Origin of the sequence: Bifidobacterium callimiconis, from assembly GCF_003952005.1 — a bacterium.
GTDB classification, from domain to species: domain Bacteria; phylum Actinomycetota; class Actinomycetes; order Actinomycetales; family Bifidobacteriaceae; genus Galliscardovia; species Galliscardovia callimiconis.
The window spans coordinates 1-188,032 of the sequence record NZ_QXGJ01000007.1 but is presented as its reverse complement, the minus strand read 5'-3'; the positions used below and the strand labels follow the sequence as shown (position 1 = coordinate 188,032).

Annotated in this window: 146 protein-coding genes, 5 tRNA genes and 1 pseudogene; 30 read left to right on the top strand and 122 right to left on the bottom strand. The window is 62.6% G+C overall.

Annotated features, from left to right (window positions below):
* The 8 genes from glmS to D2E23_RS08055 all read right to left on the bottom strand — a co-directional run.
* A partial coding sequence (gene glmS / locus D2E23_RS08090) for a glutamine--fructose-6-phosphate transaminase (isomerizing) (protein WP_126030407.1) occupies nt 1–1,804 on the bottom strand: 1,804 nt, incomplete at its 3' end.
* Between the two features lie 234 nt (nt 1,805–2,038).
* A complete protein-coding gene (locus D2E23_RS08085) occupies nt 2,039–2,857 on the bottom strand; it encodes an amino acid ABC transporter ATP-binding protein (RefSeq protein WP_126030406.1) in 819 nt (272 codons plus the stop codon).
* A gap of 16 nt (nt 2,858–2,873) precedes the next feature.
* Nucleotides 2,874–3,857 carry an amino acid ABC transporter permease gene (locus D2E23_RS08080; RefSeq protein ID WP_126030405.1) on the bottom strand — a complete coding sequence of 328 codons (984 nt, stop codon included), beginning with the start codon at nt 3,855–3,857 and terminating at the stop codon, nt 2,874–2,876.
* 177 nt (nt 3,858–4,034) lie between these two features.
* Entirely contained in the window at nt 4,035–4,982 is a 948-nt protein-coding gene (locus tag D2E23_RS08075) for an ABC transporter substrate-binding protein (protein WP_126030404.1), read from the bottom strand.
* 151 nt (nt 4,983–5,133) lie between these two features.
* Nucleotides 5,134–6,048, bottom strand: coding sequence for an ABC transporter substrate-binding protein (locus D2E23_RS08070; RefSeq protein ID WP_126030403.1), 915 nt, complete (start codon nt 6,046–6,048; stop codon nt 5,134–5,136).
* A gap of 93 nt (nt 6,049–6,141) precedes the next feature.
* Entirely contained in the window at nt 6,142–6,639 is a 498-nt protein-coding gene (smpB, locus tag D2E23_RS08065; protein WP_126030402.1) for an SsrA-binding protein SmpB, read from the bottom strand.
* A 168-nt stretch (nt 6,640–6,807) separates the two neighbouring features.
* On the bottom strand, nt 6,808–7,014 hold the full coding sequence (locus D2E23_RS08060; RefSeq protein WP_126030401.1) for a helix-turn-helix domain-containing protein: 207 nt from the start codon (nt 7,012–7,014) through the stop codon (nt 6,808–6,810).
* A complete protein-coding gene (locus D2E23_RS08055; RefSeq protein ID WP_126030400.1) occupies nt 7,015–7,572 on the bottom strand; it encodes a DUF2975 domain-containing protein in 558 nt (185 codons plus the stop codon).
* A 704-nt stretch (nt 7,573–8,276) separates the two neighbouring features.
* On the opposite strand from D2E23_RS08055, the gene D2E23_RS08050 reads away from it, so the two are divergent.
* Nucleotides 8,277–9,971 carry a DUF4153 domain-containing protein gene (locus tag D2E23_RS08050; protein ID WP_164520740.1) on the top strand — a complete coding sequence of 565 codons (1,695 nt, stop codon included), beginning with the start codon at nt 8,277–8,279 and terminating at the stop codon, nt 9,969–9,971.
* A 297-nt stretch (nt 9,972–10,268) separates the two neighbouring features.
* Here D2E23_RS08050 and D2E23_RS08045 read toward each other — a convergent pair whose 3' ends face one another.
* Together D2E23_RS08045 and D2E23_RS08040 are read right to left on the bottom strand one after the other, a co-directional pair.
* Nucleotides 10,269–11,564: a sensor histidine kinase gene (locus tag D2E23_RS08045; protein ID WP_126030398.1), complete on the bottom strand. Its 1,296-nt coding sequence runs from the start codon at nt 11,562–11,564 to the stop codon at nt 10,269–10,271.
* Nucleotides 11,561–12,229, bottom strand: a complete 669-nt coding sequence (locus D2E23_RS08040; protein WP_126030397.1) for a LuxR C-terminal-related transcriptional regulator — start codon at nt 12,227–12,229, stop codon at nt 11,561–11,563. The genes D2E23_RS08045 and D2E23_RS08040 overlap by 4 nt, the downstream gene beginning before the upstream one ends.
* A gap of 251 nt (nt 12,230–12,480) precedes the next feature.
* Between D2E23_RS08040 and D2E23_RS08035 the strand changes: the two genes are divergently transcribed.
* Nucleotides 12,481–13,137, top strand: a complete 657-nt coding sequence (locus D2E23_RS08035; RefSeq protein WP_126030396.1) for a hypothetical protein — start codon at nt 12,481–12,483, stop codon at nt 13,135–13,137.
* A 625-nt stretch (nt 13,138–13,762) separates the two neighbouring features.
* Here D2E23_RS08035 and D2E23_RS08030 read toward each other — a convergent pair.
* The 5 genes from D2E23_RS08030 to D2E23_RS11950 all read right to left on the bottom strand — a co-directional run bounded on the left by D2E23_RS08030 (nt 13,763) and on the right by D2E23_RS11950 (nt 19,331).
* Entirely contained in the window at nt 13,763–15,286 is a 1,524-nt protein-coding gene (locus D2E23_RS08030) for a CHAP domain-containing protein (RefSeq protein ID WP_338142180.1), read from the bottom strand.
* Between the two features lie 70 nt (nt 15,287–15,356).
* Nucleotides 15,357–16,280, bottom strand: coding sequence for a permease-like cell division protein FtsX (gene ftsX, locus D2E23_RS08025; protein WP_126030395.1), 924 nt, complete (start codon nt 16,278–16,280; stop codon nt 15,357–15,359).
* On the bottom strand, nt 16,277–17,656 hold the full coding sequence (gene ftsE / locus D2E23_RS08020) for a cell division ATP-binding protein FtsE (RefSeq protein ID WP_126030394.1): 1,380 nt from the start codon (nt 17,654–17,656) through the stop codon (nt 16,277–16,279). Before ftsE ends, ftsX begins: the two co-directional genes overlap by 4 nt.
* A gap of 126 nt (nt 17,657–17,782) precedes the next feature.
* Nucleotides 17,783–18,919: a peptide chain release factor 2 gene (gene prfB, locus D2E23_RS08015; protein ID WP_126030393.1), complete on the bottom strand. Its 1,137-nt coding sequence runs from the start codon at nt 18,917–18,919 to the stop codon at nt 17,783–17,785.
* Nucleotides 18,920–19,199: 280 nt separating this feature from the next.
* Complete coding sequence (locus tag D2E23_RS11950) at nt 19,200–19,331, bottom strand: hypothetical protein (RefSeq protein WP_277596637.1); 132 nt, start codon at nt 19,329–19,331, stop codon at nt 19,200–19,202.
* A 217-nt stretch (nt 19,332–19,548) separates the two neighbouring features.
* On the opposite strand from D2E23_RS11950, the gene dapD reads away from it, so the two are divergent.
* Nucleotides 19,549–20,532 (top strand): 2,3,4,5-tetrahydropyridine-2,6-dicarboxylate N-succinyltransferase, encoded by a 984-nt coding sequence (gene dapD, locus D2E23_RS08010; RefSeq protein ID WP_126030392.1) that lies wholly within the window; start codon nt 19,549–19,551, stop codon nt 20,530–20,532.
* Between the two features lie 544 nt (nt 20,533–21,076).
* Here dapD and D2E23_RS08005 read toward each other — a convergent pair.
* Complete coding sequence (locus tag D2E23_RS08005; protein ID WP_126030391.1) at nt 21,077–22,363, bottom strand: citrate synthase; 1,287 nt, start codon at nt 22,361–22,363, stop codon at nt 21,077–21,079.
* A gap of 416 nt (nt 22,364–22,779) precedes the next feature.
* The gene (gene map / locus D2E23_RS08000; RefSeq protein ID WP_126030390.1) at nt 22,780–23,556 is read right to left on the bottom strand and encodes a type I methionyl aminopeptidase; all 777 of its coding nucleotides are present in this window, start codon (nt 23,554–23,556) and stop codon (nt 22,780–22,782) included.
* Between the two features lie 197 nt (nt 23,557–23,753).
* Between map and D2E23_RS07995 the strand changes: the two genes are divergently transcribed.
* On the top strand, nt 23,754–25,826 hold the full coding sequence (locus D2E23_RS07995; RefSeq protein WP_126030389.1) for a M13 family metallopeptidase: 2,073 nt from the start codon (nt 23,754–23,756) through the stop codon (nt 25,824–25,826).
* 450 nt (nt 25,827–26,276) lie between these two features.
* Nucleotides 26,277–26,948 carry a single-stranded DNA-binding protein gene (locus tag D2E23_RS07990; protein WP_126030388.1) on the top strand — a complete coding sequence of 224 codons (672 nt, stop codon included), beginning with the start codon at nt 26,277–26,279 and terminating at the stop codon, nt 26,946–26,948.
* 115 nt (nt 26,949–27,063) lie between these two features.
* On the opposite strand, the gene D2E23_RS07985 is transcribed toward D2E23_RS07990, so the two are convergent.
* Nucleotides 27,064–28,881 carry a proline--tRNA ligase gene (locus D2E23_RS07985; protein WP_164520739.1) on the bottom strand — a complete coding sequence of 606 codons (1,818 nt, stop codon included), beginning with the start codon at nt 28,879–28,881 and terminating at the stop codon, nt 27,064–27,066.
* 134 nt (nt 28,882–29,015) lie between these two features.
* On the opposite strand from D2E23_RS07985, the gene D2E23_RS11615 reads away from it, so the two are divergent.
* Complete coding sequence (locus tag D2E23_RS11615; RefSeq protein ID WP_164520738.1) at nt 29,016–31,043, top strand: SCO7613 C-terminal domain-containing membrane protein; 2,028 nt, start codon at nt 29,016–29,018, stop codon at nt 31,041–31,043.
* A 151-nt stretch (nt 31,044–31,194) separates the two neighbouring features.
* Here the strand turns inward: D2E23_RS11615 and D2E23_RS07975 are convergent, their stop codons facing one another.
* From D2E23_RS07975 to nusA, 10 genes are all read right to left on the bottom strand, one after another.
* Nucleotides 31,195–32,520 carry a polysaccharide deacetylase family protein gene (locus D2E23_RS07975; protein WP_126030387.1) on the bottom strand — a complete coding sequence of 442 codons (1,326 nt, stop codon included), beginning with the start codon at nt 32,518–32,520 and terminating at the stop codon, nt 31,195–31,197.
* A gap of 624 nt (nt 32,521–33,144) precedes the next feature.
* Nucleotides 33,145–34,563 carry a DEAD/DEAH box helicase gene (locus D2E23_RS07970; RefSeq protein ID WP_126030386.1) on the bottom strand — a complete coding sequence of 473 codons (1,419 nt, stop codon included), beginning with the start codon at nt 34,561–34,563 and terminating at the stop codon, nt 33,145–33,147.
* 87 nt (nt 34,564–34,650) lie between these two features.
* Nucleotides 34,651–35,793 carry an iron-containing alcohol dehydrogenase family protein gene (locus tag D2E23_RS07965; protein ID WP_126030385.1) on the bottom strand — a complete coding sequence of 381 codons (1,143 nt, stop codon included), beginning with the start codon at nt 35,791–35,793 and terminating at the stop codon, nt 34,651–34,653.
* Nucleotides 35,794–35,950: 157 nt separating this feature from the next.
* Nucleotides 35,951–37,177 (bottom strand): aspartate aminotransferase family protein, encoded by a 1,227-nt coding sequence (locus D2E23_RS07960; RefSeq protein ID WP_126030384.1) that lies wholly within the window; start codon nt 37,175–37,177, stop codon nt 35,951–35,953.
* Nucleotides 37,178–37,604: 427 nt separating this feature from the next.
* The gene (locus D2E23_RS07955; RefSeq protein WP_164520737.1) at nt 37,605–38,474 is read right to left on the bottom strand and encodes an SDR family NAD(P)-dependent oxidoreductase; all 870 of its coding nucleotides are present in this window, start codon (nt 38,472–38,474) and stop codon (nt 37,605–37,607) included.
* A 189-nt stretch (nt 38,475–38,663) separates the two neighbouring features.
* Entirely contained in the window at nt 38,664–39,836 is a 1,173-nt protein-coding gene (ribF, locus tag D2E23_RS07950) for a bifunctional riboflavin kinase/FMN adenylyltransferase (RefSeq protein WP_126030382.1), read from the bottom strand.
* Between the two features lie 154 nt (nt 39,837–39,990).
* Nucleotides 39,991–41,229, bottom strand: coding sequence for a tRNA pseudouridine synthase B (locus D2E23_RS07945; RefSeq protein ID WP_241227254.1), 1,239 nt, complete (start codon nt 41,227–41,229; stop codon nt 39,991–39,993).
* 70 nt (nt 41,230–41,299) lie between these two features.
* Nucleotides 41,300–41,836 (bottom strand): 30S ribosome-binding factor RbfA, encoded by a 537-nt coding sequence (gene rbfA, locus D2E23_RS07940; RefSeq protein ID WP_126030415.1) that lies wholly within the window; start codon nt 41,834–41,836, stop codon nt 41,300–41,302.
* Between the two features lie 194 nt (nt 41,837–42,030).
* On the bottom strand, nt 42,031–44,931 hold the full coding sequence (infB, locus tag D2E23_RS07935) for a translation initiation factor IF-2 (protein ID WP_126030380.1): 2,901 nt from the start codon (nt 44,929–44,931) through the stop codon (nt 42,031–42,033).
* A gap of 313 nt (nt 44,932–45,244) precedes the next feature.
* Complete coding sequence (nusA, locus tag D2E23_RS07930) at nt 45,245–46,273, bottom strand: transcription termination factor NusA (protein ID WP_126030379.1); 1,029 nt, start codon at nt 46,271–46,273, stop codon at nt 45,245–45,247.
* A gap of 157 nt (nt 46,274–46,430) precedes the next feature.
* On the opposite strand from nusA, the gene D2E23_RS07925 reads away from it, so the two are divergent.
* On the top strand, nt 46,431–47,453 hold the full coding sequence (locus D2E23_RS07925; RefSeq protein ID WP_126030378.1) for a hypothetical protein: 1,023 nt from the start codon (nt 46,431–46,433) through the stop codon (nt 47,451–47,453).
* 78 nt (nt 47,454–47,531) lie between these two features.
* Here D2E23_RS07925 and D2E23_RS07920 read toward each other — a convergent pair.
* The 33 genes from D2E23_RS07920 to rpsJ all read right to left on the bottom strand — a co-directional run bounded on the left by D2E23_RS07920 (nt 47,532) and on the right by rpsJ (nt 67,310).
* Nucleotides 47,532–47,620 (bottom strand) — tRNA-Ser (locus tag D2E23_RS07920).
* 87 nt (nt 47,621–47,707) lie between these two features.
* Entirely contained in the window at nt 47,708–48,514 is an 807-nt protein-coding gene (locus D2E23_RS07915) for a transglutaminase family protein (RefSeq protein ID WP_126030377.1), read from the bottom strand.
* Between the two features lie 196 nt (nt 48,515–48,710).
* Nucleotides 48,711–50,867, bottom strand: coding sequence for a circularly permuted type 2 ATP-grasp protein (locus D2E23_RS07910; protein WP_126030376.1), 2,157 nt, complete (start codon nt 50,865–50,867; stop codon nt 48,711–48,713).
* A 380-nt stretch (nt 50,868–51,247) separates the two neighbouring features.
* Nucleotides 51,248–52,162, bottom strand: coding sequence for a tRNA pseudouridine(38-40) synthase TruA (truA, locus tag D2E23_RS07905; RefSeq protein WP_126030375.1), 915 nt, complete (start codon nt 52,160–52,162; stop codon nt 51,248–51,250).
* 358 nt (nt 52,163–52,520) lie between these two features.
* On the bottom strand, nt 52,521–53,033 hold the full coding sequence (gene rplQ, locus D2E23_RS07900) for a 50S ribosomal protein L17 (protein ID WP_093959594.1): 513 nt from the start codon (nt 53,031–53,033) through the stop codon (nt 52,521–52,523).
* A 122-nt stretch (nt 53,034–53,155) separates the two neighbouring features.
* Nucleotides 53,156–54,151, bottom strand: coding sequence for a DNA-directed RNA polymerase subunit alpha (locus D2E23_RS07895; RefSeq protein ID WP_093959595.1), 996 nt, complete (start codon nt 54,149–54,151; stop codon nt 53,156–53,158).
* A 79-nt stretch (nt 54,152–54,230) separates the two neighbouring features.
* Nucleotides 54,231–54,629, bottom strand: a complete 399-nt coding sequence (gene rpsK, locus D2E23_RS07890) for a 30S ribosomal protein S11 (protein ID WP_093959596.1) — start codon at nt 54,627–54,629, stop codon at nt 54,231–54,233.
* An 89-nt stretch (nt 54,630–54,718) separates the two neighbouring features.
* Nucleotides 54,719–55,090, bottom strand: coding sequence for a 30S ribosomal protein S13 (gene rpsM, locus D2E23_RS07885; RefSeq protein ID WP_093959597.1), 372 nt, complete (start codon nt 55,088–55,090; stop codon nt 54,719–54,721).
* Nucleotides 55,091–55,231: 141 nt separating this feature from the next.
* Nucleotides 55,232–55,345 carry a 50S ribosomal protein L36 gene (rpmJ, locus tag D2E23_RS07880; protein ID WP_093959598.1) on the bottom strand — a complete coding sequence of 38 codons (114 nt, stop codon included), beginning with the start codon at nt 55,343–55,345 and terminating at the stop codon, nt 55,232–55,234.
* 10 nt (nt 55,346–55,355) lie between these two features.
* Nucleotides 55,356–55,574 carry a translation initiation factor IF-1 gene (gene infA, locus D2E23_RS07875; protein ID WP_004268611.1) on the bottom strand — a complete coding sequence of 73 codons (219 nt, stop codon included), beginning with the start codon at nt 55,572–55,574 and terminating at the stop codon, nt 55,356–55,358.
* A gap of 146 nt (nt 55,575–55,720) precedes the next feature.
* Nucleotides 55,721–56,287, bottom strand: coding sequence for an adenylate kinase (locus tag D2E23_RS07870; RefSeq protein ID WP_093959602.1), 567 nt, complete (start codon nt 56,285–56,287; stop codon nt 55,721–55,723).
* A 1-nt stretch (nt 56,288) separates the two neighbouring features.
* Nucleotides 56,289–57,626, bottom strand: coding sequence for a preprotein translocase subunit SecY (secY, locus tag D2E23_RS07865; RefSeq protein ID WP_126030374.1), 1,338 nt, complete (start codon nt 57,624–57,626; stop codon nt 56,289–56,291).
* 128 nt (nt 57,627–57,754) lie between these two features.
* Nucleotides 57,755–58,219: a 50S ribosomal protein L15 gene (gene rplO / locus D2E23_RS07860; protein ID WP_093959604.1), complete on the bottom strand. Its 465-nt coding sequence runs from the start codon at nt 58,217–58,219 to the stop codon at nt 57,755–57,757.
* 2 nt (nt 58,220–58,221) lie between these two features.
* Nucleotides 58,222–58,404 (bottom strand): 50S ribosomal protein L30, encoded by a 183-nt coding sequence (gene rpmD, locus D2E23_RS07855; RefSeq protein ID WP_093959605.1) that lies wholly within the window; start codon nt 58,402–58,404, stop codon nt 58,222–58,224.
* A complete protein-coding gene (rpsE, locus tag D2E23_RS07850) occupies nt 58,404–59,135 on the bottom strand; it encodes a 30S ribosomal protein S5 (protein ID WP_093959606.1) in 732 nt (243 codons plus the stop codon). Before rpsE ends, rpmD begins: the two co-directional genes overlap by 1 nt.
* Nucleotides 59,132–59,503, bottom strand: a complete 372-nt coding sequence (rplR, locus tag D2E23_RS07845) for a 50S ribosomal protein L18 (RefSeq protein WP_093959607.1) — start codon at nt 59,501–59,503, stop codon at nt 59,132–59,134. Before rplR ends, rpsE begins: the two co-directional genes overlap by 4 nt.
* Before the next feature lies 1 nt (nt 59,504).
* Complete coding sequence (gene rplF / locus D2E23_RS07840) at nt 59,505–60,044, bottom strand: 50S ribosomal protein L6 (protein ID WP_093959608.1); 540 nt, start codon at nt 60,042–60,044, stop codon at nt 59,505–59,507.
* A gap of 17 nt (nt 60,045–60,061) precedes the next feature.
* Nucleotides 60,062–60,460, bottom strand: coding sequence for a 30S ribosomal protein S8 (rpsH, locus tag D2E23_RS07835; protein WP_093959609.1), 399 nt, complete (start codon nt 60,458–60,460; stop codon nt 60,062–60,064).
* 81 nt (nt 60,461–60,541) lie between these two features.
* Nucleotides 60,542–60,727 carry a type Z 30S ribosomal protein S14 gene (locus D2E23_RS07830; RefSeq protein WP_033493929.1) on the bottom strand — a complete coding sequence of 62 codons (186 nt, stop codon included), beginning with the start codon at nt 60,725–60,727 and terminating at the stop codon, nt 60,542–60,544.
* 1 nt (nt 60,728) lies between these two features.
* Nucleotides 60,729–61,301, bottom strand: coding sequence for a 50S ribosomal protein L5 (rplE, locus tag D2E23_RS07825; RefSeq protein WP_093959610.1), 573 nt, complete (start codon nt 61,299–61,301; stop codon nt 60,729–60,731).
* Nucleotides 61,298–61,633 (bottom strand): 50S ribosomal protein L24, encoded by a 336-nt coding sequence (gene rplX, locus D2E23_RS07820; RefSeq protein WP_093959611.1) that lies wholly within the window; start codon nt 61,631–61,633, stop codon nt 61,298–61,300. Before rplX ends, rplE begins: the two co-directional genes overlap by 4 nt.
* A complete protein-coding gene (gene rplN / locus D2E23_RS07815) occupies nt 61,634–62,002 on the bottom strand; it encodes a 50S ribosomal protein L14 (RefSeq protein WP_093959612.1) in 369 nt (122 codons plus the stop codon).
* Between the two features lie 91 nt (nt 62,003–62,093).
* Nucleotides 62,094–62,354, bottom strand: a complete 261-nt coding sequence (gene rpsQ, locus D2E23_RS07810) for a 30S ribosomal protein S17 (protein WP_093959613.1) — start codon at nt 62,352–62,354, stop codon at nt 62,094–62,096.
* Nucleotides 62,355–62,356: 2 nt separating this feature from the next.
* Nucleotides 62,357–62,611 carry a 50S ribosomal protein L29 gene (rpmC, locus tag D2E23_RS07805; RefSeq protein WP_094662405.1) on the bottom strand — a complete coding sequence of 85 codons (255 nt, stop codon included), beginning with the start codon at nt 62,609–62,611 and terminating at the stop codon, nt 62,357–62,359.
* Nucleotides 62,611–63,030 (bottom strand): 50S ribosomal protein L16, encoded by a 420-nt coding sequence (rplP, locus tag D2E23_RS07800; RefSeq protein WP_093959615.1) that lies wholly within the window; start codon nt 63,028–63,030, stop codon nt 62,611–62,613. The genes rpmC and rplP overlap by 1 nt, the downstream gene beginning before the upstream one ends.
* A gap of 5 nt (nt 63,031–63,035) precedes the next feature.
* Nucleotides 63,036–63,833, bottom strand: coding sequence for a 30S ribosomal protein S3 (gene rpsC, locus D2E23_RS07795; RefSeq protein ID WP_093959616.1), 798 nt, complete (start codon nt 63,831–63,833; stop codon nt 63,036–63,038).
* Nucleotides 63,833–64,192: a 50S ribosomal protein L22 gene (gene rplV / locus D2E23_RS07790; RefSeq protein ID WP_093959617.1), complete on the bottom strand. Its 360-nt coding sequence runs from the start codon at nt 64,190–64,192 to the stop codon at nt 63,833–63,835. Before rplV ends, rpsC begins: the two co-directional genes overlap by 1 nt.
* Before the next feature lie 22 nt (nt 64,193–64,214).
* Nucleotides 64,215–64,493: a 30S ribosomal protein S19 gene (rpsS, locus tag D2E23_RS07785; protein WP_033490666.1), complete on the bottom strand. Its 279-nt coding sequence runs from the start codon at nt 64,491–64,493 to the stop codon at nt 64,215–64,217.
* Nucleotides 64,494–64,508: 15 nt separating this feature from the next.
* Entirely contained in the window at nt 64,509–65,339 is an 831-nt protein-coding gene (gene rplB, locus D2E23_RS07780; protein ID WP_093959618.1) for a 50S ribosomal protein L2, read from the bottom strand.
* Nucleotides 65,340–65,369: 30 nt separating this feature from the next.
* Nucleotides 65,370–65,666: a 50S ribosomal protein L23 gene (gene rplW, locus D2E23_RS07775; protein WP_093959619.1), complete on the bottom strand. Its 297-nt coding sequence runs from the start codon at nt 65,664–65,666 to the stop codon at nt 65,370–65,372.
* 5 nt (nt 65,667–65,671) lie between these two features.
* Entirely contained in the window at nt 65,672–66,331 is a 660-nt protein-coding gene (rplD, locus tag D2E23_RS07770; protein WP_217625577.1) for a 50S ribosomal protein L4, read from the bottom strand.
* Between the two features lie 5 nt (nt 66,332–66,336).
* Nucleotides 66,337–66,984 carry a 50S ribosomal protein L3 gene (gene rplC / locus D2E23_RS07765; protein WP_093959621.1) on the bottom strand — a complete coding sequence of 216 codons (648 nt, stop codon included), beginning with the start codon at nt 66,982–66,984 and terminating at the stop codon, nt 66,337–66,339.
* Between the two features lie 17 nt (nt 66,985–67,001).
* Complete coding sequence (rpsJ, locus tag D2E23_RS07760; protein WP_006288664.1) at nt 67,002–67,310, bottom strand: 30S ribosomal protein S10; 309 nt, start codon at nt 67,308–67,310, stop codon at nt 67,002–67,004.
* 601 nt (nt 67,311–67,911) lie between these two features.
* Between rpsJ and D2E23_RS07755 the strand changes: the two genes are divergently transcribed.
* The 3 genes from D2E23_RS07755 (at nt 67,912) to budA (ending at nt 71,397) form a co-directional block, all read left to right on the top strand.
* Nucleotides 67,912–68,871: a YwiC-like family protein gene (locus D2E23_RS07755; RefSeq protein WP_241227253.1), complete on the top strand. Its 960-nt coding sequence runs from the start codon at nt 67,912–67,914 to the stop codon at nt 68,869–68,871.
* A 675-nt stretch (nt 68,872–69,546) separates the two neighbouring features.
* Nucleotides 69,547–70,197, top strand: a complete 651-nt coding sequence (locus D2E23_RS07750; protein ID WP_126030373.1) for a hypothetical protein — start codon at nt 69,547–69,549, stop codon at nt 70,195–70,197.
* 423 nt (nt 70,198–70,620) lie between these two features.
* The gene (budA, locus tag D2E23_RS07745) at nt 70,621–71,397 is read left to right on the top strand and encodes an acetolactate decarboxylase (RefSeq protein WP_126030372.1); all 777 of its coding nucleotides are present in this window, start codon (nt 70,621–70,623) and stop codon (nt 71,395–71,397) included.
* 673 nt (nt 71,398–72,070) lie between these two features.
* Here the strand turns inward: budA and D2E23_RS07740 are convergent.
* The 5 genes from D2E23_RS07740 to D2E23_RS07720 all read right to left on the bottom strand — a co-directional run bounded on the left by D2E23_RS07740 (nt 72,071) and on the right by D2E23_RS07720 (nt 78,623).
* Entirely contained in the window at nt 72,071–72,931 is an 861-nt protein-coding gene (locus tag D2E23_RS07740; protein ID WP_126030371.1) for a GRP family sugar transporter, read from the bottom strand.
* 93 nt (nt 72,932–73,024) lie between these two features.
* On the bottom strand, nt 73,025–73,975 hold the full coding sequence (locus D2E23_RS07735) for an ROK family protein (protein ID WP_126030370.1): 951 nt from the start codon (nt 73,973–73,975) through the stop codon (nt 73,025–73,027).
* 293 nt (nt 73,976–74,268) lie between these two features.
* Complete coding sequence (locus D2E23_RS07730; RefSeq protein WP_126030369.1) at nt 74,269–74,946, bottom strand: transaldolase family protein; 678 nt, start codon at nt 74,944–74,946, stop codon at nt 74,269–74,271.
* A 124-nt stretch (nt 74,947–75,070) separates the two neighbouring features.
* Nucleotides 75,071–77,485, bottom strand: coding sequence for a glycyl radical protein (locus D2E23_RS07725; RefSeq protein ID WP_126030368.1), 2,415 nt, complete (start codon nt 77,483–77,485; stop codon nt 75,071–75,073).
* 382 nt (nt 77,486–77,867) lie between these two features.
* A complete protein-coding gene (locus tag D2E23_RS07720) occupies nt 77,868–78,623 on the bottom strand; it encodes a DeoR/GlpR family DNA-binding transcription regulator (protein ID WP_126030367.1) in 756 nt (251 codons plus the stop codon).
* A gap of 176 nt (nt 78,624–78,799) precedes the next feature.
* On the opposite strand from D2E23_RS07720, the gene D2E23_RS07715 reads away from it, so the two are divergent.
* A complete protein-coding gene (locus D2E23_RS07715; RefSeq protein WP_206432022.1) occupies nt 78,800–79,657 on the top strand; it encodes a glycyl-radical enzyme activating protein in 858 nt (285 codons plus the stop codon).
* 224 nt (nt 79,658–79,881) lie between these two features.
* On the opposite strand, the gene adhE is transcribed toward D2E23_RS07715, so the two are convergent.
* The gene (gene adhE, locus D2E23_RS07710; RefSeq protein ID WP_241227255.1) at nt 79,882–82,560 is read right to left on the bottom strand and encodes a bifunctional acetaldehyde-CoA/alcohol dehydrogenase; all 2,679 of its coding nucleotides are present in this window, start codon (nt 82,558–82,560) and stop codon (nt 79,882–79,884) included.
* Nucleotides 82,561–83,013: 453 nt separating this feature from the next.
* Here adhE and glgX point away from each other — a divergent pair, with 453 nt between their 5' ends.
* Entirely contained in the window at nt 83,014–85,638 is a 2,625-nt protein-coding gene (glgX, locus tag D2E23_RS07705) for a glycogen debranching protein GlgX (RefSeq protein ID WP_126030365.1), read from the top strand.
* Between the two features lie 601 nt (nt 85,639–86,239).
* On the opposite strand, the gene rpsI is transcribed toward glgX, so the two are convergent.
* The 7 genes from rpsI to D2E23_RS07670 all read right to left on the bottom strand — a co-directional run bounded on the left by rpsI (nt 86,240) and on the right by D2E23_RS07670 (nt 92,593).
* On the bottom strand, nt 86,240–86,725 hold the full coding sequence (rpsI, locus tag D2E23_RS07700) for a 30S ribosomal protein S9 (protein ID WP_093959626.1): 486 nt from the start codon (nt 86,723–86,725) through the stop codon (nt 86,240–86,242).
* Nucleotides 86,726–86,754: 29 nt separating this feature from the next.
* Nucleotides 86,755–87,204: a 50S ribosomal protein L13 gene (rplM, locus tag D2E23_RS07695; RefSeq protein ID WP_093959627.1), complete on the bottom strand. Its 450-nt coding sequence runs from the start codon at nt 87,202–87,204 to the stop codon at nt 86,755–86,757.
* A gap of 185 nt (nt 87,205–87,389) precedes the next feature.
* Nucleotides 87,390–87,851 (bottom strand): very short patch repair endonuclease, encoded by a 462-nt coding sequence (locus D2E23_RS07690; RefSeq protein ID WP_277596559.1) that lies wholly within the window; start codon nt 87,849–87,851, stop codon nt 87,390–87,392.
* A gap of 50 nt (nt 87,852–87,901) precedes the next feature.
* On the bottom strand, nt 87,902–90,073 hold the full coding sequence (gene malQ, locus D2E23_RS07685) for a 4-alpha-glucanotransferase (RefSeq protein ID WP_126030363.1): 2,172 nt from the start codon (nt 90,071–90,073) through the stop codon (nt 87,902–87,904).
* Between the two features lie 97 nt (nt 90,074–90,170).
* Complete coding sequence (locus D2E23_RS07680) at nt 90,171–90,896, bottom strand: AbrB family transcriptional regulator (protein ID WP_126030362.1); 726 nt, start codon at nt 90,894–90,896, stop codon at nt 90,171–90,173.
* Between the two features lie 11 nt (nt 90,897–90,907).
* Entirely contained in the window at nt 90,908–91,552 is a 645-nt protein-coding gene (locus tag D2E23_RS07675) for an IMPACT family protein (RefSeq protein WP_126030361.1), read from the bottom strand.
* 54 nt (nt 91,553–91,606) lie between these two features.
* Nucleotides 91,607–92,593: an NAD(P)-dependent oxidoreductase gene (locus D2E23_RS07670; protein WP_126030360.1), complete on the bottom strand. Its 987-nt coding sequence runs from the start codon at nt 92,591–92,593 to the stop codon at nt 91,607–91,609.
* Nucleotides 92,594–93,551: 958 nt separating this feature from the next.
* Between D2E23_RS07670 and D2E23_RS07665 the strand changes: the two genes are divergently transcribed.
* Together D2E23_RS07665 and dinB are read left to right on the top strand one after the other, a co-directional pair.
* Nucleotides 93,552–93,638, top strand: a tRNA-Ser gene (locus D2E23_RS07665).
* A gap of 605 nt (nt 93,639–94,243) precedes the next feature.
* Nucleotides 94,244–95,728 (top strand): DNA polymerase IV, encoded by a 1,485-nt coding sequence (dinB, locus tag D2E23_RS07660; protein WP_126030359.1) that lies wholly within the window; start codon nt 94,244–94,246, stop codon nt 95,726–95,728.
* 297 nt (nt 95,729–96,025) lie between these two features.
* Here the strand turns inward: dinB and D2E23_RS07655 are convergent, their stop codons facing one another.
* The gene (locus tag D2E23_RS07655) at nt 96,026–97,447 is read right to left on the bottom strand and encodes a glycoside-pentoside-hexuronide (GPH):cation symporter (RefSeq protein WP_126030358.1); all 1,422 of its coding nucleotides are present in this window, start codon (nt 97,445–97,447) and stop codon (nt 96,026–96,028) included.
* 201 nt (nt 97,448–97,648) lie between these two features.
* A complete protein-coding gene (gene uxaC, locus D2E23_RS07650) occupies nt 97,649–99,055 on the bottom strand; it encodes a glucuronate isomerase (RefSeq protein WP_126030357.1) in 1,407 nt (468 codons plus the stop codon).
* A gap of 305 nt (nt 99,056–99,360) precedes the next feature.
* On the opposite strand from uxaC (D2E23_RS07650), the gene D2E23_RS07645 reads away from it, so the two are divergent.
* Nucleotides 99,361–99,783, top strand: coding sequence for an HIT family protein (locus D2E23_RS07645; protein WP_126030356.1), 423 nt, complete (start codon nt 99,361–99,363; stop codon nt 99,781–99,783).
* 279 nt (nt 99,784–100,062) lie between these two features.
* Here the strand turns inward: D2E23_RS07645 and dapC are convergent, their stop codons facing one another.
* The 14 genes from dapC to D2E23_RS07575 all read right to left on the bottom strand — a co-directional run bounded on the left by dapC (nt 100,063) and on the right by D2E23_RS07575 (nt 115,517).
* The gene (gene dapC, locus D2E23_RS07640) at nt 100,063–101,208 is read right to left on the bottom strand and encodes a succinyldiaminopimelate transaminase (protein ID WP_126030355.1); all 1,146 of its coding nucleotides are present in this window, start codon (nt 101,206–101,208) and stop codon (nt 100,063–100,065) included.
* A 169-nt stretch (nt 101,209–101,377) separates the two neighbouring features.
* Entirely contained in the window at nt 101,378–101,701 is a 324-nt protein-coding gene (gene fdxA / locus D2E23_RS07635; RefSeq protein ID WP_093959694.1) for a ferredoxin, read from the bottom strand.
* A gap of 119 nt (nt 101,702–101,820) precedes the next feature.
* Nucleotides 101,821–103,335, bottom strand: coding sequence for an amino acid permease (locus D2E23_RS07630; protein ID WP_126030354.1), 1,515 nt, complete (start codon nt 103,333–103,335; stop codon nt 101,821–101,823).
* A gap of 327 nt (nt 103,336–103,662) precedes the next feature.
* Nucleotides 103,663–104,874: a UDP-N-acetylmuramate dehydrogenase gene (locus D2E23_RS07625; protein WP_126030353.1), complete on the bottom strand. Its 1,212-nt coding sequence runs from the start codon at nt 104,872–104,874 to the stop codon at nt 103,663–103,665.
* Between the two features lie 275 nt (nt 104,875–105,149).
* Entirely contained in the window at nt 105,150–105,320 is a 171-nt protein-coding gene (gene rpmG / locus D2E23_RS07620) for a 50S ribosomal protein L33 (RefSeq protein WP_093959697.1), read from the bottom strand.
* A gap of 44 nt (nt 105,321–105,364) precedes the next feature.
* Nucleotides 105,365–105,438 (bottom strand) — tRNA-Met (locus tag D2E23_RS07615).
* A gap of 5 nt (nt 105,439–105,443) precedes the next feature.
* Nucleotides 105,444–105,515: transfer RNA gene (locus tag D2E23_RS07610), tRNA-Thr, on the bottom strand.
* Between the two features lies 1 nt (nt 105,516).
* A tRNA-Tyr gene (locus D2E23_RS07605) sits at nt 105,517–105,598 on the bottom strand.
* A 42-nt stretch (nt 105,599–105,640) separates the two neighbouring features.
* Nucleotides 105,641–105,961 (bottom strand): hypothetical protein, encoded by a 321-nt coding sequence (locus D2E23_RS07600; protein WP_126030352.1) that lies wholly within the window; start codon nt 105,959–105,961, stop codon nt 105,641–105,643.
* Nucleotides 105,962–106,161: 200 nt separating this feature from the next.
* Nucleotides 106,162–110,874, bottom strand: coding sequence for a transglutaminaseTgpA domain-containing protein (locus tag D2E23_RS07595; protein ID WP_164520735.1), 4,713 nt, complete (start codon nt 110,872–110,874; stop codon nt 106,162–106,164).
* An 84-nt stretch (nt 110,875–110,958) separates the two neighbouring features.
* Complete coding sequence (locus tag D2E23_RS07590) at nt 110,959–112,071, bottom strand: AAA family ATPase (RefSeq protein WP_206432021.1); 1,113 nt, start codon at nt 112,069–112,071, stop codon at nt 110,959–110,961.
* A 284-nt stretch (nt 112,072–112,355) separates the two neighbouring features.
* Entirely contained in the window at nt 112,356–112,649 is a 294-nt protein-coding gene (groES, locus tag D2E23_RS07585) for a co-chaperone GroES (RefSeq protein ID WP_093959701.1), read from the bottom strand.
* Nucleotides 112,650–113,163: 514 nt separating this feature from the next.
* Nucleotides 113,164–114,594 carry a hypothetical protein gene (locus tag D2E23_RS07580; RefSeq protein ID WP_126030350.1) on the bottom strand — a complete coding sequence of 477 codons (1,431 nt, stop codon included), beginning with the start codon at nt 114,592–114,594 and terminating at the stop codon, nt 113,164–113,166.
* 251 nt (nt 114,595–114,845) lie between these two features.
* Complete coding sequence (locus D2E23_RS07575; RefSeq protein ID WP_126030411.1) at nt 114,846–115,517, bottom strand: GNAT family N-acetyltransferase; 672 nt, start codon at nt 115,515–115,517, stop codon at nt 114,846–114,848.
* A 109-nt stretch (nt 115,518–115,626) separates the two neighbouring features.
* Between D2E23_RS07575 and D2E23_RS07570 the strand changes: the two genes are divergently transcribed.
* Nucleotides 115,627–116,250 (top strand): 5-formyltetrahydrofolate cyclo-ligase, encoded by a 624-nt coding sequence (locus tag D2E23_RS07570; protein WP_126030349.1) that lies wholly within the window; start codon nt 115,627–115,629, stop codon nt 116,248–116,250.
* A gap of 163 nt (nt 116,251–116,413) precedes the next feature.
* On the opposite strand, the gene D2E23_RS07565 is transcribed toward D2E23_RS07570, so the two are convergent.
* The 12 genes from D2E23_RS07565 to D2E23_RS07510 form a co-directional block, all read right to left on the bottom strand.
* A complete protein-coding gene (locus tag D2E23_RS07565) occupies nt 116,414–117,055 on the bottom strand; it encodes an SAF domain-containing protein (RefSeq protein ID WP_126030348.1) in 642 nt (213 codons plus the stop codon).
* A 140-nt stretch (nt 117,056–117,195) separates the two neighbouring features.
* Nucleotides 117,196–117,387 carry an FmdB family zinc ribbon protein gene (locus tag D2E23_RS07560; RefSeq protein WP_093959706.1) on the bottom strand — a complete coding sequence of 64 codons (192 nt, stop codon included), beginning with the start codon at nt 117,385–117,387 and terminating at the stop codon, nt 117,196–117,198.
* 186 nt (nt 117,388–117,573) lie between these two features.
* Nucleotides 117,574–117,825 carry a hypothetical protein gene (locus D2E23_RS07555; RefSeq protein ID WP_126030347.1) on the bottom strand — a complete coding sequence of 84 codons (252 nt, stop codon included), beginning with the start codon at nt 117,823–117,825 and terminating at the stop codon, nt 117,574–117,576.
* Nucleotides 117,825–121,562 (bottom strand): helicase, encoded by a 3,738-nt coding sequence (locus D2E23_RS07550; RefSeq protein WP_164520734.1) that lies wholly within the window; start codon nt 121,560–121,562, stop codon nt 117,825–117,827. Before D2E23_RS07550 ends, D2E23_RS07555 begins: the two co-directional genes overlap by 1 nt.
* Nucleotides 121,563–121,573: 11 nt before the next feature.
* Nucleotides 121,574–123,127 (bottom strand): variant leucine-rich repeat-containing protein, encoded by a 1,554-nt coding sequence (locus tag D2E23_RS07545; protein WP_126030346.1) that lies wholly within the window; start codon nt 123,125–123,127, stop codon nt 121,574–121,576.
* A 209-nt stretch (nt 123,128–123,336) separates the two neighbouring features.
* Nucleotides 123,337–123,717 carry a 50S ribosomal protein L7/L12 gene (gene rplL / locus D2E23_RS07540; RefSeq protein ID WP_093959709.1) on the bottom strand — a complete coding sequence of 127 codons (381 nt, stop codon included), beginning with the start codon at nt 123,715–123,717 and terminating at the stop codon, nt 123,337–123,339.
* 122 nt (nt 123,718–123,839) lie between these two features.
* Nucleotides 123,840–124,361, bottom strand: coding sequence for a 50S ribosomal protein L10 (rplJ, locus tag D2E23_RS07535; protein WP_093959710.1), 522 nt, complete (start codon nt 124,359–124,361; stop codon nt 123,840–123,842).
* A 440-nt stretch (nt 124,362–124,801) separates the two neighbouring features.
* Nucleotides 124,802–124,984, bottom strand: coding sequence for a type II toxin-antitoxin system antitoxin (locus tag D2E23_RS07530; protein ID WP_126030345.1), 183 nt, complete (start codon nt 124,982–124,984; stop codon nt 124,802–124,804).
* A 638-nt stretch (nt 124,985–125,622) separates the two neighbouring features.
* Nucleotides 125,623–126,753, bottom strand: a complete 1,131-nt coding sequence (locus D2E23_RS07525; RefSeq protein WP_214306352.1) for an SPFH domain-containing protein — start codon at nt 126,751–126,753, stop codon at nt 125,623–125,625.
* 989 nt (nt 126,754–127,742) lie between these two features.
* A complete protein-coding gene (gene uidA, locus D2E23_RS07520; RefSeq protein ID WP_126030344.1) occupies nt 127,743–129,569 on the bottom strand; it encodes a beta-glucuronidase in 1,827 nt (608 codons plus the stop codon).
* 174 nt (nt 129,570–129,743) lie between these two features.
* Entirely contained in the window at nt 129,744–131,183 is a 1,440-nt protein-coding gene (locus D2E23_RS07515) for an MFS transporter (protein WP_126030343.1), read from the bottom strand.
* Between the two features lie 785 nt (nt 131,184–131,968).
* Nucleotides 131,969–134,272: a glycoside hydrolase family 2 protein gene (locus D2E23_RS07510; protein ID WP_126030342.1), complete on the bottom strand. Its 2,304-nt coding sequence runs from the start codon at nt 134,270–134,272 to the stop codon at nt 131,969–131,971.
* Nucleotides 134,273–135,089: 817 nt separating this feature from the next.
* Here D2E23_RS07510 and D2E23_RS07505 point away from each other — a divergent pair.
* Together D2E23_RS07505 and D2E23_RS07500 are read left to right on the top strand one after the other, a co-directional pair.
* Nucleotides 135,090–136,121, top strand: coding sequence for a LacI family DNA-binding transcriptional regulator (locus tag D2E23_RS07505; RefSeq protein WP_126030341.1), 1,032 nt, complete (start codon nt 135,090–135,092; stop codon nt 136,119–136,121).
* Nucleotides 136,122–136,137: 16 nt separating this feature from the next.
* Nucleotides 136,138–137,235, top strand: a complete 1,098-nt coding sequence (locus D2E23_RS07500; protein WP_126030340.1) for a LacI family DNA-binding transcriptional regulator — start codon at nt 136,138–136,140, stop codon at nt 137,233–137,235.
* Between the two features lie 277 nt (nt 137,236–137,512).
* On the opposite strand, the gene D2E23_RS07495 is transcribed toward D2E23_RS07500, so the two are convergent.
* Nucleotides 137,513–140,086 carry a glycoside hydrolase family 31 protein gene (locus D2E23_RS07495; protein ID WP_126030339.1) on the bottom strand — a complete coding sequence of 858 codons (2,574 nt, stop codon included), beginning with the start codon at nt 140,084–140,086 and terminating at the stop codon, nt 137,513–137,515.
* Nucleotides 140,087–140,180: 94 nt separating this feature from the next.
* Nucleotides 140,181–141,704 (bottom strand): MFS transporter, encoded by a 1,524-nt coding sequence (locus D2E23_RS07490; RefSeq protein ID WP_093960783.1) that lies wholly within the window; start codon nt 141,702–141,704, stop codon nt 140,181–140,183.
* A 317-nt stretch (nt 141,705–142,021) separates the two neighbouring features.
* On the opposite strand from D2E23_RS07490, the gene yddG reads away from it, so the two are divergent.
* Nucleotides 142,022–143,008, top strand: a complete 987-nt coding sequence (gene yddG, locus D2E23_RS07485) for an aromatic amino acid DMT transporter YddG (protein ID WP_241227252.1) — start codon at nt 142,022–142,024, stop codon at nt 143,006–143,008.
* 339 nt (nt 143,009–143,347) lie between these two features.
* On the opposite strand, the gene D2E23_RS07480 is transcribed toward yddG, so the two are convergent.
* Nucleotides 143,348–144,790: an MFS transporter gene (locus D2E23_RS07480; protein ID WP_126030337.1), complete on the bottom strand. Its 1,443-nt coding sequence runs from the start codon at nt 144,788–144,790 to the stop codon at nt 143,348–143,350.
* A 137-nt stretch (nt 144,791–144,927) separates the two neighbouring features.
* Entirely contained in the window at nt 144,928–146,445 is a 1,518-nt protein-coding gene (locus tag D2E23_RS07475) for a beta-glucuronidase (RefSeq protein WP_126030336.1), read from the bottom strand.
* 201 nt (nt 146,446–146,646) lie between these two features.
* Here D2E23_RS07475 and D2E23_RS07470 point away from each other — a divergent pair, with 201 nt between their 5' ends.
* Nucleotides 146,647–147,705, top strand: coding sequence for a LacI family DNA-binding transcriptional regulator (locus D2E23_RS07470; protein WP_164520733.1), 1,059 nt, complete (start codon nt 146,647–146,649; stop codon nt 147,703–147,705).
* A gap of 122 nt (nt 147,706–147,827) precedes the next feature.
* Here D2E23_RS07470 and D2E23_RS07465 read toward each other — a convergent pair whose 3' ends face one another.
* Nucleotides 147,828–149,297, bottom strand: coding sequence for an MATE family efflux transporter (locus D2E23_RS07465; protein WP_126030334.1), 1,470 nt, complete (start codon nt 149,295–149,297; stop codon nt 147,828–147,830).
* Nucleotides 149,298–149,440: 143 nt separating this feature from the next.
* Here D2E23_RS07465 and D2E23_RS07460 point away from each other — a divergent pair, with 143 nt between their 5' ends.
* Entirely contained in the window at nt 149,441–150,532 is a 1,092-nt protein-coding gene (locus D2E23_RS07460) for a LacI family DNA-binding transcriptional regulator (RefSeq protein ID WP_164520732.1), read from the top strand.
* A 277-nt stretch (nt 150,533–150,809) separates the two neighbouring features.
* On the opposite strand, the gene D2E23_RS07455 is transcribed toward D2E23_RS07460, so the two are convergent.
* The 7 genes from D2E23_RS07455 to D2E23_RS07425 form a co-directional block, all read right to left on the bottom strand.
* Complete coding sequence (locus D2E23_RS07455) at nt 150,810–151,937, bottom strand: alpha/beta hydrolase (RefSeq protein WP_126030332.1); 1,128 nt, start codon at nt 151,935–151,937, stop codon at nt 150,810–150,812.
* Between the two features lie 69 nt (nt 151,938–152,006).
* The gene (locus D2E23_RS07450) at nt 152,007–153,281 is read right to left on the bottom strand and encodes an MFS transporter (protein ID WP_093960772.1); all 1,275 of its coding nucleotides are present in this window, start codon (nt 153,279–153,281) and stop codon (nt 152,007–152,009) included.
* A gap of 355 nt (nt 153,282–153,636) precedes the next feature.
* A complete protein-coding gene (locus D2E23_RS07445; protein WP_126030331.1) occupies nt 153,637–156,132 on the bottom strand; it encodes a glycoside hydrolase family 31 protein in 2,496 nt (831 codons plus the stop codon).
* Between the two features lie 983 nt (nt 156,133–157,115).
* Entirely contained in the window at nt 157,116–157,550 is a 435-nt protein-coding gene (locus D2E23_RS07440; RefSeq protein ID WP_126030330.1) for a hypothetical protein, read from the bottom strand.
* 177 nt (nt 157,551–157,727) lie between these two features.
* Nucleotides 157,728–159,275 (bottom strand): MFS transporter, encoded by a 1,548-nt coding sequence (locus D2E23_RS07435; protein ID WP_240541656.1) that lies wholly within the window; start codon nt 159,273–159,275, stop codon nt 157,728–157,730.
* Between the two features lie 331 nt (nt 159,276–159,606).
* On the bottom strand, nt 159,607–160,269 hold the full coding sequence (gene eda, locus D2E23_RS07430) for a bifunctional 4-hydroxy-2-oxoglutarate aldolase/2-dehydro-3-deoxy-phosphogluconate aldolase (RefSeq protein ID WP_126030329.1): 663 nt from the start codon (nt 160,267–160,269) through the stop codon (nt 159,607–159,609).
* A gap of 62 nt (nt 160,270–160,331) precedes the next feature.
* Nucleotides 160,332–161,315: a sugar kinase gene (locus tag D2E23_RS07425; RefSeq protein WP_126030328.1), complete on the bottom strand. Its 984-nt coding sequence runs from the start codon at nt 161,313–161,315 to the stop codon at nt 160,332–160,334.
* Between the two features lie 482 nt (nt 161,316–161,797).
* On the opposite strand from D2E23_RS07425, the gene D2E23_RS07420 reads away from it, so the two are divergent.
* From D2E23_RS07420 to hxlB, 7 genes are all read left to right on the top strand, one after another.
* Nucleotides 161,798–164,194 carry a DUF6020 family protein gene (locus D2E23_RS07420; protein WP_126030327.1) on the top strand — a complete coding sequence of 799 codons (2,397 nt, stop codon included), beginning with the start codon at nt 161,798–161,800 and terminating at the stop codon, nt 164,192–164,194.
* Nucleotides 164,195–164,311: 117 nt separating this feature from the next.
* Nucleotides 164,312–165,550, top strand: a complete 1,239-nt coding sequence (locus D2E23_RS11840) for a LacI family DNA-binding transcriptional regulator (protein WP_240541655.1) — start codon at nt 164,312–164,314, stop codon at nt 165,548–165,550.
* 541 nt (nt 165,551–166,091) lie between these two features.
* Nucleotides 166,092–167,417 (top strand): gluconate:proton symporter, encoded by a 1,326-nt coding sequence (locus tag D2E23_RS07405; protein ID WP_126030326.1) that lies wholly within the window; start codon nt 166,092–166,094, stop codon nt 167,415–167,417.
* A 111-nt stretch (nt 167,418–167,528) separates the two neighbouring features.
* Nucleotides 167,529–168,281 carry a sugar phosphate isomerase/epimerase family protein gene (locus D2E23_RS07400; protein ID WP_126030325.1) on the top strand — a complete coding sequence of 251 codons (753 nt, stop codon included), beginning with the start codon at nt 167,529–167,531 and terminating at the stop codon, nt 168,279–168,281.
* A gap of 268 nt (nt 168,282–168,549) precedes the next feature.
* Nucleotides 168,550–169,521, top strand: a complete 972-nt coding sequence (locus D2E23_RS07395; RefSeq protein ID WP_126030324.1) for a sugar kinase — start codon at nt 168,550–168,552, stop codon at nt 169,519–169,521.
* Nucleotides 169,518–170,138 carry an orotidine 5'-phosphate decarboxylase / HUMPS family protein gene (locus D2E23_RS07390; protein WP_126030323.1) on the top strand — a complete coding sequence of 207 codons (621 nt, stop codon included), beginning with the start codon at nt 169,518–169,520 and terminating at the stop codon, nt 170,136–170,138. The genes D2E23_RS07395 and D2E23_RS07390 overlap by 4 nt, the downstream gene beginning before the upstream one ends.
* 239 nt (nt 170,139–170,377) lie before the next feature.
* Nucleotides 170,378–170,947: a 6-phospho-3-hexuloisomerase gene (hxlB, locus tag D2E23_RS07385; RefSeq protein ID WP_126030322.1), complete on the top strand. Its 570-nt coding sequence runs from the start codon at nt 170,378–170,380 to the stop codon at nt 170,945–170,947.
* 828 nt (nt 170,948–171,775) lie between these two features.
* Here the strand turns inward: hxlB and uxuA are convergent.
* The 3 genes from uxuA to uxaC (D2E23_RS07370) all read right to left on the bottom strand — a co-directional run bounded on the left by uxuA (nt 171,776) and on the right by uxaC (D2E23_RS07370) (nt 176,603).
* A complete protein-coding gene (gene uxuA, locus D2E23_RS07380) occupies nt 171,776–172,906 on the bottom strand; it encodes a mannonate dehydratase (protein WP_093960759.1) in 1,131 nt (376 codons plus the stop codon).
* 233 nt (nt 172,907–173,139) lie between these two features.
* A complete protein-coding gene (locus D2E23_RS07375) occupies nt 173,140–174,777 on the bottom strand; it encodes a mannitol dehydrogenase family protein (protein WP_126030321.1) in 1,638 nt (545 codons plus the stop codon).
* A gap of 419 nt (nt 174,778–175,196) precedes the next feature.
* On the bottom strand, nt 175,197–176,603 hold the full coding sequence (uxaC, locus tag D2E23_RS07370; RefSeq protein ID WP_240541725.1) for a glucuronate isomerase: 1,407 nt from the start codon (nt 176,601–176,603) through the stop codon (nt 175,197–175,199).
* A gap of 223 nt (nt 176,604–176,826) precedes the next feature.
* On the opposite strand from uxaC (D2E23_RS07370), the gene D2E23_RS07365 reads away from it, so the two are divergent.
* The gene (locus D2E23_RS07365) at nt 176,827–177,987 is read left to right on the top strand and encodes a LacI family DNA-binding transcriptional regulator (RefSeq protein WP_126030319.1); all 1,161 of its coding nucleotides are present in this window, start codon (nt 176,827–176,829) and stop codon (nt 177,985–177,987) included.
* Nucleotides 177,988–178,194: 207 nt separating this feature from the next.
* Here D2E23_RS07365 and D2E23_RS07360 read toward each other — a convergent pair whose 3' ends face one another.
* From D2E23_RS07360 to D2E23_RS12010, 5 genes and pseudogenes are all read right to left on the bottom strand, one after another.
* Nucleotides 178,195–181,002: a 3-keto-alpha-glucoside-1,2-lyase-like domain-containing protein gene (locus D2E23_RS07360; protein WP_126030318.1), complete on the bottom strand. Its 2,808-nt coding sequence runs from the start codon at nt 181,000–181,002 to the stop codon at nt 178,195–178,197.
* A gap of 253 nt (nt 181,003–181,255) precedes the next feature.
* The gene (locus D2E23_RS07355) at nt 181,256–182,146 is read right to left on the bottom strand and encodes a YesL family protein (RefSeq protein ID WP_126030317.1); all 891 of its coding nucleotides are present in this window, start codon (nt 182,144–182,146) and stop codon (nt 181,256–181,258) included.
* A 613-nt stretch (nt 182,147–182,759) separates the two neighbouring features.
* Complete coding sequence (locus D2E23_RS07350; RefSeq protein ID WP_126030316.1) at nt 182,760–183,653, bottom strand: carbohydrate ABC transporter permease; 894 nt, start codon at nt 183,651–183,653, stop codon at nt 182,760–182,762.
* 1 nt (nt 183,654) lies between these two features.
* Nucleotides 183,655–184,614: a carbohydrate ABC transporter permease gene (locus D2E23_RS07345; protein WP_126030315.1), complete on the bottom strand. Its 960-nt coding sequence runs from the start codon at nt 184,612–184,614 to the stop codon at nt 183,655–183,657.
* Between the two features lie 219 nt (nt 184,615–184,833).
* Nucleotides 184,834–186,186: pseudogene (locus tag D2E23_RS12010) on the bottom strand (ABC transporter substrate-binding protein).
* 386 nt (nt 186,187–186,572) lie between these two features.
* Here D2E23_RS12010 and D2E23_RS07330 point away from each other — a divergent pair.
* The coding region (locus D2E23_RS07330; protein ID WP_126030312.1) for a glycoside hydrolase family 30 protein at nt 186,573–188,032 on the top strand (1,460 nt) is incomplete at its 3' end.

Here is a 188,032-nt window from a genome sequence, read left to right as displayed (position 1 = left end):
GCGGCACCACGTCGACGAGCGGACTCATGAGCGTGGGGCACTTGGGACGCCAGAACACCACGTCCGCATAGTTCTCCACATCCTGGTCGCCCTCCTCGGCCACGGCGATGATGTACGCGCCGCGGGCCTTCACCTCTTCGATGCCGGAGATCACCTTGGCGTGCAGCACATTGCGGCCGCGTTCCGGCGGCACGATGAACACCACCGGCTCGCCCTCGTCCACCAGCGCGATCGGACCGTGCTTGAGCTCGCCCGCGGCGAAGCCCTCGGTGAACGTGTACGCGATCTCCTTGAGCTTGAGCGCACCCTCCATGGCCACCGGGTAGCCCACGTGACGGCCGAGGAACAGGAACGAATTGGCGTTTACCATCTGCTCGGCGGCCTTCTGGATCGTGGAGGTCTGCGTGTCGAGCACCCACTGGATCTTGCGCGGCATGTCCTTGAGCGAGTCGAGCGTCTGCTGGATCTCGTCGCGGAACATCGCGCCCTTGATCTGCGCCAGGTACAGGCCCAGCACGTAGGCGGCGGTGATCTGCGCCACGAACGCCTTGGTGGACGCCACGGCCACCTCCGGGCCGGCGTGCGTGTACAGCACGGCGTCGGATTCGCGCGGGATGGAGGCACCCTGCGTGTTGCAGATAGCCAGCACCTTGCTGCCCTGCTCGCGCGCGTGACGCAGCGCCATGAGCGTGTCCATGGTCTCGCCGGACTGCGAGATCGCCACGACCAGCGTGCGCGGCGTGAGGATCGGGTCACGGTAGCGGAACTCGTGCGCCAGCTCCACCTCCACGGGGATGCGCACCCAGTGCTCGATCGCGTACTTGGCCACCATGCCCGCGTAGGCGGCGGTGCCGCACGCGATCACGATGATCTTGTCGATCGCCTTGAAGTCATGCTCCTCGATACGCACCTCGTCGAGGTTGATGTCGCCGTTCTTATCGAGACGCCCCAGCAGGGTGCGCTGCACGGCCGCGGGATCCTCGTGGATCTCCTTGTCCATGAACGAGTCCCAACCGCCTTTCTCCGCGGCGGAGGCGTCCCAGTCCACGGTGTACGTCTTGGGATTCTCCACGACGTTGCCCATGAAATCGGTGACGACCACCTTGTCAGCGGACACGCACACGGCCTGATCCTGGTCGATCTCCATGGCGCGCTTGGTGTAGGCGACGAACGCGGCCACGTCGGAGCCGAGGAAGTTCTCACCTTCGCCGAGTCCCACGACCAGCGGGGAGTCATGACGGGCACCGACGACGATATCCGGCTGACGGCAGTCGGTGGCGAGGATGGTGAACGCGCCCTCGAGCATGCGGGCCAGACGACGGATCGCCTTGAACAGGTCCGGCTTGCCTTCGTCCTCGATGATCTTGTCGACGATCTTGCCGAGCAGCTTGGCGGCCACTTCGGTGTCGGTGCTGGAGGAGAAACGGTAGCCTTCGGCCTGCAAATCAAGACGAAGCTGGGATGCGTTTTCGATGATGCCGTTGTGAATGATGGCGACCTTGCCGTCGCGGCTCGTATGCGGGTGGGCGTTCACGTCGCTCGGCACGCCGTTCGTGGCCCAGCGGGTGTGACCGATGCCCACGGTCGCGGCCGGCATCGGCTTGCGTTTGATGTCTTCGATGAGATTGGAGAGACGACCCGCCTTCTTACGGACCTCCATATGATCCATGCCGGGTGCCGTCAGTGCCACACCGGCCGAGTCGTATCCACGATATTCGAGGCGCTGCAAGCCCTGAAGGCAGACCTCAAGGGGCTTGCCGCACGCGGTTGAAATGTTTCCTGCATATCCAACGATTCCACACATGGAACACCAGTGTACGGGGTTCATGTTGCGAACGCTCAGCGCAAAACGCGACCTTGGCCGAACCTATACAGGGTGGGGGTGGGGGATCGGAGCGTTCTGAACAGGGATCCCTCCCTCAGTCGCGCTACGCGCGACAGCTCCCTCCCTTGGAGGGAGCACGCAGGTAAATGGCTTCGTGCTCCCTCCTTGGGAGGGAGCTGGCCGGCGTAGCCGGACTGAGGGAGGGCCCTACCCTCACAGCACGTGGTTGAGGAAGTCCTTGAACCTCGGCTCGGTGGGGTTGTCGATGATCTCGGGGCCGCCCTTCTCCACGACCACGCCGCCGTCCATGAACACGATCTGATCGGCCACCTCACGGGCGAATCCGATCTCGTGCGTCACACAGATCATGGTCATGCCGCCCTGTGCGAGCGAACGCATCACGTTGAGCACCTCGCCCACCAGCTCGGGGTCAAGCGCGGACGTCGGCTCGTCGAACAGCATGATGTCGGGGTGCATGGCGAGCGCGCGGGCGATGGCCACACGCTGCTGCTGACCGCCGGAAAGCTGCATCGGGTAGTAGTCGAGCCGGTCGCCCATGCCCACGCGCTGCAGCTCCTTGATGGCCTCCTCGCGCGCCTCGGACTTGGACTTGTGCGCCACGTGCACGGGCGCCTCCATCACGTTCTCGAGCGTGGTCATGTGCGGGAACAGGTTGAAGCGCTGGAACACCATGCCGAGCTTGGCGCGCTGCGCGGCGATCTGCTTGTCGTCGAGCGTCTGCAGCACGCGCTGGCCGTCCTTGTCCACCCACTTGTAGCCGATCATCTCGCCGTCCACGTCGATCTCGCCGCCGGTGAGCGTCTCGAGCTGGTTGATCAGTCGCAGGAACGTGGACTTGCCGGAGCCGGACGGCCCCAGGATCACGGTCACGGTTCCGGGCATCACGGTCAGGTCGATGCCCTTGAGCACGTGCAGGGAGCCGAACGCCTTGTGCACGCCCTTGGCCTGAACGGCGGGGGTCACGCCCGTCTGTGCGGCAACGTAGTCGTTGCTGTTCGCAGTGTTCTTCATATTCGTCCTCTCCTCGTCACGCGTTCAGACCGGCCATGGTGGCCTGGTTCTGCTTCTGAATGTCGTCCTTGGGCTCGCCTTCGGTCTTGCCGGGCAGCGGCGGCTGCTTGCCCTTGGTGCCGATCGGACGGGCGTCGAAGCCCTTGCCGAAGTGCTTTTCGAGACGGGACTGGATGACCATGAGAATGGAGGTGATGAGCAGGTACCAGAAGCACGCCACGATCAGCAGCGGGATCGGCTTGTAGATTCGGTTGGCGATGGCGTTGGTGGCGAACTGCAGATCAAGGGTGAACGGCACGGCGAGGACCAGCGACGTGGTCTTGAGCATGCCGATGGTTTCGTTGCCGGTGGGCGGGATGATGATGCGCATGGCCTGCGGCAGGATGATGCGGCGCATGATGAGCGAGCGGCGCATGCCGAGCGCTTCGGCGGCCTCGGCCTGGCCGGGATCCACGGCCTCAAGGCCGGCGCGCACGATCTCGGACAGGTAGGCGGCTTCGTTGAGCGCCAGACCGATCACGGCGGCGCGGAATGCGGTGATCACGTCCTGCGTGTCCACGGACCAGAACGTGACGGAGGTGAACGGGATGCCGAGTCCCAGCTTGGGCACCAGCACGGAGATCAGACCCCAGAACACCAGCTGGGTGTACACAGGGGTTCCGCGGAAGAACCAGATGAAGAACCAGCTCACACCGCGCAGCACGGGGTTGATCGACTTGCGCATGATGGCCAACACGATGGCCAGCACGATGGCGATGACCATGGACAGCACGGTGATCCACAGCGTCCAGCCAATGCCGGCGAGCACGTTCTCGTTGAACAGGTACTTCCAGACGACAGGCCATTCGAAGTTCGGGTTGACGATCATGCCGTAGACCAGCATGGCCGCGAGCAGCGCGACGATCACGCCGGCCACCACGGGTCCGATGCGTTTGACCGGCAGCGCGTTGATCCTGTTGGGGATGTTGAGTCCGTCGGACTCGTTCTTGTTGGTTGCCATTGGTTTCGGCTTTCTCTCTTTTCTCGGAAAAACGACTATGGTCACCCGCGCGTCCGACCTCATGTCAGGTGAAGTCCGGGACGCACGGGTGACCGGTTGCTGTTGATACACGTATGGGAAGTGAGTGTAACCTACGATTCCGTCATCCGTGTTTCACAACGGGTTTTTCGGAATCGGTCAGGATTCCGTGGCCGGGTTGATCTCGGCCTTGTCGATGGCACCGGAGGAGACGCCCCACGTATCGAGAATCTTCTTGTAGGTGCCGTCGTCCATCAGCTTCTGGATGGCGGCCTGCACGGCCTTGGCGGTGTCGGCATCGCCCTTCTTGATGGCCACGGCCTCGGGGGTCACGCCAACGTCCTCGCCAAGGGCCTGAAGCGAGTCACCGGTCTGTTCGATCGCGTAGCCGGCGACGGGCGAGTCGGCGTAGAAGATGTCGGCCTTGCCGGTGGCCACGGCGGTGGTCACATCGGTCTGCAGCTTGGACGACTGGATGGTGATCTCGGACTTGCCGGCGGCCTTGCACGCGTCGTTGTCGGAGTTGATCTCCTCCTCCTGCGTGGTTCCGGTCTGCACGGCCACCTTCTTGCCGCACAGGTCGGAGGAGTCGATCTTCTCCGGGTTGCCCTTCTTCACCACGAAGGTGGAACCGGCCTTGAAGTAGGTGACGAAGTCGACGGCCTCGAGACGTTCCTTGGTCACGGTGAACGAGGAGATGCCCAGATCGTACTTGGAGCCGACGGACGGGATGATGGAGTCGAAGGTGGCGGTGGTGGTTTCGGGCTTGAGACCGAACACCTTGGCCAGCGCCTTGGTGAGGTCCACGTCGAAGCCGACCGGAGTCTTGCCGTCCTCGGCCAGGAACTCGGCCGGGGCGTAGGAGGTGTCGGTGCCCACCTTGAGTACTCCGTCGGACTTGACGGAGTCGGGCAGCATGGCGGCGATCTCGTCGTCCTTCTGGATCTTGCTCACGTCGTAGCCCTTGGTGGCGGCGGAGGAGCTGCCCGAACCGCTGGAGCTGCTGGAATCAGCGGAATCCGATGTACCACAGGCGGCCATGGAGAACAGTGTTGCGGCGGCGATGGTGGCCGCTGCGATGGCCTTGAGTCGAGTCTGGATGGACATGGTTGCTTCCTCTCAAAGATGTCAACGAATCCAAGATCCGAACCTAGGTTGACTATGTTACGAGGAGGCTACCAACCAAACTTTTATGGACACCAGCCAAACTTGCGGCGACGACCGCCGCCACGACGACCGAGGCAGCAGCCGACGGACGCTAGCCCTCCACCTTCGGGTTCACCTCGAACTTGTTGACCATGACGTTCTCCACGCCCCAGGCCTTCATGATGCGCTCATAGTCGCCGGTCTCCTTGAGCTTGTCCAGCGCGGCCTTGACGGCCTTGACCGTCGCGGCGTCGCCCTTCTTGATGGCCACGCCCATCGGCGCCACGCCCTCGTTCTCGCCGATCACCTGCAGACGATCGCCGGTCTGCGCCACCGCGTAGCCGGTCACCGGTGTATCTGCGTACATCAGGTCCACACGTCCGGCGATCAGCGCGGTCGTCACGTCGGTCTGGTTGCGGTACGGCAGGATCTCGATGCGTTTCTTGCCGGCGGCCTGGCACGCGTCCTGCATCTTGTACATCTCGGTCTCGGCGACCACGCCCACCTGCACGGACACGCGCGTGCCGCACAGATCGTTCACGTTCACATGCGTCGGATTGCCCTTACGCGCGGCGAAGGTGAGACCCGCCTGCGCATACGTGACGAAGTCGACGGCCTCGATGCGTTCCTTGTTCACGGTGAAGCCGGAGATGCCGACGTCGTACTTGCTGCCGACGGCGGGGATGATCGTGTCGAATGTGGAGTTCTGGATATCGAGATCCAGTCCGAAGATCTTGGCGAGCGCCTTGTCGAGATCGATCTCATACCCGACCGGCGTCTTGCCGTCGGCGGCGAGGAATTCGGCGGGCGCGTACGTGATGTTCACGCCGACCGTGAATTTGCCGTCGTCGGTCACGGATTCGGGCAGCATGGCGGCGATGGCGTCATCCTTCTGGATGCCGTCCACGTTGTAGCTGCGGGCGATGTCGGGATCGGAATCGGTGGCGTCCGTGGTGCCGCATGCGGCAAGCGGCACGATCATCAGGGCGGCAAGGGCAACGGCGAGCGCGGTCTTCAGTCTTCTCATAGGGTTCATCATATGTCGCGGGAGGTTACGAATGGTTGGTTGTGGATGTCGTCCGATCCGATGGATGCGGGGTCGACCGACGGATTGCGTCGATCAGCCGTGGCGCAGGTTGCGCAGTCGCATGGCACGCTGGGCCTCGCGCTTGTCCTGCTCCTCGCGCAGCGCCTGACGTTTGTCGTATTCGCGCTTGCCCTTGGCGAGTGCGATCTCCACTTTCACGCGGCCGTTCTTGAAGTAGAGGCTGATCGGGATGATCGTGTAGCCCTTGGCTTCGGTCTGGCGGGCGAGTTTGGCGATCTGCTGGGCGTGCAGCAGCAGCTTGCGCTTGCGCTTGGGCGCGTGGTTGGTCCAGGTGCCGTTGAGGTATTCGGGGATGTTGGCGTTCTCAAGCCAGATTTCGCCTCGACGGTCGATCGACACGAACGCCTCGGCCAGCGACGCGCGGCCTTCGCGCAGCGACTTGACCTCGGTGCCGGAGAGCGCGATGCCGGCCTCGTACTTGTCTTCGATCGCGTAGTCGTGACGCGCCTTGCGGTTCACCGCGATGGGCTTGAGCCCCTGTTCCTTCGCCGTGATGTCGGATTTCGCCATGGTTGCTTCGTTCTTCCTTCTGGTCTGTGTTTCAGTCCGTGTCTTTGGTCCGGGTCGTTGTCCCGGTCATCAGTTCCGGTCGTTCATCGACCGTTCAATGCGCCGCCCGCGTTCATCTGCAGTTCAACATAGCATCTTACCTGCCGGATCGTCGAAAAACCGGCCGTTTCAGTCCTCGACGTATTCGAGGACGTCGCCGGGCTGGCAGTCGAGTGCCCTGCAGATCTCGTCGAGCGTGGAGAACCGGATGGCCTTGGCGCGGCCGTTCTTGAGCACCGACACGTTGACGGGCGTGATGCCGATGCGTTCGGCGAGCTCGTTCACGCTCATCTTGCGTTTGGCGAGCATGACGTCGAGATTCACACGAATGGCCATTCAGATCACCTCCGCAAGTTCGTCGCGCTGGGCAATGGCGTCCCTGAGCAGGGATCGCATGACGATCATGACCAGGACGAACGCGGCGATGAGCAGCAGCGCCACGATGCAGGCGACGCTCATGGCGGCGGCACCCATGGCGACGTCGATGGACACGCCCTGTGCCGGATCGTAGTATTCGGAGTGCGCGAGCGATCCGTAGAGCAGTACGAACAGTACGAGTACGGCTTCGGCGATCGCACAGCCGATGATGGCGTCGGTGCGTGTGACGGCCTTGCCGGAGAAGACGTCGCGGTGTTTGGCGAGGGTCAGGAGCTGCCAGAGTGGGATGAGCGCGACCTCGAAGCAGGCGATGCCGAGGATGCCGGCGATCGTATACGGCCAGCGCGCCGGCGCGAGTTCCGGATAGAGCGTCACAATGTCGCCCGACATGACGACGATCGCGAACTGTCCCCACAGGCAGATCATCTCGAACAGCACGATCAGCCCCTTGAGCACCGCGATAACAACGCCCGACCGCCCCCGCCGCCCGGCACCTTTCACATTCACATCTTGCATGCGCATTCCTTTCTCACTCCAGCAAAGCCGGCTTCCCCTCATGCCCAGCTTCCCCTCAGGCCGAGTCCGCACAGCAAACGTCAGAGACGTTTGCAGGACTCGAGCGAGCCGACAGGCGACATAGAGAGCCGACCTTTCGCCAATGCACCATTTCGGCGAAGCCGGCTTCCCCTCGAGGGGAAGCTGTCCGCGCAGCGGACTGATGAGGTGACCGACCATCACGCTCAACTCCCGACAATCGCAACTCGATAATAACCTATCGTTTTTCGATATGCAAATTCCGTGAAGAATCGAAATTCGATATCGATCTATCGTTTTTCGATACCTACCGTAGTTCTCAGAACAGCAGCAACCATCCCTCCAACACAGCCGGCTTCCCCTCGAGAGGAAGCTGCCAGCGCAGCGGACTGATGAGGTGATCGACCGGTCCAGTAATAGGAATCGGCTAACGCCGATGCCGGTCCATGCCGTCTCCGACGGCTCACCTCATCAGTCAGCCTGCGGCCGACAGCTTCCCCTCAAGGGGAAGCACTCCCCTCAGTCGGCTGCGCCGACAGCTCGTCCTGCAAGAATGGACGGCCTTCGGCCGCGGATATCCTGCTCGCCTGTCGGCTCACCTGAGTCCTAAAAACGCCGCCATCGTTTTCCCACGGACTCAGCCTCAAAGAGGGGAGCCACAGCCACACCACCCAAAAGGAGACACCATGCCTATTCCATCAAGTCCCAACACCTCTAGGCTCCCCTCCCGCGGAGGGGAGCTGTCGGCGCAGCCGACTGAGGGGAGCATCCAAAAACAACCACACTCCACAACCACAAACCCTCAACCCCAGCTACATCCCACAACCAACCCCGCTCCCCCACTACCACGCCGAACCATCCTCACCCTCGCCGTCTCCATCCTCATCCCCGTCCTCTTCGACCGACTCGTCGTCGCCAACCTTGCCGCACGGTACGTCATCATCCTGCTCGGCGTCTTCTGGCTGGCATGCGTCGCGATCATCACCGCTCTCAACTGGCGCACCGCCCGCCGCAATCCGTTCGCCTGGTTCACCGCCGCCGCCATCGTCGCACTCACGATCTGGCTGATCATCGCCGAACGCAACTCCATCATCGCGTGGAATCGGTCGGATATGGCCGGCATCGATCCGCAACCGTGGCTTTCCTACGGACTCGCCCCGACCAAAGGCCTGCCGTTCATCGCCAACGACGAATACGAAACACTAACCGGTCTGGTTATCGTTCCCGCTCTGCTCATGCTGCACGCGCAACTGGTCGGCGGCCTGTTCTCTCCCACGCATCCGTTCGGGCTCGCGCTGCGCTGGCTGTCCAGCTGGGTCGTGCAGCCGTTCAATCGAGTCAATGCGTTCGTCGCAGCGCTCGGCCGGCTTATCAACGACATCGCCGAGCACGGCAAACGGCCGACACTCGTCAGGATCGGCATCGCCCTGCTGATCTGCATTCCGTTGATCGGCGTATTGCTGGCGCTGCTGGCGAGCGCGGACATGGTGTTCGCCTATGGACTGTCACGCATGGTTCGCGATATCAACGTCAATGCGATTCTGTTTCACGGCACGGCGATCGTGGTGCCGATCCCGTTCCTGTACTCGCTGCTGGTCAATCTGGAGCCGAATGACGTACCGACAAGAGCCGCGGAATCCCCCACCAAAGAATCGCCCATCCAAGAATCGGCCGCCGCGGATTCCGCCGCCTTCTCAAACTCTCACAGGCCTTCCCGCTTCGCCGGAGATCTCCGCGCCCTGTATTCCCTGGAGGTCCGGTTTTCGTTGGATCCTGCGATCACCATGATCGTCTTGGGCGCGGTGTTGATCGTATATGCGGTGTTCTGCTCGGTGCAGTTCACGTTCCTGTTCGCCGGCGCCGGACTGCCCGACGGGCTCACCTACGCACAGTATGCGCGCAGCGGATTCTTCCAACTGCTGTTCGTCGCCGCGGTGAATCTGGCCGGATTCGGGCTCGTACTCACATATGCACGCTCCCATGCGCAAGGCACGCCAACATCCACGTTCGTGCCAACGCCAGCGTCCGCGCTCACCCCCACATTGCATTCCACACTGCATCGCGACCGCACGATCACCGGCATGCTGATCGGTCTGATCGCCGCCACCGGAGTCCTGCTCGCATCGGCCGCCACAAGGCTCAGTCTGTATATCGGCGCGTATGGGCTGACCTGGCTGCGGTTCATTTCAATGGCGTTCATTGGACTGCTCGCCGTGATGCTTGCCCTGTGCGTCGCCAAAATGATGCTGCCGAGAATTCCGCTGATCACCGTATGCGTAATGTTGTTCGTCGTCTGGTACGTGGCGGTCGGCTACACCGACCCCGCCTCCCTGATTCAGGCATACAACGAGGCACATGGCTTCACCGTGATGCTGCCGTAATCGCAGAAAACCACAAAACTCGTATGCTCAACGGTACCCGGGGGTGGGTGGGCATGCGAGTTTTGTGGTTTTGGAAGCGGTGAGGTACCGATCCCTCCCTCTGTCACGACATTCGTCGTGACGTCTCCCTCCCAAGGAGGGAGAACGAACGAGCAGATCACCACGATTGCATTGCTCCAGACATCTCCCTCCCTCGGAGGGAGAACACTTTCCCCGATCCGTTTGTGCCGATTCGCAACGCACATCTCCCTCCCGTGGAGGGAGAACACCGGAGTCCGGCCTCGACCCCAGCCACGACTATGCCCCGACGGGAATCAGCACATCAAGGCTCCATTCATCGTCCGACAGCCGGGATTCCCACCGCCCGCCGATCGCCGTGACATGCTTCCGATAGTCGTCGAGCCCTCCCCCGGTTTTGGCCCAATCCCCGGGTTCTCTGGATCCGCCGGATCCGCCTGACGCCCCATTATCGGCCGGCACATCCGAAACCCGCAATCGCAGCCCCTCGCCTTCAAGCAACAACGACAACGTATATCCTCGTTCAGGATCCGCATACTTGAGCATGTTGCCGAACACCTCACGCAGCAGATCGCCGAGCAAGACATTCGTATCGGCATCGACATACAAGGCAAGATCGTCGGCCACGAAAACCACGCCATTCAGTCCCAAAGACGCCAGTAACGCCCGCTGCCGTTCGATCAGCGTCGCAACGTCACGATCGCCATCTCCTACGATCGCAGAGCGTTCAATCTCCGACTCCACATGAGACTCCCCATCATCCTCTCGGAGCAGGGTGATCACCTTGTGCAAACGACGCAACGCATCCCGACCGATATCGTTCAGTTCCGTGATTTGGCCACGCATATCATCATCCGTCATGTTGGTCGCGGCTTCGCCCCTTGCATCGTTCACAGCATTCGGAATCCCGCTCGGTGAACCAGCATCGTCTCGTCCGAGACTCTCCGCAATGGCGACGATCGCGCTCAGATCATTGGCGATGTAGTCATGCAACTGCCGCACCGCAGCATGTTCCCGCCTCTGATACCGGACCATCGCCGCCATCCGCATTCGTCGCTCGTGCTCACGCAGTGCAATACCGCACAGCAGTCCGGCAATCACAACGGCATCGCAGGTCAGCACCCCACCAACGCCGGAAAGTACACCATATCCGTACCGACACACGTTCACCGATTGAGCGGCAACCGCAATCACGCCTGATATACAGCCAAGCAGCGGACTTAGAAACATACAACCCGCCATCATCAGCACCGTAAACACGAACGGAGCAAGAGACACCGACGGCACCAGCAGCACATACACGGCCCACATCAGCGAACCGACGACCGTCCCTGCTTCGGGAAACAACACGTACGTGAGAAACACCGCAATATGCGCCGCGCAATACAGCGCATACACCGGATCCTGCCAATACATCCCGGAATAGATGTCATCGAACCAGACCATGGCAAAGCCCACAAACGCGAAAAACGTAATCCATGGCCGTTCGAACGGACGATGGCATAACGCGCGCAGTCGATCCGCAATCATTGTCATTCCCATACTCATCGTTTGCCCATCGTCGGGGTCGATCATCCACGCATATCCCGATAGACGTCCCGATATACATCGACGGCGGCGGACCACGAACGCACGCCAAGCTTTCGTCTGATGTTACGACGATGCGATGAGACCGTTCCCTCGGTGATATGCAGTCGATCAGCAATGTCATGGATGGACAGATGTTGCAGATCCAGTTGGACGATCAGCAGCTCCTGCGGGGTCAAGACCATAGCGTCCGTTGTCTCATCCCCATGCGCACATGCATCGCCGACACTCGGAAAGCCGCCATCAGCCGGGTAAGGCATTCCCTTGGCCGCCGCCGCGATCGCGGGAAACAGCGTCGAGCCGATGCCTTCCTTGCCGATCAGACCTTGTGCTCCGACCTCGATCATCCGACGCCGATACATCTCCGGGTCATATGCGGTGATACCGATAATGCCGATGTCCCGCGACCGTCTGCGCAATTCCCGGCACACCTGCACTCCGCTGATCCCACCCAACGACATGTCCACCAGCATGACGCCGGTTTGCGGCAACGTATCGCAACACCGGTGAACGGCCTTCGCCGGATCATGCTCCGTCCACACATCAAGGGAAACGCGCTCGCGACGCCGTATCTCGCGAATCACCATGTGGATGGCGTACAACGCACAAACGTCGTTGTCCAATACTCCGACACGAACGGTATCGGGCTTCATTGCACGGCTCCTTTTTCACAATCGGGCGGCGGCACGATCAGCATGAACACTCACCGGTTTTCACCGTGAGTCCTTCACCATGAGAGCAGCGTACGCCGCTTTCCGACGTACGGGCAACGCCATTGCAGTTTTCTTGAATGCAGAAGACGTCCATTCGATACTTGCATATGCTGAAGTGCGTATCCGGCGGCCACGTCATCATATTGCGCACAACGACAATGCCCATGGCGGCACAATTCTCGGAGGATCACATGACCATGTTCACTTCCCGGCATCCTGAAGCGCATCGTCGCACAACCATTATCATCGTCATCATTGCCGCGCTGTTGCTGTTGACGATCGGAGGAGTCGCAGCGGTCCGTGGCGTGCAGGATGCACATCGCGATGCGCTGGCGGACTGTCGGGACGCGGAGCAAACCATGAAGTCGGAAGTTCTGGGACGGGACAACCTTGTTGACGATCATCCGGAGCTGAAGAATCTCAGCACGTCGCAGGTACAGGATGAAACCGCAGTGACCGATCTGCAGTCGCTGATCGCAAGCTTCAGCCAGCCATCCAAGGATCTTGCATGCCATGCCAACGCTGATACCGCATCATTGAAACGCACCACTCAGCGTATGAAAGATACCGCCCGTCAGGCACGGAAACAGGCCGAGGACTTTCGCACTGCGTATAAGCGGTTCCTTGACAGTCAGGCCGATAAGGAATTTGCCGACGCCAAGGACTCTCTCGCGGCGGCCAAAACGCGGGGCGAACAGATCTACGAGCAATACCAAGATTCAGCATCCCCTGAATATCTCAATGCACTACGCAAGGCTTTAGACTCCACCGACGATTCCGACGCCTCCACAACCGCGCAATCCATCAACACCATCAGCACCGCGATCAACGACGTGCTATATCGATAATCTCTTTCGTCCCATGCATCTTTAGAAATTAAAGTACGACACACTGTCGAATACCTGCATATATTCCCGTTGGGGAATCTTCATGGTCTTTGACCAGTGGAACGACATCGGTTCGTCGGATGAACAACTTATTGTCATCTGACTGTCGGGAACCATATTGATTGTTCCTCGCAAACCTTCAAAAGCCACCTTGTTTTGCCGAAGAGTGGTAAGACCGCGAGATTCAGTGGAATCGAATGCGATGCATTGCAAATCGGACAGCGTTGCGTTTTTCAAGACGATATTGACGGAAACAATATTGCTATTCATCGGAGAGGCACAACTCATATCAGCATCGCAAGCCTTTGACTCGCTTGAAAGCGAATCAAAATTCAACACACGTATGCCTATCACAATGCAAATGATGCTCAGAATACACATGAAGACCGTGGGGAGAAAACTTCGTTGTTTCAAAAACGCCCTCCGTTTTCTGCATCTCAATACGCGTCTGAACGAAAACGACTAATGACAGGATTTTCACATAAAAAGAAACCTCTAACAAACCACAAAACTCGCATGTCCAACGGTACCCGGGGGTGGTTGGGCATGCGAGTTTTGTGGTTTTGGAGGCTAAGGGAACGCCGGATCAGTAGTGGACGTAGGTGTAGGCGCCGCTGGCGGCGTTGCGGATGGTCTGGTAGTAGATCTTGCCGTTCATCGACTTGCCGCAGTTCGAGGTGACGATCGAACCGTCAGACAGCACCTGCTCCACGATGGCCACATGGCCGTACACGGCGCTGGAACCGTTCTGACCGGCACGGAAGGAGATCGCGGCGCCCACGTGCGGCGTGGTGTTCACCAAGTAGCCAAGACGACGACCGGTGTTGCCCCAATCCTGACCGTTGCCCATGTAGGAGCCGACGGGAAGTTTCATTTCACTGCGGCGGACGTACGCCCACCAGGTGCACTGGCTGTACTCGTAGACGTTGCCGACATTACCGGTGTTGTGGCCGTAGCAGTAAGAGGCACCCGCAGCGCAGTTGCCAGGCACGGAGTAGTTCATGCCGGAGGCACCACCCGAGGAACCCGAAGACGAGGAACCACCGGACGAGGACGAGCCGCCCGACGACGAACCGCCACTCGAGGACGATCCGCCCGAAGACGACGAACCGCCGGAGCTGCTGCCGCCCGAGGAGGACGAGCCGCTGTTGCTGGGCCTGCTGCTCGAAGACGACGAACCGCTCGACGGGCGGGTCGTGCCCTGTCCGCCGCTGTTGCCGTTGATCTGCTGCTGCGCGCTCTGCTTGGCGGCGGCCTGCTGCGCGGCGATCTGCTGGTTGTAAGAGTCGATCTGCGACTGAATCATCACGGTCTGCGCGGCCTGCTGCGCCGCAGCGGTCTTCAGCTCGCTCTGGCGGGACTCCAGTTCGGCACGCTGCTGGTCGCCCTTGTTGCGCAGGTCGTTGAGCGATGCGGTCTTGGCCTGGGCGTCGGCCGCGGCCTGCTTGGCCTCGGCGGCCTTGGTCTCGGCAGCGGTCTTCAACGTGGTGATCTGCTTTTCAATGGCGTCCAGACGATCCTTGCGGTTCATCTGAGTGCTCTTGGCCGTGGCGGCCTCGTTGGCGGCAGTGGACTCGGAACGGGTCACGGCCGCGTCGGACTGCATGGTCTTGATGAAGTCGTCGGTGCTCTTCGCGCCCGTCACCACGCTCATAGTGTCGGATGCGGCCGAACCGTGGAAGCTGTCGCGGGCCAGCTGGGCCACGGCGGCGTGCGCATCGTCGTAGTCCTCACCGGTCTGCTGAATCTTCTCCTCAAGATCGGCCTTGTCCTTCTGCGCGGCCTCAAGTCTGGACGCCGCGGCATCGGCCTCGCCCTGAGCCGCTTCGGCGGCATTGGCCGCGTTGTCGGCGGCTTCGATGGCGGCCGGAATCTGGTTGTTGGTCAGGTCGTCGAGCTCAATGATCTTCTGTGCCAGATCACTGCTCACACCGCTCAGCTGCGACTCGAGGCTCTTCTGCTTGGCCTTGCTTTCCGACAGCTGGCTGTACGACGGAACGGCGTTGGCCTCCTGGGCCGGAACGCCGAGCGACGCCAGCGCCATCGACGCGGCCATCCCCAAGCCTGCGACGATCGCGATGGCTTTGGTGCTTCTACGCATTACGGTCATAACGTCTCCTTACGCATTCGGCGCACAATAATAACCCATGAACCTGAGAATGCCTGATTTCAGGCCGATCTCAGGCCTTCAGATACTTTCTCAGCGAAATCAGGGACGCCACTGCCGACAACAGTATGGCCCCAGCGATCAGTGCCGGCGAGATCAGCAGTACCGTACCGATGTTCACGAACGGCATCCACGTGATCGTCTGCGCGAGCGATCCCTCCACGAAGATCTTGACGATGCCGGCGAGCGCCGCGCACGACAGGATCGATCCGATGAGCGAGGCGATCACGCCCTCGAGGATGAACGGCAGCTGGATGATCCAGTTGGATGCGCCCACGAGTCGCATGATCTCCGTTTCGTTCTTGCGCGACGCGGCGGACATGCGGATCGTGGTTCCGGTGAGCATGATGGCCACGAGCACCATTACGGCTGCGAGCACCACGGTGACGGCGGTGCCGCGGTTGAGTACGGCGAACACGGGTTCGAAGATCTGCCGCTGGTCCTGCACTTCCTCAACGCCGGTCTTGCCGGAGAGCACTTCGGACACCTGCTGGTATTTCTCGGCGTTGGTGAGTTTGAGTCGCAGCGAGTCCTGCATGTCGTCGGCGGTGAGTGTGCGGCCCTGGTATACGCCGCCCGGATACTGCTTGGTGAACGTGTCGTCGAAGAACTGCTGCTTGCTCACGTACGTGATCTTGGAGACCTCGTTGTGCAGTTCCTCCTTGATCGTGTCCTGGATGTCCATGATCTCGTCGGTGGTGGGCGCCTTGCCGGACGCACAGTTGGCGGACTGGCTGGTGCCGTCAGGGCAGAGCCACACCACGACCTCCACCTTGTCGTACCAGGTGCCCTTGGCCTTGGTGATCTGCGCCTGCATGAGCACGGACGCGCCGATGAACACGAACGAGATGAAGGTGACGAGCATGACGGACAGAATCATGGATCCGTTGCGCTTGATGCTGGTCCAGGTTTCCGAAAGGACGAATCGGAATCTCATCGTGTGCTCTCCTGCTGGTCGTTCGTATGGTTCTGGTTGCCGTTTCCTCGACGTCCGTGCGGCGGTGCGGGCGGAGCCGGCGGGGTGGGCGGTTTGGGCGCGGACTTCTTCTTCGTGCCGTTCGGCTTGCGCTTGGACGCGGACGATGCCGACTGGCTGGGCTTGGGCGCGGCCGGCGGGGCGGGTGCGCGCTTGGGCTTGAATTTGGCGTCGGGATCGTTCTCGGGCTGGGCTGGCGCCGATGCGGCCGACACGGATGCGGCCGGCACGTTCTCCGCACGATCGTCGGTATTGTCGTCGATTGCGGGAGCGTTCGTCGTGTTTCCGTCGTCGTTGATGACGGTGCTGTCATCGATGACGATGCCTCGACCCCAGGTGAGCGTGGTCTCCACGGGGGCGAATGCTTCGCCGTATCGGCCGGTTCGACCGGAGTGCACGGAGTTGGCGAGACGGGCGATGCCTTCGTCGCCGGCGGTCACGTTGTTCACGGCTTCGGCGGCGGCCAGCACGCCTTCGGTCACGGAACGGGTCTTGTCGTCGAGACGATCGGTGGACTTGGCGGCCGACTTCGACTGCGCGTCGTCGGCATCGGGCGTGCCTTCGGCGCGTGCGCGCAGCTGGGTGCGACCATCCACGCCGAGTGCCTTCTGCGCCCTCGCCTCCACTTCCGCGTCGGGGAAGTACGTGGCGGAATCATAGGATCCCTGAGCCTCGTCACGTACGATCTTGCCGTTGTGCAGCTCCACCACGCGCTTGCGCATGGAGTTGACGATCTCCTCGTTGTGCGTGGCCATCACGATGGTGGTGCCGGTGCGGTTGATCGCCTCGAGCACCTCCATGATGCCCACCGACGTGGTGGGGTCCAGGTTTCCGGTGGGCTCGTCGGCCAGCAGGATCTGCGGATGGTTCACGTAGGCGCGGGCGATGGCCACACGCTGTGCCTCGCCGCCGGACAGCTCGTGCGGCAGACGGTCCTCCTTGCCGGTCAGGCCCACGGTCTGCAGCACCTGCGGCACGAGCGACTTGATCGTGGACCGGCGGGTGCCGATCACCTCGAGCGCGAACGCCACGTTCTGATACACGGTCTTGTTGGCCAGCAGCTTGTAGTCCTGGAACACGAATCCGATGGATCGGCGATACTGCGGCACCTGACGGTTGCGCATGCGACGCAGATCGTTGCCCGCCACGCGGATGTCGCCTTCGGTGGCCAGCTCCTCGTGCAGCAGCAGACTCAGCAGCGTGGTCTTGCCGGAACCGGACGCGCCCACGAGGAACACGAACTCGCCACGATCGATGTCGAGCGTGATGTCGTCAAGCGCCGGACGTGATCCACGCGGATATATTTTGGTGACGTCCTTAAGCGAAATCAGTGCCATTGGTATCCCCTACCCCGATCAATCGCGATCGATCAGACAATCCCTACCGATTGTCATACCGATATTCAGATATTCAGATATTCGAAGCCGGCCGCCGGCGTGATGCCAACGGCCGGTGTCGTCGACTTAGTTGGCGGCTTCGGCCTCGGCCTGCGCCTCACGACGCTGCTGGTGACGCCAGCGGATACCGGCGTCGATGAACTCGTCGATCTCACCGTCGAACACGGCCTGCGTCTGCGAGGTCTCGTATCCGGTACGCAGATCCTTGACCATCTGGTACGGGTGCAGCACGTAGGAACGCATCTGATCGCCCCAGCTGGCCTTGATGTCGCCGGCGAGCTCCTTCTTCTTCTTGGCCTCCTCCTCATGCTTGAGCACGAGCAGTCGGGACTGCAGCACGGCCATGGCGGACGCGCGGTTCTGGATCTGGCTGCGCTCGTCCTGCATGGTGACCACGATGCCGGTGGGAAGGTGGGTGATGCGCACCGCGGAGTACGTGGTGTTCACGCCCTGGCCGCCGGGGCCGGAGGAGCAGTACGTATCCACGCGGATGTCGCTGTCCGGAACGTCGATGTGATCGGTGGCCTCGACCAGCGGCACCACCTCGACCGCGGCGAAGCTGGTCTGGCGGCGACCCTGGTTGTCGAACGGGCTGATGCGCACCAAACGGTGGGTGCCGCCCTCCACGCTCAGGCGACCGTACGCGTACGGAGCGTCCACCTGGAAGGTGGCGGACTTGATGCCGGCCTCTTCTGCGTAGGAGGTGTCCATCACCTTGGCCTTGTAGCCGTGGCGCTCGGCCCAGCGCAGGTACATGCGCAGCAGGATCTGCGCCCAGTCGGCCGCATCCACGCCGCCGGCGCCGGAGCGGATCGTCACCACGGCGGAACGCTCGTCGTATTCGCCGTCGAGCAGCGTCTGGATCTCCAGATCGGCCAGGTCCTTGCCCAGCGTCTGGATTTCGGACTCGGCTTCGTCGAGGGTGTCCTTGTCGCCCTCCTCCTGGCCGAGCTCCACCAGCGTCTCCACATCGTCGATGCGGGAGCCGGCACCCTCGATGCGCTTGAGCTGGGATTCCGCCGCGGACAGACGGCTCGTCACCTTCTGCGCGTTCTCGGGATCATCCCACAGGCCGGGCGCGCTGGCCTCCTTCTCGAGATCCTTGATCTGTGAGCGCAGGGAATCAAGATCGATCGCGGTGGCGATCATGTCGTACTTGGCACGCAGTTCGCTGATGCCTTGGGAAAAATCAAATTCTGCCATCGTTGTTCACCTTACAGTCATGCTGGTCGTTCATTGCCGGTCGGTCTTCCTGATTTAACAGGCCTTGCACAAACCGCGACGACTGGCATGTCGCGGCTGGTGGAAATAGGGAAATCGGTATTCGTCGTCGTTCGTATCGGACGGTGTCGGACGGCGGCCGGAACATGCCCGACGTGGGTCACGACATTTCGCGGTTCGCTCATGGAACCGTTCCGCCACTTGGGATCGTTCCACGTGAAACGCTGCCGATGGGATCGTCGACAACTACGGGATCGACGCGTCAAAGACCGGCGTACAACGCCGGAATAACCAAACTGCCGAGCATGCCGACGGCCACGACGACGCTCACCGCCCGTGCGACGGTGCGACGACGACGCGTCTGCTGCTCGCGTTCTTTCCGGTATTCGTTCACAAAGCGCCATTGTAACGGTTCCCCCTCACAAAACACAGCGTTTTGCGGCCGTGAGACGTTCGTCTGACGGGTAGACGGGAGGATTTATTGTTAAGAGCGGAATCCGTATGCGCGGCCCGTGCATGTTCATGCGCGGATCAGGCCCGCACGCGGCCGGTCGCCATATCACCGGATATGGTCGGCCAATTCGATTCGCATCCAATCCGAAGGAGCACAAATGACCGAATCACGCAAGGCATGGGGCTGGGGACTTGCCAGCGTCGACGCCGCCGGCAACACCCTCGACGTGTGGTATCCGCAGCTCGAACTCGGCGACGCGCCCGCCGACGACAAGCGTCCCAACCACGACTTCGGTGCGCTCGTCCATGATCAGGCCGACGCCCGTGGCGTGCGCCGCGTGCCCGTGTTCACCGTCTCCGCACTCGACGAGCCGATCGTCGACGCCGCCGACGCCTACCTGCGCCTGCACCTCATGAGCATGCGTCTCGCCAAGCCGAACACCCTCAACCTCGACGGCATCTTCGGCAAGCTCAACAACGTCGTGTGGACCAACTACGGCCCGTTCGCCGTGGAGGACTTCGCCCTGCGCAAGCTCGACGTGCTCAAGGCCACCGCCGGCAGCCCGCTGCCCACCGCCGACGTCAACGTGCTGTCCGTGGACAAGTTCCCCCGCATGATCGACTACGTCGTGCCCTCCGGCGTGCGTATCGGCGACGCCGACCGCGTGCGTCTGGGCGCCCACCTGGCCGAAGGCACCACCGTCATGCACGCCGGATTCGTCAACTTCAATGCCGGCACGCTCGGCACCTCCATGGTCGAGGGCCGCGTCTCCCAGGGCGTCGTGGTCGGCAACGGCTCCGACATCGGCGGCGGCGCCTCCATCATGGGCACCCTCTCCGGCGGCGGCAAGCTGCGCAACTCCATCGGCGAGCACTCCCTGCTCGGCGCCAACGCCGGCATCGGCATCTCCCTTGGCGACAACTGCGTCGTCGAAGCCGGCCTCTACGTCACCGCCGGCACCAAGGTCACCATCTACGACAAAGCCAAGGTCGCCGCCGGCCAGCCGCTCGACGTCGTCAAGGGCGCCGAACTCTCCGGCAAGGACAACATCATGTTCATCCGCAACTCCGTCAGCGGCGCCATCGAGGCGCGCAGCCGCAAGAAGGGCATCGAACTCAACGCCGCGCTGCACAAGAACTAACCGAAAAAAATTCGGGGATGGAGCGTCGTCCGCGTTGCCGAAGACTCGACGTATTCAAATACGCCTTCGCCTTCGGCGCCTTGACGACGCACGCATCCCCGATTTTTTATCTCCCCGTGCTCCCTCCGTGGGGGGGCGGCCGACAGAGGCGGACCGAGGGAGAGAACTTGGCGCACACAGATATCGGCCCCCCTCCCTCTGTCACGACATTCGTCGCGACATCTCCCTCCCTCGGAGGGAGAACACTGGAGAGTCCGATCTCAATCCCCGTGTGCTCCCTCCGTGGGAGGGAGCTGGACGCCGGAGGCGGACTGAGGGAGGGCGAACCAAGGAGCAGACGGTTCGCTGCGGGTGTGTATCGGGTCCGCGACGGACCCGCAGCGGGGAAGTTGCTACACTGCGGGTCCGTCGTTGCAGCCGTACAAACCCGCAGCGGGCAGGTACGTTCGCTGCGGGTTTGTCGCGATAACAGAACGGACCCGCAGCGAAGGATCATCCCCGCTGCGGGTCCGTAGCCGACCGACAACCAAACCGCAGTTATCCCCTACCGCTGGTCGATGGGCACGTAGGCGCGCTCGGGCTCGCCGGTGTACACCTGACGCGGGCGGCCGATCTTCGTGGCCGGATCGGCAAGCATCTCGCGATACTGTGCAATCCAACCAGGAATGCGCCCCAGCGCGAACAGCGTGGTGAACATCTGCGGATCAAAGCCGATCGCACGGTAGATCAGACCGGTGTAGAAATCGACGTTCGGATACAGGTGACGCGACACGAAGTAGTCGTCGTGCAGGGCGATGTCCTCCAGTTCCAGCGCCACGTCGAGCAGCTCCTGTTCGCCGGCAAACACGTCGGAACGCTGCTCCATGATCTGCTTCAGGTACTTCTTCGCGATGGCCGCACGCGGATCGTACGACTTGTACACGCGGTGGCCCAGACCGGAGATACGGCGACCGTCCTTCTTCGCCTCCTCCACGAACTCCCTGACGCTCTTGCCGGAGTCACGGATCTCCTCAAGCTGGCGCAGCACGGCCTCGTTCGCACCTCCATGCAGCGGGCCGGACAGCGCGTTGATGCCCGCCGCCACGGCCGAATACAGGTTCGCGTGCGCGCTGCCGGCGATGCGCACCACCGACGTGGAACAGTTCTGCTCATGATCGGCGTGGATGATGAGCAGCTTGTCGAGCGCGTCCACCATAAGCGGATCGGATTCGAACTTGACGTACGGCACGGCGAAGCTCATGCGCAGGAAGTCGTCCACATAGCCGCGCAGATAATCCGGATACATCATCGGCTCGTCGCGACGACGACGGTGAATGTGCGAAACGATCGTACGCACCTTGGCCATGATGTTGGCCGCCGCCTCGTTGAGCTGCCCGGGATCGTTGATGTCCACGGTGTCGGGATGGTAGGCGGCGAGCGCATTCACGGCGGAGGCGAGCACGCTCATCGGGTGGGACGTGCGCGGGAACGAGCCGAGGAACGCGCGGAACTCCTCGCCCACCACGGTCTTGCGCAGAATGTTCTCGCGGTACTTCGAATACTGGGCCGCGGTCGGCAGCTCGCCGTACTGGAGCAACCACGCCACTTCGAGGAAGTTCGAATGCTCGCACAGCTGGCTGATCGGGTATCCGCGGTAGCGCAGCACGGAGTTGTGTCCGTCGATGAACGTGATCTTGGATTCGCACTGCGCGGTGGTGAGGAAGCCCGGGTCCAGTGTGACCCAGCCGTCGTTGCGGAGTTTGGACACCACGATGCCGTCGGGCCCGCAGGTGGCCTTCACGACCGGCAGATTGTACGCGGTGGATTCCACCTCCAGCTTTGCTGTAGACATTTGCCCTCCCTAAAACTCTGCGATCCGTACGTCGTCATCCGCACATCTGCGATATCTGTATGCCGATGCGTGGCTGCACGTCGAAATGAACGCCGAAAAACGTACGAATCGTCCGACTCACGAAGTGTACGAGCCGTAATGTCGTCTTAGGTTACAGGATGCGCGGCGCCGATGCCGCGTAATGCCCATTTTTAGGGACCGGTTCCGTGGGCTTCCCCTTATGTCGATTTTTATGCTTCCCCTTGAGGGGAAGTTGTCGACGGAGTCGACTGATGAGGTGAGCCAACGTGGTCGATATCACCTCATCAGTCAGTCTTCGACTGACAGCTTCCCCTCAAGGGGAAGCCAGCGGAGTTATGGGAGAGTCGACCGCTAGCTTCCGTTCCCAAAGGGGAAGCCAACAGAACTACGGGAGACTAGTCGCGGGCGGTGAGGATGATCGGGTCGCCGTCGGTGATCGCGATCGTGTGCTCGCTGTGGGCGCCGCGGGAGCCGTCGGCGGAACGCAGCGTCCAGCCGTCCTTGGCATCCTGGTAGATCTCGTCGGTGCTCTTGAGGAACCACGGTTCGATGGCGATGACGAGGCCCGGGCGCAGCTTGTAGCCGTGGTGCGCCTTGCCGTCGTTCGGCACGTGCGGATCGCCGTGCATGATGCGACCTACACCGTGGCCGCCGAACTCGAGGTTCACGGTGTAGCCGTAGGAGTGCGCCACGTCACCGACGGCGGCGGAGATGTCGCCCAGACGGTTGCCGGAACGGGCCTGGTCGATGCCGGCGGCGAGCGCCTCCTCGGTGCACTTGATCAGTCGCAGATCCTCGGGGTCGGGGTCGTTGCCCACCACGAAGCTGATGGCGGAGTCGGCCACCCAGCCGTCCACGTTGATCGCCAGGTCGAGCGACACCAGATCGCCGTCCTTGAGCGTGTAGTCGTAGGGCACGCCGTGCAGCACGGCGTCGTTCACGGAGGTGCAGATGTAGTGGGCGAACGGACCGGTGCCGAAGTCGGGGGCGTAGTCCACGTAGCAGGATTCGGCGCCCTTGCGCGATTCGATGCGGCGCTTGACGAAGTCGTCGATCTCGAGCAGGTTGGTGCCCACCTTGGTGGACTTCTTGAGATCGGAAAGGATGCCCGCCACGAACTTGCCGGCGGGGCGCATTTCGTTGATTTCCTGAGGTGTCTTGAGTTCGATCACTGCTGATTCACTTTCTGCGTTCTACAGTTTTCCAATCCACTGTACTCATCGTCACTGTACTGCAACGTCTCGGCATGCGTTGATAACCGTTCTCAGGTCGGCAGCCGCCTGCGATCGATCGCACAAAACGTCGTGTGAAACATTAGCCATGCGGAATATCACGGCCATAAGTATGGCCGGATCGTTACTCTGGAATCATGACAGACACGCTTATTTCCGGCATCGATCCGGCATCGTTCTCTTCCGTGATCAAGCCTTCCGATGATTTCTTCCGCTACGTCAACGGCCCGTGGATCGACACGTATTCGCTTCCCGAGGATCGTGCGCGGTTCGGTGCGTTCGACAAGCTCGCCGAGAACGCGGAAAGGGATGTTCGTGACATTCTCGAGGATGAGGACAGTCCGGCGATCAAGTCGGCGGTGCTCTACCGTTCGTTCCTGAATCAGGATGCGATCGATGCGGCGGGCATCGAACCGCTTCGCCCTGATCTGGATGCCGTGGATTCCGCCTCCGACAAGGCCTCGCTTACCCGTGTGCTCGGTGCGCTCAACCCGGCGGGCGGCCCGGATCTGATCGGGCTCATGGTCTACCCGAACCCGGGCGACCCGGATGTGAACGTGGCGCACATCGAACAGGCCGGTCTGGCACTGCCCGACGAGGCGTACTACCGCGAGGACCGTTACGAGCAGGTGCGCGCCGCCTACGTGGACATGGTGGCGAATCTGCTGCAGCTTTCCAAGTACGCAGCCACCGGCGACGAGGCGAGCCGCCTGGCCGAGCGCTTCCTCGACGTGGAGAAGCGCATCGCCCGCCATCACTGGGACGTGGTGGCCACGCGCGACGAGGACAAGACCTACAACCCCACCGATTACGCGGATCTGAAGTCCACGCTCGCCGACTTCGACATCGAGGCGTGGGCGCAGGCGTGGCAGACCGCCTACGATCAGACGGTGGCCGCCGGTCTGCTGCCGATCGACATGCATGCCGTGCTCGCCAAGACGATCGTGCATGAGCCGAGCTTCCTGACGGGTATCAACCGCTTCTGGGCGGAGACCGATCTCGACGATCTGAAGCTGTGGGCGCGCGTGCACCTGCTGATCGGCTGGGCCGGCTATCTGAGCCACGAGTTCGATCAGGCTCGTTTCGACTTCTATGGCAAGGTGCTTTCCGGCACCACCAAGCAGCGCGACCGTTGGAAGCGCGCGGTGTCGCTGGTCAACGGCATCAGCGGCGAGGACGTGGGCCGCGAGTACGTGCGCCGTCACTTCCCTGATTCGTCGAAGCAGCGTATGGAAGAGCTGGTCGCCAATCTGATCAGCGCCTACCGCGCGTCGATCCAGGCGAGCGACTGGCTGGGCGAGGAGACCAAGGGCAAGGCGCTGGAGAAGCTGTCGAAGTTCTCCCCGAAGATCGGCTACACGAACCACTGGCGCGACTACGGTGCGCTGAGCGTGTCCGACGACCTGTCGCTGGTCGAGAGCCTGCGCAACGCGTTCCGTTACGAGGCAGGCTATCAGCTGTCGAAGGCCGGCAAGGCCGTGGACAAGGACGAGTGGCTGATGAACCCGCAGACGGTGAACGCCTACTATGAGCCGACGATGAACGTGATCGTGTTCCCCGCGGCGATCCTGCAGCCGCCGTTCTTCGATCCGAACGCCGAGGATGCGGCCAACTACGGTGGCATCGGCGCGGTGATCGGCCATGAGATCGGTCACGGATTCGACGATCAGGGCAGCAAGTACGACGGCGACGGCAAGCTGCACGACTGGTGGACGGCCGAGGATCGCGCGAACTTCGAGAACCGTACCAAGGCGCTGATCGAACAGTACAACGGATTCGTTCCCGCGCAGCTGGCCGAGAAGTACGAGGCCGCCGGCCATCCGGAAAAGGCGCCGCATGTGAACGGCGCGCTGACGATCGGCGAGAACATCGGCGATCTTGGCGGCGTGAACATCGCCATCAAGGCGTACGCGATCTCGCTGGGCGCGCCGAACGGTTCGACCGAGGCCGTGTCCAAGGCGCTGGAGAAGGCACCGGTGATCGACGGATTCACGGGCGCGCAGCGGTTCTTCCTGTCGTATGCGTCGATCTGGCGTGGCAAGAACCGTGACGAGCTGGCCGAACAGTATCTGCAGATCGACCCGCACTCCCCCGCCGAGTTCCGTACGAACGGCATCGTGCGCAACGTGGACCTGTTCTACAAGGCGTTCGGTGTGACCGAGAACAACAAGATGTGGCTGGCTCCCGACCAGCGCGTCCGCATCTGGTAGTTCGCGCCAACCCCTTCGTTCTCCCTCCAAAGGAGGGAGATGTCACGGCCGGGCCGTGACAGAGGGAGGGATCCAGCACCCTTATGGAACGCGATCCCTCCCTCAGACGCGCTACCGCGCGCCAGCTCCCTCCCACGGAGGGAGCACACGGGAATCAGGCCATGCACGCGGATGACGGAAGTTATCCACATTTTCCCCGACGGTGGGGCACATTGGCGCACATTCCCCACAACACTTCCCTTTTCACGCACATCTGACGCACAGTGGATATCACCGTTGCTGCGGTGACCGGAATCATGGGCGATCCTCCCTCCCAACCAGGCACATGCCAATCAAGCACACGCCGATTCACGCCCATGAATCCTGCTCCGCTGCGGTGACGGGCCAACGTGCATCGACGTCAGTGCAGACGACGCAGCCGATGCGGAAATAAGGAAAGGGGCATCAGCCATGGCACAATCGCAGATCACCATCACCGGCAACGTGGGCGCGGACCCGACCCGATTCGGCCAGGAGGGAGGCACGCCGGCGTGCTCCTTTCGCCTGGCGTCCACCCGTTCGTTTTGGAATCGAAGAACCAACGCGTGGCAGGAGGCCACCACGACGTGGATCACCGTCAAGGCCTTCCGCTCGCTGGCATTGAACGCGATGCAATCACTGCATAAAGGAGACGCGGTGATCGTATCGGGCACATTGGCCACCGAGGAATGGGAGCGCGACGGGATGACGCGCACCAATCTGGTCATCGAGGCCGCCACCGTGGGGCATGATCTGACCAAGGGCCGATCAATGTTCGTCAGGAATCCCGGCAACGGCGGCGGATATCAGACGGGAGGAGGGGATGGCGGCTGGCCCGGCCCCCGCAACGGGGACGGCAACGGCCCGGATGGCGCATCCGCACCGAACGGATCGCCCAACGTCGGCAACGGGAACGGCAGGATCGGCGTCGATCCGTACAACACTCCGACCATGGGTGACGGCAACGACGAGTTCACCGGTTTCGAAGGCAACGGCGGCTGGCCGAATCCAAGCGCCGGGCAAAGCGGAGGTCAGGTGTATCCGGCCCAGCCACAACCGCCTGTCTCCTCCCCCGAATCCGAGCCAGCCCCAGTTGGGGTCTAGGACATAATGACCTGACCGGCACAGAGAAGAAAAACAAGGGACCGGCCGCGAAGATGCGGTCGGTCCCTTTCTGCGCCTATCGTTCTGCGCCTATCGGCGGTCAGCCGCTACCGGATCAGGCGAGCAGCGCCTTGACGCGGTCGGCGATGGCGTCGGCGGCCTCGGCCACCGGCACGGCGACGTTGTTCTCGCCGTTGCGGTCGCGCACTTCGATCGTACCGTTGTTCACGGTGTCACGACCGGCCACGGCGATCACCGGAACGCCGATGAGCTCGGCATCCTTGAACTTCACGCCCGGGGAGACCTTCTTGCGATCGTCGTAGATGACCTCGAGACCGCGCTCCTCCAGCTCGGCGACCAGCTTCTCGGCGGCCTCGAACGCCTCGGCGTTCTTGCCGGTGGCCACCACATGCACCTGGGCGGGGGCGATCACGGTCGGCCAGGCCAGACCGCGCTCGTCGTGATGCGTTTCGGCGATGCAGGCCAGCACGCGGGAGACGCCGATGCCGTAGCAGCCCATCCACACCGGCACGGCCTTGCCGTTCTGATCGAGCACCTTGAGGTCCAGCGCCTTGGAGTACTTGAGACCCAGCTGGAACACCTGGCCGATCTCCACGCCGCGCTCGAAGCTCAGCGGGCCGGAGCCATCCGGGCTCATGTCGCCGTGACGGACCTCGACGGCTTCCACGGTGCCGTCAGCCTGGAAGTCGCGGCCGTACACGAGGTTGTAGTAGTCGACCTCGTTCTCGTCGGCGCCGGTGAACCATGCGGAGCCCTTGACCACGTGGGCGTCCACGAAGTAGCGGATCGGATCCTCCACGCCGGCGTCCTTGGCCTGCGGGCCCAGGACCATCGGTCCGATGTAGCCGGGAACCAGTTCCGGATGCTTCTTGAGATCCTCCTCGGTGGCCTCCTCGAGCTCGGCCGGGGCGAACTGCGCCTCGAGACGCTTCATATCCACGGTGCGGTCGCCGGGAACGCCGACCACGATCACCTCGCGCCACGGCTCGTCATGATCCGCGTCCTCGGCGTGCTTGACGGCGATGACCACGTTCTTGAGAATGTCGGAAGCCTGCCATTCACGGCCGTCGTCGCGCGGCTTGTCGGCGTTGCCGCGCTCGATCATCTTGTCGATGGTCTTGGCATCGGGCGTCGCGCGCTTCTCGGCGGCGGGGGTGTTGGAGCAGTCGATCTCCGGCAGTTCGGGCGTGTGCAGAGCCTCAACGTTCCAGGCCTTGCCGGACGGGGCGAGCGCGAACGTGTCCTCGCCGATCGGCATGGGGGCAAGGAACTCCTCGGATGCGGAGCCGCCCATCGGGCCGGACATGGCGAACACGGGCACGTACTTGAGGTCGAGACGCTGGAAAACGCGCTCGTAGGCGCCGCGCTCGTCGTAATACGCCTTCTTCAGGCCCTCCTCGTCGATGCTGAACGAGTAGGCGTCCTTCATCACGAACTCACGGCCGCGGATCAGGCCGGCGCGCGGACGGAACTCGTCGCGGTACTTGGTCTGGATCTGGTACAGGGTGACGGGCAGGTCCTTGTACGAGGAGTACATGTCCTTGACCAGCAGGGTGAACATCTCCTCGTGCGTCGGCGCGAGCAGGTAGTCGGCCTGATGACGGTCCTTCAGACGGAAGATGTTGTCGCCGTACTCCTCCCAGCGGTGGGTGGCCTCGTACGGTTCGCGCGGCAGCAGTGCGGGGAAGTGCACCTCCTGGGCGTCGATGCTGGCCATCTCTTCGCGGATGATCGCCTCGATCTTGTTGAGGACCTTCAGACCCAGCGGCAGCCAGGTCCAGATGCCGGGGGCGGCCTTGCGGATATAGCCGGCTCGCTGCAGCAGTTTCGCGGAATCGACGTCCGCGTCGGCGGGGTCCTCGCGCAGCGTGCGCAGGAACAGAGTAGACATACGAAGGGTATTGGAAGTCATGTGTTCCAAGGTATTCGGTTTCACGGACATCATTCACGGCGCGGATTTCCGTCGTGACGACGGCGCAATATCGACGTCGACCTTGTCATGACGACGATGTTGTGGACACAATGGAGGGGACGAAGGAGGCACCCATGCCCGACCCGGTCCCCGAATTTCATCCGTCCACTCCGTCACAACCGATCGCGTGGCCCGTCAGCACCGCGCAACTGCGCGACTCCACATTGAATCCCGACGACTTCTCGCCGATTCGCGGACGGTTCACGCCGACCGGACTTGATCTTGAGGATCCGCGCTGCGCCACGGTGCTGGAACTGAGTCGTTCGGCGGCCGATCTGCTCGACGAACGGGCGCGGCTCATCGACGAGATCCGTTCGTCGACGACGACCGCGGTGACGCGAACGACGCCTGTGGGCCCGACCGTTCCGCAGACGGCAGCGGTTCCCCCGGCGACGCCGCCCGCGCAGCCCACGCAGCCCACGCAGCCCACGCCGATGTCGACGCAACCGCAACTGACACAGCCGCAACCGCAACCAACAGCAGAATATGCCGCACCGTCGCCTCAAGCCTTTCCCGATCCCCCGCAACCTCTAGGACCTCACCCCTTCGGACCGCAGCTTCTCGGCTTCCAGCCACAGACCCCGACCGCGTTCTCGCAATCCCCAACGAACGGCCGAACTGCCGCAACAGTCCCCAGACGTTCCCGCGCGTCCGCCGTGCAGGTTCTGCTGCTGGTGCTCGGCGTCGGACTCATCGGACTCGCCGTATCCGTGTTCGCATTCCTCACCTATCCATTGTTCGGCAACGCCGCGCGCACGATCTGCATCGCCGTCACCGGATTCATCGGCCTCGCCGTATCCGCCGCGATCGGCGGCAAAACACGCGTCACCGCGGAGGGCGTGGCCTGGGCATCGTTTTTCGCATTAACCACTGCAAGCGTACTGGCCAGCAAACTCGGGCCGATACCCCGACTGCATCTGCGGGATCTGGTCACCGGACTGATGCTGCTCATGGTCGCCGCGATCGCCATGGCACTCAGTCTGGCGACGGCGAAACGGGCGACTCCCACCCGCGCGTATTCCCTGGCCGCCAGTCTGCTGACGCCTCCGGCATTGGCCATGATCGGCAGCACCAGTCTGCTCGGTCGCACCGGGCAGAGCCTGACGGTCATCACGCTGATGGCCGTCGTGCTCGTCGCGGCGTATCTGCTGCCCGCGTCGCGGCTGCCGGATGCGGAACGGCTGCTCATGACATTGGAATCGTCCTTCATTCTGATGGTGATAGGTCTCGGTGATTTCGCAAACCCGAACCATGTGCGGTACGCGGCGGCCACGTCACTGGCCGCCTACGCGGTTCCGATGATCATCGCCACACTGATGTGGATTCGCACAGCCGCTGGTCCACAGGCCGTTCGTCCGACGCCTTCGGAACGTCCAATGTCTCCGGTCGTGCCGATCCCCGTCACCCAATCGGAACACAATCCACAGCCTGTGACACCTGTTCCGCCGACGCCGGGCGCTCAGTCGATGCCGGATTCGCGGTCCCGGCAACGCGCGCGCACCACGATCGCCGACGCGAACCGTTGGATCCTCACCATCATCACGTCGATGATGGGCGTGGGCATGATGGGACTGTCGTTGACGAACGACTACCGCCCGCTGCCGCCGGACGTGCCTGCTGCGTTGTTCGGCGTGGCGGCGCTCGTGATCGGATCGATGTGGATGAGACGACGTCCCGCACTGCGCAGCTGGCCCGCGCTCTGGCCCGGCCTGACGACGCTGCTCGCGCCGATGCTGCTCGTCTCGTGGAATGAACGGTGGGCGCGCGACCAGATCGTGTACGGAACACTGCCCGGAGGCATGACACCGGCCAGTCCCGGCCACACGTTCCCGGTGCGGGAGATCCTGCTGTTCGTAATCGCGCTGGCTGTGCTGATCGCGGGGGCGTTACTCAGCTGGCAGGCGCCGCTCATCGCCGGCACGGCAACGCTGATTCTGCACGTGATCGTATTGCTGTGGTCGTGGATCGTCATGTTCTCGCTGGCGTTCTGGTGGGTATGGCTGGCGGTCGGCGGCATACTGCTCGTAACGATCGCGGACCGCTACGAACGCAGTCTGGGCGCTGCGAAAACCCTAGTCACCAGAATCTCACAACTCCGCTAACCATCACACCCACCCCCCACATTCTCCCTCCGAGGGAAGGAGATGTCATGGCGAACGTCATGACAGAGGGAGGGAACCAGCCATCGTCAAGCCCACCCCTCCCTCGAACCGTCCATCACTCTCGCAAAAGCAGAGCGCACGCAAGACGAACCTACCGATCCGCAAGCACCCCGCCGGCGTAGGCGTCGGAATCTCCGGCAGAGTAGTAGATCTCGCCGGGCCGGGCGCCGCCCTCGAGCAGCTTGCTCACGGTTACGAAATGATATCCCTGATCCTGCAGCTGTTTCACGATCCGCGGGATCGCCTTGGCCGTGCTGCCATACGTATCGTGCAGATCGACGATGGATCCACTCAACGTGGTATCCACCACCTGCTTCACGGTGGCGTCGGCGTCACGACTCTTCCAATCCTGCGAATCGATGTTCCACAGCACCAGACTCATGCCATCGGCCTTGGCCTGGCTGAGCACGGCATCGCTCCATGCGCCGTCCGGCGCTCTCAGAAGCGTCGGCCGACTGCCGATCGCGTTCTCGATCGCATCGGAAGTCTTGTCAAGGCTGGTTTTCAGATCGCCGGCCGACAGCGCATGCAACTGCGTATGCGACCACGACATGCTGCCGATCTCATGGCCTTCCGCGGCTGTTCGTTTGAGCAGGTCCACGTTGCTGCCGGTAATGTTCTGCCCTTGCACGAAGAACGTGGCTGGCACGCCGGCCTTGTTGAGCACGTCAAGTACCTTGGGCGTGTTCGTTTTGTCCGGTCCGTCGTCGAAGGTGAGCGCCACGCATTTGTTCAGTCGGCAGTCGAGCGGCATCGCGTCGCGCACGGCGTCGGTGGCGGATTGCAGATCGGCCATCGCGTCCTTGGTGGATTCAGCGGTCAAGTTGTTGGTCTTCTGCAATGCCGTGGCCGTGTCGATCGCGCCGGACAGCGTGGTGCGCAACGATTCGTCGACCTTGCCCGCCGACACGTCGAGCACGGTCTGCGCAATGGATATGAGATACGACAACCGCGTCCGCACGTTGACGGACTTCTGATCCTCAATGCTGGCCTTCACGTTGTCGGCTGCGTACTGCACTTCGCCGGTGCGTTTGAACATGGGCGTGATGGCGTCATTGAACGAGCCGGCGAGGGTATTGAGGTCGTCGGTGCCGGCGCTGCCCGAGCATTGGCTTTCGTTGAGCGCATTGAGGTCCAGGCCGATCACGGAGCTGTCGTTGGTGCCGGCGAGATCGTTGAGCGTATCGAGCAGTTTGGTGTTGGCCACGTCGTCGGATGGGGTCTTGCCGAGCTCACGCGCGGCTTTCATGGTGGCGGTGTAGGTGGTGACCGTGGTGGCGTATTTCGATTGCGCGCTCTGGCAGGAACGCAACGCTTCGGCATGCGCCTGCGCACGGGAATCGGCCACGCCACGAGCGATCGTGACGCCGGCGATCAGCGCGAGCACGGCGAACACGGCAAGAAACGCGATGAGCAACGGCTTGGGACGGTGACGGGGCAGGGGCGGGCAGAAGTTGCGCCTGCAACGCCAGCGGAATCAGCGTTCCGGCCTTCCGAGATCATGTCATCAGTATCGTCATTGGAAAAACCACTGCCGTTCTCCCACTCACGTGCGAATGAATCGAGGTCGTCGTCCGTGTCAGGTTCGGTGACGTCCTCGTCATGCCCGTCCTTCATGAAATCACCTCCCCCTCTTCAGCGTAGCGACTGCCGAGAGGCACAGCTTCATTTTTCACCATATCAGTCAGGAGCAAGGCAAGGGCAAAACAGCACCGCGTTTGGTGCTGCGACGACCTATCTCGTAGTTGTGCTACAGATCAGCACCACTGCAGACACCTAACCAGCGTTTATGAGGTCCTTTGCTTGGCATACTCGCTTCATAGGAAGCGTAATCAAGAACCACTGAGACAGCTTTCTCCAACAAACTATCGAAAAATGCAATGCAAACGACAGCCTCTACTTGAAGAAGGACCTCACAAGTCAAGGTTAGGTGTTTTCGACCCACGTGAAGGACCTCACAAACGGCAGATAGCCGTTCATTACCGCCATGAAAGCACGGATCAGGGCATCACTCCGGCCGGCATCGCCCCCAGATGAGATTTCAGAACAGGGCGTCCTGGGCGAATTCGTCGTCGGAGTCGGCGGCCATGCGCCGAAGCACTGCCGGACTGAACGCGTCCGGGCCGTTGGCGGCCAGGTGCGCGGCGGCATCGTCGGAGGCTTCGCGCAGTTGGGAGTCGAGCATCACGGCGTCGGGCGAGACAAGGAACGCGCGCTCGTTCAGGCCATGCAGGTACAGGCCGTTGAGCGCCTCGACTCGGGACAGCGCCACATAGCCCATGCCGGGCGCGAACGTACGACGCAGATCCATCACGGCGCGGTCGAGCGTCATACCCTGCGACTTGTGGATCGTGATACCCCACGCGCAGCGCAACGGCACCTGGCTGACGGATGCGAGCACCTTCTCGCCGTCCATCATCTCCCAGTCGGCCGGCTTCATAGTCACGATATTGCCGTTCTCGAACCGTACGATCGGCCATCCACCCTTGCTCTCGTCGGCGAATCCGGTCACCGTGCCGATCGAACCGTTCACGTACTGTCGGTCCGCATCGTTGCGCAGCGCCATCACCGCGGCGCCGGTTTTCAGGATCAGGTGTTCCGGTGCGAGCATGTTCTTCTTCAACCGTTCCACCAGCTGCGCGTTGCCGGCCGCCGTGGCGAGGAAGCCGTGCGGTTCGTCGTCGATCTCGTTCAGCCGCAGATCGTTGAGCGCGTCGGCCTGACGGTTTGTGGGGAACAGGTTCGTGGCCACCACGCCCGGTTCGGGCATCATGCCGATGCGCCCGCCCAATACGGCACGGTCGGCATCGGTCACGCCGCCATCGCGGATGTCGGTGAGCACGGTGAGCAGCTGGCCGTCGTCCTGACGATGCTGTTCGGTCAGGTAGCAGATCGTGGGCGCGAGCGCCTCCCACACCAGCGACTCGGTGACGAACCCCTCCGGGTCCAGTCCGCGCCGCGCGTATTCCTCGCGTGACCGCAGGAACTCCTCGGTGGGTGCGACCACGTCGTTGTTGCGCCCCGAACGGCTGACCGGCGGCAGCTGGAAGAAGTCGCCGGACAGCACGACCTGCAGTCCACCGAACGGCCGCGGATCACGGCGCAGTTCGCGGCAGACGCGGTCGACCATGTCGAACAGCCAGGCGTGCATCATCGACACCTCGTCGATCACCAGAATGTCGGTGGCGTCGATGGCCTTGCGTCGGCGGGTGCGGATGCGTTTGAGCGTGGCCTCCTCGAGGGACGTGCTCACGCCGACGCCGCTCCACGAGTGGATGGTCTGGCCGTTGATATGCGTGGAGGCGATGCCGGTGGATGCGGTGACCGCCACCGAGGCTCCCGCCTTGCGTGCCGCGGCGACGAACTCGTTGAGCACGTAGGTTTTGCCGGCACCGGGCGCACCGGTGAGGAACACGTTGGCGCCGGCGTTGAGGATGGCGAGGGCTTCGGATTGCAGCATAGGTCGCTATGGTACCCGCACCCGGAGGCGTTATACGAGACGCGGGACGCCTGCAACGCCCTGGTTACAGCGCCCGCAGCACCTCGGCTACAGCGCCCGGTAGATCGCCTCCACATCCTTCGGGGTGACGGCGCGCGGATTGACGGCGATGTTGCCGGACGCCATGGCGTCGTGGGTCATGCGGTCCACCACGGCGAGGAAGTCCGGACGGTCCACGCCGGCCGCCTCGAGCGTGTCGGGAATGCCGATCGCACCCAGCAGGGAACGGATCTCGTAGACGAAGTCGTCGGTGTCGGTGTATTCGATGTCGGGGAACAGAGCCTCGTGCATGAGCTCGTACTGGCCCTTGTCCGCGAGCGCGTTGAATTCGAGCACGCTGGGCAGTAGCAGGCCGTTGGCCTCACCGTGTGCCACGTGGAAGAACGCGGAGATCGGGTGGCTCATGGCGTGCACGAGTCCGAGCCTGGTGGATTCGAACGCGATGCCGGCCATGGTGGCGGCGACCATCATGCCGCGTGCAGCCTTGGCGTCGTCGCGGCGAGCGTAGAAACGCTTGAGGTATTTGCCGATCAGGCGCAGCGCCTCGAGCGAGTACATGCCGGAGAACGTGCTGTCCACGGTGTTGGTGAACGATTCGATGGCGTGCACCATGGCGTCGGTGCCGCATGCGGCTGCCACGCGGGCGGGGACGGTGGCGAGCACGCCCGGGTCGAGGATCGCGTAGGCGGGCAGCAGGAGCTTGCTGCCGACGGTGAGCTTGTAGTTACGCACTTCGTCGGTAATTACGGAGAACGAGGTGACTTCGCTGCCGGTGCCGGCGGTGGTGGGAATGGCGATGAACGGCACGATCGGGCCGGGCACGGTGTTCATGCCCTCGTAGTCGCCGATCTCGCCGCCGAACTTGGCGACCACGCCCACGGCCTTGGCCACGTCGAGCGACGAGCCGCCGCCGATGGCGATGATCGAGTCGCAGTCGTGATCCTTGAACAGTGCGGCGGCCTCGTCCACGCACACCGCGGTGGGGTTGGGCTTCACATCGGTAAACATGACGTGTTTGATGCCGGCCTCGTCGAGGGAGTCGGTGGCCTGCTTGGCGAGGGGCGCGTCGGCCAGGAACGGGTCGGCGATGATCAGCGCGTTCGTCATCTTGAGTTCGCCGGCGTAGGTGCCAAGTCGGCTCACGCCACCATAGTCGACGATGATGTTCTGCGGTACGGAAAACTTGAGCATGATAGTCCCTTCAATCTGCGGCGTCGTCGCCACGGTTTCCAGCATAGACCGGCACGGATGGGGAGACAAGCGGGCTCTCTACGGTCGGGAACGGCCGCGGAGAGCCCGTATATGAATCCGTTTGATCACGGCATGGCGGTCAATGCGACGATCGACGTCACTCTTTGCCTGCGGCGACGGCGTTCACGGAGTTGGTGAGGATTTCGATGGCCTGATCCACCTGCTTCTTGGTGACGATCAGCGGCGGAATGCAGCGGATGATGCTGTCGCCGATGGCGGTGGTGAGCAGTCCGCGCTTGAGCGCCGCATGCTTGACGTCCACGGCATTGACGGTGCCGTCGAACTCGAAGCCGACGAGCAGACCGCGGCCGCGGCTTTCCTTGATGTGCGGCAAGCTCTTGCCCTTTTCGATGAAGTACTTGCCGATCGTGGCGGCGTTCTCGGGCAGCTTGCGGCTGACGATCTCGTCGACTTCGGCGAGCGCGGCGGCGGTGCACATCGGCGAACCGCCGAACGTGGTGCCGTGCGTGCCGGGGGTCAGGGACGCGGCGATCGGATCCTTGGTGACCATGGCGCCGATCGGGACGCCGCCGCCGAGGCCCTTGGCCAGGGTGAAGATGTCGGGCTCCACGCCGTAGCCCTGCCATGCGAACAGGGAGCCGGTGCGCCCCCAGCCGGTCTGCACCTCGTCGAAGATGAGCAGCAGGCCCTCGTCGTCGCACAGCTTGCGCAGCCCTTCGAGGAACTCCTGCGTGGCCGGGTGCACGCCGCCCTCGCCCTGCACGGGTTCGACCATGATGGCGATGGTGTTGTCGGTGATCTTGGCCTTGAAGTCGTCGAGGTTGTTGAACTCGGCGTAGGCGAAGCCCGGGGTCATCTGGCCGAATCCGTCTTGGGCGAGCGATCCGGGCTGGCCGGTGGCGGCCAGGGCGCCGAACGTACGGCCGTGGAAGGAGTGCAGTGCGGAGAGGATCTCGTACTTGTGCGGGCCGAAGTGGTCGATGCCGTACTTGCGGGCGAGCTTGATGGCCACCTCGTTGGCCTCGGTGCCGGAGTTCTGGTAGAAGATCTTGTCGAATCCGGACAGGTCGCACACCTTCTTGGCGAGCAGCGCCTGCGGGATGGTGTACGGATAGTTGAACGTGTGCATGATGTCGCCGACCTGGTCGCGGATGGCGGCCACGACCTTGGGGTTGCAGTTGCCGGCGTTGTTCACGGCGATGCCGCCGTAGAAATCAAGGTAGGCGTTGCCGTCCGGGTCGTAGATGTACATGCCTTCGGCGCGTTCGGCGACGAAGTCGTAGCGTTCGTAGGTTTCGATCATGTACTTCTTGACGAGACTCTTGAGTTCGTCCTGGGAGAGTCCAGTTTCCGCAAGCTTCATCTCATGCTCCTTATCGTCATGGCGCTGTCCCGACCGCGATCGCAGATGGACCGCGAATGGTCGGATGGCGGTGCCGTACCGTTGCTGTACGGCTCAAACTCTAAGGTTTGCGTGTTTCCCTTCGCACGTGATTGTGTGACGCACGCATGACGATATGATGGCAGATTGGCCAATGATGAAGACCGGATTGGATTTGATAGCCAGATACGGCGTGGAAGCGCACGCCCTCCCTCAGACCGCCTTCGGCGGCCAGCTCCCTCCCACGGAGGGAGCACACGCAACCCCAGCGTTCTCCCTCCACGGGAGGGAGATGTCATGACGCACGTCATGACAGAGGGAGGGATCAGGCACCTTCATACCACGCAATCCCTCCCTCAGACCGTCCTACGACCGGCCAGCTCCCTCCCACGGAGAGAGCACACCGATGCTATGCGTGGCCCTGGGGCGAGCCGTCGAGGTGCTGGAGGCGCAGCTGGGACCACATGAGCGCGCGAACCGGAAGCAGCTTCGAGGCGGCGAAGATGGCCTTGGCCGGAAGACCCGGCAACGACAGCGCGCGCCCGAGGAACATATCGTTGATGATGCGCCTGACCACGGCGGTCGCGTCCATGATGCCGAGGAAGTTGGTGAACGGCCGTGCGCCGGATGATGAGGATGATGAGGACGCCGACGAGGCCGACTCTCCAGCCCGGCCCCAAGCACCCCCGCTCCCCTGCGCCCGTGCGATGAACTCGGTGCGCACCCAGTACGGGCAGGCCGCCGTGACCTTGATGCCCCGGTGGGCGAGCTCCCGGCCGAGCGCGCGCGACCAGCTGACCATGAACGCCTTGGTGGCCGCGTACACGTTGATATAGGGGCAGGGCAGGAATCCGCTGATCGAGCACAGGTTCATCACGCGTGCGCCGGCGCGCATGTATGGCAGACTGTGCGTGGTGATGGCGATGGGCGCCTTGATGTTGAGGTCGACCATGTTCAGATGCGTCCGCAGCGGCACGTTTTCGAAGTGGTCCATCGCACCGAATCCGGCACAGTTGGCGAGGATCGTGATGTTCGGTCGCTCCTCGGCAAGCAGCTGACAGTAGGCATCGATGTCGTCGGGATCGGTAAGGTCCAATGCCAGCGGCCGGACGGGAACCGGCACGGCATGCTCAAGTTCCTCAAGTCGTTCACGACGTCGGGCGATCACCCAGATCTCATCGGCGTCCACACGACCGACCGACGCCCAGTAGGCGATCTGATGCGTGAACTCGCGGCCCATGCCGCTCGATGCTCCGGTGACGACGATGATATTGCTCATGGCCAGCACTCCTTTGTTCTGTACCATCTCATTCCCATGCACCAGTGTATGCAGTGTATGCGCCGATCTGCGATCGTCCCCCGGTTAGTGTGATCACACTGGGAATCAGTTAGTGTGATCACACTAGTTTAGGTCTGCATGATGCGGTTCAGGCCTGCGAGTACCGGCTCGCAGCCTGCACGAATGGCGTCAGGCCTGTGCGCAGATGGCCTTGGTCTGTTCCACGTTGCGCTTGAGCTCGTCGACCAGCGCCTCGGCGGAGTCGAAATGCACCTGCGGGCGCAGGAATTCCACGAATTCGGCGCGCACGGTGTGATCGTACAGATCCAGCCATTCCGCGTTGCCGTCGGCGTCGACGGGCGCGATCGCGTACGCCTCAAGCACGCGCGCCTCGGGCTCGTCGAACGTCTCCTTGGTGCCGATGGAGATGGCGGAGGCGTAGCGACGCTCCTCGCCGGTCTGCGGATCGGTGTCGATCAGCCAGCCGGCGTACACGCCGTCGGCGGGCATGTAGCCGTGCACGTCCTTGGCCACGTTCGCGGTGGGGAAGCCGAGCGTGCGGCCACGCTGCTTGCCGCCGATCACCACGCCCTCAACGGCGTGCGGACGGCCCAGAATATCCGACGCGGCCTTCACCCTGCCCTGCGACAGCAGGAACCGCACGTACGACGAACTCCATGCGCGCACCAGACGGTTCGGTGTCTTCTTGCTCAGCGCACGACGTTCGGCCTTGGTGAGTCCGGAGTCGGGATCGTTCACGCGGGCGAGCTCGGCGGCCGCTTCGGGCGAGGCGTTCTCGTCCAGGGGGATGCGCACTTCGCCGGGGCCACGATCGTCGACCACATCCACCTGGAACATGCGCGTGGCTTGGGCGACCGAGTCGATGGCCTTTACGTCGCCGGCCCGTCCGGCGCCCATGCGACCGTCCTTGCCGATGACCAGCGTGTGCAGGCCGATCTTGCCGACCATCTGGCCGAGGAAATACTGGTACGACTTGGCGCCGAACTCGAGCGTGTAGCGCACCACGAGCGCGTGCTCGATGCCGGTCGCTTCGATGAGCTTGAGTCGACGGTCGATGCCGGTCAGCGCGTCGGTGTCCGGATACTCCTGATCGTTCGGCAGCTCCTGGCCGTCATGGGAGGCCGCATACTCGTGCACGACGGACGGACGCGGGTCGAATACGATGGCCACGGAGATGGCACCGTAGCTCTTGGCCAGGTCGACCGCACGGCGAAGCACCGCCTGATGCCCCTTGTGTACGCCGTCGAAGCTGCCGACGGCCACGACGGTTCGCTTGTTCTGTCCGAACGGCGGCCATGCCAGCATGCCTTCGGTGTCGGGGATCAGTGTGGTGATCTTCATGGTTCCTCGTTCCGTATTGCCGTGTGCCCACAATGTTTTGGTTTCACGTGGCACATTTCACGCTGCGTGTTTCACGCACTTCCTGTTTTCCGATGTTCAAGCTTACGATAACGGCTCGGCAGCGGCCTTCCGACCGTGGTCGTCCGTTTGCCGTCTACTCCCCCGCCGACGCAGCCGGGAACACGACGGTCGGCTTGGACTGATGGGAGTTGGCACGTTCGACGATGGCGGCAAGATCGTCGCCGGCGATGGCCGCGGTGGGCTCCTTGACCGTGTGCCCGATGCGACGTCCGAAGCGCAGTTCCCGTGCCTCCTCGCCGGTGATGTCGAGGCACGGCATGGTCAGGCGCGCGGCGGCCGGCATGTCGATCATGCGGGTGAGCAGGGCCGTGCGACGATCCACGTCTCCCGTCTCGCCAGACACGGCCGTTTCGGGAACGTCGAGAATCGCCTTGGCTCTGGTGATGGTCTCGCCGTCGCGGTTGGTGAAGGTGCGGTTCTCCGTGTGCGCGGTGACCACGGTCGTCGCGGTGACGTCGAAGGAGCCCACGCGGGTGCGGCGCAGACGTGTCAGATGGCCACCGACGCCGAGCGCGCGGCCAAGATCACGGGCCAGGGCGCGGATGTAGGTGCCGGAGGAGCAGGTGACGCGTACGGTGAGGTCGAGGTGAGGGGTATTGCGTTCGGTGAAGGGGGCAAGCCCTCCCTCAGTCACGCCGGTCGGCGTGACAGCTCCATCCCTTGGAGGGAGCACGGAGGAATTAGAGGCAGTCACGTCGTAGTCGAGGATGGTGAAGTCGTGGATGGTGATGGGACGGGCTTCGAGTTCCACGTCCTTGCCCTCACGGGCCAGATCGTAGGCGCGCTGACCGTGGATCTTGATCGCGGAGAACGTGCTGGGCACCTGTTCGATACGGCCGAGGAAATGCTCGGCGATCGTCCGTTCGACCGTCTCACGGGTCAGTGCGTGCAGACGTGCGGTGACCTCATCCTGCGTCGGTTCGTCATCGGCTGGTTCGTCATCGATTTCCGTGGATTCGTCGACGGATACGGTCGCGGCATCGTCCGCCGTGGCGACGCTCTGCGAAACGTCGCTCCCCCACGGCAGGATGTCGCCGTCGGCATCGTCGGTCGTGGTGCGCTGTCCGAGACGGATCGTGGCCTCGTACGTCTTGTCCGCGCCGACGATGTAGTTGAGCAGTCGCGTGGCGTATCCGAATCCGACGACCAGCACGCCGGTGGCCATCGGGTCGAGCGTGCCGGCATGGCCCACGCGGCGCATGTGCAGCGCGCCACGCACGGCGGCGACCACGTCGTGACTGGTCACGCCCTGCGGTTTGTCGATCACCAGAATGCCGGACACGTCCGGGGTCTTAGAAGAACGCGCTGCCAATATCAATCCTTCTTGCTCGTTGTGGATAACCACCGGCTCCCCTCCCTGAGGGGAGCCTATGCGATTAGGGTCAGGCCATGAAGTGGGCGTCGGCCTCGGGGGTTTCGGCCTCGGAGTCGTCGTCGGCATCGACGTCGTCGGAGTCCTCATCGAACTCGTCATCGTCGGCCGCGGGCTCATCGTGGCGGTACGGATCGGCCTCACCGGCGTACTGCGCGTTCTCACGGGCCTTGGCGAGCTCAGCGTCGCGCTTGAGCGCCACGGTGAGGATGTCCTCGATCTCGGTGGCCTCAGACGGCACGTCATCATACTTGAACTCGAGCACGGGGGTCAGACGCAGGCCGGCCTTGTGTCCCACGTGGGAACGCAGACGGCCCTTGGCCTGGTTGAGGGCCTGGGCGGCACGGCGGCGCTGCCCCTTTTCCTTGCCGTCGTCGCCCAGCTGGGTCCAGAAGATGCGGGCGATCTGCATATCGTTGGTCACGCGCACGTCGGTGATGGTGACACCGGAGAGACGGGGGTCATGCAGCTCACGCTCGAGGGACTGCGCGACCACGCGCTTGATCAGTCCCGCGATGCGCACTGCGCGAGGATTGGTTCCGGACATCATGTCCCTTTCTCGATAACGGATTTTTCAAACGAACTATTGATGAGCAGATACAATCGACTCCCCTCCGGAGGGGGAGCTGTCTGCGAAAGCAGACTGAGGGGAGGTCTCAACGTCGATGGTCGGCGACGCTTGACCTCCCCTCAGACCGCCTCCGGCGGCCAGCTCCCCTCCGGAGGGGAGCCTATGACACACTACTGGCGCTCGACCTCACGCATTTCGAAGGTCTCGATGATATCGCCCTCCTGGATGTCGTTGAAGTTGCCCAGGTTGATACCGGCCTCGTAGCCTTCCTTGACGGAAGTGACGTCGTCCTTGAAACGACGCAGCGAGGAGATCTCCAGATCGTTGACCGTGGCCACGCCGTTGCGCAGAATACGGCACTTCGTTCCACGCTTGACCTCGCCGTCCTGCACCATGACGCCGGCGATGTTGCCGAACTTGGAGGAGCGGAAGATCTCGCGGATCTCGGAGTGGGAGGTGACGACCTCCTCGTATTCCGGCTTGAGCATGCCCTTGAGGGACGCCTCGACATCCTCGATGGCCTTGTAGATGATCGAGTAGTACTTGATCTCCACGCCCTCGCGCTCGGCGAGGTCGGCCACCTGACGGTTCGGACGCACGTTGAAGCCGATGATCACGGCCTTGTCGACCGTGGCCAGGTTCACGTCGTTCTGCGTAATGGCGCCGACGCCGCGGTGGATGACCTGGATGCCGACCTCGTCGGACACCTCGATCTTCATCAGGGAGTCTTCCAGCGCCTCCACGGAACCGGAGGAATCGCCCTTGATGACGATGTTGAGCATGTCGATCTCGGACTTGGCGAACTGCTCCTTGAGGCTCTCGAGCGAGACGACCTTGCGACGCTTGGCCAGCTGGGCGGCGCGCTCGGTCGCCTGACGCTTCTCGGCGATCTGACGGGCGGTGCGATCGTCCGGCGCGACCAGGAACAGGTCACCGGCGGTCGGCACGGAGGTAAGACCAAGCACCTGCACCGGGGTGGAGGGCGCGGCTTCCTTCATCTGCTTGCCGTTCTCGTCGAGCATGGCGCGGACGCGGCCGTACGAGGTACCGGCCACGATGGCGTCGCCCACGTGGAGCGTACCCTGCTGCACGAGCACGGTCGCCACGGCGCCGCGACCCTTGTCGAGTCGGGCTTCCACGGTGGCGCCACGGGCATCCATATCCGGGTTGGCGCGCAGATCGAGCGTGGCGTCGGCGGTCAGCAGCACGGCTTCGAGGAGCTTGTCCACGTTGATGTTCTGCTTGGCGGAGATGTCGACGAACATGGTGTCGCCGCCGTACTCCTCCGGCACCAGACCGAACTCGGTGAGCTGGCCGCGCACCTTGTCGGGGTTGGCGCCCGGCTTATCGATCTTGTTCACGGCGACCACGATCGGCACGTTGGCGGCCTGAGCGTGGTTGATGGCCTCCACGGTCTGCGGCATCACACCGTCGTCGGCGGCGACCACGAGGATCGCGACATCGGTGAGCTCGGCACCACGGGCACGCATGGCGGTGAACGCCTCGTGGCCAGGGGTATCGAGGAACGTGAGCTTGCGGCGCTCGCCGTTCAGATCCACGGACACCTGGTAGGCACCGATGCGCTGCGTGATGCCGCCGGCCTCGCCTGCGATGACGTTGGTCTTGCGGATCGTGTCGAGCAGTCGGGTCTTACCGTGATCGACGTGGCCCATGACGGTGACCACCGGCGGACGCGGCTTGAGATCCTCGTCGTCCTGCAGCTCTTCCTCGTCGAGGTCGATGTCGAACTGCTGCAGCAGCTCCTTGTCCTCTTCCTCGGCGGAGACGATCTTGATGTTCCAGCCGATCTCCTCGCCCAGAATCTGGAACGTGGATTCGTCAAGCGACTGCGTGGCCGTGGCCATCTCACCCAGGTGGAACAGCACGGTGACCAGGGATGCCGCGTTGACATTGATCTTCTCGGCCAGATCGGACAGGGATGCGCCCTGACGAAGCTTGATGGTCTGTCCGTTGCCGGAGGGGATGCGCACGCCGCCGATGACGGGTGCCTTCATCTCCTCGAACTCATGCCTCCTTGCGCGACGCGCCTTGCGCGCCTTGGAGGAACGGCTGCCCTGACGGCCGAATGCGCCTGCGGCACCGCCGCGGCCGCCGCGGCCGCCGCGGCCGCCGCGACCGCCACCCTGCTGAGGACCATTGGTCGGCGTGCCGTTGCCGGCACCCGGACGCGGAGCGCCACCGCCGAAACGGTTGCCGCCCGGACGCGGAGCGCCATTGCCGGCACCCTGACCGGGACGGCTGTGGCCCCACTGGTTCGGCCTGCCCTGACCGTTGCGGCCCGGACGTGCACCCGGAGTCGGCCTGCCGCCGCCCTGACCGGGACGACCGCCGCGACGGTTGTTGTTCACCGTGGGGCGGGCCATCGGATGCGGACGCGGGATGTCACCCGGAGTGGGCACGCTCATGCCCTGCTTGCGGCTGAACGGATTGTTACCCGGACGCGGGCCCGGAGTGGGGGCCGCGGAGGAACGCTGCTCGCCGGCGGGGGCGTTGCCGCCCGGCTGCACGCCACCGTGGGGACGCGGACCACGCGGGTTCTGCGAACGACCCGGCTGCGGGCGTCCGCCATGATTCTGCGGGGATGCGCCACGACGATCGCCGGGATGCGGAGCCGCGCCACGTCCGCCCTGCGGACGGGGACGGGCACCGCGATGATCACCGGGGGTCGGAGCGTGGGCGGAACGCGGCGACGGAGCCGGTGCCGCGGCATGAGGCTTGGGAGTAGCCGCCGGCGCGTGCGGGGCCGCGGGCTTGGCAGCCGACGGCACATGCGGGGCGGGATGGGGGGTGGCCGGACGGGCTTCGCCGGAATTCGCCGGCTTCTTCGCCATCGGCTTCGGGGCCGGCTTGGCATGGGGCCTGGCCGGCGTGCTCTTATCGGACTTCTCTCCGGAAGGCTGGAACGCAGCCTTGAGCTTGCGCACTACGGGCGCTTCAACGGTGGACGAAGCCGACTTCACGAACTCGTCCATTTCCTTGAGCTTGTCAAGGACGGTCTTGCTGTCAACACCAAACTGCTTGGCTAATTCATATACGCGTGCTTTGGGCACCAATATCTCCTATTCCCGACCGCGCATATGGTTCCGCGCGATCAATGATCACTGATGGTGAACATGTCCTGTCTCATCGTGCGACCATGGTTGTGTTACCTCGTTCTTTGCTGAAAGAAGGCATACTACACCCTCCGTTTCAGGTACCGCTGCAAGCATACTCAGCCCTATGGATTGCAACGGCGGCGAAAAACGCCGATGTGTCGCGCGCCGTGCGCGATTTATGCGAATCGGGACGGGCGTCATAATCAACGACGTCCGTCCCGATTCACGTCATGTCACCGCCGCGATTACCGCGGATCGGCGACAGGGATCAGTGCTCGCCCTGCTCGGCCTTCTTGGCACGGGCCTCCTCGGACTCGATGCCGATCTTCCAGCCGGTGAGCTTGGCGGCCAGACGGGCGTTCTGCCCCTCCTTGCCGATGGCCAGCGACAGCTGATCGTCGTGGATGAACGCGATCGCCGTCTTGTTCTTCTCGCTGACGACCTGCACCTCGGTGGCGTGTGCCGGGGACAGCGCTGCGGCGACGAACTGCGCCGGATCCGCCGACCAGTCGACGATATCGATCTTCTCCTGACCCAGGTTCTCCATCACCGCACGCACACGCGAACCGCCGGGGCCGATCAGCGCACCCTTCGGATTCACACCCTGCGCATTGGCGCGCACCGCGATCTTCGTGCGGGCGCCGGCCTCACGCGCGATCGACATGATCGACACCGCACCACTGGCCAGTTCCGGCACCTCACGCTCGAACAGACGACGAACCAGCTCCGGATGCGAACGGGACACGATGATCTCCGGGCCCTTGAGGCCACGAGCCACATTCACCACGTACACACGCAGGCGCTCACCGTGACGATAGCGTTCGCCCGGCACCTGCTCGCGACGGGGCAGGATAGCCTCCACGTCACCCACGGCCACATGCACGTTGGCCGGATCCTTCGCATCCTGCTGCACGATACCGGTGATCAGGTTGCCCTTCTGACCGGAGAACGCGCCGAACACCTTTTCATCGGCGGCGCGACGGAACAGCTGCGTAATGACCTGACGAGCGGTCGCGGCGGCAAGACGGCCGAAATCGCGGGGGGTGTCGTCGTACTCCTCACCCAGCTGGGGAGCGGGATGGGGGTTGTCTTCCGTGGGTTCCTGAGGAATCTCATCCTGAGCCCAGACCGTGAACGATCCGGCGCGGGCGTCGAGTTCCACGCGGGCGTGCTTCGCCGCATGAGGGGTTTTCAGGTAAGCGAGACGCAGGGCTTCTGCCAGTGCGTTATCCAGAGTCTCGGCATCTATTCCCTGCTCAGCAGCGAGCTGATGCATTCCTGCCAAGTCCAATTCCATGCCCAAGACCTCCCATATGAAGTTATAGCGGGCACCCTGCCCGCGAAATGGTCTGCAACGGCTATTAGTCTAACGTTTCATGCAGACACCACTATGCGCTTACGGCGAATTCAGGGATGGGGCAGGCCACGGCAACGGACGCGGCTTACGAAGGGGAATGGCCGTTCTCGATATCCATGGTGGTCGTGTCAGCCGCGGCATTCACAGGCTTTTCGGTCGCCGCGCCTCCGTCGTCAATACGTTCGCACCGGTGCTCACGGCATTCATGTCGCTGATGTGCTGTCTGGGTCTGCTCGCCGTGCTCCCCTCCCCCGCCGCCTTAGCCGCGGCCCCCGGCATCAGCGGACGCGGCACCGACGAATCCGATCTCAGCGCATGCGAGCGCGCACTGTCGTTGGGGTTCGGCGATACGGAACGGTATCAGTCGTCATTGCCGTCGTATCTTCGCCTGTTTTCCGCGGTAGACGGACAGTCGCGCTGGCACACGGCCGCGGTGGAATGCCCGCAACGGTTCGCGGAGGGCACCGTACGGAGTGCGCTGGCTGCTCACGCGGCGAATACGCTTGCCGCACGTACCGGCATCAATGGCGTCGTTTCCACATCGTCGACGTCGTTGGACGATGATCTGACGCTGCATGTCGACGCGTCGACCGCCGCCGGACTGTCGTTGGCCGAGGATCGCGCCGGCTTCGCGTTCGAGATCCTTGCGGCCCGTCACAATGCGGATGCCACGTTGTACAAGATCAGCGATCAGCGCAAGTCGAACGCGCAGATTCTGGCCACCGCGGTCGCACAGGAGTCCGATCCTCGTCAGAAGGTCTACGCCGTGGATTCGTTGATCGCCAATCCCAATGAAACGGTCGATCCGACGAATGGTCTGAAGGCGTCCACCACGGCCGTCGTGGAGATGAACTGCGCGTTGGAGCAGCTTGACGCGGTGAGCGCCATGACCGGAAAGAATTCCAATTCGACGGCGAGCGCTTCGTCTCAGTCCGGCTCGACCGCATCGGCCGCGTCTGGCTCATCGACTGAATCGACTAAATCGTCGTCCGGCTCATCGTCGTCCCGCACCGATACGGAGACCCATGATCTCACCGTGATCTCCGACCTCATTTCCGCGCATATCGCCACGGCTCTCGATCTCGGCTACCCCGCATTGGAGACCGCGCTGCTGAAGTAGTTTGGGTCGCCGAAGGACGGACTGAAGGACGACTGGGGAAAAACAAAAATCCCGGAATCGTAGGATTCCGGGATTCGATGGCGGATAAGGCGAGATTCGAACTCGCGGAGGGGGTTGCCCTCACACGCTTTCGAGGCGTGCTCCTTCGACCGCTCGGACACTTATCCATCGTTGTCGCAAAAGACAACTTGACTAGTATGCCACGTTTTGCGGACAATGCAAAATCATCGCGTCGTCGAAGTGTCGCGCATGATTCAGGCCTGCGGGCCCTGTTCGTGTACGGAGGCGTTGACCCACTGATCCTGCTGCACGTTGTTGCCGCAGAACACGCCGATGTCGAGCATGCAGTCGCGGTAGTCACGACCGTGGGCGATGGTGATGTAATTGTCGTCGACCATACGGTTGTGCGTGGGGTCAAGTCCGATCCAACGATCCTTGTGATACACCTCGACCCATGCGTGCGTGGCTCCCTCGCCGCCCAGCAGACCGGCGATGTAGCGCGCGGTGAGACCCACGTGACGGCATACGGACAGCATCACGTGCGCGTAATCCTGACACACGCCCTTGCCCTGAGCGAGTGCCTCCTCGGCAGTGGTGCGCACGGTCGTGGACTTGGGCGTGTACGTGAACGCCTTGTACACCTCGTCCATCACCACCTGTCCCACGGCAACCGGAGAACCGGAATTGCGCTCCGCGCGCAGACGGTCCTTGCACCGTTCGATCAGCGCCGTGATGGCCGGACCGGGCACGGTGAGCGCGGAATCGAAACGATAGAGCGGCTTGTAGATCTCGGGTTTGATATTGGCGTTGTCGACGAACGCGATGCCGGTCACCCGATAGTTGAAGTGGTTGTGCGGTTCGGGAATGAAGCCCGTCATGACCACCGAATCGAATGAGTCGATGGCGGTTTCGGCCTCCACATGCGGATCGATGACGACCTTGGTGTCGACTACCTGCTGACGCGGACCGGTGGCGGGAATGCACCTGAGCTGGAAACGATGATCGGTCACGGGCGAGCTGAACGACAGCTTCATCTCGTAATCAAAATACAGTTTCTTCAACGATTCTCTCCTTGGGCGCCGGACGCAAACCTACTTTATTCTAGTTCCCGGCAAAAACGAGCGTGCCTCGTGTTCCAGATGTGCACATCCGGTACACGAGGCGACGGTGCGGGGGTCTTCCTCATTCCCCTCCCCTCAGTCAGCTTCGCTGACAGCTCCCCTCGGGGAGGGGAGCCAGAGAGATGGGGGCTGGGAGCTAGAGGTTCAGGGTGTTGACTTCGGTGAGCGGGCGCAGCGTTTCGGCGGTCACGCGGTCGCTGAATCCCTCCTGGAACTTCTTGAGCGTTTCCGCCAGTTCGGCGTATCCGCGCTGCGGCAGCTGGCCGATGAGCCAGCGCAGGCCGGAGGCGAAGCATTCGGGCACCGGCAGGCCGTCGAGGGTCATGGCGTAGTTGACGAGTTTGCGGATCGGCGCCTTGAGTTCGGCGGAGGACACCGACAGTCGCGTGTACAGGTCGAGTCGTTCCAGATACTTGCCAATGAACAGGAACGCCTTGAGCGTCTGGTCGATCGTGGAGTTCTCGATCGCGCCCCAGAAGGCGAGCAGATCGTCGTTCACATCACGCTGCGCGTAGATGTCCTCGGCGTCGGAGCTCAACGCGGTCGCGTCGGCGATGCTGCTCAACGCCATCTCCACATACTGCAGCACGCGGGATGTGAGTTCGGGACGCAGAATCACCGCATTGTTGAACGCGCAGTCCATGGCGCTGCGCACCGAATTCGGGTTGCTCTTGTCATACAGGAACGTGTGAATGAACGCGTCGAAGTCCTCGAAATCCTCCGGCAGATCGAGCGCACGGGCGAACGGGCGGAACGCATCCACATCGGTGTCCATCACCTGATCGTAGAACGGGAAGAACCGGGTGAGCGTGGTGAACACACGTTCGGTGTAACGACCCAGCCAGTACAGGTTGTCGGCCTTGGACGCGGTGAGCAGCGCGAGGCTGTGACGTTCGGAGTCGGCGATGATGCGTTCGCTGGCCCACTCGTTCTTCAGCGACTCGCCTTCGCCTGCGAGCACCCACGTGTCCTTGAATCCACCACCCTGCGACGAGTTGACGATCATCTGACCAGGGATCGACGAGTAGCGGGTCAGACCCGAATACCATACGTGCGTGTCCGGTCCGGTGACCACGAAGGCGCGCAGATCGGCCTTGCGCGGCTCCATGCGGCCGGTGTTCGGATCCACCACGTTGATGTCGCGGAACTGGATGACCTCCTGGGCGATGAACCGGCGCGGTTCGGCCTTGATCTTGTCGGCGAGCTCCTCGCGCTGGCGGGCGTCCAGGCTCGAACCGAACACCACGCCGTAGCCGCCGGCTTCGGCCACGTCCTTGATCACGAGTTCGCCGAGTCGGTCGAGCACCGTCTTGCGATCGTCGTTGAACATGGGCATGTAGGTGGGTGCGTTGTGCAGGATCGGATCCTCGTGCAGATAGTACTGGATCATGGCCGGCACGAAGTAGTAGATGGCCTTGTCGTCGGCGGCGCCGTTGCCCGGCGCGTTCATGATGGCCACGTTGCCGGCACGGTAGGCGCCGAGCAGTCCGGGCACGCCGATCACCGAGTCGGCGTTGAACGCGAACGGATCCAGATACTCGTCGGACAGACGACGGTAGACCACGCCCACGCGATGCTTCCTGCCGGAGTAGTCAATGAAGTACAGTTCGTTGTTCTCCACCTCCAGATCCTCGGGGAACGCGAGCACGGCACCGGTCTTCTCGGCCAGATAGGCGTGCTCGAAGAACGCGGAGTTGAACCGGCCCGGCGTGAGCACCACGGCGATGCCCTCGGTGGAGACGAAATCCATGGATCGGCGCAGCATCGTCGGGTAGGCACGATTGTCGCGCACGCGCACGTCACGGAACAGTCGCGGCGAGATCCTGCGTTCGATGTCACGTACGAACAGCGGGTAGCTGGCACCGGACGGGATGCGCAGATTGTCCTCGAGCACCCACCAGCGGCCGTCCTCGCCCTGCACCAGATCCTCGCCGGCGATGTGCGCGAACACGCCGCCGGGAGGGGTCACGCCATTGACCTGCGGAAAGTAGCCCTCGGACGTGTACACGTACTCCTCGGGGATCACGCCGTCGTGCACGATGCGCTTGTCGGAGTAGATGTCCTTGAGGTAGGCGTTCAGCGCGTTCACACGCTGCTTGAGGCCCCGGTCGAGTTCGTCGAACTCGTCGGATTCGATGATGCGCGGCACGGGATCGTAGGGGAACAGCTGGTCGTGGTACTGGCCGTTCTTGTAGATGCCGAACCGCACGCCGTTACGGCTCAGCTCACGATTGATCGCAGCCCTGCGGTCCACCAGTTCGGAGGCCATCTTCTGCGCTTTTGACTCGATCACTACCCATTCCTCCCGTTGCACGCCATAGCTTCATGCCATACCTGAGAAGGCGTGATACGGCCTTCCCCGTAAGAACAGTCTCACCCTAGCCGTGTGCCGTTAACGGAAGCCCACACTAATGTTTCCAATATGCTTCGGGGGTGCGGGGAGGGCTCCCCTCAGTCAGGCGTACGGCTTTGTGTCCGCGCCGGGGACTGCAAACTCGAGCCGGTGGGCTCCCCTCAGTCAGCTGCGCTGACAGCTCCCCTCGGAGAGGGGAACCACTGGTATGACGCTTGCAAGGCTCGGCTCCCCTCTTTGAGGGGAGCTGGCGGCGAAGCCGTCTGAGGGGAGGTGCGCCCAGACACCAGTCACATCCAAAACAGTGAAGTCGCCCACGCTCACAGTGTGCGCACGGCACGGATGGCCTGGGCGCGTTCGGCGAGCTGATCGTCAGGCGGGTAGGCCACATATTCGAGGGTAAGTCCCTTGGCCGCCGCCGGCCCCGTGGACCCTTCGCGCTTGGGTTCGGCCATCTTCTGTGCGAACCAGTCCACGCTCTTGCGGCCGCGCCCCACCTGCAGACATCCGTTGACCAGCGACCGGACCATGTTGCGGGCGAAGGCGTCGGCCACGATGGTGAAGCACAACAGTCCCGATTCCGCGTACGGCACCGGTTCGCCATAGCCTCCGTCGACCACTCCCCCATGCAGCATCACGCCCGGATCCACGCGACGCCACCGCGCGTACTTGACCGCACGAATGGTGGTGCCGCCCGGGTTCGGCGTGGCGAACGAGCCGAAGTCATGCAGTCCGATGGTGAGCGCCGCCGCCCGGTTCATGGCATCCATGTCGAGCGTCTCGTCGATGGCGACGACGAATCCGCGGGTTCGGGGATCGACGAATCGTCCGTTGTCGCATACCCGATACACGTAGGTGCGTTCGAGCGCGGAGAATCGTGCATCGAATCCGTCGGGTGCGCGGCGCACACGATGAATGGCGATATCGTCGGGCAGCACACGCTGCAGTCGTCGCTCCAACGCGATCTCCGGAGTCACGTCCATGTGTCCCACGGCCCGTGCGATCACGTCTTCGGGAATGTCGATGTGGCATACCTGATGCAGGGCGTGCACGCCGGTGTCGGTACGACCGGCCACCACGAGACGGATTTCGGGGGCGTTGGGATCGTCCGTGCGCACGCGCAGCACCTTGCGGATCGCCGCCTCGATCTCCCCCTGTACGGTACGCAGTTCAGGCTGTCGCGCCCAACCGTAGAATCCACCGCCGTCATATCCCAGATCAATCCTCAAACGCATACGTCCATGCTGACGAAAGGGGGCGACCGAGTGGATTGCGACGCTGGGAGACATCTTGGAACAAGGCGGTTGGGCGTGTGGAAGGTTGATGTGGACGGTCGGGATGGGGATGTCCGGCCAAGTTGGGATGGGATCCCTCCCTCTGTCATGACGTTCCGTCATGACATCTCCCTCCCGTGGAGGGAGAACGCTGGGGATCTGTGTGCTCCCTCCCGTGGAGGGAGCTGGCCGCCGAAGGCGGACTGAGGGAGGGAACCACCCGGCACCCGGACAACAAAAAAGGTCGGAACCCGTTCATGTGGAACGGATTCCGACCTGTGAGCCTGAGTTCAGAGCCCTATGCCTTGTGGCGAGTGATTCACTCGGCCTTCTCGGCGGTCTCCTCGGCGGGAGCCTCAGCAGCGGCCTCGACCGGAGCCTCGGTGGCCTCGGCGACGGGGGCTTCGGCTTCCTTCTCAGCAGCGACCTTGGTGGCGGCCTCAGCCTCGGCAACGGTGGCCTTCTTGGCGCTCAGCGGCTCGGTGACGAGCTCGATGACGGCCATCTGGGCGTTGTCGCCGTGACGGGAAGCGATCTTGGTGATGCGGGTGTAGCCGCCCTCACGCTGCTCCATCATTTCGGCGATCTGGGTGAACAGCATGTGCACCACGGACTTGTTGCGGATGACGCGCATCACGCGACGGCGGGAGTGCAGGTCGCCACGCTTGGCGAACGTGATCAGGCGCTCGGCGAGCGGACGAAGACGCTTGGCCTTGGGCAGCGTGGTGGTGATGCGGCCGTTCTGGAAGAGGCTGGTCGCCATGTTGGCGAGCATCAGGCGCTCATGCGCGGGGCTGGAGGCCAGGCGCGGGCCCTTCTTGGGTGTAGGCATTGTAATTACTCCTTATGTCCCGTGCCGGCGCAGGAGGGCAGAGGCCCAAACGTCTGCATGGCACGGGGCTTATTGTTCAAGGAAGACGTTCGTCTTCCCTTCAGGCGAGTTCGCCGGGGCGATCACTCGTCTTCCGGGGAGAAGAACGTGCCTCCTTCGAGATTGATGGTATCGAGACCCAGCGGCGAAGCCTTCAGCGACAGGCCCAGGCCCTGCAGCTTTTCCTTGACTTCGTCGATGGACTTCATACCGAAATTGCGGATGTCGAGCAGATCCTGCTCCGTGTGGGCGACCAGCTCGCCGATCGTCGAGATGCCCTCGCGCTTCAGGCAGTTGTAGCTGCGCTGGGTGAGGTTCAGCTCCTCGATCGGAACCGCCATTTCGGGGTTGGCTTCTTCCACAACCGGAACCGGACCGACCTCGATACCTTCGGCCTGGTTGTTGAGCTCACGGCAGAGGCTGAACAGCTCAACGAGGGTCGAACCCGCGGAAGCCACGGCGTCGCGCGGGGAGATGGCCGGCTTGGTCTCCACGTCGAGGATCAGCTTGTCGAAGTCGGTGCGCTGCTCCACGCGGGTGGCCTCGACCTTGTAGCTGACCTTGAGCACCGGAGAGTAGATGGAATCCACCGGAATGCGACCGATTTCGCCCGTCTCCTGCTTGTTCATCTGAGCGGGCACGTAGCCACGGCCACGCTCGACGGTGAACTCGATCTCCAGGGAGCCATCCTCGGCGAGGGTGGCGATGTGAAGATCCGGGTTCGAGATGACGACGCCGGCCGGAGGCGTGATGTCGCCGGCAGTGGCCTCGCCCTCGCCGTTCTTGCGCAGGTACATGACGACGGGCTCGTCATATTCGCTCGTCAGCACGAGGTTCTTGAGGTTCAGGAGGATCTCAGCGACATCCTCCTTCACGCCCGGAAGCGTGGTGAACTCGTGCTGGGCACCGTCGATGCGCACGCTCGTCACTGCGGCTCCGGGGATGGAGCTCAGCAGCGTACGACGGAGCGAGTTGCCGAGCGTGTAGCCGAAGCCAGGCTCGAGCGGCTCGATGGTGAAGCGCGAACGCTGGGGATTAAGGACTTCCTCAGTCAGGGTCGGACGCTGGGCAATAAGCACTTTTCTTATCCTTTCAGCTCGAACCGGTTGTGCACGCACCGGCTCTCGCGGGTTGGACGTTTACTTTCTAGTCAGTGCTTCAGACGCGGCGACGCTTCGGGGGGCGAACGCCGTTGTGAGCCTGCGGGGTGACGTCGGAGATGGAACCGACCTCAAGGCCTGCGGACTGCAGGGAGCGGATGGCGGTCTCACGACCGGAACCCGGGCCTTTCACGAACACGTCGACCTTCTTGACGCCGTGCTCCATGGCCTTGCGGGCAGCAGCCTCGGCGGCCATGCCAGCGGCGTACGGCGTGGACTTACGAGAGCCCTTGAAGCCGACATCGCCACCGGACGCCCAGGAGACGACGGCACCGGACGGATCGGTGATCGAGATGATCGTGTTGTTGAATGTGGACTTGATGTGCGCCTGTCCGACGGGAACCGACTTACGGTCCCTACGACGGGGCTTGCGCGTGGCCTGCTTCGCAGCTGCCATGGATCCTCGTTTCCTAGATTACGAATATTTCCTATGGTCTAGGCGATGAGAGCGAACTCTCGTGGCCTAGGCGCGTGCCTGAGAGAAAATCAGGCCTTCTTCTTACCGGCGACCGTGCGCTTCGGGCCCTTGCGGGTACGGGCGTTGGTCTTGGTACGCTGGCCACGCACGGGCAGGTGCTTACGGTGGCGCATGCCCTGGTAGCAATTGATCTGGATCTTACGGCGGATATCCGCATCCACCTCACGACGCAGATCGCCCTCGATCTTGTAATTACCCTCGAGGTAATCACGCAGCGTGATCAGCTGCTCATCGGAGAGGTCCTTGACGCGGGTGTCCGGGTTGATACCGGTCGCTGCGAGCGTTTCCTTCGCACGAGTGCGTCCCACACCGAAGATGTAGGTGAGGGCGATCTCAATGCGCTTCTCATTGGGGATGTCGACTCCGGCAAGACGTGCCATTGCGATTCCTTCTGTTCATCGGAGGTCTTACGCCAAATCGTCCGAGTTCACGGCCCAGGCCTCCGCACCTGGGGTTCAACGCCGCATATGGTGGTGCGTACGCTGTGATTTAGCGCCTGATTATTGCCGCTGGGTCTGCTCTCAGCCCTGGCGCTGCTTGTGGCGCGGGTTTTCGCAGATCACCATGACGCGGCCGTGACGACGGATCACGCGGCACTTGTCGCAGATCTTCTTCACACTGGGGCTGACCTTCATGGTTTTCCTTTTACTTGTAACGGTAGGTAATGCGGCCGCGGTTCAGGTCGTACGGGCTCATTTCCAGCACGACGCGATCCTGCGGGAGGATGCGAATGTAGTTCTTCCGCATCTTTCCGGAGATGGTCGCCAGAACGATGTGCTTGTTTTCCAGTTCGACACGGAACATTGCGTTCGGCAATGCTTCGACAACACGACCTTCTACCTCAATCACACCGTCTTTTGCCATGAGCTCCTGATCCGATCCTTGGCTACAATTACTTAAAGATATGCCCGAAGACACACCAAATAGACAATATAACAGAGACACGACGTGTCCGCAAGTCGAGCGGACACGTCGTGTCTCAATATATATGGCTGTTATGGAAGAACCACTCAGCGGGCGTCGAGGGCGCTGACGATGTTCGCCTGGATGGCGTCGATCTCGCCCACGCCGTCGATCTTGACCAGCAGACCGCGCTCGGCATAGGTGTCGAGCAGCGGAGCGGTCTCCTTGGCGTACACGTCAAGACGCTTGGCGATGGCCTCCGGGGTGTCGTCGGAACGACCCTCGATCTCGGCGCGCTTCTTCATGCGCTCCATCAGCACGTCGTGGTCGGCGTCGAGCGCCACCACGGCGTTGAGCGGGGTGCCCAGCTTGGCAAGGATGCCGTCGAGGGCCTCAACCTGGGAGGCGTTGCGCGGGTAGCCGTCGAGGATCCAGCCGTTCTTAGCGTCGTCTTGGGCCAGACGGTCCTCGACGATGCGGTTGGTCAGCTCGTCGGGAACCAGCTCGCCCTTGTCGATGTACTTGAGGGCCTCCACGCCCAGCTCCGTCTTGTTCTTGATGTTGAAGCGGAAGATGTCGCCGGTGGAGATGGTCGGGATGCCGTAGTGCTCGGCCAGCTTGGCCGCCTGGGTACCCTTGCCTACGCCCTGCGGGCCCATGATGAGGAGTCGCATATCACTTGCTTTCTGTGTTGGTTTCGTCTTCCAGAAGGAAGCCTTCGTACTGGAACTGTTCGGTGCGGGCCTTGGCCTGACGCAGCGTGTCGAGGCCCACGCCCGCGATGATCAGGATCGTGGTGCCACCGAACGGCAGCTTGGCGTTGAGGCTCAGCGCCATGATCAGCACGGTCGGGATCAGGGCCACGAACAGCAGGTAGACCGCACCGACCGTGTTGAGACGGTTCATCACGTAGGTGAGGTACTGGCTGGTGGCGCGTCCGGCGCGGATGCCGGGGATGAAGCCGCCGTACTGCTTCATGTTGTCCGCGGTCTCGTCGGTGTTGAACGTGATCGACGTGTAGAAGAAGCAGAAGAACACGATCATCACCGCGTACAGGGCGATGTACCACACGCTCGTGGTGTTCGCCAGATTCGTGTTGATCCACTTGACCCACGCCTGATCGGTCTTGCCGAACTGCGCGATCAGCGTCGGCACGGCCAGGATCGACGACGCGAAGATCGGCGGGATCACGCCGCTCATGTTGATCTTCAACGGCAGGTACGTGCTGGTGCCGCCGTACATCTTGCGGCCGATCATGCGACGCGTGTACTGCACGGGGATGCGGCGCTGGGCCAGCTCCACGTACACCACGAAGATCAGGATCACGATGAGCGTGCCCACGACGATGCCGAACTTGGTCCAGTCGCCGTCCGCGCCGTTGGTGCCGTAGCCGATCTCCCACAGCTGCGGCAGGAAGCCGGAGCAGATGGACATGAAGATCAGCACGCTCATGCCGTTGCCGATGGCCTTGTCGGTGATGAGCTCGGCCATCCACATGATCAGGCCGGTGCCGCCGGTCATGATCAGGATCATGACGATGAGGTTCCACACGGAGTTGTCAGGGATGATCTTGGTGCCGTCGCAGGCGTAGCCGAACAGGGCGCCGGTGCGGGCGGTCACGAGGATCGTGGTGGACTGCAGCACGGCCAGGCCGATGGTGAGGTAACGCGTGTACTGCGTGAGCTTGGCCTCACCGGACTGACCCTCCTTGTGCAGGGCCTCGAACCTCGGGATGACCACGCGCAGCAGCTGCACCACGATGGATGCGGTGATGTAGGGCATGATGCCCAGCGCGAAGATCGACAGCTGCAGCAATGCGCCGCCGGAGAAGAGGTTGACCAGACCGATGAAGTCCTCGTTGGTGGTGCCGGCCACGCAATCCTGTACCGCGGTGTAGTCCACGCCCGGGGTCGGAATGAACGATCCGATTCGGTAGATGATGATGATACCGAAGATGAAGAGGATCTTGTTCCTCAACTCCTTGGTACGGAGAGCCTGAATAAGCGTTCTCACTGGGTGTTCCTCCCTTGGTGTTCATGCGCGTGACACGCACAAACACACAGTGTACACATACGCAATGACCCTCCCCACAGTTGAGTGGGGAGGGTCATTGCATTAGCTAGAAGCCTTCTCCCGGGGAATTACTCCTCGGAGATGGAGCCTCCGGCAGCCTCGATCTTGGACTTCGCGGAAGCGGAGACCTTCACGCCCTTGAGGGTGAAGGCGGCAGCCACTTCGCCGTCACCGAGGACCTTGACCGGGAAGCCCTTGCGGACTGCACCCTTGGCCACAAGATCCTCGACGGTCACTTCGCCACCCTGCGGGTAGAGCTCAGCGAGACGGGCGAGGTTCACGACCTGGAACTGCTTCTTGAACGGGCTCTTGAAGCCGCGCAGCTTCGGAAGGCGCATGTACAGCGGCAGCTGTCCACCTTCGAAGCCCGGACGAACCGAGTAGCGGGCCTTGGTGCCCTTGGTGCCACGACCGGAGGTCTTACCCTTGGAGCCTTCACCACGACCGACACGGATGCGGTCCTTGTTGGCGCCGGGGGCAGGACGCAGGTCATGCATGCGGATGATCGTGACTTCTTCGTTGTTCTCAGCCATAATCAGTCTGCCTCCTCAACGGTGACCATGTGGCGGATCTTGTCGATCATGCCACGGTACACGGGGGTGTCCTCACGGATAACGGACTGGCCGATCTTGCGCAGGCCGAGGGACTGGGCGTTAGCCTTCTGCACCTCGGTCTTGCCGGCAAAACCACGGACCAGCGTGATCTTCAGGTTAGCCATCACTCACCGTCCTTTTCTTCAGCGGCCTTGGCGGCAGCAGCCTCTTCACGAGCCTTGCGGGCCTCGGCGATGCCAGCGGCACGCTCGCGGAGCAGGGACTCGGGAGCAACCTCTTCGAGGCTCAAGCCACGACGGGCAGCAACCTCTTCGGGCTCTTCGAGCTGCTTCAGGGCGTCCACAACAGCGTTCACGGTGTTGATCGCGTTGGAGGAGCCCATGGACTTGGTCAGGATGTCGGAGATGCCAGCGCACTCCAGGACGGCACGGACCGGGCCACCGGCGATAACACCGGTACCCGGAGCAGCCGGACGCAGCAGCACGGTGCCGGCGGCGTCGTGACCGATCACCGGGTGGGTGATGGTGCCACGCACGCGCGGAACGGTGAACATGTGCTTCTTGGCGTCGAGCTGGCCCTTGGCGATAGCAGCCGGGACCTCGCGGGACTTGCCGTAGCCCACGCCGACGGTGCCGTTGCCGTCACCGACGACCACGAGAGCGGCGAAGCTGAACGTACGACCACCCTTGTGGGTCTTGGCCACACGGTTGATGGTGACCACGCGGTCCATCAGCTCGTCGCCACGGTTCTCCTCGCGACGGTTGCGACGCTCGCCACGACGACCTTCGCCACGACCGCCACGGCGGCCCTTGCGATCCTCGTTCTTGGAGGCGGCTTCGGTTTCGTTCTTCGAATCTTCAGCCACTTGGGTTTCCTTCACTTCGTTGTCGCTCACAGTGCCAGACCTCCCTCGCGGGCGCCTTCAGCAACGGCTGCGACGCGACCATGGTACTTGTTGCCACCGCGGTCGAACACAACGGCGGTGATGCCAGCGGCCTTGGCCTTCTCGGCGACGAGCTCGCCCACCTTCTTGGCGGCGGCGGTCTTATCGCCCTCGAAGCCCTGGAAGTCGGCGTTCATCGTGGAGGCGCTCACCAGGGTGAAGCCCTTGGTGTCGTCCACGATCTGAGCGGTCATATGACGGTTGGAACGGGTGACGACCAGACGCGGACGCTCCGGGGTGCCGACGACCTTCTTGCGCAGACGGGCGTGACGGCGCAGACGAGCGACCTTCTTACCCTTACCGAAAATCTTGACGGACATATTACTTACCAGCCTTTCCAGCCTTGCGCAGAATGCGCTCATCCGCGTACTTAACGCCCTTGCCCTTGTAGGGTTCCGGAGCGCGGAGCTTGCGAATGTTCGCTGCAACCTGGCCGACAGCCTGCTTGTCGGTGCCCTTGACGATGAGCTCGTTCGGGTTCACGATCTCGAACTCAATGCCTTCCGGCGGGTTCACGGTGATGGTGTGGGAGTAACCCAGGAAGAACTCCAGGCCCTTGCCCTTGGCCACCACGCGGTAACCGGTACCGACGATCTGCAGGCGCTTCGCGTAGCCCTCGTGCACGCCCTTGACCATCGAGGCGATGATCGAGCGGCTCAGGCCGTGCTTGGCGCGGGTGGGACGAAGATCATCAGCCGGGGTGAGCACAATCTCGTTGTTCTCAACGACGCCGGTGATGCCTTCGGGGATGGTGTAGGAATCGGTGCCCTTCGGACCCTTGGCGGAGAACGCCTGGCCCTCGAGCTTGACCTCAACCCCAGCCGGGATGGCGATGGGGAGCTTACCAATATGCGATGCCATGTGTCAGCTCTCCTTTCTCACCACACGTAGGCGACGATCTCGCCGCCGATGCCTTCCTTGAGGCATTCCTTCTGGGTCATCAGTCCCGAGCTGGTCGAGATGATGGCGATACCAAGGCCACCCAGCGGCATGGGCAGGGCGTCGGACTTCGCGTAACGACGAAGACCGGGCTTGGAGATGCGCTTGATGCCTTCGATGCTGCGCTCGCCGTTCGGACCGTACTTGAGGGTGACCTCGAGAGTCTGGCCGACCTTGGCTTCCTTGGCGGTGAAGTCCTTGATGTAGCCTTCACGCTTCAGGATCTCGGCGATAGCAGCCTTGAACTTGGAGTACGGCATATCCACGGTCTCGTGCTTTGCCGCGCTCGCGTTGCGCAGACGCGTGAGCATGTCTGCGATGGGATCTGTCATTGTCATGTGGGCTTATGCCCTTCCTCGCCGTGGTTTCCGCCGCAACATCTCAGACGAGATGAAGCAGCGGACCTTCAGCGTCGATATTTACCAACTGGACTTCGTAACGCCGGGCAGCTCACCGCGGTGGGCCTTCTCACGAAGGCAGACGCGGCACAGACCGAACTTGCGATACACGGAATGGGGACGACCGCAGACCTGGCAGCGCGTGTAGGCGCGCACCTTGAACTTGGGCTTGCCGGCCGCCTTGTTCTTCAGAGCGGTTTTTGCCATATCAGTTCTCCTTGAACGGGAAGCCAAGGTGCTTCAGGAGAACCTGAGCTTCCTTGTCGTCCTTGGTCGAAGTCACGACGGTGATGTCCATACCACGCTGGTGATCGATCTCGTCGGGGTTGATCTCCAGGAACATGGTCTGTTCCGTCAGACCGAAGTTGTAGTTGCCGTTGCCGTCGAACTGGTTGCCGTTGATGCCGCGGAAATCGCGGATACGCGGCAGGGCCAGGGTCAGCAGGCGGTCCAGGAACTCCCACATACGATCGCCGCGGAGGGTCACGTACGCACCGATGGCCTGGCCTTCACGCAGGTGGAACTGCGCGACGGACTTCTTGGCCTTGGTGATCTTCGGCTTCTGACCGGTGATGGCGGTGAGGTCCTTGACGGCACCTTCGATGAGCTTGGAGTCACGAGCGGCAGCGCCGACGCCCATGGAGACGACGACCTTCTGCACACGGGCGACCTGCATGGGGTTGGAGTACTTGAACTCCTTCTCCAGCTCGGGGATGATGCTGTCCTTGTAGAACTGCTTCAGGCGCGGGGTGGCCGGCGCTTCGATAGTGGTATCGGTCATGCCAGCTCCTTTCCGGACTTCTTGGCGACGCGCACGCGCACCGTCTTCACCTTGCCGTCACGGGCTTCTTCCTTGACGACGACGCCGACGCGGGTCGGCTGCTTCGTCTCAGGATCGATGACCATCACGTTGGAGCGATGGATCGGAGCCTCGACGGACACGATGCCGGCCTGCTGGCCCTGCTGGGTGGCGCGGACGTGCTTCTTGACGATCTGAACACCTTCGACGATCAGGCGATCGTTCGGCAGAATGCGGAGGACCTTGCCTTCCTTACCGCGATCCTTGCCACGGATGACCTTGACCTCATCGCCGGTCTTGATCTTTGCTACCACTCAGATCACCTCCGGGGCGAGGGACACGATCTTCATGAAGCGCTTGTCGCGCAGCTCACGACCGACCGGTCCGAAAATACGAGTGCCCTTGGGTTCACGGCCGGAACCGAGAATGACAGCGGCGTTCTCGTCGAACTTGATGTAGGAGCCATCGGCGCGGCGGGTTTCCTTCACGGTACGAACGACCACGGCCTTGACCACGTCGCTCTTCTTGACCGATCCGCCGGGAATGGCGTCCTTGACAGTGGCAACGATGACGTCGCCAATGCCTGCATAGCGGCGCTTCGAACCACCGAGCACGCGGATGGTCAAGAGCTCCTTGGCACCCGTGTTGTCGGCGACACGAAGTCGCGATTCCTGCTGAATCATTGATTCTCCTTAAGCCGAGCTGGTCCTCCCCCAACACCTGGGCGGTCGTTTCCAACCGCCCAGGTGTTGGGCGAGCCTTGCCGAACTTTATTTACTTGGCGCGCTCCACGATGGCGTCCAGACGCCAGCGCTTCGTCTTGCTGATGGGCCGAGTCTCCATAATACTCACAAGGTCGCCAACGTGGGCTTCGTTGTGTTCATCATGGGCCTTGACCTTGCTGGTGGTGCGGACGACCTTGCCGTACAGCGGGTGGGTCGAACGCTGCTCGATCTCGACCGTGATGGTCTTGTCCATAGCTTCGGACACGACATAGCCACGGCGAACCTTGCGGAAGTTACGCTCTTCAGCCATGCTTACTTCTCCTCAGTCTTCTCGGATTCCGCGGGAGCCTCGGAGATACCGAGCTCGCGCTCACGCAGAACCGTGTACATGCGGGCGATGTCACGCTTCACGGCCTTGAGACGCGAAGTGTTGTCGAGCTGACCGGTCGCGTTCTGGAAGCGCAGGTTGAACAGCTCTTCCTTGGAGGTCTTCAGGGCCTCTTCGATCTCCGCGTTGGTCTTAGCGTTGAGATTCTGAATGGTGTAATCAGCGGTACCGACTGCCATCAGTTGTCACCACCTTCACGAGCAATGATCCTGCACTTCATGGGGAGCTTGTCCACGGCGCGGCGCAGAGCCTCGCGTGCGACATCCTCCGAGACACCGCCGATTTCGAACATCACGCGGCCCGGACGCACGTTGGCGATCCAGAACTCCGGGGTGCCCTTACCGGAACCCATTCGGGTGCCGAGCGGCTTCTTGGTGAGCGGACGATCAGGGAAGATCGTGATCCACACACGACCGCCACGCTTGATGTAGCGGGTCATGGCGATACGAGCCGCCTCGATCTGGCGGTTGGTCACGTAAGCCGGAGCCAGCGCCTGGATACCGAAATCGCCGAAAGCGATCTCGTTGCCGCCCTTGGACATGCCCTTGCGGACCGGACGGTGCTGCTTGCGATATTTAGTCCTCTTCGGAATAAGCATCTGGGTTACTCCTTTGCTTCCGTGGCGGGAGCGGCTTCCTTGGCCTCGGCCTGAGCCGGAGCGGCCTTGGCCTGGGCGTTGTTGCGGGAGCCACGACGCGGACGGCGGTCACCGCGGCGACCACGGCCGTTGTTCTGCTGAGCCTGCTGCTCCTCGAACTCACGCTCGGTCATGTCGCCCTTGTAGATCCACACCTTCACGCCGATGCGGCCGTAGGTGGTGCGGGCTTCGAAGAAGCCGTAGTCGATGAGGGCGCGCAGCGTCTGCAGCGGCACGCGGCCTTCGCGGTAGAACTCCGAACGGCTCATTTCGGCGCCGCCGAGACGGCCCGAGAGCTTGATACGGATACCCTTGGCACCGGCGCGCATGGCGTCCTGCTGAGCCTTGCGCATGGCGCGACGGAAGGTCACGCGGTTGGTGAGCTGCTCGGCGATGCCCTGAGCCACGAGCTGGGCGTCGATGGCGGCGTTCTTGACCTCGAAGATGTTGAGCTGGACCTGCTTGCCAGTCAGCTTCTCGAGCTTGGCGCGGACCTTGTCGGCCTCGGCGCCACGACGGCCGATGACGATGCCCGGACGAGCGGTGTGGATGTCCACACGCACGCGGTCGCGGGTGCGCTCGATCACGATGCGGGACACGCCAGCGCGCTCGAGATCGGCGTTCAGGGCCTTGCGGATCTTGTCGTCTTCGAGAACGAAGTCGCTGTAACGCTCACCGGGCTTGTTGGAATCGGAGAACCAACGGCTGCGGTGGGATTCGGTCACGCCCAGACGGTACCCAAACGGGTTGATCTTCTGACCCATTATCGGGCTCCTTCCTTGTCGGCGACGATAACCGTGATGTGGCTGGTGCGCTTGTTGATGCGAGCGGCACGGCCCTGGGCACGTGCGCGGAATCGCTTCATGGTAACGCCCTCGTCGACGAACGTTTCCTTAACGACCAGATCGTTCTCGCGGAACGCTTCGCCGGCCTTGTCGGCCTTCACGCGGGCGTTGGCGATGGCGCTCTCCAGGACCTTGCGGACCGGAACGGCCGCGTCCTGCGGAGCGAACTTGAGGATGGTCACCGCTTCGGTCGCCTGCTTGCCTCGGATGAGGTCGACGACGCGGCGAGCCTTGCGCGGCGTCACGCGGACGTGACGAGCGATTGCTTTAGCTTCCATAACGTCTTTACTCTCCTCGCCTTTAGCGGCGTGCCTTCTTGTCGTCCTTCACGTGACCCTTGAAGGTACGCGTGGGGGCGAACTCACCGAGCTTGTGACCGACCATGGCCTCGGTGACGAACACCGGGACGTGCTTGCGGCCATCGTGGACTGCGAACGTGTGTCCGATGAAATCAGGGGTGATCATCGAACGGCGGGACCACGTCTTGATGACGTTCTTGGTGCCCTTCTCGTTCTGCTCGTCGACCTTCTTCTGCAAATGGGCGTCGACGAAGGGGCCCTTCTTGATGCTACGAGTCATCTTTTCGACACTCCCTTACTTGCGGTTCTTGCCGGACGGACGACGACGAACAATCATCTTGTTCGAAGCCTTCTTCGGACGACGAGTACGAACCTCGCCCTTGCCCCACGGAGACACCGGCGGCTTGCCACCGCGAGTACGACCACCGTGCGGGTGATCGACCGGGTTCATGGACTCACCACGGGTGATCGGGCGCTTGCCCATCCAGCGGGCACGACCGGCCTTACCGAGCTCGATGTTGGCGTGCTCAGAGTTGCCGACCTCGCCGACGGTCGCGCGGCAGCGGGCGTCGACGTTGCGGATTTCTCCGGACGGCATACGCAGCTGGGCGTAGGCGCCGTCCTTGGCGACGAGCTGCACGGCGGCACCGGCGGAGCGGGCGATCTTCGCGCCACCCAGCGGGCGCAGCTCGATGGCGTGCACCACGGTACCGGTCGGGATGTTCTTCAGCGGCAGGTTGTTGCCCGGCTTGATATCGGCGTTCTCGCCGGTCTCGATGCGGTCACCCTGCTTGATGCCCTCGGGGGCGATGATGTAGCGCTTCTCGCCGTCTGCGTAGTGCAGCAGGGCGATGCGAGCGGAACGGTTCGGATCGTATTCGATCTCGGCAACCTTGGCGGGCACGCCGTCCTTGTCCCAGCGACGGAAGTCAATGAGACGGTACTGGCGCTTGTGACCGCCACCGCGATGACGGGAGGTCATGCGGCCGTAGGAGTTGCGACCACCGGTCTTGCTCAGCTTGCGGACCAGCGACTTCTCAGGCGTGGAACGCGTGATCTCGGAGAAATCCGAAACGGAAGCGTTACGACGGCCTGCAGACGTCGGCTTGTATGTACGGATAGCCATAATTTAGTTCCTAACTTTCTCGGCTAGCCTTCAGTTACCAAAGATGTCGATGGTCTGACCCTCGGCGACGGTAACGATGGCGCGCTTCTCGCTCACGCGCTGGCCGAAGCCTGCACGGGTGCGGACGCGCTTGCCGGCGCGGTTAAGGGTGTTGACGTTCGTCACCTTGACATTGAAGATCTGCTCGATAGCCTGCTTGATCTGCACCTTGTTCGCGTTCGGGGCCACCACGAAGGTGTACTGGCCCATGTCGGAGTTGGCGTAGCTCTTCTCGGAGACGACAGGCTTGATGATGATGTCGTGTGCGGGCTTGTGAATTGCTGCCATTGGAATCAGGCCTCCTTCTCAGCCTTGGCGGTCTTCGCGGCCACGAAAGCCTCGAAGCCTTCCTTGGTGAAGACGACGTCCTCAGCGGTCACCACATCATAGGTGTTGAGCTGATCGGCGAAGATGGGGTGCACGTAGGCGAGGTTGCGGACCGACAGCCACTCGTTGATGTTCTCGCGGGAGAACACAATGGTGGTGAAGCGGGTCGCGATGACCGGATCCAGAGCAGCCTTGGCGGCCTTGGTGGACGGGGTCTCGCCGATGCCGAAGTCCACCACATGCACGCGACCGGCGTTGGCGCGATCGGAGAGCATGTAACGGAGGGCGGCGGCCTTCATCTTCTTGGGGGTGCGCTGCGAGTAATCGCGCGGCTGCGGACCGTGGGCGATGGCGCCGTGAGCCCACTGCGGGGCGCGGATGGAGCCCTGACGAGCACGACCAGTGCCCTTCTGCTTCCACGGCTTCTTGCCGCCGCCGGAGATCTTCGCGCGGTTCTTCGTGGCGTGGGTGCCCTGACGGGCGGCCGCGAGCTGCGCGATGACAACCTGGTGCACCAGCGGAATGTGGTTGCGCACTTCCTCAGCGGAAATGCCGAACAGTTCCTCAGGAGCTTCGACGGTGCCGTTCTGGCCTTCAGCGCTAGTGATGTTCAGAGAAATAGCCATGATGATCAGGCTCCCTTCACTGCGGAACGAACCACGACGATGGCGCCCTTGGGGCCGGGGATGGCGCCCTTGATGGCGATGACGCCGTTCTCAACGTCGGCGGAGACGACGGTCAGGTTCAGCGTGGTGTTGGTGACATGGCCCATACGACCGGCCATGCGCTTGCCCTTGAGGATGCGGCTCGGGGTGGCGCATGCACCGACGGAGCCGGGACGGCGCTCGTTCTTGTGAGAACCGTGGGTGCGGCGGTAGGACTTGAAGCCCCAGCGCTTGATGGTACCGGCGAAGCCCTTACCCTTGGTGGTGCCGGTGACGTCGACCTTGGAACCCTCGGCGAACACCTCGGCGGTCAGCTCCTGGCCCGGCTGGAAGTCTTCGGCTTCCTCCGTGCGGAACTCCACCAGGTGACGACGCGGGGTCACACCGGCCTTGGCGAAGTGACCGGCGAGCGGCTTGGTCACCTTGGTCGGATCGATCTGGCCGTAGCCGATCTGCACGGCCTTGTAGCCGTCGGTTTCCTCGGTCTTGACAGCCGTGACCACGTTGGTGGAGACGTCCACCAGCGTGACGGGCACGAAGAAGCCGTTTTCGTCCCACACCTGAGACATGCCGAGCTTCTTGCCCAGCAGCGCGTTCTTGATGTTGTTGCTCATGACGGTTCCCTCCTCCCTTACAGCTTGATCTCGATGTTCACGTCCGCCGGCAGGTCGAGACGCATCAGAGAATCGACGGCCTTAGGCGTCGGGTCAACGATGTCAATGAGGCGCTTGTGAGTGCGCATCTCGAAATGCTCGCGGGAATCCTTGTACTTGTGAGGAGAACGGATAACGACAAACACGTTCTTCTCGGTCGGCAGAGGAACCGGGCCAACTACGGTTGCGCCCGCGTTCGTGACCGTCTCGACGATTTTCTTCGCCGACTGGTCGATGACCTCATGGTCATAGGACTTAAGCCTGATGCGGATTTTCTGTCCCGCCATTGCCGTCCGCCCTTTCTTGCGAATTTCTTGACTATTACCAGCCTGTTTCTCTGAGGGCACGTCAAGGCGCGGCCCACTTCGGAATCCCTTCCCGTGAAGCGGCCTAACCGTATCAGTGCATGGCCATGCGGCAACCCTCCCGGGAGCCGTGCCATGCTCGCTTTTGAGTAAACAATTTTGCGAGCCCAAAACAGGCAACTTCTTTATTAAAGCACAACCCATGCCCCTAGCAGAATTCGGGCGTGTCGCACGCCCTCATGCCTTGTCTTCCAAGGCCTCACGCTCAAAAATCGCGCTCGCATCGCCTACGGACAATTGCTTGGCGCGGCTGGAGAGACCAGAAAAAGAACAGGGTACATTCCCACACAGGGTATATGGTTCTGGCTCCCCTCTCTGAGGGGAGCTGGCATCGCAGGTGACTGAGGGGAGAATGGTGGTGCGGGGGATTCGGCCCGTACCTCCCCTCAGTCTGCTGTCACAGACGGCTCCCCTCAGAGAGGGAGCCGGTCCGTGCCTAAACCCCGAGAAGACCAACGCCGCATAGCCAAGCCAGTCCCGATCACTCTGGACCGAACGGGGAACATGCCCTACGGTGGAATCCATGTCAGACTCCGCAGCCAACGCTCAGAACCACACTGCCGCCGACTCCGCTCCAGCCGCGCCGAACGCATCACCGGCACCATCATCCCCCAGCGTGCGTCCACCCATCATGCGTCCGCTCACCGTGCGTGATTGGATCCCCTCGCAACCAGGAGCTTGGGCAATGGCACTCATGCCCGCTCTAGCCGGTATCGGTCTGGCCGGAGCCAATCTCACCACCATCTGGCTGCTGACATGCTGGATTCTCTGCTACTGCGTGCAATACTCTGCGGCCCGATGGCTCAAATCACGACGTTCCCGCCGATATATGCCGCCAATGCTCGTATATACGGTGGCACTGGCCATACTCGGCATCCCCTTTATTCTTCTGCATCCGGCGATCCTGCTGTGGGCACCGCTCTTCGCCACACTCGCGGCTCTGTCATTCGTTGCGGCATGGATGCGTCGGGAACGATCAATCTGGGCGAATATTGCGGTCATTCTGGCCGCCTGCTCCATGACCGTGGTCGTCTGTTGGATCGGCAATCCTGCGCTCGTATCGCACTCGTCGGCCATGCAGTCCTCGCAGACAGGCGGAATCGGTCTCCTTTCACCGGGCCGATGGTCGATCTCGACATGGCTGACCGTTCCTCTCCCCCATGCCAGTCTCATCGCCGCCATGATCTTCGCGCTCTATGAATTCGGATCCGTGCTCTTCGTCAAAACCATGATCCGCGAGCGCGGCAGTCGCACGTATCTTGTCGCGTCGTGGATCTGGCACGTCGGGCTGGTCGCAGCGGGATTCATGGTCTTCCCGTGGTTCGGCGGTCTCGCTCTGATTCTGTTGGCCCGTGCCGTCACACTGCCGGCAATCGCCCGCCGCCGAAAGGTCAAGCCCTTAGCGGTCGGTCTCACCGAACTCGTCACGATCCTGCTGACCTGCGCCGTGACCGTCATCGGGGTCCCGTCACTCATTGGATAGAAAACCGAGGGTATCAGCCCCACCACTCATTGGTTTCTGGGCATAACCGGTCCGATATTTTTGGGTCTATCCGCATCACACGGTCGGATCTGGGTATTTCCGTACCGCGAAGACCACAGAATCCCTGTCTTCATGATGCGGTTATACCCAGATCCGTTGTTTATATGCCGGTTAGACCCAGCGATAGTCGACCGATATACCCAGAAACGGTTCGGCCGGTACACATGGGTCCGGAAATACCCGGATACCCCCGACGCCACCCGCTTTCCCCGGAATCCCTTGAGTCTTCAAGGGAAATCCACATTCGACCACATTCCCCGATGACTCTGGACTTTCCCGCTCCGCGGCCGGTACCGTCGCGGCATGAGAACAAATACGAAATTGAACAGTCTCCTCGCCGAGGCGGAGACCAATCGACTCTGCATCTGGAGCACCGGAGACGCGCAACGTCACATGCTGCAGCGAAGAACGGCCGTCGGCGAACTGGTGCGTGTGGGACAACGGTGCTTTGCACGCGCGTCATACTGGCAAAGCCTGTCGCCAGTGGAACAGTTTCGGCATCACGTCCGAACATTGTCGCGCATGCACCCGCATTGGGTCTTCGGCGGACCAACGGCCGCAATCGTCCATGGAATCTGCGATTCGACGCGACAAATGACCGAGGTGCATCGAGTCATGCCGGTCAACGCCATGGTTCGCAACAATCGCATCATGAAAAATCACTACATCGGATCCGAGGAACACGTCATAGTGGACGATGTACGCGTGACCATTTTGCTGAGGACGATCTTCGACTGTGCCCGCTGGCTTGATTTTCCTGACGCACTGCCCATCGTCGAGTCGGCGCTCAGGCAGAGGTTCACCACGATCGACGAACTGTCCCGCGCATTCCGGACGGAGGAGGGACGAAACCGGCGTGGGGCTCTGAAAGTGTTGAAATACGCGTCGGGGAAGACGGAGAACGGCGGGGAAGCGTACGCGCTGGCCGTGATGATCGAGGAGGGGTTCGCGCCGCCGCAACTGCAGGTGGCGATGCCATGCCGGAACGAAAACGGCAATCCCGACCGGGTCGATTATTTCTGGCGGACCGATGATGGTCGGACGATCGTTGCGGAACTTGACGGACGGATCAAGTATCGGGATGAATCGATGTATCGGAACGGCAGTCTGCCCGACACGATCATCGCGGAAAAGGAGCGGGAGGAACGGATCCGCATGGTCGTGACCTCGATGGTGAGGTTTTCGTTCGCCGAGGCGTATCGGAGGACGGATCTGGTGAGGAAACTGGAATGGGCCGGAGTTCCGCGGATTTCCCGGTTGGAATAACCGGGACTGGTTTCAGGATTCGGATCCGGATCAAAATCGGAATCAGAATCGAATATTCGAGATATCTGGGTATATCCGGACATCTATGCGGGCATCTGGGTCTATCCGTATCACGAAGACGGTGATTACAAGGTCTTTGTGATACGGAAATACCCAGATCCGATCGTGTGATGCGGATAGCCCCAGAGATATTGGGCCGGTTATGCCCAGATACGAGGGGTATGCGGCCCGGCCCCGATACGGCCCATACAGAACAGATACGGAAATACCCAGATATGAGGAATGGATAAGACGGTTTCGATATAACCGATACGGAAATACCCAGATTTCAACCCCGTGACCGCCCGGATCCCATCCCATCCCAACCGGCAAACCGATGGAACGGGATGGACCGGAACGGGGAATCCGTCGTAGGGTGGATTTGTGACACAATCCCATGCTTCGAACATCAAACCGATCACCGAGCGCGGCGCGAACGTGCTCTACCAGCACGGCACACTTGCGCAGCTTGTCCCCGGCCTGCTGGAAGGCACCACTACGATCGCGGAACTGCTGACGCACGGCGACACCGGCATCGGCACCGGCGAGGGGCTGGACGGCGAACTGATCATTCTTGACGGCGTTGCGTACAAAGTCGGACCGAGCGGCGTGGCCGAAGTGGTACCGGACGATTTCACCCTGCCGTTCGCCAGTGTGCATCGCGCCGCGTTCCAGTACCAGTGCCAACGCACCGACATCGGCCTTGAGGAGCTGAACAAGAAGATCGTGGCGGCCAATGGTCGAGCGAACACGTTCTTCTCCGTGATCGTGCACGGCACATTCAGTTTCATCAAGACGAGGGCCGTGATCAAGCAGCAGGCCCCCTACCCCACTCTGGAGCAGGTGGCCGATCAGCAGGCCATGTTCCTGGGGCACGATGTGAAGGGCACGATGCTTGGCTATTTTTCGCCGCTCATGTTCAACGGGGCGGCCGTGGCCGGATTCCATGAGCATTTTCTGTCCGACGACCATACAATCGGCGGGCATGTGCTCGACGCCGTGCTAGAACGCGGCGACATCCTCAGTCAGGTGTTCGACACGTTGGTGCAGCATCTGCCGGTGGACGATCCGGATTATCGCAGTCATGACTTTTCGAACGATCCGATTGCGGCGGCGTTGGCGAAGGCGGAGCGAGAGCCGCGGAGGGACGCGGCGGAGTAGTTGGGATTGGCGGCGTGCGGCTCTCGTGAGGCGTGGGAAGATGACCGGGGGCGCAATGGTTGGCTGAGGCTTGTTGCCTTGGAGCGGCTCCCCTCAGTCGGCACGGCCGACAGCTCCCCTCGGCGGCGAGGGGAGCCACAGGAATCCCGACGCACTCCATGACATCCACAGTTTCATCAGACCAGGTCATCCAGCGATCGTAGGGCTGGCACCATTCTTGGTGGGACTCCCCTCAGTCGGCCACGGCCGACAGCTCTCCTCGGCTGCGAAGGGAGCCACGGGGTTACGAATCCTCATTGGTCCTTGGTTCTCTCTCCACAGCAACCACCACTTCACCAAGCCAAGCCACACGGAGATCGTGGGGCTGGCGCCATTCCTGGTGGGGCTCCCCTCAGTCGGCCACGGCCGACAGCTCTCCTCGACTGCGAGGGGAGCCACGGGACATGGGGCGTGCCATGACAGAGGGAGGGGACAGGCCCGGGAAACAAAAACGCCGCGTTGCGGGGTCCCTCGATGAGGAGGGAGCACGCAACGCGGCGGATTGGCGGATTTGATTGGCGGCGAAGCCGGATGCCAGCCGGAACGGCTGGGTGGGATTATCCGGTCTCGCCGAATGGGATCATGTGACTCAACGATCGCGGAGTCCGCGGGTTCACGCGGTCCGCTGGGTCACTCACATGGTCTTGGTGAGGGCCACCAGGGCGATGCCGACGACCACGAACACCAGACCGATGGAGATGGAGGCCTTCTCCTTGCGAGTCTTGCTCTCGTGGAGGAACACCATGCCACCGATGGTGGAGATGATGAGGCCCATCTGCGACATCGGGAAGCTGATGGCCACGCCAAGCCGGCTGTTGGAGATCATGAGAATGAGGTTGCCGATGGCCCACAGGATGCCCGGCAGCATGAGCACCAAGGTCTTCTTGGAGAACTTGCCCGGCTCGCGCGCGCCGATGACCAGTCCACCGACGAACATGCCGACCGCCTGCGGCAGCATCGCGTCGAACGAGTTGATCGAGAACAGCTGGATGACCGCGACGTAGGCAATGAAGCCCAGCGAGGAGATCGTGATGACCGTCAGACCGGTGATCATGTTGTTCGCCCGTTCGTCGCCGTCGCCGCGTTCCACGTACGACGTGAAGGCCACGCCGACGATGAACAGCGCAATCGCCAGAAAGCCCAGCACCTTGGCCTGCGTGGACGCCCAGTCGCCCAGGAACAGCACGCCGACCAGGCTGGTGCCGACCAGCTGCTCGCCGGTGGAGATCGGCATGGTGCTGGAGACGCCGATCTCCTTGAATCCGCAGATCTGTCCGTAGTTACCGATGGTCCAGAAGATGCCGGACAGGAAGCTGATCAGCACCGTGAGCGGCGTGTAGGTGTGCGGCACGAACGGGAAGGCGATCAGCGCGAACAGCAGGCATCCCAAAGTGACGCCGAACGTCTGGTGGCGCGATGTGCCGCCGATCACCGGCATGATCAGCGCGTAGATGCCCCATACCACCGAGGGCATAGCGGCCAATACAAGATCCATGGTTGTGTTTCCTCTCCTGTTAGATCGTTCTAGACGATTCTCGGGATACTATATTCATCCGCACGGATTACTCGGCGCCGCCGGTGCCGTCACTCACGCCGGAACCACTTCCCTCACGGTGTCGAAGGTCTCGCCGATGCCGGTGTTTTCGATGTCGGCGATATAGCACTGCAGAGCGCCGACAAGGTTGGCGTCATTCTGGAACTTGCAGGTGACGACCTCGGCCTGGGAGACGTGATACGGACAGTACGCATACAGTCGGTTGAGATTGGTGCGAATGGCGTCGATCAGCGTCGGCTGTGCGGAAATGCCGCCGCCGATGGCGAAACGATCGGGATCGAGCACGTTCTGGATGTTGAAGATCTGGATGGCGACCTCGTGCGCGAACTTGTCAAGGCACGCACGCGCGTCGGGATCACCCTTCTCCACGGCCTGGAAGAACCTCACGCCATCGACCTCCGAAACGGGCAATCCCTTGATCCGCGCGTATCGATTGCACAGGCTGAGCGTACTGCACTGGTTGCCCCACACCCCTTCCATGCTCGGATCGCCACTCGGCGAGGTGATGATGTAGCTCACCTCGCCGGCAGAGAAATGCTTGCCGCGGTAGAGCTCGCGGTCCTTGACGAATCCGCCGCCGACCATGGTGCCGAAGATCAGCGCGAAGCCGTTCCTCACATCCTTGAGACTACCCACGGTGGCCTCGGCCATCACCGCGCATTTCGCGTCGTTCTCCAGCACGATATGCACCGGGCAGCGCTGGTACAGCGCGTGCCGCAGATAAAAGTCGTCGTTGTACCGCAGCGCCCCGCCCATGACGATGTATCCGTTCTCGGAATCGACGATGCCCGGAAGCGAGATGGCCATGCCGTCGATGTTGTAGCCTTCGCATTCCTGTTCGTACAGTCCGGAAAGCGTTTCGACGAGCTCCTCCCTGCCGTTTTGTGGAGTCTCGACCTTGCCGCGGCTGAGGATGATGCCGTCGTCGCTCATCGTTGCGTATTTGATGAAGGTTCCGCCGATATCGATGGTGAGTACATTCATGTCCAATGCTCCTTTGCACTGATGATGTCGGTCATTCCGACAAGGAAAATAGAAAAATATGGGTGCGGGACATATCCGCCCCGCACCCGGTCAGATCCGCCGGCATATCCACACTGCCGAATCCAGACCGACGCACCGACGAGAAGAACGAGGGACCGGCACGACAGCGAGATGTCACGACGGACGTGTGAACGAAACGGACGGTGCCGCAGTCATCGACTTTGATTGCTGCGGCGCCGATTGCCGTATCGTCTGCCGCGACGCATCATCTCACTGATGCGACCGCGGGGTTGTCAGCAGGAGGCCATCGTCTTGCCCGCGCCCACCAGTCCTTCGAAGTCGGAGATGAATGCGTCGACCGCGGCGTCGATGGCCGGGTTCTTCACCAGCCCGTCGATGACCGAAGAGGCCACGGTGGCGGCGCCTACGCCATACTGCGCCAGTTCAAGCACCTGCTGGGAATTCTTGAAGCTTGCGGCGAGCACGTTGCATGCGATTCCATTGGCCCGGAAGATGTCATGAATGGCACAGGCCACGGCGACGCCGTCATATCCCATGTTGTCGATGCGATTGATGTACGGAGCGGCATACGATGCGCCGGCCTTGCCCGCCAGATACGCCTGCAGCGGCGTGTATACGGCGGTGGCGGTGACCTTGACGCCCTCCGACACCAGGGCCTTCATGGCCTTGAATCCTTCGGGAACGCTGGGAACCTTGGCGAAGGTGTTCGGTCCGAGTTCCCCGGCGATGCGCCTGCCGTCCTCGATCATGCCCGCAGCGTCGCGTGCCGTCACCTGCGCGTGCAGTTCGGCCTCTGGCCCGATGATGCTGCGGATCTCACCGAGCACGTCGAACGGCGAGCGGCCGGATCGGGCCAGAATGGTAGGGTTTGTGGTCACTCCGTCGATGGGATAGTAGTCGATCAGCCGACGGATGGCGTTGACGTCGGCGTCGTCGATGAGCAGTTTCATGATGGTTCCTTTCGATTATGATTTGACTGATTTGATTTCATGGATTGGGATTGATGCGATCGTCGGGCGTCCGCCGGCGTCGTTTGGCGAAGATCACCGAATCGGATCGCGCGGGCGATACCGATCACAGCGTCTGTTCGGTACGTTCGATGATGTCGTTCTGCGTGGCGCGGGACAGCACGGTGAAGAAGGCGCTGTATCCGGCCACACGTACGATCAGATCACGATGACGCTCGGGATGACGCTGTGCGTCGATGAGTGTTTCACGTGAAACTACGTTGTATTGCACGTGGTATCCGTGCAGACGATCGAAGAAGGTGCGCGTGGCGAAGGCGAGCTTTTCCCGATTCTCCGGCTTGGCCAGAACCTGGGGCGTGAGCTTCTGATTGAGCAGCACGCCACCGGTGATGTCCTCGGTCGGCAGCTTGGACACGCTCTTGAACACCGCGGTGGGACCATAGACGTCGGCGCCATGCGAGGGGCTGCATCCTTCGGCAAGGGGCTCCCCCGCCCGGCGCCCGTCCGGCGTGGCCAACGTTCCCGCACCCTGTGGCACGTTGGCGGAGATGGAACTGGTGCCCGCGTAGTAGACGCCGCCGATGGGACCGCGACCGTACCGGGTATTGTGATACTTCTTCATCTCGTCGATGTAGATGTCGTACGCCTGCCGGATCAGCGAATCGACGTAGTCGTCATCATTGCCGTATTTCGGCGCCTGCTGGAGCAGCTGACGAATCCGTTCGTTCGTCGCTCCTTCGAAGTTCGCCTGCAGTGCATCCCACAGTTCCGCCGGCGTCACGGCTTTGTCCTCGAACACGACCTTCTTCATGGCGGCGAGACTGTCGGCGAGATTGGCGATGCCCACCTGCAGGTCGGAGATGAAGTCGTAGACGGAGCCGCCCTCCTTCATGTTGAGGCCGCGCTCGATGCAGTCGTCGGTCAGTGCGGAGCAGAGGATGTCGGCGGTATCCTGCTCGAGCACCATATCGCAGGTAGCGTCGATGATCACGCACTGCCGTGCCATCTCGCGAACTACCTTGTCCCAGCAGGCCATGACCTGCTCGAAGCTGGTGAAATCGCGGAAGTGGCCGATGCCGTCCACGAGTTTGATGCCGCTGGCCGGATCGACGCCGTCGTTCATGGCGATGAGCAGCGCCTTGGGGAAGTTGAGGAAGCTCATGCCGGTGCATCGATAGCCCCACTTGCCCGGCACGGCGGTCTCCACGCAGCCGATGGCGCTGTAGTTGTAGGCGTCTTCACGTTTCACGCCCTTGTCGATGAAGCTGGGGATGATGACCTCGTCGTCGTTGAACGCCGGCATGCCGAATCCGCAACGCACGACCTCGATGCATTCGCTCATGAAGTCGTCGGGCAGATTCGAGTGGTAGCGGACGGTGAGGTTCGGCTGGGTCAGATGGCATTGCGCCACGGTCTTGAGAATCAGCCAGCTCATCGGGTTCGTGGCGTCCACAGGCTCGCCGTCCACCAGCTTCTGCCCGCCGACCGTCACGTTCTGATAGAGCGGGGATCCGGCAGAGAACTGCGTGTGGCTCCACGAGCGGATCTTGTTGATGGTGTAGGTCTTCAGCCACAGGTTGCTCATGAGTTCGGCCGCCTCGTCCTCGGTGATGCGACCGGCCTTGAGATCGGCCTCGTAGAACGGGTCAAGGTACTGGTCCATACGGCCGTACGACAGACTGTGGCCGTTGGACTCGATCTGCAGCACAAGATGCACCAGCCATACGGACTGCACCGCCTCGCGCAGGGTGCGCGCCGGCTCGTAGGGCACGCGGTCGAGCGCCGCGGCCATCTGTTCGAGTTCGCGGGCGCGTTCCGCGGATGCGGTCTTCGCCTGCTGCCGGGCGAGCGCGGCATAGCGTCCGGCGAATTCACGCATGGCGTCCACCACCATGAGGATCGCGCGGTAGAAGTAGCTCTTGTGGATGTTGCGATAGTCGGTGAGGTCGAGCTCGTCGAGCTTTCGCCGCGCCCGCATGGCGTAGCCCTTGAGCCCCTGATCCAGTACTCCGGCGTAGTTCATGGCACAGTGCGCATCGCCGGAAGTGATGTTGCCCTCGGACTTGATGATGCCGAGATCGTAGAACAGCTTGGAATGCGGAGGGAATGCCGCAAGGCCGCGATCGAGCAGGGTGTTGTGCTCCCAGAACGGTGCGATGGAACGCAGCTTCTCCTTGTTTTCCTCGGTGATGGTGAACCGGTCGCCGTCACGCTTGTCGAACTTGTCGAGTTCGTCGATGACCCAGCTCATGGCGTATTCGGGGAAGATCGGCGCGCCGCGGTTGGTGGAGGCCTGGTTTCCGGCGATCAGCGTTTCGGGTTCGATGAAGATGGTCATTTCCTCGAGGACCCGCTTGAGCATGATCGCACGCTTCAGCGCGAGCGGCTGGTCGGCGTTGTCGCGGTAGACCTCGGTGGTGATCATCGCTCGTTCCACATCGACCTGCGGTACGGCGTCAAGCAGCTGGTCGCGGAACGAGTTCATCCTCGGGGTGAGTCTGCCGAAGTGCGCTTCGTTCATGATGGTTCCTTTCTGACTGCCTTGTGCATCACTGCATCGGCACATTGCGACTGGGGTCGGCGACACCTTCATCGGTGTGTGCCATCGTTTGATGACAATCATGAATATACCGAAGAAAAGTTTTCTTGTCAATGTTCGAAAGTATTTTCTCTTTCGAATGAAAATGGAATGAAGGTACGATAAGGCGATTCAAGGAACTCATACAAACGTCAACGCCTACTCTCGTATGACGTATCGGGATATCAGCATCACATGGACGCTCGTCGCCGACCAACCGATCGGTCGGCGTGTCGCAGAGTGGCGATCATCACAACGGCGTGCGCAGACGGCGGATCAATCGGAACGGCCCTCGCATCATGGCCGACTGCGGACCATATGGCATTCAGACGGTGACGAGCTGAATGCCGGCGTCGGCAAGACCCTTGGAGACCTCCGGACCGACACTGGCGTCGGTGACGACCATGCAGGCACGATCGCCGAAATCCAACGGCACGGTGCTCCGCTTGGCAAACTTCTCGCTCTCGGTCGTCACGATCACCCGCCCGGCATGCGAAGCCATGTCACGCACCGCCTGGGCACGCATGTAGTCACGGTTCGAAAAGCCCAGACCGGGGGCGTATCCGTCCGCGCCGACGAACAGCAGATCGACGTACAGTCCGCTCATGCACCGCTCGAGCATAGGGCCGACCATCACCTGGGAATCCTGCTGATACAGGCCTCCGAGCAGCATGATGCGCGACGACGACTTACCGCGCACGTACCCGGCGATGAACGCGCTGTTGGTGAAGATGGTCAGGTCGCGCTTCGTCGTCACCAGCTCGGCGGCCAGCAGCGCGCAGCAGCTGCCGCTTTCGATCATCACCACATCGCCGTCCGAAACGCACTCCGCAGCCCTTCGTGCGATGCGCAGCTTCTCCTCATAGTGATAGGCCAGACGCCCCTCCACGTCATCGGCGCTGTGCAGCATGGCGCATCCATGCTCCCTGCGAATCACGCCACGGGATTCGAGTTCGTTGAGATCCTTGCGAATCGTGACCTGCGAGACACCCAGTTCGTCGGCGATCACGGCCACTTCTACGCGCTTTCGTTCAGCGATCAGTTCAAGGATCCGATTCATCCGCTTTTCCGCAGCCGCCATGCCGTCCTCCGATCATCACCCCGCCTGTCACGTGCCAGGCCATTGCAATCATGTTCGACCCTAACACACCACAACACATCAATCGGTCCGTTTCCCCGCGTTCCACACTCTGTTATATTTCATTCGTAAGTTGATTTACTTTCGAACATACTTTATAGTGAAATCAGAAAGGATCAATGATGACACTGACACTCGAACGACCGAATTCGAAGGTCGAAGTCCCCTCCCACTCGTCGACCTTCCGCACATGCGCACCGAAGCGCACCGACATCGGACTGATCTTCAACATCCAGAAATTCTCAACCAACGATGGGCCGGGCATACGCACCACCGTGTTCTTCAAGGGATGCCCGCTGCACTGCCCATGGTGTGCGAATCCGGAATCGATCAGTCCGCGTATAGAGACCCTGGTCGATCCCAAAACGGGGGAACGCACCGTTGAAGGAAAGCATTACACCATCGACGAAGTGGTGCGAATCTGCGAACAGGACCGCATGTTCTACGAGGAATCAGGAGGCGGAGTGACGCTGTCGGGAGGCGAGGCCCTGATGCAGCATCGATTTTCCATCCCGCTGCTGCGCGAACTGCGCATGCGCGGCATTCACACCGCCATGGAGACCACCGGTCATGCGGCACCGCCGATCTTCAATCAGGCGCTGGACGAACTCGACTATCTGCTTATCGACATGAAGCACCATGATCGAGACGCCCACAAACGCTGGACCGGCGGATACAGCGACCTGCCTCTGCGCAACCTCGCCACGGCCGTGGAGCGAGGCATCGAAATCTGCGTGCGCATCCCCGTCATCCCCGGTGTGAACAATACGCTCGATGACGCGGCGGCATTCTCGGATCTGCTGCGTTCCATGCATATCGACCGCGTGCAACTGCTGCCCTTCCATCAGTTCGGGGAGCGCAAATACGAGATGCTGGGACGCCCATATGCCATGGCGGGGGTGCCGGCGCTTCATGCGGAGGATCTTGGGGAGTTCCGGGAGGTGTTTCTTGATCGGGGGGTGGAGGCGTATTTCTAGGCACGATGGGGGGGGACGAGAATCAGCGAAAACGAATGGAAGAAGTAGGGTATTAGACCCGTATGGGAAGAGCGCCTCCCCTCAGCCGGCTGCGCCGACAGCTCCCCTCCGGTGGGGAGGGGAGCCTCTGGGTATGGGAAAGGGTCCCGGGGAATCTTGGAATTCCTAGGGACCCTGGGTTAGGTTGGATCGGTCAGTCGGATGGCTGGCCGATCAGAGGCCGACTAGTCGCGCTGGGAGGCTTCCTCGACGGCCTTGAGGCCTTCGCGCTCCACGCGCTTGGCGTGGCCCTCGGCCTGCGAGACGCCGTAGTAGGCGGCGATGGCAATATCCTTCATATCCTCGATCATCGGGATACGCGGGTTGGCCGGGGTGCACTGATCCTCGTAGGCGCGCATGCCGATCTGGTCAAGCACGCTCCAGAAGTACTCCTCGTCAACGCCGGCGGCCTTGAAGGAGCGATCCATGCCGAGCTTGTTGTCGCGGTAGTCCTCGACGGCGCGGGCCAGGTTCTCGACGCCCTCCTCCGGGGTGCGGCCGGGGTCGATGCCGAGGTTCTTGGCGATCTCCTGGTAGCGCTCCGGGGCCACGTACTTGTTGTACTTCGGCCAGCTGGTCGGCTCGTCCGGGATCTGGCCGTTGTAGCGGATCACGTACGGCAGCAGGATGGAGTTGGTGCGGCCGTGAGCGATGTGGCACAGGGCGCCGATGGTGTGCGCCATGCCGTGGCACATGCCGAGGAACGCGGAGCCGAACGCCATGCCGGCCATGGTGGCGGCGTTGTGCATCTTCTCCTGGGCCAGCGGGTTGGCCGGGCCTTCCTTCACGGAGGTCTCCAGGTTCTCCCAGATCAGCTTGGCAGCGTGCAGCGCCATGCCGTCGGTGAAATCGTTGGCGTACACGGAGACGTAGGCCTCGAAGGAGTGGGTCAGGGCGTCAAAGCCGGAGTCGGAGGCCAGCTTGCGCGGCTGGGTGCGGGCGAGCACCGGGTCCACGATGGCCACGGACGGGGTCAGCGCGTAGTCGGTGATCGGGTACTTGTAGCCGGTCTTGTGATCGGTGATCACGGCGAACGGCGTGACCTCGGAACCGGTGCCGGAGGAGGTCGGGATGCACACCAGGCGGGCCTTCTTGCCGAGCTCGGGCAGCTTGAACGCGCGCTTGCGGATATCGAAGAACTTCTCACGGATGTCGGAGAACTCGATTTCCGGGTGCTCGTACAGCAGCCACATGATCTTGGCGGCATCCATCGGGGAACCGCCGCCGATGGCGATGATGGTGTCGGGCTGGAACTCGTCACGCATCATGGCGGCGCCGCGCTCGACGGTATCGACGGAGGGCTCCGGCTCAACGTAGTCGATGATGCGGTAGTCGACGTGGTTCGGGCGCAGACGCAGCTGCTGGATGGCCTTCTCCACGACGCCGAGATCGAGCATGACCTTGTCGCAGACGATGACGACGCGGTTCACGCCGCCCATGTCGCGCAGGTACTTGATCGCGTTCGGCTCGAAGTAGGTCTTGGCCGGGATCTTGAACCACTGCATGTTGTTGTTCCTCCGAGCGACACGCTTGATGTTGATGAGGTTGACCGCCTGGACGTTGCCGGAGACGGAGTTTCCGCCGTAGGAGCCGCAGCCGAGGGTCAGCGACGGGGCGATGGCGTTGTAGATGTCGCCGATGCCGCCGAGGGAGCTCGGGGAGTTCCAGATGATACGGCAGGCGTGCATGCGGTTGCCGTACTCGTTGACCAGGGCCTGGTCGTTGGTGTGGATGGCGGCGGTGTGGCCGGCACCGTGCTGGAGCATCTTCTCGCACATCTCGAAAGCCTCTTCCTTGTTGTCGGAACGCAGGAAGGCCTGGACGGGGGCGAGCTTCTCCATGGTCAGCGGTTCCATCTCGCCGACTTCCTTGCACTCGGCGGCGAGGATGGTGGCGTCCTCCGGGATCTCGAATCCGGCGGCGTGGGCGATGAACTGCGGGGACTTGCCCGGCACCACGGAGTTGAGCTTGGTCTTCTGGCCCTCGTACTCGTAGGCGGTGACGCCGAACATGTACTTCTCCAGCTTGGCCTTCTCCTCCGCGTTGACGAAGTAGGCCTTGCGGCGCTTCATCTCGGCGAGCAGCGGCTCGTACACGGACTTGTCGGCGATCACGGCCTGCTCGGTGGCGCAGATCATGCCGTAGTCGAAGTGCTTGGAGAGCACCAGGTCGTTGGCGGTGCGCACGATGTCGGCGTCCGGGGCCACGTAGGCCGGGGCGTTGCCGGCGCCCACGCCGAGGGCGGGCTTGCCGGAGGTGTAAGCGGCCTTGACCATGCCGGGACCGCCGGTGGCGAGGATGGTGGCGACACCGGGGTGCTTCATGAGCGCGCCGGTGGCTTCGATGGACGGGTGCTCGATCCACTGGATGCAGTCCTCGGGGGCGCCGGCCGCGATGGCGGCGTCACGCACGATGCGGGCGGCCTCGACGGAGCTCTTCTGGGCGCCGGGGTGGAAGCCGAAGACGATCGGGCAACGGGTCTTCAGCGCGATGAGGGACTTGAAGATGGCGGTGGAGGTGGGGTTGGTGACCGGGGTGACGCCGGCGACCACGCCGACGGGCTCGGCGATCTCGGTGATGCCTTCGACGTCGTCCTCGCGAATGATGCCGACGGTGCGCTGGCGGGCGAGGTGGTTGGTGACGTGCTCGCAGGCGAAGATGTTCTTGGTGGCCTTGTCTTCCACCAGACCACGGCCGGTTTCCTCAACGGCCAGCTTGGCGAGCACCAGGTGCTTGTTCAGCGCGGCGATGGAGGCCTTGGCCACGATGTGGTCGACCTGCTTCTGGTCGAGCTGTTCGAACTTGTCGAGCGCGACCAGCGCCTTCTTGACAAGAGCGTCGACTTCCTGCTCGGCGGGGTGGATGTCGGTGACCTGGGCTGCGGCGGGAGCTGCTTCCGCCTTCTTGGATGCTGCCACGTGTCCTCCTTGATCGGGTTATCCAAATAAATACATGTCTGTGCGCTGGCGCTCGGTCGCACTTCCTGACCGCGCGTCGATGTGTGTACCGACCCGAAAAGGGCGCAAAAAGTCACAAAAATAATGTTCGTTTTGCGGACGTTTTCGGAATTCATCACACCACAGGATGTGATGTACATCACGATAACATCTCCCTCGGCAACACGCCAACCGAAAACGCAAAGTTTTATAAAAGTATTTTCAAAAAGTGTTGCAGTTGGATCGACTATTACTAGAAAACGTTGGAATTTCAACGATTTTCAACATGTCGCCATAAGACGTCAAACGCTCATCAAAAATCAGCCGCCCGCGTGTCGTCGCATCAGCCACCGTCGAAACCAAAACGGGGATAATTGAGGTATGGAAAAGACATCTTTGCACCGTTATGCCACACGACCTGGCATGTTTCTCACGGACGATGGAGGGGCCGACGCCGTGGTCTGGTCCGACACCGCCGATCAGGTGTGGCTCAGCGTGATCGAGTCCCTGGATCAGCCGAGCGATTTCTATAACGTCGCCACCGAGCTGCCCAAGAATTCGACCATGCCGTTCCACGAGCAGATCCGGCAGTTCCCCATCTGCTCCCGCATCCTCGAAAAGCAATACTGCCGCGAGACCCTGTTCCGCATGGAAGGCCCCAACTATGGCATGTGGTACGTGCATCTGCCCAAGGCGCGCAACGGCATGCGATACGGATACCGTGCCGACGGCGCCTGGGACCCACGCCGCGGCGTGCAGTTCAACCCCTACAAGTTCCTGCTCGACCCCTACGCCAAGGGCATCGAAGGTCATGTCGACATCGGTCCGGAGATCTTTCCCTATGAATGCACGGTGACCAACGGACACGTCGACGGGGCATACGACGGGCCGATGAGCCATCTCGACTCGTTGGGACACATGCCCTATTCCGTGGTCATCGACGACCGCGACATCCACAAGCACGAGGGCGATCCCGTGCATCCGCACGTGCCGTGGAGCAAGACCGTAATCTACGAACTGCACGTCAAGGGCTTCACCAAAAACGCGCCATGGATGGACGAGGAACTACGCGGCACCTATGCCGGACTCGCCCACCCCACCACCGTCGCCTACCTGCAGAATCTCGGCATCACCTCGGTGGAGCTGCTGCCCATCTTCGCCAAGCAGACCGAAATCGGACTCGCCGAACGCGGGGCCGTCAACTACTGGGGCTACTCCACACTCGGCTATTTCGCGCCCGAACCCTCATACGCCACCAAGGAAGCGCAACGCAAGGGGCCGGCGGCCGTGCGGCAGGAGGTCATCGACATGGTGCGCGCGTTGCACGCCGGCGGCATCGAGGTGATTCTCGACGTGGTGTACAACCACACCTGTGAAGGCGCACTCGACGGACCGTCATACAGCTGGCGCGGACTGGACGCCGTAAGCTACTACTGCCGCAGGGGCGACAACCCCGGCATGCTCGTCGACACCACCGGCTGCGGCAATACGCTCGACTTCACCAACACCCGCGTGATCAACTACGCGGTGGACTCGCTGCGCTACTGGTCCAAGCGCATCGGTGTGGACGGATTCCGCTTCGATCTCGGCGCCTCGCTGGCCCGACTCGAAGGATCGTTCAGCCGTCATCATCCGTTCCTCTACGCGCTGCGCAGCGATCTGATCCTCGGCAACCTCAAGATGATCATGGAGCCGTGGGATATCGGCGAAGGCGGATGGCGCACCGGACAGTTCGGCGTGCCGTTCGCCGAATGGAACGATCGCTTCCGCGATTCCACGCGACGATTCTGGCTCACCGACGTCGATAGTCTCTCCCGCGGGCACGGCAGCGCCATCGGCATGCAGGAAATGGCCACCCGACTGTGCGGATCGGCCGACCTGTTCGCCACCGAACCCGGACGCGGCGCCATCGCATCGATCAACTTCGTCTCCTGTCACGACGGATTCACCACCACCGACCTCACCAGATACGCCACCAAACACAACGAGGCGAACGGCGAGGACAACCGCGACGGCTCCGGCGTGAACCATTCGGTGAACTTCGGCGTGGAAGGCCCCAGCACCGATCCCGTCATCGAGACCAAACGCGAACGCGCGGCCATGAACCTGCTCGCCACCGTGCTCATGAGCCTCGGCACGCCCATGCTGCTCGCCGGCGACGAGTTCCGCAACACGCAGTATGGCAACAACAACGCTTACTGCCAGGACAGCAACATCGGCTGGCTCGACTGGGATTGGCTGTTCTCCGCCAAACGCACGCCGCAGCTCAAACGGCTCGAGCTCACGCACGACCTGATCGCGCTGCGCAAGTCCATGGACCAGTACCATCACGAGGAGTTCTTCACCAGGCTCTCTATGCTCGGCCTGCCCAAGCCGTCGAGCCATGTGCAATGGTTCCTGCCCGACGGCACCACGCCGATGGAACACGACTGGTTCAACAACGCCCAACGCAGCTTCACCATGCGACTGGTCTCCGACGAGGTACCGGACGTGGCCATCGTGGTCAACGGCGTGGACGAGGAGACCGAGTTCACGCTGCCCGCCGACTGCGAATGGCGCATGATGTGGAGTTCCGGCGAGGTGGACGATACGTCGCCGATCCACCTGAGCGAACACGACGGCGTGGATGAGGCGTTCGACCAGTATTCGGCGCGCGCACGCAAGGCGTCGAAGGAGGACAACGACATCGTGACGTGGACGCAGACCGTGCCGACCGAGGCCATCCAACGGCTGGTGCAGCAGCACAACGGCCCGTTCGACGACGATGGCGACGACGAGACGAATGCAGCGGCCATGCCCGACCGTTCCGACGGGTCGATCAACGAACGGGTGAAGGACTCGGGGCGACAGTCGCAGCACGCCACAGCCAACGCGTCCAACGATGGCGCCAACGTTCCCACGGTATCCGACGAGCAGGAGCCGCAACGCGAGAACGATCCGTGGCTGGTCACCGGCCTGTCGATCAGCCTCTTCCAGCAGATCGGCGCACGAGCGAATCTGGGATGAATGAGCTGCGGCGGGTGAGCAGAGTGAGGAGTACGGTCGCGGTGGCGTGTACCGGGTGGGGCTAGGGGCTATGGCGGCTCTCCGGGTGAGGCGATAGTAGCTCATTGCGTTGTTGGCGCCGGGTCGGTGGAATCGCCTGCGGCGATGCCGTGGTTCCGCTGACGCGGGTCGCTGCGCGACATCACCTCATCAGTCTCGCTTCGCTCGACAGCTTCCCCTCAAGGGGAAGCCGACTTTTCGCTATTCGGCTATATCGGAATATGCAGCCTTCCCCTTGAGGGGGAGGTGGCAGCCGAAGGCTGGCGGATGAGGTGACCCGTTCCCGAAAGGGAACGATCACAGCATCGTCCGCAGGACGATCCCGACACAGGACGATTCCAACACAGAACGATCCCAACCCGAGTCGCCCCGACGCAGAACCGCCGCCGCATAACAACCAACGCATACACCCAACGCATACAACCAACCGCCACTCCCCCGCACACACCGGCGAACCCCAAAAACAGGGAAAGCCCCTGCCTCCACGTGGGAGACAGGGGCTTTCCGTATGCTGTGCGCTGTGTGACGACCAATCGCCGTGCACACGTGCGGTACCAAAGCTTTAGCGCTTGGAGTACTGCGGGGCGCGACGAGCCTTGTGCAGACCGGCCTTCTTGCGTTCCACCGCACGGGCGTCACGGGTCAGGAAGCCAGCCTTCTTCAGAGCGGCGCGGTTGGCGTCGCGATCGATCGCGTTCAGAGCGCGAGCCACGCCGAGGCGGATGGCGCCGGCCTGGCCGGTGGTGCCGCCACCGTCAACGAGGACGATCACGTCGAACTTGCCCTCGAGCTTCAGCAGCACGATCGGAGAGTTGACCTCACGCTGCTGGATCTTGCCGGGGAAGTGCTCCTCCAGCGAGCGGCCATTGATGGTCCACTTGCCGGTGCCGGGAACCAGACGCACGCGGGCGACGGCTTCCTTACGACGACCGGTGCCGTAGCCCGGGGCGATCGTGGAAGTGCCGGTGCCAGCACCAGCGTTGGTCTCGGAAGTGTACTCGGTGAGCTCCGTCTCGGTCTCCTGGACCGCGGAAGTGTTTTCAGCCATAATCGGTTACTCCTTCTTTCGGTCCTAGATCACTTAGCCTGCTGAGAGACCTGGGAGATCTCGTACTGGACGGGCTGCTGGCCGGCGTGCGGGTGCTCCGGGCCGGTGTAGATGCGCAGACGGTCGAGCTGCACCTTGGCGAGGCGGTTCTTCGGGAGCATGCCCTTGACCGCGGCCTTGATCATGCGAGCCGGATCCTTCTGCAGCAGCTCGCCGTAGGAATCGGCGCGCAGACCACCCGGGAAACCGGAGTGGGTGTACAGGTTCTTGCCCAGCTTGTTGCCGGACAGGGCGATCTTCTCGGCGTTGACGATGACGACGAAGTTGCCGCCGTCAGCGTGAGGAGCGTACGTCGGCTTGTTCTTGCCGCGCAGCAGAGTAGCGGCGGTGGTCGCGAGACGGCCAAGCACCACGTCGGTGGCGTCGATGACGTACCACTCGTGAGTCAGATCGTTAGCCTTCGGAGTGAAAGTTTTCACGATATACCTTTTCTATCTATTGTGTTCCGGGCAGTCGTGGATTGGTCAGATCCGTCGTGCCGCATTATCCGTGGGCTCCCTGAAAGTCCTAATGGCGAGTGGGACAGCGCTTTGAAGGACCCCTGGGAAACACAACAATCAATTAGCATACCGCGTTTTTCACGTTCGTCAAAATAAGTACGGTATCACGACACGCCGGTGATTTCGGCGTAAAGACGCTCCAGACGGGCTTCGCGCACGGCCTTGCCGAGCTCGCATTCCCATACCACGATCACATGCCAGCCCATGGCCTCGAGTTCGGCGTGCTGACGACGATCACGATCACGATTCCTTGTGAGTTTCGCCGTCCAGAATTCCACGTTCGACTTGGGCATCGTATGCTTGGCGCATCCTTCGTGCATATGCCAGAAGCAGCCGTTGACGAACACGACGGTATGCCATTTCGGCAGCACGACGTCGGGATGACCGGGATACCGCTTGTCGTTCTTGCGGAATCGCAGTCCCCGGGAAAACAGATAGCGACGAACCATCACCTCGATCGAGGTGTCCTTGCCGCGGATGTGCGACATCGTGTAGCTGCGGGTGCCGCGTTCGTATTTCTCCGTCGCGGCGGGCGAAACGGACGAAGGCGGGGACCCGGCCTTCACGGCCTTGCGGGTCCTCGCCTTCGTCGTCGATCGAACGGAGTTCGCAGAGCTCACTTCTCGCCGCGCATCACGGCAGCGAGGGACTGCACGCGCTCGTTGGAGAACAGATTCTCCACGCTCACCACGCGGCCATTGCCATCGGCGAGCGGAATACGCCAGTTCGGATACTCGTTGTTGGTGCCCGGCTGGTTCTGCGTACGCTTCTCTCCCACGCCGTCGGTGATGGTGGCGCACAGCAGCTTCGACGGGGACGCGCACAGCGCACGATGCATGCCTTCGATGAGATCCTGCTCATGCTCGGCCTCGTTGTTCAACCAGCCGCGCTTGATGAAGCCGCCGTCGGCGAGCATGGACAGCAATGCATCGTGCTCACGCTTGGCGTCGGCCATGAACTCCTCCTCGCTGCCGGTGAGCAGATGCAGCTGGCTGCGCAGCTTCACGTGCTCGTAGGTGAGGTAGCCGGCGGTCGGCGGAATGTCGTGCGTGGTCACCGAAGCGAGGGTGAGCGGACGCCAGTCCTGCGGCCTGCGGAACTTGCCGTCGCGCTGCTCGAACCACTCGATGGCGCAGCCGAGCAGACCATGCTCGGCCAGCGAGTGGGCCATGTATTCGGGCACTACGCCAAGATCCTCGCCAACCACGACGCCATGGGCGCGCGTGGCCTCGAGGGCGAGAATGCCCAGCATGACCGCAGAATCGTAGTACACGTAGGCGCCCTTCTTGGCGCTACGACCTTCGGGGATCCACCACAGGCGGAACAGACCGATGGCATGGTCGATGCGCACCGCGCCCGCATGAGCGAACATACCGGCAACGATGTCGCGGTAGGCCTTGTAGCCGGTGGCCGCCAGATAGTTCGGGTTGAGCGGCGGCTGGCTCCAGTTCTGGCCCTGCTGGTTGTAGAAGTCCGGCGGGGCGCCCACGGTGGCGCCGTAGGCGAAGCGCTCGGGGTTCCACCACACGTCAGAGCCGTACGGGTGCACGCCCACGGCCATATCGCTCATCAGACCGATCGTCATGTTCGCGTCCTGCGCGGTCTGCTGGGCGTCGGCCAGCTGCTCGTCGGCGATCCATTCGAGCCAACGGTAGAAGTCCAGCGTGTCGGGGTACTGGCTGCGCAGCTGCGCCACCTCGGGCGAATCGCGGTTGAAGGTCTTCACCCACGAGCCGGGCTCGCCGGTGGGGGCGCCCCACTTGTCGTAGGCCAGGCACCACGTGGCATAGCCTTCGAGATCCTCGCCGGCCTTGGCCTTGAACGCATCGAACTCCCGCTGTCGTTCAGGAGTGCGTCCGGCCTTGAAGATCGTCCACAGAGCCGGCATCTTGGCGTTCCACATGGCGTCGCGATCGATCTTCTCGGCGTCGTCGTTCAACGCGCCGACCGTCTCGTGCAGACGGTCGATCTCGGCCTTGGCCTCGTCGGACAGTTCCGAATATTCGGGCACGCTCTGCGGATTGATGTACGTGAAATTGACGAACCGGCGCGAGATCGGCAGGTACGGCGACGGCGTCAGCGGCGTGCACGGCTCGCCGGCATGCACCGGGTTGATGAGCATGAAGTCGGCGCCGGTCTTCTCCTTGGCGTCGCGCAGCATGGTCTTGAGATCGGCGAAGTCGCCGACGCCCCACGAATCCTGCGAGCGCACGGAGTAGAACTGGGCCATCCAACCCCACAGGTGGCCGTTCTTCATCGGGTCGAGCAAATCGATCTTCGCGGGGGCGCTGATCAGCGTCGCCTTCTCGGTACGGTTGCCCACCGTGACGATCAGCGTATGGTAGCCGAGCGGCACGCCGGCCGGAATCACCAACGCGGAATTGACGATGAACTTGTCGCCGATCGCCTTGGCCATGGCGCCATCGCCGGCCACGCATTTGATCGGTTCGGAGTATTCGGTGCCGTCCTCGAGCACGAGTTTGGCCGACGGGACGTCGAACACCTCGTTGTTGACCTTGACCTTGCTCTCCTGTCCGGCGATGTGCAGCAACGTTGCCGGCACGAGACGGCTGTAGCGCTCGGCGTCGCCCTTGCGCAGGGAGTCGAGGATGGCTTCCTTGCTCGAAGCGTCAACGCCAAGACTGCGCAGCACATCGACCAGGACGTCATCGTCGATCTCGACGTATTCACCTTGCTGGCCGACGTAGAACGTGGCCACACCCTTCATCTTCGCCAACTGAATCAGCGGGCGCGACAGGCGTTCTTTGGTTTCTTCTCGCTGTTCCATGGTTTCAGCTTAACCCTGAAACGCCGGTTATATCGTTTGACATTCCGTTTTTACCCGATCGAAACGGCTTTTTTACCGTACACCCCCTACCATGCGCCTATCGCGCGTCGCCATTGCGACGTTCCACGGCGTGGCGGACCTCCTCGGAGGGATCGTTCGCCAGGCGGGCCAGCGTGTCGGCGTTCGTGTTGGGATTCAGGGCCACGGCACGGCGGATCATCGACGTGAGCACGGCCGGGCCGGGCATATCGTCGTCGGCACCGAACCGGGAGAGATAGTCGAGGATTTCGGCGCCGTTGCGCGTATCCTCCGCGCCTTCCATACGCATCTTCCACGACGTGTTCGGATTGCGCAGCGCCACTTCGCGAATCTCGTCGACGTCGTCCTTGGTCAGGCGCCCGACCAGCCAGTTCTTGTCGGCCGTGTTCTTGGCCACGGCCTCGCGCACGGACGGATCGGGATCCACGCTGAGCTTGACCAACACGTTCGGGAAGGGCATGGTCTCGGCGAGAAACACGCGGTCCGCCACGTCGGTATGCAGGTTGCCGGCCACGGCCTCGAGCAGTGCGGTGGCGCGGGAGAATGCGGCGGCGTCGGAACGGTCGGGCAACGGACGACGGGCGAATTCGCCGAGCTCGGCCGGATCCTCGGAGTGGCGGAGACGTTCGTAGGTGACGGTGAGCGGCTCGTGGTCGGTGTGGTCGGCGGATTCGGGCTGGGAGGTGGCCGGCTGCTGCTGCGCGGTTTCCTGCGGGGTCTCGGTTCCGGCGTTCTCGGACTGCACAGATTCGGGCTGCACGGGCTGCGGGGTTTCTTCGGTCATGGGCATCCAGCTTAGCCGCGGTCCGCGATGGGACGGTTGAAGCTGCCGCGGCGCTCCACCAGCACCGTGGCGTTGAACGTCTCCACCACGCGCGCCTCGAACTCGTCGTCCGACGGCTGCGGCACGGAGAACAGCATGGTCACGCAGTCGGTAAATTCCTCATCGTCCACCGTACCGTCGAGCTGGGAGACGAGCTGACGCATCATGGCCAACTGCGGGTACTCCACCACCGTTTCGTACTGCACGCACGGAATGATGTTCGCGCCCTGCGCGGCCTTCACCGCCAGCGATGCAGCCGATGAATACGCGCGGATCAGACCGCCCGAACCCAACAGGATGCCGCCGAAATATCGGGTCACGCATACCACGCAGTCGGTCAGCCCGCCCTGGCGCAGCACGTCGAGAATGGGCTTTCCTGCGGTACCGCTCGGCTCGCCGTCATCGCTCATCCGCTCCCCCAGCCGTCCGTCCGAACCACCCCACATGGCGGCGAACGCCACGTGTCGCGCCTTGGGATGCTGGTCGCGGATCGTCTGTACGAACGCGAGCGCCTCATCCTGCGAATCGATGTGACAGGCGTCGCCGATGAATTCGGACTTCTTCTCCACCAGCGAGTCGTGTGCCGGCGAATCAGGGGTGTTGAGGATCGTGCGCATGGTCGGTCAGGCTTTCATGATCGGAGGTGGTCAATGGGCAGAGAACGTTGGCCGTCAGACGACGTTGTACGATCCGCCGTCGAGGAACGCGATGACGGATCGAACGTTCTGCTGCACGATGCCGGCGAGCGCCTTGCCGCTGCGCCATGCCACGTGCGGGGTGAGCACGGTATTGGGGCAGTCGCGCAGGGGTGCGTCGGCGGGCAGCGGTTCGGGCGAGAAGACGTCGAGGCCGGCGAAGATGTCGCCCTTGCGGAGGCGTTGTTCGAGCGCACCGGGGGCCACGAGTTCCGCGCGGGCCGTGTTGAGGAAGATGCTGCCGGGACGCAGCAGGTCGAGGTGACTCGCGGTGATGATGCCACGCGTGGCGTCGTTGAGTGCCAGATGGGGGCTGACCACGTCCGCGGTGGCGAATACGTCGTCGATGCTTGACGCACGACGGGCGCCGAGTTGTTGCAGCGTCTCGTCGTCGGGGTGGCGCGCCCAGACGGTCAGGTTCATGCCGAGTCCGTGGGCGAGTTCCGCCACGCGGTGTCCGATGCCGCCGAAGCCGATGAGGCCCATGGTCAGGCCGCCGATTTCGGTGATGTCGGAGCCCGGCCAGCCTTCCGCGCGGGTGCGTACGTCGAGTCGTCCGGCCTTGTGCGTGATTTCGAACAGCAGGGCGATGGTGTGTTCGGCCACGGCGTTGTCACCGTAGTGCACGGCGTTGCACAGCATGAGGCCAAGGTCATGCGCGTGATCGATGTCGACGAAGTTGGCGATGCCGGTGCCGCCGAACGTGATGCAGCGCAGTGTGGGCACGAGTCGGTCGAGAATGTCGTTGGTGAAGTGAATGCCGGTGGTCATGGCCACGTCGGCGCCGGCGAGACGGTTCAGGATCTCGTCGAGATCGAGCGTCATATCGGTGTGCATGCGCACGCGGGCCTTGGCGGCGATCTCGTCGAGGCTGCGTTCGAGGTAGGGCACCATGGAGGGGAAGCACGCCGGGATCACCACCAGCGGCAGATCGGTACGTTCCATGTTCCGTTCGATGATCATCGGCTCCCCCCTGTTCGTGCGGAATTACGACCGCTGCTGACCGCTTGCCGGTCCGTTGTCAGTGTAGTCATCAGGGTGTCCGGAAGGTTGTTTGGAGACGGCATGCGGATATTCGTGGAGCATTTGCGGGACAGTGCCGGCTGACGGGTGGGATCCGGCTGCGGTCGGCCTGTAGCCCGTCCGTTCCGACGACACGCCCGCGACACGGCGCTATGAAAAATTTCCTATCGTTGTTTGCCGCACCTTTACCCGACCGACATGTTCGTTTCAGGAAATCATGTGAGCAATAACATCCGCATGATGACGACGAATCGTTTCGCCGGTAAAATGTGCGACTTCGTTCGATTGTGTTCTCTTAAGTGAATTAATGGACATGGGTATGACGTACGTACGAAAATCACGTCCGCACGGCGGAGCGAAAACGAGATATCGTGAGACGCGGAGACGGGCGGACAACGGCGTACCTCCGTCCCCGCTCACTCGAGCGGGCGATTTCCATCAGCCGTAGCGGTCACGCAGTCACAGTGCTAGTCGCAGTATTCAGTCACGCCTATTCCGTTTTCTCGTCTCGCTTTGCCCGTTCACCCCACCTCACCCCGCTCCACTTTGTCCCCTCGCTCGCCTCTTACTCCACTTTTCCAAGCTCGGCCCGCCCCATTCAGCCTCACCGCGCCCCACGCCTTCCCTATCTCGCCTCGTCTTCCCCCGCCTTGCCCCATTCAGCCACACCTTGACCTCACGCCTTCCCCATCTCGCCTCGCCCGACGCAGTAATATTCCCTCTCCGTGGGATCAAGGCAGCGGAGTCCGCATTTGCCGAAACGCATACACCGCACAACGAACATCCGCCCGGTTCGACACGGGACGATTCCGACATGACAACACCACAAACATGCCAAATTGCGCAAAATCCACAAGTGGTGGTACAGTATTGATCTGTTGCGCTCAAGCGGCGCAACGGAGTGATGCCTGAGCGGCCGAAAGGGGCACCCTGCTAAGGTGTTAACTGCGCAAGCGGTTCGGGGGTTCGAATCCCCCTCACTCCGCAGGCGGCTCCCGGAAGCAATTCCGGGAGCCTTTTGTTTTTCCCGGGAATACCAATAGCTCCAAGGCTTTCCTCCATCGGCACTACCGATGCGCTTTTGGCGCCGTCAGCACCGGAGCGGTGACAAAATAGGGGGAACAAATAGGGGAACAAATAGGGGAACGATTCGGAGCCAACGGAGGACTTCCTCGCTTTGCTGAATCTTGTTTCCACGAACTCACCCATCCTCCATCACAACGCGCCTTACCATGCGCAATCCACATGCCGGAATCGAACGGCGAATCCATCTCGGGATGCGAGATCATCTGCTCTTCACAGCGCCAAACACCCGTTCTTCATAGGGGTTTTCGGGTGTTTGACGCTGTGAAAGCAGGAAACACGGCTTCCTACGCCCGGACACGTCCACACAGCAAGATCAGACGGCGAATATATCCCACTATGCGGGAACATCTGCTCTTTGGGGCGTCAACATCCCGTTTTTGCGCCGATTTTCGGGAATTTGACGCCCCAAAGAGCAGGATTCGGGATTTTCGCGCCCCAAATTCCGTCCCAAGCGGCTCCGTCCCGCACTCCGCCAGTCCCACACGCGCTCGCTACCATGGAGTCATGAGTACTTCGCCACGTCTTGCCGCCGCCAAACGAGACTGGGGTCATGACGAGACGGGCTGCACCACGCTGCACATCGACATGGACGCCTTCTTCGCCTCCTGCGAGATCGCTCGACACCCCGAGCTCAAAGGCAAACCGGTGATCATCGGCACCGGTCCCCGATCGGTGGTGTCGGCGGCCAGCTACGAGGCACGACCGTTCGGCGTGAACTCGGCCATGCCCACGGCCACGGCACGACGACTGTGCCCACAAGGCGTTTTTCTGCCCGTAGATATGGCGTATTACCGGGAGATCTCCCGACGTGTGTTCGCACTGTTCGGCCAGGTGACCGATCGCATCGAACGCGTGTCGGTGGACGAATGCTATATGGACGTGTCGGGGGCGCTGCGTCGTTGGGAGCGTCCCACGGCGATCGGCGCATGGCTGCGCTCCGAAGTGGCCCGCAACTTCGGACTCACCTGTTCGGTGGGCGTGGCGTCGAACAAGCTCGTGGCCAAGCTGGCGTCCACCAACGCCAAGCCCAACGGCATGCTGCTGATCCCGGTAGCGCGTCAGGCCGAATTCGTACAGCTGCTGCCATTGCGATCGATTCCCGGCGTGGGCCCGGCGCTCGGCAGGCGGCTTGAGCATTGGGGCGTGACCACGGTCGCACAGCTGGCCGAACTCAGCGAGACGGAGATCGCGCAAGCCTGCGGTTCCGCCACGCACGCCCATTCGCTGTATCTGGCGGCCCGAGGACTTGACGAGCGTGCGGTGACGCCGGTCTCCCCGGAAAAGTCCATCGGCGCGGAACGCACCTTCGATCGGGATGCCGTCACCGCCGGCGAGGTGACGAGTCTGCTGCTGTGGGGTGCCGATCGCGTGGCGTCCACGTTGCGGGGCAAGCGGCTCATGGCACGTACGATCACCGTAAAACTACGGTTCGCTGATCTGTCATATTCGACCAAGTCGCATACCGTGGAGACCCCGGTGACCACGGCGAGCGCGATCTATCCGGAGAGTGTGCGACTGCTGGAACGCATGTTGGGCATGCCGGAGGGCTCGGCGTCCGATGACGGACGGCATCTCCCCCGACCGGTGCGACTTGCCGGGGTGAGCGTTTCCGGACTTGCCGATACGGCGACGACGCCGGTGCAGGCGAGTTTCGACGATCTGCTGGCGGAGGAGGATGCCGATAGGAACCCGGATTCGGCGGGTGGACGAACGACACGTGTTGCCGAGAGTACGAGAAGGCATGGCGGCAGCGATGATGGCGGACATACCGGCATGGCCGGCAAACACGGACGGAGCGGCGGCAACGCCAGCGACAATGCCGACGACGTCCGCGATCATATGACGAACGCGACGATCAAAAGCGTGAATGCCGTGCGGATGAGTCAGGCGGAAAAGGCGTTGGATTCGATTCGTCAGCGGTATGGCAGCGATGCGGTGCGGTTGGGATTGCGCAGACCGCGGGGGACGCACCGGACTGGGGAGGAGTGAGCGAGAAGGTCAGAGTGAGCGCTGACGGTGCTGGATCCCTCCCTCAGTCCGGCGTTGCCGGACAGCTCCCTCCCACGGAGGGAGCACATACAAAGGGGATTTCGGCGTTCTCCCTCCTGGGGAGGGAGATGTCACGACGCATGTCGTGACAGAGGGAGGGAACACACGCAAAAAGGCCTCTGGCCCAGCGCCGGGAGGCAGCGCATGGACCAGAGGCCTAGAGGATATGCGGTTATTGGGGTCAGGTCAGCGACCTGACGGAAGCAAACCGGAGTCGGATCCGAAGATCAAATCGGATCAGAGGTTGCCCTTCTCCCACTTGCCGTTGTTCAGATCATCGGCGATCTTGCGGTACTTGTCGTCGGTCAGACCGTAGAGGAAGAAGATGATCAGCATGGCGGCGAACAGAGCCACGGCCGGGTACAGGGTCATTGCGCCCTTGATGCCGTTCAGGGTGGCCTGAGACTGCACCTGGTTGGCGACGTAGCCGGTGATGCCCAGGATGCCGGCGGTGATGACGGCGGCCAGGGACTGAGCGAGCTTACGGGAGAAGTTGAATGCGGCGACGGTGATGCCTTCCTTACGGATGCCGGTGTGCCACTCGCCGTAGTCGATCACGTCGTTGACGAAGGCCCAGGTGATGCCGTTCGGGATGGCGAGGCACACGTAGCCGATGGTCACGAAGATGATGAAGGTGACGAGGTTGGTCGGCAGGAAGTAGTTGATCAGGTTGGCGACGGCGCCCACGACGAAGCAGACCACGGCGACCTGCTTCTTACCGAACTTCTTGACCAGGAACGGGATGGAGAGGATGGCCACGATGGAGCAGCCCATCTGGATGGCGTTGATCACCGGCTGCAGACCCATGTTGCCCAGATTGTACTCGGCGAAGTACAGCATCATGGCGTTGTTGGTGTTCATGGCGGAGATGGTGAACAGGGTCATCAGAATGATGGCGAGCAGCGGCTTATTGGTAAAGACCACCTTGATGTAAGCGCCGACGCCTTCCTTCTCCTTGTCGCCGGTCTTCTCACGGTTAACCTGGATGTGCTCCTTGCAGCTGAAGAAGGTGACGGCGAAGCAGCAGACGCCGAGCAGGGCCATGATCGTGGCCGCCACGGCATAGCCATGGAACGTGGTGACCTTGCCGTTGGAATCGGAGAACAGCAGGATGATCGGGATGAAGGCCACGCCGGTGATCCACTGGGCGCCCAGCGAACCGGCCTGACGGGTGGTGGCCAGCTGCGCACGTTCGTCGACGTCACGGGTCATGACGTTCGCGAGACCCACGTACGGCAGGTTGGTAAACGAATAGCAGGTGCCCCAGGCCATGTAGGTGACGAACGCGTAGGCGATGCGTCCCCACATCGGGAAGTCGGGCATGGTGAACGTGATGATCGTCAGGATGGACAGCACGATGGCGCCGACCATCATGACCGGACGGAACTTGCCGTGCTTGCCGATCTTACGGCTGTCGACGAACGCACCGGCGATCGGGTCCATGAAGGCGTCGTAGATCTTGGTCGTGGCCATGATCGTGGCGACCATGCCGGGGTTGATCAGCGCGACGTCGGTGTAGAACTTGGTCAGGTAGGCCTGTCCCAGATCGAACATGAAGCCGTTGCCGAGATCGCCGAAGCCGTAGCCGATCTTCTCTCGCCAGCTCAGCTTCTTCTGGCCGTTAATCGCTTCGGCCTTTTCCTGTACTGCACTAGTCATCGTATTTTCACCTTTTGATAACAACCCGCAACGGCGACGATGTCGTTGCGGTCCTTCCTTTTCTTCTTCAGTTTTGCGATATTCAGTTATGAAACCGGCCGACGGCCGTATCGACGCGATCGGAAGCGCATCGACACGTGCCGTCGGAACGATCGTTCTCTCTTGATTTCTCGAATCGGCGCGAACGTCGATTCAGGTGGATCAGGCGAAGAGCTCCTTGGCGTTGTTGTAGGAGACGTCCTGCACCAGCGGAGCCAGGGTGTCGAGATCCGACGGGATCTCGCCGCGGGAGGCCCACTCGCCCAGCTGCTCGCACAGAATGCGGCGGAAGAACTCGTGGCGCGGGAAGCTCAGGAACGAGCGGGAGTCCGTGGTCATGCCCACGAAGTTGCCCAGCAGGGAACCCTCGGCCATGGTCTGGATCTGCTTGCGGATGCCGGTGCGGGTGTCGTTGAACCACCAGGCGTTGCCCAGGGCCATGCGCTGCTTCATGCCGCCCTGGAAGCATCCCATGATGGTGGTGATGGCCAGGTAGTCGTTCGGGTTGAGCGAGTAGATGAGCATCTTCGGGATGGAGTCGGTCTTGGCGGCCTCGTTGAGCAGGGCGGCCAGCGGCTCGGCGATGGAACGATCGTTGATCGAATCGTAGCCGGTGTCGGCGCCGTGGATGCCGAACTCGCGCTCGTTGATGTTGCGCATGGCGTGGATGTGCAGCTGCATGGTCCAGCCGTGGGCGTGGTAGATCTTCATGAGGTCCAGGAACAGCTGGGTGCGGTACTTGGTGACCTCTTCGAGGGTCAGCGGCTCGCCGGCGCGGGCCTTAGCGAGGATCGCGTCGCGCTCGGCCGCGGTGGACGGCGCATACAGCATCAGGTCGGCAGCGTGATCGGACAGGCGGGAGCCGTGCTCGTGGAAGAAGTCGACGCGCTTGTTGATGGCGGCCATCATGTCGTCGAAGGAGTTGACGGTGTCGCCGGTGACCTGCTCGAGCTGATCGACCCACTCGGAGAAGCCGGGCTTGTCCGGGTTCAGGGCCTTGTCCGGGCGCATGGCCGGGATCATCTTGAAGGTGTCGCCGCCATCCTTCTCGAACGCGATGTGGTACTCGAGGGAATCGACCGGATCATCGGTGGTGCAGATGGTGTCGAGGTTCATGCGACGCAGCAGCGAACGACGGGAGAACTCCGGGGTGGCCAGCATTTCGTTGGTCTTCTCGTAGATCGCCTTGGCGGTCTTGGTGTTCAGTTCGTCGGTGATGCCGAAGTAGCGGCGCAGCTCCTGATGGGTCCACATGTAGACCGGGGAACCGATGGCCTTCTCCATGGTCTGCGCGTAGGCATAGAACTTGTCCCACGGATCGCCGTTGCCGGTGATGAGCTCCTCCGGCACGCCGTTGGCACGCTCCAGACGCCACTTGTAATGGTCGCCGTAGTTGTTGCCGTCGGTGAGCCACGCCTCGACGATGTCCTTGAAGTTCGGATCCTTGTAGATCTCCTCCGGATGCAGATGGCAGTGGTAGTCCACGATCGGCATGCTCTCCGCGTAACCGTGGAACAGCTCCTTGGCCAGATCCGTGGTCAGCAGGTAGTCATCATCCATGAAAGCCATGGTCTCGTAACCTCCTTCGGTCCTTTCGACCACCGCGCACACTACGGCACAGGCCGCCACTGTGTGACTGTGATCGTGGTATTCCGTCTTTCCGTAAGGTCTGCGTCCATGCAAACCTTTGAACACTTCACACGATAGGAAGCGTGAGCCAGATCACTTTCTTTTGTTGCCAGCATTTGCCTCTTTTTTTGACTTTTGTTGACAATGTTGCAACTCATGGCAACGAACATGATGACGGACATGGCATTTTCTATGCTGAAATCAGCGTCTCCATGACGAGATCGCACCTTATGAAAGGAACTTCAATGAGCAACGAAGCTTGTGCATACTGCGATGAGGGCGCTGCCCTCGATGCCTTCGGAATCAAGATCTACGAACTGCCGGCCAGCAAGCTGGTGCTGTTCAAGGAGCAGAGCCACAAGGGCCGCGTGATCGTGGCGTCCAAGCATCACGTCTCCGAGATCGTGGAACTGAGCGAGGCCGACCGCAACGCCTTCTTCGACGACGTGGACCGCGTGGCCAAGGCCCTGCACGCCACGTTCCACCCGGACAAAGTGAACTATGGCGCATACGGCGACACCGGTCATCATCTGCACTTCCATCTGGTGCCGAAGTACAAGGACGACGAGTTCGAGTGGGGCGGCACCTTTGCCATGAACCCCGACCGTGTGCATCTGACCGATGCCGAGTATGACGAGCTGGCCAAGGCCATCGTCGCCAACCTCTGATCGATCGTCGTTCGATTGTCTGATTGATTTCTGATTGATTGACGGAGTGGTGACGTTCGCCCGTCACTGCTCCCCTCCCCCGTATCCCTTCCTCCCTGATTTTCTCCTTTGTGGAACGCGCCCCGTTGGTGGATTGCCGACGGGGCGCGTTTCTGTATGTGGGGATGGAATGGGTTATGGGAGCTTTTTGCTTGGGGAGCCCTCCCTCAGTCCGCCGATGGCGGACAGCTCCCTCCCTTGGAGGGAGCACGCTGGGGTTCGGGCGGGGGCACGCTGAGGTCAGGCGGCGGGAGAGGCGTGGGCAAGACGTTCGACGGCGGCGTTGACCGCGGCGTCGGTTGCGGTGGCGGATACGCGCAGATACGCCTTGTCCCCGTAGAACTCGCCGGGGCTGACGATGATGCCAAGCTTGGCGAGCGCGTCGATGTCGGTCCAGCAGTCGCCGCTGATGGCCTTCACCCACACGTAGAGCGCACCTTCGGGCATCACGGCCTCGTATCCGGCCGTGCGCAGCCCCTGCACGAGCAGTTCCAGACGTTCGCGGTAGCGCGCACGCTGGTCGAGTACGGCGTCCAGATCGTCGAGTCCTGCGGCCATGGCGGCCTGGCTCGGCCCTGGGATGATCTGGCCGATCTGCTTGCGGGTTTCCAGCATGGGCGCCACGATCTCGTTGTCGCCCACGATCAGTGCGGTACGATAGCCGGCCATGTTGGACTGCTTGCTCAACGAGTACAGGCACAGCAGGCCCTCGGCATCGCCGCCGCACACGTCGTCGCCGAGAATGCAGTCGGTGGCGGTCAGTTCCGGACTCACCACACGCCAGTCCATCAGCGCATAGCATTCGTCGGACACCACGACCGCGCCGATGCGTCGCGCCGCCTCGACGATGGCACGCAGCTGGGCCGCGGTGAGCACTTCGCCGGTGGGGTTGGACGGCGAGTTGACCCACACCATCTTCACGCCGGGCACATGCGCCCACGATTCCACGTCGGCGACGTCGGTCTTCAGCGTTTCCGCACCGGCCAACTGAGTGCCGATCTCGTACGTCGGGTAGGAGATGCGCGGCTGCACCACCACGTCGCCCTTGCCGAGGCCAAGCAGCGAAGCCATGAGCGAGACGCCCTCCTTGGAACCGACCGTGGGGCAGATGCCGGCGCCGAGCGCGTTCAGATCCACGCCGCGGGTCTTGGCGAACCAGCGGGTGATCGATTCGCGCAACGGTTTGGTGCCGCGCGTGACGGGGTATCCGTAGGCGTTCGGGGCATCGGCCGCGTCGGCGAGCGCTGTGCGGACGCTGGCGGGCACGTCGTCGACCGGCGAACCGATGGACAGGTCGATCATGCCGTCCTGGTGCTGTGCGGCCACGGCTTTGGCGGCGGACAGTCGGGACCAGTCGTATGGCGTGCTGAATGGTGCGAATCCCACGGGGTGCCTCCGTTCATGGGTTTCCGAATGAATGCGTATTGGGCGTAATCATAAGAGATTCCGGCACGTACCGTGCCCGTTCTCCCGTTTTGGCGGGATCTGGACAGGTATCGTGCCGGAATCGTACGGTGTGTATCCGAGTATTGCGAGGACGCTGTACTGTTGACGCTCAGTCCTGATTCTGCGGGGGCAGGGCGGCGACCTGCGCCTGATCGTGGTCGATCTCGCCGAAGCCGGATGCTCCGCCCTGATCGCCCACCTCGGCGAAGAATTCCACTGCGGCGTCCTTGTACCAGGCCCACTCCTCGGGAAGATCATCCTCGTAGAAGATGGCCTCGGTGGGGCACACGGGCTCGCATGCGCCGCAGTCCACGCACTCGTTCGGGTTGATGTAGAGCGTGCGCGGGCCCTCGTAGATGCAGTCCACCGGGCATTCGTCCACGCAGGCCTTGTCCTTCACATCCACGCACGGCTGGGCAACAACATAAGGCATAGTCGACCTCCTTCAGTCTCGCCGCACATCCCCGCGGCGTTTCACATACTGAACATATAGTTTACGCCGCCCCCATAACAGGGACGGCGTAGTGGACTGAGGAGAGCCTTCAGGAGGCGCTAGCGCAGCTCGGCGGGGATGTCGCCCTTGAGCTGGTCGAGGCCCAGACGGGAGTGGCGGTATCCGTAGGAGAAGTAGATCGCGAAGCCGACGATCAGCCACACCACGAAACGCACCCAGGTGAGTACGGTGAGGTTCAGCATGAGCCACAGGTTGGCCAGACCGATGAGGATCGGAATCCACGGGTTGCCCGGCATGGTGAACGAACGCTTGAGATCGGGGCGCTTCTTGCGCATGATCGGAATGGAGATGGCCACCAGGGTGAACGCGGACAGCGTACCGATGTTCACCATGTCGGACAGCACACCGATGTCGAAGAACGCGGCGACCAGAGCCACAATCACACCGCAGACGACCTGCAGCACGGCCGGGGTGCCGTGCACGCCGGTCTTGGACAGGCCGCGCGGCAGCAGACCGTCACGGCTCATGGCGAACACGATGCGGGTGAGGCCGAGCAGCAGCACCATGACCACGGTGGCCAGACCCAGCACGATGCCGAAGCTGATGATCTTGGCGGCCCAGTTGGCGCCCACCAGCTCGAATGCGGTGGCGAGCGACGGGCTCTGCGCCTTGGCGAGGTCCTTGTAGGAGACCATGCCGGTGGTCACGACGGCCACGGCCACGTACATGATGATGATGAGCAGCATGCCGGTGCCGATGCCCAGCGGCACGGCCTTCTTCGGGTTGTCGGTCTCCTCGGCGGCGGTGGCCACCACGTCGAAGCCGATGAACGCGAAGAACACGAGCGCGGCACCGGACAGGATGCCCGGGATGCCGTAGATGGACGGGGTCATGCCGGTGGCCCACTGCCACAGCGGTTGCGCCCAGATGCCGGTCACTTCGGACGAGGCGGTCTGAATGGAGGACGCGGGTTCGGCCGGCGGGATGAACGGCGTGAAGTTGGACGCCTTGACGTAGAAGAAGCCGACGATGACGACGAAGAACACGATGCCGATCTTGAGCACGGTCATCGCACCGTCCACGCGGGCGCCGAGTCGGGTGCCGTACACGAGCAGCGTGGTGAAGAACGCGACGATGATGATCGGCGCCACGTCAAGCGCGAACGAGCCGATCTGGATGTTGGTGTTGAGATTCCATCCCATCAGACGGAAGAAGTCGTTGAGATACACGCCCCAGTATTTGGAGATCACGGAGCCGGCCATGAGCATCTCCAGGATCAGATCCCAGCCGATGATCCATGCCACGATCTCGCCGACCGTGGTGTAGGTGAACGTGTATGCGGATCCGGCCACGGGGATCATCGACGCGAATTCGGCGTAGCACATCACGGCCGCACCGCACACGATGCCGGCGATCACGAAGCTGATGATCACGGCGGGACCGGCGTGATAGGCGGCGGCCTGGGCGCCCACGGAGAAGATGCCCGCGCCCACGGCGACGGCCACGCCCATGATGGCCAGATCCCACCATTTCAGATTGCGCTTGAGTTTACGGTCGGCCTCATCGGTTTCGGCGAGGGTCTGTTCGACCGTCTTGGTTCGTAAAAGATTCATATAGTCCTTCTCCCGGAGTGGACCTGCGATGCTGCAAGGCCTTCCCGTTGTAGTTCCTTGAAGAGATTAGACAAGAATTGTGAAAAAACAAGTAAACGAGCGGGGATTTGCCGGCAACGCGCCGGTTACGTCCGCAATATGGGACGTCAATCGTTTTTCGGAACGGTTCCGGAGCGGTTTCGCAGGGTAAGCGAAGACCGCCAGAGACAGCATGAAGCCCTCGGGAGCACCTCCCGACGGGCCTCATGATGGTTAGCGGCCGAAGATCAACGACCGAAAACCCACGTCCGCGATCAACGACCGATGGTCAAAGCGGTCGCGTGCGACTCAGCGCAGATCGATGCCGATGGCCACGGGCTCGGGCACCAGACGCACGCCAAACGCGGATTCGACGCCGTTCTGCACGGTGCGGGCGAGTTCGGCCACGTCGGCTGCGGTGGCGGATCCACGGTTGGTGAGCGCCAGCGTGTGCATGGTGGACAGCGACGCGGCGGCGCCCTCGCGCACGGCGAATCCCTTATGGAATCCGGCATGATCGATCAGCCAGGCAGCGGAGGTCTTCACTCCCTGCGTGCCGCTGCCGTCGGGCAGAGGCGCAGCGAATCGGGGAGCATCCTCGGGAAGGGTGGCGGCCGCATCGGCGGTGAGCACGGGGTTCATGAAGAAGCTGCCGCAGCTGTGACGGTTGTAGTCGGGATCGGTGGACCCGTTCACGGCCTTGAGCGCATCCATGGCCGCCGCGATGGTGCGGTCCTCCTTGGTGCCGCGCATCCACGGCGAGGCGTAACGGTTGGGATCCTCGAGCATGCCCTTGCCGGCACGCACGGCGAGTACGGCGTCACGAATGGCCTGCGTTTCCAGGCGGGTTCCGGTCTCCACGCCGAGCGCGCGGGCGAGCTGACCGACGTTGACCACACCGGTGGCGCTGTGACGCAGCGCGAACGTGACCGACAGCACCACGTATCGCGGTGTGGGGAAATACTTGTCGGCAGGCGTTGCGGGCGCCTGGTACATGCTCGACTTGAGCGCCGACGTGCGGTATCCGAAATGCAGATCGGCGGGTGTGAGTTCCACGACCTTCTTGGTTTCACGGTCCCACACCTCTACGGAATCCACGCTGTCGGCGACCTCCTGGCCGTAGGCGCCGATGTTCTGCACCACGGACGCGCCCACGGTTCCGGGAATGCCGGACAGTCCTTCTACGCCTTCCAGACCGAGTCGCACGCAGAATTCGACGAGGTCATCCCAGTTCGTACCAGCCTCGGCGCTCACGTGTACGGTGCGGTCGTCGCCTTCGACAGGGGCAACTTCGTCGGGAACACCGATGGATCGTCTCGCATCACGGACGACGAATCCCATGAACGGCTCATCGCTGACCAGCATGTTGGAGCCGCCGCCGATGACGCACAGCGGCACGCCGCGATCGTCCGCGTCCTCGACGGCCTCAATCACGCCCACGCGGGAGTCGGGTTCAATGAAACGTGCGATGGATCCGCCTACGCCGATGGTGGTCAGATCCGCAAAAGTAGGAGAAGTCATATGGCCCACCATATCAACAGGTAAGCCCTCCCTCAGTCCGCCTGCGGCGGCCAGCTCCCTCCCCGGGAGGGAGCACACGCTCCTTATCCTCGTGCTCCCTCCGAGGGAGGGAGCTGTCACGCAAAGCGTGACTGAGGGAGGGAACGCCACCAGCAAGGCCCATGCCGAGTACTCATCAACTGTTGGCCAGCGGCTCCGTCATCAGCGAAGCAAATACAAAAAATCCCGACCACCGTATGGTGATCGGGATTTGAAGTCTTGCCTAAGCGTAAACCTTAGCGGGTCTCGCGGTGCAGGGTCTTCTTGCCGCAACGGGCGCAGAACTTCTGCAGCTCAAGACGGTCCGGGGTGTTACGACGGTTCTTGGTCGTAATGTAGTTACGCTCTTTGCACTCGGTGCAGGCCAGCGTGATGCCGGGACGGATATCGGCGCTTTTTGCCATCATTCACCTCATATAATAGTGTCATCGCCGGCTTCTCCGACGTTTTGTAGCGAGGAAGAGACTCGAACTCTTGACCTTACGATTATGAGTCGTACGCTCTAACCAGCTGAGCTACCCCGCCATGAGAGCCTCGAGTGAGAATCGGACTCACGACCTCTTCCTTACCAAGGAAGTGCTCTACCACTGAGCTATCGAGGCGTGGCGGATAGTGGATTCGAACCACTGAAGCACGAAGCGGCTGATTTACAGTCAGCTCCCTTTGACCGCTTGGGAAATCCGCCATTGCTCATCCCGGAGGAAGACCTCCGTGATCGGCAACTCGGCTATATAAACATATTTTTGCGAGGTGCGCAAATCGGCGTGTCGTAGGCGTGTCGCCATCGGTACATGGCCCGCTCTATCCGCTTGTATCCCATGATTTCCAAGGGAAATCCGGCTTCGGCGAAGATCTGCTTGGGTCCTTTTCCTCGGCTGTATTCCTCGATCGCGTGTTTGGAAAATTCTTTCGTGTAATGGATATTCCCCCGCGCATCAACGTGGCTGACGGCGTCCAGGCTCTCCAGCAACTGCCGTTGACTGGCAGTGAATCCCCGCGTCTTCCCCTGTGATTCGTCAGGCGTCTCCCCCTGAGTCTGCTGTGACATGACACCTCCTTGCTGATTCATGTCAGTGGTCGCCTTGCCGTTTCAGGCGCGACGATCGCCCTCATTATGCACGGGTTATCTGGGAAATTGAAGGGTGCCGTATCAAAAAATGCGGCAAAATCGTCGTTCATGACATCAGCATGATCGTTTGCACACCGTGCGGGAACCGATCGCATGATGTTTCCGTTCATCATGAACGGTCATCGGCGGAACAGCGAGCGCGGAATCAACCGCAACGACACCGACCGTACGACGCGTATCGCAGGCGGCAATGACCGGGCGTGACCGGCCCAGGATTTCGCCAATGCGGTGCGGAGTTCGTCAATCATGACGATGACCTGCTCCGGTTCGGTGTCCGCCGCGTTCACCGCCGCGTTCACCGCCGCGTTCACCGCCGACGTCGAACGTGAATGATCGGCACTGCCATAGGCCTCGGATTCGGCGTTACCGGCGATACGCATGATCGCGACGTCGTTCGGGGACCGCTCCCCTGTTGGCGCGGCCTCGGTTCCCACCGATGCGGTCAAGGGGCTTGCCGGTTCGGCCGTGACGTTCACCGGCTGATCGGCGGTTGCCGCCGACCCGGTCATCCATTGCATGATCGTTTCGGCGATGTCATGTTCCGTGGCGCTCGCCGACCATCGTACTGACCAATCCCATGCCGAATCGGTCAGTTCGCGCCACGCCGTGATCCACATGTCCGGCCCGCCGGCGCGGATCACGCGCAGTCGTCGACGTCGGCGCCACGCGCGCAGCCACATGCCGGCCGTGACGAGCGCATACGCCAACGCCAGCAGCATCAGGACACCGAGCGCTCTGACCGCCCGCGAGGCGAGGAATCCCGACCAGCTGAACGTGGCGAACATCGACGACAGTCCGTGACTGTTATCGTCTGCGCCACTGCCGTCGCTGTTGTTGGCTTTGCCGCTCTTGTTCGCACCGTCGCTGTTCGCACCGCTTGTGGACGGCGCGCTCGACGGGCTTTGCGAGGCCGACGAGGAGCCGGAGGATTCCGTGGAGGGCGACTGAGAACTGGCGGAGTTTCCGGCGTTTTGCGTGGCGGAGGACTGTCCGGCGGCGACGGTCGCGCTGGTGTCGTCGCCGCTGGCCGGGGTCACGTCGAAGGGGATCCAGCCGAGTCCGTTGATGTACGCCTCCACCCAGCTGTGCAGCTGGTTGCTGGCCACCGTGTAGGAACCGTCGGTGGAGGCGCCGCCGCCTGGCGCGTAGCCGAGCACCATGCGGGTTTTGACGCCCATGGCCCGGCCGAGCACGGCGAGCGCGGACGCGTAGTGCGCACAGTAGCCGGTTTTGCGGTCGAGGAAGTCGCCGATCACCTGCATGTTGTTGCGGCCGGATCCATCGGGCGCGTTGAGCGAGTAGGTGAATCCGTTGTTGGTGAAGTAATTGACCAGATATTCCATGGATGCGATCTGGCTTTCGGCACCGGAGCCGTTGATCGGCACGCCCTGTCGTTTGGCCTGGTCGACGATCGCCGTCACCTGGCTGGGCAGGGCGTTCGGCAGTTCGTCGTAGCCGTTGGGGATCTGCTCGTCGATGACTTCGCCCGAGTCGGACGTGCTCTGCGACGTAACGTCGCCGTTTTCGACATCCTGAGTCACGCTGCCGCCGCCGATCGTGCCGTCGTTGTTGATCAGAGTCTGCAGGGGCGGCACGAGGAACGCGAACTCGCCGTCTGGATTTTCCATTCCCGCGCCGAGCGCGCCGTACATGCCGCTCATCAGACGGATCAGCCATGCGGAGGGGTTGAGTTCGATGGTGTAGCCGCGCACTTCGTACGCGGTCATGCCGGCGGTGCTTTCGCTGTCGTTGGGCACGACGTCGGGGATGCCGATCAGCCAGGAGCGGCCTTGCAGATCGTATTCGTCGATCACGCTGTCGTCGAGTTTGAGCCCGGCCTGCGTGAACCGTCCGATGCGTTTGCCGTTGGTGTCGGTCACGATGCCTGAATCGTTGTCGGCTATGCGAATGCGGAGGGTCTGTGAGGTGCGCTCCTCGCTCGCCTTGTCCTTCACCGCGTTGAGTGCGTCGATGGTGGAGAAGTCCTGTGCCGATTGGATGGGCGGAATGTAGGTGCCGCTGGCGGTGTAGGTCATGCCGGGCGTGGTGGCTTCGCTGGTGCTGTAGAAGGCCGAATCGCCGCCACGACGCCAGACGCCGGATGAGGTGACCTGGTTGGTGTCCACGGAGCCGGACGGCACGGGCAGGAAGCGGGAGTTGAGCGCGTCGATGGTCACCTTGGTGTCGACTTCCCAGTCGGCGCTTTCCAGGCCGCCGGTTTTGGTACCGCCGAGGATGTCGAGATACTGGTCGAGCGGGGTATCATAGCCGAACCGGTTGTAGGGCGAATAGGACGAGTATTGGAATCCGCCGCTGCCGAACGAGCCGGAACGGCCGCTGCCGCTGGTGTTGCCGTCGACCGGTTCGGATGCGGTCTGACCGTCGGCCGTGCCGCCGTAGAATCCGCCGCGTTCACTGAGACGTTGGGAGAACGACCATGTGTCGCCGTTGAAGTCGTCGAGCGTGGCGAGACGGAAGTACAGGCGTTTGTTGGCGGTATAGGTGAACACGGTGGTGGCGCCGGCCTGGTTCACGCCGCGTTTGAGGTCGATCATCGGGTTGATCGTGCCGTTGGAGAACACGCCGCCGCCATCACCCAACGAAATATCCACGCGTTGGGCGGCGGTGACGGCCATGGGCGTGAATCCCACGGCGATGGCCGCGACGAGCACGGATGCGATGATCGGCGTCGGCGGGCGCATGCGTGTGCGATGGTCGTGCGTGGCCCACAGCAGGATGCCGCCAAGCGCAAGACAAGCGGCGATCCATGGCAGGGCGAGTTCCTGCCCGGCCCACGCGTAGGCCACGGCGGTGATGACGATCGGCAGGATCGTGCAGATGTTGCGCAGCGGACGGGCGGCGAGCAGCAGACGTAGAACGATCGCGATGGCGGCGACCGCGATGATAAGCAGCGCGTCGGCATATCCGCTGATGACGACCGGCACGTACTGTTCGTAGATTTCGGTGGCGCCGGATTCGAGCGCGTCGAGAATATGGGTGAAGCCGGTTTTCTCCGCCGCGGGAAGCGCGTCGGGCTGGTTTTGGGCGTTCATGCCCTGCAATGTGTCGAGCGTTGACGAGGTTGACGGCGTTGGGATTGACGATGCCGCGGCACCGGACGTGGCTGATGCGTTTGCGGACGCGGACGCAGTTTGTACGGCGGACTGCAGATCGTATTGACGGATGCGCAGCACGGCGAGGACGACACCGGCGAGCGCGGCGAGAATACCGGTGGCCACGCCAAGTAGGGCTATGGTTCGCCGGCGTTTGGCGGGGATTACGGCTTCCAGACCGACGATCGGCAGCACGGCGTAGGCGAACCACGTCCACCAGCCCGCCTCGAACAGCGCGCTGGACTGCCATACAGCGAGCGCCAGCAACGCCGGTATGGCGAAGGCTTGGACGATTCGTGCGGGGATGGGAGATGCGCTGGGGCAGGCCGTGTTGGCTATTTGCACTGTACTGGGAGTTGGAGTCCCTTCCCCAGATCTGCCGTGCCGGCCCCCATCAGAGGGAGACTGGTGTGGCGTTTCCTCCGATAAGGGCGCTGTCACGCGGTCGTATGACTGAGGGAGAGACTGCGCCCGCAACTTACGCTGCGCATCAGAAGTCTTCGCGTTGCCGCGGGCAGCCTCACTCACATCATCGGATGCTCTGTTGCGCGTCTCGTCGCACGTATTCTGCTCCCCCGCCATCGTCTCCACGCAAAGACGGCGTTTCGGCAGCGCGGCTCTCAGCGCCTGCTCCAACGTCAACCCCGAGGATTCACCGGCGTTCTTCGTATTGCGGGATTCGTTGGGATTTTGGGAATCCCCAGAGGTTTCCACCGTCGTGTGCACAACCGTGGGGATATCCGAATTCGACTCCGGCGTCAGCAGTACGGCAACATATCCGGTCAGGCGGTTCAGCGTCTCCGCGATGGACCGTGCACGGTCCTCGACAGTCACGTCATGATCACCCGACTGGGCAGCCGTCAGAAACCGTTCGATGGCATCGGCGTTCGAGTATACCGTCTCGCCGTCCGTCACGGCCACACGCACGCCGGCCGCGTGCAATCGTACGCATCGATGCAGCGCCGCGGCAAGGCATGCGTCAAGGTCTTGCGTAGTGGCCGTGTCGATCACGATCAGCGTGTCGGACCGCGTGTCGCGAGAGCCTTCGCGAGTCATGAGCGTGCCGCGGTGCGCGCTCGCCCGCCACGCGATCATGCGCCACGGGTCACCGGACTCGTATCGCCGGACCGTGGCCGAGTCGGCGTCGTCATGACGGCCGGTTCTCGACGACATCGGTTGGGCGCCGACGGCATCGGCAAGGGACGAGTCCGGCGGATTCCGCAGTTCGTCACGACCGTCGCGCTCGCGAATCAGGCGTCGGATCTTCCACAGGCCAAATACGTCGAACCAAGTAATCGCCGTGGCGTCCAAGTGGTACAGGCCCCGATCGGACGGCTCGTCGATGGTACGGATGCGACGAATCACCCGATCATGCTGATCCAGCTGCGACCATTGATATTCAATACGCACCGCGCGCGGAATCAGCCATCCCGCCGCCATCCCTCTGGCTCCCCTCCCTGAGGGGAGCTGTCTGCGCAGCAGACTGAGGGGAGCAGCACCTGAGCCATCACTCCCCTCAGTCGCCTTGCGGCGCCAGCTCCCCTCGGAGAGGGGAGCCTGAATGTGCGGGATCAGTATCCACGTCAACAACGCCAGCATCAGCGACACCGCCATCAGCACGGGCACGGCGATGGAGAAGGCCATGAGCGCGGCGCTGTCGATCGCCAGCGCGAAGAACAACGCCACGCCGGCGAGCGCCAGCATGACGATCAGGCGCATGGTCGGCCGCACCATACCGTGTCGGTACGGCGCATCGCGGTGGCGCAGGACTGGCGGGATGACGGGCATGGCGGTTCACCGGGCCTATCGGGACCGCGACGATCGGGCGGAACGTGCCGAATGGCCGGACTGCCAGGCGGCGGATCGTCCGGCGTTCGGCGCTGGTACCGACTCCAGCACCGATTCCACGATCTGTGCGCACTGGTCGGCGGATGCGACCGATCCGGTCATCGAACGGGGTACGAGGCGATGCGCGAGCACGACGACGGCCAACGTCTTGACATCGTTCGGCGTGACGAAATCACGGCCGTCGATGTATGCGCGGGCGCGGGCCATGGCCAGCAGGTTCAGTCCGGCGCGCGGCGAGGCGCCGAATCGCACGTCGGGATGATCGCGGGTGGCACGCACGATCGACACGATGTAGTCGGCCACCGGCTCGCTCACATGCACAGCGCGCACACGGGCGAGTACGTCGGCCAGCTCGAGCGTGGAGCACACGGGACGCAGATCGGTCAGCGGTTCGCCGGCATGCGTGCCGAGCAGCATGGCGCGTTCGGCGTCGTGCGTGGGATAGCCGATCGATGTGCGGGCCATGAAGCGGTCAAGCTGCGCTTCGGGTAGAGGATACGTGCCCTCGAGCTCGATCGGATTCTGCGTGGCGAGCACCAGATACGGTTCGGGCAGCTGGCGGGTGACGCCGTCCACGCTGATCTGTCGTTCGGCCATGGCCTCGAGCATGGCGGACTGGGTCTTGGGGTTGGCGCGGTTCACCTCGTCGGCGATGACGATGTCGGCGAACAGCGGTCCGGGGTGGAACTCAAAGCGCTGCGTGCGCTGATCGTACACGTTCACGCCGGTCAGGTCGGACGGCATCATGTCGGGCGTGAACTGGATGCGGTGCACGGTGCCGCCGACGCACTGGCCGAGTGCGCGGGCGAGTGTGGTCTTACCCACGCCTGGCACGTCCTCGAGCAGCAGATGACCGCCCGCGCACAGTACGGTCACGGTCAGTTCGATCACGTCGCGCGAGCAGGACAGCACACCGGCGAGCGCGTCGATAATGCGTTGCGGGATTCCGGCGGGGTCGGATAAGGCCGAATCGTCGTATGCAGAATGTCCGTCATGCGGATCACGGTCGTCGTATGCGTCACGATATCTGTTCTGATATCGATCTTCGTGATGCTGATCCCCCATCATCGGCTCCCGTCATCGAAAAGTCTGTCATTCCCCACTATAACGTGACGCGGAATACCCGTTTTTGCTCTTTGGGGCGTCAACTTCCCGAATATGAGGCGATTTTCGTCCTGTTGGCGCCCCAAAGAGCGGATTTCGGGTATTTGACGCCCCAAATTTGACGCGATAGTGCGGCACGATAGTGCGGATTGCGCCCGGATATGCAAAAGGCTCCCGACCGAAGATTCGGTGGGAGCCTTGACGTGTGCAAGACGCGGTCATGACGACCGACGTCGGACTGAATCAAATCAGTTCAGGATGGCCAGCACGTCGCGAGCGGAGACGATCAGGTAGTCCTCGCCGCCGTAGTTGACCTCGGTGCCGCCGTACTTGGAGTACAGGACCTTGTCGCCGACCTTCACATCGACGGGGATGCGCTCGCCCTTGTCGTCGCGACGGCCCGGGCCCACGGCCAGGACTTCGCCCTGCTGCGGCTTCTCCTTGGAGCTGTCCGGAATGAACAGACCGGAAGCGGTCTGGGTTTCGGCAGCGGCCTGCTTGATGACAATCTTGTCTTCCAACGGTGTGAGTGCAATCGACACTGTGGGCCTCCTCTTTCAAAGAGCAATCGAACAATTCCCACGCCAGAACGCCGCCGAGAGGCTGACGATCACTCGGGTGAACGTCCCTTTGCGCTATTCGTTATGGTAGCGCGAAATTAGCACTCTGCCAACTTGAGTGCTAAAGGAGTTTGCCGGAAGCGTAGATGGGGCGGGGAAGGAGCGGAGCACTCCCCTCAGTCGGCTTCGCCGACAGCTCCCCTCGGCGGCGAGGGGAGCCGGAAAAGATGGAACGTAGATGGGGGCGTGAGGGAGTGGAACGCTCCCCTCAGTCCGCTACGCGGACAGCTCCCCTCGGCGGCGAGGGGAGCCGAAGTATTACAGCATTGGCTCCCCTCGCTGAGGGGAGCTGGCTGCCGTAGGCAGACTGAGGGGAGCATCCCAAAGAGGCGAAAGCAAGGATGCAAGCGTAACGAGTAAAAGATAAGAAAGAAGAGAACACGCCCTCAGTCCGCTCGCACCTTCAGCCCCTCCACAGGGAGGGGCCGGGGGAAAATCAGCCGCGACGACGGGCCAGAACGGCGTCCACGTTTACGCCGAGGGATTCCTCGGTCTCCTTGGGGGCTGCGACCGGAGCGTGGGCGGCGACGGCGGCCTTGCGCTCGGCACGACGGGCGGCAGCCTCCTCGACCTTCTTGTCGCCTACCAGACGGGACACGGCATCGTCCTTGGGAACGGATGCCGGGCGAATGCTGGAAGGCGTGACCGGGGCGGTCTGCTTCGATGCGGCGTTCGCTGCAGGACGGGCGGCACGCTGCGCACGAGCGGAGGAACCCTGCACGGGCCGGCCGGAGCGCTGCTCCTCGGCGGCAGCCTTCGCATCGGAGCGCGAGGTCATTCCAGCCTTATCGGATCCGACAGCGGCGGGCTTCGTATCTGACGAGGTCTTGGCCTTATCGTCGGCGGCCGGTGCGGCCTTCACCGGTTCGGCGTGGGCCACCTGCTTGGTGGACTTGATCTCGAGGCTCTGCGGTTCGGCGGCCTTGACCGGCTTGCCATGGCGCGGGGCACCCAGCGAGAAGGAGATGAGATCCTGATTCGCGGCGAGTTCGAATGCGTCGAGCGCATGGGACGGCGATACCCGCTCGAGTTCGTTGGTGAAGTCCTCGGGTTCGGCGGCCGGCTTCTCCTTGATCGCAGGCTTGGCGGCGACGGGCTTGGCAGCACCGTCAGCGGTCGCGGCGGTCTGGGACTGCGCCGAAACGGGCTTGTGCGTTGCAGGTCGCATACCGCCTGCAGCCTGCTGGCGAGCGACCTTCGGGGTTTCGCCGGTCTCATGGCGGCGCTGGCTGCGCGGAGCGATCGTGGCCGGCGACTGCGCGGACTGTGCAGCCGGAACGCCGGCAGACGAAACACCAGCAGACGGCGTCTCCTCAACCACATCTTCTTCATCGTCATCCGGCATCACGGACTGTGCCTGCGCACGGGCGGCAGCCTCGCGCGCGCGACGCTCCAGCTCACGGGCACGAAGGGCGGCGATCTTCTCCGCCTTGGCACGCTCGAGCGCGGCCTGAATATCCTGCGCACTCATCGCATCGGTGGCGGTCTGCGCGTCGGGCTCGCCTGCAGCGGACGCTGCGGCAGCACCGGCACCCGTGCCACGGTTACGAGCCCCCTTTGCCGCCGCGCCGGACGCCTTGCTCTTCTTGGCGGCACGACGCTTGGCCGCGGCCACCTTATGCTCCCACTCGCGCGCCTGCTTGGACGCGCGCACACCCAGAGCGAGCACGATCACATCAAGCACAACCGGAATCAACGCGAACAGCGGACTGAAATGCAGCAGCAGGGCGAGAACGAACACCACGATGGCGACGGCGAGCAGCGAACCCACGAGAATCTGACGACGACGAATGGCGGCACGACGCAACGCGCGCACATGCTCGATCCGCTTATCATCGAGCTTGGTTGCCTGTGCCCCAGACTGCATAGCCGTCCCTTTCCCGGCGGTAGTTGGTGTCCTGTCGCCGAAGTGCATACCATCATCCATATCGATGATATGCAATGATGCGGAATACCGGTCTGGACGATGCTCCATCGCGTTCCTCATGCCGCTCATCGTTTTCCACGGCTGAAGACCGAACATAAGTATCAATACTATCGCCCACAACACAACACTTGCGAGCGAATCCAGATCCATGAACTCTACGATAGGGTAACCTCCTGAAAAAACGCGAAGGCTCACGGGCGGTGTGTCGGGCCCGATTCCGGTTTCAGACGACTCGTCAACGAGCCGGAAACGTCGGAATCAAGCAGAACATACACCTCATGATCGCGCCACTGGCCGTTCACATACATATAACTGTGCCGTACCCCCTCGAAATTCATCCCCACTTTCTCCACAACATGCTTGGAGCGCTCGTTCTCCGGAAGGATCGCCACCTCCATGCGATGCAGCTGCGGGCCGGTCGGATCGGTGAGCGCCCAGTCGCCGATCATGGCCAGAGCGAGCGGCGCCAACCCCCGTCCGGCATGCGCCTCGTCGACCCAATACCCGACGGTGCCGGTACGCATGGAACCATAGTTGACCGCGCCGAGCGAAATCTGTCCAACAATGCAGTCATTGAGCTCCATCAGCAGAATGATGCCACGTCCCAAACGCTCCGCCTCACGCTGACGATTGAGCCATTCGTCGAACGTTACGGGGGCACCGTGCAGCGGGTCGCCGGAATCCCACGGCCTGAGCCATTCTTCGTTACGCTGGCGGGCGGCGCTCCATTCATCCCAATCCGCGCCGACCATGGGGCGAAGTCGCAGCGGCGCGAATCCCTGCGGCGCCTCAAGCACGGACGGCACGCGGAAGTCTGCATTACCCGTCTCGGACACCTGATTTCTGGAAAACAGCCGGAACATGGCTACCATGTTCCGCCGAGGGACGTACAAGCGGCCGGACTTCACACGGGGATGTTCGTCATGCGGTCAGCGGACGTGGACGGTGGAAGGCGACTGATAGAACCGTGACATGAGCGAAGTTGCAAATGAGCCCGTTGATCTGACATTCCCCGACGACGTGCATGACAAGTCCGCGCTGCGGCACGTGGTCTTGGCCCGCCGCCGGCTGACCACGCCGGAGGAACGGGAGTCCGCCGGCGAGCGCCTGGCCGACGCAGCGATGGAAGCCGGTCTGTTCGACGACGTGCGCACGGTGGCCGCATACGTGTCGATGGGTACGGAGGTGTCCACGCTGCCGTTGTTGCGCGACCTGCTGGCGCGAGATGTGCGAGTTCTGGTGCCGCGACTGGGCGCCGGCCGTGATCTCGGCTGGGGCGTGCTGGAACGGATGGACGATCTTGCCGACGCCGGCGAGCGCCGACCGCAGGAACCGGACGGCGAGACGCTGCCCGCGGAGGCCATTGCCGATGCCGACATGACGATCACCGCGGCGGTGCTGGTGAATCATGACGGATGGCGGCTGGGCCGCGGCGGCGGATGGTACGATCGCATGCTCGCGTTGCGCCGGCCCGGCACGAGTGTGACCGCCGTGGTGTGGCCGTGGGAGTTCGTGGACCGGGAGCTGCCGCGCGAGGATCATGACATGCCGGTTGACGGAGTGCTGACGCCGGAGGGGTTTGCGCGAGTGCGGTAGAAGACTGCTGTCTGCGCGGAGAGGACCCCTCCCTCAGTCGGGCGGTGCCCGACAGCTCCCTCCCCAGGAGGGAGCACGAAGGGGTTGTATCTGGTGCTCCCTCCTGGGGAGGGAGCTGGCACGCGCAGCGTGACTGAGGGAGGGATCACCCGCGAAGCCCGTCTCAGTCGTCGCTGAGCGCCACAGCGAGAATCGGGCCCGCTTCCTGGGCGGCGAGCACGGCCATGGCCTCCTCGGCGGTAAGCGCGACCGTCACCGTGGCGTCATCGCCGCCCCGACCGGACAGAATCCCACTGGAGTCGTCGCTCCCCCGTTCCGGCACTTTCACCACCATGGCGGATTCGGCGAGCACACGGTCGGCGGCCACCAATCGCACGGCGCGCCCCGGCATCAGCGCATCCGTCGAACTTGACACCGTGATCTCGACGGCGGTATGGTCGGCGGCCACCACCGGCGCACGTGTCGCCATTCCCCGCATGATCGGCTCGCCTTTGGCGATATCCACCTGCGCGATCAGTCCGTCGACATCGTCCGCCGACGAAAACGCCGACTCGGTGATCGCGGAAACCGGCACCTGTTCGATGGTCACGCTGGCGGCGGTGATCGTCGAACCACGGGAAATCGATGCGGACGCCACCGCCACGGGGCCGCGCGCCACCAACGACATCAGACACTGCAGAATCAGCCACACCGACAGACCGGCGCATACCGCTATGGTCAGACGGCGTACGAGGGCACGACGTCGACGGGCGGCCACGGTGTCGTCACGTCGGCGGGACGATGATGAAAATAATGAAAAAGGCATGTCTCCACTGTGCGTGATGAAGACATGCCTTGGCCAGTGTTGGCGACCAATGTGGTCGAATGTGCATTAGCGTTGCAATTGCAACGATCGTGGGCACATGACCATGTGGGTGCGCTACAAATTTTTACGACGAATGCGACTCACTTCTTGGAGGATGCGCCGTCGGTGCGGTAGAAACCGTGGCCCTTGAACTCGATGGACGGGGCGGCGTACACCTTGTGCACCTGCTCCTCGCCGCACTTCGGGCAGACGGTGATCGGGTCGTCGGTGAACGACTGCTGTTCGGTGAAATCGTACGAACAGTTCTTGCAACGGTAATGATACGTAGGCATGAGTAGCTCCTCCACAACTCACAGGACTTCACAGATCAAGCGTCAAGTCGAACGTCAAAGTCAAAAGACAATCGGTTACATATCCTAACCGGAATGACGACAAACGCGGATGGAGAGTTCACTGGTAGCACCTCATCCGTCCGCCGTTGGCGGACACCTTCCCCTCAAGGGGAAGGATATGTCTCTTCAGCGGCGGCCTTCGGCGTCGAACTTGGCCCAGTGCGGGGGCAGTTCGGTCAGGATGCGCTGGTCGTCGTCGCGGGACTTGTTGGCGCGCTCGCGCAGGGCGTCGGGGTCGTTGGAAGGTTCGGCGTCGAAGAATCCTTCGGCGTCGAACCGTTCCGTTCCCTTGAACACCACGCGACGATGCTTTTTGCGCCGGGATGCGCCCGACTGGGTGGAGCCGGCAGTGGAGCCGGCAGTGGAATCAGCGGTCATCACGCGGTCCTTGTTCCAGCGGCACTGGCAGCGCCGGCGGCACGACCGGCCGGGACGCCGGACGCGGGTCGCGGCTGGGCACCCTTCGCACCGGCACCGGCGGCACCGGTAGCACCGACGAGCTCGGCCATGCGGGCCACCACGCGGTCGACCTCCTTGTCGGGGTTGACGAAGGCGGCCACGCTCCACACGACCATGACCGACCAGCCCATGGCCTGCAGATCCTCCATCTCGAAGCGGTGACGCTGGCGTGTGGACGGGATCGACATGAATCCGGCGTCGTCGGTTTCGATGGCCAGAATGAACGGCTTGCCGGGCAGGCCGACGACCATCGGAATGCTCATGCCGTCGGGATAGCCGTAGTTGAGCTCCACGTGCAGGCCACGGGCGCGCATACGTTCGGCCAGATCGATGAGCAGCGTGCTCGACTCCTTGGGCAGCGGGCGCGGCTCGGGCACCTTCACCTCGTCGAGGTGCTCGCACCAGGCGAGCAGCTTCTTCATGAGCTGAGCACCGGGCTGGCGCAGGCGCTCGTCATCAAGATCCTGGGAACCGAACGAGGAGACGACATCCACATGCACGTGGGCGAGCGCGAGCGCGTCGAGCAGCATGGCGTCACCGCCGTTGAGTTCGAGCATGCCGAACTGCTGGAGGAGACGGCCGTGCGTGGTGCGCGCGAAGCCGAGCGTGATGATCACGTCGTCGGATTCCACGCCGCTGACCTCGTTGAGGCTGACGATGCGCACGTGGCGCAGGAACTTGCGTAGTCCCGGATCCTTGGAGCTGCGGGATTTGAGTTCGGCGCCGATGCGCTGGCGATGCACCTGGGAGATGGTCACGATGGTCAGCGAGTAGGATGCCGGCACGATCGAGAATCCGGTGGCGCGGCCGATGACCAGCTCGATCACCTTGTCGATCTCGCTCTTGCTGCTTTCCACCAGTCCGGTGACGGGCGACGGCACGCCGCTGGCCTCGACGCGCGTGTAGCGTACGCCGCCGCGCGGGTTCGGCATCGACGACAGCATGAGCGGCACCTTGCCGTATCCGTTGTCTTCAAGGAAGCGGGAGATGCGCGGGTCGCGATGGTCGACGCGCGCCCGTACCTTCAGCTGCTTGAGGTACGGCACGAGGGCCGCCACTGCGGGCGACGTGATGGTCTCGCGGTGGGCGATGACGACCGCCTGATCCACACGCGCCAGGATCGACAGCAGTTCCAGCGGGTTCATGTGGGCCGCGGAGTCGATGATGGCGATGTCGGCGAGATGGCCGAGCGACGTGTTCGCCACGAGTGTGGCGGGCGACGCCACGAGGATCGGCTTGGTGGCGGTGAGAATGTTCGGGTAGTCGCGGCGCAGGCGGCTCAGCGGCACACGGGCCGGGTTGGCGAGCAGCGTGTGCAGCTGGTTCGCCTCGTGCGAGCGGGAGAACAGCAGTTCGCTCAGTCGCTTGGTCATCTCCTGGTTGACCATCGGTCCAACGCTGGCCACGTGTTCGGCGTCCACCTGCGCGAAGCGTTCGGAGGCGGACGAGAGCACGGAACCGTCCTGATTGGAGATGATCGGCGAGGAGTGCACGATCAGTTCGAAGATGGTGGTCCACCAGGCGAGCTGCAGTTCGCCGGGGGCGGCGTCCTTGGAGACGCGACGGTTGCGCAGGTCGTCGACGAGATCGCCGAGTCCGTTGGCCACGAAGTCGCGCTCGAGTGCGCTGCGTTCGGGCAGAGTGTCGAGCGAACGATGATCGTCGAACAGGGCCTGCAGACGGGATTCAAGCGCAGCGAACTGCACGGATTCGAGTTCGGCGCCGTCGGGCGTGGTAGCAAGCACGCTGTTCAGCGCGGTCAGGTCGGAGAGGATCGCGTCCTGCGTGTCGATGATGTCGTCGAGCTTGGGCGGCAGCACGGGCCATCCGCCGTGGGGTACGAACATGCGCCACTGTTCGGCCTGCTTGGCCACCACGAGCAGCGCCTCGTGCAGATCCTCCACCTGGGCGCCCACACGCAGCAGGCTCTTCGCCTCCTTGACGTGGCGGCGACGCTCCCAGAAGCCCATCGTGGTGCCCTCGGTCTTGCGGGCGGCCTTGGACTTGGACGCCTCGATCATGGCGGGGATGTCACGCTCGAACACGGCCGGCTGGAACACGTCGAGCACGCGGCGCAGGTTCTTGAGCACCACCACCTGGCGGCTCCACTCCTGCATGGTGTTCGGGATCGGGAATCCGCAGGTCTCCACCACCATGCGGATCTGCTCGCGCACGTCGGGCAGCAGCTTCTCGAGTAGACGGACCACACGCTGGTAGGCGTTCACGGCCTCCTGCTCGCTGTACACGGCGGCCTTGAACCACGACGTGTCCTCCGGGCCGATCTCGAACTCGCCGAGCTCGCCGGCACGCACGAGCTTCTTGCTCCACGCGTCCATGGAATTGCCCAGCTGTCGGGCCGTGCCTTCGGTCAGGCGCACGTGCGTGGCCGGGTGCGTGGGCAGCGCGGAGATGCGGGCGAGGTTCTGGATCGTCTCGTACGCGGAGATGCCCCATTCCTTGTTCTTGCCGTGCAGGTCGCCAAGATAGCGGGCCAAACGGGTACGCACGCCCACGAGCTCGTCGGCCACCTGGTCGAAGTGTGCGCTGGCCGTGCCGGGCTGGAAGCCGACGGCCGCGATGAGCTGATGGTCGATGGCGTTGTTGAACGCACTGTCGTTGATGTCGAGCAGCATGCCGGACATGTCGTAACGCTTGACCTGCTTGACGAACCGACGCTTCTGACTCGGCACGCACGGCACGTACAGCACGGTCTTGCCGTTCATGATGGCACGACTAGTCACGCCGGCGGCGATGGATTCGGAATCGCGGCCGCCCGGCAGATCGACGAACGCGGACGCGCCCGACGACACAATCTGCGCGGCGTAGCGCGTGACGTTATCGACGTCGCCGATCTCGAGTTCGTTGTGCGGATCGATGTCGTACGGTGTGTACGAGGAGACCGGATACTCCGACAGGAACGCGGCGGCCTTGTCGTTGCCGGCGAGTGTGTCGAGCAGATCGTTGCCGGTCACACCACGCTCCATGCGACGCAGCAGCGTCTGCGCCTCCTCGATGAACAATGTGGACGAGTGAATGAAGCAACCGAGGATGATCTCGCGCTCAACGATGAACGAATCCACCGAATCGCCCACCAACGACGTGATGCGGGAGAACAGTGCGGACGTCTCCGGGGAATTGTCGGCGTACTGCGACGAGTCAAGCAGTGCATCCTCGTCGAGCATCACGCCCTGATCATGCATGGCGGAGATGAACGCCGGATTGAGCGTGGCGGTGGACGTGAACCGGATCTGCGCGTGGGCGAGGGATTCGGCGCCCTCTTCCTGATCCACCTGCACCGGGTAGAGCAGCAGCGGCATGGCCGAGCCCTTCCAGCTGGCCACGCCCACGGCAAGGGACAGCTGTGCGTTGCCGCTGGCGCTTTCCACCGCGATCTGATCCTCCAGCACGCGCGACAGACGACGCTGACCGGCGCGCAGCATGCCGCTGTCACGGAACAGGCTGCTCAGCTGCACGTGGCCGCTGGCGAACAGCTGCGCGATACCCGACGGATGCGCATGCGTCAGATCGAGACGCGCCTCCAGCTGGGACAGATCCTCCACCGGGGAAGGTCCGTGCTCGTTGCGGTACTCACGGTACCACGAACGGATGCGTTCCAATGCGGCCGCCGGTTCGAGCTTGTTCTCGGTTGCATTCATGGTGTTCGTCTCTACTCCTCTTTGGCGGCCTTGAATTCCTGATAGCCGCTGTTGTTGCTCAGCGCCTGGTCGATGTCATCGTTGCCCTGCAGTTCCAGCCACGCGTACAGATCGGGGTACAGCGCGGGGTTCATCGCCAGGAACGGCAGCAGCTCGGGATGGTTGGCCATGTCGAACTGTTCGTCGAAGTTACGCGACGTCTTGGCCTGATCCGAAGTGAAGCCGTCCACCTCGATGGTGGGCTCGGGCTGGTTGAGTTCGCCGCGAGACAGCCGTTCGAAGACGGATCCGGCTTCGAATACCGGAGTGAACGCGGTACGAGGTGCCGGACCGTGATCGGCTGCGGCGGCCTGTTCCAGAGCGGCGTTCGGACGCATGCCTCCGCCGATCACGCCACCGCTCGCATCGATGACGGGCAGGGCGCTCACTCGTTCGGCAGTGCTGCGACGGGCCGCTGCGGCGTCCTGGAACAGATCGCGCGGTTCGGGTTGACGTTCGGGTCGCTCCTGCATGACGGGCACGTCGACCGCATCGGTTGCGGCGGGCGTCGTGGCCGTGATAGACACGCCGCCCTCGGGAGTCGTCGCGGGGATGGATTCGGACGGATTTTCCGCGGCGCCTACGGCGGTGTTTGCCGCGACGGCATTCGCATCGTTTGCCACGATGCCGACGTTCGGATTCACGGCGACGGTTGCCGGCTGCACCGGTTCATCCGATGCATCGCGCGCGGTGTCGTCCGCGATGTTCTGCGCGGCGGCCTGCTGCAGATCGGACTGCGGCGTACTGGACTGCGGCGTACTGGACTGTGCGTTCGGCGCCTGCTGTACGTTCTGCTGCAGCGGCTGCGTGTCACGCACCACGGCCTGCTGCTGGTCCGGCTGCTGTGCGATCGGCTGCTGCTGTGCCGCGCGATTGGCGGTGAACACCGGCTGGATGGACGCCGGCTGCCCGGTTGGCTGACCATTCGCGTTCAGCCAGCCGCCCACGAAACCGCCGGTGCCACGCCCCTGTCGCAGCTGATCGGCCACGGCACGATCATGCAACGCATCGATACGGCTGCGCACGGTATTGGTGTTCAACAGACCAGTGGGTTCACCGGCGCGAAGATCAAGAATGTCATCCACGCTCATCGACGCGGCATCGACGTTCTGCTGGCCGCCCGGCGCGGCGAATGAGAACAGATCGGTCACCTGACGGTTCGGCGCCTCGGCCTGCACCTTCAGAAAATCCACCGGAACGTCGCCAAACTGGAATCGCATGGGAGAACGCGGCAGCATGAACGCCTGACCGGCGGGAATACGCATGAGTTCGCCGTCGTCGCGAACCACATACGTACCATTCGTGGAGCCGGTGTCTTCAAGTTTGGCGCTGAGATTGTCCGCCACCTCGAAACGGGCGTGACGTTTCGACATCGATTTGGTCGTGTCCTCCACATCCAGACGGATCGTCCCCTGCTCCGCTGCCATGGGGCGCAGGGGCTTACGGCCGATCACCACGGTCTGCCCCGCATCGACACGCAATTCGTCGACGCCATTGACCCTGATTAGCCATTGCTGATCACTCACAGCGTATGCCTCCTCTAACCCAAAACGACACTCAAACACTATTGTGTCATGGCTTCCCGAATTATTTGCGGTGGAACGACGGACGCGTCGCACATCTGCACATTGTGCGGAAATACATTGTGCGGAAATACAGGAACCCCGTCCCGTGCATGAACACGGAACGGGGTTCCAACAAGCATATGTAATATGCGCGGCTCACGCCGCCATCATTACTTGAGCTCGACGGTGGCGCCAGCCTCTTCCAGCTGAGCCTTGGCCTTCTCGGCGTCTTCCTTCTTGGCACCCTCGAGAACGGCCTTCGGAGCGCCGTCCACGAGAGCCTTGGCCTCGGCCAGACCCAGGGAGGTCAGAGCGCGCACGGCCTTGATGACCTGGATCTTCTTGTCGCCAACGGCGGAGAGGATGACGTCGAACTCATCCTTCTCTTCCTCGGCCGGGGCAGCGCCCGGAGCGGCGGCAACGGCGACGGCGGCCGGAGCGGCAGCCTCGACGTCGAACTTCTCCTCGAAGGCCTTCACGAACTCGGAGAGCTCGACGAGGGTCATTTCACCGAAAGCTTCCAGGAGCTCTTCGTTGCTGAGCTTAGCCATTATGGCTTCCTTTCATTCAGCGGCGGTCGGTTTGTTAAGGTCTTGAAATCACCGACCAACCAAAATTTTTTTGTTTCTTTAAGCGGCGAGTCGCAGTCCTAGGGAACCTAGGAGAATGCGAATCAGGCGGCCTTCTCCTGCTTTTCGCGCAGAGCGTCCACGGTGCGCACCGCCTTGGTGGGCAGAGCGACGAACAGCTGAGCGGTCTTGGTCTGTACAGCCTTGAGGGAGTACGCGATCTTGGACAGGAGGACCGGGCGGGATTCGAGGTCGGCGAGCTTGGTAACGCCTTCGGCATCGTACACGGTGCCATCGGCGAAGCCGCCCTTGACGACGAGCTGCTTGTTGTCCTTGGCGAAATCACGCAGGACCTTGGCGGCCTCGACGTAGTCACCGGAGACGAAAGTCACAGCGGTCGGGCCCTTGAGGAGATCCTCGAGGCCTTCGATGCCGGCTTCCTTCGCAGCGATACGAGCAAGCGTGTTCTTCGCCACAGTGTAGGAAGTATCGCGGCCCAGCTTTTCGCGCAGATCGGAGATCTGCGGCACGCTCAGCCCGCGGTACTCAGTGAGGTACACGGCGTCGGCGTTACGGAACTGCTCCGTAAGCTGTGCGATGACCTCAGCCTTTTCGGGCCTTAACATGGCGTTCCTTCCTAATTCGGCCGTGAGTTGTTCCGGAAAGCCATGAGAGCAATAAAAAAGCCCCGCGCACAGGCGGAGCGAACAAGCATTGTGACGCATGCGTGCATCACGGCACCTTGAATCCAAGGCGTTGTTTCTCAACCTGCGCTGGCAATCTTCGGGAACCTTGCGGCTCCAACCAACGGTCTGTGGTTTACAAAACTTGGACTATACACCATGGGGATGGACGAGCGCAAGTTTGCGACACGCCCGGAGTGTTGCGGGGAGTTGGGGTGAAGTGAGCGAGGTTGGCGGCGGGGAGTTTGGTTAGAGGCGGGAGTCGGTGATTCTGCGGCTTGGCAGCTCTTGAATCCCTCCCTCAGTCGGGCGTTCGCCCGACAGCTCCCTCCCTCGGAGGGAGCACGTCAATGCACGGCCATGCCGGACGTTGCAGAGCGCAGCTAATGGCGGGAATTGGTGCGGGTCGGCGGGAGATCCTTGGGGAGTCGGCCGGCACGCTTGAGGGAGTCGCGGATGATGAACTCCATTTGGCCGTTCACCGAGCGCAGTTCGTCGGAGGCCCAGCGTTCCGCGGCGGCCCACAGCTCGGGATCCACCCTCAGCGGGTATTGCTTCTTCGCCAATGATGTCTCCTTTCCGAGATTGGAACCGGGGATACCGGGGATGAGAACGCACGGAAGGTGCGCGCACTCGTCGAGCATGGTCGCGGACGAGTCCGGACGGCATGACGGCGTCCGGCTGCGAACCGACAGACTCCGTGCGGACGAGCTCTATAGTTTAGCGCGGCCGGCGGAGCGGTTGGGCGCTTGCGGCGCTCGATGCCGGAACATGTTGGAATCGACGGGATGCGAGGGGTTTCGAGGTGCCAGCTCTCCTCAGTCTGCTACGCAGACAGCTCCCCTCAGGAAGGGAAGCCACTGCAATGGAACCGACAGGCACAACACCCGCGGCTCGGGTATGTTGAGGCTTGCCGACAAGTAAGAGATTCAGCACCCGTGGCTCCCCTCTTGGAGGGGAGCCGGCCGCCGTACGGCGGACTGAGGGGAGAATCCGACCATACGAGAATGAACCCACCACTCCCCTCAGTCGGCTTTGCCGGCAGCTCCCCTCGAGGAGGGAGCCGGAGTAGTGGAGGCTGCCCCCTCAGAGAGGAAAGCCACGAGTATTTGTCATAAGCCTCTACGTACCCAAACCCCATGGGCTCCCCTCGCTGAGGGGAGCCGGCCGCCGCATGGCGGGCTGAGGGGGAACCTGGGGAAGGTCAGTTGTAGAGGGTGCCGGCGTTGACCACGGGCTGGGGATCGCTGTCGCCGCAGAGCACCACCATGAGGTTCGAGACCATGGCGGCCTTGCGCTCCTCGTCGAGATCGACCACGCCATCACGTTCCAGTTCCTTGAGCGCCATGTCGACCATGCTCACCGCACCCTGCACGATCTTGGTGCGCGCGGCGATGATCGCCTCGGCCTGCTGACGGCGCAGCATCACCTGCGCGATCTCGGGCGCGTACGCCAAGTGGGTCAGTCGCGCGTCGTCGATGGCGATGCCGGCCGGAGCCAGACGTTCGGCAAGCTCCTCCTTCAGCGCTTCGGACACTTCCGAAATATTTGAGCGCAACGTGATCTCACCGGCGGCGGCATCATCGCTTTCCGCATTGTGATCGTAGGCATATCGACTGGCCACGTGACGCAGCGCGGTCTCGGACTGCGTGGTCACGAACTGATCGTATTGATCGACGTCGAACACGGCCTTGGCGGTGTCGACCACACGCCAGACGATCACGTTCGCGATCTCGATCGGATTGCCGTTGCGATCGTTGACCTTGAGCTTCGGGCCGTTGAGCGTACGGGCCCTCAACGAGATCTTGGCCGAAATCCCTGCGGGTGCATCGGCCTTGGTCTTGCCTTTACCGCCCTTGCCCGCCATTTCCTCGACGGATTCTCCGGCATCGGCGGGCCGCAGCGTACGCGAATAGAACGGGTTCGCCCAGTAGAAGCCAGTGCCGCGCACCGTGCCGCGGTATTCGCCGAACAGTACGAGCACACGCGCCTCGTTGGGCTGCAGCGTGAAGAATCCACTCATCGGAATGGTCATGGCGACCACCGCGACGATGCCGACGATCAGCAGCACGACACCGATGACAAACGGCACGTCGCCCTTCTCTGCGGAGCCCATCGTCGTCGAACCGGCGACGATGAACGCGATGGACACCACCCAACCGATCAGGGACCACGCGAGCGCCTTCCAGCCGTTTCCGGCCCTGCCCTCACGTTCCACGGTCGGGGTCGAGACCGAAGTCGCCACTCCCCCGCTCACGCGGTCGATGGCCTTGTCATTCTTGTTGGCTCCGTCCATGCCGACGCCACCTTTGTTGGCGTCGCCGTTCTTTCCCATTGCAACCACCCACTTTCCTATCGCGATCCGCGCCGATGCACGTCATCCCGGTCGACGAGCTTCGGCAAACCGGATCATCTGATACCAAAATGATATCACTTTGATATCGCACTCGGCAAGGGTGGGAGAAATTCGGGGCGCCAAATACCCGAAATCCGCAATTCACAGCGTCAAAAGGACGAAAATCGACGCGAAAACGGAGGTTTGGTGATGTAAAGAGCGGAAGTTTTCGCATAGTAAGACGTATTCGCGGGCAGATTTCGACATACGGACCATACGGACGCGACGACGTGGATGTGCCGACGTGGACGCGGCGCAAAAAGAAAGGACGACGATACCGGGACCTGGCCTCCAAGCTGGTCCACGGCATCGCCGTCCATTCACTGTTGCCCGCCCTGGCATTGCGGACAAAATCAGGGGAAGTAGATCGGAGAATGACGGGCATGGAAGGTGAACGCCGTTATTCGAACCGAACTACTTCGTATCGTAGGGAAGCCGCCGTCGCAAGAACAACGGCTTTCCATTATTTTCCAATTTTTAAAGAGGTGAGGGTGTGACCCCCTCACTACGCCGGTCAGCCCCTGGGAGGGAGCGCAACAACATCATCGGGTGAAAGCGCTGCACCTCATCAGTCAGCCTTCGGCTGCCAGCTTCCCCTTAAGGGGAAGCCAAGTCGTCCTTCCTTCATCCTTCCCCTTGCTGCCAGCTTCCCCTTAAGGGGAAGCCAGGTCATTCCTCCTTCATCCTTCCCCTTGAGGGGAAGGTGGCGGCGTCAGCCGACGGATGAGGTGGGAATAGGGCCGAAACCCTCCCTCAGTCCGGCTACGCCGGCCAGCTCCCTCCCGAGGAGGGAGCACGGAGAGATGAGGCCGCTGGCAGACGCCCTTGGGAGAGAGCGCGGAGAGATGGAGTCGCTGCGCGGCCTCTCCACATAGGGAGCACGAAGGGATGGCCCGAGGAGGGAGCATGCAGCGGGAAGGGCGCGGGCGTCAGGCCTTGTAGTCGGGGATGGCGGTCCAGCGGTCCTTGAGGAAGAACGCGGCCATCTTCGGCTGGCGGTCGCGGGTGAACAGGCCCTTCTTGTTGCCGTCCACGCGCATGATGCCCTCGGTGGTCTGGAAGTCGTTGAGGTTCCACGGCTGCTCGCCGACGATCCAGTCGTAGGAGTCGAAGATCTCGGCCCACATCTTCATGACCTCGACCTGGTACTCCTCGCTCCACATCACGCTCGGCAGCTTGTGGATGCCGGCCATGGTGTCGGCGCCGTACTCGGAGAACATGATCGGCTTGGTCGGCTCCAGCTCGTGCCACTTCTCGAGCTCGGCCTTCATCTCGATCGTGCCCTTGGAGATCGCGTAGCCGCCGTTGACGTACCAGCCGTGGTAGCGGTTGAGCATCAGGAAGTCGGCCACGTGATGGGTCTTGTCCACGCCGGCCGGGGACATCATGATCGAGGCATAGGTCTTCGGACGCTTCTGCGTATCGATCTCGGCCACCAGATCGAAGATGGACTCGAAGTACGGCACGGCCGCCTCGTTCGTGGTGTCGGGCTCGTTGAGCAGGCTCCACGCGCACACGGAGGCATGACGCTTGTCGCGGGCCACCATCTCCTCGAGGGTGCGGCGGTGAATGGCCAGGGTCTCGGTCTGCACCGACTCCTCCTCGAAGAAGGTCTTCGGCTTGTCGTTGCCGACGGCACCGGACGCGCCCAGGAAGTTCATCGTGGACTTGAACATGCCCACGGTCGGGGCCTCGTCGATCACGAAGAAGCCGTCGCGGTCGGCCTCGTACAGCTGCTCCTCGGCGTACGGGTAGTGAGAGGTGCGGAACGAGTTCGCGCCGATCCACTTCATGTCCTCGTAGTCGCGCTTGTTCATCACCGCGTCGAAGCCGCGGCCGTGCACGTTGGAGTCCTCGTGGCGGCCGAAGCCCTTGAGGTAGACCTCGCGGCCGTTGACCAGGATCTTGCAGTCCTTCACCTCGACCGTGCGGATGCCGATCTCGTCGAAGTACTCGTCGATGACAGTGTCGCCGTCCTTGATGCGTACGACGAACTTGTACAGGTAGGCGGCGCGCAGGTTCCACAGGTGCACGTCCTTGATGTCGAGCGTGCCCTGCTTGCCGTTGGCGAGGGCGACCTCGACGCCGTCCTCGTCGAGCACGACGACCTCGACGTCATGATCGCCGGAGGTGGCCACCGTGTAGTCGACGTGGGCGTCGGAGCCGTCGATGTGGTGCACGACGTCCAGATCCTCGATGCGCTCGTTCGGCGTGTACAGCAGGTTCACGTTGCGCTGCAGACCGGAGTAGTTGTAGAAGTCGAAGTACGGTGCGCTGACGAGCGTGCCGTCGGGCAGACGATAGGTCTCGCCGACCGGCAGGGTCTGCCAGCTCAGTTCGTTGTTGAGCTTGACGGCCACGATGTTGTAGTCGTTCCACTTGACGGCGTCGTTGATGTGCGCGACGAACGGCAGGAATCCGCCCTCGTGATGCGCGACCTCGGTGCCGTTGACGTACACGGTGGCGGCGTGGGTGGCGGAGTCGAAGCGGATGTCGACGCTGCCGTCCTTCCACTCGCCCGGCACGAACAGGGTGGTGACGTACCAGAAGTCGCCGGTGTACTCACGGGAGTACTTGTCGGTGAACACGTCGGCGAAGCTTGCCGGAACCGGCATGTCGGTCGGGTTCGGCAGACCCTTGGTCCAGCCCTCGGCCACGCCCTTGGATTCGGGGTCGAACTGGAAGTCCCAAGAGCCGTTCATGCTCTGCATGCGGCGGGTGGCGGTGACGCGGGGGTAGAGGGATTCAAAAGGCATCGTTGTCTTCTTTCGGTTGGGGTGAGTGGATGGATGGACAGATTTGGATAGGTGCGCGGGTATGGAAGCCCTCCCTCAGTCACGCGTTCGCGTGACAGCTCCCTCCCCTGGAGGGAGCACGTAAAGCGAGGGGTAATGGGAAGGGCTCCCGTGGTGGGAGCCCTTCGAGGATTATCAGGCTTCGGCCTTGGCCTCACGCTTGGCCTTGAGGGCCGCGGCGTTGGAATCCACGCGCTTCTTGTTCAGCGGGTAGATGAAGATGAGGATCAGGAGCATGACGCCGAAGAAGATGGCGGGCAGCAGGGTGACGTACATGTACAGGCCATCCAGCGTCTCCTGGGACTGCACCACCGCAGCGCCTTCCTTGTAGCCGATCCAGCCGAGGGCGGCACCGGAGAACCAACCGGCGAACGCCTGACCGAGCTTGCGGGCGAAAGAGTACACGGAGTAGCAGGTGGCGTCCTCACGAACACCCTTGTGCACTTCGATGTCGTCGATGACCTCGGTAATCATGGCCCAGATCACGATGTTGAACAGGCCGATGCCCAGGAAGGTCAGGATGTACAGGGCCGAGAACAGCACGGCGTTGGTGGTGTGGATGACGTACAGGATGAACATGCAGGCGCAGCCGATGATCGAACCGGTGACACCCATGACCTTGTGTCCGACCTTCTTGGCCAGCGGCTGAGCGAACGGCGCGATGGCGAAGGTGAGCACGCTGCAGATCAGGTTCACGGTGGACAGCAGGGCGGAGCTCTTGAAGTAGTCGGTGAAGAGGTAGTTCGCCATCTGCTGCATGAACAGCATGGCCATCAGCAGAGCGATGGCGGCGCCGATGATGCCGGCCATAGCGCGGGACGAGAAGGCGCTGGAGAGCATGTGACCGATGGACTTGCGCTCCTCGGCGGCGCTGGCGCCGGAGTGATCCTCGGCCTTGACGCGCTCGGTGGACATCTTGTAGCAGATGAAGTAGCAGAGGAAGGAACCGACGGCGAAGATCAGGGAGACCCACATGAAGATGTGCGTGCCCTCACCGCCACGGATGATCTGGTTGCCGGCTTCGTCCTTGGTGTAGATGATGAGCGGGGCGACCACACCGATGATCAGCGAGGCGCAGGTGGCGCCCACGGTACGGAAGGTGGAGAGGCTGGTGCGGTGCTCGGGCTCGGGCGAGATCACGGAGGCCATGGAACCGTAGGGGATGTTCACGCAGGAGTAGAGGATGCCCCAGACGATGTACGTGACGTACATGTATGCGATCTTGACGCCCATCGAGGAGTTGATGGCGAAGGTCTGGTACATCAGGAACGAGAAGATGGTGACCGGAGCGGCCATGCGCATCATGATGACGCGGTACTTGCCGTTCGGGTGGGTCTTGGCCTTGTCGACCACCACGCCCACGGTGACGTCGGCGAAGGCGTCGATGATTCGTGCGATCAGGAACAGGGTACCGACCACAGCGCCGGAGATGCCCATCACCTTGGTGTAGAACACCATGAGGAACGAGCTGGCGAAAATGAACATGAAGTCATTTCCCCAGTCGCCGAACATGTAGCCGACTTTATCCTTCATGCCGAACGGCTTGACCGCCTTGGCATTGCTTGCAGCACTCATTGCTTTCATTCCCTCCCTTGGGCATGACAGAGCCAGATTTTTTCGGAGACCAAACATCCACGCTTCCTCGTGCGGATGCGCTTTTTCACTTGCCAGGTTTCAAAGCGGTAGTCGAACACGCACGGCCCTGTTTGTGCGTGACGTGGGTATGTTGCTGTTACTTCTCTTTGCAGCGTGGATGAATGTTGTTCATATCGCCTCGCTGCGTGGTTCCCACTTTATACGGGGAAACATGGCGACGAAAATGTTTCCACGAGTTTCCGCGGGAGGTGGGGATGGGGTGAGTGGGAGGTTTTCGGGGCGTTGGATCCCTCCCTCAGTCCGGCTTTGCCGGACAGCTCCCTCCCATGGAGGGAGCACGATGGGATCAGGCGAAAGTGATGCACCTCATCCGTCGGCTGCGCCGACGCCTTCCCCTCAAGGGGAAGGAAGAAGGAGGGACGACCCGGCTTCCCCTTGAGGGGAAGAATGGCCGGCCTTGCCGGGCTTCCCCTTGAAGAGAAGGATGACGAAGGGCGGACGGCTTTGCTCGGCTTCCCCTTGAGGGGAAGCTGGCAGCCGAAGGCTGACTGATGAGGCGGGAATGGAACCGGAAAGGATGCGAGCCCTCCCTCAGTCCGGCGTAGCCGGACAGCTCCCTCCCTCGGAGGGAGCACGATGGGATCGAAGGAGAGTATGAAAACGCCCCGAAGCGTGGGGAAGGGAACACGCTTCGGGGCTCTGGATATAGCGGCATCGCACAAGGCGATACGAATGCACAGGGTCCTGTCGGACCGGGCTGGAAGCTACTTCTTGATCTGCTGGAGCTGCTTGTTGAGGTAGGCGAGCTTCTGGTCCAGATCCTCGGCCTTGCCGGACATGCTGCGCAGCTGGTCGAACATCTCGACGAGGCTCTTGTTGCCAAGCACGCCGAGCATGCTGGCCTTGATCCTCATGTTCGCGATGCTGGACGCGGCGTTGGTCACCGTGGCGGAGGCCTCGGGGTTGTCGAGGATCACGCTGACGGTGTCGTGCACCGAGTAGCAGGACTCGTCGTACGGGGCGTCGACGGCCAGACCGTCGTCGGCGGAGACATCGTCGAACCAGTTCATGACGATGTTGCCGCCCTCCGGATCGACGAACTTGTACGGCTCGTACGGTTCGGCGACCTTCTGCCAGGTGGCGGAGTCCTCGGCGATGCCGGCACGGGCGGTCACATGCGTGTAGCCCTCGGCGAGCGGCACGTCCTTGAACACGAAGATGTGCGGATCGTCCTGCGCGGAGGCGGCCAGCGTGGCGAACGGCTTGCCGTCCACGGACAGCGCCACCTCGGGCTGGTTGGAGTAGACCTTGACGTCGATCGTGTCGGCGGCGCGGCGGGCGTAGCGCTTGGAGCAGATGTGCACCATCGGCTCGGCCGACCAGTACGCCTGGTAGATGAAGAAGGAGTCCTTCTTGATCTTGCGGTCGATGGTCACCAGACCCTTGTTGTTGCGGCCTTCGACGCCGCCCTCCTTGCGGGCGTCGCAGCCGAAGTCGAACATGTTCCACACGTGGGTGCCCCACAGCCACGGACGCTCGTCGATGATGCGGGCCATGTGCTCGTGGTAGAGCGCCTGGTACTCCTCGGAGTAGTCGCCGCACTGCGGATCGTCGGTGTGGTAGCTGATGATGCCTTCGCAGCCGTACTCGGACAGGCCGAAGGAGCGGTCCGGGTGCATGGCGTGGAAGTCGTCGAGCCAGGCCTCGTTGTCCTCGAGGTGACCGCCGTACCAGCCGAAGTAGTGGTTGTAGCTGAGGATGTCGGTGATCTGGTTGTGCTCGGAGTCCTTGGGGGTGTTGGACACCTGCGCCATGGTGGTGACGCGGGTCTGGTCGAGCGAGTGGGCCAGATCGTTGAGTTCCTTGAGGTTCTGCACGAGCTGCGGGCTGTCGCCGCCGATGAGGATCTCGTTGGAGATGCCCCACATGAGGATCGACGCGTGGTTGAAGTTCTGGATCACGAGCTCGGTCATCTGGCTCAGGCAGTCCTGATGCGCGGCCGGATCGTCGTTCATCTTGGAGATGAACGGGATCTCAGCCCAGATCACGAAGCCAAGCTGGTCGCACAGATCATAGAAGTCTCGGGACTGCTGGTAGTGGGCCAGACGGATGGTGTTGGCGCCCAGTTCCTTGATCAGGTAGGCGTCCTCGACGTGATCCTCGAGGCTCAGCGCATTGCCCTTGCCGAGGCGGTCCTGGTGGCGGGAGACGCCGCGCAGCGGGGTGAGCTTGCCGTTGAGGAAGAAGCCTTCCTGCGGGTCGAAGCGGAATTCGCGCACGCCGTGCAGGAACGAAACCTCGTCGAGCACTTCGTTGTGACGAATGATCGTGGCGACGACCTCGTACAGGTACGGGTCCTCCACGCCCTGCCACAGGTGGGCGTCGGGAATGACGATTTCGGTGCGGACCTTGCCGCCGTCAACGTCGGCCGGCTGGGCGGCGGACGCCACCTCGTTGCCGTCGTCGTCGAAGATCTGGAAGTTGACCACGTCGCCCTCGGCGGCATCGGTCACCCACGCACGGGCGTCGAGCACCGCGGCGCCGTCCTTGATCGTGGAGGAGACAGTCACACCGGGGCCGGCATGGTAGTCGAGATCGAAGTGGGTCGGGTTGACGTACAGCACCTCGACCGGACGATACAGACCACCGTAGAAGGTGAAGTCGGCCATCTGCGGGTAGACGTCGGAACGCTCCTCATTGCTCACCTTCACAGCCAGCACGTTCTCGCCCGGCATGAGCGCAGTAGTGATATCGGCGCGGAACGTGGAGTAGCCGCCGACGTGCTCGGTGACCTTGCAGCCGTTGACGTAGACTTCGGCCACGTTCGCCGCGCCCTGGAACTCCAGGTACACGCGGGTCTCGGGGGCATGGGGCTTGAGGGTCAGCTGACGCACGTACCAGCAGGCGCCGCGGTAGTAGTCGGATCCGCCGTCCTGACCGTCGAACGCGTTCCAGGTGTGGGGAACCTCAACGGCCTCCCATTCGGGACCCGGAGCGTAGGCGGGAACGCCGTCGACGGCCTCCTTAGTGAAGAGCCATCCATCGTGAAGGGTTTCGGAAAAACGCATGTGTGCCATCCTTTTGTTCCGGGTCGGCGTGCGATCGATGCGCGCGGACCATACTGAGGTGAGTTCGGTTGAGTGTGTGCTTGGTCGAGGTTGAAGGAGCGGTACCGGTACCTCGTTGTCGGTTCCGTTCCAGTGATTCTCACTTTATGCGAGAAAAACGGGGGTGGATTTTCTTTCCATAGTTTTCCACAGGGGTGAGGAATTGGCTGTGCCGATGCGTATCTTGCGTTCGCTGATGCGAATCACCTCATCCGTCGGCTGCGCCGACACCTTCCCCTCAAGGGGAAGGATGGAGAAGGACGAGCGGCCTTACCGAGTTTCCCGTTGAGAGAAAGGATGAAAAGATGGACACCTTGTCGGGCTTACCGCTGAGAGGAAGGAAAAAGGAGGGACGAGCGGGCTTCCCCTTGAGGGGAAGCTGGCAGCCGAAGGCTGACTGATGAGGTGGGAATAGGACCTGAAAGGATGCGTGCCCTCCCTCAGTCCGGCGTAGCCGGCCAGCTCCCTCCCTCGGAGGGAGCACGAGGGAATCAAGCAGAAGCGTTGCACCTCATCCGTCGGCTAGCGCCGACACCTTCCCCTCAAGGGGAAGGATGGAGAAGAGCGAGCAGCCCTACCGAGTTTCCCGAGGGGAAGGAAAAGGAGGGACGGCTGGGTTTCCTCTCAAAGGGAAGGAAAACCATGTCACGAAACTTACCTGTCGATAACTATTCATGTGAAAATACTGGAATGCGGCGCGGGCAGCGGTTAGCATGAAAACGGACGGACGGGCCGAGGAAGGTCGCATCCGCCCGACGAACAGCATAGGAGCATACCGATGAGCGAATCCATGAAGGTCACCATCCGCGACGTGGCGAAGGAGGCAGGAGTCTCCCCCACCACGGTCTCCCGAGCACTGTCACGACCCGGCAGGGTGAATCTGGAAACCGCCACGAAAGTGCGCGAAGTGGCGGAACGACTGGGGTATCGCACCAAGAATCTCGAACCGCAGAACGACGATGCGCTACGTGGCATGATCCTCACCACCGCCAGCGATCTCAAATACTCCGTGTTCGCCGACTTCGTGGACGGCATGCAGAAGCCGTGTCTCGACCGCAACTTCATTCTGCTCACGGCCATCACCGAGGAAAACCGCGATCTGGAACGCAGCACGATCATGCGCATGACCTCGCAGGTGGACGGACTGATCCTCACGTCGTCGCGACTGTCCGACTCCACCGTGCGCAAGGCCGCGCAGATGCGCCCGACCGTAGTGGTCAACCGACTCGTCAGCGGCGTGCAGTCAGTGATCAGCGACGATCGCCCCGTGCTCACCAAGATCGTGCGACGGCTCAAGGCGCTCGGCCACCGATCGATCAGCTACGTGGCCGGACCCGACAATTCCTGGCAGAACGGACTGCGCTGGCAGGCGCTGCTCGTGGCATGCCAACGCGAACAGATCAAACTGCGCCGCATCGCCGGCCCGCATCTGCCCACACGCGCCACCGGCTCGCTCATGGAAGACGCGTTCCGCGAGTTCATGCGCAGCCCCACCACCGCCGTGGTGCTGTTCAACGACATCTTCGCCCTGCAGTTCATGGATCTGCTCGCCTCGGCCGACATCCGCGTCCCCGAACAGGTGTCGGTGATCGGCATCGACGATACGCCGGAGTCGGCGCGCAGCAATCCGCCGCTGGCGACTGTGCACATCCCGCGCGAGGAGATGGGCTCCGACGCGTCGAGCAAGCTCATCTCCAAGATTCTGCACACGTCGGACGGCAGCACCACGCCAGTCGTACGATACTCGACGTTCATCGAACGCGAAAGCGTGGGACCGGCGCCGGATCAGCCGATCCCGGCAGTGGAATAGCAACGGCGGGAGGCTCATGAACGACAATCGAACGGAACGGGCGAAGCCGGGCCAGGCGACGATCTGGGACGTGGCACAGGCGGCCGGTGTGTCCATCGCCACCGTATCGAGAGCGTTCTCACGCCCCGGCAAGGTGAGCGCCGCCACACTGCGCCGCGTACATGACGCCGCGGAAGAGCTGGGCTACCGCACCGAGACGATCGTGCACCACAGCCGTGAGGACGACGAACTGCGCGGACTCATCTCGATCGTGGTCACCGATCTGGAGAATCCGATTTCCGCACAATACGCGCGCGGCGTGCAGCAGTACTGCGTGGAAAAGAACTACGGGCTCATGGTCAACGACACCGAAGAGGACACATCGGCCGAGCTCGCCATCATCAAACGCAGTCTCAACCACGTGGACGGCGTGATCCTCGACTCCACGCGCATGCCCGACACGGCCATTCGCAAACTCGCGCAGCTCAAACCCGTAGTGGTACTCAACCGCGTGGTACCGGGCGTGACCAGCGTGACCTTCGACTGCGCGCCGAGCCTACGCCGGGCCATCGGCGTGTTCGCACGGCTCGGGCACCGGTCGATCAGCTACATCGCCGGACCGGACAACTCATGGCAGAACGGCGTTCGACGCAACACGATCCTCACCACATGCCAGACGATGGGCCTGACTTGCCGACTCCTGCCCTGCGCCTACCCATTGGACGGCAACGCCCCCGCGGCGTTCGACGCGTTCATGGAGCGGCCGACCACGGCGGTGATCGCGTTCAACGACGCCATCGCCGTGGAGTTCATACGGTTCCTCGAATCGCACGGCATCGGCGTGCCGCAGCAGATCTCGGTGATGGGCATCGACGACATTCCCATGGGACGGGCGATCACGCCGTCGTTGAGCACGATATCGTTCCCGCGGCGCGACATGGGCCATGCGGCGGCAAAGATCGTGATCGACCGGCTGCTGCACATCGCGCCCGGCGGTGGAATCGGCGGCGCTGACGGAACGGCCGGCGTAAACGACGATGGCGGCGATGCCGTGCCGTTGCATTTCGAATCGTCGTTCGTGCAACGGGACAGCATCGCCGCCATCAATCCACTTATCGCGGCGGGGATCGGGTGAGTGGTTTTCGTTGGGTTTCCCGGAGGAGGGGCTGGCGGTCACCTCATCCGTCGGCTGACGCCGACTCCTTCCCCTCAAGGGGAAGGAGAAGAAGAGAGATGACCGGGCTTCCCCTTGAGGGGAAGGATGAAGGAGGGATGACCCGGCTTCCCCTTGAGGGGAAGCTGGCAGCCGAAGGCTGACTGATGAGGTGAAGCCTGCGAGGAGCAAGATCCCTCCCTCAGTCCGGCGTAGCCGGCCAGCTCCCTCCCTCGGAGGGAGCACGAGGGAGAGGAGGCTACATCTTGACGAGGTCGTTGATCGCGTAGTTGACGCGGATCTCGTAGTCGCCGGACGGATTGGCGTACTTGATGCGCGTGGTGCGCGTCTCCATGTCGTACAGCCAGCCCTCGTCGGCGGCCTCCCACTTGGCCGGATCGAAGAACTTCTCGATGAAGCGCTCGCCGGACGGACCGGACATCGCCACGGTGAACGGCTGCACGTTGTGCGTGAACACGTCCATCTCCACACGCTCGACGCGGCTGGCATACGAACCGTCGCAGGTGGCGCGGATGACCGTCACCTCATGGCTTTCGTCGCTCGCCGGGAACGTGCCGGCGTTGTTCTCGCCATCGGTGCTGTACGGATTGGCGGCCGCGCCCGGCGCGATCTCGAACGTGGTGGCCAGATACTTGCCGCCCTTGTAGTCGTTGGTCTCGCCGTCATCCTCGTACAGCGTGAACGAACCGGCCGCGCTGGGCTCGACCAGCAGCGTGAGATGGTCGATCGTCTGCGTGTGCAGGTTGGTCACGCCATCGGTCATCGGCACGATCGCACCGGCGCGCAGGAACATGGGGATCGTGTCGAGATCCACCGGCACGCTGATCGTCTGTCCACCCTCGTAACGCTTCTTGGAACGGAAGTCGTACCAGTCGGTGCCGGCCGGCAGGTACACGCTCTTCTCGGTGGCGCCCGGATCGGTCACGTTCGCCACGAGGATGTTCGGGCCGAACATGAACTCGAAGCTCTCGTCCCAGCAGTTCGGGTCGTTCGGGAACTCGTAGACGAGCGGACGCATGACGGGACTTCCCTTGACCGACGCCTCGCGCAGCAGCGAGTACATGGTGGGCGCGAGCGCGTAGCGCAGCTTGACGGCGCGGGAGATGTACGGCGTGTAGTTCGGGTACATGAACGGTTCGGTGACGGAGTTGTCGGTGTTCGACGAGTTCGTCATGAAGCGCGGCATGAACACGCCCTCCTGGAACCAGCGGACCAGCAGTTCCGGCTCGGGCGCGGGGCCGAACCAGCCGCCGATGTCGCAGCCGTGGTTGGCAGCGCCGGACAGGCCCATGTTGAGGATGGTGGGGATGTTGTACTTGAGCGTCTTCCAGCAGGTGTAGTTGTCGCCGGCCCAGGTCTGCGCATACCGCTGGATGCCGGCGAATCCGGCGCGGCTGATGATGAACGGACGCGTGTTCGGGCGGGCCTGGGTGAGCGCGTGGTTGGCGGTGTAGGCCATCATGTTGCCGAGCACCGGCTTCATGCCCTCCACGGTGGTGGGTCGGCCGTCGCCGTCGACCACGGCGTCGGCGTTCTGGATGTCGAACTCGCAGTTGTCGTCCCAGATGCCTTCGATGCCGTTGTCCAGCAGCGCCTCGGTCATGTGGCGCTCCCAGATCTCGCGTCCGGCCTTGCTGGTGAAGTCCGGGAAGCCTGCGAAACCGCCCCAGTAGCGTTCGCTCTCCGGCTTCTTCCCCGTCTCGTCCTTGACGAACGCGCCGGCGTCGGCGAACTCGTCGTAGTCGGGGTGCGTGGTGAGGATGCCGGGCTTGACGTTGGGCGTGACGGCCACGCCGCGCTTCTTCATCTCCGCCATGAACGCGGCCGGATCGGGGAACTTGGCGCTGTTCCAGTGGAACTGGTAGCGCTTGCCGTTCGGCATGCACGTGTAGCCGGACGCCATGCCGAACATGTCAAACGGAATGTCGTTGGCCTTGCAGCGATCCACGAATTCGAGGATCGCCTTGTCCACGTCCTTTTCGAGTTCCGTGTAGAACATCGTGGTATGCGTGTAGCCGGTGTTGCCCAGCGGCGGCAGCGCGGTCTTGCCGGTCAGGTCGGTGTAGCGTTCCACGACCTCGGGGATGGTCGGGCCGTTGATGAAGAACATGTCGACGTCGCCGCCGTCGGTGCAGTAGAACGAGTACTTGTCCCAGTAGCCGCTCCACTCGCGGCCCAGATCGAACGCGGAGTCGAACGGATTGTTGTAGAACACGCCGATGGCCTTGCGCGTGTGGTCGTTGAAGCGCACGTAGAACGGGATGTGCTTGTACAGAGGATCGGACAGTTCGGCATCGTGACCGCAGGTGTCGGTGTTGTGCATGCGCAGGTACTGCAGACGCTTGTTGAGCTTGCCGGTCTTCTCGCCGAATCCGTAGAAGTGGTCGCCGGCGTTGATCACGGAGTAGTGGTAGCGACGGCCGTGCGAGTCCTCCATGAACGTGCGTTCCTTGAGATCCTTGTACAGCAGGTTGCCGTCGGTGTCGTAGATCTCGATGCCGAACGGGTCTTTGGTCAGACGGATCTCGAGTTTGGCGGTGCGGGTGACGTAGTAGTCGTCGGTTTCCTCGACGTTCGGCGCGATGGGCGTGACGCGGGTGCGTTCGTTCGCGAACAGTTCGTCGAGATCGTCCTCCCACGCGGTCTTGACCAGTGCGTACGAATGCTCGGGGGCGAATTCCTCGTCGAACGTGCAGCGGAAGCGGATGGTGTCGTCGTCGACGAGGTAGACGCGCAGCTGGCTGCCGCCGGTGGTGATGTGGATGTAGTCGCTGTTGGATTCGAGGGCGATGATCTTGTCGGATTTCTTCATTGAAAGGTCCTTCGGTGTCCTTTGGTTTTTCTGAGGAGCAGTAAGGTTGGGCAGCCGCCGGGGAGAGAGGGCCGGCGGCCGGAGATTTATGCGATCACTGGTTGGGGTTGGTGGCCCAGATGTGCTCCCACTTGGTGCCGGTGAGCTTCTCGATGAGCTCGCGGGTCTCCTTGGGGGCGTCGTCCTTGTGGCCGCCGTTGCGCAGACGGTTGAGCTCGTCCTTGACCACGGTGTGCGTGGTCTTGTTCAGACGGAACGTGACCGCGGTGAGCAGGGCGACGAGCAGCAGCGCGCCGGTGCCGAACACCAGGATACCGGTGATCGTGTGCTGGGTGCCGACCGACTGCTCGATCTGGCCTTCGACGTAGCCGCCCTCGGTGAGCACCAGACCGACCACGAACGTGGCGACGGCGACCGTGGACTTGCGCACGAACGTCATGACGGAGGCGTACAGGCCCTCGTGATGCTCGCCGGACACCAGCTCGTCGAGATCCGGGATCATCGGGAACACGTTCCACGGGGTGGCGATCACGGCGCCCAGGCCGATGTTGTAGACCAGACCGACCACGTACAGCCACATCGTCAGGTCGTTCATGCTGGTGCCGGAGAGCACCCAGAAGCCGACCAAGGCGACGAGCTCGACCACGATGCCGACGCACCACACCCAGCGCGGGCTGAACTTGACCAGCAGGTAGCCAACGAGGATGGTCAACGGCAGGCCGATGATGTTCAGCGACAGCACGCCGCTGGAAACGCCGGCGGACAGGCCGAGCACGGAGACCACGAAGTAGGCGAACACGGCGTTGAACGTGTCCTTGGCGGTGAAGGTGCACAGGTAGACGATCAGGTGCTTGCGGAACGTGCGCAGCTTCACGGTGGCGATGTAGGCCTTGAGCTGCTCGCCGAACGTACGGCCGGCGCCCTCCTTGGCCTTGGCCTCGAGCTTGGCGGCCATCTCCGGGGTGATCTGGCGCTCCCACGTGGTCTTGTAGGCGATGAACACGGACACCATGTAGATCACGGCGAACACGATCGCGTTGAACGTGTACGACATCGGATTGTCCTCGCCAAAGATCTTGAACAGCTGGCCGGGCAGGAACGTGGCCAGGAACGAGCTACCGGAGGAGATCACCAGACGCGCGGTGGACAGCATCGTGCGCTTGTTGTAGTCCTCGGTCATCTCGGTGGGCAGCGTCTCCCACGGGATGAGCACCATGGCGGCCACGAGCTCGAACAGCACGTAGCTGATCAGGTAGTACCAGTAGTTCAGGCCGGTGATCCACAGCAGGATGAACTCGAGCATAAGCGGGGAGCCGATCAGCAGGAAGAAGTGGCGACGGCCGAACTTCTTGCCGATCTTAAAGCGGTAGAGATTATCGGTGATCGCGCCCATGAACAGGCTGATCACGGCGTCGGCCACGCGGGCGATGGCCAGGATGGAGGCCGCCTCCATGGCGGTCAGACCCGCATAGGTGGTCCAGAAGAACAGCAGCCACGCGCCGATGAGCGTGAATGCGCCGCCGCCCATCATGTCCGGCATACCGTAGCCGATGGCGCGTGCGACCGTGATCTTGCGCGGCCGATACACGCTGGGAATATGGTTGTTATTGTCTGCCATGACTGTTTCCGTTTCTTCTCTGCGGCGAACCGACGTCGTTGCCGGTTGTTGCACGATTTCAGTGTGGCTTGACAAGTCGTGGCGGATTCCGGTTTGCAGTGATTTACATCGTCGGGCGACGATTGACGGTAAACGGTCGGGTTTTATGAAAACAGGTATGCGAATAGGGGGTACAGACGGGGGTGATGGCCGCACAGAGGTGCAACCGGATCGGGGAAAACGAGGATGACCGCATGACCATGGAAACAACCGAAGGATCACCGTGAGAACGCTCCCCGCGCACCGCCGCTGCTAGCATGACGGGCATGAGATTGGTGATGAAGAAAACCGACGCGTCCGCCGCGGCGACCGCGATCGGCATGATGGCGATCCTGCTATGGAGCCTCATGATGGGACTGGTCAGGCTCGTATCGGAAGCGTTCGGAGCCACACTCGGACCGCCGCTCATCTACACCTGCGGCGCGATCCTGCTGCTCATCTTCCACCGACCGGCACCCCTGAAACAGGCGCCGCTGAAATACCTGCTCGTCGGCGGCGGACTGGTCGTGTTCTACGAATCGGCGATCTCACTGTCCATCGGACTGGCGGCGTCAAGCGCGCAATCCGTGGAAATCAGCCTGGTCAACTATCTATGGCCCACACTCATGGTGCTGCTGGCCGCGGCCGTCTCACACCGCAAACACGCGGTAGGATATGCGGTTCCCGGCGCAATCGTGGCGACCGCGGGCGTGATCATATCGGTCGGCGGCAACAGCGGACTGGACTGGCATGCGGCCGCGCACAACATCGCCTCCAATCCCCTGCCGTACGCGCTCGCGCTCGCAGGCGCAGTGGCATGGGCCGTGTACGCCGTGGTCACGCCGTCGATGGCGAACGGATACGACGGGACGAGCGTGTTCTTCCCGTTCGTGGCGCTCGCGCTGTGGATCATTCACTTCGTCACGGATACCGGTATGACCGGAGGCGGGAGTGCCAGCACAGGCGGAGGCGCCGGCGATGCGGGAATCCGCGGAATCGGCGCGGTCATGGGAAATCTGATCGGCCAACTGACCGCGGCATCCTGGATCGACTGGCTGATCGTGGTGCTCACCGCCGCGTCGATCGCCGGCGGCTATGCGTGCTGGGGCTACGGCATTCTGCACGGCAGCATGGAGACGATGGCCGTCGCATCGTACGCCACGCCACTGCTGTCGGTGGCGGCGAGCGCGGTACTGCTGCATGTGAGCCTGTCCGTGCCGTTCTGGGTCGGCGCGCTGCTCGTGGTGGCCGGCTCCATAGTCAACTGGCTGTTCCAAAAGCGGTGACCCGCCAATCCCAGTTCACGATTTCGAGAGGACTGCATTTCGTGAACTGAAAACATAAAAAAGTCCCTTCCGAAGGGAGGAACGGAAGGGACTCGAGTAGATCTGGCTCCCCTCTTTGAGGGGAGCTGGCCGCCGGAGGCGGACTGAGGGGAGAATGCGCCCGCATAGGGGTTTGACCGCTCACTCCCCTCAGTCGGCTACGCCGACAGCTCAACCTGTAAGAAAGGACGGCCTTCGGCCGCGTTTTATCTGCTTGCCTGTCGGCTCGCCTGATTCCTATAAACGCCTCTGGCGTTTACTTCACGGACTCAGCCTCGGAGAGGAGAGCCAAGATGGGGATCAGCCCTCGGCCGCCACGCGCTTGGCCTTGAGAACGGCGACGTTGGAGTCGACGCGCTTCTTGTTCAGCGGGTAAATGAAGATCAGCAGCAGCACGCCGATGACCAACGCCGCGGCCGGGATCGCCGTGCTGAAGTTGTAGATGTTGTTGCGCACGGCATCGGTCTGCACCGCCTCGGCGCCGGCCTTGTAGCCGACCCAGGTCAGCGCGTTGCCGGAGATCCAGCCGGCGATGGCCTGGCCAACCTTGCGTCCGAAGGAGTACACCGAGTACACGGTGGCATCCTCGCGCATGTTCTGCGTGACCTCGATGTCGTCGATGGTGTCGGTCGCCATGGCGTAGCACACCATGTTGCTCATGCCCACGCCGAAGAAAATGACTACGTATCCAATGGTGAACACCATCGGCACGTCGGTGTGCAGCACGAACAGCATGATCACGGCGGCGCAGGCGATCAGCTGGCCGCACACCGCGCAACCCTTGTGCCCGATACGCTTAGCCAGCGGCTTCACCAGCGGCGCGCAGGCGAGCATGGCCAGGGAGCCGCACATCACGGTCAGGGAGATCATGCCGGCGGAACGGAAGTAGTCGGCGTAGAGGTAGTTGACCATCTGCATGAGGAACAGCATGGCGATGGTAGCCGAAAGGGACATGAGGATCAGGCCCCACAGGGAACGGCTCTTCAGCGCGTTGCCGATCATGTGCAGCGTGGACTTGCGCTCGCCTTCGACGGTATCGGAGTGATGATCCTCCGGCTTCACACGCTCGGTGCACATCTTGTAGCAGGCAAAGAAGCACAGGAACGCGCACACGGCGAAGATGCCGGACACCAGAGCGAACACCTGCGTGCCCTCGCCGCCGCGGATGATCTGGTTGCCGTTGGCATCGGCCGAGTAGATGATCAGCGGGGCGACCACGCCGATGACCAGCGAGGCGCAGGTGGAGCCCACGGAACGGTAGGTGGACAGACTGGTACGGTCGTCGGGTTCGGGCGAGATCAGCGACGCCATGGAGCTGTAGGGAATGTTCACCGAGGAATACAGGATTCCCCAGATGATGTATGTCACGTACATGTAGACGATCTTCACGCCCATCGATGCGCCGATGGCGAAGGTCTGGTACATCAGGAACGAGAAGATGACCACGGGAGCGGCCATGCGCATCATCCACACGCGGTACTTACCGTTCTTCGTAGCTGGGGCCTTATCTACGAGCACGCCCACGGTGACGTCGGCGAATGCGTCGACGATTCGCGCGATCAGGAACAGGGTGCCGACCACGGCGCCGGGCACGCCCATCACCTTGGTGTAGAAGATCATCAGGAACGAGCTGGCGAACGTAAACATGAAATCGTTGCCGAAGTCGCCGAACAGATAGCCGACCTTGTCTCGCATGCCGAAGGGGCGCACGGCGGTGCCTCCGGTAGTGGTTGGGGAACTCATGGTTTTTCTCTCCTTTGAGTGGGTTGAGTTGTAGCGGAAGTATTAGGTGGAGCGTGCGGGGGTGCCCTGTGCCCTCCCTCAGTCCGACGATTGTCGGACAGCTCCCTCCCGAGGAGGGAGCACGTAGAAAGGGAGCGTCAGAGGACGATGAAGGAAATGGATGCGGGAGGGAGCGTGACAAAATCGCCGGAAATGGTGGCGGGATCCAGTCCGGGAAGCTCGTCGTTCGGACCGAGTGCCAGCACGGTGCCGTTGAGATGGACGTCGCGCGAATGCGGATCATCGGCGGTGAGCTGATAGAGCCATCCGCCATCCACACCATCGACAGTGATCGCCTCGGTCTTGGAATTGTTGACGATCAGCCACGCCATGCCATCGCGACCATCCTTGCGCGAGCGGGCGTACACATGCACGCCTTCGTGCGTCTGGTCATCGGCACGATACACGTCCGCACCCATCAGACGGTTCCACAGCAGCACGAACCAGTAGTTCGGTCGCGGTGAAAAATCACCGAAATCCAACCAGCCATAGTCGGACGAAGCGAGCGTGTTGTGGAAGATCACACCATTGGTCAGTTCGCCGAACGAACCCAATTCGCAGGCAGTGCGGAACACATCGAGATACGTGGACGCCCATGTATCGCCGCCGAGACCGGCGTCGGCGCTCTCGGTAATCCACACCGGCGCGCCCGGTAAATATTCGTCACGCATCGGCAGGTAGGCACGGCAGGCAGACTCGGCGGAGGATAGGTAGTCATCACCCATTGCCTCCGACGCATCCCAATGGTGGCCGAGCACGCTGGCGCCGCGCTCGGAGATGCCGTTGTACCAGTGGTAACTGAACACGTCGGCACGCTCCTGAAGATGCGGCATGAGATCGGCGGCCTTGAACGAGTCCAACGCGGCGAGCGTATTGCCGGCAGCCTCGTTAGCCTGCGCATTGACCACGCTGTGAGGCGTACCGGGAATGCCGATCTCGGATGCACACGGTCCGACACATAACACGTCCGGATAGTTCTCGCGCAGGAAGCGGAAGAACGCGTCCTGATCCCGGGCATATTCGGCCATGCCATAATCGGCCGGGGAGTTGTCGGGAGTGAGGATGTTCGGCTCGTTCATGAACTCGGCGGCCTCGATCGGCACGCCGTAGTCGCGGCTGAAGTCGAACAGCAGCTTGGCCTGCGCCGGATCCCAACTGCCGTCGGGCGTGTTGTGCACGCCGGTACTGTTGGCCACGGACACGAGCAGATGACCGTTGATCGATTTGACAAAATCAAGCACACCGATCCACTGATCGCGGGTGAGCACACTGGAGAAGCCCTCCGGCGCCTTGCCGCCGGTCGTGCCGTCGAAGTCGTAGTAGGTGTTCGACGCCCAGCTGCCGGACACGCGCACCCATGCGGGGCCGAGCGCCTTAGCCAACGCGAGCAATCGTTCGTTGCGCAGGTCCTTGGGCGGATAGGGTTCCATGCTGTTGCGCATGTCAGCCATGCCGTGTAGGACGAACGGCTCAGCACCGCTGATCTGACCGGGCGCGTAACGCTTCCAGAACGTGCCGCCCGTTACTTCGGTCATTTCGATGTTGTACGACGCCATCAGCGGATCGACCGTGCGAACATGACGAAGCCTCGTTGCATCCAGCGATATCGTTGGCATGATTCTCTCCTTATTCGGTATCGGCATCCTTGCCGATGCAGCTTCTCACTGTAAGGAACTCGCGAACTTAGATGATTTTCTTTCCACGTTTTGCAGTTGCGGGAAATATACGATGGGTAGCACACTTTTATCAGATGAATGACGTCTGCCCTCTTGGCGGAAGCCCGCTCACACAACGATTCGTCAATACAATTGACGCCTATGAGCAAGCGCAATGACGGCGGCAATGACATGGCGCACAACAGTCATAAAAAGGTCACACTTGAGGAAGTGGCATCTGTGGCCGGTGTCTCCCCCGCCACCGTGTCCCGCGCATTATCACGACCCGGCCGGGTCAATTACAAAACCGCGCAACGCGTACGACTCGTAGCTCAGGAATTGGGATATCGCTCGGACAAAGTCGAGGCGTTCACCGAGGAAAAACTGCACGGCATGATTACGGCCATCGTGCCCGACATCAACAATCCCGCGTTCGCCACCGCTATCCACACCCTGCAATCCACCGGTATCCGACGCGGCTTTTCCGTCACCATCAGCGATAGCGAGGAAAGTGTCGAACAGGAGCGACGCCTGCTTGACAATGCGCTGCAGCTTGCCGATGGCGTGGTGATGATCTCCCCAAGGCTGTCCGACACCGTGCTGCGCAAGGCGGCGCAGATCAAACCGATCAGCGTGGTGAACCGGTTCGTCGGAGGTCTGCCCTGCGTAACGCCCGATCTGACGGAAAGTCTGACGGAGGCGATCAGCCGGCTCGTCACCCTCCGGCACCGGCAGATCACCTACCTCGGCGGACCGAAACTCTCGTGGCAGGAGGGGCAGCGATGGCAAATCATCGCCAGGCTCTGCGTACGATACGGGCTCAAAGTGCGACGCATGCAGTGCGAAACACCCACCTACCGCGGCGGATGGCATGACTTTCAGGGGTTTCTTGACCATCCCACCACGGCGGTGATCTCCTACAACGATGTAATGGCCTTGGGATTCATGGCGTTCCTCAAGCAGCATGACGTGAGCATTCCGGAGCAGGTGTCGGTGCTCGGCATTGATGGCACGCGACTGGCGCAGATGTTCGAACCACCGTTGTCGAGCATCATCATTCCCCGGCGGGAGATGCTGGAAATCGGCACCACCATGTGCATCGACAGGATTCTGCACACAGCCGACCCCGGTGCCACGCCAATCAGAAGCTTCCCTACCTCATTCCTGCCCCAGGCGAGCATCGGAATGGCAAATTCAGCCGATTCCAGTTCACGATTTTGAAGGGGGATCAGAGCGTGAACTGGAAATCGGGTGTGGATCATTGGCATCATGCGGTTTTTGCGCCGCGTCCCAGTTCACGATTTTGAGGGGGTTTCATAGCGTGAACTGGCTATGCCCGGAAACTAGGCGAGGACGGCGAATTCGGGGTCGCGGTGCTTGCGGCGGATGATCACCGTGACCATCACCATGCAGTAGAGCAGCGCCAGACCCCAGGCCAGCGGATTCGAGTAGCAGACGGCCAAGTATCCGCCGCCGATGATCGTGATCCAGCCACCGAGCGAACGACCGATCAGCTCGCCCACGCCAGACACGATCGCATGCGTGCTGTAGCCCATGCCCTGCAACGTGTTGCGGAAGATCATCAGCGAGCCGTGGATGATGAAGAAGCAGCTCATGATGAACAGGTACTCCACCGCGCCGTCGAACACGGCCGCACTGGTGTCGCCGAGCACGAACCGGCACATCGGCGCCTTGAACAGGAAGATCACCACCCATACGATCACGCAGTACACGCCCTGAATGATCACGCCGTCGCGCAGACCGAGCTTGATGCGGTCGAGTCGGCGGGCGCCGTAGTTCTGTCCGGCGTACGTGGCCATCGCCATGCCGACGCTTTCCATCGGCAGCGTGAACATCTGTCGTATGCGCTCGCCGGCGGTCTGCGCGGTCACCATGGCGGCGCCGAGCGAGTTGATCGCATCCTGCATCACCACCGCGCCGATCGCCGACACCGAGTATTCGAATCCCATCGGCAGGCCAACGTAGCAGAGTCGTCCAATGTGATGGCCGGACCAGCCCATCTCGTCACGATGCACCTGGAAGATGTCGATCCTGGCGAACGCCCACCAGCAGTTGAGCACGGCCGACAGAGTCTGGCCGATCACGGTGGCGAGCGCGGAGCCGATCACGCCCATGCCGATCACGCCGATGAACGTGTAGTTGAGCACGATGTTGACCACGCATGCGACGAGCAGGAAGTAGAACGGGTGCTTGGAGTCGCCCACAGCGCGCAGCAGGGCGGCGGAATGGTTGTAGAGGATGGCCGTGGGGATGCCGAGGAAGATGACGACGATGTATTCGACGGCCATGTCGAGCAGTTCGGCGGGCGTGCCGATGAGTTCGAGCATGGGTCGGGCGAGCAGGACCATGGCGGCGGTGAACACGACCGAGAGGATCACGCCGAGCCAGGCGCCGTTCCACATGAAGCGTCGGAAGTCGCGCTCGTCCTTGGCGCCGAAGCTTTGCGCGGCGGGGATGGAGAAGCCGATGCACGCGCCCTGCACGAAGCCGAGGATGAGGAAGTTGAGCGGGTAGGTGACGCCGACCGCGCCCAGGGCGTCGTCGCCGATGAGTCGACCGACGATCACCGCGTCGGCGAAGCTGTACATCTGCTGGAACAGCGTGCCGAGCACGAGCGGGATGGAGAAGATGAGAATGCGCAGCAGCGGACTGCCGACGGTGAGATCGGTGGTGGAGTCGTCGTGCTTGGAGGGGCCGGTTGGCTGAGCGGGATCGATGGAATCGTCGCGTTTGACGGTGCCGACGGGTTCGGTGAGTTTGGCGGGGTCGTTCTGTTCTACCGGTTCGGACATGGTTCCCTCCCGCGCTGTCGTCTTCCTCATTGAATGGTACGACCGTACATGGCCTACAACAGCATATTGGCGCATGTGCCGACGAATCATCGTTCATTTTCCATGATTTTCCAATTCTGCGCCCATTGGTTACGATGTCGGGTATGGATAGCGAACACGATGGCGTGACAAACGATGGCGTGACGAACGACAACGCGAACAGCGACGTTGCGAATGCGAGCGGCGTTCAGGAGTCGAGAACCGCGACGATATGGGATGTGGCGGCCGCGGCCGGGGTCTCCCCCACCACGGTGTCGCGCGCGTTCCGGCAGCCGTCGCGCGTGAACGTGAAGACGCTGGGCCGCGTGCTTGAAACGGCGAAACGGCTGGGATACCGCAGCGAGTCGATCATCCCGCGCGAGGAGGAGCATCTGCGCGGACTGCTCGCACTGGTGGTGACCGATCTGGAGAATCCGGTGTCGGCGCAGTTCGCGCGCAGCATCCAGCGCGAGTGCGCGGAACGCAATTTCGGTCTCATGGTGTGCGACACGGAGGAGGACAAGGCGAGCGAGCTGGCGATCATCAAACGCACCATCCCGCATGTGGACGGCATCATTCTGAGCGCGTCGAGGCTGTCGGACGCCACGATCCGCAAGGTGGCGCAGGTGCGGCCGCTGGCCGTGATCAACCGCATCGTGGGCGGCGTGCAGTCGGTGTACGCGGACGACGGAGACAGCATCGCCGACGCGGTGCGCGAGCTCAAGCGGCTCGGCCATCAGCAGATCACGTATCTGCCCGGTCCGGACAGTTCATGGCAGAACGGACTGCGCGCGAACGCGATTCTCACCGCGTGCAAGCGCGAAGGGCTGAAATTCCGTCGTACGCCGTGCGCGTATCCGGTGGGAAAACGATCGGAGGAGGCGTTCGCCGCGTATCTGGCACGGCCGACCACGGCGGCGATCGCGTTCAACGACGACGTGGCGTACGCATTCATGCTGTTCCTGGAGGCGCATCGACTGCGCGTGCCGTGGCAGGTGTCGTTGGTCGGCATCGACGACACCCCGAAGTGCGAGATCTGCACGCCGAAGATGTCGAGCATTCGCGTGCCACGACGCGAGTTGGGTGCGGCGGCCGCGAACCGCATCATTGATCGGCTGCTGCACGTGTCGGACGGTGATCTGACGCCGATCCGCATGCGGTCCGAGTTCGTGCGGCGTGATTCGATCGCAGCGGCACCTGCGTCGGCGATGATGTAGGAGGGGTGGGAGTGCTGCGGATTTGTACACGCACCATTACGAACCCGCAGTGAGTAGCAGCCTTTACTGCGGGTTCGCACAAGGATCGATACGAACCCGCAGTGTGGAGTCTCTTTCGCTGCGGGTTTGTATATGCGTCATTACAAACCCGCAGCGGACGGTGGTGTTCACTGCGGGTTTGTGCGCATATCGATACGAACCCGCAGTATGAGACCGACGCTCCCCTCGGTCAGCCCTCTAGATCCCCTCAGAGAAGGGAGCCGGAAGGGGTGCTTGGCTAGCGCTTGTCGATGGCGGCGAGGGCGGCGGCGAGATCGTCGGCGTACCCGCTGTCGAACGGGGTGTTGGCGAGGATCTCGTGCATGGTGCGGGCGTCGCCGAGCGCGTAGAAGCCGGGCTTGCCCTGCGTGGTGGCCATGTGCAGCATGGCCGGGCCGATGCTGGCGGCCACGTCGAGGTAATGCTCGTCGAACCAGTCGAGGAACGGCTTCATCACGCCGGCCACCTGCTCGTTCTGACGCAGGTATCCAAACGTGCAGTCAAGCGAGAACGACGGCTCGTAGTCGGCACTCACGTGCGGCAGGCAGCGCGGCTCGGTCATGCCGTTCAATGTGAGCGTGCCGAAGATCTCACTCAGCCAGTCGATCGCGTCGTCGAGCCAGCGGCGGGCACGGCCGGACAGTTTGCTCACGTCGGTCACGCTCGGCGATGCGGAGCCGAATCCGTGCGGGCCGAACGCGTAGATGTGCGATTCGAAGGAGATGCCGTTGTCGGCGAGCGCCTCGATCATGCACACGAGATTGTTGACGGAGATGAGCGCGTCGTCGCGCGTGCCGAAGACGAAGCAGGGGCAGGTGGTGACGTCGACGGCGTCGACCACATCGGGTGCGGCGGGATCGCAGCCGCGGATGGAGGATGCGAGCAGCGCCGGGTAGCCGAGGATGGCGGCGTTGGGGCGGGTCGCGGGGCTGGACATGGTGGCCGCGCAGCCGGCGAGGTGGCCGCCGGCGGAGAAGCCGCACACGGCGATGCGGTCGGGGATGATGCCCCAGTCGTCGGCGTGCGCGCGGATGAGTGACATGGCCTGTTCGTAGTCGTCGAGCTGGTTGGGCCAGCCGGCGTGTTCGGCGACGGAGTAGCGCAGCACGAACGCGTGGTAGCCGGCGCGCATGAAGGCGAGGGCGACGGGCTCGGCCTCGGGTTCGGCGCAGTACTGGTAGCCGCCGCCGGGGATGACGATCACGGCGGGTCGGCGGTCGATGCGGAACTGGCCTCCCACGCCCTGCAGGTAGGCGGACAGCGTGACGTTGCGGTCCTCGTTGAGCGTGATGGTCTGGGATTGCAGATGCGTCTGCGGGGTCGGTGAAGACGGAGTCTGCGACGCGGTTGGATTCTGCTGGTTCATGTTCGCTCCTTTCCCTGAAAACGACGATGGCTTCCCTCGGTTGGAGGGAAGCCATGCGCATGGTGTTGACTAGCGGACCTTCTTGATGAGGAGCACCGAGATGATCGAGAGTACGCTCATCGCGATGGCGATCGGGAAGATGTAGTCGTAGGTGCCGGTGGCGGTCACGATGGCGGAGGTGAGCGCCATGCCCGCGGACTGGCCGGCGGTGGTGGCCGCGTTGATGAAGCCGAGGTCCTTGCCGGCGTTCTCCTTGCTGGGCAGCACGTCCACGTTCAGCGCCTGGTCGATCGACATGAAGATGCCCTGGCCGAGTGCCACGAACACGGCGGCGCAGTAGATGCCGGTGATGTTCGGCATGATGATCGGGGCGGCGAAGCCGATCATGGCGAGGCAGGCGGAGAGCACGACCATGGGCTTGCGGCGGTGGATGCGGTCGGACAGCGGACCGACGATCATGGCCACGATCGAGGCGATCATCTGGAAGATGGCGATCATGGAGACGACCTTGGCGGCGGCGTTCTTCTCGAGGCCGATGTAGTCCTGGCAGATGTACAGCCAGTAGCCGGCGAGCATCTGGATGGCCAGCAGCAGGAAGGTACGGCAGCAGAACGCCTTCCAGAAGTCGGACGCGCCCTTGACCGGCGGGGTGAAGGAGTAGACGACGTGCTTCCAGACGCTGCCTTCCTTGAGTTCGGTCTTCTCGTTCTTGTTGCCCGGCTCACGCGGGATGATGAGCAGGAACAGCATGGCGGACACGAACATGCAGATTGCGGCGATGGTGAAGCCGAAGCGCACGGAGTTGACGAAGTAGGAGCCGACGAACGCGCCGATGGCCAGGCCCAGCGTGTTGCCGAAGCCGATGGCGGACGAGATGGTGCCGCGGTACTGTTCGGGCACGCGGTCGGACACGGTGGAGTAGATCGGCGAGTTCATCATGTTGAAGCCGATCTTGCTCAGCCACAGCACGAGCGTCAGGCCGGCGATGATGCCGATGTTGCCCATGAGGAAGTAGAAGCCGAGCGAGAACCAGGCGCCCCAGAACAGCCACGGGGTGCGCTTGCCGAACTTCGACTTGGTCAGATCGGACAGCGCGCCGACGATGATGTTCGCCACGAGGGCGACGATCGAGCCGACGGCGGTCATGGTGCCGAGCACGGCGGTCGGGTTTTCGGCGCCCAAGTCCTTGATGCGCTGCGGCAGCAGCACCTGGCTGACCATGGCGAAGCCGATGGACATGATGATCCAGAAGGCCAGGTAGCCGGCCATCCAACGCACGAGGTTGAACTTGGGCTCGGCGGCCTTCGAGTCCTGCTGGACTCCTACGGTGGTTTGCGTAGTCATTACTCTCTCCTAAATGTATGACTGCATTTTCTGGCCCGGCGGGCGGCGTTCTTGGCGGTTCTGCCGCCCGACCGGGTCACATATTCTGATGAGCGTGCGGGTGCGGTGTGGCGCGGATTGCGATGTTGACTGCGACGCGGAGGATGCGATCCCTACCTCAGTCGCGCTGCGCGCGCCAGCTCCCTCCCTTGGAGGGAGCACAACGCCCGACATCTTCGTTCTCCCTCCAGGGGAGGGAGATGTCACGACGAAAGTCGTGACAGAGGGAGGGATCCCACTACGACAGAAATCACAATCCCCACAGCGGGATCGAAGTCCGCTCCGACGAGGACCCCGACCCCTCCATCCGATCCGCTCAGATCGAGACCAGATCCTTGGCCTTGAAGACCAGGCTGGCGCGGTAGTCGCCGTTCGGGTTGGCGTAGCGGACCAGCGCCTTGCGGGTCTGTCCGTCGAAGAACCAGCCTTCGTCGGCGGCGAGGAACTTGTCGTAGTTGAGGAAGCGCGGGATCGTACGTCCGGCCACTTCGGCGCTCAGCGGGGCGATGCGGCGGCACAGCACCTCGAGTTCCATGGTCTTCACGCGGGTCTCGAACGCGCCCTCGCGGGCGAAGTCGATGTCCACGCCGTCGGCGGACGGGTTCACGGTGACCGTGGTGTTCAGGTAGTCGCCATGCTCGTAGGCGCGGGTCACGCCGTCGTCCTCGTACAGGCCGAACTCGGTCTTCTCACCCGGCTCGACCAGCAGGGTCAGGTGGTCAATCGTCTGGTTGTGCAGGTTGGTCAGTCCCGGGCACTGCGGCACGATCGAACCGGCGCGCAGGAACATCGGGATGCTGGCGAGCGTCACCGGCACGGTGATCGTCTGGCCGCCGGCGAGCCACTGGCGGGTCTCGAAGTCATACCAGTCGGTGCCGGCCGGCAGGTACACGTCGATGGACTCGGCGCCCTTGTCAAGCACGTTGGCCACGAGCAGCGAGGAGCCGATCATGAACTCGAAGCTCTCGTTCCACGTGTTCGGATCGTCCTGGAACTCGTAGACGAGCGGACGCATGATCGGCGCGCCGGTGACGGACGCCTCATGCAGCAGCGAGTAGTAGTACGGCGCCAACTGGTAGCGCAGACGGATCGCGTCGGCGATGTAGTGCGTGTACTCGGGGTACATCCACGGCTCGGTCACCGTGTTGTCGGTGTTGCACGAGTGGATGGAGAAGCGCGGCTGGAACACGCCGTTCTGCACCCAGCGCACGAACAGTTCCGGCTCGGGCGCGTGGCCGTCGAATCCACCGATGTCGGCGCCCTGATTGGCCACGCCGGACAGACCCATGCCGAGGATGGTCGGCACGTTGTACTTGAGGTTGGTCCACGTGGTGCCGTTGTCACCGCACCAGGTCTGCGCGTAGCGCTGGATGCCCGCGTAGCCGGCACGGTTGGTCACGTACGGACGCACGTCGGCGTCGAACGCCTCGATCGCGGTGTGCGCGGTCTTGGCCATGAGCGTGCTCATGAGCGGCTTCATCTCGCCGATCGGACGCTTGAGACCCTCGGCCTCGGTGATGGCGTCGTTGTCGGCGATCTCGTACTCGTTGTTGTCGTTCCAGATCCAGCGGATGCCGTTATCGAGCAGCTGCTTGGTCATGTGCTCGCTCCACTTGGCACGGCCGGCCGGGCTGGTGAAGTCGACGAAATGCGCGGGGCCGCCCCAGTAGCGATCCACCTGCGAGGCGGAATCGTCGGCGGTGCGCACGTAGGCGCGCGCCTCTTCGAACTCGTCGGTCAGGTAATGCGTGTTGAGCATGCCGGGCTTGATGTTCGGCGACACCTGCACGCCCTTCTCCTCGAGCGCCTCGACGAAGCCGGACGGGCTCGGGAAACGATCGTAGTTCCAGTTGTACACGTAGCGCTTGCCGTCCTCGCCCGACGTGTAGCCGGACGACAGGAAGAAGCCGTCGACGGGGATGCCGTACTTGGCGCACGTGTCGACGAAGTCCTCGATAGCCTTGTCGCAGTCCTTGTCGAGCTCGGTGTAGAACATGGTGGATCCCATGTAGCCGAGGGAGCTGAGCGGCATCATCGCGGTCTTGCCGGTCAGGTCGGTGTAGTGCTCCACCACGTCCTTGATGGTCGGGCCGCCGATGAAGTACAGGTCGATGTCGCCGGCCTCGGCCTGGAAGTAGCTGTAGCGCAGCCAGTAGTTGGAGTGCTCGCAGTCCATGTCGAACACGGAGTCGGCGGAGTTGTTGTAGAACAGGCCGTGGGTGAGCTTCCGTTCGGCGTCGAAGTTGATGTAGAACGGGATCATCTTGTACAGCGGGTCCGACTTGGAGGCGTCCCAGCCGAGCGAATCGGTGTTGTGCATGCGCATGCGACGGCGGATCTTGTTGAGCTCGCCGCTCTTCTCGCCGAAGCCGTAGAAGTAGTTGTGGTCGCCCATCTTCACGTAGTGGGTGGGGCGGCCGAGGCTGTCCTCCATGAAGGAGCGGCCGGGCAGGTCGGAGTGCAGCACGTTGCCGGCCTCGTCCACGATCTCGAATGCGAACGGGTCGGTGTGGATGCGCAGCGTGTATTTGCCGGTGGACGCGGCGTGCACGCCCGGTTCGGGCTCGGTCAGCTCGATGGCGATGGGCTCCACGCGGGTGCGCTCGCCGGCCATGAGCTCGTCGGAGGCGTCGGCCCACGCGGTCTTGACGAGCGCGTAGTTGAGCTCCTCGGGGAACTCGTCCTTGAACGTGCTGCGGATGCGGATGATGTTCTCGTCGATCAGATACACCTGGAATTTGGCGCCGTTGGTGGTCACGTCGAGGTGATCGCCATGGTTCTCCAGACCGGTGAGCAGGGTGCTGATTTTCACTACGGCTCCTTTGCTTGGCTGCTTGTCGCGTGCGATGACGATGCGTCGTCGTTCGTTATCGTTCGCGGTTGTTGATGGCGCGGCCAGGATGCCTGATGCGATGTCGTTGTCGCGGTGGGCATGACCACGTGATGGTTCCAGTCTGCGGCGACGCCGGTTTTGTCGGACTTCATTTTCCGCCGTTTTCCATTTTTTGAAGCTGTTTTTTGTGAAGCGGATCACAACGTTGTGTCCCGATTCGCAAAATCAAGTGTTGCCAACAGTTTCACGGTCACTATAGCGCCACCTATCCCCCATATTTTCCACCGTTTTCCAAAATTGAGGACGGATTTGCACCCGACGCCGAACATGAAAAACCCGTCCGGCGGAAGGAAAAGCCGGACGGGTTTATGGCACACACATCACGGAACCGATCAAAACCGCGAAGTCCTGTTTGTTGTTGTCGAACGTCAATCATTCGAGTGGAGTCGCCCGGACGAAGGATATTCTGACCGGCACGGTCGGAGGTGATTAGGCTACGAGAGGCGACTTGCGGTCGGCACAGACCGCTTGCTGCATTGCCGGATATTGATATCTTCCCCGATGAGCGGGTGTTTTGGCAACGATTTGCCATCATTTGACGTGGTTTGGCAATAATCCCAGCGCACTCTTTGCGGGGAGGTCCGTTCCGTGAACTGGAGGCCATGTTCGTTTTTTCATGAGAATCGTTGGAAATAAGCCGTTTTAGGCGAGTGCGATTGTGTTGGATGTTGTGATTTTTGGCGCACTCTTTGTGGGAGTGGATGAAGAGTGAGCTGGGATGCGCCGGGAGCCCTCCCTCAGACCGGCTTCGCCGGCCAGCTCCCTCCCCAAGAGGGAGCACGGAGAGGGGTGCCTGGGAGCATAGAGGGGAAAATGAAAAGGCCCTGTGACGGGATCGGGAGGACGCCGTCACAGGGCCGCTATGGATAGAAGACGTGGGGAGCGCAAGCCCCTACCACTCGCTACTTGGCGAGCTTGGAGAAGTCGGCGAAGAGCTCGTCGTAGATCTGGCCCCAGGAGCGCTTGCCCTGGATGTACTTGACGGTCATCGAGTCGGTGAAGGAGTCGAAGAAGCCCTTGATCTCGGCCTTGGCCTCGTCGGAGGCGGACAGCTCGTCCACCTTGGCCTTGATGCCGGCGTTGGCCTGGGCGCAGCGCAGGGCCTCCCACTCGCCGTAGGTCATGGACTTGAACTTGCCGTCGAGACCCTCGTTGAGCACGAAGGTGTTTGCCTCGGTCAGCGCGGCCAGAGTCGGCTCGATCTGGTCGGCGGGCGTGGCGAAGTCGAGCTGGCCGGCCTGGTCAAGCCCGCTGAACGTCACCTTGCCGTCGTTGATCTCGGCCTGGATGAACACCATCTTGTCGATCTTCTCGTTGTACAGAATGATCTGCGCCATTGCATTGCCTCTTTCGGATTGACGGGATCGATTGTTCCCGATTGGTTTTCTATTTGGTCGGTATTCAGTTGTGTATTCAGTTATTTGACTATTCGGTTATGGAGTGTTCGGCTATGGAATGCATATGAAAGGAGCCGCGAACGACTGCTGCCATTCGCGGCTCATGTCTCGCGGGCGTCAGACCTGTTCGATCGGACGGCCGTTCTTGTCGAGGGCCGGCCACAGCTTCTCGTACGGGTGACCGGTGAGCTCCTCGGCCACCTTGCGGGCCTCGTCGCTGACGTCCTTCTTGTCGCCGCCCTGCTCAAGGCGCTCGATCTCGGCCTTGAGCACGCCGTGGGTCTCGCGATCCAAGTAGATGTGGCGGCTCAGCCACAGGGCCCAGGCGATCAGGATGCAGGTGCCGAGGAAGAACACGAGCACGATGCCCACCTGCACGTTGTGCGGCGTGGTGTCGAAGCTCTTCATGGTGTCGGCCTTGTAGCCGGTGAACTCGAGCAGGATGCCGGCAACCCACGTGGCGATGGCGCCGGTGGACTTACGGCAGAAGGTCATCACGGAGGCGTACAGGCCGGCGCGGTCGCCGCGGGTCATGATGTAGTCCACGTCGGGCATGAACGGGAACAGGTTCCACGGGGTGAACTCAAGGGTTGCACGACCGCACTGGTAGATGATCGACACGATCAGGAAGATCCAGAACGGGTTGTGGATGCCCATGGCCCACACGGCCACGTACGCGACCATGGCGATCAGGATGGAGATGTAGCTCAGGCGGAACAGGAACCTCGGGCCGTGGGAGATCATCAGCTTGGCGCAGTAGATGGTCATCGGGATGCCGAGGATGGACATGGCCTGGAAGGTCCACGGCCAGGAGTCGCCGGCGCCGGAGATGCAGCAGGCGATGAACGTCGGCAGCAGGGTGGAGTAGAAGTCCTTGCCGGTGAAGCTCAGCAGGTACACGGCCAGGTGCGTACGGAACGCCTGGTTCTTGAAGGTGTCGGCGTAGCCCTTGAGCGATTCCTTGAGCACCTCGCCCACGGACTGCTTCGGACGGGAATCGAGCTCCTTGATGAAGTCCTCGGTGAGCGGACGCTCCCAGGTGAACGCGGTGGAGATGAAGATGGCGATCACGAACAGCACGGTCCAGGCGATGCCGGCGATCAGGTAGGCGTTCGGGTTGTTGGCCTGCTTCAGCGCGGCCAGGATCAGGAACACGAGGGCGGTACCGGTGGCGGAGATCACCATGCGGGAGCCGGAGAGCGTGGTGCGCTGCTTGTAGTCACGGGTCATCTCGGTGGGCAGGCACTCCCACGGCACGATCATCATTGCGATGATGATCTCCATGGCCACGTAGACCACGAGGTAGTAGACCCAGCTGGTGGAGCTGATCCAGAACAGCGGGAACACGCAGGCGAAGAGCACCAGGCCGAGCGCCATGAAGAAGTGGCGGCGGCCGAACTTCTGGCCGAGCTTGGTCTTGTAGAAGTTATCGGTGATCAGACCGAGGAACAGGTTCCAGATACAGTCGACGATACGACCGGCCGCGGCGATGGAACCGGCGATGGCGGGGTTGAAGCCCTGCGCCAAGGTGAGGTATGCGAAGATGACGCCGGAGACGATGTTGTTCCAGCCGCCACCCATCAGGTCGAGCATACCGTATTCGATGCCACGACCAATGGTGATGCTGTGGGCCTTGTAGGGCCACTTTGCGCTATTGGAGGCCAATGTTGTTTCCTTCCTCGACACGATCCACGTGGACCGCATCGGCTCCGATGACATGAAACCCATTTTTCATGCCATACGTGCATGCAACCGATGCGTCTACTGCCAGGTGCGACGCATCGATTCCCCCGAACGGATCCGGCCACGCTGCCAGTGCATGATCGATTCCGTTCGCTTTTGTTCGATAAAAGAACCACACCTATTGTGGGTGCGTTGCCATGTTCATGACCGCCGGTTGCCATGATTTGCCCACATACGACGGATGCCCGCCCCACGGCCATGGCGAACCATGACGTGGAACGGGCATCCGTTGCGTTCGAAAACAGGGGAAGGATCAGGCCTTGGCGCCGCGGACCTTCTCGACCAGCGCGCGGGCGTCCTTGCAGGCCTGGGCGATGGCATCCCAGTCGTGGGCCTTCTGCGCGGCGGACGGCACCGGGAAGGAGCCACCGATGGCGAACACGTTGTTCAGGGAGAGGTACTCTTCGGCGTTCTTCAGGCTCACGCCGCCGGTGGGCAGGAACTTCATCTCGGCGAACGGGCCGTTGAGGGCCTTCAGGGTCTTCACGCCGCCGTAGGCCTCGGCCGGGAAGAACTTGACGTAGCGCAGACCGCGCTGGTAGGCGTCGTCCACGTCGGACGGCACGGCGCAGCCGGGGAGGATCAGGATGTCGTTCTCGAGGGCGTAATCCACCACGGACTTGGTGAAGGCCGGGGTGACCAGACCCTTGCAGCCAGCCTCGACGGAGGCCTTGGCCTGCTCGACGGTGTGCACGGTGCCGGCCACCAGGGTGACGCCGGGGACCTCGTCGCGGATCTTCTTCATGCCTTCGATGGCGTACGGGGAACGGAAGGTGACCTCGGCCACCGGAACGCCGCCCTCCTCAAGGGCCTTGGCCAGCGGCACGGCCTCCTCGACGCTGTGGAGGGTGACCAGCGGCACCACGCCCAGCTCGGAAAGGTAGGCCAGCTGCTCTTCGTTGGTCTTATCTGCCATAGTGTTTACTCCTTTGAGTTGTTACCAACAGGTTGAATTGCCGAATGCCCAACTTCGCGCAGTCACTCCGCGCGACGGTGGGATTCCTTGAACGCCTTGAGCTCCTCCGGGGTGGGCAAGCCCTCGTTGTCGGAGACGAACTGGGTCTGGATGGCGCCGAGCGCGCAGCCACGCTCCAGGGCCTCGTCCACGGTCAGGCCGTCCATGAGCGCGGAGATCGTGCCGGCGGCGAAGCCGTCGCCGCAGCCGACCGTGTCCACGACCTTGTCCACGACGAAGCCGTGCACGTAGGTGGAGTCCTTGCCGTCGGTGGCGTACGCGCCGGCGGGGCCGTCCTTGACCACGACGAGCTTGGCGCCGTTGTCGATGAACGCCTGGGCGGTGCTTTCCAGATCGTCGGCGCCGAACAGCTCACGGCCTTCGCCCACGCCGGGCAGGATCAGGTCGGCCTGGGAGGCGAGCTCGACGAGCGTCTTGCGCATCAGATCAAGGCTCGGCCAGATGGCCGGACGCAGGTTCGGGTCGAACGACACGTAGGCGCCGTGCTCGCGGGCCTTGACGATCAGCTCCTTGGCGGCGGCCAGCGTGGTCTCGCTCAGCGGGGGCAGGATGCCGGTGATGTGCACCAGCGAAATGTCGGAGAAATCGACCGCGTCCACGTCGGCGGGCGACAGGGTGGAGGCGGCGGAACCCTTGCGGAAGTAGGCGGTCTTCGGATCGCCCTTGCTCACCTTGGACTTGAGCATGAATCCGGTGGGATGCGTGTTGTCGATCGTCACCAGCGAGGTGTCGATGCTGTTGCGCTTCATGAAGTTGAGGATGCGACCGCCGAACGGATCCTCAGCCAGCTTGGTCATGTACACCGGCTTCTGCCCCATGCGGGACAGACCCACGGCCACGTTCAGTTCGGCACCGGCGACCGAGGCGCCGAACGTCTCGACCTCGGCCATGTCGCCTTCCTGCTCGGCGGTGAACAGCGCCATCGCCTCACCGACCAGCAGCACCTTGCCCGGCTTGATATCCACGGTTGATGCACCCAACGTCATAGAAATCCCTTTGTTCAAACGTATTCGTCGTTTCGGCGAGGTTCGGACCTTGAACCCGGCCACTACACATCATAGTAGAGGCACGCTGGCGGACGCCGGCAACGTTGACAGCATTTGCCGTTCCTGTGGGGGATGTCACATTTGAAAGCGGTTTCATAGAGTCGTCTCAAAGACCGGCGGTTCACAAAACGCAGATACCCCGCATACCTCCGCAAGATTCCATCGCCGCTCGATCGTATCTTCGATTTGTGAACCGTCCTTGCCCGCACGCCGACCACCACGCAAGATAAATCAAACTTTTCCGAACATTTCTCGAGGGTTTTAGGACAATTCCGAATAGAAAAGAATCAATTCCCACAAATGCGGGAATCGGGGAGGAGAGATCGGTTCACAAAACGCGGATACCGAAAAAATCCCCCGTGATTTCAACACCGGAGATGACGCATCGTCGTTTTGTGAACCGCGGAGTAGCATGAATCGCCATGGCACCCACATCACGAACGACCGCGGACCACGGCGAACCGACCCTTCTCATGCATCCAGGCCCCCATCGCCCCGCATTCGTCTCGTTCATCGCACTCATCGCCAGCCTCCTATCCTGTTTCTCACTGACGGCCTCGTATTCCAACGCCCGCGCGTTCCGCGACCTACCGACCGCTCTCACGAACATCGCCACGCAGATGAGCACGACGAGCAGCGCCGCGGGACTGGCCCTGTTCGCCGTAGTGTTCGTGATCGAGCTTCTCGGCTGGTGCCTGTTCATGGGAACAGGCAGATCAGCCGCCATCAGCGCCGCACCCATCGACGCCCCAGCAAGCGGAAACCCGACGAACCGCATCACGTCGAATTTCCTCCGCGTCCCCCTCCCCCAACCAAGCCGCGCCATCCGCACATGGGCCATGACCACCGGACTGGCGTTCGCGCTTTCGCTCACCATCCCCGCCCACTACGACGCCGGCCGCCACGCTCCCCCGCAGGCCACACCCACACTCCCCTACGTGGCACCGCAATACCGGACCATCTGGTTCCACCTATTCATGCTGTTGCGATACGCGGGATTCGCCCTGCTCGCCATCGCCGCCATGACGCTGCTGCTCACCTGGGCCACAAACGCCATGGCACGTTCAGCCGCAACAACACACGCTCCGGTCAACCCGGCAAGCCCAGCCGGCACAGCCAACCCGGCACATCCAGACACAACCGACCCAGCCGGCACAACCGGCCCCTCGGTCGCCCAAATCGCCCGAAACGCCTCGAGCATCCCGCCCCGGCACCACGTTCTTCCCGGCCTGTTCCAGCGCCTCTCCGCCCGCAACATCGCCGTCACGACCGCTCTGATCGCCGTCTGCTGGCTGCCGTGGATGATCCTGCTGTGGCCGGTGAACATCGCCGCCGACACCATCGCCCAGATCATGTGGGTGCGCTCCGGCTACGTGTGGGATCCGTCGTCGCGCGCGGTGGACCTCGGCTCCACCATGAACGACCAGCACCCATGGCTCGACACCGTGATCTACGGCTTCTTCGACCGCCTCGGCCTGACCATGGGCAGCGAGCGCTGGGGCCTGTATCTGCTGGCCGCGCTGCAGACGCTTGCCATCGCCGCCGCGCTCGCGGTGGTGCTCACATATCTGGGCGGCGTGCTGCGCGTGCCATGGCAGTATTGCACCGCGGCGCTCGCGTTCGTGGGGCTCACGCCGCTCTTCGGCCGCACGGCCATGGCGATCGTCAAGGACACCACCTCGATGCCGTTCTTCCTGCTGCTTATGGTGCTCATGATCGAGTACGTGCGCCGGGTACGCGCCGGGAAGCGGCTGGGTCCGTGGCTGATCGTCGGCATCGTGGTGCTGGCGGTGGTGTGTGCGGAGACGCGCAAGATCGCGATGGAGATCATCGCCGCGTCGTTCATCGTGTTCGCCGTGGCGTTGCGCGGCCGTCGGCTGCTCTCGTTGTCGCTGGCCGTGACGCCGGTCGTTCTGGTGAGCGTGATCACGGCGATCGTGTTCCCGCTGCTGCATGTGGCACCGGGCGGACGTCAGGAGATGATCAGTATTCCGTTGCAGCAGACGTTGTATGTCGTGGCGAAGTATGACGGCTATCCGTCGGGCATGAAGCCGGGGGATGCCGACGGGACCACAACGACCGACGCTGGCGCCGGCCCGCTGCTGTCGTCCGCCGACCGGGCCACGGTCGACGCGGTGAACGTCTGCACCACGAGTCAGCTGCGCCGCTATCTGCTGATCGAACCGCAGCGCAACCGGGAGATCGGCAGCGCCGACACGATCAAGGACCGCTGCTACAACCGCAACGCCACGAGCGGTGACGCGGCGCGCTTCCTGCTGTTGTGGGCGCGGCTCGGCGTCACGCATATCGGCGATTATCTGCATGCCGTGCCGTGGCTGCGCGATCCGTTCACGATGAGTTCGTACTACGACGAGGGCTGGTATGTGCGTTGGGGTTGGGAGAGCGAGCATCCGCAGCGCGTGATTCTGCCGGAGTATCGCAGCACCGACCAGGGCGCGCAGAAGTCGCTGCCGCAGCGGTACGGCGCGGCGATCTACAAGACGCTGGCGCACATGCCCGGCGTATCGTTCCTGATGAGCGAGGCCACGTATGTGGTGTTCGTGCCGTTGACCGCGCTGGCGTTGTGCTGTCTGGCGGGGGCTGCCCGACGGCGCAATCTGGTGCTGTTCACGCCGTGGGCGCTGACCATTCTTACGCTGATGCTGCTGCCCGGTCATCAGACGCGGTATACGTGGACGCTGGCGTTCGGCGCGGTGATCATCGCCGCGATTCCGCTGATGCGGCTCGACGATGTCATGCCGCCGCATAGCACAACGCAACGCAATAACACAACGCAACGCAATGACGACACAGCGTGAGGAGAAACCGGTTAACATAACCGTATAGAGCGGAAATCATGCAGGTCGCCCATCCGCGTGTCCGACGACGTGTCCGACTGCATCCACGCACGGGCACGGCATTCAAGGAGGTTTCGAATGAGTCGCCCCACGAAGGGAAATCGCAAGCCCAGCATCGCCGACGTGGCGGCCGCGGTGGGCGTGTCCAAAACCACGATCTCGCGGTACCTGCATGGCGAATACGACTACATGTCCGCCGACACGCGTGCGCGCATCGAGACGGTGATCAGGGAGCTTGACTACCGGCCGAACAAGATGGCGCAGGGGCTCAAGGCCACGAACAGCCGCATGATCGGTGTGACGATCGCGAACATCAGCAATCCGTTCAGCTCGCAGCTGCTCAAGGGCATGCAGGCCGTGTGCCGCGAGCGCGGCATCCAGCTGCTGGTCAGCGACGCCGACGACGATCCGAAGCTGGAGCGCGCGGCCATCGAGTCATTAATGGATTCGCAGGTGGACGGCCTGATCGTCAACACCGTGGGCGGCAACGACGAGTTCCTGACGACGTTCGCGCACACGGCCGGCAATCCGCCGATCGTACTGCTCGACCGTATGATCACGCCGCCGATGTGCGACTGCATCGTGACCGATAATGCCGGCGCGGTGGACACGATGCTCGATCATGTGTGCGAGCGCGGATACGACTACGTGGTGTTCGTGACGCAGCCGATCGACGGGATCACCACCAGGCGGGCGCGTGCCGACGCGGCGCTCGACTACTTCGCGGGGCACGGTCTCGGCGGCGAGGTATTGGAATACGCCGATTCGCCGCGCGACGACGGAGAGTTGAACGCGGGCGGAACGAATGGCACGCCGGACGCCCCCCGCACGACCGGCGAATCCGGCAAAACCGACAAGTCTGACAAGTCCGACTGCGACGATTCCGCATCCGTCGGGCTCGCCGCGCGATTGACCGCGATCCTCAACACGCATCGCGGCGAGCGCGTGTGCGTGTTCGCCAATAATGAGGACGCGATGTGCGACGTGTTCGCCGTACTGGCCGATCTGAGCGAGGCACATGATCAGGCCGAGGACGGCGTCGGACGCGACGACAGCCGCAACGGCGATCGCGATACGACGAACAGCACCGGCACGGTGAACGGCGTGGGCACGACGGTGGGACTGTGCGCGTTCGCCACCAAGCGCTGGGCGCGGTACAGCGGCCCGGGCATCACCTGCGTGGATCAGGACCCGGTGCTCATGGGACGCACTGCGGCGACGCGGCTGATCGCGCGCATCTACGACGGCGACTCCTCCCCCGCACAGCTGGTGGAGATTCCCGCGCAGCTGCGGGTGTTCGGGTCCACGGCGGCGTAGCGGAAGACTACGGTTTTCGGGGATTTCAGGGTTCAAAGGAAGTCGGCGTTCGATTGCGGCATCGACCTGCGGTCGATGCGTATATTTCGCGGTCGAGCGACCGCGATTCACCTCATCAGTCGGCCTTCGGCCGCCAGCTTCCCCTCGAGGGGAAGCCATCAGCAACTCCTCCGTGCTCCCTCCTAGGGAGGGAGCTGGCGCGCGAAGCGCGACTGAGGGAGGGCTCAGGATCATTCGACCACGCCTTCCCCGCCACCATGCCCGGCCCCTCCCCCATCTCGTTCCACCCAGCTCCTCTTCGACCCATCCGACCGCATCAACGACACGCCGTGGTGAACGTTAGTTGACCGGTACACATAAGCGTGGCATACTCTAATCAACGCTTGTTAACCGGTACACAAAACCGGTACACAAACAACAGGCAACGAAAAGAACAATCAACGACAGCAACAACGGAACGGCGGACACGCAACGACCTGCACAGCCGATCCGCCGACAACTGACATACTCAAGGAAAGAGAACAGCTCAAGGAGGAGCACAATGATCACAGGCGTCATGGGCATACTGCTCATCCTCTCCTTCGTCTGCTTCGCGGTGTACGCGATGAAGGGCGGCAACCTCACCATCGGATTCTTTGTGCAGACCATCGTCTGGCTGCTCATCTACTTCCTCGGCGTGGCATTCGGCGTCGGCGAACCGTTCGACGTGGTGGAGGACATCTTCGCCCAGCCGGCCCTCACCTACGGCCCCACGATCATCCAGATCGTCTGCGGCGCATGGTTCGGCCGCGTGCTCGTGGACACCGGCATCGCATCGTCCATCTCCTACCGCACCGCCAAGGTGGGCGAGAAGAACCCCGTGCTCGCCACCATCTGCATGGCCGCCGTCACCTGCCTCATCTTCACCAGCGCCTACGGCGTGGGCTCCGCGATCGCCATCGGCGTGATCCTCTTCCCGATCATGGGCCGCCTCGGCGTGCCCAAGCGCGTGGCCGTCCCCGTCTTCACCCTGTCGATCGGCGCCGCCATGTGGGTCAACAGCGTGCTGTTCGTGCAGTTCGCCGCCTTCTACCAGGATTACAAGTCCCCCGACGGCTCCGTGGTCGAATGGGGCACCCACTACCTGCGCTTCGGCATCGCCGCCCTGCTCGTACAGATGCTCGGCGTGATCATCTTCATCCTCATCAACTCCAAGGCCATCAAGAACGGCACCCCGTACGAGGTGGGCGACCCCGACGAGCAGCCGACGAACATCCCCGACGTGCCCGTGTGGACCTACATCATGCCGATCGTGCCCGTCGCCCTGTGCATCGTGCTGCAGTGGAACGCCGTGCCGGCCCTCATGCTCGCCACCATCCTCACCTTCGCGTTCACCGGCCACATGAAGTCGATCAAGGGCTTCGGCAAGATGCTCGAATCCACCGCCAAGACCGCCATCGGCGACATCGGCCCGCTGATCATCATGCTGCTCGTGCTGCGCTTCTTCCAGGAGATCGCCGTCACCGTGATGAAGGACTTCGGTCCGGTGCTCACCCCGCTCATCCCGAACAACACGTTCATCCTCGGCCTCGCGTTCTGCATCCTCGCCCCGCTCGCCCTGTTCCGCGGCCCGCTGGAACTGTACGGCGCCGGCTCCGCGGTGATCAGCATCTTCATGGCCACCGGCATGTTCAACGCCTGGTTCCTGTTCGCCCTGCTCGTCGTGCCGTCCATGACCTGCATCTCCGCCTGCATCACCCAGTCGTGGAACACCTGGTCGGTGGGCTACACCGGACTCGAGCCGAAGACCTTCCTCAAGAACGGCGTGCCCGTCTACTGGGCCTGCACCTTCCCGATCATGGGACTCGCCGGACTGCTGCTGTTCTGATCATTCCGCCCGACTTGGGCGCTCCCCCGACTACTACCGATTCCGGGACCATGAACGCACTGCCTGCGCACGGTCCCGGATCCACAACCGAACGTTACGAAAGGACCATCAATGACCACCCACACCATCGGCATCAACACCCTCGTCTACATGACCGACCTCACCAACGGCACCCCGCAGTCCGTAGTACTGCCGCGCATCGCCGATCTTGGCGCCACGCTCGCCGAAGTCCGCCGCGAATACATCGCCGACGACGTCGAATTCGATCGCATCGCCGCGGCAGCCAAAGCCGGCGGACTCGACCTGTTCTACTCCGTGCCCGAAGTCATCACCACGAACGGCGCCGCCAATCCCGCACTGGAACAGTACTTCGGCGAGGCCAAGCGCATGGGCGCCAAAAACGTGAAGCTCAACCAGGGTGATGTGAAGGACGTTGCCGCCGACGTGCTGCACGAGATCGACGCGCTGGCCGCCAAGTACGGCGTGAGCGTGACCATCGAGAACGACCAGACCCCGGAGAACGGCACGCTCGACTGCACGCGCGCCTCGCTCGCCAACGTAGCCGCCGCCGACAGTGCGATCGGCTACACGTTCGACCTCGGCAACTGGTTCTGGCGCGGTGAGGATCCGGTCGCCGCGTTCGACGAGCTCAAGGATTCGATCAGCGTGTTCCACCTGAAGAACGTGAACGGCGCGGAGTCCCGTGAGGATCTTGCCACCACCATGCTCGAGGACGGCGTGATCGACTGGAAGGCGCTGCTCGCGCAGCTGCCCGCCGGCGTGCCCGTGTTCCTCGAGTTCCCGATCGACGCCGCGAACGTCGCTCCCCAGTACGAGCAGGTCCGCGCCGCCCTGGCGGCATAGCCCCCCTCTCCGGCGTGCTCCCTCCCAGGGAGGGAGCTGTCACGGCCCGGCCGTGACTGAGGGAGGGATACAAAGCCAGTTGGCTTCATTATTCCCTCCCGCCCATTTCCCTCCCTCAGTCGTGCTTCGCACGCCAGCTCCCTCCCACGGAGGGAGCACACCGGGATCCCAACTCTCCCCATCTCCCACACCCTGCACTTTCCTCCGCACCATCACTCCACCCCGCACTCCTCCGCACTCCCCACCCCACCGCACGTAAGGAACCGCAATGACCGAAGTCATGACCATCGGCGAACCCATGGTGAATCTCATCGCCGACTCCGACCAGACCTACATGGAAGCCCGCACGCTGCCCACCCAGATGGCCGGCGCCGAATTCAACGTCGCCATCGGCGTACGCCGTCAAGGCCACACCGTCAGCTACGTGACCACGCTCGGCAACGACTGGCAGGGCGACATGATCGTCGACTACATGACCAACGCCGGCATCGACACCGCCAACATCCGCCGCAGCGGCGAGGCCGCCACCGGATCCCAGCTCAAGGTGGTCCTGCCCGACGGCGATCCCAAGGTCATCTACTTCCGCAAGGGCTCGGCCGCCAGCCGCACCACGCCCGACATCGTCGATGGCATCGACTTCAGCGGCCTGAAGATCCTGCACGTGTCCGGCGTGTTCGCCGCCCTCGCCGCCAACACGTACGAAACCATCGAACGACTGGTCGACGCCGCCCGCGAACACGGCGCACTCGTCACGTTCGACCCGAACCCGCGTCCCACGCTGTGGCCGAGCGAGGAGGAGATGATCGCCGCCACCAACAAGCTCGCCGCCAAGTGCGACGTGTTCATGCCAGGCCTGTCCGAAGGCCAGATGTTCTCCGGACGCGAGGACGCGCGCGACGTGGCCGACTTCTATCTCGACATGGGCGTCAAGCAGGTCATCATCAAGCTCGGCGCCAGCGGATCCGCACTGTTCTCCCGCAACGAGAACGGCGAGCGCGTGGAGACCGTGGTCCCCAGTTTCGTGGTGGACGTGGTCGACACCGTGGGCGCGGGCGACGGCTTCGCATCCGGCGCGATCACCGCGCTGCTGGAAGATCTGCCGGCCGACCGTCTGCTTGAGCGCGCGAACGCCGTGGGCGCCATCCAGGTGACCAGCGTCTCCGATTCGGAGGGCCTACCCACCCGCGAGCAGCTGGAATCGTTCATCGCCAACACCCCCAGGAAGGAAGTATCGCTGTGAAACTGCAGGTTGCGATCGACCGCGTGGACATTCCGCGCGCGGTGGAGATCATTCGTCAGGTGGCCGGTACGGCCGATGTGATCGAGGTCGGCACGTCGCTGACCAAGGAGTTCGGCGTGCGCGCGCTCGGCCCGCTGATCGAGGCGGCGAACGGCACGGCCGTGCTCGGCGACATCAAGACGTGCGACGAGGGCAAGTATGAGTTCGATCTCGGCTTCGACTGCGGATTCACGTATCTGACCGTGATGGGCTCGTCGTCGCTCGGCACGCTCGAGGTGTGCTACGCGTCGGCCGAGGCGCACGACGGCGTGATGATGATCGATCTGCTGGAATGCGACGAGGATCGCATCGAGAAGATCTCCGGATTCGAGAACGCCGTGTATTGCCTGCACACGTCGATCGATTCGGGCGCGACCGCCGATCCGGTCGGTCAGGTGCGTGCGTTCAAGGCACGGTATCCGCAGATCCGTCGTATCGCCATCGCGGGCGGTATCAAGAAGGATCAGCTCGCCGGACTGGCCGCCGAGGGCGTGGAGATCACGATCATGGGATCCGCCATCACCAAGGCCGACGATATCGCCGCCGCCTGCGCCGAGTGCAAGGACCTGTGCGGCTGAGCGGGGCCGGACGGACCGATCCGCACATAATTTAAGATTTCGCAAAGGGCCTCTTCCCCAGTCGCGACAACGTCCGGCAATACCAACCGGCGAGCGCAAGCTTCAATCCCTATGTGCTCCCTCCCTTGGAGGGAGCTGTCACGCGAACGCGTGACTGAGGGAGGGCTCCACCCCGTCACCACCAATCAATCATTCACTTCCATCCACCCCACCACCATCACACAGAAAAGGGAATCATCATGACCAACGAAACCGCATCCACCACCGAACCGCGCATTCTCGACCAGATCGTCGAGGAGATCCAGGGCGTCATCGCCAAGATGGACGAGGCCGATCTGATCGCCGCGCGCGACGTGATCGGCCGCAACGACCGCGTGTACGCCACCGGCGAGGGCCGTTCCGGATTCCAGGCGCGCAGCTTCGCCATGCGCATGATGCACATCGGGTACACGAGCTACATGATGGGCGAAACGATCTGCCCGTCCATGCACGAGGGCGACGTGCTGCTCGCCATCTCCGGTTCGGGCAAGACCCGCAAGACCGTGGAGGACGCCGAGGCCGCGAAGAAGCTCGGCGTGAAGGTGATCGCCGTCACGTCCAAGCCGGAGTCGCCGCTGGCCGCCGCCGCGGACGCCGTGATCCTGGTGCCGGGCCGCGTGAAGGGCGAGGCCGGCGGTTCGATCCAGCTGCTGAGCTCGCTGTTCGACCAGAGCGTGCACATCGCGCTCGACGCCCTGTGCCTCATGCTCTCCCGCCGCGACAACGTGTCCGACGCCCAGGCCAACGCCAACCATGCCAACGTGGAGTGACCAGTCACTCCCGCAGGCAACACCGTGGAGTGACAACTCCAGCGGACGGCATCGCGGAGTGACGCTCGGCCGCTCCGGCAAACGTCACCATGAACGACGCTCGGCTCCTCTCTCTGAGAGGAGCCTTTTTCGTATCCGCTTCGGTTACGTTTCGCCCATCATCCACAACGGAACGTAACCGTGGCACTGCGTTCGGTTACGTTTCGTCCCATACTCACTACGGAACGTACTCGTATCGTCCGCTTCGCTTACGTTCCGTTCCTCTTCCCTATCGGAACGTACTCGTAGCGCACGGTTCGAGTACGTTTCGCTCATCAAACGCAACGGAACGTATTCGAACCGTGGTCGTTCGGTCCGCGTACGGCAAACGAGCTAAAGTGCAGGTTGCTGTGTACACCCGACGAACCCGTAGCGTGGGGATACGTTCACTGCAGGTTTGACCGGGACGCATGACGAACCCGCAGCGTAGCGATCTACTCGGTGCGGGTTTGACGTGTGTGCGTAACGAACCCGCAGTGTAGGGGTGCGGGTTGGGAATGGGTGTGTGACGAACGTGCGCTGATCGTGACGGAACGGGGATATGACGAGGGCCTCCCAGCGCGGAAATGCGCGGGGAGGCCCTCGATCAACGGAAGATCAGTCGGTGCGGCGACGATTCATGACCGCGCCGACTGGAGTGGGAGAAAACCGCCGTGGTGGTCGATATCGGAGATCGGCACGATACCGAATCGACGATCGCCAGTCGATACCGGCGGCCGGTCGATGCCCCGTCGACGTTGGAGACCAACTGAAGACCGGTGATCGACCGACTGGCACAGCGGGAACGGACTACTTGTTGTACTTGACGGTGTCCCAGACGCCCAGCAGGTACTGGATGCCGAGGGCGCGGTCGTACAGGCCGTAGCCCGGACGCGGACGGTGCTCGGGGGTGTTCTCGTTCCACAGGTGACGGCCGTGGTCCGGACGGATGTAGCCCTGGTAGTCGGCCTCGGCGTACGCCTTCATGATGCCGATGGTGTCCACGTCGCCCTCAGATGCGCGGTGGCCCACCTCGGAGAAGGAGCCGGCCTCGTCGAGGAACTTGATGTTGCGCACGTGGCTGAAGTGGATGCGGTCCATGAACGTCTTGACGGCGTCGACCGGATCGTTGCCGCGGCGGGACGAGAACGAACCGAGGCACAGGCACAGGCCGTTGTACGGGCTCGGGTTGAGGTCGAGCACGCGCTGGATGCCCTCCTTGGAGGACACGACGCGCGGCCAGCCGAACAGGTCGAAGGCCGGGTCGTCGGGGTGCACGGCGAGCTTGACGTCGTACTTCTCGCAGGTGGGGATGACGGCGTCTAGGAACACCTTGTAGTTCTCGTAGTACTTGTCGTGGTCGATGCCCTTGTAGGCCTCGATGAACTCCGGCAGGTGGGCCAGACGCTCAGGCTCCCAGCCCGGCATGGTCAGGTTGCCGGCGCCGTTGAGGGTCTCGTCGATCAGGGCCTGCGGGTCGGTGAGCTGGGCGACCTTGTGGGCGTCGTAGTAGAGGGCGGTGGAGCCGTCCGGGCTCGGGTGGAACATGTCGGTGCGCAGCCAGTCGAACACGGGCATGAAGTTGTAGGTGACGACCTTCACGCCGGCCTTGCCGAGATTCTCGATGGTCTTGATGTAGTTGTCGAGCGCCTCGTCGCGGCTCATGCCCAGCATGGTCTTGCCGGTCTTGATGGACTCGTGCACGTTCACGGATTCGACGACGTCGGCGTTGAACGTCTTGGTGACGCCGCGCTTGCGGTCGTCCTCGGAAAGACCGGTGATGAGCTTCATCTCATGCTCGATCTCCTCCGGCTCCCACAGTTCGCCGGCCTGCTTGTGGTGCAGGGACCAGACGATCGTTTCGACGCCGGGGATCTGGCGGATGTCGTCCAGCGAAATGGTGTCGTTACCCTCGCCGTACCAGCGGAAACCCATCTTCATAGTGGTGATCCTTTGCTTGTTGTCGGTTTGTTCGGTTTTTGTTTGACGTTTGCGTGTTGTGCGGGGAGGTCGCGGGGATGCGATCCCTCCCCTCAGTCGGCGTTTGCCGACAGCTCCCCTCCCTTGGAGGGGAGCCAATGGCGTGAAGGCTCGGCCCCGTTGGCTCCCCTCTCTGAGGGGAGCTGTCTGACGCAGTCAGACTGAGGGGAGCCAATGAGCTGAGGCCCGAGAACTCAGAGACCGAGTTCCTTCTCGAGAACCGGGTGCAGGGTGCCGGTGCCGGCCGCGAACTCCTTGAAGTACTTGACGATCTTCGCGGCGAGCGGGGTCTGCGTGAGGTCCACGTTCCACAGGGTCTCGTCGGCGAGGATCGGCTTGAGCACTTCGTCGGCCTTGGACAGGTCGCCGCCCAGCTTGAGCGGGCTCAGGGCGTCCTGCAGTTCGGCCATGCGCGGATCCGGGCTCAGGGTGATCTCGTTGCCGTTGTCGTCGGTGGCCTTGCCGTCCTTGCCGAGCAGCAGGCGCAGCCAAGCGGCGATGGCCAGCGGGATGGCGACCAGATCGTTCACGTCGTGGTCCGGGGACTCGATGTACTTCTTGATGGTCACGCCGTAGCGGATCGGCACCTTCTGCGAGGTGTCGGTGGAGATGCGGGCCGGGGAGTCGGGCAGGCTCGGGTTCGGCACGCGCACGTCGATGACCTTCTCGGCGAACTCCTTCGGGGAGAAGATGCCCGGGTCGGCCACGACCGGCAGACCCTCCACGTAGGACAGGCGCTCGGCGAGGGCCTTAAGATCCGGGTCGGCGATGGTCTTGCTCATGGAGTCGTAGCTCATCAGGCGACCGGTGGTGGCCAGCGCGGTGTGCACCGGGTTGAGGCAGGTGGTGACCTTCATCTCGTCGGAGTCGTTCACGGTGTCGCGGTCGCCCAGGAACACGCCGGCCTTCTCGAGCTCGGGGCGTCCGTTCGGGAACGTGTCCTCGATCACCAGGTACCAGGTCTCCTCGGAGTTGGCGAACGGGGCAACGTTGGTGCCGCGGGCGGTGTGGAAGATCTCGTGGTCGGCGAAGCCCTTCTCGGCGAGCAGCTTGGAGACGGACTCGGCCGGGTTCGGGGTGATGCGGTCGATCATGCTCAGCGGGAAGGCCACCTTGTCGGGGTCGTCCACGTAGGCGACGAAGTCGTCCGGCACGAAGCCCTTGTCGGCCCACAGCTGGGCGAATTCGACGATCACGGCACGGAAGCGGTCGCCGTTCTGGGAGAAGTTGTCGGTGCTGACCATGGCGATCGGCTTGGCGCCGGCCTTGAAGCGCTCGAACAGCAGGGCGGTGATGGCACCCATGGCGGACACGGCGGAGTCGGGGCCGTTCTCGACCTCAGGCTTGATCCACGGCAGCAGTTCGCCGTCGTTGTTCTTGATCGAGTAGCCCTTCTCGGTGATGGTGACGGTGACGAACTGCAGTTCGGGGTTGGTGAAGACCTTGACCAGGCCGTCCCACACCTCGTCGTGCTTCTTGACGCCGAAGGATTCGGCGACGGAGGCCACGAGCTCGGTTTCGATGGAGCCGTCGGACTTGAGGATGACGGACAGGCCGCGGTTGTCGAACGGCTTGAACGCGTCGGTGACGATGTCGGCGTCGAAGGTCTCGGCGACGATCACGCCGGACTTGGTCAGACCCTGGTTGAGCAGGCTCTGGGCGATGAGCGCGTGGACTTCGCGGAACAGGTTGCCGGCGCCGAAGTGCACCCAGTAGGGGTGTTCGGCGGTGTAGGCCTTCATGGCCTCCGGGTCGTACTGCGGCAGAGCAACGCCGGCGGCTTCCCATTCGGCGGCGTTGGCCTTGAAGTCATCGGTCAGATGAAGAACCATAAGTGACGTTTTCCTTCCATTGATTGGCACGCACCGTCGTTGGCGTGTGTCGCTGATTATCAGTCTATGTGAATTCGTGTTCGGTATCGGCAAGTAGCCATGGTTTGCCACAGGGATGCCGTCGCATGGAATCGGCGGGCGGGACCGCGAGGGCGGTAAGACCGGCGAGGGCAGACGCGGACGGCGGCGTGATCGACGTGATCGACGTCGTATCCCTCCCTCTGTCATGACGCACGTCATGACATCTCCCTCCCTTGGAGGGAGAACTCCGGTGTCGTCCGATCACGATGTGCTCCCTCCACGGGAGGGAGCTGGCACGCGCTAGCGTGACTGAGGGAGGGAAACCCATCAACCTTTCCCCCTGCCCGCCGAAGGCAGACAGCCCCCTCGTCGGAGGGGGCTGGGCTACCGCATGCGCGTCAGTCGAGCTTGAAGACCTTGCGCGGGACGGCCTGCACGGAGTCGCGGACCACGCGCTTGCCTTCCTCGAGGCTCAGACGGTGGTCGGCCACCAGTCCGGCCACGAAGCGGCAGGTCAGACGACGGTTCATGTCGTGACGGGCCGGGATGGAGCACAGGGCGCGCGTGTCGTCGATGAAGCCGGACAGCTTGGTGAAGCCGGCGGCGGTGGTCACGGCGTTCAGGTAGCGCAGGATCGGCTCCGGGGAGTCGATGAACCACCACGGGGCGCCCACGTAGAAGCCGGGGTAGAAGCCGGCCAGCGGGGCGAGCTCGCGGGAGTACACGGTCTCGTCCATGGTGAAGGCCACGAAGTGGAAGTCCTTGTTGGAGCCGTACTGGTTGAGCATGGGCTGCAGGGCGGCGGCGAACTCGGCGCGGGCCGGGATGTCGGCGCCGGTGTCGGGACCGTACACGGCGAGGTTGCCCTTGTCGTAGCTGCGGAACACGGACGGGTGCACGGTCATGACCAGGCCGTCCTCCTGGGCGAGGCGGATCTGATCGTTGAAGAACGTGCGGCGCAGACGGGTGGCGTCCTCTTCGCTGATCGTGCCGTCGAGGGCCTCCTTGTACAGGGCGGGCAGCTCGTCGTCCGGCACGCGGTCGGAACGCACGTCGTCATGCGAGTGGTCGGACAGCACGGCGCCGTGCTCCTTGAAGTACAGGCGGCGCTTGCGCATGGCCTCGAAGAAGCCTTCGTAGGTGGAGGTGTCCTCGCCGGTCACTTCGCCGAGCTTGGCCACCTGGGCGGCCCAGTCCGGGGTCTTCTTGGGCTCGAGCAGCTTGTCGGGGCGGAACGCCGGGGCGAGGCGGGCCGGGAAGTCGGGGTCGGCGTTGGTCTCGTCGTGCAGGTGCAGGTCGTCGAACGTGTCGTCGGTGGTGGAGATGAACTCGAGGTTGAACTTCTTGACCAGGGCGCGGGTGGAGAACTCGTCGGTCTTCAGCAGCGCGTCGAGCTCATCGTAGATCTCGCCGGCGGTGTCGGGGCCGAATTCCTTATCGATGCCGAACACGTTGGCGAGCGCATCCTCGAACCAGTAGCGCATCGGGGTGCCGGCGTAGGCGTACCAGTACTTGCCGAACAGTTCGAACGCGTGCTTGGACTGCTCCGGGGTGAACTCCTTCTGGTTCACGCCCAGATCCTTGAGTTCGACGCCCTGCGAGTGCATGATGCGGGTCACGTAGTGGTCGGGCGTGATGAACAGTTCGGTGGGGTTGGCGAAATGGTAGTCCTTGTCGTGGAACCATTCGATCGGCACGTGGCCGTGGGGGGAGATGATCGGCAGATCCTTGACCTCCGCGTACAGTTCGCGCGTGATGTCGCGCAGCGTGGGATCGGCGGGGAACAGCCTATCAGCGTTAACCATGGAAACTCCTTTGTTTGCTATATCCTCCTTTTTGATTATGGGTTGATCGTTCATACTCATCCCCGTGTTGCCACTATTTGCCGACCGTTCGCCATGGTTTGGCAACGGCTGTCATCATGGTGTAGTTATCGTTCACATCGATGTGTCCGTATGGCTTATGGAGAACTTTGGACAGTGCCGCTAAAGTAAGGAATCAGTACAGAACGATCAGGAGCGAACAGTAATGACCTCGTCGATGGACGCCAATGAAGACCCCGAGACCACCAATCCCCGCGATACGAACGATGTCATGGCCGATAACGACATGATCACCGACGATACCGACGATGACATGAACGGTGCCAACGACGGCCAACGCAAGAGCGCGACGATCCGTGACGTGGCCAAGGCGGTGGGCGTCTCGCCGTCCACGGTGTCGCGTGCGTTCGCCAGGCCGGGCCGTGTGAGCGCGGAGACCGCGCGACGTATTCGTGATGCCGCCGACCGGCTCGGCTACCGTGCCAAGGCGATCACGTCGTTGAACATGACCGATTCCGGTCAGCTGAACGGCCTGCTGGCCATCACTGTGGCCGATCTAGGCAATCCGATCTTCGCGGACTATGTGAAAAGCGCCCAGCACCAGTGTCTGCGCAAGGGGTTCGGTCTGCTGGTCATCGATTTCGAGGAGACGCATCTGATCGAGCGCAAGGCGTTGAAACTGGCCATGCATCACGTGGATGGTCTGATTCTCACGTCGTCGCGCTCGTCGGACGCCACGATTCGCAAACTCGCCGAGATCAAGCCGTTGATCGTGCTGAACCGTCCGATCCGCGGCGTGCATTCGATCGTGCCCGACGCTCAGCAGGGTGTGGCCGAGGCCGTGGAGTATCTGATGAAGCTGGGGCATACGGAGCTGACGTACCTGTCCGGCCCGGAGGCGTCGTGGCAGGATGGCCGACGTTGGCGCGTGCTGTCGCAATACTGCGCGCAGGCGGGCATGCGTCTACGCCGCATCGCGTACAAGGCGCCGTCGTACAGCGGCGGATACCGCTACTCCGACGAGTTCCTGCGCAATCCGACCACTGCGGTGATGGCGTACAACGACATCGTGGGCATCGGGTTCATCAAGGCGCTGCAGGCCAAGGGCATTCGTGTGCCGGAGGAGGTGAGCGTGGTCGGCATCGATGACACCCCGATCAGCTCGCTGGTGGCGCCGGCGCTGTCCACGGTGCGTCTGCCGCGCAAGGAGCCGGCCGAGCAGGCGGTCGATGAGATCGTCGCGCAGCTGCGTCACGCGCAGGCCGAGTCGGTCATGCCGTCGACGAAGTTCCTCAAGTCGTCGTTCATTCCGCGCGCCAGCACCGCGGCCGCCTCCCCCGACATCCACCTTCTGCGCGTGCGGTAGCTCCTCTGCTGTGGCTCCCCTCTTTGAGGGGAGCTGTCGGCGTACCCGACTGAGGAGAAACGCCCCGTGCTCCCTCCGAGGGAGGGAGCTGGCCGCCAAAGGCGGACTGAGGGAGGGAACGGAACCAACCAGCTCCAAATCCCTCCCTCTGTCACGGCATACGCCGCGACATCTCCCTCCCTCGGAGGGAGAACACCGGAATGGGCGTTACAGCACGCCTACGGCGTCGAGAGTGAAGGGCGTGCTGCCGGAGGCGAGCTCGAAGGTGACGCGATGCGTGCCGGCGGGCAGTCCGCGCAGCTGGAACGCCGTGCGCAGCGAGGCCGCGGTGGGCTGCACCGTCATGCCGGAGCGCACCAGCGTCCCGTCCACATACGCGTTGAGCCGCGCACTGCCGTCGCTCGGGCCGAACAGGTCCACACCCGATCCGTCGGTCGTCAGACTCACCGTGGCGCCGGCCGCGAGCGCCACCGACGCGGTGCGCTGGTACGTGTACATGCCCTTGCCGTTGTCGTGCGTCCACTCGCCGGCATAGTCGAGCGTCGGCACCACGACGTCGGATTCGTCGACGCCGTCGACGCAGCCGTCACCGTCGCCAAGCCCGCCAAGCCCGTCGTCGGAACCCTCCCACGAGGTCATGTGCATGTCGTCGATCAGATGACGATAGTACGGCGCGAATCCGGCCACGCGTTCCACGCGCAGATCATCGAACAGCACGTGATCGAAGCTCGTACCCAACTGCACTCGTCCGGCGGTCTGCGGATGCGGATCACGCCACGAGGTGACGCGCACGCCGTTGACGAACACGGTGATCGCGTCGCCGGCCACCTCGAGCTCCACGCGGTTCCACTCCCCCGCGCCCGGACGGAATCCGGTGCCGTCGAGGTCAAGGTCCACGCCGTGCCCGCGACGCACCTCGTTGCCGTAGTTGCGCAGCAGCCACACGCCGTCGGCGCGCAGCTTGAAGTCGTAGGCGGCCAGATCGGTGCTGAACTTGGAGCCGCCCATTTCACGGGCGCCGATCAGCACGTACGGCGCGCGGCCGGGGTACTCCTCGAACAGCACGTCCACGCCCACACGGTAGTTCGCCCAACGCAGGTCGCCGATCGACGTGCGCGGGTCGCCCTCGATCCATGCGTTGCCCGCATGGTTCCAGTCGATCTGCTGCCGCAGCACATGACGGCCATGCCCCTGCGACTTATCCCCAGCAATATGCCCGTTGTCCACCAGCAGGCCGGTGGCCACGATCTCGAACGCGCCGTTCGTGTCGGTCGTATACCGGGCGGACGTGCCCGTGTCACCGCCGCGACTGGTCAGATAGTCCTCCTCCACCATGGCGTCGCGCTTGAACACGCTCACCGGCGGCTGGTCGGCGTAATCGAAATCGTCGGCGTACAGCAGCGCGCCGTCCGGTTCCACGTCGAGCACGTCGCGCGTACGCTCGTCCGTGTGCGGCACGCCCAACGTGGGAACGTCGTCCTTCGTAAGCGTGGTCGCGGTCACCACCGACCACGGCTCCACCACGATCGTGCACACGCCGTCCGCGGCCTCGACCGTACCGTTGAACAGCAGATACTCACTGTCGTACGGACGACCCGGTTCGGCGGCGCGGGTCCGCCACACGTTCAGCGGACGGCCAGCACCCGCGAAGTCACGCGCGGCGATGCGGTAGACGCGCTCGTAGCCGCTGTCGTTCACGATCACCGTGGAATAGTCCGCCCCGTCGGGCGACACCAGAGTCAGCGCGGACGGCTCGCCGTGACGGGCGCCGCACACCGGATTGTTGCCCTCCACCTCGCACACGCTCGACTCGGGCACCGCACGCCACGCGCGCTCGCCGTAGCCAAGATCGGCGAACCGGCAGAAATGCTCGAGCACGGCCAGACCGGCGTCGTAGTACACCCAGCCGCTCCACGGGTCGCGTGCGGAGATCAGCTCCTTGTGTGAGTATTCGAGACCCTCGTAGAACGAGCCGATGGCCGGCTGGTAGATCGCGTTCGTGCGACGCGACCGCACGAATCCCTTGATGATCGTGTTGCCCATCTCCAAAGGCGAGCCGATGCCGCCCAGACGAGTGCCCACACGGCCGGCGCCACGACCATCGTCCATCGTGTTGTTCGGACGGTCCGCGGAATTCGAGAACGTGGCCTGCGCCTCGGAATTCCAGATCTCCTTGTCGAATTCGTCGGCCAGACGGGTGAAGTTGCCCTCGTCGTCGTCGCGCACGCTGTAGTGGTAGGCGGCGATGTCGATCGTCTCACGCAGTTCGCGATCGGCCACCAGATCACCGCCGAACGTGCCGGTCACCTCCTCGTCGGACGTGATCACGCGGATGCGGTGGAACAGTTCGCGCTCGCGCTCGCTGTGGAATCCGGCGTTGGGATCGTCCGGACCGTTGCCGATGAAACCGGTCTCGTCGGTGGCCACGCGACGTTTGAACTCGGCCACCCATGCCAGATCGGCGGTGCGTTCGTTCACGTCGGGATTCACCGTGTCGACCATGTAGCCGTATTCGCGGTAGGCGGCCAGGATCGTGTTCTTATACCAGTGGTAGACGTCGTCGTTCGTATGGACCCACGTGGGGGCGTGCCAGCGCAGCATGCTCACATGCAGACCGGGCTGGTAGCGACGGGCGTCGGCGGCGAGCTGGAATCCGGGCTCGCGGCGCACGGCCGGGTATTCGTCGCGGTCACGCATGGTGGCCACGTTCGGACCGGTGGAGTTGTTGCGGTCGTTGCCCATCTCCACCTTGACGAGGTTCATGATCGGGCGCGGACCGCCGAACAGCGTCTCCACCAGACGCCAGTAGTCGGACGGATGCTCGGCCTTGTAGTCCATGAGCAGACTCGACGTGGCGTTGCCGGACAGCACGCCGAATCCCTTGAACGTCAGACCGTGGCGGCTCGCCGTGGCGTTGCGCACCGCATCGCCGTCGATGAGGATGTCGACCGTGCCGAGCGGCGACGACGACTGCGCCGAGCGTGCCGAGCGCGATGATTCAGAAACCGATGCCATGATTACCCCCTGATTGTGTTGATGGCTGATGATCGGTGCCAAGCGAACGCCGCTGACACTGCATAGATAAAGACGACGGAGACGGACGTGACGGATTGTAGAGGGAGAGGGACTGGTCACGTGTCCCTCCCTCAGTCACGCATTCGCGTGACAGCTCCCTCCCGAGGAGGGAGCACGTAGGAGCTGAGCCTGTGCTCCCTCCCTGGGAGGGAGCTGGCCGCCAACGGCGGACTGAGGGAGGGTCCTCCCCCGCTCACTGCTGCCAGTCGGACTGGGCGTTGAAGAAGTTGTTGCCGCGGCTCTGCGCACTGTACATGTCAATAATGCGCTTGTCCTTGCTTTCGTTGGCCATGAGCACGAACAGCTTGTCGGCCTGCCAACGGGCGGAGGCCCACAGCATGTAGCCCACCACGCCGGTGCCGAGCAGCAGGAACAGGATCGGGCTCCACGTGACCAGCGCAAAACCGAACGCGGCCAGCACGATGCCCGACACAACGATCATGTAGAAGCGGCGCACCGACAGCATCACCGCGTTCTTGAGCGTGACCAGCCACTTCGCCTTCGGATACTCCACCACGAGCACCAGGGCGATGAGCAGCGCCTGCGCGAGGAACACCAGGCATACGGCCAGCATCGGCGTCACGTACACACCAAACGGCAGCTGCGCGAAGATCTGCATGTTGTACAGGAAGCAGAACGCGAGCACCGCGAACGTGAAGCCCATGGCCAGCGAGCGCTTGAACACTCGGGCGTAGGCGCGGAAGTACGGCTTGATGACGGCGGCGTTGTGGTTCGGATCCACGTACGGCTGGGCGATCCAGTCCGGCGGGAAATCCTTTTCGTCGGCGTGGTCCTGCCACACCTTGGCGCGCAGCGCGGAGTTGCCGGAGAACAGGGTGGGCTGGTCGCGGAACACGGCGAACAGGGCGGCGATGCCCGGCGTGCTCAGCGCGAGCGCGGCCAGATAGAGCGGATAGTAAGTGAGGTCGTGCACGAATCCCGACACCAGAAGGAGCGGCAGCATACCCACCAGCGAGCACCATCCCAGCGCGAGGATCACGAAGATGGAATTCGCCACGGTAAGGAACGTGCCGGCGAAGTTCGAGGATGAGGACGACTGCTTCTGCGGAGTGTTTTCTGCCATGGCCGTCATGGTACTCCTTCACGGTTGGAATGGGCGGGTGGATGATGGGCGAGATGAGTGGCCGGATGTGCGGGTGACTGGATGCGCGGGTGGCCGGACGACTATGGCCGGGATGTGATCTGATATGTGGCCAGATATGGAAGAGGCCGTTTTCGAAAGGCCGATTTGGCAGGCGGTCTTCCGAAAACGGCCGGCGCAACCACAGGAAGGAAGAAACACGGTTGCGCGTTTTTGTTCGTGGGAGGGAAAAGATTTGGGTGTGGGGTGGATTTGCTTGGCTCCCCTCCCCGAGGAGAGCTGTCACCGCAGGTGACTGAGGGGAGCATTGCCGAAATAGTACGTTGAGGAAGATGTTGGGTTGAAGGTGGGCGGTGACTGGGGCGCTCCCGCAAGTGGGGAGTGGCCTGCGGCCACCGCTTTGCTGGCTCCGGCCTCCCTTGGTGGGAGGCCTTCGCCTGACGGGCAGTCGACAGTCCACTGGACTGTCTTTGCGCCCGTCAGTCCTGCAATTATGGAGAATCCTTTCGGATTCCGCTTTGCTGGCTTCGGCCGCCCGTCGGGGCGGCCTTCGCCTGATCCTAGTGAACAGTCCACTGGACTGTTCACTTACGGATCAGCCCTTCATACCCGAGGTGGCGATGCCTTCGATGAACTGCTTCTGACCGATGAGGAAGACCACCAGGATCGGGAGCACGGACATCACGGAGCCGGTCATGATCATGGCGTAATCCGCGGAGTTCTGCGAGATGAACGTCTTCAGACCAAGCTGGATGGTGTAGAGGTTCGGGCTACGCAGGTAGATCAACGGGCCCATGTAGTCGTTCCACGTGTTCGTGAAGGTGATGATGCCCAGAGCGGCGATCGACGGGCCAGACAGCGGCAGCACGATCCTGCGGTAGATGCCGAACTCCGACAGACCATCGAGTCGGGCGGCCTCGGACAGCTCCTCGGGGATGGTGTCGTAGAACTGCTTCATCATGAACACACCGAACGCGCCGAACGCCTGCAGCAGGATGATGGACCAGCGGGTGTCGGACAGGCCGATGGCGGACAGGATCTTGAACTGCGGGATCATGTAGGCCTGCCACGGGACGGCCATGGTGGCGATGTAGATCAGGAACAGTACGTTGCGGCCGCGGAACTTGACCTTGGAGAAGCCGTAGGCGGCGAACGAACCGGTGAACACCTGCAGGAACGTCACGCAGATGGCGAAGAAGATGGTGTTGCCCACCCAGGTGAGCATGTTCGAGTCGGACCAGATGTTGACGTAGTTCTCCCAGTGCCACACGCTCGGCAGCCACTTCATCGGGACCATGAAGACTTCGTTGTTGGGCTTGAACGATGCCAGCGTCATCCAGATGAACGGCAGCAGCACGAACAGGGCGCAGGCGATCATGGCGACGTAGCCGATGACGGTGCCGATGATCTTGGCGAGCGATGTGGGCTTCTTATTGAAGGGAACGTCGGCGGAGCTGACCGCGTTCGGGTATGCAGTCTGTGCAGTCATCTCACTTCTCCTTAGCGTTGTTGTACCAGAACTGAATCAGAGTGATGATCATGCAGAGTGCGAACAGCACCAGCGAGACCGTGCTGGAGTAGCCGAAGTCGCTGCGTTCGAATGCCACACGGTAGACGTATTGTGCGAGCACCAGGGTGCTGGTACCAGGTCCACCGTTGGTCATGACCAGTGTCAGATCAAGGATCTTGAAGGAGCCGATGGTCAGGGTGACCATCACGAAGAACAGGGTCGGTCGCATGCAGGGCACGGTGACCTTCCAGAAGCGCTGCCAGGCGTTGGCGCCGTCGAGTTCGGCGGCCTCGTAGAGTTCGCTCGGAATGGTCTGCAGACCGGCAAGCAGCAGGATCATGAAGTAGCCGGCCTCACGCCAGGTGGCCACGATGATCACGGCGGGCATTGCCCATGTGGTGGATCCAAGCCAGCCGGGCAGGTTGTCGGTGAACAGGCCAAGGAACTGGTTGATCACACCGGTCTTGGCGTCGAACAGCATGTTCCACACCTGAGCGACGGCCACGATCGAGGTGATGTAGGGGAAGAAGGCGACCGTACGGAAGAACGCGCGGCCCTTGAGCTTGGAGTTGAGCAGCACCGCCAGACCGAAGGCGATGATCAGCGTCAGCGGGATGTGGACGACCGAGTAGTAGATGGTGTTCCAGAACGCGTCCTTGAACACATCGTCATGGAGGAGGCGCTTCCAGTTGGTGATGCCGGTCCAGACCGGGCTTCCGAATGCGCTCCAGCGTGTATTCGCGATGTAGAACAGCACGCAGACAGGGATGAGGATAAGGAAGATGAATCCAAGGAAGTTCGGCGTGATGAACGCCACGCCGTGCAGGAAGTTACGCCGCGAAATAGCCGCGCTCGACATCTTCCCCTTGTTGTGCTGGGGCTTGTTCTCGCCCCCGCGAGTGGCCGTCTTCGAATCGGCCTGGGCAGCCGTGTGGGACATGACCGCTGACTCCTTTCGCTTGAACCGCATCGTCAATGTTGTTCGTTTTTCTGTACTTTGTGCGGTTCGCGATCGATTTATGGCATTAAAAAGGCACGGCCCGGGTTATGAGCCAGGACCGTGCCTATGAAGAAAGAGGAAATAGGAGAGATCTGAAGAGAGATACAGGTTGTGGGTGTGGGGTTGGTCCCCGCCGTCAGGCGGGGACCAAGAGCGTCATCACTCGGTGACCAGACCCTGATCCTTGATGTTCTGCGTCGCCTTGGCGAGGGCGTCGTTCACACTGGAGGTCTCGGTCATGATCGAGGAGTGAGCATCCTTGAGCAGGGAGATGATGGTATCGGAACCCTCACCAACCGGGTTCTCCGGCTTGGTGTCGTGCTCCTGCCAGGCCTGCTTGGTCAGGTCGTCGGTGGCCATGCCGTCCACGGAGAAGTAGGTCTTGGCGACGTTGTCGGAGAAGTAGGCCGGGGTGGTGGCGATCTTGGCGAGGGCCTCAGCGCCGCCTTCACCGGCGCAGAACTTCACGAACTCCTTGGCGGCGGCCAGCTGCTGGCCAGTGGCCTTGGAGGAGACGGCCAGACCGGTCGGATCACCGAAGGTCACCGGCTTGTCGGACTTGGTCTTGGAATCCGGGTTCTGCGGGATCGGAGCGATGCCCCAGGTGAACTGGTCGGCGTCACCGGACTTCTGCTGCTTCACCAGCGTGGCGGCGTACCAGGTGCCCATCGGCATCATGGCGGCCTTCTGCGTACCGAACTGAGCCTGGTACTGCACGGAGGTGGTGTTGGAGGTGTTCCAGTCGATGGTCAGCTTCTCGTCCTGCCACTTCAGAGCACGCTGGTAGAACGGCTTCATGTAGTCGAACTTGGCCTTGAAGAAGTTGGTGTCGGGCTTGTAGCCGGTCTAGGCCAGAGCGAAGGCCTGGACCACGGACTGCCAGTTGTGCTGGTAGATCGGGTAGACGGAGTTGGCGTCGTAGCCGGCTGCGGGCAGCTTCGTCTTGAGTTCCTCGGCGGCCTTGGTGTAGTCGTCCCACGTCCAGGTGCCGTCCGGAGTGGCCACGCCGGCCTTCTCCATCATGTCCTTGTTGTAGAAGAGGACCCAGGAATCCTGGCGGTACGGCATGGCGTAGTACTTGCCGTCCAGCTCGTAGTTGGAGATGTCGATGTTCTTGTCGGACTTGTAGGTGTTGGCGATGTCGCCGAGGTCGGCGAGGCCGCCGGACTGGGGGTACGTGTAGTACTTCTGCAGGTTCTTGATCGGGAAGACGTCGGGCTGGGAGCCGGAGGAGATATCGGCGGTCAGCTGCTTGTCGTAATCGTCAGCGGAGTATTCCTTGACGTTCACCTTGACGTTCGGGTACTTAGCCATGAAGGCGTCGGCGAGGGTCTGGAACTCAGGGGTGGAGCTCAGGGACCAGCCGGCGAAGGTGATTTCCGTCTTGGCGTTCTTATCGAAGGAGTCAGAGCCGCTGGAGGCTGCGGAATCGCCGCCGCCACCGCATCCGGTCAGAGCCAGACCCAGGACAGAAGCTACCGCGACAGCCTTGAATACGCGATTCAACTTCATTGTTCTTCCTTTCGTTTACTTCGGCTGCATTGCCGTTTTCAGAGTCCCGTCAACCCGTCCGAACCAGCCTGCCGGTTCGTTCGATCAGGTCTTTCGTTATCTGTTGTCTTCGATCATACACGCTCATTTGTGATCACTTCGGAATGTTGCCAAAATTTGTCTCCATTATTTTCATGATCATCATGTTTTGATCATGACTATGATCGAGGAAAACTTCACTGTTTTCTAAGGATCATACGGTATCGAGAGGTGCATTTCCGATCACGACACGCCGAATGATCAATCTCAAACATGTTCGTTCATGATTATATTTGATTGTAAGTTTATCAATGTCGACCGTTCAATGATGAACTCATACACCTGATATATCGGAAGCAGAAGGAGCAATGATGACCAGCTACCGTACGGAATACTGGACGCGCACCAGCGGCGACCTCGCCGACCGTCGCGCGCCAATCCCCACCCCGGAAGCGACGGGCAACGACGCCGCCGCGAACGCCGTCAAGATCGTGATCGACCCCACTCGTCAGTACCAGCTATGGGAAGGCGCCGGCGCGGCCATCACCGACTCCAGCGCATCCCTGTTCATGCAGTCCATGAGCCCCGAACAGCGCCACGCCATCCTCACCGAAATGTTCGATCCCGAACAGGGCGGATTCTCCTCCGTACGCATCTCCATCGGCGCCTGCGACTTCTCCAGCCAGGCCTACTACTCCTACGACGACCTGCCCGAAGGCGTGGTCGCCGACGCCGCGCTCGACTACTTCTCCATCGGCGAAGGCGAGCCCGGTGCGCCCGACGCCACCAAGGACCTGAAGAACGTGGTGCCCGTGCTGCAGGAGATCCTCTCGATCAACCCGGCCGTCAAGGTCATGGCCTCCCCGTGGAGCGCGCCCGCATGGATGAAGACCAGCGGCCGTCTCGACGGCGCCGGACGTCTGCGCCTCGGCGAATACGTGGGCAACGGCTACCGTTATCAGGACACCATCGACTACGTGTACGCGCAGTACTTCGTCAAATTCATCGCCGCCTACGAGTCCTACGGCATCCCGATCACGTCCGTGACCATGCAGAACGAGCCGAGCAACGGATGCCCATGGCCGATCACCATCTGGACACCCGAGGAACTCACTGCGTGGGGCGCGAACTATCTGCGTCCGGCGCTCGACAAGACCTACCCCGACGTGGAGATCTACTTCGGCGACGACTCGCTGCGCTTCTGGCAGCGCCCGGCCAGCGAATACATGACCCCCGCCCAGGCGCAGGCGTTCGCGGGCGCCGCATTCCACACCTACTCCGGACTGCCGCACTGGGTGCACAACGGCACCCGCCAGTTCCCGCAGTGGAAGGCCGCCATGACCGAGCGCCGATGCATGCTCGACGAGACCGTGGCCGAGGCGTCGCACGTGATGTTCGGCGAGATCGGCACCTGGCTCGTGCGCAACGGCGTGGGCCTGATCAACCTGTGGAACATGGCACTCGACGAACAGGGATTCCCGTCGTGGGCCGGCACCTCCGGACGCCGCGGCGTGATCACCATCGATTCGGGCACCGGCAAGGTGAAGCGCAACCTCGAGTACTTCATGCTGCGCAACTACGGTCAGGACGTGGCCGTGGGATCCCGCCGCGTGGCCTCCACCAACCACACGCCCGACGGACGCCACGGCGGACTCGGATCGGTCGCGTTCCTCGCGCCGAACGGCGATCTGGCCGGCTTCCTGTACAACCCGACCGGCGAGCCGATCGAGGCCGCGGTGACGATCAACGGCCAGGGCGGCGCGTGGCAGAAGGTCACCGTGCCGGCGTGGGGCGTGGTCACCGTGCACAAGTCCAACGGCGCGATCAA

What these genes read in the sequence shown, in the direction of transcription:
- D2E23_RS08085 (WP_126030406.1), bottom strand. Translation starts at nt 2,857, where the DNA reads ATGAAGAACACTGCGAACAGCAACGACTACGTTGCCGCACAGACGGGC.
- D2E23_RS08080 (WP_126030405.1), bottom strand. Translation starts at nt 3,857, where the DNA reads ATGGCAACCAACAAGAACGAGTCCGACGGACTCAACATCCCCAACAGG.
- D2E23_RS08075 (WP_126030404.1), bottom strand. Translation starts at nt 4,982, where the DNA reads ATGTCCATCCAGACTCGACTCAAGGCCATCGCAGCGGCCACCATCGCC.
- D2E23_RS08070 (WP_126030403.1), bottom strand. Translation starts at nt 6,048, where the DNA reads ATGAGAAGACTGAAGACCGCGCTCGCCGTTGCCCTTGCCGCCCTGATG.
- smpB (WP_126030402.1), bottom strand. Translation starts at nt 6,639, where the DNA reads ATGGCGAAATCCGACATCACGGCGAAGGAACAGGGGCTCAAGCCCATC.
- D2E23_RS08060 (WP_126030401.1), bottom strand. Translation starts at nt 7,014, where the DNA reads ATGGCCATTCGTGTGAATCTCGACGTCATGCTCGCCAAACGCAAGATG.
- D2E23_RS08055 (WP_126030400.1), bottom strand. Translation starts at nt 7,572, where the DNA reads ATGCAAGATGTGAATGTGAAAGGTGCCGGGCGGCGGGGGCGGTCGGGC.
- D2E23_RS08050 (WP_164520740.1), top strand. Translation starts at nt 8,277, where the DNA reads ATGCCTATTCCATCAAGTCCCAACACCTCTAGGCTCCCCTCCCGCGGA.
- D2E23_RS08045 (WP_126030398.1), bottom strand. Translation starts at nt 11,564, where the DNA reads ATGATCGACCCCGACGATGGGCAAACGATGAGTATGGGAATGACAATG.
- D2E23_RS08040 (WP_126030397.1), bottom strand. Translation starts at nt 12,229, where the DNA reads ATGAAGCCCGATACCGTTCGTGTCGGAGTATTGGACAACGACGTTTGT.
- D2E23_RS08035 (WP_126030396.1), top strand. Translation starts at nt 12,481, where the DNA reads ATGACCATGTTCACTTCCCGGCATCCTGAAGCGCATCGTCGCACAACC.
- D2E23_RS08030 (WP_338142180.1), bottom strand. Translation starts at nt 15,286, where the DNA reads ATGACCGTAATGCGTAGAAGCACCAAAGCCATCGCGATCGTCGCAGGC.
- ftsX (WP_126030395.1), bottom strand. Translation starts at nt 16,280, where the DNA reads ATGAGATTCCGATTCGTCCTTTCGGAAACCTGGACCAGCATCAAGCGC.
- ftsE (WP_126030394.1), bottom strand. Translation starts at nt 17,656, where the DNA reads ATGGCACTGATTTCGCTTAAGGACGTCACCAAAATATATCCGCGTGGA.
- prfB (WP_126030393.1), bottom strand. Translation starts at nt 18,919, where the DNA reads ATGGCAGAATTTGATTTTTCCCAAGGCATCAGCGAACTGCGTGCCAAG.
- dapD (WP_126030392.1), top strand. Translation starts at nt 19,549, where the DNA reads ATGACCGAATCACGCAAGGCATGGGGCTGGGGACTTGCCAGCGTCGAC.
- D2E23_RS08005 (WP_126030391.1), bottom strand. Translation starts at nt 22,363, where the DNA reads ATGTCTACAGCAAAGCTGGAGGTGGAATCCACCGCGTACAATCTGCCG.
- D2E23_RS07995 (WP_126030389.1), top strand. Translation starts at nt 23,754, where the DNA reads ATGACAGACACGCTTATTTCCGGCATCGATCCGGCATCGTTCTCTTCC.
- D2E23_RS07990 (WP_126030388.1), top strand. Translation starts at nt 26,277, where the DNA reads ATGGCACAATCGCAGATCACCATCACCGGCAACGTGGGCGCGGACCCG.
- D2E23_RS07985 (WP_164520739.1), bottom strand. Translation starts at nt 28,881, where the DNA reads ATGACTTCCAATACCCTTCGTATGTCTACTCTGTTCCTGCGCACGCTG.
- D2E23_RS11615 (WP_164520738.1), top strand. Translation starts at nt 29,016, where the DNA reads ATGCCCGACCCGGTCCCCGAATTTCATCCGTCCACTCCGTCACAACCG.
- D2E23_RS07970 (WP_126030386.1), bottom strand. Translation starts at nt 34,563, where the DNA reads ATGCTGCAATCCGAAGCCCTCGCCATCCTCAACGCCGGCGCCAACGTG.
- D2E23_RS07965 (WP_126030385.1), bottom strand. Translation starts at nt 35,793, where the DNA reads ATGCTCAAGTTTTCCGTACCGCAGAACATCATCGTCGACTATGGTGGC.
- D2E23_RS07960 (WP_126030384.1), bottom strand. Translation starts at nt 37,177, where the DNA reads ATGAAGCTTGCGGAAACTGGACTCTCCCAGGACGAACTCAAGAGTCTC.
- D2E23_RS07955 (WP_164520737.1), bottom strand. Translation starts at nt 38,474, where the DNA reads ATGAGCAATATCATCGTCGTCACCGGAGCATCGAGCGGCATGGGCCGC.
- ribF (WP_126030382.1), bottom strand. Translation starts at nt 39,836, where the DNA reads ATGAAGATCACCACACTGATCCCCGACACCGAAGGCATGCTGGCATGG.
- rbfA (WP_126030415.1), bottom strand. Translation starts at nt 41,836, where the DNA reads ATGTCCGGAACCAATCCTCGCGCAGTGCGCATCGCGGGACTGATCAAG.
- nusA (WP_126030379.1), bottom strand. Translation starts at nt 46,273, where the DNA reads ATGGAATTGGACTTGGCAGGAATGCATCAGCTCGCTGCTGAGCAGGGA.
- D2E23_RS07925 (WP_126030378.1), top strand. Translation starts at nt 46,431, where the DNA reads ATGGCCGTTCTCGATATCCATGGTGGTCGTGTCAGCCGCGGCATTCAC.
- truA (WP_126030375.1), bottom strand. Translation starts at nt 52,162, where the DNA reads ATGCGTTTGAGGATTGATCTGGGATATGACGGCGGTGGATTCTACGGT.
- rplQ (WP_093959594.1), bottom strand. Translation starts at nt 53,033, where the DNA reads ATGCCTACACCCAAGAAGGGCCCGCGCCTGGCCTCCAGCCCCGCGCAT.
- rpsK (WP_093959596.1), bottom strand. Translation starts at nt 54,629, where the DNA reads ATGGCAGCTGCGAAGCAGGCCACGCGCAAGCCCCGTCGTAGGGACCGT.
- rpsM (WP_093959597.1), bottom strand. Translation starts at nt 55,090, where the DNA reads ATGGCACGTCTTGCCGGAGTCGACATCCCCAATGAGAAGCGCATTGAG.
- rpmJ (WP_093959598.1), bottom strand. Translation starts at nt 55,345, where the DNA reads ATGAAGGTCAGCCCCAGTGTGAAGAAGATCTGCGACAAGTGCCGCGTG.
- infA (WP_004268611.1), bottom strand. Translation starts at nt 55,574, where the DNA reads ATGGCAAAAGACGGTGTGATTGAGGTAGAAGGTCGTGTTGTCGAAGCA.
- D2E23_RS07870 (WP_093959602.1), bottom strand. Translation starts at nt 56,287, where the DNA reads ATGCGACTCCTCATCATGGGCCCGCAGGGCGTAGGCAAGGGTACCCAG.
- rplO (WP_093959604.1), bottom strand. Translation starts at nt 58,219, where the DNA reads ATGGCTGAGAACAACGAAGAAGTCACGATCATCCGCATGCATGACCTG.
- rpmD (WP_093959605.1), bottom strand. Translation starts at nt 58,404, where the DNA reads ATGGCTAACCTGAAGATCACGCTGGTCCGTGGTTTTGCCGGCAAGACC.
- rplR (WP_093959607.1), bottom strand. Translation starts at nt 59,503, where the DNA reads ATGTCCGTCAAGATTTTCGGTAAGGGTAAGAAGGTCGCTCGTCTGCGC.
- rplF (WP_093959608.1), bottom strand. Translation starts at nt 60,044, where the DNA reads ATGGCATCGCATATTGGTAAGCTCCCCATCGCCATCCCGGCTGGGGTT.
- rpsH (WP_093959609.1), bottom strand. Translation starts at nt 60,460, where the DNA reads ATGACAATGACAGATCCCATCGCAGACATGCTCACGCGTCTGCGCAAC.
- D2E23_RS07830 (WP_033493929.1), bottom strand. Translation starts at nt 60,727, where the DNA reads ATGGCAAAAACCGCTCTGAAGAACAAGGCGGCCGGCAAGCCCAAGTTC.
- rplE (WP_093959610.1), bottom strand. Translation starts at nt 61,301, where the DNA reads ATGACCGATACCACTATCGAAGCGCCGGCCACCCCGCGCCTGAAGCAG.
- rplN (WP_093959612.1), bottom strand. Translation starts at nt 62,002, where the DNA reads ATGATTCAGCAGGAATCGCGACTTCGTGTCGCCGACAACACGGGTGCC.
- rpsQ (WP_093959613.1), bottom strand. Translation starts at nt 62,354, where the DNA reads ATGGCTGAAGAGCGTAACTTCCGCAAGGTTCGCCGTGGCTATGTCGTG.
- rpmC (WP_094662405.1), bottom strand. Translation starts at nt 62,611, where the DNA reads ATGGCAGTCGGTACCGCTGATTACACCATTCAGAATCTCAACGCTAAG.
- rplP (WP_093959615.1), bottom strand. Translation starts at nt 63,030, where the DNA reads ATGCTTATTCCGAAGAGGACTAAATATCGCAAGCAGCACCGTCCGGTC.
- rpsC (WP_093959616.1), bottom strand. Translation starts at nt 63,833, where the DNA reads ATGGGTCAGAAGATCAACCCGTTTGGGTACCGTCTGGGCGTGACCGAA.
- rplV (WP_093959617.1), bottom strand. Translation starts at nt 64,192, where the DNA reads ATGGAAGCTAAAGCAATCGCTCGTCACGTCCGCGTGACGCCGCGCAAG.
- rpsS (WP_033490666.1), bottom strand. Translation starts at nt 64,493, where the DNA reads ATGACTCGTAGCATCAAGAAGGGCCCCTTCGTCGACGCCCATTTGCAG.
- rplB (WP_093959618.1), bottom strand. Translation starts at nt 65,339, where the DNA reads ATGGCTATCCGTACATACAAGCCGACGTCTGCAGGCCGTCGTAACGCT.
- rplW (WP_093959619.1), bottom strand. Translation starts at nt 65,666, where the DNA reads ATGGCAGCAATTCACAAGCCCGCACACGACATCATCATCAAGCCTGTC.
- rplD (WP_217625577.1), bottom strand. Translation starts at nt 66,331, where the DNA reads ATGGCTATTTCTCTGAACATCACTAGCGCTGAAGGCCAGAACGGCACC.
- rplC (WP_093959621.1), bottom strand. Translation starts at nt 66,984, where the DNA reads ATGAGCAACAACATCAAGAACGCGCTGCTGGGCAAGAAGCTCGGCATG.
- rpsJ (WP_006288664.1), bottom strand. Translation starts at nt 67,310, where the DNA reads ATGGCGGGACAGAAAATCCGCATCAGGCTTAAGTCCTATGACCATGAG.
- D2E23_RS07755 (WP_241227253.1), top strand. Translation starts at nt 67,912, where the DNA reads ATGTCAGACTCCGCAGCCAACGCTCAGAACCACACTGCCGCCGACTCC.
- D2E23_RS07750 (WP_126030373.1), top strand. Translation starts at nt 69,547, where the DNA reads ATGCCGGTCAACGCCATGGTTCGCAACAATCGCATCATGAAAAATCAC.
- D2E23_RS07740 (WP_126030371.1), bottom strand. Translation starts at nt 72,931, where the DNA reads ATGGATCTTGTATTGGCCGCTATGCCCTCGGTGGTATGGGGCATCTAC.
- D2E23_RS07735 (WP_126030370.1), bottom strand. Translation starts at nt 73,975, where the DNA reads ATGAATGTACTCACCATCGATATCGGCGGAACCTTCATCAAATACGCA.
- D2E23_RS07730 (WP_126030369.1), bottom strand. Translation starts at nt 74,946, where the DNA reads ATGAAACTGCTCATCGACGACGCCGACGTCAACGCCATCCGTCGGCTG.
- D2E23_RS07725 (WP_126030368.1), bottom strand. Translation starts at nt 77,485, where the DNA reads ATGAACGAAGCGCACTTCGGCAGACTCACCCCGAGGATGAACTCGTTC.
- D2E23_RS07720 (WP_126030367.1), bottom strand. Translation starts at nt 78,623, where the DNA reads ATGGCGGCTGCGGAAAAGCGGATGAATCGGATCCTTGAACTGATCGCT.
- D2E23_RS07715 (WP_206432022.1), top strand. Translation starts at nt 78,800, where the DNA reads ATGATGACACTGACACTCGAACGACCGAATTCGAAGGTCGAAGTCCCC.
- glgX (WP_126030365.1), top strand. Translation starts at nt 83,014, where the DNA reads ATGGAAAAGACATCTTTGCACCGTTATGCCACACGACCTGGCATGTTT.
- rpsI (WP_093959626.1), bottom strand. Translation starts at nt 86,725, where the DNA reads ATGGCTGAAAACACTTCCGCGGTCCAGGAGACCGAGACGGAGCTCACC.
- malQ (WP_126030363.1), bottom strand. Translation starts at nt 90,073, where the DNA reads ATGGAACAGCGAGAAGAAACCAAAGAACGCCTGTCGCGCCCGCTGATT.
- D2E23_RS07680 (WP_126030362.1), bottom strand. Translation starts at nt 90,896, where the DNA reads ATGACCGAAGAAACCCCGCAGCCCGTGCAGCCCGAATCTGTGCAGTCC.
- D2E23_RS07675 (WP_126030361.1), bottom strand. Translation starts at nt 91,552, where the DNA reads ATGCGCACGATCCTCAACACCCCTGATTCGCCGGCACACGACTCGCTG.
- D2E23_RS07670 (WP_126030360.1), bottom strand. Translation starts at nt 92,593, where the DNA reads ATGATCATCGAACGGAACATGGAACGTACCGATCTGCCGCTGGTGGTG.
- dinB (WP_126030359.1), top strand. Translation starts at nt 94,244, where the DNA reads ATGAGTACTTCGCCACGTCTTGCCGCCGCCAAACGAGACTGGGGTCAT.
- D2E23_RS07655 (WP_126030358.1), bottom strand. Translation starts at nt 97,447, where the DNA reads ATGACTAGTGCAGTACAGGAAAAGGCCGAAGCGATTAACGGCCAGAAG.
- uxaC (WP_126030357.1), bottom strand. Translation starts at nt 99,055, where the DNA reads ATGGCTTTCATGGATGATGACTACCTGCTGACCACGGATCTGGCCAAG.
- D2E23_RS07645 (WP_126030356.1), top strand. Translation starts at nt 99,361, where the DNA reads ATGAGCAACGAAGCTTGTGCATACTGCGATGAGGGCGCTGCCCTCGAT.
- fdxA (WP_093959694.1), bottom strand. Translation starts at nt 101,701, where the DNA reads ATGCCTTATGTTGTTGCCCAGCCGTGCGTGGATGTGAAGGACAAGGCC.
- D2E23_RS07630 (WP_126030354.1), bottom strand. Translation starts at nt 103,335, where the DNA reads ATGAATCTTTTACGAACCAAGACGGTCGAACAGACCCTCGCCGAAACC.
- D2E23_RS07625 (WP_126030353.1), bottom strand. Translation starts at nt 104,874, where the DNA reads ATGACTTCTCCTACTTTTGCGGATCTGACCACCATCGGCGTAGGCGGA.
- rpmG (WP_093959697.1), bottom strand. Translation starts at nt 105,320, where the DNA reads ATGATGGCAAAAAGCGCCGATATCCGTCCCGGCATCACGCTGGCCTGC.
- D2E23_RS07600 (WP_126030352.1), bottom strand. Translation starts at nt 105,961, where the DNA reads ATGTCACAGCAGACTCAGGGGGAGACGCCTGACGAATCACAGGGGAAG.
- D2E23_RS07595 (WP_164520735.1), bottom strand. Translation starts at nt 110,874, where the DNA reads ATGCGCCTGATCGTCATGCTGGCGCTCGCCGGCGTGGCGTTGTTCTTC.
- D2E23_RS07590 (WP_206432021.1), bottom strand. Translation starts at nt 112,071, where the DNA reads ATGATGGGGGATCAGCATCACGAAGATCGATATCAGAACAGATATCGT.
- D2E23_RS07580 (WP_126030350.1), bottom strand. Translation starts at nt 114,594, where the DNA reads ATGCAGTCTGGGGCACAGGCAACCAAGCTCGATGATAAGCGGATCGAG.
- D2E23_RS07575 (WP_126030411.1), bottom strand. Translation starts at nt 115,517, where the DNA reads ATGTTCCGGCTGTTTTCCAGAAATCAGGTGTCCGAGACGGGTAATGCA.
- D2E23_RS07570 (WP_126030349.1), top strand. Translation starts at nt 115,627, where the DNA reads ATGAGCGAAGTTGCAAATGAGCCCGTTGATCTGACATTCCCCGACGAC.
- D2E23_RS07565 (WP_126030348.1), bottom strand. Translation starts at nt 117,055, where the DNA reads ATGCCTTTTTCATTATTTTCATCATCGTCCCGCCGACGTGACGACACC.
- D2E23_RS07560 (WP_093959706.1), bottom strand. Translation starts at nt 117,387, where the DNA reads ATGCCTACGTATCATTACCGTTGCAAGAACTGTTCGTACGATTTCACC.
- D2E23_RS07555 (WP_126030347.1), bottom strand. Translation starts at nt 117,825, where the DNA reads ATGACCGCTGATTCCACTGCCGGCTCCACTGCCGGCTCCACCCAGTCG.
- D2E23_RS07550 (WP_164520734.1), bottom strand. Translation starts at nt 121,562, where the DNA reads ATGAATGCAACCGAGAACAAGCTCGAACCGGCGGCCGCATTGGAACGC.
- rplL (WP_093959709.1), bottom strand. Translation starts at nt 123,717, where the DNA reads ATGGCTAAGCTCAGCAACGAAGAGCTCCTGGAAGCTTTCGGTGAAATG.
- rplJ (WP_093959710.1), bottom strand. Translation starts at nt 124,361, where the DNA reads ATGTTAAGGCCCGAAAAGGCTGAGGTCATCGCACAGCTTACGGAGCAG.
- D2E23_RS07525 (WP_214306352.1), bottom strand. Translation starts at nt 126,753, where the DNA reads ATGGGAAAGAACGGCGACGCCAACAAAGGTGGCGTCGGCATGGACGGA.
- uidA (WP_126030344.1), bottom strand. Translation starts at nt 129,569, where the DNA reads ATGCCTTTTGAATCCCTCTACCCCCGCGTCACCGCCACCCGCCGCATG.
- D2E23_RS07515 (WP_126030343.1), bottom strand. Translation starts at nt 131,183, where the DNA reads ATGAGTGCTGCAAGCAATGCCAAGGCGGTCAAGCCGTTCGGCATGAAG.
- D2E23_RS07510 (WP_126030342.1), bottom strand. Translation starts at nt 134,272, where the DNA reads ATGCGTTTTTCCGAAACCCTTCACGATGGATGGCTCTTCACTAAGGAG.
- D2E23_RS07505 (WP_126030341.1), top strand. Translation starts at nt 135,090, where the DNA reads ATGAGCGAATCCATGAAGGTCACCATCCGCGACGTGGCGAAGGAGGCA.
- D2E23_RS07500 (WP_126030340.1), top strand. Translation starts at nt 136,138, where the DNA reads ATGAACGACAATCGAACGGAACGGGCGAAGCCGGGCCAGGCGACGATC.
- D2E23_RS07495 (WP_126030339.1), bottom strand. Translation starts at nt 140,086, where the DNA reads ATGAAGAAATCCGACAAGATCATCGCCCTCGAATCCAACAGCGACTAC.
- D2E23_RS07490 (WP_093960783.1), bottom strand. Translation starts at nt 141,704, where the DNA reads ATGGCAGACAATAACAACCATATTCCCAGCGTGTATCGGCCGCGCAAG.
- yddG (WP_241227252.1), top strand. Translation starts at nt 142,022, where the DNA reads ATGAAGAAAACCGACGCGTCCGCCGCGGCGACCGCGATCGGCATGATG.
- D2E23_RS07480 (WP_126030337.1), bottom strand. Translation starts at nt 144,790, where the DNA reads ATGAGTTCCCCAACCACTACCGGAGGCACCGCCGTGCGCCCCTTCGGC.
- D2E23_RS07475 (WP_126030336.1), bottom strand. Translation starts at nt 146,445, where the DNA reads ATGCCAACGATATCGCTGGATGCAACGAGGCTTCGTCATGTTCGCACG.
- D2E23_RS07470 (WP_164520733.1), top strand. Translation starts at nt 146,647, where the DNA reads ATGAGCAAGCGCAATGACGGCGGCAATGACATGGCGCACAACAGTCAT.
- D2E23_RS07465 (WP_126030334.1), bottom strand. Translation starts at nt 149,297, where the DNA reads ATGTCCGAACCGGTAGAACAGAACGACCCCGCCAAACTCACCGAACCC.
- D2E23_RS07460 (WP_164520732.1), top strand. Translation starts at nt 149,441, where the DNA reads ATGGATAGCGAACACGATGGCGTGACAAACGATGGCGTGACGAACGAC.
- D2E23_RS07455 (WP_126030332.1), bottom strand. Translation starts at nt 151,937, where the DNA reads ATGAACCAGCAGAATCCAACCGCGTCGCAGACTCCGTCTTCACCGACC.
- D2E23_RS07450 (WP_093960772.1), bottom strand. Translation starts at nt 153,281, where the DNA reads ATGACTACGCAAACCACCGTAGGAGTCCAGCAGGACTCGAAGGCCGCC.
- D2E23_RS07440 (WP_126030330.1), bottom strand. Translation starts at nt 157,550, where the DNA reads ATGGCGCAGATCATTCTGTACAACGAGAAGATCGACAAGATGGTGTTC.
- eda (WP_126030329.1), bottom strand. Translation starts at nt 160,269, where the DNA reads ATGGCAGATAAGACCAACGAAGAGCAGCTGGCCTACCTTTCCGAGCTG.
- D2E23_RS07425 (WP_126030328.1), bottom strand. Translation starts at nt 161,315, where the DNA reads ATGACGTTGGGTGCATCAACCGTGGATATCAAGCCGGGCAAGGTGCTG.
- D2E23_RS07420 (WP_126030327.1), top strand. Translation starts at nt 161,798, where the DNA reads ATGGCACCCACATCACGAACGACCGCGGACCACGGCGAACCGACCCTT.
- D2E23_RS11840 (WP_240541655.1), top strand. Translation starts at nt 164,312, where the DNA reads ATGAGTCGCCCCACGAAGGGAAATCGCAAGCCCAGCATCGCCGACGTG.
- D2E23_RS07405 (WP_126030326.1), top strand. Translation starts at nt 166,092, where the DNA reads ATGATCACAGGCGTCATGGGCATACTGCTCATCCTCTCCTTCGTCTGC.
- D2E23_RS07400 (WP_126030325.1), top strand. Translation starts at nt 167,529, where the DNA reads ATGACCACCCACACCATCGGCATCAACACCCTCGTCTACATGACCGAC.
- D2E23_RS07395 (WP_126030324.1), top strand. Translation starts at nt 168,550, where the DNA reads ATGACCGAAGTCATGACCATCGGCGAACCCATGGTGAATCTCATCGCC.
- hxlB (WP_126030322.1), top strand. Translation starts at nt 170,378, where the DNA reads ATGACCAACGAAACCGCATCCACCACCGAACCGCGCATTCTCGACCAG.
- uxuA (WP_093960759.1), bottom strand. Translation starts at nt 172,906, where the DNA reads ATGAAGATGGGTTTCCGCTGGTACGGCGAGGGTAACGACACCATTTCG.
- D2E23_RS07375 (WP_126030321.1), bottom strand. Translation starts at nt 174,777, where the DNA reads ATGGTTCTTCATCTGACCGATGACTTCAAGGCCAACGCCGCCGAATGG.
- uxaC (WP_240541725.1), bottom strand. Translation starts at nt 176,603, where the DNA reads ATGGTTAACGCTGATAGGCTGTTCCCCGCCGATCCCACGCTGCGCGAC.
- D2E23_RS07365 (WP_126030319.1), top strand. Translation starts at nt 176,827, where the DNA reads ATGACCTCGTCGATGGACGCCAATGAAGACCCCGAGACCACCAATCCC.
- D2E23_RS07360 (WP_126030318.1), bottom strand. Translation starts at nt 181,002, where the DNA reads ATGGCATCGGTTTCTGAATCATCGCGCTCGGCACGCTCGGCGCAGTCG.
- D2E23_RS07355 (WP_126030317.1), bottom strand. Translation starts at nt 182,146, where the DNA reads ATGGCAGAAAACACTCCGCAGAAGCAGTCGTCCTCATCCTCGAACTTC.
- D2E23_RS07350 (WP_126030316.1), bottom strand. Translation starts at nt 183,653, where the DNA reads ATGACTGCACAGACTGCATACCCGAACGCGGTCAGCTCCGCCGACGTT.
- D2E23_RS07345 (WP_126030315.1), bottom strand. Translation starts at nt 184,614, where the DNA reads ATGTCCCACACGGCTGCCCAGGCCGATTCGAAGACGGCCACTCGCGGG.